The 174,976-nt window shown below is 63.9% G+C and carries 160 protein-coding genes, 1 tRNA gene, 1 other RNA gene and 2 pseudogenes; 55 read left to right on the top strand and 109 right to left on the bottom strand.

Features of this window, described 5'->3' with window-relative positions; genetic code table 11:
• Positions 1 to 150: 150 nt before the first annotated feature.
• The 3 genes from F0311_RS17160 to F0311_RS18220 all read right to left on the bottom strand — a co-directional run bounded on the left by F0311_RS17160 (position 151) and on the right by F0311_RS18220 (position 1,827).
• Positions 151 to 483 (bottom strand): hypothetical protein, encoded by a 333-nt coding sequence (locus F0311_RS17160; RefSeq protein ID WP_150463167.1) that lies wholly within the window; start codon positions 481 to 483, stop codon positions 151 to 153.
• 784 nt (positions 484 to 1,267) lie between these two features.
• Positions 1,268 to 1,579 (bottom strand): type II toxin-antitoxin system RelE/ParE family toxin, encoded by a 312-nt coding sequence (locus F0311_RS17155; RefSeq protein ID WP_150463166.1) that lies wholly within the window; start codon positions 1,577 to 1,579, stop codon positions 1,268 to 1,270.
• Positions 1,576 to 1,827, bottom strand: coding sequence for a ribbon-helix-helix domain-containing protein (locus tag F0311_RS18220; RefSeq protein ID WP_191090009.1), 252 nt, complete (start codon positions 1,825 to 1,827; stop codon positions 1,576 to 1,578). The genes F0311_RS17155 and F0311_RS18220 overlap by 4 nt, the downstream gene beginning before the upstream one ends.
• Positions 1,828 to 2,085: 258 nt before the next feature.
• Here F0311_RS18220 and F0311_RS17145 point away from each other — a divergent pair, with 258 nt between their 5' ends.
• Positions 2,086 to 3,606 (top strand): sugar transferase, encoded by a 1,521-nt coding sequence (locus F0311_RS17145; RefSeq protein ID WP_150463165.1) that lies wholly within the window; start codon positions 2,086 to 2,088, stop codon positions 3,604 to 3,606.
• Positions 3,607 to 3,634: 28 nt separating this feature from the next.
• Here F0311_RS17145 and F0311_RS17140 read toward each other — a convergent pair whose 3' ends face one another.
• Positions 3,635 to 4,717 carry an acyltransferase family protein gene (locus F0311_RS17140; RefSeq protein WP_150463164.1) on the bottom strand — a complete coding sequence of 361 codons (1,083 nt, stop codon included), beginning with the start codon at positions 4,715 to 4,717 and terminating at the stop codon, positions 3,635 to 3,637.
• A gap of 780 nt (positions 4,718 to 5,497) precedes the next feature.
• Here F0311_RS17140 and F0311_RS17135 point away from each other — a divergent pair.
• The 6 genes from F0311_RS17135 to F0311_RS17110 all read left to right on the top strand — a co-directional run bounded on the left by F0311_RS17135 (position 5,498) and on the right by F0311_RS17110 (position 12,723).
• Complete coding sequence (locus tag F0311_RS17135; protein WP_191090008.1) at positions 5,498 to 6,616, top strand: glycosyltransferase family 4 protein; 1,119 nt, start codon at positions 5,498 to 5,500, stop codon at positions 6,614 to 6,616.
• A 36-nt stretch (positions 6,617 to 6,652) separates the two neighbouring features.
• Entirely contained in the window at positions 6,653 to 7,615 is a 963-nt protein-coding gene (locus tag F0311_RS17130; protein ID WP_150463162.1) for an NAD-dependent epimerase/dehydratase family protein, read from the top strand.
• Positions 7,612 to 8,514, top strand: coding sequence for a glycosyltransferase family 2 protein (locus F0311_RS17125; protein ID WP_150463161.1), 903 nt, complete (start codon positions 7,612 to 7,614; stop codon positions 8,512 to 8,514). The genes F0311_RS17130 and F0311_RS17125 overlap by 4 nt, the downstream gene beginning before the upstream one ends.
• 129 nt (positions 8,515 to 8,643) lie before the next feature.
• Positions 8,644 to 10,383, top strand: coding sequence for a 2-succinyl-5-enolpyruvyl-6-hydroxy-3-cyclohexene-1-carboxylic-acid synthase (gene menD / locus F0311_RS17120; protein WP_150463160.1), 1,740 nt, complete (start codon positions 8,644 to 8,646; stop codon positions 10,381 to 10,383).
• Positions 10,376 to 11,248: an SDR family NAD(P)-dependent oxidoreductase gene (locus F0311_RS17115; RefSeq protein ID WP_150463159.1), complete on the top strand. Its 873-nt coding sequence runs from the start codon at positions 10,376 to 10,378 to the stop codon at positions 11,246 to 11,248. The genes menD and F0311_RS17115 overlap by 8 nt, the downstream gene beginning before the upstream one ends.
• Positions 11,245 to 12,723 (top strand): lipopolysaccharide biosynthesis protein, encoded by a 1,479-nt coding sequence (locus F0311_RS17110; RefSeq protein ID WP_223881449.1) that lies wholly within the window; start codon positions 11,245 to 11,247, stop codon positions 12,721 to 12,723. The genes F0311_RS17115 and F0311_RS17110 overlap by 4 nt, the downstream gene beginning before the upstream one ends.
• A 74-nt stretch (positions 12,724 to 12,797) precedes the next feature.
• Here F0311_RS17110 and F0311_RS17105 read toward each other — a convergent pair whose 3' ends face one another.
• Entirely contained in the window at positions 12,798 to 13,985 is a 1,188-nt protein-coding gene (locus F0311_RS17105; RefSeq protein WP_150463157.1) for a polysaccharide pyruvyl transferase family protein, read from the bottom strand.
• Positions 13,986 to 14,029: 44 nt separating this feature from the next.
• Between F0311_RS17105 and F0311_RS17100 the strand changes: the two genes are divergently transcribed.
• Complete coding sequence (locus F0311_RS17100; protein ID WP_150463156.1) at positions 14,030 to 14,893, top strand: glycosyltransferase family 2 protein; 864 nt, start codon at positions 14,030 to 14,032, stop codon at positions 14,891 to 14,893.
• A gap of 3 nt (positions 14,894 to 14,896) precedes the next feature.
• Here the strand turns inward: F0311_RS17100 and F0311_RS18640 are convergent, their stop codons facing one another.
• From F0311_RS18640 to F0311_RS17065, 7 genes are all read right to left on the bottom strand, one after another.
• The gene (locus tag F0311_RS18640; RefSeq protein ID WP_223881448.1) at positions 14,897 to 15,178 is read right to left on the bottom strand and encodes a glycosyltransferase; all 282 of its coding nucleotides are present in this window, start codon (positions 15,176 to 15,178) and stop codon (positions 14,897 to 14,899) included.
• A 629-nt stretch (positions 15,179 to 15,807) separates the two neighbouring features.
• Positions 15,808 to 16,629: an O-antigen ligase family protein gene (locus tag F0311_RS18215; RefSeq protein WP_191090007.1), complete on the bottom strand. Its 822-nt coding sequence runs from the start codon at positions 16,627 to 16,629 to the stop codon at positions 15,808 to 15,810.
• Positions 16,630 to 17,301: 672 nt separating this feature from the next.
• Positions 17,302 to 18,831 (bottom strand): sugar transferase, encoded by a 1,530-nt coding sequence (locus tag F0311_RS17085; protein ID WP_223881447.1) that lies wholly within the window; start codon positions 18,829 to 18,831, stop codon positions 17,302 to 17,304.
• Positions 18,832 to 18,961: 130 nt separating this feature from the next.
• Positions 18,962 to 19,534, bottom strand: a complete 573-nt coding sequence (locus F0311_RS17080; RefSeq protein WP_150463153.1) for a hypothetical protein — start codon at positions 19,532 to 19,534, stop codon at positions 18,962 to 18,964.
• Positions 19,535 to 19,776: 242 nt separating this feature from the next.
• Complete coding sequence (locus F0311_RS17075; protein WP_191090006.1) at positions 19,777 to 21,576, bottom strand: DUF4012 domain-containing protein; 1,800 nt, start codon at positions 21,574 to 21,576, stop codon at positions 19,777 to 19,779.
• Complete coding sequence (locus F0311_RS17070) at positions 21,557 to 22,936, bottom strand: polysaccharide biosynthesis tyrosine autokinase (protein ID WP_150463151.1); 1,380 nt, start codon at positions 22,934 to 22,936, stop codon at positions 21,557 to 21,559. Before F0311_RS17070 ends, F0311_RS17075 begins: the two co-directional genes overlap by 20 nt.
• Positions 22,937 to 23,007: 71 nt before the next feature.
• Positions 23,008 to 23,613, bottom strand: a complete 606-nt coding sequence (locus F0311_RS17065) for an arsenate reductase/protein-tyrosine-phosphatase family protein (RefSeq protein WP_150463150.1) — start codon at positions 23,611 to 23,613, stop codon at positions 23,008 to 23,010.
• Positions 23,614 to 23,643: 30 nt separating this feature from the next.
• Here F0311_RS17065 and F0311_RS17060 point away from each other — a divergent pair, with 30 nt between their 5' ends.
• Together F0311_RS17060 and F0311_RS17055 are read left to right on the top strand one after the other, a co-directional pair.
• The gene (locus F0311_RS17060; RefSeq protein ID WP_150463149.1) at positions 23,644 to 24,486 is read left to right on the top strand and encodes a CPBP family intramembrane glutamic endopeptidase; all 843 of its coding nucleotides are present in this window, start codon (positions 23,644 to 23,646) and stop codon (positions 24,484 to 24,486) included.
• Between the two features lie 192 nt (positions 24,487 to 24,678).
• Positions 24,679 to 25,131, top strand: coding sequence for a hypothetical protein (locus F0311_RS17055; RefSeq protein WP_150463148.1), 453 nt, complete (start codon positions 24,679 to 24,681; stop codon positions 25,129 to 25,131).
• A gap of 18 nt (positions 25,132 to 25,149) precedes the next feature.
• On the opposite strand, the gene F0311_RS18850 is transcribed toward F0311_RS17055, so the two are convergent.
• Positions 25,150 to 27,600: a LuxR C-terminal-related transcriptional regulator gene (locus F0311_RS18850; protein WP_150463147.1), complete on the bottom strand. Its 2,451-nt coding sequence runs from the start codon at positions 27,598 to 27,600 to the stop codon at positions 25,150 to 25,152.
• 291 nt (positions 27,601 to 27,891) lie between these two features.
• Between F0311_RS18850 and F0311_RS18630 the strand changes: the two genes are divergently transcribed.
• From F0311_RS18630 to F0311_RS17015, 6 genes are all read left to right on the top strand, one after another.
• Entirely contained in the window at positions 27,892 to 30,621 is a 2,730-nt protein-coding gene (locus F0311_RS18630; protein ID WP_396897459.1) for a helix-turn-helix transcriptional regulator, read from the top strand.
• A gap of 96 nt (positions 30,622 to 30,717) precedes the next feature.
• Positions 30,718 to 31,458: a hypothetical protein gene (locus F0311_RS17035; protein ID WP_150463146.1), complete on the top strand. Its 741-nt coding sequence runs from the start codon at positions 30,718 to 30,720 to the stop codon at positions 31,456 to 31,458.
• A 199-nt stretch (positions 31,459 to 31,657) separates the two neighbouring features.
• The gene (locus tag F0311_RS17030) at positions 31,658 to 32,290 is read left to right on the top strand and encodes a SipW-dependent-type signal peptide-containing protein (RefSeq protein ID WP_150463145.1); all 633 of its coding nucleotides are present in this window, start codon (positions 31,658 to 31,660) and stop codon (positions 32,288 to 32,290) included.
• 2 nt (positions 32,291 to 32,292) lie between these two features.
• Complete coding sequence (locus F0311_RS17025; protein ID WP_150463144.1) at positions 32,293 to 32,964, top strand: hypothetical protein; 672 nt, start codon at positions 32,293 to 32,295, stop codon at positions 32,962 to 32,964.
• The gene (locus F0311_RS17020; protein ID WP_150463143.1) at positions 32,961 to 34,388 is read left to right on the top strand and encodes a signal peptidase I; all 1,428 of its coding nucleotides are present in this window, start codon (positions 32,961 to 32,963) and stop codon (positions 34,386 to 34,388) included. The genes F0311_RS17025 and F0311_RS17020 overlap by 4 nt, the downstream gene beginning before the upstream one ends.
• Positions 34,385 to 35,506: a hypothetical protein gene (locus F0311_RS17015; RefSeq protein ID WP_150463142.1), complete on the top strand. Its 1,122-nt coding sequence runs from the start codon at positions 34,385 to 34,387 to the stop codon at positions 35,504 to 35,506. The genes F0311_RS17020 and F0311_RS17015 overlap by 4 nt, the downstream gene beginning before the upstream one ends.
• A gap of 189 nt (positions 35,507 to 35,695) precedes the next feature.
• Here F0311_RS17015 and nrdR read toward each other — a convergent pair whose 3' ends face one another.
• The 24 genes from nrdR to dinB form a co-directional block, all read right to left on the bottom strand.
• On the bottom strand, positions 35,696 to 36,196 hold the full coding sequence (gene nrdR, locus F0311_RS17010; RefSeq protein WP_150463141.1) for a transcriptional regulator NrdR: 501 nt from the start codon (positions 36,194 to 36,196) through the stop codon (positions 35,696 to 35,698).
• 9 nt (positions 36,197 to 36,205) lie between these two features.
• Complete coding sequence (gene dnaE, locus F0311_RS17005; protein ID WP_150463140.1) at positions 36,206 to 39,733, bottom strand: DNA polymerase III subunit alpha; 3,528 nt, start codon at positions 39,731 to 39,733, stop codon at positions 36,206 to 36,208.
• 124 nt (positions 39,734 to 39,857) lie between these two features.
• Complete coding sequence (locus F0311_RS17000; protein ID WP_150463139.1) at positions 39,858 to 40,817, bottom strand: RluA family pseudouridine synthase; 960 nt, start codon at positions 40,815 to 40,817, stop codon at positions 39,858 to 39,860.
• Positions 40,814 to 41,548 carry a signal peptidase II gene (gene lspA / locus F0311_RS16995; RefSeq protein ID WP_191090005.1) on the bottom strand — a complete coding sequence of 245 codons (735 nt, stop codon included), beginning with the start codon at positions 41,546 to 41,548 and terminating at the stop codon, positions 40,814 to 40,816. The genes F0311_RS17000 and lspA overlap by 4 nt, the downstream gene beginning before the upstream one ends.
• Positions 41,549 to 41,569: 21 nt before the next feature.
• Entirely contained in the window at positions 41,570 to 42,565 is a 996-nt protein-coding gene (locus tag F0311_RS16990) for a DivIVA domain-containing protein (protein ID WP_150463138.1), read from the bottom strand.
• A 141-nt stretch (positions 42,566 to 42,706) separates the two neighbouring features.
• The gene (locus tag F0311_RS16985; RefSeq protein ID WP_150463137.1) at positions 42,707 to 42,997 is read right to left on the bottom strand and encodes a YggT family protein; all 291 of its coding nucleotides are present in this window, start codon (positions 42,995 to 42,997) and stop codon (positions 42,707 to 42,709) included.
• 203 nt (positions 42,998 to 43,200) lie between these two features.
• Positions 43,201 to 43,836, bottom strand: coding sequence for a cell division protein SepF (locus F0311_RS16980; RefSeq protein WP_150463136.1), 636 nt, complete (start codon positions 43,834 to 43,836; stop codon positions 43,201 to 43,203).
• Positions 43,837 to 43,885: 49 nt separating this feature from the next.
• Entirely contained in the window at positions 43,886 to 44,647 is a 762-nt protein-coding gene (locus F0311_RS16975; protein WP_150463135.1) for a YggS family pyridoxal phosphate-dependent enzyme, read from the bottom strand.
• A 332-nt stretch (positions 44,648 to 44,979) separates the two neighbouring features.
• Complete coding sequence (locus tag F0311_RS16970; protein WP_223881445.1) at positions 44,980 to 45,720, bottom strand: polyphenol oxidase family protein; 741 nt, start codon at positions 45,718 to 45,720, stop codon at positions 44,980 to 44,982.
• Between the two features lie 160 nt (positions 45,721 to 45,880).
• Positions 45,881 to 47,068: a cell division protein FtsZ gene (gene ftsZ / locus F0311_RS16965; RefSeq protein WP_150463134.1), complete on the bottom strand. Its 1,188-nt coding sequence runs from the start codon at positions 47,066 to 47,068 to the stop codon at positions 45,881 to 45,883.
• Positions 47,069 to 47,395: 327 nt separating this feature from the next.
• Positions 47,396 to 48,160, bottom strand: coding sequence for a cell division protein FtsQ/DivIB (locus F0311_RS16960; RefSeq protein ID WP_150463133.1), 765 nt, complete (start codon positions 48,158 to 48,160; stop codon positions 47,396 to 47,398).
• Complete coding sequence (murC, locus tag F0311_RS16955; RefSeq protein WP_150463132.1) at positions 48,157 to 49,545, bottom strand: UDP-N-acetylmuramate--L-alanine ligase; 1,389 nt, start codon at positions 49,543 to 49,545, stop codon at positions 48,157 to 48,159. Before murC ends, F0311_RS16960 begins: the two co-directional genes overlap by 4 nt.
• Positions 49,542 to 50,636 carry an undecaprenyldiphospho-muramoylpentapeptide beta-N-acetylglucosaminyltransferase gene (gene murG / locus F0311_RS16950; RefSeq protein ID WP_150463131.1) on the bottom strand — a complete coding sequence of 365 codons (1,095 nt, stop codon included), beginning with the start codon at positions 50,634 to 50,636 and terminating at the stop codon, positions 49,542 to 49,544. Before murG ends, murC begins: the two co-directional genes overlap by 4 nt.
• 15 nt (positions 50,637 to 50,651) lie before the next feature.
• Positions 50,652 to 52,214, bottom strand: a complete 1,563-nt coding sequence (locus F0311_RS16945; RefSeq protein WP_150463130.1) for an FtsW/RodA/SpoVE family cell cycle protein — start codon at positions 52,212 to 52,214, stop codon at positions 50,652 to 50,654.
• Between the two features lie 10 nt (positions 52,215 to 52,224).
• The gene (gene murD, locus F0311_RS16940; protein WP_191090004.1) at positions 52,225 to 53,763 is read right to left on the bottom strand and encodes a UDP-N-acetylmuramoyl-L-alanine--D-glutamate ligase; all 1,539 of its coding nucleotides are present in this window, start codon (positions 53,761 to 53,763) and stop codon (positions 52,225 to 52,227) included.
• Positions 53,760 to 54,866 carry a phospho-N-acetylmuramoyl-pentapeptide-transferase gene (gene mraY / locus F0311_RS16935; protein ID WP_150463128.1) on the bottom strand — a complete coding sequence of 369 codons (1,107 nt, stop codon included), beginning with the start codon at positions 54,864 to 54,866 and terminating at the stop codon, positions 53,760 to 53,762. The genes murD and mraY overlap by 4 nt, the downstream gene beginning before the upstream one ends.
• Positions 54,863 to 56,329 (bottom strand): UDP-N-acetylmuramoyl-tripeptide--D-alanyl-D-alanine ligase, encoded by a 1,467-nt coding sequence (locus F0311_RS16930; protein ID WP_150463127.1) that lies wholly within the window; start codon positions 56,327 to 56,329, stop codon positions 54,863 to 54,865. The genes mraY and F0311_RS16930 overlap by 4 nt, the downstream gene beginning before the upstream one ends.
• Positions 56,326 to 57,978 (bottom strand): Mur ligase family protein, encoded by a 1,653-nt coding sequence (locus F0311_RS16925; RefSeq protein ID WP_223881444.1) that lies wholly within the window; start codon positions 57,976 to 57,978, stop codon positions 56,326 to 56,328. The genes F0311_RS16930 and F0311_RS16925 overlap by 4 nt, the downstream gene beginning before the upstream one ends.
• Entirely contained in the window at positions 57,975 to 59,750 is a 1,776-nt protein-coding gene (locus F0311_RS16920; RefSeq protein ID WP_150463125.1) for a peptidoglycan D,D-transpeptidase FtsI family protein, read from the bottom strand. The genes F0311_RS16925 and F0311_RS16920 overlap by 4 nt, the downstream gene beginning before the upstream one ends.
• 20 nt (positions 59,751 to 59,770) lie before the next feature.
• Positions 59,771 to 60,418: a hypothetical protein gene (locus F0311_RS16915; RefSeq protein WP_150463124.1), complete on the bottom strand. Its 648-nt coding sequence runs from the start codon at positions 60,416 to 60,418 to the stop codon at positions 59,771 to 59,773.
• Positions 60,415 to 61,419 carry a 16S rRNA (cytosine(1402)-N(4))-methyltransferase RsmH gene (rsmH, locus tag F0311_RS16910; protein ID WP_150463123.1) on the bottom strand — a complete coding sequence of 335 codons (1,005 nt, stop codon included), beginning with the start codon at positions 61,417 to 61,419 and terminating at the stop codon, positions 60,415 to 60,417. Before rsmH ends, F0311_RS16915 begins: the two co-directional genes overlap by 4 nt.
• A 154-nt stretch (positions 61,420 to 61,573) precedes the next feature.
• Positions 61,574 to 62,005 (bottom strand): division/cell wall cluster transcriptional repressor MraZ, encoded by a 432-nt coding sequence (mraZ, locus tag F0311_RS16905; RefSeq protein ID WP_150463122.1) that lies wholly within the window; start codon positions 62,003 to 62,005, stop codon positions 61,574 to 61,576.
• A 373-nt stretch (positions 62,006 to 62,378) separates the two neighbouring features.
• A complete protein-coding gene (locus tag F0311_RS16900; protein ID WP_150463121.1) occupies positions 62,379 to 62,789 on the bottom strand; it encodes a DUF3040 domain-containing protein in 411 nt (136 codons plus the stop codon).
• 123 nt (positions 62,790 to 62,912) lie between these two features.
• Complete coding sequence (dinB, locus tag F0311_RS16895) at positions 62,913 to 64,181, bottom strand: DNA polymerase IV (protein ID WP_150463120.1); 1,269 nt, start codon at positions 64,179 to 64,181, stop codon at positions 62,913 to 62,915.
• Between the two features lie 12 nt (positions 64,182 to 64,193).
• Here dinB and F0311_RS16890 point away from each other — a divergent pair, with 12 nt between their 5' ends.
• Together F0311_RS16890 and F0311_RS16885 are read left to right on the top strand one after the other, a co-directional pair.
• Positions 64,194 to 65,372 (top strand): polyprenyl synthetase family protein, encoded by a 1,179-nt coding sequence (locus F0311_RS16890; protein WP_191090003.1) that lies wholly within the window; start codon positions 64,194 to 64,196, stop codon positions 65,370 to 65,372.
• 35 nt (positions 65,373 to 65,407) lie between these two features.
• A complete protein-coding gene (locus F0311_RS16885) occupies positions 65,408 to 66,967 on the top strand; it encodes a protein kinase domain-containing protein (protein ID WP_150463118.1) in 1,560 nt (519 codons plus the stop codon).
• An 18-nt stretch (positions 66,968 to 66,985) separates the two neighbouring features.
• On the opposite strand, the gene F0311_RS16880 is transcribed toward F0311_RS16885, so the two are convergent.
• From F0311_RS16880 to F0311_RS16870, 3 genes are all read right to left on the bottom strand, one after another.
• Positions 66,986 to 68,356, bottom strand: a complete 1,371-nt coding sequence (locus F0311_RS16880) for a class II 3-deoxy-7-phosphoheptulonate synthase (RefSeq protein WP_223881454.1) — start codon at positions 68,354 to 68,356, stop codon at positions 66,986 to 66,988.
• 123 nt (positions 68,357 to 68,479) lie between these two features.
• Entirely contained in the window at positions 68,480 to 70,309 is a 1,830-nt protein-coding gene (locus tag F0311_RS16875; protein WP_150463116.1) for an AMP-dependent synthetase/ligase, read from the bottom strand.
• A 232-nt stretch (positions 70,310 to 70,541) separates the two neighbouring features.
• Positions 70,542 to 70,922, bottom strand: a complete 381-nt coding sequence (locus tag F0311_RS16870; protein ID WP_150463115.1) for a hypothetical protein — start codon at positions 70,920 to 70,922, stop codon at positions 70,542 to 70,544.
• A gap of 98 nt (positions 70,923 to 71,020) precedes the next feature.
• Between F0311_RS16870 and F0311_RS16865 the strand changes: the two genes are divergently transcribed.
• Positions 71,021 to 71,719 (top strand): lysophospholipid acyltransferase family protein, encoded by a 699-nt coding sequence (locus F0311_RS16865; protein ID WP_150463176.1) that lies wholly within the window; start codon positions 71,021 to 71,023, stop codon positions 71,717 to 71,719.
• Positions 71,720 to 72,165: 446 nt separating this feature from the next.
• Here the strand turns inward: F0311_RS16865 and F0311_RS16860 are convergent, their stop codons facing one another.
• On the bottom strand, positions 72,166 to 73,476 hold the full coding sequence (locus F0311_RS16860; RefSeq protein WP_150463114.1) for a Fic family protein: 1,311 nt from the start codon (positions 73,474 to 73,476) through the stop codon (positions 72,166 to 72,168).
• 544 nt (positions 73,477 to 74,020) lie between these two features.
• The gene (locus tag F0311_RS16850) at positions 74,021 to 74,746 is read right to left on the bottom strand and encodes a GNAT family N-acetyltransferase (protein WP_150463113.1); all 726 of its coding nucleotides are present in this window, start codon (positions 74,744 to 74,746) and stop codon (positions 74,021 to 74,023) included.
• Positions 74,747 to 74,839: 93 nt separating this feature from the next.
• Here F0311_RS16850 and F0311_RS16845 point away from each other — a divergent pair, with 93 nt between their 5' ends.
• A complete protein-coding gene (locus tag F0311_RS16845; protein WP_150463112.1) occupies positions 74,840 to 75,187 on the top strand; it encodes a hypothetical protein in 348 nt (115 codons plus the stop codon).
• 32 nt (positions 75,188 to 75,219) lie between these two features.
• Positions 75,220 to 75,405 (top strand): hypothetical protein, encoded by a 186-nt coding sequence (locus F0311_RS16840; protein ID WP_150463111.1) that lies wholly within the window; start codon positions 75,220 to 75,222, stop codon positions 75,403 to 75,405.
• 135 nt (positions 75,406 to 75,540) lie between these two features.
• On the opposite strand, the gene F0311_RS16835 is transcribed toward F0311_RS16840, so the two are convergent.
• Positions 75,541 to 76,293 carry a TetR/AcrR family transcriptional regulator gene (locus tag F0311_RS16835; RefSeq protein ID WP_223881443.1) on the bottom strand — a complete coding sequence of 251 codons (753 nt, stop codon included), beginning with the start codon at positions 76,291 to 76,293 and terminating at the stop codon, positions 75,541 to 75,543.
• Positions 76,294 to 76,319: 26 nt separating this feature from the next.
• On the opposite strand from F0311_RS16835, the gene F0311_RS16830 reads away from it, so the two are divergent.
• Complete coding sequence (locus F0311_RS16830) at positions 76,320 to 76,847, top strand: DnaJ family domain-containing protein (protein ID WP_150463109.1); 528 nt, start codon at positions 76,320 to 76,322, stop codon at positions 76,845 to 76,847.
• Between the two features lie 83 nt (positions 76,848 to 76,930).
• On the opposite strand, the gene F0311_RS16825 is transcribed toward F0311_RS16830, so the two are convergent.
• The 3 genes from F0311_RS16825 to F0311_RS16815 form a co-directional block, all read right to left on the bottom strand.
• Positions 76,931 to 77,431, bottom strand: a complete 501-nt coding sequence (locus F0311_RS16825) for a hypothetical protein (RefSeq protein ID WP_150463108.1) — start codon at positions 77,429 to 77,431, stop codon at positions 76,931 to 76,933.
• Positions 77,415 to 77,720 carry a hypothetical protein gene (locus F0311_RS16820; RefSeq protein ID WP_150463107.1) on the bottom strand — a complete coding sequence of 102 codons (306 nt, stop codon included), beginning with the start codon at positions 77,718 to 77,720 and terminating at the stop codon, positions 77,415 to 77,417. The genes F0311_RS16825 and F0311_RS16820 overlap by 17 nt, the downstream gene beginning before the upstream one ends.
• Before the next feature lie 182 nt (positions 77,721 to 77,902).
• A tRNA-Leu gene (locus F0311_RS16815) sits at positions 77,903 to 77,986 on the bottom strand.
• A 167-nt stretch (positions 77,987 to 78,153) separates the two neighbouring features.
• Here F0311_RS16815 and F0311_RS16810 point away from each other — a divergent pair.
• Positions 78,154 to 78,516 carry a hypothetical protein gene (locus F0311_RS16810; protein WP_150463106.1) on the top strand — a complete coding sequence of 121 codons (363 nt, stop codon included), beginning with the start codon at positions 78,154 to 78,156 and terminating at the stop codon, positions 78,514 to 78,516.
• A 33-nt stretch (positions 78,517 to 78,549) separates the two neighbouring features.
• Positions 78,550 to 82,620, top strand: coding sequence for an ATP-dependent RNA helicase HrpA (hrpA, locus tag F0311_RS16805; protein ID WP_150463105.1), 4,071 nt, complete (start codon positions 78,550 to 78,552; stop codon positions 82,618 to 82,620).
• 1 nt (position 82,621) lies between these two features.
• Here hrpA and F0311_RS16800 read toward each other — a convergent pair whose 3' ends face one another.
• Complete coding sequence (locus tag F0311_RS16800; RefSeq protein WP_150463104.1) at positions 82,622 to 83,056, bottom strand: HIT family protein; 435 nt, start codon at positions 83,054 to 83,056, stop codon at positions 82,622 to 82,624.
• A 141-nt stretch (positions 83,057 to 83,197) separates the two neighbouring features.
• On the opposite strand from F0311_RS16800, the gene F0311_RS16795 reads away from it, so the two are divergent.
• Entirely contained in the window at positions 83,198 to 83,611 is a 414-nt protein-coding gene (locus tag F0311_RS16795; protein WP_150463103.1) for a Fur family transcriptional regulator, read from the top strand.
• 7 nt (positions 83,612 to 83,618) lie between these two features.
• On the top strand, positions 83,619 to 84,356 hold the full coding sequence (locus F0311_RS16790; protein WP_150463102.1) for an alpha/beta hydrolase: 738 nt from the start codon (positions 83,619 to 83,621) through the stop codon (positions 84,354 to 84,356).
• Positions 84,357 to 84,403: 47 nt separating this feature from the next.
• Here the strand turns inward: F0311_RS16790 and F0311_RS16785 are convergent, their stop codons facing one another.
• The 6 genes from F0311_RS16785 to F0311_RS16760 form a co-directional block, all read right to left on the bottom strand.
• Positions 84,404 to 85,273 carry a metal ABC transporter permease gene (locus F0311_RS16785; protein WP_191090002.1) on the bottom strand — a complete coding sequence of 290 codons (870 nt, stop codon included), beginning with the start codon at positions 85,271 to 85,273 and terminating at the stop codon, positions 84,404 to 84,406.
• On the bottom strand, positions 85,266 to 86,051 hold the full coding sequence (locus F0311_RS16780; protein ID WP_150463101.1) for a metal ABC transporter ATP-binding protein: 786 nt from the start codon (positions 86,049 to 86,051) through the stop codon (positions 85,266 to 85,268). Before F0311_RS16780 ends, F0311_RS16785 begins: the two co-directional genes overlap by 8 nt.
• Complete coding sequence (locus F0311_RS16775; protein ID WP_150463100.1) at positions 86,048 to 86,977, bottom strand: metal ABC transporter solute-binding protein, Zn/Mn family; 930 nt, start codon at positions 86,975 to 86,977, stop codon at positions 86,048 to 86,050. The genes F0311_RS16780 and F0311_RS16775 overlap by 4 nt, the downstream gene beginning before the upstream one ends.
• Positions 86,978 to 87,198: 221 nt before the next feature.
• On the bottom strand, positions 87,199 to 88,266 hold the full coding sequence (locus tag F0311_RS16770) for a hemolysin family protein (protein WP_150463099.1): 1,068 nt from the start codon (positions 88,264 to 88,266) through the stop codon (positions 87,199 to 87,201).
• Positions 88,263 to 89,651, bottom strand: a complete 1,389-nt coding sequence (locus F0311_RS16765) for a hemolysin family protein (protein ID WP_150463098.1) — start codon at positions 89,649 to 89,651, stop codon at positions 88,263 to 88,265. Before F0311_RS16765 ends, F0311_RS16770 begins: the two co-directional genes overlap by 4 nt.
• 410 nt (positions 89,652 to 90,061) lie before the next feature.
• Positions 90,062 to 91,645 (bottom strand): GuaB1 family IMP dehydrogenase-related protein, encoded by a 1,584-nt coding sequence (locus tag F0311_RS16760; protein ID WP_150463097.1) that lies wholly within the window; start codon positions 91,643 to 91,645, stop codon positions 90,062 to 90,064.
• A 125-nt stretch (positions 91,646 to 91,770) separates the two neighbouring features.
• On the opposite strand from F0311_RS16760, the gene F0311_RS16755 reads away from it, so the two are divergent.
• The 3 genes from F0311_RS16755 (at position 91,771) to F0311_RS19165 (ending at position 96,736) form a co-directional block, all read left to right on the top strand.
• Entirely contained in the window at positions 91,771 to 95,628 is a 3,858-nt protein-coding gene (locus F0311_RS16755) for a multifunctional oxoglutarate decarboxylase/oxoglutarate dehydrogenase thiamine pyrophosphate-binding subunit/dihydrolipoyllysine-residue succinyltransferase subunit (protein WP_150463096.1), read from the top strand.
• A 356-nt stretch (positions 95,629 to 95,984) separates the two neighbouring features.
• Positions 95,985 to 96,611, top strand: coding sequence for a GDSL-type esterase/lipase family protein (locus F0311_RS16750; protein WP_150463095.1), 627 nt, complete (start codon positions 95,985 to 95,987; stop codon positions 96,609 to 96,611).
• A gap of 50 nt (positions 96,612 to 96,661) precedes the next feature.
• Positions 96,662 to 96,736 (top strand): 50S ribosomal protein bL37, encoded by a 75-nt coding sequence (locus F0311_RS19165; RefSeq protein WP_373868394.1) that lies wholly within the window; start codon positions 96,662 to 96,664, stop codon positions 96,734 to 96,736.
• A gap of 235 nt (positions 96,737 to 96,971) precedes the next feature.
• Here the strand turns inward: F0311_RS19165 and rsrA are convergent, their stop codons facing one another.
• Entirely contained in the window at positions 96,972 to 97,247 is a 276-nt protein-coding gene (rsrA, locus tag F0311_RS16745; protein ID WP_150463094.1) for a mycothiol system anti-sigma-R factor, read from the bottom strand.
• Between the two features lie 4 nt (positions 97,248 to 97,251).
• Entirely contained in the window at positions 97,252 to 97,905 is a 654-nt protein-coding gene (locus F0311_RS16740; protein WP_150463093.1) for a sigma-70 family RNA polymerase sigma factor, read from the bottom strand.
• A 161-nt stretch (positions 97,906 to 98,066) separates the two neighbouring features.
• Here F0311_RS16740 and F0311_RS16735 point away from each other — a divergent pair, with 161 nt between their 5' ends.
• The 11 genes from F0311_RS16735 to ssrA all read left to right on the top strand — a co-directional run bounded on the left by F0311_RS16735 (position 98,067) and on the right by ssrA (position 107,129).
• Entirely contained in the window at positions 98,067 to 98,708 is a 642-nt protein-coding gene (locus F0311_RS16735) for a DoxX family protein (protein ID WP_150463092.1), read from the top strand.
• 8 nt (positions 98,709 to 98,716) lie between these two features.
• On the top strand, positions 98,717 to 100,069 hold the full coding sequence (aroA, locus tag F0311_RS16730) for a 3-phosphoshikimate 1-carboxyvinyltransferase (RefSeq protein ID WP_223881442.1): 1,353 nt from the start codon (positions 98,717 to 98,719) through the stop codon (positions 100,067 to 100,069).
• Positions 100,066 to 101,172, top strand: a complete 1,107-nt coding sequence (rsgA, locus tag F0311_RS16725) for a ribosome small subunit-dependent GTPase A (RefSeq protein WP_150463091.1) — start codon at positions 100,066 to 100,068, stop codon at positions 101,170 to 101,172. The genes aroA and rsgA overlap by 4 nt, the downstream gene beginning before the upstream one ends.
• 104 nt (positions 101,173 to 101,276) lie before the next feature.
• Entirely contained in the window at positions 101,277 to 102,098 is an 822-nt protein-coding gene (hisN, locus tag F0311_RS16720) for a histidinol-phosphatase (RefSeq protein ID WP_150463090.1), read from the top strand.
• 25 nt (positions 102,099 to 102,123) lie between these two features.
• Entirely contained in the window at positions 102,124 to 103,047 is a 924-nt protein-coding gene (locus F0311_RS16715; RefSeq protein ID WP_150463089.1) for a metal ABC transporter solute-binding protein, Zn/Mn family, read from the top strand.
• Positions 103,040 to 103,783: a metal ABC transporter ATP-binding protein gene (locus F0311_RS16710; RefSeq protein ID WP_150463088.1), complete on the top strand. Its 744-nt coding sequence runs from the start codon at positions 103,040 to 103,042 to the stop codon at positions 103,781 to 103,783. Before F0311_RS16715 ends, F0311_RS16710 begins: the two co-directional genes overlap by 8 nt.
• Positions 103,780 to 104,721 (top strand): metal ABC transporter permease, encoded by a 942-nt coding sequence (locus F0311_RS16705; protein ID WP_223881441.1) that lies wholly within the window; start codon positions 103,780 to 103,782, stop codon positions 104,719 to 104,721. The genes F0311_RS16710 and F0311_RS16705 overlap by 4 nt, the downstream gene beginning before the upstream one ends.
• Positions 104,722 to 104,838: 117 nt before the next feature.
• Positions 104,839 to 105,549, top strand: coding sequence for a metal-dependent transcriptional regulator (locus tag F0311_RS18845; RefSeq protein WP_150463087.1), 711 nt, complete (start codon positions 104,839 to 104,841; stop codon positions 105,547 to 105,549).
• Positions 105,550 to 105,571: 22 nt separating this feature from the next.
• A complete protein-coding gene (locus F0311_RS16695) occupies positions 105,572 to 106,090 on the top strand; it encodes a fluoride efflux transporter FluC (RefSeq protein ID WP_191090000.1) in 519 nt (172 codons plus the stop codon).
• A complete protein-coding gene (locus tag F0311_RS16690; RefSeq protein ID WP_191089999.1) occupies positions 106,087 to 106,524 on the top strand; it encodes a CrcB family protein in 438 nt (145 codons plus the stop codon). The genes F0311_RS16695 and F0311_RS16690 overlap by 4 nt, the downstream gene beginning before the upstream one ends.
• 227 nt (positions 106,525 to 106,751) lie before the next feature.
• Positions 106,752 to 107,129, top strand: a transfer-messenger RNA (tmRNA) gene (ssrA, locus tag F0311_RS16685).
• Positions 107,130 to 107,363: 234 nt separating this feature from the next.
• Here the strand turns inward: ssrA and F0311_RS16680 are convergent.
• From F0311_RS16680 to F0311_RS16670, 3 genes are read right to left on the bottom strand one after another with little or no spacing between them, the layout of a single operon-like run.
• The gene (locus F0311_RS16680; RefSeq protein WP_317982628.1) at positions 107,364 to 107,972 is read right to left on the bottom strand and encodes a DNA-3-methyladenine glycosylase I; all 609 of its coding nucleotides are present in this window, start codon (positions 107,970 to 107,972) and stop codon (positions 107,364 to 107,366) included.
• A gap of 5 nt (positions 107,973 to 107,977) precedes the next feature.
• Complete coding sequence (locus tag F0311_RS16675) at positions 107,978 to 108,274, bottom strand: YciI family protein (RefSeq protein WP_150463084.1); 297 nt, start codon at positions 108,272 to 108,274, stop codon at positions 107,978 to 107,980.
• On the bottom strand, positions 108,274 to 108,858 hold the full coding sequence (locus tag F0311_RS16670; protein WP_150463083.1) for a TetR/AcrR family transcriptional regulator: 585 nt from the start codon (positions 108,856 to 108,858) through the stop codon (positions 108,274 to 108,276). Before F0311_RS16670 ends, F0311_RS16675 begins: the two co-directional genes overlap by 1 nt.
• Before the next feature lie 195 nt (positions 108,859 to 109,053).
• On the opposite strand from F0311_RS16670, the gene F0311_RS16665 reads away from it, so the two are divergent.
• Positions 109,054 to 109,674: a methylated-DNA--[protein]-cysteine S-methyltransferase gene (locus F0311_RS16665; protein ID WP_150463082.1), complete on the top strand. Its 621-nt coding sequence runs from the start codon at positions 109,054 to 109,056 to the stop codon at positions 109,672 to 109,674.
• 219 nt (positions 109,675 to 109,893) lie between these two features.
• On the opposite strand, the gene F0311_RS16660 is transcribed toward F0311_RS16665, so the two are convergent.
• From F0311_RS16660 to F0311_RS16650, 3 genes are all read right to left on the bottom strand, one after another.
• Positions 109,894 to 110,211, bottom strand: coding sequence for a hypothetical protein (locus F0311_RS16660; protein WP_150463081.1), 318 nt, complete (start codon positions 110,209 to 110,211; stop codon positions 109,894 to 109,896).
• Between the two features lie 304 nt (positions 110,212 to 110,515).
• Positions 110,516 to 110,839: a helix-turn-helix domain-containing protein gene (locus tag F0311_RS18210; RefSeq protein ID WP_191089998.1), complete on the bottom strand. Its 324-nt coding sequence runs from the start codon at positions 110,837 to 110,839 to the stop codon at positions 110,516 to 110,518.
• A 112-nt stretch (positions 110,840 to 110,951) separates the two neighbouring features.
• Positions 110,952 to 112,496 carry an AlkA N-terminal domain-containing protein gene (locus F0311_RS16650; protein WP_150463079.1) on the bottom strand — a complete coding sequence of 515 codons (1,545 nt, stop codon included), beginning with the start codon at positions 112,494 to 112,496 and terminating at the stop codon, positions 110,952 to 110,954.
• Between the two features lie 198 nt (positions 112,497 to 112,694).
• On the opposite strand from F0311_RS16650, the gene F0311_RS16645 reads away from it, so the two are divergent.
• Positions 112,695 to 113,069, top strand: coding sequence for a DUF6480 family protein (locus F0311_RS16645; RefSeq protein WP_150463078.1), 375 nt, complete (start codon positions 112,695 to 112,697; stop codon positions 113,067 to 113,069).
• A 9-nt stretch (positions 113,070 to 113,078) separates the two neighbouring features.
• Here the strand turns inward: F0311_RS16645 and smpB are convergent, their stop codons facing one another.
• The 11 genes from smpB to F0311_RS16590 form a co-directional block, all read right to left on the bottom strand.
• Positions 113,079 to 113,600 carry an SsrA-binding protein SmpB gene (gene smpB, locus F0311_RS16640; RefSeq protein WP_150463077.1) on the bottom strand — a complete coding sequence of 174 codons (522 nt, stop codon included), beginning with the start codon at positions 113,598 to 113,600 and terminating at the stop codon, positions 113,079 to 113,081.
• 85 nt (positions 113,601 to 113,685) lie between these two features.
• Positions 113,686 to 114,603 (bottom strand): permease-like cell division protein FtsX, encoded by a 918-nt coding sequence (gene ftsX, locus F0311_RS16635; protein WP_150463076.1) that lies wholly within the window; start codon positions 114,601 to 114,603, stop codon positions 113,686 to 113,688.
• Entirely contained in the window at positions 114,600 to 115,640 is a 1,041-nt protein-coding gene (gene ftsE / locus F0311_RS16630) for a cell division ATP-binding protein FtsE (RefSeq protein WP_150463075.1), read from the bottom strand. The genes ftsX and ftsE overlap by 4 nt, the downstream gene beginning before the upstream one ends.
• Before the next feature lie 41 nt (positions 115,641 to 115,681).
• Positions 115,682 to 116,794 (bottom strand): peptide chain release factor 2, encoded by a 1,113-nt coding sequence (prfB, locus tag F0311_RS16625; RefSeq protein WP_150463074.1) that lies wholly within the window; start codon positions 116,792 to 116,794, stop codon positions 115,682 to 115,684.
• Between the two features lie 64 nt (positions 116,795 to 116,858).
• Positions 116,859 to 117,302, bottom strand: a complete 444-nt coding sequence (locus F0311_RS16620) for a hypothetical protein (protein WP_150463073.1) — start codon at positions 117,300 to 117,302, stop codon at positions 116,859 to 116,861.
• A gap of 11 nt (positions 117,303 to 117,313) precedes the next feature.
• Positions 117,314 to 117,895, bottom strand: a complete 582-nt coding sequence (locus F0311_RS16615; protein WP_150463072.1) for a hypothetical protein — start codon at positions 117,893 to 117,895, stop codon at positions 117,314 to 117,316.
• Positions 117,882 to 118,274 carry a TadE/TadG family type IV pilus assembly protein gene (locus tag F0311_RS16610; protein WP_223881440.1) on the bottom strand — a complete coding sequence of 131 codons (393 nt, stop codon included), beginning with the start codon at positions 118,272 to 118,274 and terminating at the stop codon, positions 117,882 to 117,884. The genes F0311_RS16615 and F0311_RS16610 overlap by 14 nt, the downstream gene beginning before the upstream one ends.
• Positions 118,271 to 118,459, bottom strand: a complete 189-nt coding sequence (locus F0311_RS16605) for a hypothetical protein (RefSeq protein WP_150463071.1) — start codon at positions 118,457 to 118,459, stop codon at positions 118,271 to 118,273. The genes F0311_RS16610 and F0311_RS16605 overlap by 4 nt, the downstream gene beginning before the upstream one ends.
• A 35-nt stretch (positions 118,460 to 118,494) precedes the next feature.
• Positions 118,495 to 119,433: a type II secretion system F family protein gene (locus tag F0311_RS16600; RefSeq protein WP_150463070.1), complete on the bottom strand. Its 939-nt coding sequence runs from the start codon at positions 119,431 to 119,433 to the stop codon at positions 118,495 to 118,497.
• A complete protein-coding gene (locus F0311_RS16595) occupies positions 119,430 to 120,308 on the bottom strand; it encodes a type II secretion system F family protein (RefSeq protein WP_150463069.1) in 879 nt (292 codons plus the stop codon). The genes F0311_RS16600 and F0311_RS16595 overlap by 4 nt, the downstream gene beginning before the upstream one ends.
• Positions 120,305 to 121,516: a CpaF family protein gene (locus F0311_RS16590; RefSeq protein ID WP_150463068.1), complete on the bottom strand. Its 1,212-nt coding sequence runs from the start codon at positions 121,514 to 121,516 to the stop codon at positions 120,305 to 120,307. Before F0311_RS16590 ends, F0311_RS16595 begins: the two co-directional genes overlap by 4 nt.
• A 241-nt stretch (positions 121,517 to 121,757) precedes the next feature.
• On the opposite strand from F0311_RS16590, the gene F0311_RS16585 reads away from it, so the two are divergent.
• The 3 genes from F0311_RS16585 (at position 121,758) to F0311_RS16575 (ending at position 126,850) form a co-directional block, all read left to right on the top strand.
• Positions 121,758 to 125,549 carry an FtsK/SpoIIIE domain-containing protein gene (locus F0311_RS16585; RefSeq protein ID WP_150463067.1) on the top strand — a complete coding sequence of 1,264 codons (3,792 nt, stop codon included), beginning with the start codon at positions 121,758 to 121,760 and terminating at the stop codon, positions 125,547 to 125,549.
• A 73-nt stretch (positions 125,550 to 125,622) separates the two neighbouring features.
• The gene (locus F0311_RS16580) at positions 125,623 to 126,312 is read left to right on the top strand and encodes a PepSY domain-containing protein (protein WP_191089997.1); all 690 of its coding nucleotides are present in this window, start codon (positions 125,623 to 125,625) and stop codon (positions 126,310 to 126,312) included.
• Between the two features lie 49 nt (positions 126,313 to 126,361).
• A complete protein-coding gene (locus tag F0311_RS16575; protein ID WP_150463065.1) occupies positions 126,362 to 126,850 on the top strand; it encodes a MarR family winged helix-turn-helix transcriptional regulator in 489 nt (162 codons plus the stop codon).
• A 29-nt stretch (positions 126,851 to 126,879) separates the two neighbouring features.
• Here the strand turns inward: F0311_RS16575 and F0311_RS16570 are convergent, their stop codons facing one another.
• The 6 genes from F0311_RS16570 to F0311_RS16545 form a co-directional block, all read right to left on the bottom strand.
• Positions 126,880 to 127,710: an SseB family protein gene (locus tag F0311_RS16570; RefSeq protein WP_150463064.1), complete on the bottom strand. Its 831-nt coding sequence runs from the start codon at positions 127,708 to 127,710 to the stop codon at positions 126,880 to 126,882.
• On the bottom strand, positions 127,707 to 128,468 hold the full coding sequence (gene priA, locus F0311_RS16565; protein WP_150463063.1) for a bifunctional 1-(5-phosphoribosyl)-5-((5-phosphoribosylamino)methylideneamino)imidazole-4-carboxamide isomerase/phosphoribosylanthranilate isomerase PriA: 762 nt from the start codon (positions 128,466 to 128,468) through the stop codon (positions 127,707 to 127,709). The genes F0311_RS16570 and priA overlap by 4 nt, the downstream gene beginning before the upstream one ends.
• Positions 128,469 to 128,489: 21 nt before the next feature.
• Positions 128,490 to 129,131, bottom strand: coding sequence for an imidazole glycerol phosphate synthase subunit HisH (gene hisH, locus F0311_RS16560; protein ID WP_150463062.1), 642 nt, complete (start codon positions 129,129 to 129,131; stop codon positions 128,490 to 128,492).
• Complete coding sequence (gene hisB, locus F0311_RS16555) at positions 129,128 to 129,760, bottom strand: imidazoleglycerol-phosphate dehydratase HisB (RefSeq protein ID WP_150463061.1); 633 nt, start codon at positions 129,758 to 129,760, stop codon at positions 129,128 to 129,130. Before hisB ends, hisH begins: the two co-directional genes overlap by 4 nt.
• A gap of 11 nt (positions 129,761 to 129,771) precedes the next feature.
• The gene (locus F0311_RS16550) at positions 129,772 to 130,878 is read right to left on the bottom strand and encodes a histidinol-phosphate transaminase (RefSeq protein ID WP_150463060.1); all 1,107 of its coding nucleotides are present in this window, start codon (positions 130,876 to 130,878) and stop codon (positions 129,772 to 129,774) included.
• A 135-nt stretch (positions 130,879 to 131,013) separates the two neighbouring features.
• Positions 131,014 to 131,379, bottom strand: coding sequence for a LysM peptidoglycan-binding domain-containing protein (locus F0311_RS16545; protein ID WP_150463059.1), 366 nt, complete (start codon positions 131,377 to 131,379; stop codon positions 131,014 to 131,016).
• Positions 131,380 to 131,601: 222 nt separating this feature from the next.
• On the opposite strand from F0311_RS16545, the gene lexA reads away from it, so the two are divergent.
• On the top strand, positions 131,602 to 132,327 hold the full coding sequence (lexA, locus tag F0311_RS16540) for a transcriptional repressor LexA (protein ID WP_150463058.1): 726 nt from the start codon (positions 131,602 to 131,604) through the stop codon (positions 132,325 to 132,327).
• Positions 132,328 to 132,506: 179 nt separating this feature from the next.
• Here lexA and F0311_RS16535 read toward each other — a convergent pair whose 3' ends face one another.
• Both F0311_RS16535 and hflX read right to left on the bottom strand, forming a co-directional pair.
• Positions 132,507 to 134,534, bottom strand: coding sequence for an ATP-dependent DNA helicase (locus F0311_RS16535; protein WP_191089996.1), 2,028 nt, complete (start codon positions 134,532 to 134,534; stop codon positions 132,507 to 132,509).
• A gap of 108 nt (positions 134,535 to 134,642) precedes the next feature.
• Positions 134,643 to 136,235 carry a GTPase HflX gene (hflX, locus tag F0311_RS16530; RefSeq protein ID WP_223881439.1) on the bottom strand — a complete coding sequence of 531 codons (1,593 nt, stop codon included), beginning with the start codon at positions 136,233 to 136,235 and terminating at the stop codon, positions 134,643 to 134,645.
• A gap of 215 nt (positions 136,236 to 136,450) precedes the next feature.
• Between hflX and F0311_RS18620 the strand changes: the two genes are divergently transcribed.
• Together F0311_RS18620 and F0311_RS16520 are read left to right on the top strand one after the other, a co-directional pair.
• The gene (locus F0311_RS18620) at positions 136,451 to 137,182 is read left to right on the top strand and encodes a class I SAM-dependent methyltransferase (protein ID WP_223881438.1); all 732 of its coding nucleotides are present in this window, start codon (positions 136,451 to 136,453) and stop codon (positions 137,180 to 137,182) included.
• Complete coding sequence (locus F0311_RS16520) at positions 137,179 to 138,648, top strand: folylpolyglutamate synthase/dihydrofolate synthase family protein (RefSeq protein WP_150463056.1); 1,470 nt, start codon at positions 137,179 to 137,181, stop codon at positions 138,646 to 138,648. The genes F0311_RS18620 and F0311_RS16520 overlap by 4 nt, the downstream gene beginning before the upstream one ends.
• Before the next feature lie 248 nt (positions 138,649 to 138,896).
• Here F0311_RS16520 and dapF read toward each other — a convergent pair whose 3' ends face one another.
• From dapF to dapA, 13 genes are all read right to left on the bottom strand, one after another.
• Positions 138,897 to 139,880, bottom strand: coding sequence for a diaminopimelate epimerase (dapF, locus tag F0311_RS16515; RefSeq protein ID WP_150463055.1), 984 nt, complete (start codon positions 139,878 to 139,880; stop codon positions 138,897 to 138,899).
• Positions 139,881 to 139,888: 8 nt separating this feature from the next.
• Positions 139,889 to 140,827, bottom strand: coding sequence for a tRNA (adenosine(37)-N6)-dimethylallyltransferase MiaA (gene miaA, locus F0311_RS16510; protein WP_223881437.1), 939 nt, complete (start codon positions 140,825 to 140,827; stop codon positions 139,889 to 139,891).
• Between the two features lies 1 nt (position 140,828).
• Positions 140,829 to 142,340 (bottom strand): tRNA (N6-isopentenyl adenosine(37)-C2)-methylthiotransferase MiaB, encoded by a 1,512-nt coding sequence (gene miaB / locus F0311_RS16505; RefSeq protein WP_150463053.1) that lies wholly within the window; start codon positions 142,338 to 142,340, stop codon positions 140,829 to 140,831.
• 57 nt (positions 142,341 to 142,397) lie between these two features.
• A complete protein-coding gene (locus F0311_RS16500) occupies positions 142,398 to 143,033 on the bottom strand; it encodes a regulatory protein RecX (RefSeq protein WP_150463052.1) in 636 nt (211 codons plus the stop codon).
• 119 nt (positions 143,034 to 143,152) lie between these two features.
• Positions 143,153 to 144,187 carry a recombinase RecA gene (gene recA / locus F0311_RS16495; protein ID WP_150463051.1) on the bottom strand — a complete coding sequence of 345 codons (1,035 nt, stop codon included), beginning with the start codon at positions 144,185 to 144,187 and terminating at the stop codon, positions 143,153 to 143,155.
• 194 nt (positions 144,188 to 144,381) lie between these two features.
• Complete coding sequence (locus tag F0311_RS16490) at positions 144,382 to 144,600, bottom strand: DUF3046 domain-containing protein (protein ID WP_150463050.1); 219 nt, start codon at positions 144,598 to 144,600, stop codon at positions 144,382 to 144,384.
• 9 nt (positions 144,601 to 144,609) lie between these two features.
• Positions 144,610 to 145,122 carry a MarR family winged helix-turn-helix transcriptional regulator gene (locus F0311_RS16485; RefSeq protein ID WP_150463049.1) on the bottom strand — a complete coding sequence of 171 codons (513 nt, stop codon included), beginning with the start codon at positions 145,120 to 145,122 and terminating at the stop codon, positions 144,610 to 144,612.
• Positions 145,123 to 145,308: 186 nt separating this feature from the next.
• Positions 145,309 to 145,710, bottom strand: coding sequence for a helix-turn-helix domain-containing protein (locus F0311_RS16480; protein ID WP_150463048.1), 402 nt, complete (start codon positions 145,708 to 145,710; stop codon positions 145,309 to 145,311).
• A gap of 88 nt (positions 145,711 to 145,798) precedes the next feature.
• A complete protein-coding gene (locus F0311_RS16475) occupies positions 145,799 to 146,404 on the bottom strand; it encodes a CinA family protein (RefSeq protein ID WP_191089995.1) in 606 nt (201 codons plus the stop codon).
• Positions 146,401 to 147,018, bottom strand: coding sequence for a CDP-diacylglycerol--glycerol-3-phosphate 3-phosphatidyltransferase (gene pgsA / locus F0311_RS16470; RefSeq protein ID WP_150463047.1), 618 nt, complete (start codon positions 147,016 to 147,018; stop codon positions 146,401 to 146,403). The genes F0311_RS16475 and pgsA overlap by 4 nt, the downstream gene beginning before the upstream one ends.
• Positions 147,019 to 147,171: 153 nt before the next feature.
• Complete coding sequence (locus tag F0311_RS16465) at positions 147,172 to 150,264, bottom strand: FtsK/SpoIIIE family DNA translocase (protein WP_150463046.1); 3,093 nt, start codon at positions 150,262 to 150,264, stop codon at positions 147,172 to 147,174.
• A 222-nt stretch (positions 150,265 to 150,486) separates the two neighbouring features.
• Positions 150,487 to 152,169, bottom strand: coding sequence for a ribonuclease J (locus F0311_RS16460; RefSeq protein ID WP_150463045.1), 1,683 nt, complete (start codon positions 152,167 to 152,169; stop codon positions 150,487 to 150,489).
• 18 nt (positions 152,170 to 152,187) lie between these two features.
• Positions 152,188 to 153,261: a 4-hydroxy-tetrahydrodipicolinate synthase gene (gene dapA / locus F0311_RS16455; protein ID WP_223881436.1), complete on the bottom strand. Its 1,074-nt coding sequence runs from the start codon at positions 153,259 to 153,261 to the stop codon at positions 152,188 to 152,190.
• Between the two features lie 18 nt (positions 153,262 to 153,279).
• On the opposite strand from dapA, the gene F0311_RS16450 reads away from it, so the two are divergent.
• The 3 genes and pseudogenes from F0311_RS16450 to F0311_RS16440 all read left to right on the top strand — a co-directional run bounded on the left by F0311_RS16450 (position 153,280) and on the right by F0311_RS16440 (position 155,922).
• Entirely contained in the window at positions 153,280 to 154,593 is a 1,314-nt protein-coding gene (locus F0311_RS16450) for a heparan-alpha-glucosaminide N-acetyltransferase domain-containing protein (protein WP_150463044.1), read from the top strand.
• A 10-nt stretch (positions 154,594 to 154,603) separates the two neighbouring features.
• A pseudogene (dapB, locus tag F0311_RS16445) lies at positions 154,604 to 155,389 on the top strand (4-hydroxy-tetrahydrodipicolinate reductase); the annotation flags it as partial.
• Positions 155,390 to 155,481: 92 nt separating this feature from the next.
• Positions 155,482 to 155,922, top strand: coding sequence for a hypothetical protein (locus tag F0311_RS16440; RefSeq protein ID WP_150463042.1), 441 nt, complete (start codon positions 155,482 to 155,484; stop codon positions 155,920 to 155,922).
• Between the two features lie 9 nt (positions 155,923 to 155,931).
• Here the strand turns inward: F0311_RS16440 and F0311_RS16435 are convergent, their stop codons facing one another.
• The 3 genes from F0311_RS16435 to F0311_RS16425 all read right to left on the bottom strand — a co-directional run bounded on the left by F0311_RS16435 (position 155,932) and on the right by F0311_RS16425 (position 159,327).
• Complete coding sequence (locus F0311_RS16435; protein ID WP_150463041.1) at positions 155,932 to 156,444, bottom strand: MogA/MoaB family molybdenum cofactor biosynthesis protein; 513 nt, start codon at positions 156,442 to 156,444, stop codon at positions 155,932 to 155,934.
• A 26-nt stretch (positions 156,445 to 156,470) separates the two neighbouring features.
• The gene (locus F0311_RS16430; RefSeq protein WP_150463040.1) at positions 156,471 to 157,748 is read right to left on the bottom strand and encodes a variant leucine-rich repeat-containing protein; all 1,278 of its coding nucleotides are present in this window, start codon (positions 157,746 to 157,748) and stop codon (positions 156,471 to 156,473) included.
• A 496-nt stretch (positions 157,749 to 158,244) separates the two neighbouring features.
• On the bottom strand, positions 158,245 to 159,327 hold the full coding sequence (locus tag F0311_RS16425) for an LCP family protein (RefSeq protein ID WP_150463039.1): 1,083 nt from the start codon (positions 159,325 to 159,327) through the stop codon (positions 158,245 to 158,247).
• A gap of 82 nt (positions 159,328 to 159,409) precedes the next feature.
• On the opposite strand from F0311_RS16425, the gene F0311_RS16420 reads away from it, so the two are divergent.
• The 3 genes from F0311_RS16420 (at position 159,410) to tagD (ending at position 161,706) form a co-directional block, all read left to right on the top strand.
• Positions 159,410 to 160,591, top strand: a complete 1,182-nt coding sequence (locus F0311_RS16420) for a CDP-glycerol glycerophosphotransferase family protein (RefSeq protein ID WP_191089994.1) — start codon at positions 159,410 to 159,412, stop codon at positions 160,589 to 160,591.
• Between the two features lie 139 nt (positions 160,592 to 160,730).
• Positions 160,731 to 161,219 (top strand): adenylyltransferase/cytidyltransferase family protein, encoded by a 489-nt coding sequence (locus F0311_RS16415; RefSeq protein ID WP_150463037.1) that lies wholly within the window; start codon positions 160,731 to 160,733, stop codon positions 161,217 to 161,219.
• Between the two features lie 46 nt (positions 161,220 to 161,265).
• A complete protein-coding gene (gene tagD / locus F0311_RS16410) occupies positions 161,266 to 161,706 on the top strand; it encodes a glycerol-3-phosphate cytidylyltransferase (RefSeq protein WP_150463036.1) in 441 nt (146 codons plus the stop codon).
• 158 nt (positions 161,707 to 161,864) lie between these two features.
• Here tagD and F0311_RS16405 read toward each other — a convergent pair whose 3' ends face one another.
• The 7 genes from F0311_RS16405 to F0311_RS16375 form a co-directional block, all read right to left on the bottom strand.
• Positions 161,865 to 162,293, bottom strand: a complete 429-nt coding sequence (locus F0311_RS16405) for an HNH endonuclease signature motif containing protein (protein ID WP_191089993.1) — start codon at positions 162,291 to 162,293, stop codon at positions 161,865 to 161,867.
• Entirely contained in the window at positions 162,239 to 163,282 is a 1,044-nt protein-coding gene (locus F0311_RS16400) for a DUF222 domain-containing protein (protein ID WP_191089992.1), read from the bottom strand. Before F0311_RS16400 ends, F0311_RS16405 begins: the two co-directional genes overlap by 55 nt.
• A 327-nt stretch (positions 163,283 to 163,609) precedes the next feature.
• Positions 163,610 to 165,268, bottom strand: a complete 1,659-nt coding sequence (locus F0311_RS16395) for a glycosyltransferase family 29 protein (RefSeq protein ID WP_150463033.1) — start codon at positions 165,266 to 165,268, stop codon at positions 163,610 to 163,612.
• Positions 165,269 to 165,275: 7 nt separating this feature from the next.
• Positions 165,276 to 167,258, bottom strand: a complete 1,983-nt coding sequence (locus F0311_RS16390; protein ID WP_150463032.1) for a tetratricopeptide repeat protein — start codon at positions 167,256 to 167,258, stop codon at positions 165,276 to 165,278.
• A 66-nt stretch (positions 167,259 to 167,324) separates the two neighbouring features.
• On the bottom strand, positions 167,325 to 169,109 hold the full coding sequence (locus F0311_RS16385; RefSeq protein ID WP_150463031.1) for a DUF1524 domain-containing protein: 1,785 nt from the start codon (positions 169,107 to 169,109) through the stop codon (positions 167,325 to 167,327).
• A 49-nt stretch (positions 169,110 to 169,158) separates the two neighbouring features.
• Positions 169,159 to 169,902, bottom strand: a complete 744-nt coding sequence (locus tag F0311_RS16380) for a histidine phosphatase family protein (protein WP_150463030.1) — start codon at positions 169,900 to 169,902, stop codon at positions 169,159 to 169,161.
• Positions 169,903 to 169,935: 33 nt separating this feature from the next.
• The gene (locus F0311_RS16375) at positions 169,936 to 170,670 is read right to left on the bottom strand and encodes an acylneuraminate cytidylyltransferase family protein (RefSeq protein WP_191089991.1); all 735 of its coding nucleotides are present in this window, start codon (positions 170,668 to 170,670) and stop codon (positions 169,936 to 169,938) included.
• Positions 170,671 to 171,453: 783 nt separating this feature from the next.
• On the opposite strand from F0311_RS16375, the gene F0311_RS16370 reads away from it, so the two are divergent.
• Positions 171,454 to 172,521 carry a glycosyltransferase family 2 protein gene (locus F0311_RS16370; protein WP_150463028.1) on the top strand — a complete coding sequence of 356 codons (1,068 nt, stop codon included), beginning with the start codon at positions 171,454 to 171,456 and terminating at the stop codon, positions 172,519 to 172,521.
• Here the strand turns inward: F0311_RS16370 and F0311_RS16365 are convergent.
• The 6 genes and pseudogenes from F0311_RS16365 to F0311_RS16350 form a co-directional block, all read right to left on the bottom strand.
• A complete protein-coding gene (locus F0311_RS16365) occupies positions 172,482 to 172,823 on the bottom strand; it encodes a D-alanyl-D-alanine carboxypeptidase (protein ID WP_263406280.1) in 342 nt (113 codons plus the stop codon). The two genes, F0311_RS16370 and F0311_RS16365, sit on opposite strands and share 40 nt — an antisense overlap.
• Positions 172,799 to 173,590, bottom strand: coding sequence for a hypothetical protein (locus F0311_RS18615; protein ID WP_223881435.1), 792 nt, complete (start codon positions 173,588 to 173,590; stop codon positions 172,799 to 172,801). The genes F0311_RS16365 and F0311_RS18615 overlap by 25 nt, the downstream gene beginning before the upstream one ends.
• Positions 173,591 to 173,602: 12 nt before the next feature.
• On the bottom strand, positions 173,603 to 173,845 hold the full coding sequence (locus F0311_RS16360) for a hypothetical protein (protein ID WP_150463026.1): 243 nt from the start codon (positions 173,843 to 173,845) through the stop codon (positions 173,603 to 173,605).
• Positions 173,846 to 174,001: 156 nt separating this feature from the next.
• Positions 174,002 to 174,352: a Mur ligase family protein gene (locus F0311_RS18205; protein ID WP_223881450.1), complete on the bottom strand. Its 351-nt coding sequence runs from the start codon at positions 174,350 to 174,352 to the stop codon at positions 174,002 to 174,004.
• Positions 174,246 to 174,719: a hypothetical protein gene (locus F0311_RS18200; RefSeq protein ID WP_191089988.1), complete on the bottom strand. Its 474-nt coding sequence runs from the start codon at positions 174,717 to 174,719 to the stop codon at positions 174,246 to 174,248. The genes F0311_RS18205 and F0311_RS18200 overlap by 107 nt, the downstream gene beginning before the upstream one ends.
• Before the next feature lie 115 nt (positions 174,720 to 174,834).
• A pseudogene (locus tag F0311_RS16350) lies at positions 174,835 to 174,976 on the bottom strand (UTP--glucose-1-phosphate uridylyltransferase); the annotation flags it as partial.

Raw genomic sequence — 174,976 nt, 5'->3', positions numbered from 1 at the left:
TAGCCTCGACAGCGAGCCGATGATCAGTCCACGGCCTCGACCTGCCTGACACCGCCGGCATCAACGGCTCCATCACAGACCACACCTCGTCAGAGATCTCCTGTCGCGTCACCACTCAAGACTCACCGACGCAAACACGAACCGACTTGATCAACACGCCCTAGCAAGGTCGGCCAGGAGGTCAGCAATCAACACGTCTGTGACGTCGAAGAGGACTGGGAGCAACACGGCGCGTCCCTCACGCCGAAGCTCTTGCCGGGCGAACTCGACCTGAACTCGCACTTCCGAGAACTTCTGCAGAGGTTCGGTGGTCTCGCGCTCTGCCGAAATCAGCTTCAGTGTTATCGAGGCGGTCCAGATCGGTACCCGTTCCAGCAGATCGAGGACACTGCCGATCTCACCGTGCGCCAGGAACGGATGCAGCGCCTGGTCAGAGTCTGCAACAGACTCCTGCTCCAGACCTTCGACGACCTGCCCCGGCACATCCGCCGGCGATACAAGGGCAACGCCACCGTTGACGCCACCTTACTCGCCGCTCAGGGCAGGGGGTCTCCCAGAAATCTCAGCACCACAGCAGCGACCCTCGAGCAGGCTGGTATCGCAGGCGCGGTGACCACTACGTCTCCGGAGACCAGGAGCGCAGGGCAAAAGACAATTTCATCTGGGGATGGGATGCGGCACTGATTGGAATGGCCACTAACGACCCTGATCGCGTGACAACATTCCCGCTGCTGACACTGGGCATCAGCATGGACAAGCCCGCCCACCGCACCGGACAGTACGCAGTGACCGCACTGGAACAGATGCACACCCACGGCGTCCCAGTCAACATCCTCATCGGCGACCGCGCCTACGGCAACAACCCTTTGCCAGAGAACTACCAGGCTCCCATACGGGCTATGGGCTACGAGCAGATCTACGACATGAAGCAGGAGCACCTCGGGGCCATCTACGACATGGTCCACAGCTTCATGCTGGAAGGCAATGCCTACAGCCCCGCGATGAAGACCAAGACCGCGTTGGCTTTCGCCACCAGGGACTATACATCAGCTACGCCACCTACCAGCAGCGACTGGCCCAGCCCGCAAAATACATGCTTCAAGCGCGAGAGGTGCCACGAGCCGACGGCTCACAACAGTTCATGTGCCCGGCTGCTGGACCCAACCCCACGGTCGCTTGCCCTCTGCGCCCAAGGGACATCCAAGCCGAGACAGGCAAGCACCGAACACCGCTGCCGATCTTCCCAAAAGACGTCCCCGTTGAGTATTCACGTGAAGGACTCTGCAATAACGCCGGTGGCACCCAGCACTCGGCCCACACGAATCACTTCGGGAAGCTCCACGTAAAATACCAGGTGCGGGAAGGACTTCATACCCTGAGTCTGCACCGGGAGCCCGGGTAGCACCTCAGCGTAGTACCGTGACCTCAACTGAGGCTGCTGCAGAATCAACTGATACGTTTCGGCAAGATTCTCTAAGAGCCGCTCAGCAACCTGGGCGCCAGCGTGTTCGATGTACCAGTCGATGATCTCAAGCTCGTCGTCTTTGGCCGCATCGCTTCGCTGCAGCGGCTTGCTCATTCTGGATCGGACTCCGCGGCACGGCTCTCAATATGCGCACGCAGGCGGTCGTGTTCGCCCTGGTCCCAAGTGGTCCAGTTCTCGGAACTGAACCCAGTCACCAGCTCTCGTCGCAACCGTTGCTTGGCCCACTCAGCTCGCAGCAACTCGCGGATGTATTCACTGGAGGAGGAATAATGATCTTCCGACACGCGGGAGTCTACGAACTCTTTGAGCTCATCGGGCAGTGACACATTCATCGTCGCCATGCGAGCATTCTACGCACCTATGGCAAATCTTGTCATAATCCACGACGCCGCCCTACCCACCTACCCATCCCCCACACCTTCAGCATCAAAATTGAGTGTTTATCACGGATGTTTCGCATCCACTTCCACGCATAGCCTCTATTTTGTGTCTGCAAACTGAGAAGTTCGGGCACAGCTCAAGAAGCATCTGAGTAACAACTGTAGGGGGACGCTGATGAAACTGCTGGAAGTCTGTGCGGCCTGTACTAGGTGGGCCCCATGACCATTGCCCAGGATGCACGCTCAACAACCAGGTTGGCTCCCAGGTTCGCCCTGGGTGAGGCCGACGCTCCACAGTCCGCCCGTCCTTCCTGGAAGCGCGCCTACGCTCGCAGGCTTGTGGTCACAGATGTTCTTGCCCTGGTCGCAGTATTCGCCGCAGTCCAGATCACTTGGCTGAGCATCGGTGAGTCAGCGTACTTCAGCCTGATTTCCGGGCAGGCCTACGGAACTGTCAGTTACGGAGTGGTCAGCGCAGCCATCGTTGCACTGTGGCTGCTGCTGCTCTGGCTCAGCGGTTCCCGGGCTCCCCGTGTTGTGGGCGTGGGTTGGATGGAGTACCGGCTGATCGCTAACTGGGGCATCCGGCTCTTTGCCGGCATCGCCACCGCAGCGTTCCTGCTCAAGATGGATCTGGGCCGCGGCTATATTCTGCTGTCCATTCCTCTGGGCATCATTGGTTTGTGGCTGTCCCGCTTGATGTGGCGCAAGTGGCTGCAGCGGCAGCGGAAGAAGGGCAACTACAGCCATCAGGTGGTGCTGGCGGGGTCTCCGGCCTCTGTGCAGCATATTGCTGATCAGCTCCAGCGTCAGCCGGCTGCCGGCTATCAGGTGGTGGGGATCTGCCTTCCTGAGCACGCTGCCCGGCTGACTAAGATCGAGGGCGCACCGGTGATCGGCACTCTGATGGAGATCCCGCAGAAGGTGGAAAGCGTCAGCGCAGATACGGTGATCATTACCAGTGCTGATGATCTGGATCCGCTGAGGGTCAAGGAGCTCAGCTGGGAGCTGGAACAGGGGGCTTTCTCCCTGGTGGTGGCCCCGAGTCTTACGGATGTGGCAGGGCCTCGCATCCACAGCCGGCCGGTGGCTGGACTGCCTCTGCTGCACGTGGAGACCCCGCAGTATTCAGGTTTCCGGGCAGCGATGAAGCGGATCTCTGATGTGGCGCTCAGTGCCGCAGCCCTCCTTGCCCTGGCCATACCAATGCTTATCGTGGCACTGCTGGTGAAGACCACCTCGCCCGGCCCGGTCTTTTTCATGCAGGAACGGGTAGGGTACCACGGTAAGCCGTTCAAGATGTTCAAGTTCCGCTCTATGCGGCAGAACGCTGAGGAGCTTCTCACCCAGCTGGATGAGAAGCAGAAGATCGATCAGGGCAGTGTGCTGTTCAAGATCAGGGAGGATCCCCGGATCACGCGGGTTGGAAAGTTCATCCGCCGTTACAGCATTGATGAGCTTCCGCAGCTGATCAATGTGCTCAAGGGTGACATGTCTTTGGTGGGCCCGCGGCCATCCTTGGCCCGGGAGGTGGAGCTCTATGACCCCCATGTGCACAGGCGGTTCCTGGTCAAACCCGGTATCACCGGGCTCTGGCAGGTCAGCGGACGCTCCGATCTCTCCTGGGAGGAGTCCGTGCGCCTGGATCTCTACTATGTGGAGAACTGGTCCCTCACAGCAGATCTGATGATTCTGTGGCGGACCGCTCGAGCGGTAGTCAGCAGCTCGGGTGCCTACTAGTCTCAAGATCCCTGGCGAAGGATTGATCTCAACGGCGCATTAGCTGCGGAGGCCTGAACACGACTGGGAGATGCGTCCTGAAGAGCCTGCCAAGAGTGATGCTGCCAAGTACTGAAACTAGAAATAGTGCTATCCAGGTGATGATCGCAGCAATAGGGCCAAGTTCCTCCGCAGCTGACTGCAATCTACTTCCATCCGTGGCGCCTCCAACGGACACCCCGACTGATAGAACAGCGAGCATAGAGGCCATGATTAGTGTGTGCATAACGTAGATCGGTAGCGACTCCTTGCCCGCACGGGCAATCAATGCCGCTATGAAGCCCTTCCGGGCAACTACCCCCGCCACCAGCAATCCGAGAGCGGCGCCCACGAAGGACAGAACGTACCGAGGAAGCCCCTCAACAGGGAAAATGGAGCGCCCAAGAAGGGAGGTGCCCACAACTCCTACGACCATCCCCATCGTGACAACCGCCACCTTGGGCCAGGATGAGTTCGATTGCAGACGAGATAGGCGCTCCGCGAGAACCATGCCAGCAACAAAGAATACCAAGTGGGAGCCTATAGACACCCAATGGAAACTATCTCCAACCCGAACGACCTGGTAGCGGAAGAGCAGGGAAACTACAGCGGCCATCCCGAGCACCACATAACCGGGAAGCCGCCAAGTCGCGATCATATAAATGATATATAGCATTACCGCATATACGAACCAAAGCGGACTGGTTGGGTTAATGAATGCTGATAGCGGATCAGGGATTGGGTTAGCCTGCCGGTCAGCCGTTTGAGGGAGCACCATGAACGCAAGCCACCATATAGTTGACCAAACTAGGAAAATCCACGCAAGCGGTAACAACCTTCGACTAAGGTGCGACGCACGGGACTGCCCTGTTAGATAACTGCTGAGGAGCAATCCTGCAACAATAAAAAACAATGGTTGACGAATCGGTACCATCAATTGGTTCAACTGCCGCAGTACCCCAATATCCCACCCATAGAGTTCAAGCTGCTGAGTTGCATGATTCGACACGAGCAGCAAAATTGCTAGACCCCGGGCAACGTCCAACCAAACAATCCGCCCCCCCCCGACCCTCTTTTGGCCTTTGGCCTCCATGCTGTTCGCCTTTCGTTAGAACCACCGCTACTGTTCGTTCTAGCGATCGCATGCCACCTCTAGAAGCCGGACAATCTAGGTCCTGGCTGCGGAGTGATCTCCATGATGGGAGCTCAGCCGATTGCGTCGCCATTTCATTCCGAAAAAGCATAATCTATAGGCCGTGAATCCGATGTAACACATTAGCTGATGGAGGCCTACGTCGAGAGACGAAAGGAAGAAGGTAAAATAGACCGCAAGATCCACCGCTACCTAAACGCTACCTCGCCCGGCGTGTCCTCAACTCCTCACCAACAACGACGACCCTGATTTGACAAAGGCACCCGCAGATCAAAATTGAGTGTTTATCACGCATGTGCCAACCCACCGGGGGAGCATAACCTCTAACCCGTGCCTGCACTCTGAGTATTACTGTGGGCACATCAGTGAACATCTGAAATATCAAACCTGGGGGACTATCGATCAAGTTGATGGAAGAATCCGTGCGTCTGGATCTCTATGATGAGGAGCCTCTCACCGCAGATCTGATGGTTCTCTGGCACACCGTAGAAACCGCATTCCACGGTGCGGGTACACACTAGCTGTTGTGGGGCAGCATGCTTGCCTCACAGCTGCGCAGACGCTCCTCTAGACCTAGTTCGATGCCCTAGAATGTCGAGAAACTGGCCCTTCGTGAAAGTGCCACCCTTCTATGGCCATCCAGCCGCACTGGCCCCAAGAGACCAGAGGCTACTGGAAATTTATGTCCGCTGCACCACTCATCTTCAATCTAGAGGCCTGATGACCCGACTCATTCTTCATAAATTTGATCCGTTGACTCCCGCCCCGGGGGGGATCGACACCTGCATTCGCGGCATCATTAAATACCGTCGCGAAGAGGAAATCCTTATCGTCGGCGTTGACGGGGCCAATGACGAGCACCGAAAGCTAGGCGCATGGGAAGACCACTCACTCTTCGGGAGAGACATTCGGTTTATGCCCGTTGTGCGGTTGGATCCCGGCAATCAAGTTCGGAAAGTCCCCCACTCTGTACGTATCGCAGCCGGAACGTTGCGTTTCCGCCACCGACTACCCACGCCTGAAGTGGTACAGACCCACCGGGCTGACCTAAGCCTGCTCGCCAACTGGCTGTGGCGAGATGCTCCTTTTGACTATTTCATTCATACCCAGGAAGCTGGCCTCCTGGGTTCGGACTCAGATTCTTTCTGGAAGAAGGCCCCGTTAGGCCATCGAGCTATTGAGAAGAGAGTTGCCTCTCGTGCTTCACGCGTACGGGTGTTCAACCCTAGCTACACTCCCACGGTCCAGCAGTGGAACCCGGCGGCCCGGTTCTCGCCCACCTGGTGGGATCCTGAGCTGGTAATTTCTGCTGATCATGCGCAGCGCGACCCTCATTTACTGTTGTGGGTGGGAAGACTCGAACAACCCAAGCAGCCTGAAATCGCAGTTCAGTCGATGGCCGCACTGAGGGAACAGCATCCGGATGAGCCTTGGCGACTCAGAATCATTGGAACAGGTAACCGTGCCTCCGCCTTGGAACAGCTGGTCAAACAGTTGAAGCTCCAGGATAGGATTGAACTAGTTGGCAGATTGGGCCCTACTCGGGTCATGGAAGAGATGTCGGTTGCCTCCACTCTGCTGATGACCTCAGTGGCAGGTTATGAGGGCTTTCCCAGGGTTCTCGTCGAAGGTCTCGCCTCAGGTCTTATCGCTGTAACCACAGAGGGAGCTGATACCGGAAATCTCATCCAAGAGGGTACGAACGGGTATCACGCCGCGCCAGATGGCCAGTCATTCGCAGAGCGGATCCGTTTGACCAAAGATCTCGATCATGGGGATGCGCAAGAGTCCGCACATCACCTCTCAGCGCCTGAAGTTATAGCGGCTCTTTATTCCTGACTAATTTGTTTCTCACAACCACTGCGAGGAAACTCTATGAAAGCACTCGTCACCGGTGCCGCTGGATTCGTCGGCAGCCACCTCTCGCGTCGCCTGGTCGACCTGGGCCATGAAGTGGTCGGTATCGATTCGATCAGTGATTACTACGATACCCAGCACAAGGTCGGCAACCTGCAGCGGGTCAAGGATCAAGAACGATTCACCTTCATCGAGGAAGACCTGGGTACGATGCCGCTCAACCCCTTGCTGGAGGATGTGGACTGGGTTTTCCACCAGGCCGGGCAACCGGGCGTACGCAACTCCTGGGGCGAGGACTTCGGGGACTATATTCAGGCCAATATCCAGGTCACGCAGCGCTTGCTGGAGGCATCGCGCCACAGCACCACCATCAGTCGCATGATCTACGCCTCCTCCTCCTCGGTCTACGGCGACGCTGAAACCTACCCCACAGACGAGACTGTCCTACCCCGTCCTCGCAGCCCCTACGGTGTCACCAAACTGGCCGCTGAGCATCTCTGGAGTCTCTACGGGACACAGTTCAACCTACCGACCGTCTCCCTCCGCTACTTCACCGTCTACGGACCGGGGCAACGTCCCGATATGGCGTTCACGCGCTTCTCGCGAGCGATTCTGAGCGGTCAGCCAATCCACGTATACGGTGATGGCACTCAAATCCGTGACTTCACCTACATTGACGACGTTGTGGAGGCAAACATCCTGGCCGCCGAGCATAATCTGGAACCAGGGCTAGTAATGAACGTCGCCGGCGGAGGATCCATCACCGTCAACGAGACGCTGGAGATCCTCAGCGAAGCCGCCGGCCGCAAACCTAATATCATTTACGCAGACAAGGTCGCAGGAGATGTCAAACGAACCGGCGGCGACGGAAGCTTGCTGCGGAAGCTCACTGGCTGGGAACCCAAAACGTCTCTGCGGGATGGCCTGGAAGCACAGCTACGTTGGGCAGCCGACCCTGATTACGAGCGAGTAAGACTTTGATAAAACCAGTCATCACATGCATTATCCCTACCCACGGACGATCTGATCTCCTCCGCGATGCGCTCAGCAGTATTTTCCAACAACATCCTGTAACCCCTACGGAAATCATCGTGGTGGACGATCTGGATGATCCCGCTACTGCTTCCGTCGTAACGGAACATGCCAGTGAACAGCGCAAAGTTCGCTTAACAAGGATTACCAAACATACTGGGCCTTATGGCGCATCAGCCTCTCGGAATATCGGAGCTAAGGCCGCTTCCAGTGAATGGCTAGCTTTTATGGATGATGACGATCTTTGGACCTCCGATCATCTTACTGGCTTGGCAGAAGCCTTACAGCGGAACCCCCAGGCCGACGCCGTCATCAGCTGGATGGGCATTTCTCGCCGGGGTAAAACAGCTCCTCACTTTTCGATCAGGGAGAGCCTCGGGCCAGACGAAGTACTCGCCCGAAACCCCGGTATCACCGGTAGCAATTTGCTCATCCGGCGCTCAGCATATCTTAGTATCGGAGGTTTTGATCCCTACCTACCGGTCTCCAATGACAAGGATCTCTTCTACCGCCTCTTAACTAGCGGCTTTTCCTATGCAGTCTCTCCGCGGCGAACAGCCGTTCATCGTCAACATGAGGGAGAGCAACTCACCAACTGGAACGAGAAACGCGCCCAAGGCATGGAGCTCTTTTATCAGAAACACCGTAATTCCCTGTCCTTAGCAGATTCCCGACTGCTCAAGCGACAAATTCACAGCATTCGAGCCCGCACTGCCCCCACCCCCTTCCAGCGTGGGAAACACACACTGCTTATGCTCTTGCGCTCCGATCTCGAAGGGCTCCAAAGCGCGGCACGGGCCGCCATTCGCAGACTAAGTCACTTACCGAAACTCTCCCCAAAGCCCTAGCATGAATGAGAACGAGCCTCAGCACCCCCTTTTCCGTGATCAAAGAAGAATTCTGTCAAGTTAATCCAAATTAATCTTTATTAAATATAAGAATATTTGTTATTTAATGATTTAAAGCTATGAGGTTTAATGATGTATGTTAATGATCCGATGGTCCTAGAGCTTATTTCTCTGCTGAAGTCACATGGTGTGCGACACGCGGTAATATCTCCCGGATCTCGTCATTACCCGATCGTTCGTTCGCTTGAAGCAGATCCTGATTTTCAGCTCTATTCGGTTGTAGACGAACGTTCGGCCGGATTCTTCGCCATTGGTGTAATTCGCGCGGTAGGCAAGCCGGTAGCGGTATTGACGACTTCAGGCACGGCCGCTGTAAATCTCGCGTCCGCGGTAGCAGATGCCTATTATCAACGCCTTCCACTCGTAGCTGTCACTGCGGACCGACCTGCACCTTTGCTTGACCAGATGGAAGATCAGATGCTCGATCAAACGCCTTTATTCGCTGGTATGCTGCGGGCACGAGCACTGTTACGCCCCATCCGCGACGATATGGATCACTGGTATGACAACCGGGTGATCAACGAAGCACTCCTCGCATTGCGGGTGAACGGAGCCGGTCCGATTCACATCAATGTGCCCGTCGCTAGGCACACAGGACTCTCATATTCAGTCAATGAACTACCCGTCGCTCGCGTAATCAGCCACCACACGCCCAGCAACTGGGGTACAGACTGGTCGGAGGTCGGAGACAGACTTCGCGACAAAAGGGTCTTGGTGCTGTGGGGCCAGAGCGAGCCGACCGATAACAGGACACTGGAGGCTATCGACCATTTTACTAGGCGGACCGACTCGCTGATCGTGGCGGACCATTTAGGTAATCTTCACCATCGCTCTGTCCTTCCGAACGCATTCGCCGCCCTTCGTTCAGGGAAGGCTCGTTCCGGGGCGCTCTCTCCTGACATCGTAATCACCGTAGGAGGCACACTCTTTTTGATAGAAGAGATGAAGGCACTCATCAACAACCGAGAGATCGAGCATTGGCGAGTGGACCCCGACGGAAAGATCGTAGATCCGTTCTGGCAGTTAACGGATGTGTTCCAGATTAATCCTGGCGATTTCTTTGCGAACGCTGTCACGACAGATACATCCCCTAGGGATTCACCCTATCGTTCACTCGCCGCCAACGTAGCTTCCATCCCTCCCGAGCTGCCCTCACAGTTCGGAGAGTTACGTACAATCGGGGAATGTCTTCGACGATTACCTAAAAATTCGGCTCTACATATCGCCAACAGTGCGCCGATGCGAATGGCTCATCTTTACCCAATCGATCCAACTATAACGATTCTAGGAAACCGAGGCGTCAATGGGATTGATGGGTCGATGTCCGCCACAGTGGGATACGCCACGGCATCCAAGAAGCTCACGTTTCTCGTGATTGGAGACCTCTCCTTCTTCTATGACATGAATTCACTCGGCATCAAACATCTCCCAGCCGGTCTCCGGATTCTGCTGATCAACAATGGCGGTGGGGCGCTGATGCACGATGCTCCGGTGCCCCCTCAGCTTGCCGACCAGGCTTCGCGGCATATCTCAGCGGGTCACCACCATGCCGGTCGAGGCTGGGTCGAATCTGTTGGAATACGTTATCTCAATGCCGTCAATACATCGGAAGTAGAAAGCGGGCTCAATGCGCTCACGGCCTCATCTGATGAAGGCCCTATGCTCTTAGAGGTTTTCTCTAATAAGGTTACCGATATCACACAACTCAAAGGCTTCCACGCAGCTAACGCGGTCGCGGGTATGTCAACATATATTAAAGTGCGAAAGCTTGCAGGTCGGACACTGAGGAGGTTAGGACTTCGTGGCTAAAATCACAAAATTCGTGCCCGGACCGCTTAAGCAAGCGATCAAACGACCACTGAAACGCAAGTTTGGCACCGTCGAAATGTCCCGGCCGTATCGCATCACAGTCGATCCCAGTCCCCGACCGCTGGCTAATAGACGTGCGGTTGTTACCGGCGCAAGTGGTGCCATCGGAAGGGCAATAGCAATCCGCCTTGCCGCAGATGGTGCTCATGTTATAGCGATCGCACGAGACGCTGACAAGCTCCAGGCATTGGTCACGGAAATCAAATCGCTCGGCGGCGAAGCACAGTGGGAATCACTCGATCTTTCTGATGCAGCCGCTTTGCGCGACACAGCAGAGCGCTTGGGACCGATTGACATACTCATCAACAATGCTGGCGGTTCATCCCGCTCGAAAAATGCTTACATCTGGGATCAGTCAGTCGAGGTTATTGATGAGGTGCTTAGCGTCAATCTTCGCGCAACTATGCTTGCAGTGTCCGCGTTCGGCAGGGGGATGATCTCTACCGGCAATGGCGGGTGTATCGTAAATCTTGGATCTACAGTTGGTGTGGGAGGGCTCGCTAAGTTCTCCGAGTATGCGGCATCGAAAGCAGGTGTATTCGGCTTCACGCAATCAGCCGCCCTCGAATTTGGCGCTCACCGAGTTACCGTCAATTGCGTCACCCCCGGAATAGTCCAACGCGGTCAGATCACTCAGAGCGAGATAGAACGGACCCTGACAAAAGGCATTCTTCCTCATCTGGTACGCGCCGAAGACATCGCCGAGATGGTCGCTTTCGTTGTTAGTCCACGAGCCGCCTCAATCACTGGTCAGGAGTTCATCGTTGACGGCGGACGATCTTTAGGACTTCATGGTGAACCGTGACCAGTAACACTGCAGCTTCCCGCGGTACTCGAGGGGCCGGAGTCACCGTACTTGCACAAGGCGGAGCAATGGCGCTCCAGTTTGCCGGGACCATCGTGTTGGCAAGGTTGCTCTCACCCGACGCATTTGGACTGTTGGCGATGGTTACCATCTTCATGGGACTGGGTGCCCTGATCCGAGACTTCGGCATGGGCACTGCATCACTCCAGGAGAGGACGCTTACTCAGGCCCAGTCGTCCAATCTCTTTTGGGTCAATACCGCCTTGGCAACAGCCACTGCCGTGCTGCTCGCCGCTGCAGCTCCGCTGATCGCCTTGATGTACGATGACCCACGGTTAACTGGGTTAGTCCCCGTGATGGCGATAGTGCTGCTCCTAAGTGGCCTGCAGACGCAGTATCAGGCCCGGCTGGCACGGGACATGAAGTTTACCGCGTTGGCCCTAGCAACCATCACCTCCGTTGGGGCAGGAATTGCTGCGGGCATTGCAGCGGCTCTTCTGGGTTGGGGTTACTGGGCACTAGCAGTCCAACAAGGTGCTGCAGCGCTCTGGTTGCTCTGCTTCTATTTGACTACGTCACGTTGGATTCCTTCATTGCCCACCCGTGCTGCTGGTTCCAGAGCACATCTTCGAGCTGGTAGTGACTACGGTCTTGCTAACGTCCTAGGCTATGCAGCTGACAATGTAGATAGGCTCGCAATTGGCCTAAGAGGGGGGACGGTTGACCTTGGGTACTATGATCGTGCATTTCAGCTCTTCATGCAGCCGATTACCGCCATATTTGGGCGTCTGACCTGGGTAGTTATCCCTACCATCAACCGATCCACGGAAGAAGGACACGGATCGAGCAGCATGCTCTTGCGAGTCCAGTCTGTACTGGTGGGTGCCGCAGTGTGGGTCCTACTTGTCACTGCAGTAACAGCGGACTGGCTCATCCCTTTGCTGCTGGGTGATCAGTGGGCGCCCCTCGTTCCGCTTTTACAGATCCTCGCCATAGGCGGAGTGTTCAAAGCACTCAGCCAGATAAACTACTGGGCCTACGTTGTGGCGAGGCAACCGCGACAACTTCTTCTCAGCAACCTGGTAACAAAGCCAATTCAAATTCTGCTGATAGTGGGTGCGGCCATGCTAGGGGTGGAATGGGTAGCGTTGGCCTATGCAGTCGGACGTGCATTAAGTTGGCCAATCAATCTGGTCTGGCTTGCGCGAACTGCGGGTCAGCGCTCGTGGCTCATGTTGGGGAACGGTATGAGAATCATATTAGCTGCCGGAATAGGATTCCTTGGGACACGCTTCATGCTCGGCACAGTGCCCGACCTCGCAGATGCTTGGATGGTGGTACTGGGCACTCTCATTAGCAGCATCACATATATTTTTGTCTTTTTAATTTACCCAGGAGGTTTCCGAGAAGTGCGTGGGATAATCGGCATCGCTCGGCAACTGCGCCGCCGCACCGGCCAAGCTTCCGCTTCATGAACAGGGTCGAGCTCCTGCCGGTTTTCGCGTCTGAAAGCACTAAGCCGCGCACCGCACGGGGATAGACTATTGTTCTAGTCGCCGCTGGAGAGATGGGTCCTCAGAAAGGACCGTCCGCGGCGCCTCTCCTCAGCAAGCCTCGCATTGACAGCTTTCCAATCGATGGTGCTTGCGAGAGCTTCAGCTGTCTCTTCTGCGTTATACACAATACGGCCGGTGAGTCCGAAAAGGCCCAAAAGAGTATTGAAACGTGCTGTCCCACGCCGTGAGTTAGGCACCACGAGAAACCTACGGTTGAAGAGGATCGAAAAGATGCACCCGTGGAAAGAGTCAGTGATCACCAGCTCCGCGCCCCGGATGGCTTCAAGCCACTCCTCAACACTGGGACGCTCAAACTGCTCGGGGCTGCGACGGAGAGCCCGGTAGCTGGGAACCTCTGGTCTTACCAGATGATAAGCCTCAATGTCGTACAGTTCACAGGCAGTCTCTGAAATCGCATGCTTCTCATCGTCCCGATCTAGAAAATACGTGACGATGTTTTCGTTATTCAGGACATTGGAGGGCAAGAGACACTCAGCATACTCCTCCGGGCCAAGCAGCATAGTTGGATCAGGCATGCGAACCGCCGTTACGTCCCACAACCGGCGACAGAGTTCGACCCCAGATTCTTCCCGCACTGATACTGCAGAGAACCTTCGGGCCAGCTCTTTCATCCGAGGTAAGCTCTGCTCAGTAAAACCTGAGGGGTTATCAGTTCCAAAGGAAGCCGCATAAGCAATGCGGGGTCCAGACCAGCCTGCAGGAATCATGTCCAAGAGGTAGGAGGGAACGTCTCCGTAGTCCCAGCGCCAGACCTGATCACTTCCCGTGATGAAAGCGTCATACTCATCCAGTGAGACGCTGCGGCTGTTTCTTTGCGAGGGATACAACTCTGTAGTATTCAGCCTTGACAAAAAAAGGTCGATCTTACGATTATAGATCGATCGAAATTCCTTATATGCTCTCCGCGGAGTCAGCGCTCCCTGGGGTGCTATTCGAGCCCACAGGCTGCGCACCCCTCGTTTAGCACGCCTCCGCAGTGCAGACCGTTGTGGTCTCTCTGAAACATCTGTAACAGGCTGCCATTGAAGATCTCTCAGCGCCTGTTGCAGAGCCCACGCCTGCAGAATCCCACCATAGTTTCCCTCACCAAGCGGTAGTGTCCTAATGAGAACCTGTGATCTCCTATTTATCAATACGCCCCAAACCTTTCCAGATCTCACCCAGCATAGATTAGTCTACCCGGGCATCATGCTATTTTTGCTGTATGACTCCCCCAGGCCCGACGGTCAGTGTCGTGATTCCAACTCACCGGAGACCCTCACTGCTGAGATCCGCAATTGATTCCGTGCTCAATCAGTCCAGTCGCCCCCAAGAAATTCTGGTGGTCTCCGATTGTGTAGATCCTGAGGCAGCTCAGCTGTGTGAGGAGATCAACTCATCCTCCCATGTGCGATTGGAGTTCATCGAGGTTCCCGATATTGGGCGTGGTCCCAGTTCTACGCGGAACTTCGGGGCTGAACAGAGCAAAGGTACTTTATTAGCCTTCCTAGATGACGATGACTGGTGGGGACCCAAGTATCTTGAAGATGCTCTTGCACTGATCGAGACAGCCGGTGTGGATATTGTGGTCACATGGCTGACGTTGGAGTTGAATAGCACCCCATTGCCAGGGCCAGCGATTAAAGAGGGACTCACCCCACGGGATGTCATCGTTCGTAACTACGGAACAACTGGCAGCAATCTGGTGGTTCTTCGCTCCGCTTTCCACAATGTCGGAGGATATGACACGTCGCTGCAGAACAAAGAAGACACCGATCTCTTCTATCGACTGCTAAAAAGTGGTGCCCGATACGGTGTGGTCCAATCCGGCCAAGCTTTCCAGCGACACCACGGTGAGGTTAGATTGACCGATGACAGTCCTGATCGTATTGCGGATCAGTGGCGCTACCTGGCTAAACACCGCAGCAATATGCGTTATAGGGACCTACGACATGTGTTACGTGTTATCCACTACATGGAAGCTCACTTGGCAACCACTACGCGGAAAAAGCTTTGGCACCGAGTTGCTCAGCTGTGGTATTCCTCGCCTCAGCAGTTCGCTGAGTCCTTGAGTCGATTACGTCCGTAGCAGTTAACTGGTGGTTACCCGCCATAATGCTGCTTCGCGGAGATCGCCGGCAGTCAGTTCAGGGGCTTCTACCGAATATGCGACCCCTGCACTATTGGCAAGTGCCGCGATCTGCTCCTGATGGTCATCCACATGTTCACCCCGCCGGTGCCGGCGAATTCCTAGAACTGGCCAAACACCCATTTCCAAGAGATTCAGTAACGTCCCGACACCTGCATGACTAACCACAACATCTGATTTGCGGATGAATCGGTCAAAATCCCGTGCCCCTACTTGTTCGTACACAGCTCCTGGGAGATCGCCCCGGCGAGTCTGGCCCAATTGCCAAACTGTCCGCTCATCTGGAATTCCGGTAGCTAGAAGGCTGTCTACAAGTGAGTCGAAGCGGTACTTCTGAATAGTGCCGAGAGTAACGAACAAACTCGGCTTATCCGATCCGGCCTGGTCCCGAACTCCTTCAAAGGACGAGAGTACCGACTCATGAAGTCTCCACCGCCCTGAGGCCCATCCGATATGTTGGGTATGCATCTGAGCACATCTCATCCCAGCAATTATCCGACCGCTAAGTGACGGCCCAGTGACCCGGGAGACGCTCTCAATGTAATGAGTATCCACCCCATGTAGCTTGGCAATGGGAAGAGCTGAAACCGCGAGGGCTGCTCCCGTGCTCAACGCTATGTCAAAGGACTCCTGACGCAGCAGCTTGCGAATTTGAGAAGCGGCTCGGAGTGTTCCGTTCAGATCACGGGAAGCCACATAGGGCACGTAGATTACCCGTTTGCCCGCTAACAGAGATTCACTCTGCGGAGTGCGGAAAGTCACCCATACGGAATCTTCCCCAATATTGTATTGAGGCGCTATACGAACAAGTTGAGCTAAATGCCCCCCGGTTGATGCGACAAGCAGAGCTTTTGTCATGACGTCCCCTTCTTGTGCTGGCTTGGTTCCTCATAATGACCGTCCCAGGGAATAGAGCTCAGTGGTGCCAGCCCTATAGTGAGCAACATAGCTGGCATATAAGTCAGAGTATTGGCAGCTACTGCATTAATCAGTACCGCTATGACCAAGGAAAGACTCAGCGCCGCTCCGCGATACTCCGCCCGCCTGCAGACAGCGAAGGTCCGATTGAGGTATATGAGCAGGATGACCAAAGCAATTAGCCCGCCTATGACACCTGTTTCGACCATAGTTCTCAGATATTCATTGTGTACCTGTTGTCCAAGCGGCTGGAGGTTTTCCTGGGTCATCCCAAGTCCCCGGCCGAAAAAGGGATCTTCTCCCCATGCCCTCGAAAAAAGAGTCCAGTTATAGAATCGCCAATCCACGCTGTTGGTGATGTGCCCAGCCGCAGCCTCGTGGAAGGATAGAGTGGATTCCAGTTCCGCCACCCGCTCCCGAAAACGTTCAGTGCTTAGAATGACAACTCCACCTAGTACAGCCAACCCTGAGGCCGCGAACTTCAAGCGCCCAGGCCATTCTCCCGCGAAGACCAGTACGAGGGCGGCAATCGCGAAGGTGGCAAACCCTCCCATACTAGCTGTCACTGCAAGCCCAGCGATTCCAAGTAGCAGGGCCAGTACGTAGCGCCTCTGTTTCAGAGTCAGAACTAGGAAAAGAGCAAGTGTAGCGAAAACTGCCGAGAAGAGCGCGGCTCCATTCGGGTGAATAAATGTCCCAAAGGCCCTCCCAGTATTGGCGTTGTACACCCAAGGGTGCTGAACCACTGCAGAGAGCACTAAAATACACAGAGCTGGCGTTGATGCTGCCAGGAGGGTTCTGCAGAAACGAGAAGGACCAACTCTCAGGAGCGAGTGTTGTGCTAGTACCACGAACGCAACCAACGTCAATAACCTGGTCAACTCCCCGGTGACGGAGTAATCCGGTCCGAAACGGAGGGTAGTGGCAAGAAAGTACATAAGCACTGCCACAGAAAACATAAGTGAGAGACCCGGACTAACTCGCAGGGTTGTGCAGACTCGTCGTTGTTGAGGTGAAATCGCCAGCCACATAGCGAATCCCACACCGAGGCAGCTGATACCAATGTTCAATAAGGAGGTGACGGGGCCTGGGAAAACGGCACTATCAGACAACGTCCGCAATAGCAGGAGGAATGCAAGAATTGGAGTGGCCTGCGGCACCTTCTCCTCATACTTGAGAGATGACACCTTCGCTGACCGACTTAGGATAGAGGATCCCATATATGTACCTTCCCCTAAGTTCTCCGCTGTTGCGCCTCTTTGGTGCCAATCATGTGTCCCTACGGTCAGGCTGCTTCGCCTAACCAGGCGTCCTTGCTTCTAGCAATGACTCCCACCGGGGGTCACTAACCATCGTGATGGCTGATTGCGAGCCTGTCTCGAGCTCGGCGAGCCCAAGCCCGGTGGCTGGCTCAGCGAGAGTAACACACACTAATATGCTCCTGATCCTTGGACAACTGCCTTGGCTGTCCGCCAGAGGATGGCCAGGTCTGCGGTCAACGACCAATTCTCCACGTAATAGAGATCAAGCCGCACAGCTTCCTCCCAGGGCAGGTCCGAGCGGCCGCTGACCTGCCACAAACCGGTAATACCGGGTTTGACAAGGAAACGCCGGTGCACATGTGACTCATACTGCCGGACCTCTCGCTCCAACGAAGGCCGGGGTCCTACCAGAGACATGCTTCCACCCAGAACATTGAACAGCTGAGGCAGCTCATCGAAGCTGTACCGGCGAAGTATCTTACCCACCCGGGTCATCCGTGGGTCATCCTTCATCTTGAACAGAATGCCGGTTTCGTCAATCTTTTCCGAGTGATCCAGTTGAGTCAATATCTTGTCAGCGCCATCATGCATGGACCGGAATTTCAGCATCCTGAACGGTTCGCCCTTCAGACCGATTCGTTCCTGTTTGAAAAACACCGGCCCAGGAGAAGTGAACTTCACCAGCAGTGCAATCACGATCATGAATGGTGCTAATACTGCGATAATCCCCAATGAGGCCAGGATGTCGAAGCCACGCTTCATCACCATACGCAAGCCCGAATATTGGGGGGTTTCTACGTGCAGCAAGGGAAGCCCTGATACCGGGCGGCTATGGATTCGCGGGCCGCTGACGTCCGTAAGACTCGGTGCAACAATCAAAGAATACTTACCCTGCTCAAGCTCCCAACTCAGCTCCTTGACCCGCTTGGGGTCCAAGTCATCCGAACTGGTGACGATGACTGAATCGGCACTAACCTTCTGCATGGCGCTGCGTGCAAACTCAAAATCTCCCACTACAGGGATCCCCGCCACTGTACTGTTGAGACCCACGAGGCCCCGGCTCAGACACACCCCGACAATCTGATAGCCTGCCCAAGGCTGACGGGCAAGTTCCCCAGCAATGTGCTCCACTGATGCTGGTGAACCCATAAGAAGTACACGGCGACAGTACAAACCAGAACGCCGCTGACGATGCAACCACCGGCGCCAAGCCCATCGTCCCCCCAGAAGCGCCAGCACTCCGACCGGGAAAATCAGCAGCAAATAGCCGCGTGCCAGATCCAGTTTCAGCAAGAATGCAAGCGTTGCCACACCCGCAAACAACCTGATGCCCCAGTCAGCAATGACCCGGTACTCCAGCCAGCCTGATCCCAAGACTCGCGGGTTGCGGGAACCGCTCAACCACAAAGCTGTCATCCACAGGGCCACGATGGCCACTGAAACCAGACCGTAGTCAAGGTTTCCCTCGCCGGCAGCAGGCAACCGGTACTCTGCATTGGAATCCAGGCTCAGCCAGATCAGCTGTACGCCTAAGACCACGGCAACCAGTACCGCAAGATCTGTCACTGCCAGCCATCTGGCATAGCTCTTGCGCCACTTCTCCCACTGGGATGGAGCAGAGAATCCGCTATCCCTCAGTGCTGGTTCTTGTCCGACAACTGGCTTAACATCATTTCGAAACTCAACATCAGCACTCACGAATTCCCCCTCGTGACATGGGCTCTAAGCCAACCACGCAGCTACGATAAGGAAACTCGCTGAAAAGAGCTTACCCACTAGGAGAACCTCCGCCGAAAGCACCTAAGAATGAAACGTGAAAGACGTCTTCCTAAGCCTTGACCTTCTGCTTACGCACTGAACGGGCGATGAGAACCGATCCGCCACCGATAAGAAGAGCACCGCCACCGACCAGAAGGCCGAGCGAGGCGGGATCCGCACCAGTAGTGGCGAGTTCCTCATCAGTTCCGGGAGCATCTGGGTCAGGAGTCTCAGTACCAGGGTCTTCGTCATCTGCCGAAGCCACCGTGAGAGTCACTGTATCGGTAGCGCCACTCTCCAGGCCGACCGCGGTGAGCTCGTAAGAGCCTGAAGCCTGGTCGTTAAGAGTGACCGTCACCTCGGCGCTGCCGAACTCGTCGGCCACTTTGGTAGTGCTGGTGCTGGAAACCGCACCAACAGTAGCGAGAGACTGGGTTGCGCCGTTGATACCGGTAAGCGTGATCTCTACATCCTCACCCGGAGTGAAGACAGGGTCGAAAACAACGGAGATGGGCACGCCGATCTGCACCACAATAGAGTCTTCGGTAGGCGGCGGAGCGTAAGCAAGAGCGGGCGCAGGGGCGAGCGCAACACCGCCGGCGAGGGCGGTAATAGTAAGAGCCTTTGCGAAGGTCTTCTTCATGATGGTCTACCTCAAAGCTAGGATTTCATGATTAAGAAAGTAATCCCCGCGGATTTCCACGGTTGTGGTCATGCGCCCGGCTATGCCCCGGATGCCTGATAGTTCATAATCTACACCTTCACAGAGAGAATGCAACTTAGGTGGAGGCTTGTATAGAGAGATTTTTTAGTCTGCCACGAAATTTAACCTGCTTGTCACATGAAATGCACTTCACCTTTATATCTGGCAAACGTTAATGCTAGTCAGCATTCTGGTGTCACATCGCGATGGTTCAAGACCGGGGTGGAGATGACCTCGAGTTGAGGGCCAGTTGTGGACCGTACCCGCATATCGAGCGTAGCGGACTCGCCCGGACCGAGATCAGTAGTCCATTCGTGCACAGGGCGGCCAGCATGCTGGCCGATCAGCGGGGCATTCTCAGCATCACCTACCAGCTCGGCTCCCGCTGGCAGGTAGACCTGGGTGAGCGTGCGCGTGATGCCGCGCGGTACGCCGCTCGCAGTCTCCTCAGCATCGCCAAAGGTAGCAAGCAAATAGTCTGGGTAATCGTAGATGTCTTCAGGGGCATCGTTGTGCAGGGTCACACGCAGCGCTGTGGTGCCGTCACCGCACCAGACAGCGTGTGAACCCACAGTCATGTAATAGTCGAGTTTGGTGCCACCACCTTCGTTGAGGTAGACACCGAATGTGGTGGCCTGCTCATCGCTTACCGGCAGTGCACCGGCCACCGGTGTCCCCTCAAGAAGTGCACGTTCCTGCTCTTCGGGGCTCCACACCAGAAGGCGGCGCTCCTCGATGGCCCTAGTAATCGCCTGCAGCGCGGGACCCGGTTCTGCGCTGCCGCTGAGCAGAGCGTCGAAGACTGCGTCGGCGGCGAGACCGAAGAAGACATCCTGCTCAGCGGGATCCTCATAGCGCAGATAGGCCTCGTTCAGCAACAGCTGCACCACGTTGTCACTGGTCAGCACATCACCGGTGGCCAGCTCTACGGGCCCAGTAGCCTCAAGAATGTAGGAAAGCGCCACCGGGTCGGTGGCGATCACCCCGCTCGGGTTGCCCCCGTGTTCGCTCTGCCAGAACTGGCGGGCCACATGTGCGGCTTCAGCGAAATCAGGGATCATGGTGGGGTTCTGCATATACCGGGCCGGGCGATCACCAAAGATCAGCTCGGTGTCGAACTCCAGGGGTGTCACGGCCTCGTCAAGACTGGTGAAGTCTGCACCTGGCACCTGGTCAGTGAACTCGATATGCCCATCTGTGGCAGTGATGTGGATGACCTGGCCCACAATCCCACCGTGGGAGCGCCATTCGGCATTGTTCTGCAACAGCAGAAGGTGCTCGCGCTGCCCGTCGGCGCCAAGGAAACCAGGCAACAGTGAGGTGGCTCGCGCAGTGCCTTCAAGGGTCGGTTCGATCTCAGCGAGAAGGCTGTCAACCCGGATGGTGCCATCACGCAAAGGACCCACGAGGGCGGCGGGGTCGATGGTGGCAATGCGGCTGCGGGCCTCGGTGACAGAGGACAACGCCGATTCGATCTGGGTGTCGAGGGCGGCGACTGCGGTGACATCCACTTGCCCATCCTGCGGCTGCAGCGCATCCAGCCCCGCACCAACCTCAGCTACGGCGGTAAAACCCTCGGTGGACAGATCATCAAGCGTTTCGGTGAGTGCGCGTGCACCACTGAACTGCGGGCCTGCCCACGGCATTCCCTCTGCCAAGGACCAGACGGGTCCGCCCATATAGCCGCGGGCTGCGGACAGCTCGTTCTGCAGCTCATCGAGCTGCGATGTATCGCCACTGAGCAGTGCCTGCGGATCAAGCCCTTCAGCCACTTGCTGTGCGCGCTCTATATGCGGCAGCGCCCGCGCAGCGCTGATGCCCGCCCAGACCATCACCAGCACAAAGCTGAGTGCCATGAAACTGACCAGTCCCAGCACAATCCGTCCGACCACGGCCTGTTGCGTTGCCGGCCTGCGCTGCTGAGGTGGGGCTGGCGGCTCCCCCTTCTTGGGGACTGGGTGTCTATTCGGCGGCTTTGCCATGACCGTATCCGTAGCCGTATCCGTAGGTGTAGTTATACCCATAGGCGTCTGCCCCGCGGGTAGGCACCATGGTCAAGGCGATACCAGCCACTTTAGCCCCGACATTCTCCAGATTCTCCAACGCCTGACCCAACTGGCCGCGGGAAGTACGCGAAGCAGAGACAGCCACAATAGCCCCCGCCGTCTGCCTGGCCAGGATCGCCGCATCAGTCACCGGCAAAAGGGGCGGGGCGTCAATAATCACCACATCAGAGCCAGTCGAAACGGTGCTCAGCAGAGACTGCATCTGCTGGGACCCTAACAACTCGCTTGGGTTCGGCGGGATCATGCCAGAAGGCAGCACCAGCAAGCGGCGGTTGCCCCACTGCTGAAAAACATCTTCAAGGTCAGCACGGCCGATCAGCACATCAGTCAGGCCCACACCACCCTCAATGCCGAGGTACTCTGCCACTTTCGGCTTGCGCAGGTCCCCGTCAATGAGCACCGTCTTCTTCCCTGCATCGGCCAAAGCGATCGCCAGATTCACCGCCGTGGTGCTCTTACCCTCACGAGGAATGCTGGAGGTGATCGTGTAGACGTTACCGCCGTCCAGCTCAATGAACTGCAGGTTGGTGCGCAGCGAGCGGAACGCCTCACTGCGCGGATCCTGGGAGTCCTCCTTCATAATAATCGGCCGAGTCTTAGCCTCCGGATCCATCGGGATCGCGCCGATCACCGGATGGTCCGTGACATGCTGCAAGTCACGCAGTGACCGGACCCTGGTATCCAGCGTGGAACGAAGCACCGCCACACCCACACCCAGGGCCAGGCCCACAAGGGCCCCCAAGGCCACGTTCAACGGAATCTGAGGCGAAGAAGGACTCGAAGCGGGCTGCGCTTGGGTCACCTGGGTAATAGTCACCGGCGCCTGTTCAGCACCAGGCAGGGTTTCCGCCTCAACCACAGCCTCCGTCAGGCTGGACGTGGCAGCGTTGGCAATCTCAGCAGCCTGTGCAGGATCCTCATCAGTGGCAGTTACGCTGATGATGGTGGTGTTTGTACTGTTGTTCACCGCTAGACGATCCGCCAAAGCTGCGGCTGACTCATCAAGCTCCAGCTCCCCGATAACCGGATCCAGCACCCGCGGAGTGGTGGCCAACTCCACATAAGAGCCCATCCGCGCCTGGGTGTACGTTTGGCCCTGCTGCTGCTCACCAATGGTCTCGCCCGCCTGGGAGGAGAACATCACCCGACTGGTCGACTCATACAGAGGTGTCTGCGACAAAGAGTAGGCCACCGCTGACCCGGCACCGAGCAGCACCAGCACACCGATCACAATCCAGTTCTTCCGCAGGATGTGCAGATAATCGCGAAGTTCCACGTGATCCTTTCTCTCCACCGACTCAGCATCATCCCATGAAAACTCAGGCAACTACCAACGACACCCTCACATCAAGCCGAAGGCTTGCCCTGCCCCACAGCAGCACGCACAAAACGCTCAACCTGGTCCAGTGCAGGCAACAGTTGGCCAGCCTGCCTCTGATAGACCGCATCGCTCTGGAGATACGGATCAATCACATCGTCCAGCCCCGGGTCCTCAGCTGGTCCCACAATACCGCGCCGAGTCGCCAATACCCGCAGCGCGGCGCGCAGGCACTGCTGCGGGCTCCCCCCCACTGCAGCCTGGATGATGTCAGAATCGGCCATTCCCTCGGCCAGCCGCGCAAACTCGCGCACCGTAAACGCCCGGCGCAACAGAGCCGGGGTCAACTCCACCACAGCACGCCGGTGATCCCGAGTCATCGCCAGTACCAGGTCGGCCTGCACGGCAATGCCTTCACTGAGGTAGCGCGCCCGGTGCCCGGCCACGTCTTCCTGCCTGGCCCCAGCCGCCAGTGCGAGCTGCGCGGTCTGCGGTGTGAGCGGATCACCCACCAGCGCACCGACGCCGGCGCTGGACACGCGCACCCCCAGATCCGCCAACTGCCCCCGCAGAACCACGCCAGCAAGTGCCGAACGGCACACATTGCCCGTACAGACAGTGAGAATCTCAATCATCGCGGCGCTCTCTCGGGTAGATTTAGATCTGTGGAGTCCCAGAATAGCGGTGCCGATGAGACCGGGCGCGATACGCTCACCTTTGACCTGTTCGACTCAGAACGTGTCAAACGCATCATCCCCGCCGTAGACGTGCAAGCACTCTTCACTGATAAGCGGCCTGCTCGAGGGACTCGCACCTGGTTGGAGGGCAGCGCCACAGCCCGTGCCTGGAACGGCACTGTACTGGCCTATGCCGCCTTCGCCGTCGGGGCGGCCATCGTCCTCTCGGTGATTGCACGCAACAACCTCAGCTCCCCGCTGGGACCGGTGGTTTCTTCCCTGGTGCTTTACACCGGAATGGCCGTACCAGTGGTCATCGCCATCAGGCGTTCCCGGCCCCGCGGTCTGTTCCGCATCCGATGGACCGATATCCTCTGGGGCCTGACCCTAGGCCTGCTGCTGCGCATAGTGCAGGGATGGTTGGAGGTGGCCGCCGGCAGCCCCGGAGGGCTGCCCGCCTACTCCACCCTCAACGGTGCACTCGGCGGGGCAACCTGGCTGCTCACCGGTCTGCTCATACCCATACTGATCGCCCCACTGGTGGAGGAGTTCCTCTTCCGCGGCGTGGTACTGGTCTCCGTCTACCGCACCGCCAGGCGCGGCCTGGAAGCCGGAATCCTGGCCATCGTCGCCTCTGCCGCCACTTTCGTAGCCATCCACAGTGTCACCGGCATCAACCGCTGGGATGAACCCACCTACCTCTTCCTAGTGGGTCTGACCTGCGGCGTCCTGGTGCTCCTCACCGGCAGGATCTGGGGAGCCGTGTTTGTGCACATAGTGTTCAACGGCATCTGGGTGGTTCTCGCCCTGGCCGGAACCGCTCTCGCTTAGTCCGGTGCTGACATGATGAAAAGGCAGCATCGACCAGGGCGTAGACGGCGGATTCTGCTGAGAGCTCTCTTTATTATCTTGACGGCCGGGGTACTGCTGGTCGGCGGGAGTATCTGGTGGACCTTTTTCCCCAGTGAAGACGATCCGGACCATGTAGATGCCTTGCTTGTGCTGGGTCCGCATGAGGAACGCATGGCAGAGGCCGAAACCTTTATGGAGGAGGGGCGCGCCGACGTCATGCTGATTGCATATTCCTGGCCTGATGAGAACTGGGCTCCGCAGGAATGCACCGGTGAACGCGACTATGACTATTCGGTGGAGTGTTTCCGGCCGGAGCCCCTGACCACACAGGGAGAGGCAATCTCGCTCAGAGACTACGCCAGCGAACAGGGTTGGGACTCCGTAGCCGTGATGACCGTGGATCACCATGTGACCCGCAGCCGGATGATCATCAACCGCTGCTTCGATGGGGAGCTGCACATGATCGGCGTTGAAGCCGAAGGGTACTGGGGCGGGCCGGTCAGAACCTATCTCTATCAGAATGCGGGAATAGCGCGAACCCTGCTCTCAAGCGGCTGTGAGGGAGAACCGCCTGACTGGATTCAAGACTCAGGAGATTCGCTCAAAGACCGTCTCCTCGAGTAGGACTCAGGCTATAGAGGCTCATCCTGAGCGGCGGCTGCGGGCGCGGCGAGTCCGGCCCGTCTTCCGGTAAAGACTGGCAATGTGATTCTCCACGGTCCTGCGGGAGAGGAACAGCTTTGCGGCAATCTCCTCATTGCCCAGTCCCTGAGCAATCAGCCCCTGAATCTGAACCTCGCGCTTAGTGAGTCTGGGGCGAGTATCGTCCACCAGCGGACTCAGCAGCGGATGACTGCACAGCGTGGTGAGATCCTGAAGCTCATGGACAATGGCAAAGCAGCGCCGCCTGGAGCCAGGATCCTCAGCCTCCAGTTTGGCTCCCAGGGCAGCGGCCTCGGCGGCAAACAGAAGCAGCCCCACCTTGCGCAGCTGCTCTGCCACCTCCCTGAACGCAAGAACATCCTGAGCAACCACAGCCTGGGCATGCTGCACCCGGAGGGCATGAACATGGCCCTGCAGCCTCGGCTCCAGGTCAATAAGAGCATGGGCAGCCTCTCGCCCACCAAAACGGACCGAAGCATAGAGAATGTCTGAAGCCCAGCCGTACAAGCCGCTCTCACAAAAGCTCTGCGCGGTCTCCAGCACCCAGTCCTCTGTGCCTTTGACGCCTAGCACCACACGTGCCACAGCCTGATCGGCCAGGGCCGAGCCCAACAAGGTGCCTGAGGCCCGCAGTGTGATGCACTGTAACTGCCCCAGCCGCTGCTCAGCCTGACCGTCCTGGCCCCGCAAGGCGGCTGTGGCAGCAAGCAGAGAGACCAGCAGGTAGTAGTAGCCGGCGGGGTCACCGTACTCTGCGGCTGCGGCGTCGAGCTCAGCGTACTTATGCGCACTGTCCAGATCACCGGCCAGCCAGTGCCAGAAAGCCAGGCCGAGATGAAAGCCGACCGTCTCCGGGGTAGATGGCGTATTCTGCGTCTCCCCCAACTGGGTGATAAGTCCAGTGAACTGTGCTGGGCCATCTGTCGAAAGGGCAACAGCAGAGAAGGCGGCCACCAGCTCCTCCCCCGCCGCACGATCACTGTGCTGTACGAGGTCGGCCCGCTGCCGGAGCTTCACCAGGTAGGAAAACGCCTCATAGCTGCGCCCGCAGGCCACCATCTGGATCGCCTCAGCGATTCTGCACCGGATGCGCAGGGCCTCCCCTGCCGCCACCACTGTTTCACGTGCAGAATCCAGAGCTTGGACAGCCTCTGCGATATTGCCCGTGTAGGTCAGCAGCATAATTCGGCGTACCGCGCACTCACCCGCAGAGGGCTCATCAGGAGCCTGCCGCTCAGCCTGCTCCAAGAGAGTCACCGCAGTGCGTATATCTCCCTTCTGGAAACCGATAGCTGCCGCACGCAGCGCAGCAGTATGCGTGCGGCACTGCTCCCGCTGAGGCGAGGGCAGCTGATCGGCAGCGGCCTCAGCGTCTTTCAGATGGACCAGCGCTTCATCAGGATCGTTCATGCCGACCAAGGCCTCATATGCCAGCAGGTTGTCCTGATACAGGATCTGCGCAGGCTGGGCCTTTGCCAACGATAGTTTGACCAGTTTCAAGGCGGCGCGGTAGTCCCGCTCACGCAGCAGACGGTCCACCAGTTTCACAAAATGCTCATCCTCAACGGGCACTCCCTGCTGCAGGGCCCACCGGACTGCCTGCGGCGTAGGGCGGCCGGACTCCAGCGAAGCCCGCATCACCTCCTGCACCATCGATTCTGGGGCCAGGCGGCGCACCGACTCCGCTACCCCGGGCACCAGCCACTGCAGTCTGCCGTCGTCGCGTTTGCGCATCACTCCCATACTGATCAGTCCGGTGGCAGTCATCTCCTCTTCATCGTCCAGGTTCTCAGCCGGTGCTGGGTCCTCCAAAGCGAACCGGTGGGCCGCCAGACGGCGGGCCCTCGGCACAGAGGTCAGGTAAGTGCGAAGATAGGCATCGAAGACCGGCTGCACCTCCCCGGTGAGATGCCATAAGCCCTCCACCTGCACCAGCAGGCCCTGCTGACGCACCTCGCCCAGCAGCCAGGCCAGCATGGCGGGAACATAGCCAGACATCCGCCCCAGTACGTGAGCGCTGGCTAAGTCGATCGAACCGCCCAGGCGGGAGGAGCAGTACTCAGCCAACTCGGTGAACCGCAGCTGCCCCACCACAAAGAGCTCCACGGCCATATGCCCGTCCTCTATTACCCATTCCGGCAGTTCATTGACCTGCTGGCAGCCCACCACTAAACGCAGCACATAGGCCGGCGGTGGGGTGTCGGGCACATCTGCTGGACACACACAGATCTGCACTGCGGCACTGTGATGCCATTGTGCTGAAATGATCTGCGCACCAGGAGCATGCTGGGGAACACGCTCAGTCAGCAGAGTAGTCACCCCGAACCCCGGATCAGAGGTCACCACAATGGCGGTAGGGTCCCCCTCAGCGCGCAGGAGGGGAGCAAGCAGCGTCTCAATGTCTCTGCGGGAGGCTGAGGGGATGATCATAACCAGAATTGAGTGGTTATCACACTGTTGAATTCCACATCACTCACGATGCGCTATCCTAATGGTCACTTTCGGCTCCTGACCTGCACGGGGACCAGATCTGCACAGCCCAGGTTACTGCACCATCAGCTCAATGCTTGTCAGGAGCTGTCCATTACCTGAAAATCGCGTACAGAAAGGCCTGCTGGTGAACGGAACATCCCCCCCCCCCCCCCCCCCCCCCCCCCCCCCCCCCCCCCCCCCCCCCCCCCCCCCCCCCCCCCCCCCCCCCCCGCACGTGCTGAGGGTGTAGTGGGCCGCCGCAGTCAGTTGCGCACCTTGAGCCGCCATGCTGGCCTCGCCGCTCGAGGCGTTCCGCAATTCGTGCTGATCGAAGGTGCCCCGGGAACCGGGAAGACCCATCTGGTCCGCCACCTGCTCAGCACCTGGCCAGGACTCACCCCTGCCACTGTGACTCTCTCCGAGCAGGACAGCAAGGGACCGCACTTCCTGAGCAAGTACCTGTTCCCTGACCGGCCTGAGGGCACCGAGCTCACCAGCGAAGAGCTCACCGAGGAGACCCGAAAGAACCTTATCGGACTGTCGGAACCAGCGCTCATTGTGGTGGAGGACTTCCACTGGGCCGATCCCGTCTCCGCCGAGGTGACCTGGAGAGCACTGCGCCGGCCGCTGGCTTCACCAGCGCTGATTGTGCTGACGATGCAGCCCTCCGCCCGGCCCTGGCTGCTCCGGCTGCGCGAGTTCGCGCTCTCCCATGTCAACGCCTCGCTTCTGCACCTGGAGAACTTCACCCTTGATGAGGTCTGGGAAGCTGCTGAGCAGATTTCGGCCTATCCGATGTCGATGCAGACCGCCGAGCTTCTCCGCAAAGAGACCGGCGGCCTTCCCGCGCTGGTGGCCCATGCGGCACATTGGCTGGCTGACACCCCGGTGTATCCGGGCCGCCGGATGGACCATGCGGTGGCTGAGATGCGCAGGTGGCTGCTTCAGCCGGGGCACCAGGTGGGCCAGCCTATTGTGACGTACTTCCGCCGGCTGCCTCCAGAATCCCAAAGAGTGCTCGAAGCCCTGGCGGTAGCCCACAGCGGGCGCAGTGCCGCAGCGCTCCAGAAGATGGTGGGGAACGGGGATGGTCATCGTCAGCTACAGGGGCTGGTCACAGAAGGAGTTGTCGAGTACGACAACGCCACCTACGGTTATCGGCTCCGCTACCCCAGCTGGCGCAGCACCATCCAACAGCTGCTGAGCCCGGAGCGGGCTGCAGAGCTTCACCGTGCTGCTGCCTCCTCAGGGGATGAGGTGGAGAACTTCTGCCATCTCTTTGAAGCTGCTCAGCTCCACGGCGGTGCCGGAGACTCCGCAGAGCTGGCCACCCGAGGTGCCCACCTGGCTCAACAGCTGGAACAGCGCGGCAATACTGCTGCCGCCTTTGAGCTGATGCGTAAAGCCCTTACTCTGAACCCTGCCTACTACCCGCTGGAGCAGTGGGTCCGGCTCGGAATTGAGCACAATGAGCTGGTCAGGTTAGGTGATCCCGATTTACTCGATGTCTACAGCAGGATCTCCAGCCCTGGATACCGACAGGCGCTCTGTGCGTTGGTCTCCCTGACCCAGGGTGAGGTTCCCTCAGCTGCTCACCAGCTGGAGCAGATAGACACCGGCGCACTGCACCAGTGGAACGAAGTCCAGCTGTTCTGCCATAGCGCAGCCGCAGCAGCCCTGCAGGGCATGTTTCACGGTTTTCACTTCCCTGAGCATCTGATAGATGCAGGAATCACCCTGCTCCAGGAGCACAACTCCCTGGACGAAGCAGAGCATCTCAGCACCCTGCTGAACAGCTCAGCGGCGCTCGCCAGAAGGGAAGACAACTTTGTGCTGCCCCCGCTGGGAACTCCCGGGGCGGCCGCAGCACATGCTGTATCGGCTGCTCAGAAGCACAACCGCGGAGAGATTCTCCAGGCTGGCCAGCAGCTCTTCGCAGCCTGCCGCCCCTGCTCTGCAGGCGGGGACAGCTCTGTGGTGGCCTGCCTGGAACTGTCCAAGTCTCTCTTCTACGCCGCCCGGTGGTCTGAGTCCCACACCTGGGCGCGCAAAGCCGCCGAACGTGCTCTGGAGACCGGAGAATCCCCTCTCTCACTGATCGCCTATGCCACCTATACTGTGGTGCCCTGCACAGCAGGGAACCCCCAGGGCGAAAAGCTGCTGCAACAACTGGAGCAGGCCTCAGCACTGGGATCACAGGCCCTGGTGACAACTCTCGACTTCGCCCGCTCCCTGACCCAGCTGAGCACCCAGAAACAGGCTGAAGCTCACTCCTTGGTACAGATACTCAGGGATGGGAGATTCCCCTGGTCTATGACTGGCCTGCTGCCCGCAGTGTTCTTCGCCCGTGACCTTGCCGGCACCAGGAACTCGTATCTTCTGCAGACTCTTCTCACCTTGGCAGCCAATCCGGGAATCCCCGCTACCGCTCAGCTGCGCGAGTACGTGGAGACTCATATTCGCGGACTCATGGCTGGTAACCCGCAGGAGCAGGTGAGCCTGCTGCTGGCTGCCGCAGACCATCTGGACAGCCTGGTTCCCTCTTCTGCGATGGGCCGTCCCGAGGATACTGATTGGGCATTGCCCCGTGCGCTGCTGATCCTCGACATCGGTAAGGCCTATGCGGCACAGCGGAACCACCAGGCAGGACCTGCTCCCCCTCGGGTGAAGGAGCTTCTGCTGTGGGCTGAGGACACGCTGCGTGCTTGCGGCGCAACCGGGCTGACAGAGGCGGCGCAAGAGCTTGTGCGCCACCTCCAGTCTCCTTCAGGGACTAAGCCCAACCTGGCACTGCTGACTCCCCGGGAGAAAGAGGTCACCGGGCTGTTAGCCCAGGGCCTCACCAACCGAGAGATCGCAGACCAGCTGTTCGTCTCAGTGCGCACCATTGAGTTCCATATCCAGAACACTCTGCGCAAGCTTGGGACTCCCACCAGGAAAAAGCTCTACGCCATGCTGCACAGAGGCACAGCACACTAGCACTACCAGGTTTTTTACCAGGTTATTCATCACCTCACCGATGTGACCGCCCGGTGCTCTCCGCGTGATATAGGCTCTCCCCCTGAACGGAGACCTATGACTACAGACACTCACCTTAGCGGCAAGCGCCGCAGAAAGATTCAGGCCGTACTCGCCGGGGGCGTGGTGCTTGGCCTCGGTGCTGCCCTTACCTTGGCCAACTGGACCGCAGGCCAGTTCGCATGGGGCAACTTCGGGGCCGCCGGGGAACTCTCAGCGGAGTCCAACTCAACGCCATTCGGCTCAGACGGCGGAGCATTCCGCCATGACTCCTGGTTCGACCACTACAGCGCGGAGAATGCTGCTGAACTTCAGCTGGATGTGGCCGGCATCAATAACAACTGGTCCGACACCGCGCGGTTCGGCATCCGACTGGCGGAGGACTCCGAATCGCTGAGCGGGGAGATCACCAATATCACGGTGGAGTCCAGCGGGATCAACGCAGAGCACATCTCCTATGAGCTCTACCAGATGCCACCTATGACCTCACCGGAGATGGCCAGCGAGGAATTCAGTCACAGCTTAGCCTGCAGAAACCCCCAGGACATCGTGGACGGGGGTGGTCAGCTGGTGGCCCAAGGAGACAGCCTCAACGAAGGCCTGGCTGAGGAGGACGGACTCCCTGATCTGGACTTCTCCCTCATCTTCGTTGACGATGGGGCACCGGTGAGTCAGTGGAACTCCCGCATTCAGCACTTCTGCTTCTATTTCGAAGCATCGGACAGCCTTATTCCAGCTGGGCAGGCACAGGCTACCTGGCAGTTCCACGTGGAGTCCCAGACTGCGGATTCCGAGTAGTCTGCACGGTGCACCCAGGTGGTTACTAGGATTTCTACGAGGTTTTCCCAGAAGCCCCGAAACTAGCGACTGGTGAGCATCTGCTTGCGGTAAGGTCAACTCTGGCTTGAGTCAGGTGTAAATACCTTTGATGAGCTTATTTCGCTCTACAACAGAGCCTCCTAATGCATTAAACAACCAACTATTACTGGGGAAAACTATGACGACAATAGAAAACACTGTTGCGCCCGAAAGCCGCCGCCGTCGCAAGGTGCTGGCAGTCTTGGCCGGCGGCACCGTACTCGGCGTGGGCGCTATGGTCACTCTGGCCAACTGGACCGATACCAACTGGGCCGATGGGATTTTCGGCGGTGGTACCTACCAGATCGAATCCGCCACGGTGAACTCCGACGCTACCGGTCCGGGCACCTTCAGCACCCAGAACAACCAGGCTGACGACACCCTGGAGCTGGTCTGGGACGCCGACACCACCAACGCCTACCCCGGCCAGGAATTCGAGTCCACCTGGTATGTGCGGGTCACCGAGGACACCACCTACTCCGGTGTGGTGGAGACCCTCACCTATGTGGGCGACGATCATGATGGGTTCTACGTGGACTACCTCGCAGTTGACGGTTACCAGCTTGACGGCAACGGTGAGCCTGTTGATTCCGCCGGCGACTCGGTGGACGTCATCCTGCCCCAGGGCCCTGATAATGAGGCCGGCAGCTACATTGAGATCGATGTGGTGGTCACTGCCACCACCGATGAGGAGGATCTGGCTGCGACCATCGGTTCGGCCAACCACCAGACCATCACCTGGACCCTCAACACCGCATCTGTTCCTGACTGATCGTGACTGATCATGTGCACGCTACTCGGCGGGCACTGCGTGAGTCACGAGAAAGGGACTCACCCAGTCCCCGATACAAGAAGATCAGAGCGCTGCTGGCAGCTGGGGTGGTGCTGGGAGTCGGTTCCGCAGCCACTATGGCCTCGTGGAACCACTCCCAGTACGCCAGCACTGAGCTGACCGCCAGTGAGTTCCGCCTGCAGGGCTCCGTGGACGGCATCAACTACCAGCACCGGGAGGACGACGAGGCCCACCAGCTGGTGTTCAATCCTGAGTTGGAGGCCCTCTCACCAGGATCACAGGTCTACGCCCCCTTCAGCATCCGCACCAGCAGCGGCTCCATCGCCGGTGAGGTGCTGCTGGTGGTGGATCCGGAGAACAGTCCCAACGGAGAAGGCCTCGGGCAGTGGGCCCAGTACCGAGTAGCCGTTACCGAGAACCCAGGCTGCACCGCCGGCAGCTTCAGCAGCGGGAACGTTATTGTGGGCGACTCACAGGACAACCCGGTGGCTCTCACCGTTGGCGCCGACGAAAGCTCAGTCCAGCAGCTTGCTGCATCCGGTGATGCCCCAGTCCACTACTGCTTCGAATTCAGCCTGCCAGAGAACACCCCCGTTGAGGCCCAAGGCACTTCGGTGTCCCCTGAATGGGAATTCCTAGGAACATCTCAATGATTCGCAGAGCAATCACCGAGACGCTGCTGTGGCTGGCAGCCGCAGCAGGGCTGGTGTGCATTGTGCTGGTGATCCTGGCCTATACCCTCGGCATCTCCCTGATCATGTTCCGGACCGGCTCGATGGAACCCACAATCCCCACCGGCTCGGTGGCGGTGGTTCAGGACGTCGAAGCCGCCGAGGTGCAGATAGGCGACATTCTCACCGTGGACCGCGAGGGGGAGCTTCCGGTGACCCACCGGGTCACCGCCATTGAAGATGGCAGTGACGCCGAGGAACGCATCATCCGCATGCAGGGTGACGCCAACACCACAGAGGACCCCCACCCCTACACCATCACCGAGGCCAGACGCGTGCTGTTCTCGGTTCCCGGCCTGGCCCAGCCCCTGAACCAGATGAACAATCCCTATGTGCTGGGAAGCCTCACCTTATCCGCTACTGCTCTGGTCATCTGGGCCTTCTGGCCCAGAAAGTCCGAACAGCGCCATCCAGCCGCAGCACGAAGGCACCCGCGGCACGCTGGGCGTGGAACCGCAGCGGTGATGGCGACGGTGATCGGCGGTGCAGCCCTAGTGACCGCGGTACCCCCAGCACCGGCACTGGCCGCCGAGCAGGAGTACGAATACGGCGGTCAGGTGGTGATCGAACATCTTGAGGGAAACCACATCAATCTGACCTCAAAGTACCTGCCAGATGCCCAGCTCAACCTGGCCCCGGCGACCGGAGTGATCTGGGATATAGGGATCATGGCAGATCCTCCTGAGCACGGGATGATACAGACCAGCCTCATCGGCGAAGGCGAGTTTCCCCTGATGCTCACGGCAGCTTCCTGCACCCAGGAGTGGCAAGAAGCTCCACGCAGGGTCGGCAGCGCAGAGAATATTGTGCTGCAGGACTGTCCCGGTGAGGTCACGCTGATCACTGAGCTCACCGCCGTCCCTATGGACCGCACACCGATCCGCCTGGGCTCTCACAGCACCGACGAGGACATCTGGTACCGGCTGGTGGTGGCGGCCGAGCCCGGCCTCAGCCGCGAGCACATGGGCAAGGAATCCACTCTGCTGTTCTACGTTCAGGGTTCCGATGAGCCTCTGGACGGGGTTGGTGCACCCAGGTACCCCGATGAGGTCAGCAACGGCGCCACCCCGAGCCCCACGGACCCTCAGCCGTCAGCAGGACCACAGGAGCCTGGGCTTGGCGAGGAGACGATCTCTGCAGAGGATCCTGCTCCTTCTGAGATTCCAGCCACGGACGAGACACCGATCCGGGCCGAGACCCCGAGCCGAAATAAGGTCAATGAGCTGGCGGTCACCGGCTTCCCTGCCTTAGCGCCGGTGATCGCTGCACTGATCATGGTGGCTATCGGGTCCTATCTCACCAGGCGTGCGGCCAAAACCGGGTCAGAGACCAGAGAACAGTCATGAGCAGGCAACGGAAGGTGGTAGGCACCGCACTGGTGGCTGGCGGGATCGGACTTGCCGGTCTTGCCGCGCTACAGTCCTCCGCCCCTGTTCTCACCGAGGCCCAGTGGCTGGACAGTCAGCCAGTCACCGTCAATCTGGAGTACGGTGTGCCTTCAAACGGTCCCACGACCCCAGCAGAACCCATCGATCCGGTGGAAGACCCTGAAGAGTGGATCGATGAGGTCATTGAGCAGTGGACCCCCGAGCAGATCGAAGAGAACATTGAGCAGCTGCTCGGTGAGCTCAGCGAGGAAGCTCTTATCGAGACCATTGCCTACTACCAAGACCCTGAGGCGATCTCCGAACTGGAGAATCTGCCGGGGATTGACCCAGAGACCGGCGAGGACACGGGGATCACCCCGGTACTGCCTCCGTACTCGCAGAGCGGCAACCCGGGAATGGACTTCTGCTACAGGTTCGAAGTGACCAATGAAAGCAGCGACCAGGAATTATGGTGGGAGGCCACTTTTGACACCTCCCAGCCCCCGTTCTGGGGGTGGGAACCCTACGATGAAGAGGATGAGCCCAACTATAACTTCGGGTACAACTCCTATACCTACGGCCATTGGGAGACCGACTGGGACCAGGGCGGCTTCCAGCCGCATACCTCCCGCCGAGGCGGGGACTGGCATATCCGCGGCAGGGGCGGCTCCCAGGCCAATGCGGCCCCGGTTCCGCCCCAAGGCAGTGTGGAGGCAGAAATGTGTCTGGTCAATGTACCGGTGCCGCCAGTGAACCTGGGCACCTTCACTTATGAAGTGGCGCTCGGCTCGAACCCGGGCGACTACTATTTGCCGCTGACCGTAACGGCCTGGACCCCGGCACAGACCTATATCCCCTGGGGATTCTATGTTTCGCTGAACCAGTGGGTCTGCGAACCCAGTAATGTCAACCTCAGCTGGGACTCGGGATGGGCGGTCCGGGAAGTCACCCCTACCCTCTTCTACATCTCACGCGAACCCGGGGATGCTGATCATGTGGTTCGGGAAGGAGCCAACGCACCGGTACGGGCCTACAACCGGTTCGCCTCCATCCGCCCCAATAGCGGGCCGCTGCAGCTGCCTGGCCGCGACTGCTGAGGCATGTCCGCAGCGATGCAGCAGAACGCCGGGTGAGCGAAGCGGAGCCGACTCTTCAGACGCGAAAGCCGGCAAGGCCTTGCCGGCCGAGAGCGGCGGTGACCTGCGCAGCGCCGCAGGACAAACTAAAGAACCGGCGGTGGTCTCAACCTTCCCCTGAAGAGACACACCGCCGGTATGAGTTTCATACTACCTGAATCCGAAGCGGGGCTGGACCACCTTTGCGCCGGCCCCCTCGCCTTCCATCTCCTCGCGGCGTAGCTCCTGGACGGCGTGTTCGAAATCGTCCAGATTGTCGAAGCCCTTGTACACCGAGGCGAAGCGCAGATACGCCACCACATCCAGACGGCGCAGCGGCCCGAGGATGGCCAGACCCACATCATTGGCATCCACCTCGGCATTGCCCGAAGCGCGCACCGTCTCCTCCACCTCCTGGGCCAGCACAGCCAGGTCATCGGCGGTGACCGGGCGGCCCTGACAGGCTTTGCGCACCCCGTTGATCACCTTAGACCGGTCAAAGGGCTCCGCGGCACCAGAGCGTTTGATCACGCTCAGGCTGGTGGTCTCCACCGTGGTGAAGCGTTTGGAGCACTGGGGGCACTGGCGGCGACGGCGAATGCCTGAGCCGTCCTCCAGCATGCGGGAGTCCACTACCCGGGAGGAGTCGTGGCGGCAGAAGGGGCAGAACATGCCCCTAGTTTAGGACTCCAGGCACCCCGGGCCCAGCAGAACTTTCAGGTCACCGTAGAGCGCCGGGGATGGTGTCACCTGGTACTGGCTGCCCAGCCGCATCAGCTCCATCTTCTCCCCGGTGAGCAGCCGAACCTGCACCTCAGACTTGCCCCGGTGGCCCTGCAGGGTCGCCCTCAGCTCGGTGATGGCCTTCTCAGTGGCCTTCTGCACCGGCATGGTCAGCACCACTGGGCCGGTGACCCCGTCATCGGTGACCTCAGGGACGGTGACATCCATGGCTTTCAGCACCACTCCGCCGTCATCGCGACGGTCCACCTGGCCTTTGACTGCCACAATGAGGTCCTCGGCCAGCACCATGGAGACCGCCTGGTAGGTCTTGCCGAAGAACATCACCTCGATGGAACCGGCCAGATCCTCAATCTCGGCACGGGCATAGGGGTTGCCGGACTTGGCCACTTTGCGCTGCAGGGAGGTGATCATCCCACAGATGGTCACCGTAGCGCCGTCGGCCGGGCCCTCCTCGCTGAGGATGCTGGTCACCGAACGCTCCGCATGAGCCGCCAACGTGCGCTCCATTCCGGAGAGCGGGTGGTCAGAGACATAGAGGCCGAGCATATCGCGCTCAAAGTTCAGCTTGTCCTTCTTCTGGTACTCAGGCAGTTCGGGGACTCTGATGGCCTCGAACCCGGCGTCGTCGTCCTCTCCATCTGCGAAAGCCCCGAAGATATCGGTCTCGTACTGCTCAGAGTCCTTCTTCTGCTTGACCGCCTGGTCCACAGCCAGCTCGTGGATGGTCACCAGGGAGCGGCGGGTATGGCCGAGCTCGTCAAAGGCGCCGGCCTTGATCAGCGAGTCGATGGTGCGCTTATTGCACACCTGGGCCGGGACCTTCTGGAAGAAGTCCACAAAAGTGGTGTACTGGCCCTTTTCCTGCCGGCCGTTGACGATCCCGGACACCACATTGGCGCCCACATTGCGCACCGCTCCCATACCGAAGCGAATAGTGTCATCGCCCACCGGAGTGAAGGTCAGCGCTGACTCATTGACCGAGGGCGGGGTGACCGTGATCCCCATGCGCCGGCACTCGGAGAGATACATGGCCAGCTTGTCGCGGTTCTCCCCCACACTGGTCAAGAGCGCCGCCATATACTCCGCCGGGTAGTGGATCTTCAGATATGCCGTCCAATAAGCGACCAGTCCATAGGCGGCTGAGTGGGACTTGTTGAACGCATAGTCTGAGAACGGCAGCAGGATGTCCCAGAGGGTCTTGATCGCATCGGCGGAGTAGCCGCGTTCCTTCATGCCGCCGGAGAAGATCTCGTACTGCTTGTCCAGCTCGGACTTCTTCTTCTTGCCCATGGCCCGGCGCAGAATATCGGCCTGACCCAAGCTGTAGCCGGCAACTCTCTGGGCGATGGCCATCACCTGCTCCTGGTAGACGATCAGCCCGTAGGTGGTGTCCAGGATGTCAGCCAGCGGCTCCTCCAGCTCCGGGTGGATGGGGCTGACCTTCTGGTGGCCGGTCTTGCGCAGCGCATAGTTGATATGGCTGTTAGCACCCATCGGTCCGGGCCGGTATAGGGCAATGGTCGCTGAAATGTCCTCGAAGTTGTCCGGACGCATCTGACGCAACAGTGAACGCAGCCCGGAGCCGTCCAGCTGGAAGACCCCGAGTGTGTCGCCGCGGGCCAGGAGTTCGTAGGAGGCCTTGTCATCCAGCTCCAGGGTCTCCAGATCGAGCTCCACCCCCTTGTTCTGCTTCACGTTCACCAGAGCGTCGGAGATGATGGTGAGGTTGCGCAGCCCCAAAAAGTCCATTTTGATCAGACCCAGGGTCTCGCAGGTGGGATAGTCGAACTGGGTGATGATCGCCCCGTCCTGCTCCCGCTTCATCAAAGGAATGATGTCTATCAGCGGGTCGGAGGACATGATCACCCCGGCTGCGTGCACACCCCACTGACGTTTCAGGCCCTCCAGGCCCTCGGCCAGGCTGAAGATCTCCTTGAGCCGCGGATCGGCATCCACCGTCTCGCGGAACTCCCCGGCCTCGGCGTAGCGTTTGGAGTTCTTGTCATAGATATCGCTCAGCGGTATCGGCTTACCCTGCTGGTCCGGGGGCATGGCCTTGGTGAGGGTCTCACCGGTCTGGAAGGGCTCACCCATCACCCGGGCGGAGTCCTTCAGCGCCTGCTTGGACTTGATGGTGCCGTAGGTGGCGATCATCGCCACCCGCTCATCGCCGTACTTCTTCACCACGTAGTCGATGACCTCGGAACGGCGGCGGTCATCGAAGTCCACGTCGAAATCGGGCATCGAGACCCGGTCGGGGTTGAGGAAGCGCTCGAAGATCAGCCCGTGGACCAGCGGGTCCAGGTCGGTGATGCGCATCGCGTAGGCCACCATCGAGCCGGCACCGGAGCCGCGGCCGGGGCCCACCCGGATGCCGTTCTCCTTGGCCCAGTTGATGAAGTCGGCCACCACCAGGAAGTAGCTGGGGAAGCCCATCTGGGTGATGACCCCGATCTCATACTGAGCCTGCTCTTGGACCTCATCCGGGATACCGTCCGGGTAGCGGTAGTGCAGACCCTTCTGGACCTCCTGGATGAACCAGGACTCCTCGGTCTCCCCTTCGGGGACCGGGAACCGGGGCATATAGGAGGCATCGAGGTCGAACTCCACCTCACAGCGCTGGGCAATGGCCAGGGTGTTGTCGCAGGCTTCAGGGAACTCTTTGAACAGTTCGCGCATCTGCGCCGGGGACTTCAGGTAGTAGCCCTCGCCGTCGAATTTGAACCGTTTGGGGTCATCCAGGGTGGCTGCGGTCTGCAGGCACAGCAGAGCAGAGTGGGTGTGGGCGTCATGCTCATGGGTGTAGTGCAGGTCGTTGGTGGCCACCAGCGGAAGGTTCATCTCTTTGGCCAGGCGCAGCAGATCAGCTTTGGTGCGGCGTTCGATCTCATTGCCGTGGTCCATGATCTCGGCGTAGAAGTTCTCAGGCCCGAAGATGTCGCGGAAGTCCCCTACAGCCTTCTTGGCCTCCTCATACTGGCCCTGGCGCAGCCGGGTCTGGACTTCTCCGGAGGGGCAGCCGGTGGTGGCGATCAGCCCCCTGCCGTATTCGCTGAGCAGTTCCCGATCGGCCCTGGGCTTATAGAAGTGACCCTCCGTGGAGGCCCGGGAGCCCAGCCGGAACAGGTTGTGCATGCCCTCGGTGGAGGAGGCCCACATCGTCATATGGGTGTAGGCGCCGGTGCCGGAGACATCGTCGATACCGTCGCCGAAGCGCACCCGGGTCTTATCCGTGCGGTGAGTGCCGGGGGTCAGGTATGCCTCCAGGCCGATGATCGGCTTGATGTCATAGTCCTGGGCCTTCTTCCAGAACTCATAAGCGCCGAAGAGGAACCCATGGTCAGTCATGGCGATGGAGTCCATGCCCAGCCGCTTGGCCTCGGCGAAGAGCTCGTCGATCTTCGCCGCGCCGTCGAGCATGGAGTACTCGGTGTGATTGTGCAGGTGCACGAAGTTCTCAGCCATAGTTCCTTCCCGTTCTCTCCCGTACCACTCAGCACTCCAGAATAGCCATCAGGGCCCCGGACAGCACGCCAGACACAGCCCTGGCAGTCACTGAGCACCGGCAGGGACCCTCCCCGCCTGGCGCCTACTCGCCCAGCAGCTCCAATGCTTCGGCCAAATCTGCCGGATAATCGCTGCGGATGCTCAGCCGCTCGCCGCTGACCGGGTGGTCGATGCTCAGCTCCACCGCATGCAGCCACTGCCTGGTCAGGCCCAGCACACTGGCCAGTGCGGGGTCCGCCCCATAGGTCAGGTCCCCGGCGCAGGGGTGGCCCAGGGCGGAGAAGTGCACCCTGATCTGGTGGGTGCGGCCGGTCTCCAAGGTGATATCCATCAGGCTGGCCTTACCGTAGGCTTCGATCAGCCGGTAGTGGGTGCGGGCCTCACGTCCGCCGTCGATCACCGCGAACCTCCAGTCGTGCCCGGGGTGCCGGCCAATGGGCGCATCAATGGTTCCCTCGTGCGGGTCAGGCAGCCCCTGCACCAGTGCGTGGTAGATCTTGGCAGGGGTGCGGTTGCGGAAAGCCTCCTTCAGCACGCTGTAGGCCTGCTCAGTCTTGGCCACCACCATCACCCCGGAGGTGCCCACATCCAGCCGGTGCACGATGCCGCGGCGCTCCTGGGCGCCGGAGGTGGCGATCTGCACCCCGGCGGCCAGCAGACCACCGATCACCGTGGGACCCTGCCAGCCCGGGGAGGGGTGCGCGGCCACTCCCACCGGCTTGTCCACCGCCACCAGGTGTTCGTCCTGGTACAGCAGCCTCATATCCTGCACAGCTTCCACCTTGATCTCGGCCGGGTCCACCGGCTCAGGTTCGTCCACAGTGATCAGCGCCCCTGCAGGCAGCTTCTCCGACTTCTTCACCACGGCCCCAGCGGCCCGGCCCGACTGCGACCCGGCCTGGCTGCGGTCCTGGGCCCAGGTCACCCGGCCCTCGGCGATCCAGTGCGCCGCCTCGGTGCGCGAGCTGTCGCAGAGCCCGGCCACCACGGCGTCGGCCCGCTTATTGCCCAACTGTGGGGGCACCTGGTGGGTCTGGGTCATGATTCCTGCTCGGCGGCGTTCGGGCGCTCGCCCTCACGCTGCCCGATCGCCTGCCCGCATCGCGGGCAATCCTCTGTCGCCTCAGACATAGCCCCGCAAGCGCCGCATTCCGCTCGGCTCAGTGGGGTTTCAGGAGGCTCGGCGGAACCGCCGGTCTCCTCTGGGCTCAATCGGGCATCGTCATCTTTCTTCTTCTTGGTCTCCCGGGTGCCGTCAATGTTCAGCCCGAAGATCATCATGGCGCACAGCCCGATGATCGAACACACGATGAAGCTGTCGGCCACATTGAAGATGGCGAAGCGCGGGACTGCGATCATGTCCACCACATGCCCCTGACCGAAGTCCTGGAAGCTGCCGTCCACCAACGAAGGCGCCCGGAACAGCCGGTCGGTGAGGTTGCCGGCCACCCCGCCGATCAGTCCGCCCAGGCCCAGGGTCCACAGCCAGGAGCCGCCGAGCCGGCGCAGAAAGAACAGTGCCAGGCACAGCACCACGGCCTGGATGATGGTGAAGACCCAAGTGTGGTCGGTGCCCATCGAGAACGCGGCCCCGGGGTTGAGGTGGTAGCGCCAGTAGAGCACCGGGGGCAGCACATCGATCTGCTGGCCCAGCTCCATAGTGCGCTCCACCAGCAGCTTGGTGGACTGGTCGGCGATCCACGCAAAAACCGCGACCACTCCGGCCAGGAGGATCGCGGTTCTGCGGCTAGGTTTTCGGGAGACTTCTGACATCGCCCCTAGTCTACGGCCAAATTACTCTCCGGCGGCCTCTCGCTCGATGCTGCCCTTGGAGTTGAGGTCGTTGAGCTGGGACTCGATGTAGTCCTTCAGCCGGGCGCGGTAGTCGCGCTCAAAGCCGGTGAGCTCACTGACCTTGACCTCCAGGTCGCCCTTCTTGCGCTCCAGGGCGTTCAGGGTGCGGGTGGAGGTCAGCTCGGCCTCCTCGATCATCGACTCCGCGCGGGTCTCGGCGTCGTGGATCAGCTCAGTGCGCTTGGCCTCGCCCTCAGCGATGTACTCCGCGCGGGTCTGCTCGCCCTCGGCGATCAGCTCGGCCCGCTGCTCGGTGCCCTCAGTGATCAGCTGCTCCTTGGTGGTCTCGCCCTCGGAGATCAGCTCAGCGCGCTTGGACTCGCCCTCGGAGATGTAGGCCGCACGGGTGTCCTCACCCTCCTTGATGTAGGCGGCACGGGTGTCCTCGCCCTCGGCCACGTACTGGTCGTGCAGCTTCTGGGCCATGGCCAGCACACCGGCGGCCTCGGCAGCAGGGGCCTCGCTGGAGGCGGCGGGGGCCGGCTCCGGAGCCGGGCGCTCCTGAGCGGGCCGGGTGCCCAGGGCGTACTCGGGGTAGGCGGTGACGTTGGGGTCGCCATTGTGCTCGGGCTGCTCGGCGACCGGCTCCTCAGCCTCAGGTGCGGAGGGCTCCTCGGTGGGCTCCGGCTGATCAGGCTCAGCTGCGGCGTCGTCGTCTGTGACCGCCTCGAAGGTATCGGTGACCTCGGCGGCGGTGCCGGCGTATCCGGACAGCCCGGCGTCGTTGAGCTCATCGGGCTCCACGTAGTCGGTGCCCTCCAGCTGGTCCTGCAGGCCAGCAACCTCGGACTTCAGTTCCTCGTTCTCCTGGATCAGGCGGCGCCATTCGACCACAACCTCGTCGAGAAAGTCATCCACCTCGTCCTTATCGTATCCGGGGCGGAACTTGGTCTCCGGGAACTCCTTGTTCAGGAGATCGTCAGGCGTCAGAGCCATGGGAAGCGTCACCTCATCGTCAGGGCCGGTTGCTGCTGGACAGTGTCTCGGCGGACAGAATACCCAGCAAGTCTGATCCGCTTCGACCTAAACCTTCAAGTCAGGCTTCATTACAGGCCAGATCAAGGGCACGGCGTCGGCCTAGCCGGCTGTGCCCGCCAGCAGCCCTTTGGCGATCATCACCGCGAAGAACACGATGATGAACCCCAGGTCCAGGGCGATTCCGCCCAAGTTCAGCGGCGGGATCTTCCGGTTCAGCCAGCGCAGCGGCGGGTCGGTGACGCTGTAGGTGGCCACTGCTGCCACCAGCACGATTCCTCTGGGCCGCCAGTCGCGGGCGTAGGACTCAGTGATGTTGAAGATGATCCTGGTCACCAGGGCGTACTGGTAGAAGGTCAGGAGGATGTAGAGCGGTGCAGTGAAGAGGTCCACAGCAGATTAGCCTACAGGCGACCTGGAGACACAAGCGAAGCGACGTGCCGAGTGAGCTGCGCGAAGCAGTGCCGCCGACGTGAGGCAGCCCTGCAAACGCCATCCGGTGGTGTCGGCCACATCAGGCAGCAGCGACTTCAGGGGCGAAGGCGGGCAGGGCCTTGTCCGCCGAGAGGGGCAGCGGCGGGTACGGCGCCCCGGGGCTAACTCTGGTTGAAGAACTTGCTGCTGCTGGACTCAGGCTCAGCAGCAGCCTTCTCCTCGGCGAGCACCTCGACGTTCTTGGGGGTGAGCAGGAAGACCTTATTGGTGACCCGCTCGATAGACCCGCCCAGGCCGAACACCAGCCCGGCAGCGAAGTCCACCAGGCGCTTGGCTTCGGCCTCACCCATCTCGGTGACGTTCATGATCACCGGGATGTCCTCGCGGAAGGACTCGCCGATGATCTTCGCGTCGTTGTAGGAGCGGGGGTGGACTGTGGTGATCTTTCGCATTTCTGAGTTCTCATCCCGGGAGGAAGGGGCACGCTTGATGGGGGTCACCGGCGCCCGGTAGTCCGGGTCCACCGCGAGGTTGGTGCTGTTGTACGAGCCTGCCGGGTCGGCGCTGTGGTCCTGCTCTGCGGTGGATGCGGCATGATCTGCCAGACTCACCACTGCCCCGGTGTGCTGCGCGGGGGCCGCGGCAGGACGGGTCTTGGTAGCAGTGGCAGCTGCAGCGCTGCCGGAGGAGCCGTGGCGGGATGAGCGGGGCTCATCACTGCCGAAGCTGTCCTCGTGATAGTCATCACCGTCGGCCAAGCCGAGGTAGATCATCGTTTTCTTGAATGCACCGGCCATGGTTCAAGCTCCTGGGGAAGGTTACGGTTGTGTCGCGACTCCGACATTACTAGGGGTGTGGGCGCTCGCCGAGCACATCGCGCCCGATCCGCAGGCGTGTCGCACCATTTCTGACAGCTGCTTCGAGGTCCTGGCTCATTCCGGCGGAGAGCTCGGTGGCCTCCGGATAGGTTTCGGATAGCCGCGCCGCCAGCTGCTGCAGACGTTCAAAGGCCGGTTCGGGCGCCTCCCCCAGTGGGGCCACAGCCATCAGTCCGGCCAGGTGCAGGTGTTCGGAGCCGGCAATGGCCTCGGCGATGGCCGGGATATCTGCCGGTGCTGCTCCGCCACGCTGATCGTCGGGCAGCGGGTCGCGCAGATCCACCTGAATGAGCGCCTCAAGCGGGGTCTCCCGGTGACCTTCTTCCACAGCGCGGGCTGCAGCGCTGCTCAGCGCCCGAACCAGCTTGGGCCGGTCTGCTGAGTGCACCGAATGCGCGTAGCGGGCCACGGACTTGGCCTTATTGGTCTGCAGCTGACCGATGAAGTGCCAGCGCAGCTGTTCCAGATCGGCTGTCTCGGCAGCTTTGGCGGCAGCCTCCTGGTCCTTGTTCTCCCCGATCTCACGCACGCCGAGTTCGTAGAGCCGCCGCACGTCCTCGGCGCCGAAGTACTTGGTGACCACAATCAGTTCGGGCCGGTCCTGGCGCCCGGCAGCCTCTATGGCAGCGTCGATGCGCTGATGCACCGCGGCCAGGTTCTGGGCAATCTGCCGGGTGCGGGCGTCCTCGGTGTTCTCCGCGGCCGAGCGGAACGCAGTGACAAAATCCATCACCACTACCCTACTTCCCCTCTGACCTGCTCCTCTGCAGCATTCCCTGCAGCCTCTCCTGCAGCATCCCGCCTGGGGTCAGCCCCAGGCTCCGCACCCAGCCCCAGGCTCCGCACCCAGCCCCCGGTCAGCCCCAGCCCCCGGTCAGCCCCAGACCCCGGTCAGCCCCACGCCCCCGCGCCGCCCCTCCGTTCAACCCCACCGCCCGGTCAACCCCAGACCCCGCACCTAGCCCCAACTATCCGTCTATCCGTTGAGTGCATGATTCGTGCAGTACTTTGGCCCGAGATCACCCAAAAATGCTGCACAGATCATGCACTCAGCGAGGCAACTCAGGGCAGCGGTGTGATGATGCCAGCGATTCTGCCTTCGGGCTCGCCGGTGCGCTGGCTGCGGCGGTGGGAGAAGAGGGCCGGGTCCTCGATGGTGCAGCCGGGAACATCAATCACGGCCACCCCTGCCTCCTCCAGCAGTGCAGCCGCTTGGGCGCGCAGGTCCAGTGCCGGGGTGCCCCAGCTGGTGGTAGCGGCCAATGCCGGGCGGTGTGCGGTGAGCTCATCGTGCATGTGCTGGGGCACCTCGTAGCAGTTCCCGCAGGCCGCCGGCCCAATCCAGGCGGTGATCTGCTCAGCACCTCGGCTGACCAGCGCGTTGACCGTGTTCTCCAGAATCCCGGCGATCAGTCCCGGACGGCCGGCATGGGCTGCGGCGGTCATTGGGCTGGCATCGCGGCGTTCGGCATAGAAGAGCACCGGCAGGCAGTCGGCCACCATGATGGCCAGCCGGTGGGAGCCGTCCGGGGAGACCCAGGCATCCCCGGTGTGCACAGTCCCATGCTCAGCCTGGGATGCATCGAGCACATCAGCGGAGTGCACCTGGTGGAGGAATCTCAACTCCCCCGGATTCAGACTGAGGCGGGCTGCTAAGCGCTCCCGGTTGCCCGCGGCGTCGTCGGCGGACCCCACATGCAGCGCAAGGTTTCCGTCAGCCCGTGAGGTGAAGCCCAGGCGGAACCCGGCATGTACGCTCTCCCACCACAAAGCCACCGGCGTGCCCTCCTTCGACCAATCCACCCAGCCTTTGTTTCATTCTCCACCCTGTCCGGGCCGATATTGAAACAAAACCCGGGTCTCTGGCCTCAAAACTCGTTGAAGGGCCCGGAGCATCTCCAACCCTTCTGCAAGGATGGGCCCCACCCAAGAGGGCGGGAGTGGGTTGGGCTACTGAGTGCCGCTACTTCAAAAAGTCGGGGACGTCGAGCTCGTCGTCGTTCTTGCCGGTGTAGTCGGACTCCACGATCTCCGGCAGCTCCTCCTCGGACTCCGGGGCGGGGGCCGGGGAGACCCGCTGCTGCGGAGCGGTGTCCTGGGAGCCGGCTGAAGCAGCGGCCACACCAGCGGTGGCTCCGGCCACCGGGGCCACCGGGCGCTGGGCCGGGGCGGGTGCGGCAGGAGCAGCGGGCTTGGAGGTGACATCGGCCTGGTCGAAACCGGCGGCGATCACGGTCACCCGGGCCTCATCGCCCAGGGCATCGTCGATGACCGCACCGAAGATGATGTTGGCCTCCGGGTGGGCCACCTCCTGGACCAGGCGGGCGGCCTCATTGATCTCGAACAGGCCCAGATCGGAACCACCCTGGATGGAGAGCAGCACGCCGTGGGCGCCGTCGATGCTGGCCTCCAGCAGCGGGGAGGCGATGGCCAGCTCGGCGGCCTTGACCGCACGGTCCTCTCCGTTGGCCGAGCCGATGCCCATCAGTGCGGAGCCCGCACCCTGCATCACGGACTTCACATCGGCGAAGTCCAGGTTGATCAGGCCCGGGGTGGTGATCAGATCGGTGATGCCCTGCACACCGGAGAGCAGCACCTGGTCGGCGGAGCGGAAGGCGTCCAGCACTGAGACGTTCTTATCGGAGATGGAGAGCAGCCGGTCGTTGGGGATCACGATCAGGGTGTCCACCTCATCGCGCAGCGCCTCAATACCGGACTCTGCAGAGGAGGCCCGACGCCGCCCCTCAAAGGTGAAGGGACGGGTGACCACACCGATGGTCAGTGCGCCCAGGGAGCGGGCGATCCGGGCTACCACGGGGGCCCCGCCGGTGCCGGTGCCGCCACCCTCGCCTGCGGTGACGAACACCATGTCAGCCCCGCGCAGGACCTCTTCGATCTCCTCGGTGTGGTCATCAGCGGCCTGCCGGCCCACCTCAGGGTTTGCGCCGGCGCCGAGTCCTCGGGTCAGCTCGCGGCCCACATCGAGCTTGACATCGGCATCAGACATCAGCAGGGCCTGAGCATCGGTGTTGATGGCGATGAACTCCACGCCGCGCAGGCCCACCTCGATCATCCGGTTGACGGCGTTGACGCCGCCGCCGCCGATGCCGACGACCTTGATCACGGCCAGGTAGTTGTTCGGTGTTGCCACGTGAGTTAGTCCCTTAGCTCTCGAAAAGTCATAAGTGCACGAAGACCCCCGCCAGCGGGCGAAGCCGAGAACGGCTCCTCACTGTCTTCACCCGTCCACCGTGGGTCCGAAACCTACCGAGGCAGTTCGCGGGTGCCTCGGGCGGCTCATCCACGGCGGACCCCGTCGCGGCATTGCTGCCCGCCGGCTGGGAGTCTTCGTGACAGTGAGTCATTCTTCAGCTCCGCCGCCACCACCAGCAAGGTTCAAGTTGAGCTTGAACCTGAGCAGAGGGGAGGTCGGCGCTGTTTTCAGTTGTTGCGACCACCATACCCGCCGCAGGCCTGCTCACCGGATAACCGGGGCGGTCGGCGTGGATATGTCGATCACCTCGGCCTCCAGGAAGTCTTCCTCCTCAGAGCCGAGGATGGAGCCCAGCACGGCGGCCTTCTCCTGGCTGCGGTCATCCGAGCCCCAGACCACGGTGCGCCCATCGGCCAGCTGAAGCTGTACGGAGTCGATGGAGTCGGCGGTGGCAGAGTCCAGCTGGGCACGGGCCTCCGGGGGCAGCTGACCCAGCACAGAGACGATGGTGCCGAAGACCGCCTCATCCTCCAGGGCGGCCTCGGATGAGATCTCCGGGGTGGCGTAGTCCTCGGCCTCCAGCTGCTCGGGCCCGGCAAAGGTGCGGATCACCTCGCCGTGCTCGGAGTAGAGCAGCACGTTCCCATCACGATGCACCTCAGCCACCGGCGGGTGCTCCACCAGCTCCACATGCAGGGTGGAGGGCAGCTCGATCCGGGTCTCCACCTCAGCCACCGCGTTCTCCGCAGCCAGCCGCTCGCGCACCGCCCCGGTGCCTATCTGGGCCACCGGCTGCCCGTAGAGGTCAGCAAGGAGCTCATCGGCCCGGGAATCGGTGACCAGCTCATTGCCCTCAATCTGGATGTTGCGCAGCACCAGCAGCGGGGAGAAGTAGACCACCGCCACCAGCCCCAGCAGCAGAGCGAAGGTCACCGCCAGCCCGATCAGGGTACGACGACGCCGCCGGCGCGACCCAACTGCCTCCGGCTCAGGAAATTCGAGGGCTGCTGCTCTGCCCTGTTCGCTCACTGCCGCTCCTGCAGGGCGGTGAGGATCTGCGGGGCCAGATGAGTGACATCTCCGGCACCGATGGTCAGCACCATATCCCCGGGCATAGCGGCTGCCGCCACGGTCCGGGCCGCCTCCTGACGGTCCAGCACCGGGTGGCCCAGCAGCTTGGCACTGACTCCGGCGATGGGCTGCTCGCGGGCCGGGTAGATCTCCAGGACTGTCACGCTGTCGGCGGCTTCTAACGCCTGGCCGAACTCGGCGGCGAAATCGCGGGTACGGCTGAACAGGTGCGGCTGGAAGACCGCATGCACCTTACCGGCGGCCGCACTGCGAGCGGCGGCCAGCACGGCGGCCACCTCAGTGGGATGATGGGCGTAGTCGTCATAGACCTGTACTCCGGCGGCCTTCCCCCGCAGCTCAAACCGGCGGGAGGAGCCCCGGAACTCACTGACCCCAGCCGCGCAGGCGCTCAGACTGAACCCGGCGGCGATTCCGGCGGCGAGGGCTGCGGCGGCATTGAGCGCGTTGTGCAGGCCCGGTACTGGCAGCTGCAGCGCAGCCTGCTGACCTTCCCAGCTGAGCACTGCGGACTGCCCGACCCCGGAGGTGCTGATCTCGCTGAGGCGGATATCAGCCTCCGGGCCGGTGCCGTAGGTGAGGATCCGCACCCCCCGTGTGCTCAGCGTCCCGCGGACCCGCTCCAGCAGGGCAGCAGCGCCGGGATCATCCAAGCAGGCCACCAGGGCTCCGCCGCCCACAATCCGGGCGGTGAACTCATCGAAGACCCGCTGTACGGCCTCTGCAGTGCCGTAGTGGTCCAGGTGGTCAGGCTCCACGTTGGTCACCACTGCCACCTCGGGGGCGTAGTTCAGCAGCGAACCGTCGGACTCATCCGCCTCAGCCACGAACCACTCCCCGGAGCCGAGCCGGGCGTTGCTGCCCAGGCCCGCCACAGTGGCACCGATGGCGAAGCTGACATCCTCACCTGCGGCATCGAGCATCACCGCGGTCATCGAGCTGGTGGTGGTCTTGCCGTGGGTACCGGCTACCGCGATCGCCCGGCGGGAGGCCATACAGGCGGCCAGGCCCTGGGAACGGTGCAGCAGGGTGGCGCCTGCTGCTGCAGCGGCGTCGTACTCTGGGTTGCCGGCGGTGGCCACCGAGGAGGCGATCACGGTGCTGATCGGCTCCCCGGCCTCAGCCTCAATGGAGGCGATGTTCGCCGCGCTGTAGCCCACCCGCACCGGCACACCGGCGGCGCGGAACTCATCGAGCACCGGCAGCTCCTTGGCGTCGGTGCCGGAGATGGGCACCCCGGCGGCCAGCATGAGCCGGGCCACTGCGGAGACGCCCACTCCGGCCAGGCCCAGGAAGTGAACCCGGCCGATACTTTCCAGGTTCATCCTTTGGCCGCCTTGAGGGCCTGGGCCGCCATCCGCTCGTCGGCGTCGGTGATACCACGTTCGGCGGAGTGCTTCTGCATGGTGGCCAGCAGTCGGGGATCCTTCAGCAGCGGCAGCACATTGCGGCTGATCCACTCCCGGGTGAAGTGCTCGTCCTTGACTAACAAAGCGCCACCGGCGTCCACCAGTCCGCGGGCGTTGAGCTCCTGTTCGCCGTTGCCGATGGGCAGCGGCACAAAGACTGCGGGCAGCCCCACCGCGGCGACCTCACAGACGGTGGCCGCCCCGGCCCGGGCGATCAGCACGTCTGCTGCCGCATAGGCCAAGTGCATGCCGTCGAGGTAGACCCGCTGGTGGTAGCCCGGGGCTGTGAGCAGTTTCCCGGCCTGATTGTAGAGCTCTTTGTCCCGACCGGTCAGGTGCAGCACCTGGGCGCCGGTGCCCAGCAGGTCATTCAGCGCCGAGGCTATTGCCTGGTTGAGGTTCAGCGCCCCGGAGGAGCCTCCGGTGACCACCAGGGTGGGGGTTTCTGGGTCCAGTCCCAGCTGCGTCCGGGCCGCTGCGCGCTCTGCCTCCCGGTCCAGCTGGGAGATCTGCTGAGGTATCGGCATTCCCACCCATTCGGCGCCTTTCAGCGGGGTGTTCTCGAAGGCGGTGCCGATGAAGACAGCCGAGCGTGCACCCCACTTATTGGCCAGCCCGGGGCGGGCATTGGCCTCATGGATCACCACCGGGATGCCCAGCTTCTTAGCCGCCCTGTACACCGGGGGGCACACATAGCCGCCCACACCGACGACGACGTCTGCTCCACGCTTCTGCAGGATCGCCTGGGCTTCCCTGGTGGCCTGGTTGAACCGGGAGGGGAAGCGCAGCACATCGGGGGTGGGCCGGCGTGGGAAGGGCACCTTGTCGATGAGGTCCAGCGGGTAGCCGGCCTCCGGGACCAGCCGGGTCTCCAGTCCGGCGGGGGTACCGATCACCGACTGCTCTGCCTGCTGGTCCAGCCGGGTGATGGCGGAGGCGATGGCCAGCAGCGGAGAGATGTGTCCGGCCGTTCCTCCGCCGGCCAGGACGACGGTGGCAGCGCTCATGGGGTTCCTTCTTGGTCAGGCGGTGGTGGTCTTCTTGTTCAGCGGTGCCAGTGTAGACCGCCTGCGCCGCTTCTTGGGGCGGGTCTTGGGCCTGCGGGACTGGAGCCGCTGGCGGCGGGCGAAGTTCAGCACCACCCCGATGGCCAGCAGTGCCACGGTGAGCGCCGAGCCGCCGTAGGAGATGAACGGCAGCGGCACCCCGACCACCGGGATCAGGCCGGTGACCATGGCGATGTTGATGAAGGCCTGGCCGACCAGCCAGGCGATGATGCCCATGCAGACCAGTTTGACGAACCGGCCGTGGTAGTCGTCCTTGGAGACCCCGTTGGCCACCCGGAAGATGCCGACCACCAGGATGGCGAAGAGCCCCAGCACGGTGGCGGTGCCCAGCAGTCCCAGCTCCTCACCGATGATGGTGAAGATGAAGTCGTTGTGCACCTCGGGGATGTAGTCCCACTTCTGCCGGGACTGGCCCAGGCCCACGCCCCAGAAGCCGCCGGAGGCCAGGGCGTAGAGGCCCTGTTCGGTCTGGTAACAGGGTTCGGTGGGGTGGTCGCAGTTCATGCCGAGCCAGGCGTAGACGCGCATCATCCGGTAGGGGGTGATCCACATCAGCAGGGCCACCGCAGCTGAGGCCAGCAGTCCGGCCAGGAAGAACCAGCGCATGCCCACTCCTGCGGCGAAGAGCAGTGCGCCCACAATGAGGATAATCACAATCGAGGTGCCCAGGTCACCGCCGGCCAGCACCAGCACCAGAACGGAGAGCGCACCGGGTGCCACGAAGGGCATCATCCAGTGCGTGAACTGCTGGACCAGCCGGCCTTTCTTGGCCAGCACTGCCGCGCCCCAGAGCACCAGGGCGAGCTTGGCCACCTCGGAGGGCTGGCCCTGCACTGAGCCGATGCGCAGCCAGTTGGTGGACCCACCACCGGTGTAGCCCCAGGGCGAGAAGGCCACCAGGGCCAGCAGTACCCCTGCGGTGATCATCGCCGCCCAGCCGATCCAGCCCATCCATTTGGTGGGGATCAGGGTCAGGAAGAGCATCCCGGCCACCCCGATGCCGGCCCAGACCGCTTGCCGGGTGGCGGTGGTGAAGGCTTCGCCGGTGCTGTCCACCGAGGTGGAGGAGAGCACCATGGTCAGTCCGAAGCCGGCCAGGGCGATAGTGGCCCCGAGCACCAGCCAGTAGTTGGTGTAGGGGTTGCCGCCTTCGAAGATGTTCCAGAACTTGGTGATCCGCTCAGCGCGCTGTTTGGCCCGCTCGGCGCGCCAGGCACGGCCTGCCGAGCCGTCTGAGCTGGTCTCGGCGGGCAGATCTCCCGCCGACTCTCGGCGGGCAAAGCCCTGCCCGCCTTCACGGCCTAAAGTCGGCCCATCAGCTTCGCCTCCGGCCTCACCGGGCCCATCCTCGACGGTACGGAGGTGGCCTCTGGTGATTTCACCGGTGGGCTGCTCAGCGCTGGCCCCATCGCTGCCGCGCTGGGCTGGCAGTTCATCGGGGGTGGCGGCGCTTGGCGGGGTGAGAACTGCTGAGTCGCTCCGAGAGGATGTCGGCAGGCGTGGGGGCCGCTTGTCCATGGCGCCCTCCCTAGAGCTCGTTGAATCCTTTGCGCCGCATCAGGTCTGCCACCGCCTCGATGAAGGCCTCGCCCCGTGCGATATAGGAGGCGAACTGGTCCATTGAGGCTGCGGCCGGGGCCAGCACCACCGCCTGCCCGGGCTGGGCGTGCGTATCGGCTGCCTCGACTGCGCTGCGCATTGCTGCCACTCCATCATCGCCGCCGGATACCTCTGTGACCGGCACCTGCGGGGCGTGTCGCTCAAGGCTGGAACGCAGCTGAGTGGAGTCTGTGCCGATGAGCACCACATGCTGCAGCTTAGGAGCCACCTGCTGGACCAGTTCGGAGTAGTCCACGCCTTTGGAGAGCCCGCCGGCAATCCACACCACACCGGAGAAGCTGCTCAGGGACGCCGCGGCAGCATGCGGGTTGGTGGCCTTGGTGTCGTTGATCCAGAGCACATCCTCAGCCTGGGCCACCGGCTGGATCCGGTGCTCAGCCGGCTGGTAGCTGCGCAGCGCCTGCTGCACCGCCTCCGGCGCCACCCCTGCGGCACGGGCCAGGGCGGCGGCGGCCAGGGCGTTGGCCACCAGGTGCCTGGGTGCCAGCTGGCCGAGGTCGGACCGGGCGCCCAGCTCCAAGGCCTGGTGGGCACGGTTGTCCAGGTAGGCACGGTCCACTACCACGTCGTCGCCCTCCTCGGTGTGCACCAGGCCCAGCATGGAGATATCCGGGGTGGAGGTGGTGAACCCGATAGCGCGGGCACCTTCGACCACATCAGCGGCGGCGACCATCTGCTCGGTGGCCGGATCCTCAGCGTTGTAGACACACGCCACCTGAGTGGCCTGGTAGATCCGGGCCTTATCCGCCAGGTAGGACTCCAGGCTGCCGTGCCAGTCCACATGGTCCTCAGCGATATTGAGCACTGCGGCGGCCAGCGGCCCGGCCTCGTGCTCGCCGGGGGCCTCGGTGTAGTGCAGCTGGAAGCTGGAGAGCTCCACAGCCAATGCCTCGAAGCCTTCCGGGTCGCGGATCGCGTCAAGCACCGGCATCCCGATGTTCCCGCAGGCCACAGCCCGGCGACCATCGGCGATGAGCATGGCCTCCAGCAGCGTGACGGTGGTGGTCTTGCCGTTGGTGCCGGTGAGCATCAGCCAGTCCGGCTGCCTGGCCCCCGGGCGGGCGCCGAGCCGGCGGGCCAGCTGCACCTCAGACCAGACCGGGATCGAAGCCTCTGCGGCGGCGTGCATGATCGGTGAGTCCGGCCGCCAGCCCGGTGAGGTGACGATCAGGTCCGGCAGTTGGTCACCTTCAAAGTGAGCAAGTGTGGTCGTGCTCTGCTGGCCCCAACGGAAGTCGAGCCGGTCTCCCCAGACCGTGGTGAGGGTGGCGGCGTCGTCGTTCTTCTGCTGCGTCTGGGTCCCGTCCACCACCACCACCTGGCAGCCGAGCTCAGCCAGGGTATCGGCAGCAGAGAAGCCGGTGACCCCGAAGCCGGTCACCAGCACCCGCAGGCCGGCCCAGGGCCCGTCCCAGCCGTGCAGCTCAGGCAGGGTGGGGGTGCTCATTGGGTCAAGATCCACTCGCCGTAGAAGATGGCCAGGCCCAGGCCCACCGCCAAAGCCCCGATGATCCAGAACCGGACCACAATGGTGACCTCGGACCAGCCTTTGAGCTCAAAGTGGTGGTGCAGCGGGGTCATCAGGAATACCCGTTTGCCCTTGGTGAGCTTGAAGTAGCCCACCTGGATGATCACCGAGCAGGTCACCATCACGAACAGTCCGGCCAGGATCACCAGGAGCAGCTGGGTATGGGTGAGGATGGCGAATCCGGCCAGTGCCCCGCCCAGGGCGAGGGCGCCGGTATCGCCCATGATGATCTTGGCCGGGGAGGTGTTCCACCACAGGAAGCCGATCAGCGCACCGGTGATGATCGCTGCCAGGGTGGCCATATCCATCGGGTCGCGCACGCTGTAGCAGACCGCATCCACCGCGCGCACTCCCCCGCAGGTCTGGTTGTACTGCCAGATGGAGATGATCACATAGGCCCCGGTGATCATGGCGGTGGCCCCGGTGGCCAGACCGTCCAGCCCGTCGACCAGGTTGACCGCATTGGTGGTGGCGGTGTTGATCAGGTTCGCCCAGATCACAAAGAGGATCCCGGCCCCGATGGTGCCGAGCACCGCAAAGTCCAGGGCGGTCTCCCGGACAAAGCTGATCGCAGTGGAGGCTGGGGTCAGCCCCTCGGCATTGGGGAACTGCAGGGCCAGCACGGCGAAGAGGACGCCCACCGCGCCCTGGCCGAAGATCTTGGCCCAGGGGGTCAGCCCCAGGGACTGCTTCTTGGTGATCTTCGCGGCGTCGTCGAAGAAGCCCACCAGGCCCATCCCGGCCATCAGCAGCAGCACCAGCATGCCGGAGGCGGTGGGACCCGAGGCGTTGGGTGAGACCAGCATCATGATCCCATGGGTGATCCAATAGGCCAGGACCACCGCAAGAATGATGGCCAGTCCGCCCATGGTGGGCTTGCCCCGCTTCACCTGGTGGGCGGTAGGCAGGTCCTCCCGGATGAACTGTCCGTACTGGTGCTTGACCAGAAAACGGATCAGCAGCGGAGTGCCCAGAAGGGTGAGGAGCAGCCCAAGGGCAGCACCGATGACGACGGCGATCACTCAGTTCCTTCCTGTAACGGTGTCTGGCGGCCCGGGTCTGCGGCACCAGCGGCGATTTCGTCACCGAGAAGTCTAAGCCCCGCGGAGTTCGAGGACTTGAACAACACGATATCCCCTGGCTCTAGGGCGGTGGCCAGCCAGGCCTCGGCCTCGTCCAGGGCTTCGACCCAGTGCACCTCATCGGCCCAGGAACCCTCGGCGATCGCCCCCCGGTAGAGCCCGTAGGCCTCCTGGCCCACCACCAGGGTCTGGTGGATGTTCAGCCGTACCACGGTCTCGCCGAGCTGATGGTGCCGCCAGACGGACTCCTCACCGAGTTCCAGCATGGGTCCCAGCACGGCCACGCTGCGCCGCCCGGAGTCTCGGGCCAAGGTGGCCAGGGTGCGCAGCGCCTCGCGCATGGATTCGGGGTTGGCGTTATAGGCGTCGTTGATGATGGTGACCCCGTCAGCCCGTTCAGTGCGCTCCATCCGCCAGCGGGAGCTGGGGCCCAGTCCGTTGAGTCTGTGGGCAACAGTCGACGACGACGCCCCGGCTGCCTGGGCGGCCGCCGCTGCGGCGAGCAGATTGGTCACGTGGTGGGCACCGATCAGACCGGAGGCCATCCGGTGCCGGTCGGTGCCGGTCACCAGGTCAAAGACAGGATGTCCTGCGGAGTCCAGGCTGAGGTTCTCGGCACGCACATCAGCCTCAGCTGATTCTCCGAACCAGGTGATCGGGGCGCTGGCCCGGCCGGCCATGGCGGTCACCTGAGGGTCATCGGCGTTGAGGATCACCTGGCCGGCAGCCAGTTCGGCGAGCTCCCCCTTGGTGGCCGCGATCTTCTCGGCTCCGCCGAACTTGCCGGCGTGGGCGGTGCCCACCATGAGCACCACGCCGATATCGGGCTGCACCATCCGGCAGAGGTAGGCGATGTTGCCCGGAGCGTCGGCGCCCATCTCGATGATCAGGTACCGGGTGTCCAGCTCGGCGGCGAAGACGGTCAGCGGCACCCCGACCTCCCCGTTGTAGGAGCCCTGGGGCGCCGTTGTGGGGCCTTCAGCCGAAAGCACCGCGGCCAGCAGGTCCTTAGTAGTGGTTTTGCCGGCGGATCCGGTGATGCCGATGACCGTGGTGGGCGAATGTGCCCGGATGCGGCGGATGATCTCTGCGGCCAGGGCACCCATGGCGGCCACGGCGTCGTCGACAATCACTGCTGGGTGCACACACCCTGCCGGACTCTCGGTCTCCCGCTCGGCCAGGATCAGCTGGGCGCCGGCGGCCAGGGCGGAGTCGATGAACCGGTGGCCGTCGGTGGTCTCGCCGGGTTTGGCGATGAACAGGGAGCCTTCCCGCATGTTCCGGGAGTCGGTGTCGGCGTGGGTCAGGGTCAGCTGCTCGGGGCTGGTGGCCCCGGCCGGCTCGAAGCCGCGCAGCCGGCCGCCGACCGCCTGGGCGATCTCTGCTGCGGTCAGGGCGATCATGCCGCACCCCCGGTCGGCTGGGCCAATGTGGTGAATCCGCGGGCGGTCAGGGCCCGGGCCAGTTCTGCCCGGTCGTCGATCTCCACCCGGGTGCCGGCCAGGTCCTGGTGGTCCTCGTGCCCCCGGCCGGCCAGCAGCACGGTGTCCTCCGGCCCGGCGACGGCCACCGCTGCGGCGATGGCCTCGGTGCGTGGCGAGATCTCCTCCAGATGAGTGGTGAGCCCGCCGGTGGTGATGGCATCCTGGGCGCCCTGCATGAGGCCGGCCCGGATTTCGGCGGGGTCCTCGCGGTGCGGGTCGTCATCGCTGATGATCACGTGATCGGCCATCCGCACTGCGATCGCACCCATCGTGGGACGTTTGGTGACATCCCGCTCCCCGGCTGCTCCGATGACCAGGATGAGCTTGCCCCTCCCCGGTCTGCGCACCGCTTCCAGGGCGCGGATCATCGCATCCGGGTTATGGGCGAAGTCCACGATGGCCGCCGGCGTCTCAGCGATGACCTGCATCCGGCCCGGGACCTGGATGTGGAAGGGTGTGGCGGTTTCTAGCGCCTGGACCACCTCTTCCCGGCTGAAGCTCTGGGTGCGTTCGGTGCTTGCTGCAGCCTCCAGCACCATCACTGCGGCCAGTGCGGCATTGGAGACGTTGAACTTACCGGGCAGTGCGGTGGAGGTGCGGATGCGCTCCCCGGTGTGCCGGTTGGCCAGGGTGAAGGCGCTGCCCAGTGCTTCGGGGCTGACCTCGGTGACCTCCCAGTGCGCCTGGGCCGGCTGGCCGGTGGTGGCCAGGGTGACCACGTGTCCGGTGGCCTCGGCGGCCATCTGGTGGCCGTAGGCGTCGTCGACCGTGATGACTGAGGTGCGGGTGCGTGCCCGGCGAAACAGCTCGGCCTTGGCGGCGAAGTACTCCTCCATGGTGCGGTGCAGGTCCAGGTGGTCCTGGGTGAGGTTGGTGAACCCGGCGACGTCGTAGTAGAGCCCGGAGATGCGCTGGTAGCTGATCGCGTGGCTGGAGACCTCCATGGCTGCGGCGGCCACGTTCTTCTCCCGGAAGGAGTGCATGAGCTTGTGCAGGGCCACCGCCTCCGGGGTGGTCATATCTGAGGCGATGGTCTCGTACCCGGCCTCCGTGGAGCCTGCGGCGATCTCAATGGTGCCGATCAGTCCGGTCTTGCGTCCCTTGCCGGTGAGCAGGGTGTCCAGCAGGCTGCGCAGGAAGTAGGTGGTGGTGGTCTTGCCGTTGGTGCCGGTGACACCGAACAGGGCCGGGTCAGAGGTGGCGGTGGTGCCGTAGATGGCTGCGGCGGCCGGCCCGGCGGCATCGCGTACCCCGGTCACCTCGATCACCGGGAGCCGGTAGCCGGTGGCCTCGCGGACTTTGACCACTCCTGCGGGGTCGGTGAGAACTGCGGCCGCGCCGCGGGCAAGGACCTGGTCGATGAAGTCTGCGCCGTGGGCGCGCGCCCCGGTGACGGCGACGAAGAGGTCGCCGGGCTCCACCTGGGCCGGGGTCATCGCAGCCCCGGTGAGCCTGATCCGGTCTGTGCTCTCGGCCACCGGGGTGATGATGGGGCTGTATCCGGCGGCCACCAGCTGGTCAGCCAGAGTGCCGACATCGGTGCCCCGGCCCTGCTGGCCGGAGCTCACCACGGATAGTCCTGACGCTCACCCACGAAACCATCATAGGCCTCCGACTCTTCCTCGGAGGGTGCTGCGTCGTAGCTGGTCAGCGTGTGGGTCATGATGTCGTTGAAGGTGTCGGTGAGGTCCCAGTCGCCGAACTGGCCGGCGGGCCGGTGCACGGTCACCGAGACCAGGAACTGGGGGTCGTCCAGGGGGGCCACCCCCACAAAGTTGATGGTGTAGCCGTCGAATCCGCCGGTCTGGCTGGCGGCCTCTGCGGTGCCGGTCTTACCGCCTACCCGGTAGCCCTCGATCTGTGCGCCCTGGGCCGAGCCGTACTCCACCACACCCTCCATGAGCTTAAGCATCTCCTCGGAGGTCTCCGGGGAGAAGACCTGCTCGGGCTCACTGGCCACCGGGTGCTCGGTGCCGTCGGGGTCGATGGTGGCATCCACAATCCGCAGCGGATGTTTGACCCCGTCAGTGGCGAGCATCTGGTAGAGCTGCACATTGTGCATCACAGTGCCCTCATAGCCCTGGCCGAACTGGGTGGTCATCGGCTGCCGGCGGTCCCATTCCTCGGGCGGGCGCACATAGGACTCCCCGTCGATGCCCAGGCCGATGTCGATCGGGGCGTCGTAGCCCACCTTGCGCAGGTAGTCGTAGCGGGTCTGGTCGTCGAGCTGGTTGCCGATCAGGATGGTCCCGGTGTTGTAGGACCGGGCGTAGATGCCGGCAGCGGTCATCTGATAGTCGGCGTGGGAGCGGGCGTTGCGGAAGGTCTCACCGTCGACGGTGAGCCGGAAGGGTACGGTGAACTGATCCTCCGGGGAGACCACGCCCTCCTCCAGTGCTGCGGCGAAGGTCACCGACTTTCCGGTGGAGCCCGGTTCGAAGGACTGGGTCAGTGCCAGCGGGCGGCGGAACAGCTCATCGGTGGCCGCCGGATCTGCCGGGTCCACGGTCTCCGAATCGGCCATGGTCAGGATTTCGCCCTCGCTGCCCTCGCGCAGGTCCACCACGGTGGCGTTGCCCCATTGGGCGTTGTACTCGTTGGCCTTGGCGGCGATGGCCTCCTGGGCGAACCACTGCAGGTCCTGGTCGATGGTCAGCCGCACGTCCTGGCCGTCCTGGGCCGGGGTCTCCTCGTAGGTGGCGGTGGGGATGCGCACTCCGTCGGCGCCCACCTCGTAGATCCGCTCGCCGGGCTCGCCGGTCAGCGCCTCGTCCTGGGCTCTCTCGATGCCTTCCAGCGGGCCGTCGGAGCCTACGAATCCCACCACGGATCCGGCGACCGAGCCTGCTGGGTAGGTGCGTTCGGAGACCGGTTCGGAGTAGACGCCGGGGGCGCGCAGCGCCATCACCTGCTGGTGCACCTCGGGGGTGACGCTGCGGGCGATGACTGAGTAGTGGATCTCCTCAGCGGTGAGCGCTTCCAGCACCTCGCTGTACTCCCGGTCCAGGATGGTGGCCAGCTCCTGGGCAGTCTGCTCGATGGTCACCGGGCGCTGCAGCCCCAGGGCCTCATCGGCCACGGTGTACTCCCCGATCAGCCGAGGGTCGGCGACAATGTCGTAGTGGTCAGCGCTTGAAGCCATCAGCCGGTTCTGCGAGTCCAGGATGTTCCCGCGGGCCGCGGGCAGCTCCACGGTGTGCAGCCGGTTGGACACGGCGTCCTGGGCGTGACCGGCCGGGTCCAGGCCCTGGATGTGGAAGAGCCTTCCGCCGAGCACTACCAGCATGGCCAGCACAATGGCCAGGCCGATGCGCATCCGCAGTGAGAGGGTTCGCGCCATAGGTGCGTGCTCCTTGCGGGTTACTCGGTCACGTCGGGTGCTGGGATGGTTCCGCCGTTGAGTGCGGAGCCGGCTCTGGTGACGGTCTCCTGACTGCCGGCTCCATTCTCACCCGCCGGGGTCTCGGTGAGCGTGTGCAACGCGCCGGCGCCCAGAACTCCGGAGGGTGCGGCCTCGGCCTGCTCGGCCACATCGGCTGCGGCAGTCTCCGGCTGGCTGTAGCCGGGGGCGCCCACAAAGTTGGAGGGCACCTGAGAGTTGGAGGCCTCCTCTGCGGAGCTGACGATCTCCCTGCTGTGCAGGTCGAAGGTGCCGGCGGTGGCGGGCATCACCATACCCACCGTCACCGCGGAGTTGGAGAGGCTCTGCGGGGACTCCAGGAACTGCACCTGCTGGGCCAGGGCCTGGTTCTGATGCACCAGGTCCCGGTGCTGGTTGGTCAGCTGCACCACCTGGTACTGGGAGTTGGCCACGTGGATGTTGACCGCGAGCACCGCGCCTAAGGCGGAGAGCAGAAGCAGCAGCACCCCGGCGATCAGTCCGCGCTGGCGGCGGCGCACCGTGGGCAGTGCCTGCAGCGCAGGCTGGGCCTTGGCCCGCCCGCGCTGGGAGCCCTGGCCCTCGGTACGGTCGGCGGTGCGCAGCTCCTCTGCTGGCAGAACGCTCATAGGCTACTCCTTGCCATTGTCCTGATCTTCTCAGCTGCCCGCAGCTTCGCGGAGGCGGCTCGCGGGTTCTGGACGATTTCGTCCTGCTGGGGTGATTCGGCTCCGCGCAGCAGCAGCCGGAAGGTGGGTTTGTGCTCCTCCAGCTCCACCGGCAGCCCGGCCGGGGCCGAGGAAGTGCTCCGCTGGGCGAAGGCCCGTTTGACGATGCGGTCTTCCAGGGAGTGGTAGGACAGCGCCACGACGACGCCGCCGGGGACCACTGCGTCCATGGCTGCCGGTACTGCCCGCTTGAGCACCTCCAGTTCGCGGTTGACCGCAATCCGGATGGCCTGGAAGCTGCGTTTGGCCGGGTGTCCGCCGGTGCGCTTGGCCGCTGCGGGCACCGCGGAGTCGATCACTGCGGCCAGCTGCGCGGTGGTGGTCAACGGTGCTGAGTCCCTGGCGCGGATGATCGCGGAGGCGATCCGCCCGGAAAAGCGCTCCTCACCGTATTCGGAGAGGATCTGTTTGAGCTCTGCCTGACTGATGGTGGCCAGCAGCTCGGCGGCGGTGGGGTCCTGGGAGTCGGCGCTGGAGTCCATGCGCATATCCAGCGGCGCGTCATAGGAGTAGGCGAAGCCCCGTTGTGCCTCATCCAGCTGCAGAGAGGAGACTCCGAGGTCGAACAGCACCCCGGTGAGCACCTCATGCTCGGCCAGTCCTGCTGCGACTTCGGCCACCTGGTCGTAGACTGCCCGGACGCTGCGGAACCGGGGGCCGAACCGCTGAAGCCTCTCCTCTGCCAGCTGCAGTGCCTGGGGGTCCCGGTCGATGCCGACCACAGTGGCCTCGGGCACGGCCTCCAGCACTGCTTCGCTGTGCCCGCCCATACCCAGAGTGGCGTCGATGATCACCACAGCGGCGTCGTCGTTCTGCAGGAATCCCCGGCAGGCGGTGGCCAGCAGCTCGGTGCAGCGCTCGCGCATGACCGGCACATGCTTCTGGGCTGCCTGTGCGCTCATACTCACCTCCGCTGCGTCGTGCTGAGCACCTGGACGAATCCGGCCCTTGAATCTGCTCCCCCACCGGGGCCGGGGCCGCCTGACATCGGGGAAGTGAAGTCAGGATGCGCCGGTCCGGTAAGGAGGCTCACTCAAGGGCCGTCATGTTCTGTTGTCAGAAGAGGCCGGGGATGGCTTCCTCGTCAGTGGAGGAGAACTCGGACTCCTTCTCCTCCAGGTAGGTGTTCCAGGCCGCGCTGTCCCAGATCTCGGCGCGGTCACCCGCTCCGATCACTGTGACCTCCCGGCCCAGTCCCGCGTACTCCCGCAGGCCCGGGGGGATGGTGATCCGGCCCTGCTTATCCGGGGTCTCGTCGGAGGCCCCGGATAGGAACACGCGAATGTAGTCACGTGCCTGGCGGGAGGTCAGCGGCGCCTGCCGCATCTGTGCATGCACTGCCGCGAACTGATCAGTGCTGAACACGTAGATGCAGCGTTCCTGCCCGCGAGTCAGAACCAGCCCGGCTGTGAGCTCGTCCCGGTATTTCGCCGGCAGAATCAGGCGGCCCTTATCGTCCAGGCGAGGGGTGTAGGTGCCCAGAAACATGGCGCCTGACTCCTCACTTGTCCGATCCGGTGCCGTCTCAGCCCAGAGCCTGGCGGCTCCGGTTTTCCTCAATCACCTCGGCACTGTCAGCAAGCTGCCACTGCTCTCGGCTCAATCGGTCTTCCATCACGCTCCACTTTACTCCACTTTCCCCCACTTTCCAACCACATTTGGCCGCACTTCTCCCCTCTGAGTTGTTTTCGAGGACGACGACGCCCACTAATCCCCTGCTGACTTGGGGTTTTGCATGGTGGGGTGGAGTGGAGAGTAGTGGGGAGCGCGGTGGAGCGCTATGGGCGGCGTCGTGCCCTCCGGGCAGAAAAATGCCCCCGCGCCGGTCAGCGCAGGGGCTCAGTGGTGGAAAGTGGAGGGGCTACTGTTGGCGGCGCTTTTCCCACTTTTCCTCCATGGAGGACATGAAGGAGCCGCCGGAGGGGCTGGGGGCGGGGGCCCTGGGCCCGGTGCCTCCGGAGCCGCCGCCGTTTCCGTTGCCGCTGTTTCCGCCGGATCGGGGAACCGAGGGCCCGCCAGCGGTGGCGAAGTAGACACCGGCTCCCATCACGATGAAGCCGAGAATGCCTACCGGGATCAGCTGCTGGTAGATGCCCAGGATGAGCACTCCGATGCCCACCACTGTTACGAGCAGGCCGAGCACCAGATTGCGGACGTTGAACTTACCGCCGACAGGAGATTCTTCAAGCGAGCTGGCAAAGCTGGGGTCCTCGGTCTGAAGCTGCTGCTCCAGCTCTTTCAGCAGCCGCTGCTCGCGTTCCGACAGTGGCATGGGATGCTCCTTGGGTCTCCTGTGGTCTCTGGATCCCCAGTCTATCTTCTTGACCCCTTCACCACATAGCCGGAAGCGAATCTGTGATCGAGTTGTCACGTGATACCCAGGAACTCTCCAGACTCAGTCGGTGTCCCCGTCTTCTCTGGGGTCCAGCAGTGCGGCTGGACGCACAGCTGAGCCGGGAAATTTCCCGGCCACCCGGTCCAGGGCACGCTGGGCGGCCAGCCAGTCGTCGTCATGGGCGTCGAAGCTGAGTTGCAGGCTGCCATCGGCGGCTCCCAGGCGTTCGGCCCGGATGCCGACCAATCGCACCGGCTGGACGCGCGGCCCGAGTCCTGCCAGCATCCGCACTGCATGCCGGTGCAGCTCTGGAGCCGACTGGGTGCCGTGCGGCAGGGTTGCCGAGCGGGTGAGCGTGGAGAAGTCCCGCCAGCGCAGCTTGAGGCTCACCCCGTGGGCAGCCACTTCCGCAGCACGCAGCCTGGCGGCCACCTTATGGGCCAACCGCAGCAGCTCTCTGCGCAGCTGGTCCTCAGAGTGCACATCAGCGGCGAAGGTCTCCTCCGCCCCGATGCTCTTCTCCACCCGGTGCGGCTCCACCTCGCGAGGGTCAATCCCCCAGGCCAGATCGTGCAGCTGCTCCCCCACCGCGCCCAGCCGGCGGGCCAGCGCCTGCTTGGGGGTCTCGGCGATCTGAGCTACGGTGCGCAGCCCCATACCGGCCAGCGCCTCTGCGGTCTTGGCCCCGACTCCCCACAGTTCGGTGGCCGCCAGACTGTGCAGGAACTCGGTGCGCCTCTGTGGCGGGACCACCAGCAGTCCGTCCGGCTTGGCCTTGGTGGAGGCGATCTTGGCGATGAACTTGCGGTCGGCGATGCCCACGGTGGCGGGCAGTCCCACCCGCTCGCGCAGTCCGGTACGGATCAGCCGACCCATCTGCTCAGGATCACCCAGGCGGCGTCGTGCTCCGGTGAGGTCCAGAAAGGCCTCGTCCACGCTGAGCTGCTCCTTGCGGTGGGTCAGCGTGTCGAAATACTCCATGATGGCTGCCGAGAGCTCCCGGTAGCGGTGCATCTGCGGCGGGATAATCACCGAGTCCGGGCTGAGTCGGCGTGCCCTGGTCAGCGGCATCGCTGAGCGCACCCCGTCGGTGCGTGCCTGGTAGGAGGCTGAGAGCACCACATAACGGCCCTCACTGACATGGCCTACTGCCGCGCTGGCGCGTTGGCGCGGGTCCCCGACGTCATGGGCTCCGCCGGCCACAATGATCTTGCGGCCGCGCAGCTCCGGCTTGTCCAGCAGCTCGGCCTCTACGTAGAAGGCGTCCATATCCACATGCGCGATGATCGGCGCGCCGGCCCCCTGCGTCCTGGACTGCTGCGAACCCATAGGATCAAGGGTATGCCCACCGTTGGAGATACCGGAGCCTCACCGTTCCCCCCGCCCGGCGGCAGCGAGCTCGTGCAGAACGTGAAGATCAGGTGCCAGGCGCTGCTGGAGGACAAACGGGCTGAGATTGCTGCCATCGATCCTGACGCCGCTCCCCTGGTGGATGCGCTGCTGGAACTCACAGCCGGGGGCAAGAAGATGCGCCCGCTGCTGGGCTGGCTGGGCTGGCGGGCCGCCGCGGGAGACAATGATCCTGAGGCTGCTGATCCTGTGGCTGCCGCTGCCCATCCGGCAGTGGTCGGCCTCGGGGTGGCCCTGGAGCTCTTCCAGGCTGCCGCCCTGGTCCATGATGACATCATTGATCGATCCGCAACCCGGCGTGGGGCACCCAGCACGCATAAGCGCTTCGAAAGCCTGCACAGCCGGGCACAGTTCGGCGGAGACCGGGAGCATTTCGGCGCCGCAGGCGGAATCCTCAGCGGTGATCTGGCGCTGGCCTGGGCTTCTGAGGCCTTCGAGCAGGCGCGTCAGGCTGCGGGCAGCCCTGCAGAAGAAGCCTGGGGGATCTTCCGACGGATGCACACCGAGGTCATCACCGGCCAATACCTGGATGTTCTGGCGGAGGTGGACCTGAACCTGGGCGATGAGCAGGCCCTGCAGCGGGCCCGGCGGATCGCTGTCTACAAATCAGCCAAGTACAGCGTTGAGTATCCGGTGCTCTTAGGCGCTGCCCTCAACAGCGGGTCTGCGGCGCTTCTGGCGGCTCTCTCTGAGTCCACTCTGCCCCTGGGCGAAGCATTTCAGCTTCAGGATGACCTGCTCGGAGTCTTCGGCGATCCTGAGGTCACCGGCAAACCGGTCGGTGATGACCTGCGGGAGGGAAAGCGCACCCAGCTCATCAGCTATGCAGTGGGCAGACTCCCCGCCGCGGCGGCCGCCGAGCTTAAGCAGCTCCTCGGCAGCCCCCATCTGGCAGAGCCCGAAGTCCGCAGCGCTCGCAGGCTCATCGTTGAGTCTGGCGCGCTGGCTGAGGTAGCGCGGAACATCGAGCAGCTGCGGGAGGATTCCTCGAAGTCACGTCATATGCTCGGTGAGCAGGGCGCCCCGCCCCAGGTGCTCAGTGACCTTGAGGTTCTGGGGCAGGCTCTGCTGGCGCATACCGCGCGCCTGCTGACCTCCCGCACGTCCTGAGCGTGTGTTCAGGCTGACTTCGATACCCTGAACCAATGAGCTCAGAGGACAGCTGGATCGGCGCCACCATCGGTGAGCGCTACACGATCCAGAAGCGTGTGGCGCGCGGGGGCATGTCCACCGTCTACCTGGCCACCGATTCCCGGCTGCACCGGGATGTGGCCATCAAGGTGCTCTTCCCGCATATGGCCGAGGACCGCAAGGTGGTCCAGCGCTTTGAGCAGGAGGCCCGCAACTCTGCACTGCTCAGCCATCCCAATGTGGTCCAGGTGCTCGACCAGGGGCAGACCCGTGAGACCGCCTATATGGTCATGGAGTATGTGCCGGGTGCCACTCTGCGCACGCTGCTCAAGCGGGGCCCGATGACTCCACGCCTGGCCCTGGCCTATGGTCAGGCGATCCTGGGCGGGCTGGGTGCTGCGCACCGGGCGGGGCTGGTGCACCGCGACATCAAGCCAGAGAATGTGCTGGTCTCCCCCGAGGGGCGGATCAAACTGGCCGACTTCGGGCTGGCGCGGGCGGCCACCCATCACTCCGGGACATCCACCCTGATGGGCACCGTGGCCTATATCGCACCGGAGCTGCTCTCCGGAGAGCGCGCCGATGAGCGGGCTGACATCTATGCGGTGGGCATCCTGCTCTACGAGATGCTCACCGGGGTCCAGCCCTATACCGGGGACACCCCGGTCCGGGTGGCCTTCCAGCATGTGAACTCCACGGTGCCCGCGCCCTCTTCCTATGTTCCGGGACTGGCCGCGCCGCTGGACGATCTGGTGCGGGAAGCTACCCGCAGCGATCCGGTAGACCGCCCCAAGAACGCTGATGAGCTGCTTCAGCTGCTGGAGTCTGCCCGGGAGCAGCTCTCGGCAGAGGACCTGGACTTTGAGGGCGCCATCGCCAAGCATCATCGGCACAACCCGCCTCCCCCTGCAGATGCAACAGGGTACGACGACGCCGCAGCGACCTCCTCTGCCACCCAGGTGATGCCGGCTGCCGGTTCACCCGGCTCCGCGGCCTCGGCCGGGACTCCTCCGGAACTCGCTGAGGAGACCGACCACGAGGACACCACAGTGGCGGTATCCTCCGAAGACTTCCCGACCGCCGATGACGGGACTTTCGATAGGGACCCCGAGGTCTGGGACCCGCTGAATGCGCAGCATCCTGCGGACCCCGTCGGGGAGGATGCCACCGCAGCGCTGACCCAGCCGGCAGCGGCTCCTCCGCCGCCCGCCCCTCGGCCCCAGGCCCCGCAGCAGGCCCAGCCCGCAGACCCCTGGGCCACACTGGCCGAGGAGGACCGTCAGACGGTGGCCGAAGTCCCTCTGCAGCTGGGCAGGCTCAGCGTGGACGATGCTGACACCGGCCAGCAGGCCGCTTCGAAGCCCAAGACCCCATCCGGGGCAAGGAGGCGCGGCAGCTATGATCCGCGGGCGGGTAAGAAGCAGCGGCAGCGGCCCATGGAGCAGCTGGACGGTCCCAGCCCGGCACGGCAGGCAGTGGCGGGCGTCGTCGTCATCATGATCACCGCACTGCTGATGCTGCTGGGCTACCAGCTGGGGATCAGCAACAGCATCATCCCCCCGCTGGGCGGATAGGCCGGCAGCTCACCTGGGCTATTTGACCTGGGTGAGGGCCTCAGCCACCAGGAAGGCCATCTCCAGGGACTGCTTATGGTTCAGTCGCGGGTCCACCAGGGACTCGTAACGGGAGTTGAAGGCTGACTCGTCGATCACATCGGAGCCGCCGAGGCATTCGGCCACATCATCGCCGGTCATCTCCACGTGCAGCCCGCCGGGGTAGGTGCCGGCGGCCTGGTGGACCTGGAAGAATCCGCGGACCTCGTCCATCACGTCATCGAATCTGCGGGTCTTGTACCCGTTCTTGGCGGTGATGGTGTTGCCGTGCATCGGGTCAGTCACCCAGACCACCTTGGCTTGCGCATCGCGCACTGCTTCCACCAGGGGCGGCAGTTTCTGGCGGATATTCGCCGCTCCCATCCGGGTGATGAAGGTCAGTCGACCGGGCTCACGGGTGGGGTCGAGCTTCTCGATCAGCGCCAGCACGGTCTCCGGGGTGGTGGAGGGCCCCAGCTTCACGCCGATCGGGTTGCGCACCCGGGAAAGGTAGTCCACATGGGCACCGTCCAGGTCGCGGGTCCGCTCACCGATCCACACGAAGTGACCGGATGTCACGTAGGGCTTGCCGGTGCGGGAGTCAATGCGGGTCAGGGCGCGTTCATAGTCCAGCAGCAGGGCCTCATGGGCGGAGTAGAACTCGGTGCGCTTGAGCCCCTCGAACTCCACCCCGCAGGCGCTCATGAACCGCACCGCGCGGTCGATCTCTCCGGCGATGCGCTCATACTTGGCGTGGGCGGGGTTCTCCATGAACCCTTTGTTCCACTGCTGGACGGCACGCAGATCGGCGAAGCCGCCCTCGGTGAAGGCGCGGATCAGGTTCAGTGTGGAGGCCGCTTTGTGGTAGGCCTCCACCATGCGTTTGGGGTCGGGCAGCCGCGATTCCGCGGTGAAGTCGAAGCCGTTGACAATCTCGCCGCGGAAGCTGGGCAGGGTCACCTCGCCGCGGGTCTCTGAGTCTGAGCTGCGCGGTTTGGCGTACTGGCCGGCCATTCGGCCCATTTTCACCACTGGCAGAGCGGCACCGTAGGTGAGTACGACTGCCATCTGCAGCAGGGTTTTGACCTTGGCGCTGATCTTGTCTGCGGTGATATCGCTGAAGGTCTCAGCGCAGTCCCCGCCCTGGAGCAGGAAGGCTTCGCCCTGGGCCACCTTGGCAAGCCGCCGCTTGAGCTTGTCCACCTCACCGGCGAAGACCAGCGGCGGGTTGGCGGAGAGCTTGGCGTAGGCGGAGTCGAAGTCAGGATGATCCTGCCAATGCGGCTGCTGCTTCAGCGGAAGGTCGCGCCAGCGGTCAAGACCCGGATACTCGGCAGCACCGGTGTGAACGATCTCACCGGGGGCTGTCAGCGGGGTCTCGACGCGGGGCTCTTCTGCAACAGTCACCCCCATAGGGTAATGGTGGAGGTTGCAGCCCGCCTAATGTGCCAGGACAGCGGTCCACATGGTGGAAACCGCCGTCCGGAGCACCTGTCAGGCCTGGGTTGCGCGGGCCTCTGCGGCTTCCGCGTAGAGCGAGTCCACAGCCTCTGCGTAGTCCTTCATGATGTCGGCGCGGCGAATCTTCATGGAGGGGGTCAGATGCCCGGATTCGATGGTGAAGTCACTCTCCAGCAGTTTGAACTCCCGGATTGATTCTGCCTTGGAGACCGACTCATTGGCCTTGTCCACCACAGACTGGACGTGGTCGATGATCTTCTGGTCCTCGATCAGCTCGCTGACCGGGGTATCGGGCTTGATGCCGTGGGACTCCAACCATGCTGGGAGGGTCTCGGCGTCCAAGGTGATCAGTGCTGCCACGAAGGGCCGGCCGTCGCCGACCACCACGGCCTGGGAGACGATGGCATCGGCCCGGATCTGGTCCTCCAGCTGGGCTGGTGCTACGTTCTTGCCTGCGGCAGTGACCAGGATCTCCTTCTTTCGGCCGGTGATGGTCAGGAAGCCCTCGGAGTCCAGGGAGCCGATATCGCCGGTGCGGAACCAGCCGTCCTCCATGAAGGACTCCTCATCGGCATCCGGACGGTTGCGGTAGCCGCGGAATACGCAGATGCCCTTGCCCAGGATCTCGCCGGACTCGTCGATCCGCACGGCGTGGCCGGGCAGCGGCTGGCCCACTGAGCCGATCTTGGTGGCGCTGGGGGTGTTGACCGTCAGCGGAGCGGTGGTCTCGGTGAGGCCGTAGCCCTCCATCACGTGCAGGCCGATGCCTTTGAAGAAGAAGCCCAGCCGCGCCCCGAGAGGTGAGCCCCCGGAGACTGCGTACTGCACCTGGCCGCCCATCCGGGCGCGCAGCTTGGAGTAGACGAGCTTGTCGAAGAGTCCGTGCTTGAGCTTGAGCCCCAGACCGGGCTTGCCGTCCTGGGTTGCTTTGGCGTAGTCAATGGCAGTCTGGGCGGCTTTCTGGAAGATGCTGCCCTTGCCGTCTGCATCGGCCTTCATCATCGCCGCGTTGTAGATCTTCTCGAACACGCGGGGCACGGCCAGCAGGAAGGTGGGCTGGAAGGTGCCGAGGTCGTCCACCAGCTCTTTGATGTCAGAGGTATGGCCGACCCGGGCGCCGGCTGCTACGCAGATCACTGAGATGAACCGCGCGAAGACATGGGCCAGCGGGATGAACAGCACGGTGGAGGCGTTGATGTTGATGGCCTCCTTGAGGGAGGCCAGGGCGTTGAGGCTGAGCTCCGCGAAGTTGCCGTGGGTCAGCTCGCAGCCCTTGGGCTTACCGGTGGTGCCCGAGGTGTAGATGATGGTGGCCAGGTCCTCGAGGTTTGCTGCCGAACGGCGGGACTCCAGCTCCTCCTCGGGGATGTCCTTGCCGGCGCTGCGCAGCTCGTCGAGGTCCTCGCCCTCAATGGTGAGCAGTTCTTTGACCGATTCCAGCTTCTCCTGGATGATGGCTCGGTCCACTGCTTTGGCGTGCGAGTCGGTCTCAGTGAAGACCAGTTTGACATCGGAGTCCTGCACGATCCAGGCGATCTGGGAGGGTGAGGAGGTCTCGTAGATCGGCACGGTGACCGCTCCGGCGTACCAGATGGCGAAGTCCAGCAGTGTCCACTCATACCGGGTGGCGGCCATGATGGCCACTTTCTCCCCGGGCTCGATCCCCTTGGCGATCAGGCCCTTGGCCAGGGTGACGACGTCGTCGCGGAACTCAGCTGCCGTCACATCAGTCCACTCACCCGGGGTCAGTTGACGGCCGAAGAGAGCGTTACCGGGATTCTCAGCAACCTGTCGCTCCAGCAGATCGGTGATGTTGAGGTCCTGCTCAACCTCTACTGCGGCGGGTATGGCATATTCTTTCACGCGCTTCTCCTCCCAGGGGATGTGCCGGGCTCATAGACTTACTGGCCAGTATATGTGTTGGAGGACACACTAGCAGCACCTATGAGCTACCAGCGAAGCGCTGCAGCGACTACAACCTCTGCAGTTCAGCTCAGCCGATGAGCCGCAAGCGCAGCGATTCGCCGACTTCGTCGTGATGGCCAGCGTAAGCTCGCCGAGAGGGCCGGGGTATGGACTGCGGCCCGGTACCAGCTCAGAGCCGTGCGCCGTCGTCGCTTCCTGAGCGTTTGGAGGGCATCTGCATAAACAGCACCACCAGCCCGAAGATCGCCATCCCGAGCAGTGCGGCCACAGTCCAGCCGGACTGGAAGGTAGCGGGCAGGAAACCGCCCAGGAACGGGTAGAGGATCAGCGCGAGGATGCCGAGGATCATCAGCACCGCCCCGATGACTACTCCGGGCTTGGCCCCGGCCACCGGGCTCTTAGGGTTCGGCGGGCGGAAGTCATCCTCCGGCTCCGCGGGAGTGTAGTCACGTGGGCCGCGGGCGCCGAGGTTCTTGGGGACCGGGCGCCCGGGCTGGGGCCGGGAGGTCCGGCGCCGGTAGTAGGAGTCACCATCAGGTCGCTTGTGCATGGCACCAGAGTATCGGTTCAAGCGCTTAGAGTAGTAGCGGTTCACCGACCGAGACCTCAATGCCGGCCGAGAGGAAGAGACTGCACGTGGGCTCTCTGCTGTTCTACAACAATGCCAAGCGCTTCCTGGTGGGACCGGCGGTCAACACCATCTTCCGGCCCTGGGTCAAGGGATTGGACAATGTGCCGGCTGAGGGTGCGGCGATCCTGGCCTGCAACCACCTGTCCTTCTCCGATTCGGTGTTCATCCCGGTGGCTATCCCGCGTCCGGTCCGATTCCTGGCCAAGAACGACTATTGGAAGCGCAAGGGCGTCTCCGGGCTGTGGAGCCGCTGGTTCTTCGACATCACCGGGCAGATCCCGATGGACCGTTCTGGCGGGGCGGCCAGCCAGAACTCCTTGGACAACGGGGCTGCCGCCCTGGGCAACGGTGATCTGCTGGGCATCTACCCCGAAGGCACCCGCTCCCCCGATGGCAGGCTCTATCGCGGCAAGCTGGGGGTGGCGCAGCTGGCCCTGCGCGCCCAGGTCCCGGTGATCCCGATGGCGCTGATCGGCACGGATAAGGTCCAGCCTATTGACCGGAACATCCCGCGCATCCACCGGGTGGGGCTGATCATCGGCGAACCGCTGCACTTTGAGGGCTACTACGGCAATGTGGGCGATAGGTTTGCCCAGCGCGCGGTCACCGACCAGATCATGAGCCAGATCATGCGGCTCTCCGGGCAGGAGTATGTAGATGTCTACGCCTCGGTGGCCAAGCAGAAGCTGGAAGCCCAGAAGCGCGAGCAGAAGTAGCACGACGCCGCCCCCATCAGGCGGGCCGGGTATGACACGCCCGGCCCAGCACCACGTTTATGACCTATCACCCCCTATAACCCAAGCAGTACCCCAGGGCTGGTGCAGCAGCAAGGCGCACCCACAGCGACAACAGGACCGGCCAAACCCGCACCACCAAGAAAAACACGCCTATGTCGCCCGTCCAGTTCCGGCGCTGTGAGGAATGAGCCGAGGGCGACCAGGGCGTTCGGTGTCTCGGTGAGACGTCGTTGCGCTCGGGCGATCGTCTGCGGATCAGGATCGACGCCGATCACTCCCGTGGCTTTCGTTGCAAGCTTCTCTACCCGGGGCCCTCCCCGCAGCCGATGTCGAGCACATCCCCACCTCGCAGTGGCACAGCCGCGAGCATTTCCGCGTGGTACGCGGTGTTATGGTTCCAGTAGTCGACCATCGGCCTCGTCGACTTACAGGCCAGGAGAGTTACCTCGTGTGGTGGACGACGAGCGTCGCACGCCCAACTGACTCACCTCGGGTAGCGCAGGTCCGAGCCGCGGTTTACGACCCCGGGTGTCCTCGCCGCCGACGCGGTTGCTGCGCTCGGTGAGCGCGACGAGCGCGAGGTGACGGTCGGCGGTCCAACACACCAGCCGACCTCGCTGATCCTTCGTGCGACCGAGGATGCCCGCCTCAGCCAGTTCAGTCAGCGCCCGATGCACCGCCGCAGGCGAGACGGATAGGCGCGTGCTGACGGACTCGGCGGTGAGCACCGGGTCCGAGGCGAGCGTGTCGAGGATTCGCAGCACAACGGCATCCCGTCGGGGCACTGCCGGGTTCAGGCCACGGTCACGGCGGAAAGCGATAAACCGGTCGTACACCTCGCGGTCGAGCACAGCGATGTCCTCCGCCAGCCTCACCGCGTTCCCCGCGGCCTTCTCCGCCGCCTGCGCGAAGCCAATCACCCACTCATCAAGCGCAGGCGGATCGGCACGATAGCCGGTGAGTCCGGCGATATAGGCATCGGTGTCTCCGGCGAAGACGGCGCTGATCGGGATGAGTGCGTTCCGTAGTGCGTCGGCGCGGCGCAGGATCGTGTGGATGAGCGCGCGCCCGGTGCGGCCGTTGCCGTCGATGAACGGGTGGATGGTCTCGAATTGTGCGTGCGCGATCGCGGTCCGCACGACCGGATTCCCGCCCGTCTCGGTGACGAAACGGGCGAGGTCGGCCACGAGGCGGGGCACCTCGGTTTCCGGCGGCGGCACGAACGCCGCCCGCAGCGGCGACCAACCGGGCCCGCCGACCCAGTTCTGCTCCTGCCGCAGCCCGCGTTCCAAACGCGGCTCGATCACGTGCTGGAGATCCACGATGTCGTCGGCCGTGATGTCACGCCTGTGGTCGGCCAACTCGGCGATGGCCGCCTCCGTGGCCCGCACATTCGCCACGACGTCCAAAGCCTGGCGCGGCCCCTGATGCAGCAGCTCCGCGATCGCCAGGCGCTTCGGAGTGACCCGGTTGCCCTCAATCCACGACGACGAGATGGACTCCGACCGAATCAGCAGATGGTTCAGATACCGACCACGTACCCCGATCCGCTCATCCGCGCGGGCAAGCACCGCCAACGCATCCTCCGCCGCGCCCTGCGCCTCGGCACCGAGCGACGGGAGCCTGCCGCCCAGCTCGTCGGGCACGTAGGCCAGATAACGACCAGGAGCACGATCCTTGCGGCTCAGGCCGCTCGCCTCCTCGGGATGCCACAGACGCTCGACAGACTCACCCATCACAACCTCCCTTCCGCAGTCGATATTTCTACTTTAGATGATCTAAGTGAGAAATGATACAAAAGGGTTCACGGTTAGGGAGACAAGTCGACGTCACCCCACGCGAGGTGTACCAGGAGCGCTATGACAGGCAGACCGCCTCGGGCACTCCACCATCACCACCACGATGAACACCTACAGCCATGTCACCCCGACGATGCAGAAGGCCACAGCCGACCGCTTCGCGGCCCATCTCGGGAACGCTTAGCACATATCTCGGCACATGGCACGAAAATGGCCCCAACCCGGAGTACAAAACCCCAGGTCAGAGGCCACTTAACACTCGTGCGCGAGGGGGACTTGAACTGCCCATCGCGCTCGTACATGGAGATACACAACTAGTACCTCGCTCCGCATGAAATCAACGATCTAGAGGTCCAGGCCAACGAGTAACAACGTCGAGATTCGTCTAGATACATGGTCGGTGCCCCATCGTTTGCCCCATGGAGGTGAGTGCCGGGACCTCTGGCGTGTCGGGCGACCTCGATTCCGTCGATACTCGGTGTCATGACGAGTGAAGGTGCCGGTTAGTCAGAAGCATGAAGTCCCTGAGAAGCTCGTTGCCGGTAACCTCTATGTCCCAGTCGGGGCGGTTGAACTCGTCAGCAGACAGCAGGAAGTACAGCCCCTCCTCGGCCTCATCACCATAAGCACCGACCCGCCGTGCCCGTCCGACGGTTTGGTAACCCAAAGACGCTGAGACCCCTTGTGACGGCTTGTTCCACGAGTTGGCGCCGGACTGTGCATATTCTGCATTGAAGTGGTCAAAGGCCCAGAGCAGCATGGCGGCCCGCATCTCTTTACCAAGACCCTGCCCCTGGTGATCGCGACGCATCCAGGAGCCCGAATTCACAGTGCGCATCACCCGATAATTTCTGGCGTTGACGTCCTGGACCCCGATCAGAAGCCCCTCCGAGCGGTCGTCGTTCTTCAAGAATACTCCGAGCATGAGGTACCAGTGGTCTGGGCCGATCTTGGCGCGCTGACTCCAGATGTAGGGCAGCGAGTTCCTTGCCATCGCCTCCGGTGGGTTGTCATCCCACGGTGTGAGGAATGGGCATTTCTCCGTGTTCCGGATACCAGATGATGCTGCCGCCAGGAAGCCCGCGAAATCAGTCTCCCGAACTTGCCGCAGGACTAGTCGCGGCGATTCGATCCGCAGCCCGAATGGCGGCCACACTTCTTCCAACGACAGTGAGGGATCGTTCTTGGGAACCTGAAACTCTGCCATCACACAAGTCTATCGATCCTTTGGGGCTGGACAGCGGAGACCGCTGCCCGGGGAGTGAGCACGAAAGCGTTCACGACCCGAGAGGAACCCGCTATGCCATCGCTACAGCAGAAGCTGGCTGACCAAATCCGCGCCAACGAAGAGTCCTTCCAGGCGATCTTCACCGCGCTGGATGCAGGAGAGAGCCACGAGGGCCGGGACCCTATGGACTCGCTGCACGAGGAACCGCTTGAAGTGGTCCTCCAGCGCCAGGTCTCCATCGTGCTGACCACCGGAGGCCCGCACGTGGAGATCGTGGCCACCCTCGATACCGAGAGGAGCATCACCAGAGCTTCTTGGCACTCCTACTGGGGAGGGGAGAAAATCGAGAAGGTCATTGGTTCCGATAAGGCTGTCTACCGAGCCATCGAGTATTTCGTCGAAGGTGTCTTGGTGGCATGACGACCTAACAGCAGCAACTCCCCAGGGGCGGTGTGCGCCGCTTTGAGAACGACGAATATCTCGCATACATCGACTATGACCCCCGGACCCACCGCGACGTCTTCGTCGTGGTCGTGAGGGGGAAGTTGCCCGATGGTGCCCGCTTCCACATGCTGGAGGACTTCCGGGAGACCTACCGCGAGGCCCGCGCCCTGGTGAAGAAGACCACCGGACTATGACCACACCACCCAAGATGCCCGCCTGGTGCTCCGGCACCGGGCGGGTTTTCTTTTTGGTCGGAGGCGAAGGGCTCCCATAGAGCAACTTGGCAACATGGAACTTGAACTCGACCGGACTCAAAACCCAGGCCTCACTTACTCCACTGCTGATCCCGCTCCTTCTCCTCCGGTACCAGCAGTGCCAGTTTCCGCTCGACCTCCTGCGTGGGGCTCAGCTTCGGCACAACATCTAAGCGGCATTGAGGTTTGTGGTGCCGCAAAAAGCCGATCTAGATAATCGTCGATGGACTTCAGCACTGCATCGGTGTCTATAACTCCGAGTTCGAGCAATGGAGTGAAGCCGGTCAGCGCGAGGAGGAGATTTGTCTCCACCACGGGGTCACGGCCCCGAGCAATGTGCCCATCAGTGATCGCTTGCCGGATCAGGCTCTCAACCATCGAGCGTCCATCGCGTAGCCCCGCCCGGGCCTGTTCTCGCAGTGACTCATCATGAAGTGCCTCGAGCACGTATGCGGCACTCATGCGACTTCTGGCGCGACTGTCGGAATACAGCGGCAGCATCTCGGTGAGCACGATTCTCAGCACCTCTCGAGGATGGTCTGGCGTCTCGAGCTCATCCAAGCGATGTTGGATGCGGTGGGACGTCTCAGCGGAGGCGTGTTCCATCGCGAAGGTCAGCATCTCTGTTCGAGACGAGAAGTAGTGCTGCACTTGCCCAAGAGACGCTCCCGCCTCCCGGGCGACCTCGCGCATGGACGCCTGCGCCCACCCATGTTGATCAACGACCTGCCAGAGGGCGCGTGCGATCAGGTCCTGCCGTTGGCGATGGTCTACCTGCTTGGGCATCCTTGACCTCCTCTGTTTTTCAATACGCATGACATAATACATGTGACTTGAAAAAGGAGGGAGTCACCATGAACTACTGGCCGCCGCCCGCCAGGTTCTGTGAACCGGCCGCTTTCGCCGTCGACATCGAGGTCACCATTGCGCTGATGGCCGACTATCAGATCCGCAAAGCTACTGAACGCGGTGAGTTCGATGACCTTCCAGGCAGCGGAGAACCGCTTGACCTTTCGGATAGCTACGATCCCGATTGGTGGTTCAAGAGTCTGCTCAAGCGTGAGAAGCTGGCGCTTCTGCCTCTCTCTGTGGAGTTGCGTAAGAGGGACGCTGAGCTCGATGCCAAGCTCGACCAGCTGCCGAACGAAGAGGCAGTGCGCCAGGAGATAGAGACATTCAATCAAAGTGTGATCCGTGCTCGCTATGAGCCGCCAGAGGGCCCTCCGCTGCTGACCATGCCCCGTGACGTCGAAACCACTGTGGAGGCCTGGGCGGGTCGAAAGGCAGAACGCATCGAGAAGGCACAGGCCCGCGAAGAAGAACAGCATGCACAGAGGAACTCACGAACGCCATGGTTCCGCCGGTGGTTTTGGCGAGACTAGGCCGATCTGAACGTGTGCATGCTCCCGCATAGGGCAGCCAGCGTCGCCCAGAGGTTAGTTTGGTCTTGAACTCCACCACACCTTCAGCAGACCCATCCTCTTCTCTGCTGCGGCCTTGGCCTCCTAGGACTTCTGCTTGGCCTTAGAAACACCCCGGTCGAGCGCCTGTGAGCTTTCTGCTCGAAGTCCTCGAACTGGGCCTGGAGCTTCGGGCGGCCCTTCAGGAACGCCTTCCAGATAGGGGGCTTATCCAGCAGGGACTTCCGGGCAGCCTCCAGCAAGCTGACCGACTTCTGGTGTGTCGTAGCAACCGCACGCGCGATCTCAAGATGCTGCTGGGCCTGCGCCCAGGCCTGCTCGGCCTCCTGCCTCTCGGCGGCGGCCTTGTCCCGCTCCTCCTGGGTAGCCCGTCGGTCTTTGACCAGCAGCGCATGGATACGCCGGTTCTCCTTTTCGGCTTCGGCAGCACCTGTGCTCTTGCCCGGGGTGAATCCCTCGGACTCGGAGTAGCCTTTCTTCCAGCCATCCTGGTAGCCGCGCTTGTTGCCTTCGCTGAACCCGGTCCGCTCAGCAGCCGCTTCCAAATGGGAGAGCTTGGCCTCCCGTGCCTGGTAGTCCCGTTCCTTGACCTCCAGTGCGGGTAGCGCGGTCCTCCAGAGCTTCCTGGCCCTCCTGAATCTCGACGTATTCCTCCTTGGTGTGCTTCCGGCTGCTACGCACCGGATCAGCGTCCAACTCCACGTCGAACCCGGCACCGTGCATACGCTCCCGGAACCCGGCCTGGTAGGTGCGCATCTTCTGCTGGGCCGGGATCGTCTTGCCGTTGGATTCGGTGACCTCGCGGTGCTGACCCCACATCTGTGAGGCCGTCACCCGCAGGTGGCCTTCGTGCTTCGGATCGGGAGCGTGGGTGTCCGCGACCAACTGGATATGCGGCGTAGTCTCGTCGAGATTTCTGCCTATAACCCCTAATAACCCCCATATCTCGGCACATGGCACGAAAATGGCCCCAACCCGGAGTACAAAACCCCAGGTCAGAGGCCACTTAACACTCGTGCGCGAGGGGGGACTTGAACCCCCACGACCTTTCGATCACTGGCACCTGAAGCCAGCGCGTCTACCAATTCCGCCACTCGCGCATCGGTCCTGTTATCCCGGTTCTCACCGAGTCCCTGGGACCTCAACTTGCTGAAAACAGCGAGAGTTATCGTACCCCCAAAGTGCACCGAGAACCTAATCCATCATCACGGCTTCCCAAGCCGGCCCGCCCTGCTGCGCATAACGCGCCTGTAGACTCACCACAGACATGAGATCTAAGAATTTTCTCTTGCTCGCCGCTGTCCTCTGTGCAGGCCTTCTCACCGGCTGCGTTCCAGACCCGGCCTCGGATCTGCGGTCACAGACCTGGCGCGTGGTCTCCACCAACGGTGAATCCGGCCAGATGACCTTCAATGTCAGCACCGCTGCCTACACCTCCCCCACCTTCAGCCGAGGGTTCAGCTATTCGGTGGAAGAAGGCGTGCTCACACTGGATGTGGAGGACGCTGAGGACGAGGGTCCTTTCTTGTTCGATATCGAACGGGAAAGCGGTGAGTACATCTTGGTTCCCGACACTGAGGAAGTCCGTGAAGAGTTCGGGGAGCTGACGCTGGCCCCCACCGAGGACTGACTCCGGACTGCGGGCCGATAGACTCAGCGGGTCATGCCTACGGAGACTTCCACCACCTCGGCCTACTCCCCTGCCGACCTGAACTACCCCGAGCATCTGCCGGTCACCGGTGAACGGGATACCATCCTGGCGGCGCTGCGTGAGCACCAGGTGGTGGTGATCGCCGGTGAGACCGGCTCGGGAAAGACCACCCAGCTGCCCAAGATGCTGCTGGAACTGGGACTGCATGAGCAGGGCCTGATCGGGCACACCCAGCCGCGCCGGCTGGCGGCTCGCACCGTGGCCGAGCGCCTGGCCGAGGAGCTGGGCACCGAGATCGGCAGCACCGTGGGCTACCAGGTCCGCTTCACCGCCGAAGTCGGCCAGGACACCTCGGTCAAGCTGATGACCGACGGCATCCTGCTGGCCGAGATCCAGCGCGACCCGCAACTGCGCAGGTATTCAGCCATCATCATTGATGAGGCCCATGAGCGCAGCCTCAACATCGATGTGATCCTCGGGTATCTGAAGCGAATCCTGCCACAGCGGAAGGACCTGAAGGTGCTGGTCACCTCCGCCACCATCGATCCCGAGCGGTTCAGCGAGCATTTCTCTGATGCCCCGATCATCGAGGTCTCCGGGCGCACCTACCCAGTAGAGATCCGCTACCGGCCCGTAGTCGATCTAGACAACGACGCAGTGGACTCACCTCAGCCCGCACAGGACCGTGACGAGCTCGATGCAGTCAGTGACGCCGTGGTCGAACTCGCCGATGAGCCCGATGGAGACATCCTGATCTTCTTCCCCGGCGAACGCGAGATCCGAGATGCCGCCGACGCCCTGGCCGACACCATCAAGCGCCACCGCAAGCTGGCCGGTTCCGAGATCCTCCCGCTCTTCGGGCGGCTCTCCCTCCAGGAGCAGAAGCGGGTCTTCACCACTGGTGGGCGGCGTCGTATTGTCCTGGCCACCAACGTGGCTGAGACCTCCCTGACCGTGCCCGGCATCAAATACGTCATCGACACCGGCAGCGCCCGGATCTCCCGGTACTCCACCCGCACCAAGGTCCAGCGGCTGCCTATTGAACCGATCAGCCAGGCCAGCGCCGATCAGCGGGCCGGGCGTTGCGGACGCACCTCAGACGGCATCTGTATCCGGCTCTACTCGGAGGAGGACTTCGAAGCCCGGCCGGAGTTCACCGATCCCGAGATCCTGCGCACCTCGCTGGCGTCCGTGCTGCTGCAGATGTCCGCAATGGGAATCACCAGGACCCCGCAGGAGCTGCTGGACTTCCCGTTCGTGCAGAAGCCGGATGCCAAAGCGGTCAATGACGCCGTCCGGCTGCTCACCGAACTCGGGGCCCTGGAACCCTCAGGCCGGGTCACCGGCACCGGTAAGCGGATCGCCCAGCTGCCGGTAGACCCCCGACTGGCCCGGATGATGGTCGAGGCCGCTCGGCGCGACTGCCTGACCGAGGTCACCGTGCTGGTGGCCGGGCTCTCCATTCAGGACGTCCGCGAGCGCCCCGCCGAACACCGCGATGAGGCAGATGCGCTGCATAAGCGGTTCGCCGATGACAAGTCTGACTTCTCCGCACTGCTGAACCTGTGGCGCTACCTCGGGGAGCAGCAGGCAGGGCAGTCATCATCGCAGTTCCGCAAGCTGTGTCGCCGCGAGCATCTGAACTGGCTGCGCATCCGCGAATGGCAGGATCTGGTCAACCAGCTCGGCGAGCTTGCGCAGCAGGCCAAGCTCTCCGCCCGCCGGATCCGCGTCCGGGACAGTGTCGAACACGTGATCAAGCATGATGCGGTCCACAAGTCACTGCTGGCCGGGCTGCTCAGCCATCTTGGTCTCTACACCCCGCGCACCCGTGAGTACCAGGGAGCGCGCGGCACCCGGTTCGCCATCTTCCCCGGGTCCGGACTGTTCAAGAAGAATCCCGAGATGGTGATGGCCGCTGAGCTGGTGGAGACTTCCCGGCTCTGGGCGCGCACGGTCGCCGCAGTGGACCCGGCCTGGGCCGAGGATGTGGGCAGCCACCTGGTCAAGCGCAGCCATTCCGACCCCGTCTGGTCCGCCAAGCGCGGCGCGGTGGTCGCCACCGAACGGATCACCCTCTTCGGCGTACCGATTGTGGCCGACCGCAGTGTGCTCTACGGAAATCTGGACCCTGAGTTTGCCCGCTCCGAGTTCATCCGGCATGCACTGATCGAGGGCGATTGGAGCACCCGGCACCACTTTGATAAGCGCAACCGGGACCGGTTGAAGGAGATCGCTGAGCTGGAGGAGCGCACCCGGCGCAAGAACCTGCGTGCTGCTGACCATCACCTGGTGGAGTTCTTTGCCCAGCGCCTGCCTGAGCAGATCACCTCACAGCGTGCCTTCGACGCCTGGTGGAAGAAGCAGCGCCACCAGACCCCTGAGCTGCTGGATCTGCCGGAGTCCACGCTGATGGCGCCTGAGGCCGAGCAGCTGGATCTGGAGGCCTTCCCTGAACACTTAGACCATGACGGCCTGCCCCTGGAGCTCACCTACGCCTATGAGGCTGGGGTCACCGTCCGGATCCCGGTGCTCTTCCTCAACCAGTTGGAGCCGCACCGGTTCGGGTGGTTCATCCCGGGCCGGCGCACCGAGATGATCACCGCACTGATCCGGTCAATGCCCAAGCAGCTGCGGAAGAACTTTGTGCCGGCCCCTGATGTCGCGGCTCGAGCCCGTGAGCAGATGGAGCAAGATGACCACGCGACCCGCTCTCCTTTCCGGCCCGCTCTGGCTGCTGCGCTGCGCCAGCTCAAAGGCGTAGTGGTGGATCCGGCGGACCTGGATCTGGGTGCTCTGCCGGACCATCTGCGGTTCACCTTTGCGGTGGTCAGCGAGCGGGGACGGGTGTTGGACTCCGGCTTCGACCTAGAGGAGCTGCAAGTCCGGTTCAGCCGGGAGAACCGGGAGGCGATCCAGCGCTCGGTCAGCGGCCCGGGCAGTGAATCTCCAGCCCCGCCGGGCACCGAATCTCCAGCCTCGCCAAGCGCCGATTCTCCAACCCCGCCGGGCGCCGATTCTCGTTCAGTGCATGATCTGAGCAGTAATTCCGGGCCAAATCAGGCTAAAGCGCTGCACAAATCACGCACTCAGCGTGGAAGCGGGGGTACCGAGGCGAGCGGCGAGCTCACCGGCCCGGGAATCGACACCTCAGCGCGGAATCAGACCAGTTGGACCTTCGGGGACATCCCGCAGCAGGTCACCAGTCAGGTCGCAGGCCGTGCGATCACCGGTTACCCGGCCCTGGCTCCGGATGCCTCCCCTGATGTGCGGGACCGGCGCCAACGCAGCAGCAATGGTGCAGACCACGTCGGAGACTCCGGCGTGCGGCTGACCATCACCGGCTCTGCCGCAGAGCAGGCACGCACCCACCACCGCGGCGTCGTGGCGCTGCTCACCTCTGTGCTGCCCAGTCCCCAGCGCTATGTGGTGGACCACCTGAGCAATCGGGAGCGGTTGGCCTTCGGGCAGTTCGCCAAGGATGCCGCCACCAGCACAGACCAGATCGTCGCGGAGGCAACCACCGCCGTGCTGGACCATCTGGTGCCCGCTGAGCTGCCGTTCACCGCCGCCGCGTTCGAGACCATCTCCCGGCAGGCCCGAGCTGAGCTGATCGACACCGTGCTGAAGCTCACCGACGTCCTGGCTCAGGTGCTGACCCTCAACACAGAGGTGCGCGCCCGGCTGGCCAGCGTGAAGTCCAAGGCCTTGGCTGCCGCGGTTTCAGATATGCAGGCACAGATTGATCAGCTGGTCTACCCGGGATTCATCGCCGTCACCGGTTTCGCTCAGGCCCAGCATCTTCCTCGGTATCTCAAAGCGATGCTTGTGCGGCTGGACCGGCTGGAGGCCGGGCAGGGGCTGGCCAAGGACACCACTGATATGCAGCAGATCCAGCAGCTGGAGGATGAGTTCGACGCCGCGGTGGAGGCCGTTCCGGTTCAGCTTCCGGTACCTGCCAGCTTGGCTGCGGTGAAGTGGATGATCGAGGAGCTGCGGGTCAACCTCTTCGCCCAACAACTGGGGACCGCTCAGACCGTCAGCGCCAAGCGCATCCGCTCACGCGTCAAACAGTCACGCTAGCTCAGTCGTCTTCGGCGGGCACGTGGTCGGTCTCGCCCATCAGGCGCAGGGCGACCCGGATCTTCTCAGCGGCTTCGTCCATCTTCCCCGGGTCCGGCTCAGCCATGGCCTTGCCGAAGTCGTGGTCCGCCAAGGAGTTGGAAGGCCAGACATGCAGATGCAGGTGCGGGACCTCGTAGCCGGCGATCGCCAGGCCGGCCCGCGCTGAGCCGAAGGCTTCCACCTGGGCCTTGCCGATGCGGTGGGCCACCGTGCTCAGATGGGCCACCAGCTCCGGCTCAGCATCAGTCCACTTGTCCGCCTCGGCACGCGGCACCACCAGGGTGTGCCCGTAGGCCAGGGGCGCGATCGAGAGGAACCCGACGCACACCTCGTCCTGCCATACGAACCGCCCGGGGAACTCCCCGCTGATCACCTTAGAGAAAACACTGGCCATATCAATACACTAAGCCAAAACCCGAGCCAAGCGAAGCGATGGTGAGCCCTTCAGGTGCGAAGGCGGGTGCCGCTGCAGCCCGCCGAGAGGCGGCGGGAATGCGCCCACCGCCGCGACCAGCGCTGTTAGAGTGTCAGCATCATGAATACCACTGCCACTCCCTCGGTGAAAGGCCGGTCCACCCGCCAGAAGCGCGCGGTCTGGGCCGCGCTGAGCGAGCTGGACGACTTCGTCTCCGCCCAGGATCTGCACCGAATCCTCACTGACCGCGGGGAGAAGGTCTCCCTGGCCACTGTCTACCGGGTGCTGCAGTCCCACCAGGAGGAGGGGCTGCTGGATGTGCTGCGACCTGATGACGGTGAGGCGATCTTCCGGCTCTGCGCCGCCGATGAGCACCACCACCATCTGGTCTGCCGCAGCTGTGGGCTCGCCGTGGAGTTCGAGGCCCCTGACCTGGAGTCCTGGGCCGAGCGGATGGCCGCAGAGAACGGGTTCACCGAGGTGCGGCACACCCTGGAGATCTTCGGCCTCTGCAAAAACTGCAGCACTGAGTAACCGCCGGATGAGCACCACGACGCCCCCAGCCGGCGCCCTGATCATCCACGGGTTCACCTCCACCACAGCTTCGATGCAGCCGGTGGCCGACGCCGTGGCCGCAGCCGGCTACGACACAGAGCTCCCGCTGCTGCCCGGCCATGGCACCCGGTGGGAGGACCTGGCTGAGACCCGGGCCGGGCAGATCCTCGAGGCTGTCTGCCAGGCCTACGAGCGGCTTGCTGAACGCTGCGACACTATCGTCACCGTGGGCCTGTCCATGGGTGGCGGGCTGGCGCTCTGGGCTGCTGCGCAGAAAGGTGCGGCGGGCGTGGTCGTCATCAATCCGGGGCTCAGACTGGGACCGGGGCAGGGGCTGCTGGCCGGTGTGCTGCACCGGTTCAAGCCGACAATCCCCGCCATTGCCGGGGAGATCGCCACTCCGGGGGTGATCGAGGAGGCCTATTCGGTGACCCCGGTCAAAGCTGTGGTGCAGCTGAACCGGCTGTTCCGGCAATGCCGCACTGCACTGCCCCAGCTCGCGCAGTCGAAGACCCCGGTGCTGCTGATCCGCTCGCCCATCGACAAGGTAGTGGGCTCGTCTTCGGCCGCCCTGCTCAAGCGCGCCGTGCCGCAGACCCGTGAGGTGATCCTGCGGCGCTCCCGCCATGTGGCGACCCTCGATTACGACGCCGAGCTGCTCAACCGCCGCACCACGCAGTTCATAGCCGAAGTTACCCGGGGTTTGTTTCACAAACCGACCTGAATAGGAAGATTCTGAAACAACGGGCGGGTAAATTGCTGCCGGCCGTGTCAGGATCCCGCCTGCACAGCGCTGCGCTGCCGCACCCGGCGCTGCCGCCAGCCGACGATGAGACAGACCAGGTAGAACAAGAAGCTGATGGTGGTGATGTAGGGGCTGATCGGAACGGTCCCCATGATCGCGATCATGATCCCGCCCACTGCTGAGACGGTGGCGAAGGTGCAGGACAGCGCCACCACTGCCGCCGGATGCCGGGCGACTTTCAGCGCAGCAGCGGATGGCACCACCAGCAGGGCCAGCACCAGCAGGGCGCCGACCACCTGGACGCTCATCGCCACTGCGCCGCCCAGCAGCACCATGAACACGATGGTCAGCAGGTTGGTGTTCACCCCTCGGGCAGCTGCCAGCTGGGGATCCACCGAGGCGAACATCAGCGGCCGCCAGATCAGAATCAGCACCGCGGCGATGACCACCGCCCCGGTGACCAGGGTGCGGGTCTGGACGTCGTCGACCCCCACGATCTGACCGGTCAGCAGGCCGAACCGGTTAGCCGTGCGCCCCTGGTAGAGGTGCAGGAAGAATATCCCTAGGCCCAGTCCAAAAGGCATCAGCACCGCGGTGACCCCGGAGGTGTCCTTATCGCGCAGCGCGAGCACACCGATCAGCAGGGCGGCGACCACCGCACCCACAGCGGAGCCGAACACCACATCCAGCCCAGCCAGCAGGAACAGTGCGGCACCGGCAAAGGAAATCTCGGCGATGCCGTGGACCACCAGTCCGGAGCGGCGCAGCATGATGAAGATGCCGATGATCCCGCCCATCAGGCCCAGCACCCCTGCGGTGATCACGGAGTTGCGGACCAGCCAGAACAGCTCCCAGTAGTTCTCAGTGCTGAAGCTGGAGGTGACCTGCTCAATCATTGTGATGCTCCCCCTCAGCATGCTCACCCATGACCACCAGACGGCCCTTGTGCTCGATGACCTCCACCGGGGACTGGTAGAGCTCGGTGAGCACCTCGGAGCGCATCACCTCCTCCACCGGGCCGATCCGGTAGCCGCCGCGGGCGAAGTACAGCACCCGATCCACGTGTTCGATCACCGGGTTGATCTCATGGGTCACGAACACCACCGCCGAGCCGCGCTCCACCGCCTGGGAGCGGATCAGCTCGGTGATGGCGCGCTGGTGGTTGAGGTCCAGGGAGTGCAGGGGCTCGTCGCAGAGCAGCAGGGCGGGGTTGGACGCCAGCGCCTGAGCAGCCCGCAGCCGCTGCTGCTCACCCCCGGAGAGCAGCCCTACTGGCCGGTCGGCGTAGTCGGCGGCGCCCACTTGGCCCAGCAGTTGCTCAATCCGTGCCCTGGCCTTCCGAGAGGTCCAGGGGATGCCGTACTTATGCCCCTCAAGCCCCAGGGCCACCAGGTCCTGAGCACGCAGCGGGGTCTCCACTTCCAGGTTGTGGTGCTGGGGGATGTAGCCCACCTGGGCCGAGCCTCGCCGCACCGGCCGGCCGAGCACCTCTGCCCTGCCGGTAGTGAGCCGCTGCAGGCCCAGCAGCACTTTGAGGAAGGTGGACTTCCCAGCCCCGTTGGGTCCCAGCACGGCCAGGAACTCCCCTGCTTCCAGGGCAAGGTTGACCTCTGACCAGAGCGCGCGGGAGCCGAAGCGCACACTCGCCTGGTTCAGGCTCAGCGCAGCGGTCACGGGATCTCCTGCAGGGCGGATTCGATGATGTCGATATTGGCCTCCATCCAGTCCAGGTACCCGTCAGCTTCGTCGGGGATGGTCTCGGTGAACTCCACCACTACCGCCCCAGCATCGGCCGCGGCATCCCGGATACGGGCTGACTGCTGGGTTTCGGTCTGCGGGTTGTAGGAGAGCAGGTCGATCTCCTCCGCCAGGTCCAGGGCTTGGGCGTACAGCCGCGGGGAGACGTCGTCGCCGTGCTCCACGGCGTTGAGGAACTCCAACGGGGTGAGGTTCTGCAGCCCGGCGTCGTCCAGCAGGGATCCGCTGACCGCCTCAGTGGCGAAGTAGCTGTGCCCTTCGGCGTCCAGGGCGGTGTTGCGCTCGGCGAGCGCCTCGATCTCAGCAGCCATGGCTGAGGCGTTCTCCGCATAGTAGTCGGAGTTCTCCGGGGCGATCTCACCCAGGTGTTCGGCAAAGTCCAGCACGAACTCGCTCATCCGCTCCAGGTCGTACCAGATGTGCTCGTTCTCCCAGCTGCCCTCGGACTCGTGGGAGTGCCAGTTCTCGCCTTCGATGAGCTGGTAGACATCGTCGTCCTTATCCGCAGCGGAGGCCAGCAGGGTGATGAAGGAGTCGTAGCCGCCGCCGTTGGCGATGATGATATCGGCGTTCTCTACGGTGAGCCGGTCCTGCGGGGTGGCCTCATAGGAGTGCGGGTCGATGGCGGTGGAGTCCACCAGGGGCTGGACCTCCACAGTGTCCCCGGCGATGCCGGTCACCAGGTCGGTGTAGACGTCAATAGAGGCCACCACGGTCAGCCCGGTGTCCTCCACCTCAGCGATCTCATCACCCAGCGGCTCGGTACCCGCATCCGGGTTCCCGCAGGAGGAGAGGACGACACCGCCCGCGCAGGCGGCAGCTGCCCAGAACAGTCTTCGCATGCCGACTACAGTACATTTGTTGAAAACAGTTCTCAAAATCAATCCTGAGCGGCTGCGCGAAGTCCACCGCAGGAGATGGGGCAGATCCCTGACATTGGAACCAGTGCACACATCGTTCGCCTGTTCGGGGCATGTCAGGGAGGAAGCGGTACATGCACTAAGATGCCGTCACTGAGGTTCCGCGGCCGGCCTGCAGCGGAGCCAAATGCCCGCACAGGTGCTCAGTCTACGTGGTGCTGGCGGCGGCTATCTCTGGCCTGCGTGATGTCGTGGATCTCGCCGACCAGCACCTCCAAGACATCTTCGAGGAAGAGGATGCCTACGGTGGTGCCGGTCTCGTCGATGACCCGGGCCAGGTGGGATCCTGAGGACTGCATGGCGGCCAAGCAGTTGTCGAGGTCATCACCGGTGCGCATATTACCCAGGGACCTGACTATGGTGACCGGCACCGGGGATTCTGCGGCGGTCTCCGGCAGGGCCATGACGTCTTTGAGATGCAGGTAGCCGGTATAGCCGCCGGACTCTGACTCCACAACGAACCGGGAGAACCCGGTTCGACCCACCGCCTTCTCCACCTGCTTGGGGGTCACGGTGCGGGGCACGGTGACCAGCTCTTCAACCGGGACCATGATCTCCACCGCGGTGCGCTCGGTGAAGTCCAGGGCACCTGCGATGATCCCGGCGTCGTCGTTGACCGTGCCGCCGCGCTTGGACTCGTTGACGATGGACTCCAGCTCCTCGAGGGTGAAGGTGGAGATCACCTCATCGCGAGGAGTGACCCGGAAGACGCGCAGCACCAGGTTGGCGAACAGGTTCAGCATCCAGATGACCGGCATGAACACCCGGTAGAGCAGCACCAGTGGGGGGCTGAGCAGCAGTACGGCCTTATCCGCCACCGAGACGGCAAAGTTCTTGGGCACCATCTCGCCGAAGGTCACGTGCAGGAAGCTGACCAGCAGCAGGGCGATGACCAGGGAGACCACGTAGCTTGCGGCATCGGGCACCCCGAGAGCCTCGAAGGGCACGGCAAGCATATGGTGGATGGCCGGCTCGGCCATCAGCAGCAGCAGCAGGGAGCAGACGGTGATGCCCAGCTGGGCGATGGCCAGCATCTGGCTGACATGCTCCATGGCGTAGAGCGCAGTCTTGGCCCGTTTGGACCCGGCTTCTGCCTTGGGTTCGATCTGGCTGCGTCTGGCAGAAAGCACCGCGAACTCACCAGCGACGAAGAAGGCGTTTCCGGCAAGCAGCACCACCAGCCAGACCAGTCCGAAGAGGTCGGAGGTCATCGTCCACCCGTCCTTTCACGCTCGGCGCGCTCCTCAGCCAGACGCTGCACACGTTCGGCATGAGCTTCCAAGGCGGCCCGGCGGGCCTCGGGGTCGGGGATGAACTTGACCCGGTCAATGCGGCGGCCCTCGATCCCGGCCACCACCAGGCGCCCGGAGTCGAAGCTGACCTCATCGCCCAAGGCGGCTACCCGGCCCAGCTCAAAGAGAATGAACCCGGCCACGGTCTCGTAGGCGGGATCATCGGGGATCTCCAGCTCAAGGATCTGGGCGTTGATCTCATCGGGGCGCAGCAGTCCGGGGAAGTACCAGGCCCCGGAGGCTGACTGCAGCACCCCGGGGGTCAGGGCGTCGTGCTCATCGGCGACCTCGCCCACGATCTCCTCCACCAGGTCTTCAAGAGTGACCACTCCGGAGGTGCCGCCGTACTCGTCCTCCACCACCGCGATCTGCAGAGGCGCCTGGCGCAGCCCGGGAAGCAGGGCGTCTAAGTGGATGGTCTCCGGCACCCGAGTGATCTCACTCATCAGGGTGGCCGCCACCAGGGGTTCGCGCTTCTCTCGTGGGACAGCCACGGCCTTCTTGACATGCACCACGCCGCGGACCTCATCGATTCCAGACTCGCCCAGCACCGGGAACCGGGAATAGCCGGTGCGCCGGGCGGTGTCGATCAGCTCATCCAGGGATGCTTCGGCATCCACCGTGAGCATCCGGGGCCGGGGTGTCATCACATCGGCGGCGGTCTGCTCAGAGAAGCGCAGGGTGCGGTCCAAGAAGGTGGCAGCCTGCTCGTCCAGGGTGCCCAAACTCGCGGAACGGCGCACCATTGCGGAGAGTTCCTCCGGAGTGCGGGCCCCGGAGAGCTCCTCCTTGACCTCCAGGCCGAACCGGTTGAGGACCTTATTGGAGAAACCGTTGAGCACAATGATCAGCGGTTTGAACACTGCGGTGAAGACCAGCTGAGGCCGGGCCAGGGCGCGGCCGATCCGGAAGGACTCCGCCACTGCCAGGTTCTTTGGCACCAACTCGCCGATGAGCATGGTGACCAGGGTGGCCACCAGCATGGCGATGAACAGTGAGACTCCCCCGGCTGCGGCGTCGGGGACGCCGGCGGCCTCGATCACCGGTTCCAGCAGAGTGCCCAGTGCGGGTTCGGTGACGTATCCGATGAGCAGGGTGTTCAGGGTGATGCCCAGCTGGCAGCTGCTCAGCTGAGTGGAGAGCGATTTGAGGCATTTCATCAGCGGCACTGCACGCTTATCGCCATGATCGATGGCGTGCTGCACCGTGGGCTGGTCAAGGGCGACCAGGGCGAACTCCACTGCCACGAAGAACCCGTTGCCGAGGATCAACAGAATGCCGACCAGAAGAAGAATCCACTCCACTTAGCGGAGCCACCACCCTGCTAGTCCCGCTGGTAACGCGCGTCTCGCAGCCACTCTCGTCCGGGGTGCGCCGGAGATCACACCTAAAGTCGCTGCATCGTGTGGCTCGCAGCTCAAAGGGGCTCGGGTAGGTGCCGCATGGGCAAAAGTGTCTGAAACAAGTATCCGGCGAAAGCCGGGACTTCGATACTCCATAAGGATTCAGATGTTACCTGATCTTCAGCTCCAGCCGGAAGGGACCGGTTTGCTCGCCCAGTGCTTGCCTCCGGCGGCGGGCACAGATCCCGCACCTGCGGTGCTCCAACCCTCAAATCGGTTCGGAAGCCTCGAGCGAAGCTCGGGTCTTGACTCGGCTCGATCGGGTTGCTCCCCCGCTGCCTGACGTGGCCGGCTCGCAGCGGCCTGACCACCTAGAGCCATGAGGAGGGCAAGGGTTTCCCCTCCTCATAGCCGGAGGCGGACTGGACTCCGGCCACGGCGCGCTGCCGGAACTCGGCCTGGGTGCGGGCCCCGGCATAGGTGAAGGATGAGCGCACCCCGGCGGTGATGGAGTCCATGAGGTCTTCCACCCCGGGCCGGTCCGGGTCCAGGAACATCGTGGAGGTGGAGATGCCCTCCTCGAACATGGCCTTCCGCGCCCGGGTGAAGGCGGACTCCGCAGCCGTGCGGTGCTGTACCGCACGGGCCGAGGCCATGCCGTAGCTCTCCTTGTAACGGCGCCCATCGGCGGCGGTGAGCAGGTCGCCAGGTGACTCGTAGGTCCCGGCGAACCAGGAGCCGATCATCACCTGGGAGGCTCCGGCGGCCAGTGCCAGGGCGATATCCCGGGGGTAGCGCACTCCACCATCGGCCCAGACATGAGCACCGATTTCACGAGCCGCTGCAGCACACTCCAGCACTGCGGAGAACTGCGGTCGGCCCACCGCGGTCATCATCCGGGTGGTGCACATGGCTCCCGGGCCCACTCCGACCTTCACAATGTCCGCCCCAGCCTCGGCAAGCTCCCGGGTGCCATCGGCGGTGACCACGTTGCCGGCCACCACGGGCACCACCAGTTGGGTGGAGGCCACCGCAGCACGCACCTCGGCCAGTGCCTGCAGCATCTTCTCCTGGTGCCCGTGGGCGGTGTCGACCACCAGTACGTCCACCCCAGCTTCCAGCAGGGCCTGTGCCTTGGCCCGGACGTTGCCGTTGATGCCCACCGCGGCAGCCACTTTGAGCCGCCCGGAAGCATCCAGGTTGGGGGTATAGATGGTGGACCGCAGAGCCCCTGCACGGGTCAGCACACCCAGCAGTTCCCCGGAGGATGAGGTCACCGGGGCATAGTCGGTTCCAGCTGCCTCCATGGCAGCGAAGGCGGGCTCGAGGGCACTAGCCGAGCCCACGGCGTCGTTCGCACCGCCGCGCTCACCGCCTTCAATCGCCTCAGAAGACTCCGAGCCGGTCCCTGACAGCAGGGGCGCTCCGGTCATCGCTCGGCTCGATCGGGTCTCGTCTCCAAAAAGTTCTTCGGCGGTGAACTGCACCTGGGGCATGCGCATCACCGAGCCCACTGAGGAGAACCGATCCACGCCCTCCCCATCAGCGGCGGTGACCACACCGGCCAGGGCCCCGGACTCATCGAGCACGCAGACTGCCCCATGACTGCGCTTGTCCAACAGGTGCAGCACATCGAGCACCGTGTCATCGGCTGTGACCTTCAACGCAGTCTCCAGCACCGGGTGCCGGGACTTGACCCATTCGGTGACTCCGGTGATCACCTCGGTGGGAACGTCCTGGGGCAGCACGCCCAGACCCCCGCGGCGGGCCATGGTCTCCACCATCCGCCGGCCGGTCACTGCCGTCATATTCGCCGAAACCAGCGGGGTGGAGCTGCCGGTGCCGTCGTCTGCGGAGAGGTCCACGTCGAACCGGCTGGCCGCCTGCGACCGGGACGGAACCAGGAACACATCGGCGTAGGTGAGGTCGTAGCCGGGATCGCTGAGTAGATGCATCACAGACACGATACCGCGGACGGTGGCAACTAGTACCGGAAAGTCACTATGCTGGAGGCGAATGATCCACTGATGCACAATGCAGTGCGAAGGCAACAAGATCACATGGAAGAGGCGTATCCACAGTGCCAGAGCTAACGTCCAGCCGTCTTGCGGAAGAGTTTCCCGGCAATGAATGGCTGGTGGCGGACATATATGACAAATATCGTCAGGATCCGGGTGCCGTGGACCGCAAATGGGCGGATATCTTCCGTCGCCTGGAGTCCGAGTCCTCCAACGGGGCTGCAGAGAAGGCTGCGCAGGCTGAGAAGAACGGGACAAAGAACGACGACGACGCCGCCCCGGCCGCCTCTGGCAAGACCGCTCCCCGGGAGAACGTAGACTCCACTCCCTCTGCCGCCAACGAGACCCGTCCCAAGGAGGAGACCACTCCAGCGACTGCCAAGCCGGCTGAGCCCAAGTCCTCACAGAAGCCCAGCTCAGAGAAGCGGCAGGCGCCCAGCCAGCCGGCCACCCGGAAGGCCGACCCCACCCAGCCGATCCCCTCAGAGCCGGTGAGGCCTGAGGCTGCTGAGGACTCCGGGAAGGAGAAAGAGGACAAGCGCACCCCGCTGAAGGGCATCTCCAAGGCGATTGCCGCCAATATGGATGCCTCTCTTGAGGTTCCCACCGCCACCACAGTACGCGCGGTGCCGGCCAAGCTGCTGATCGACAACCGCACGGTGATCAACAACCACCTCAAGCGCACCCGCGGCGGCAAGGTCTCCTTCACCCACCTGGTGGGCTTCGCCATGCTCAAGGCGCTGCGCGAACATCCCTCGATGAACGTCACCTATGACGTGATCGACGGCAAACCCTCTGCCATCCAGCCGGCCCATGTGAACTTCGGCCTGGCCATCGATATGCCCCGCCCGGACGGAACCCGTGCGCTGATCGTGCCCAATATCAAGGGCGCTGAGGAGCTCAGCTTCACCGAATGGTGGGCCGCCTATGACGATCTGGTCAAACGGGCCCGGGACAATAAGCTCACCCCGGGTGACTATGCCGGGACCACGGTGAGCCTGACCAACCCGGGCGGGATCGGCACCGTGCACTCGGTGCCGCGGCTCTCCAAGGGTCAGGCAGTCATTGTGGGCGTGGGCGCACTGGACTACCCGGCGGAGTTCCAGGGGGCTTCCGAGAAGACCCTGAACAACCTGGCCGTCTCCAAGGTCATCACCCTGACCTCCACCTATGACCACCGGGTCATCCAAGGTGCCGGGTCCGGCGAGTTCCTCAAGACCATTCACGAACTGCTGCTGGGCAGGGACAGCTTCTACGAGGAGATCTTCGAGGCGCTGCGCATCCCCTACCAGCCGATCCACTGGTCCGCTGATATTCAGGTGAACCCTGAGGAGCAGATCAACAAGGTGGCCCGGATCCAGCAGCTGATCCACGCCTACCGGGTGCGTGGGCACCTGATGGCCAGCGTGGACCCGCTGGAGTACAAGATGCGCTCCCACCCCGATCTGGACATTGAGAACCACGGGCTGACCCTGTGGGACCTGGACCGGGAGTGGCCCACCGGCGGATTCGGCGGAGCCGAGTCCCTGCCGCTGCGCCGGATCCTGGGGGTGCTGCGCGATACCTACTGCCGCAACACCGGCATCGAGTACATGCACATCCAGTCTCCGGATGAGCGGGCCTGGTTCCAGGAGGAGAACGAGCACCCCTACTCCAAGCCCAGCAGGGACGAGCAGTTCCGGATCCTGGGGCGGCTGAACTCTGCCGAGGCTTTCGAGACCTTCCTGCAGACTAAGTTCGTCGGACAGAAGCGGTTCTCCCTGGAAGGCGGCGAGTCCCTGATCCCGCTGCTGGACACCATCCTTTCCGGTGCGGCTGACGCCGGGCTGGACGAGGTGGCCATCGGCATGGCCCACCGCGGCCGGCTCAACGTGCTGACCAATATCGCCGGTAAGACCTACGCTCAGGTATTCCGGGAGTTCGAGGGCCGGGACAAGGGAACCGGTTCCGGCGATGTGAAGTACCATCTGGGCACCCGTGGCCAGTTCACCTCGGACAAGGGCAACACCACCAAGGTGTACCTGGCGGCCAATCCCTCCCACCTGGAGGCAGTCAACCCGGTGCTCGAGGGCGTGGTCCGCGCCATGCAGGACCGGCTGGACAAGGGCTCAGACAACCTGGACAGCTTCTCGGTGATGCCGCTGCTGATCCACGGCGATGCCGCCTTCGCCGGCCAGGGCGTGGTGGCCGAGACGCTGAACATGTCTCAGCTGCGCGGCTATCGCACTGGCGGCACCGTGCATGTGGTGGTCAACAATCAGGTGGGCTTCACCACTGCACCCAGCTCAGGGCGCTCGATGACCTACTGCACCGATATGGCCAAAGCCATCCAGGCGCCGGTCTTCCACGTCAATGCTGATGACCCGGAGTCTGTGGCCCGAGTGGCCCAGCTGGCCTTCCAGTACCGGCAGCGGTTCAACAAGGATGTGGTCATCGATCTGGTCTGTTACCGCCGCCGCGGCCACAACGAGGGTGACGACCCCTCGATGACCCAGCCGAAGATGTACAACCTGGTGGAGGCCAAGCGCACCACCCGGCGGCTCTACACCGAGGCCTTGGTAGGACGCGGCGACATCACTCAGGAAGAGGCCGATCAGGCCTTGGTGGACTACCGGCAGCGGTTGGAGCGAGTGTTCACCGAGACCCACGCCGCCCAGACCCAGCCGGTCTCCACCGTGGAGTCCGGTGGGGGCGCCTCCAGCGAGGATGTGGCTCCCACCGCTTCCCAGGAGGAGGACGAAACACCGGCCCGGGCCGCTGATGACACAGCCATCAGTGAGCAGGATCTGGCTCATATCGGTGAGGTGCACACCAATATCCCCGAGGGTTTCACCGCGCACCCCAAGCTCAAGTCACTGCTGGAGAAGCGGGCCAAGATGGCGCGCGAGGGCGGCATCGACTGGGGCTTCGCGGAGATCGCAGCCTTCGGCTCCCTGCTCATGGAGGGCATCGAAGTGCGGATGGCCGGTCAGGACTCCCGCCGCGGCACCTTCGTGCAGCGTCACGCGGTCTTCCACGACCGGGCCAACGGTGATGAATGGTACCCGCTGAAGAACCTCACCGACGGTCAGGGACGGTTCTTCATCTACGACTCGCTGCTCTCCGAGTACGCGGCATTGGGCTTCGATTACGGGTACTCCGTGGAGAACCCCAACTCGCTGGTGCTCTGGGAGGCTCAGTTCGGCGACTTCGTCAACGGCGGCCAGATCATCATCGATGAGTTCATCGCCACCGCAGAGCAGAAGTGGGGCCAGCGCTCATCCCTGGTGATGCTGCTGCCCCACGGCTACGAGGGCCAGGGCCCAGACCACTCCTCCGGACGTCCCGAACGCTTCTTGCAGCTGTGCGCCGAGGACAATATGACGGTGGTGATGCCCTCTACCGGTGCCAACTACTTCCACCTGCTGCGCCGGCAGGCCGTGGCCCGGCCACGGCGTCCGCTGATCGTGTTCAGCCCCAAGCAGCTGCTGCGCCTGAAGGCTGCCGCCAACAGCGTGGAGGCTTTCACCACCGGCACCTTCCAGGAGGTCATTCCGGATAACGAGGCGGACCCGGCCAAGGTCAAGCGGGTGCTGGTGGTCTCCGGCCGGCTGTACTACGACCTGGCGGCCACCCGGGCCAAGCAGAAGGATGAGACCACCGCCATCGTGCGCCTGGAGCAGCTCTATCCGATGCCGGTGGAGACTCTACAGGCCGAACTGGACAAGTACAGCAAAGCCGAAGAGTTCGTCTACGCCCAGGACGAGCCGGAGAACCAGGGCCCCTGGCCGTTCTTCGGGCTGAACTTCGCCCCGCTGCTGAAGCAGGACTTCTCCCTGGTGGCCCGGTCCGCCTCGGCGGCCACCTCGGTCGGCCAAGCCAAGCGCCACGCCCAGGAGCTGGAGACTCTGCTCGGCCAGGCGTACCCGCATCTGAGCTAAGGCGTGGCCGATCAACCTCTCACCTACTGTGCGGTGCTGCACGGGTCCCAGACGTCAGGGGCCCTCCAGCGGCGGGCAAGGCTTTACCGGCCTTCACACCTGAAGCTGGTCCCGGCGGCGGGAAAACCCCGCTCGCCTCTCGGCCGGCTGCAGCGGCGCCGGCCTTCACACCTGAAGCTGGTCCCGGCGGAGGGAAAACCCCGCTCGCCTCGCCACGAGGTGGCCCGCACAGCCGTTCCGGCTGCACGGGTCCCGAACCTCGCGGTTCCCAACCGGCTGCAGCGGCGCCGGCCTTCACACCTGAAGTCGGCGCACCACTACGCTTGCGCCTCATCCGGAAGGTATGGTGTCTGCGTATGAGTGACATTCACGAAACGCGGCGGATACGGCTGGTGGCCGTGGGCGATGAGCTGCTCACCCCTGCCGGGGATCCGCGCGCCCTGGGCTGGCTGGGCCGGGTGCTCTCCAAGACACCTCTGGAGGGTCTGCACCTGCAACCCCATGTGCTGGCTGTGCCCGGTGAGGGTGTGGAAGCACTGTCCAAACGCTGGGAGGCCGAGGCTTCCCCCCGCTTCGGACCGGTGGCCGGTGAGGATTCAGCCGAACGGCACCTGCTGGTGGCGCTGAACGATTCCGATCTGCGGACCGCGTCGTCGGCCCGAGCCCGGCTGAACCTGGCCAATATCCTGGACCGGGCCTCCCAGCAGGGCATTCGCTGTTTTGTGGTGGGGCCGGTGCCCGGCCTGGACTCTGAGCACAACCGACGGGTTGCGGAGCTCAACCGCGCCTACCAGGATGTGGCTGAACGCCGCGGGCACCCCTATGTGGATGCCTTCACCCCACTGGCTGACCATGCCCAGTGGCGTGAGGATCTCACGGCCAATGAGGGGCAGCCGGGTCAGGCAGCCTTCGGACTGATCGCCTGGCTGGTGCTGCACCGCGGCTGGTTTGAGTGGCTGGACGTGGAGCAGGCGACGCCCTAAGCTGCTCGGTCCTGTAAACTGGGCCGAGTTGTCGACGAAAGGAGTTCACTATGGGAAAGCGTGGACGTAAGCGCAAGGCTCGCCGCAAGAACAGCGCCAATCACGGCAAGCGGCCCAACGCCTGAAGCGCAGATAAGCATTAGCGGGGCCCCGCCAGGTGAATCTGGCGGGGTTTCTCGCTTTCAGCGGCTATTTACCCAGGCTGTGTTTCATCCGCCGTCCCGCACCGCCGTTTGCTGAAACAACGGCCGGGTAAATCAGGGCGTGGACCGGGATGGAACCTGAAGTCAGTCAGGGATCTGTGCCACCGCGCAGCAGTTGTGCGGGGCACCTCGTGGCACACCTCGCCGCTGGAGAAACTCAGTGGCGGGCGTCGAGCTTAATCTGACTGATCCGCTCGATGATCGTCACCTTCAGCATCTCCGGCGCCTGCTCGGTGCAGGAGCGCTTCACCACCGAACGGATCACGCACTCCAGGTCATAGTCGGAGGCGCACTCCGGGCAGTCAGTGAGATGCTGCTGCACCTCGGTGATGTCCTTACGGGTCAGCACCCCGTCGAGGTATTCGTAGATCCGCTCCAGACGCTCAGCGGCCTCAGCGGTGGTCTCACAGTCCTTGCAGTTCTCTGTGCCCATGGGCTCAGTTCTTCTCCCCCCGGTTGAAGCCGCGTTCCCGCGCATAGTCGGCCAGCAGCCCGCGCAGCAGCTTGCGCCCGCGGTGCAGCCGGGACATCACGGTGCCGATCGGGATGTTGAGAATCTCGGCGATCTCCTTGTAGGCGAAGCCCTCCACATCAGAGAAGTACACCGCCAGCCGGAACTCCTCCGGAATCTGCTGCAGAGCTTCCTTCACATCATTGTCCGGCAGGTGGTCCAGCGCCTCCGCCTCTGCGGAGCGCAGCCCCGAACTGGTGTGCTCAGCAGCCTGAGCCATCTGCCAGTCCTCCACCGTGTCGGTATTGGCCTGCTGAGGCTGCCGCTGCCTCTTGCGGTAGATATTGATGTAAGTGTTGGTCAGGATCCTGTACAGCCAGGCCTTCAGGTTTGTGCCGGGCTTGTACTGGTGGAAGGCCGAATAGGCCTTGGTGTAGGCCTCCTGGACCAGGTCCTCAGCATCCTGCGGGTTGCGGGTCATCCGCATCGCCGCCGAATACAGCTGGTCCACGTACTGCAGGGCGTCCCGTTCAAAACGGGTCCGCCGTGCCGCCTCGGTCTCCTCAGCGACGTCGAGGTCCTCGGACAGGGTGGAAGCAGATGCAGGGCGCTCACTCATCACACCTGAGTCTACGCCCATCCACGCAGATGTTGCGGGTCGGGTCAGTGTCGCCGTGCTCATGTCAGATAGTAACGACGCCGTCTGCTCCAGCATTCCTGTCCCACTCGCCCCTCACTTGATAAGTTAGTACCGGACAAGCGTTTTTCCGCGCGGGATTCCCGCCCCAAGGAGGAGTAAGCATGACTCTGATCCGCAAGATCGCCCGACCGCTGCTGGGTGCACACTTCATCTACGGCGGTGTGGAGACACTGCGCAACCCCGATGAGGCCGCTCAGGAGCTCTCTCCCGCGCTGGATGAGCTGGCCAGCTTGGTTCCGCAGGCCGAGCAGCTGGCCGCCAAGCCCAAGCTGACCGCTCAGGTGCTGGGCGGTGTGCAGGTGACCGCAGGCGCAGCCCTGGCCATCGGCAAGTTCCCCCGGCTGGCCGCCTTCACCCTGGTGGGCGTGCACAAGCTGAACTCCTATGCCGAGTTCCGCTCTGCACCGCTGGAGAACCCCGGTGATGAGATCGCCCAGCGTAAGACCCTGGTGAAGAACGTCTCCATCCTGGGCGGGCTCGGTCTGGCGGTGGTGGATCTGGCTGGCAAGCCCTCGCTGAGCTGGCGGGCTGAGCACCTGTCTAAGCAGGCCAAGAAGAAGGGCACCAAGTTCGGCGAGAAGACCGCTAAGTGGGCCGAGGATCTCGGTGACGACGCGGCCAAGACCCTGCGTGCCTGGGAGAAGGACGCCAAGAAGAACTTCAAGAAGGCGGAGAAGCAGGCCAAGAAGGCTGTGAAGGCTGCCGCTGCTGAGGCGGAGAAGGTCAAGGACAAGGTCTCCTGACTGCTCCAGTGACTGCCGTGGCCCCGGGTGGTGGGTGGAACGCCCCGCACCCGGGGTCTTCTGTGCGCGGCGAAGTCAGAGTGCCGGCCTCGAAGTCGCTGACCAATCGGTATCTGCTCCTGGCCGCCCTGGCTGAGGGCCCCAGCGTAGTCGTCAACCCCCTGGTTTCCAGGGACTCGCGACTGATGCTCACCGCTCTGGAGGCTCTCGGTGCGCAAGTGGAGCGCATCACCGACTGGGGTGACAGCGGAGAAGCAGCGGTGCGCATCACGCCGATCCCACTCTCCGCTCCGGGCACCGGAGCGGATCCGGTGAGCATCGACTGCGGTCTGGCTGGGACCGTGATGCGGTTCCTGCCCGCAGTGGCCGCATTGACCGCACGCACAGTGCACTTCGACGGCGACCCGGAAGCCAAGCTGCGGCCGATGACCGCGGTCCTGGAGGGGTTGCGTGCACTCGGGGTGCAGATCGGCGACGACGGCGCACCGGGCTTTCTGCCGTTCACCGTCCACTCCTCTACTGGTCACTCCCCCGCCGAAATCACCGGGGGTGACGTCACCATTGACGCCTCGGCCACCAGTCAGTTCGTCTCCGGGCTGCTGTTGGCGGCTCCACGCATGCCTGAGGGGCTGACCCTGCGCCATTCAGGAGCCCAGGTGCCCTCCCTGGAGCATGTGGAGATGACGCTGAGTGTGCTCGATGGTCTGGGCGTGCAGGTGAGTTCGCCGGCTCAGTACACCTGGCGGGTGGAGCCGGGTCCGATCGCACCGTTCACCGCTCGGGTGGAGCCGGACCTTTCGAACGCGGGGCCCTTCCTGTGCGCTGCGGCGGTCACCGGCGGCGAGGTCACCATGCCGGGCTGGCCCCTGGGGTCCACGCAGATCGGACGGCGGTGGACCCAGCTGCTGGCCGACTTCGGCTGCCAGGTGGAGCTGTCCCCGGTCTCGGAGAGCACAGCCACGCTGAGCGTGCGCGGACCCAGTCGCCTAGTCTCCCCCGGCGTCGTCGACGGCACCGCGGAGCTGACCCCCACCGTCGCCGCCCTGGCGGCGCTCTGCGCTGAGGAGAGCAAGTTCACCTCAGTGGGTCACCTGCGAGGCCACGAAACCGACCGGATTGCTGCCCTGGTGACAGAGATCCGCAGGCTCGGCGGTAAGGCGGAGGAGACTGACGACGGTTTCCGCATCCTCTCCCCCATCACCCGCGGCGCCGTGGTACGCAGCTATGCAGACCATCGGATGGCAACCTTCGGCGCAGTGCTGGGCCTGGCCGTGGAAGGTGTCACGGTGGAGGATATCGGCTGCACGGCGAAGACCATGCCGGATTTCCCCCATCGTTGGGCCAGCCTGGTGAGCCAATGAGCAAATGGGACTCCTGGGACGAATCCAGGGTGCGTGTCCGGCCCAATAAGAAGGGCTCCCGGCCGCGCACCAAGGAGACCCCCGACTACTCGGAGGCTCAACTGGCCCGAGTCGTCCAGGTGGACCGCGGCCGCTACACCTGCGCGATGGTCGATCAGCAGCCGGCGCGTGTGGTCACCGCCATGCGGGCCAAAGCTCTGCGGCGCACCCCGGTGGCCCCCGGAGACCTGGTCCGGCTGGTGGGCGACACCTCAGGAGCCGGAGGTTCCCTGGCTCGCCTGGTGCTGATCGAGGAGCGAGCCACACTGCTGCGGCGCTCTGCCGATGACACCGATGAGGCAGAACGAATAGTCGTGGCCAATGCCGACCAGCTGTTGGTCGTGGTGGCCTCGGCCGATCCTGAGCCGCGCACCGGGTTCATCGACCGTGCCCTGGTCGCCGCCTTCGACGCCGGGATCGAACCGATCCTGCTGATCACCAAAGCCGATCTTGCCGATGACCCGGCCGACCCGGCGGGGCTTGTCTCCCACTACAGCGAGCTGGGCCTGACCACGGTCATCTCCAGCCGCGAGGACGGGGCGGTGCTTTCCCCCGCCGCGGTGGCGCAGCTGCGCGAGCTGCTGGTCGGGCATGTCACCGCGCTGATCGGGCACTCCGGGGTGGGCAAATCCACCATGGTCAATGCGCTCACAGGTGCCGACCGGGCCACCGGCGGGGTCAACGCGGTCACCGGACGGGGCCGGCACACCTCCTCCTCGGCTGTGGCGCTGAATCTGGAGCCCGGCCAGGGGCTGGGGCCGGAGGTGGCGGCGTCGTCCTGGGTGATTGATACTCCTGGGGTCCGCAGCTTCGGGCTGGCCCATGTGCACCCCGATGATGTGCTGGCCGCCTTCGAGGACCTGGTGGAGGGCTCTGCCGCCTGCGAGCCGGGCTGCCTGCATGAATCCCCCGAGGGCGGCTGCGCGTTGGACGCCTATGTGGCTGCCGGGAATGCGGGCGAACACGGTCCGGCCAGACTGGCCAGCCTGCGCAGGCTGCTGACCTCGCTGACCGGCGGGCAGGACAGCGGCCCCGAAAAACGCCTCGGCTCCCTGAGTGCGTGAGTTGTGCAGCATCTCCACCGATTCTGAGGCCGAACTGCTGCTCAGATCATGCACTCAACGGTGTGGTGGGCCCGGCTTCAGCTCCCTCGGCGTAGGCTGAGCGCATGAGCCTTGCCTCCAGCCCCTACACCGAAGACCTGCGCCTGGCACATATGATCGCCAACTCGGTCGACGCTAAGACCATGCAGCATTTCACCCTGATGGACTTCGAGGTCGAGACCAAGCCGGACCTCACCCCAGTGACAGTGGCCGACCGGGAGGCCGAGCAGCTCATCCGCTCCCAGCTCTCCCGCGCGCGGGGCCGGGACGCGGTCTACGGCGAGGAGTTCGGCGAATCCGGATCCGGTCCACGCCGCTGGGTGCTGGACCCGATCGACGGGACCAAGAACTTCATCCGCGGCGTGCCTGTCTGGGCCACCCTGATCGCCCTGATCGACCACGGTGAGCCGGTGGTAGGTCTGGTCTCAGCCCCAGCCTTGGGCCGGCGCTGGTGGGCGGCCAAGGACGGTGGGGCCTACACCGGCAAATCGCTGAGCGCAGCCAAGCAGCTGACCGTCTCCAAGGTCAGCCAGCTGGCCGACGCAAGTTTCAGCTACTCATCACTGGAGGGCTGGCGAGACCTGGGCCGGACGGAGCAGTTCCTGGGGCTCACTGAACAGGTGTGGCGCACCCGCGCCTATGGCGACTTCTGGTCCTACTGCTTGGTGGCCGAAGGGGCGGTGGACATCGCCGCCGAGCCCGAGCTGGAGCTCTACGATATGGCCGCCCTGGTGCCGATTGTCACCGAGGCCGGCGGCCAGTTCACCTCCTTGGACAATGATCCCGGCTGCACCGGTCCCAATGCGCTGGCCACCAACGGCCTGCTTCACGAGCCTGCGCTCACCGCACTTGAGCCGGTGCCGGATGAGCCTACGCTGGACTTTTAGCCACACCTAACTCTAGAGTGTAGGTATGCCTAAACACATGACAGCAGTGGCGCTCACCCTCCCACTGGTCCTAACCGCCTGCTCCCCCACCGGTGAGGAGCACGACGACGCCGAGAGCCTCCCGCTGGTGGTCACCACCTTCTCCGTGCTGGCTGACATCACCGAGGAGATCGGCGGCGATCGCATCGAGGTCCGCTCCATCACTCCCATCGCAGCCGAGGTCCACGAATACGATCCCACCCCCTCCGACGTACAGGCCGCGACCGACGCCGACCTGATCATCGAAAACGGATACTGGCTGGAGGCGTGGTTCGGCCAGTTCATCGCCCATTCGGACGCCCCGGTGGCTATCGCCTCGCAGAGCATCGACGCCCGGCCCATCACCCGGCTGCCTGGCCATCCCGACGATCCGGGCGAGGATGAGGATCTGCCCATTGACCCACACGGCTGGATCTCCCCGACGCAGTCGCTGACCTATGTTGACAATATCGAGGCCGCCCTGGCCGAGCTCTCCCCCGAGGACGCCGACTACTTCGCCGAACAGGCAGAGGACTACCGCGCCGAGCTGGAGACGCTGCTGACCGACGCCCAGCAGCGCGCCGCTGCGCTGGAGGACCCGGTACTGGTCACCTGCGAAGGGGCCTTCGGCTACCTGGCTGAGGACCTGGGTCTCACCGAACACTACCTCTGGCCGCTCAACGCGGAGAACGAGGGCACTCCGCAGCAGGTGGAGGCGCAGATCCAGTTCGTCCAGGAGAACAACGTGGAGACTGTCTTCTGCGAGTCAACGGTCAACGACGCCGCCCAGGCTCAGGTGGCGGAGACCACCGGTGCCGAACGCGCCGGGCCGCTCTACGTGGACTCACTCACCGAGCCCGACGGCCCCGCAGGGACTCACCTCGACCTGCTGGAGTACACGATCAACACGATTCTGAGCAGCTATGAATAGGGCTTCAGGCGCCAAGAACGGCCCCGTCGTCGTTGAAAATCTCACCGCCGGCTACCCCGGCGTCACCGCTCTGGAGGAGGTCAGCCTGGCCCTGGAGCCGGGCCAGATAACCGCTCTGCTGGGCGCCAACGGATCCGGTAAGTCCACCCTGTTCTCCGCACTGCTGGGCCTGGTGTCGGCCAACAGCGGCTCGGTGCGGATCTTCGGCGCCGAGTCCGCCCAGGCACGACGCCGCAACCTGGTCTCCTATGTGCCGCAGCACGAGCAGGTGGACACTACCTTCCCGATCACCGTGGAGCAGGTGGTGATGATGGGTCGGTACCCGCATATGGGTTTTGTCCGGATTCCGCGGCGGTCCGACCGAGAGGCGGTGGATCGCGCCCTGGAGCAGACTCAGCTGACAGCCTATCGCAAGCGCGCCATCGGCGAGCTGTCCGGAGGGCAGCGCAAGCGGGCATTTGTGGCCAGGGCGCTGGCCCAGAACGCACCGCTGATGCTGCTGGACGAACCGTTCGCCGGTGTCGACCGCAGCAGCGAGGCGCTGATCACCCAGGTGCTGCACCAGTTGCGCGCCGCCGGGACCACCGTGCTGATCTCTACCCATCATCTGGAGGGTGTCCACCAGCTGGCCGATCAGGTGGTGCTGCTGCACCGCAAGGTGCTCGCCGCCGGGTCCCCTGCAGAGGTGCTCACCGATGAGCAGCTGGCCCAGGCCTTCGGGGAGGCACTGAAATGACCAACACCGCAATGATCACTACCGGCCTGCTCGACCTTGTGCTGACCCCGCTGCAGTACCCGTTCATGCAGAACGCCCTGGCCGTTGCCGTGATCTCGGCGGCGATCTGCGGGATGCTCTCGGCCTGGCTGGTGCTGATGGGCTGGTCGCTGATGGGCGAGGCCGTGGCGAATTCGATCCTGCCCGGTGTGGTGCTGGCGTTCATCCTCGGCATCCCACTGGGCATAGGCGCCTTCATCTTCGGCATGGCGGCGGTAGCACTCATCGGTGCGCTCGGCCAGACCACTACCCTGAAGCGTGACACCAGCATCGGGGTGGTGTTCACCTCGCTGTTCGCCCTTGGCCTGGTGCTGATGTCCACGGTGACCACTCAGACGCATCTGCAGCACATCCTGTTCGGCAATGTCCTGGGCACCTCTCGCGCGGATCTCTACCAGGTGGCCGCACTGGGCACGATCACCGCTGCGGTGCTGCTGGTCAAGCGGCGCGACTTCACCCTGGTGGCCTTCGACCGGATCTATGCCCAGGCGATCGGGCTGCCGGTGGGCCTGCTCACCACGGTGCTGCTGATGCTGCTGGCACTGACCACGATCACCGCCCTGCAGACGCTCGGGGTGATCCTGGTGGTCGCCATCCTGGTGATCCCGGGAGCCACCGCGTTCCTGCTGGTGCGCAGCTTCGGAGCGATGCTGGCAGTCTCCTCGGCAGTGGGCGCCATCGCCGCTGTGGCCGGAGTCTATGCCAGCTACTGGCTGGACATCTCCACTGGCGGGTCGATCGTGCTGGCAGCTTCGGCCCAGTTCCTGCTCGCCTATCTGCTCTCCCCCAGACGCGGGCTGCTTCCGAGACTCTGGCGGGGCGGGCGGCGTCGTGCTGTCAGCGCTGGTCCCGGTGACGGGCACGTGTCCCGCTCGCCTCTCGGCCGGACACCCCAGTGAAGCGCCGGCCTTCACGCCTGGAGCTGGTCCCGGCGACGGGGAAACCCCGCTCGCCTCTCGGCCGGCTACAGCGGCGCCGGCCTTCACGCCTAAAGGACCCCAAGTAGAATCAGCGCTATGCCACGCACATCAGACCAGGGTCGTTCCACTATCGGAACGGCGGCGGGCGCCACCACCAGTGTGGAGGACTACGCCAAGACCATCTACGGCCTGGCCGAGTGGGAGAGCACTGATGTCACCGCCAGTGCGCTGGCCAAGGCTCTGGGCGTCTCCAACCCTTCGGTGAGCCTGATGATTCGCAAGATGGCTGAGCAGGGGCTGGTGGAGCACAAGCCCTATGCGCCGATCCGGCTGACTGAGCAGGGGCGCCAGCTGGCCCTGGCGATGGTGCGCCGGCACCGGCTGATCGAGACCTGGTTGGTCCGCGAGCTGGGCTACTCCTGGGACGAGGTGCATGAGGAGGCCGAACGATTAGAACATTCGGTCTCCGAGACCTTCATCCAGCGGCTGGACACCAAACTCGGCCATCCCGAGACTGATCCGCATGGGGACCCCATCCCTGCCCCAGACCTGAGCATGAGCTACCCGGAGACTATGCTGCTGTGCCGGGCGCCGGAGGAGACCTCAGTCCGGGTGGAGCAGGTGGACGACGCCGTCCCCCAAGCCTTGCACACCCTGGCCCAGGAGCAGCTGCCCATCGGGCTTCAGGCCAAGATCCTCACCAGCAGCAAGGGCGATGTGGTGCTCTCCCCCGGGACTGGGCGCGGTTCGGTCTCACTGCCGCATGAAGTCACCCATGCTGTGCGCGTCAGCGTCTCTGCCGGCTGAAACACGGCCTATCCTGTTTCCTGTGCCTACCACGGAGGAGAACGCCGCGCAGCGGTCCAGCCCGAGTTTCGGCCCCTCCCTGCCTGTGCTGGTGCTCTGGGTGGCGGCGGCCGGGGCCTGCGGGGCGGTGCTCCGCCTGCTGCTGGTGGAGCTCTCTGATGAGCAGTACATGCGCTTCCCCTGGGTGACCCTGGTGATCAACTTAGCCGGTTCCGGCGCCCTGGGCACGTTGGTAGGTGCGACACACGCCTGGCAGCGACTGCCGCAATGGACCGTACCAGTGCTGGGCACCGGATTCCTAGGGTCTTTCACCACGTTCTCCGCGGTAATTCTGGCCGGCGCTGCCGCGCAACAGCGCGATCTTTTCGCACAGGTGACCTCCACTCTGGTAGTGCCCCCGGAAATGTGGGAGGTCGGAGCCTACCTGGTGATCTCCATGCTGTTCTGCACTGCGGCTGCAGCAGCGGGCATCACCCTGGGCCGTGCAGTGTTCGGATGCACGGCCATGGACTGTCAGCACACGGGAGGCGACCACCGGTGAGTGTTGAGCTGTCAGTTGGAGTTATTGCCGCTGTGGCCCTGGGCGGAGCCGCCGGGGCAGCGTCACGTTTCCTGCTGGATAAATATCTGCGGGCCGGTGTCCTGATCGCTAATACGCTGGGCTGCCTGCTGCTGGGGGTGCTGATCGGGGCCGCGGCTGCGATGGCTGCCGCTGCTTCTGCCGGCGGCCGTGTGACAGTCTCTTCGGGGTTCGCCTACGGCGGCACCAGCGCCTGGGAGCCTTGGACGGTGGGCCTGCTGGCCTTCGGCCTGGTCGGTGCCCTGAGCACCTTCGCCACAGTGTCGCTGCGGGCCGCGCAGCTATGGACCCACAGGCGGCGCTGGGCTGCGCTGGGGCTGTGGGGGCTGCACTGCGGCTTCGGCATCACCGCGGCTGCCGGCGGCCTCGCCCTCGGCTGGGCGCTGGCAGTATGACGGCAGGCTGCTTTGGTATGCCCACCCCATGGCCAGCCGCCTGTCCTAGCCACTCACAGCCGACGAATCAACCCAGCCTTTGTTGCACGAGCAACCGGATATCCAGCACATGATGAAACAACGGTCGGGTAACCACGGAGTACGGGGGAATGATTTGGGACCTCGGCGTCGTTGAGATAGACTGACACACCCGCTTTGGCGGGGAGAAGAGTTTGACAACTCCATACGGGGACGATCGGTTTCGACGATCTGAGGTGATCGTGGGGAAGCGTGTCGTGGACGCCAAGTGACCACGTTAATACCCCTTGCGCAACCCAATAAGTGCCGAATCTAAGCGCACTGACTTCGCCCTCGCTGCCTGAAATACAGCGACCGCGAGTCTGTCAGCCTGAGTACGCCATCGGCTCAGTGACTGGCATCAGCTAGATGGCCACTGGAGAGCTCTTCTTGCCGCAGGAAGGACTCTCGACAATTAATGCGGCTGGGTCCGTCAGGTGCTTGTCCGTGAGACACCTGGGACCGAGTAACACGCCCAGCGGACTACACACGTAGAAGTCCATGTGAATCCAGATCGGACGCGGGTTCAATTCCCGCCGTCTCCACAAATTGCCCGGGTAGGTTCGCCTACTCGGGCTTTTTTGTGCCTTCTCCACCCGATGAGGCTTGTTCCAAAAATGCGTCCAAAACGAGCTTTTGGGCTCCAGCTGGACCAGCCTTCCGCAGAATGCGCCGCCCCGGGGCGGCGCCTGGCTTGATGTCAGGATGTAGGTGACAGGGCGATGCTTACACCAGGTACAGACGGCCTTGCCGCAGCTACGCTCGCTCCACTCGAACAAAAGTCAGGGGCGCTGAAACTCCTCGCGGGCCCGCTCTGCCGCTGTCCGACTGATGCAGTCGTGAACGTGGTCGTTGATCAGCCCCATGGCCTGCATGAAGGCGAAGACAGTGGTGGGACCGACGAACTTCCAGCCGCGCTTCTTCAGCTCCTTGGACATCGCCACCGATGCCGGAGAGGTGGAGACAGTCTGCGGCTCACTCAGCTCCTCGGGGCGGGGCTCGTAGGACCAGGCGAAGGCCGCCAGTGAACCTTCATGGTCGATCAGTTCCTCGCCGCGCCGGGCGTTATTGATCACCGCCTCGATCTTGCCGCGGTGCCGGATGATGCCTGCGTCCTGCAGGAGCCGGGCGACGTCCTCCTCAGTCATCCGCGCCATCCTCGCCACGTCGAAACCATGGAACGCAGCCCGGAAGTTCTCCCGCTTGACCAGGATGGTGCGCCAGCTCAGTCCAGACTGGAAACTCTCCAGGCACAGTTTCTCGAAGAGGCGCTGATCCTCTCCAACGGGGAAGCCCCATTCGGTGTCGTGGTAGTCCAGGAACTCCGGTGCGCCCGCGCTCCACGGGCACCGCGGCAAACCATCAGGGGCAAACACGATCGCTTCTGCCACCCTCTCTACCCCTGACCTGATAAGAGGAAGCTGAGCCGATCATCTGCCCGCCCCGGCTCAATCTCGACAATCTCAGCAGTCACCACACCCTCTGCAACGAATGGGTCATTATCCACTCGGTGTTCCAATTCTTCGCGTGAGACACCTGCTGCGAGAACCGCTCCACCGGAGGCCTGCTGAATGCTGCCCACCAACAGGAATACACCATCTGCGAAGCCCTGATCGATCCAGGCATTGTGCCCGGCGAGGTGATCAGATGCAGTGTGTTTGTTCTCTCCGAAGCGGAGCAGGACCAAGAACATTAAGGTTCCTTTCTCTTCAGGTGTTCGCTGTAGGTGCTGAGCCACTGCTCCATGCTGCCCACCTCACGTTGGACGAAAGCCTCGTCACCGAAGGCGTTGTGCAGAGTTGCCACACCCTGGCTGAACGCAAGAACGCGCATGGCAAGCTCATCTGCCTGGTCCTTGTGCCCAAGGGCGGTGAACTGCTCCGTGAGCCAGTCACGGAAAACGCTGAACACCGATCGCGCCTGCTCCATGCAGGGGTGATCGAGCTTCGCCAGCTCACTGGTCAGAGTCCCCACCGGACACCCATAGCGCTCGATCAGTGCTCCGTTGGTGATGACGATCCGGATGAAGCATCGAATGCGCCCCTCAGGAGTGGGCTCCTGATCCTCCCATAACCGGATCATGGCTCGGGTAGACGCCTGTCGAGCCTCGATCACTGCGGCAAGAATCTCATCTTTGGTCCTGAAGTGGTGATAGAAGTTCCCACGAGAGATGTGCACCTCTCCAGCTATGTCGGCAAAGGATGTGTGATCGAAGCCTCGACGGTAGAACAGATCATCAGCTGCTTCGATAATCCGCTGCCGAGTTGCTGTCGGCATCAATCTCACCTCCTCGATAGGACGACTGTCCTACAACAAGATTAGGGCAGCTGTCCTAGAGCGTCAACGTTTTAGTGCAAAGAGGCACTGCCTTATTGTCAGGGTATCTTTCGCTTCTGTGGCGCATCGGCTCGGAATCGAGTCGACGTCCGTTTTCCGCTAGACGCGGGAGTGCTGTCACGGTGGAATAGGGGTATGCACACCACTGTTGCTACGCCCGACGGGCCGTTCACCATCATTGTCGATGCACAGCATGTCCTCGCCTCCGGCTGGACGGAGGACCACGCCTCCCTCCGTGCCCTCATCCACCCCCAGCTGCGCAACCAGGCAGAGTACGACGCCACCCGCTTGAGCCAACCGCAGACCGGAGGGCCCCTGGCCCCAGGGGCCCGTTCAGCTTCTTCAGAATCTGTGCAAGCCACATCGGGGACTTATTCCGGACCTGCCGAGGAGAGTGAGCGAAGCGACGCCCTGATCAACCGGGCGGTCCAGGCTGTTCAGGCCTATTACTCGGGCAAGCACGGTGCTGTGGCGGAAATTCCGGTCCGGCAGCGCTCTGGCCCCTACCGCGAACGCGCCTGGGAGGTGCTGCGCCAGGTGAAGCCGGGGCAGCCAGTGTCCTACGCAGAGTACGCTCGGCGCACCGGAAGTCCGGCTGCAATCCGCGCGGCCGCCGGGGCCTGTGCACAGAACGCCGCAGCGTTGTTTGTGCCCTGCCATCGGGTCATCCGCACCGACGGCAGCCTCGGCGGATTCCGCTACGGGCTGGAGATCAAAACCAGCCTGCTCAACCGGGAAAGACAGCCAAAAACCTAGCACGCGGGTCCGTAATCTCCTCGACCAGGACGTTCTCTGGGGGAATCGGTAGATAGGCGTGTGATTTGAGTCGGTGATGGTACCGACATAACCTCCAAGGTTGGGCAAACGTATCTACGTCGTAAAGACGGAAAGTGCGAACGATGCAGACACTTCAGCAAGACCAGGATCGACGGTGAGGGGCCGGTCGGCATTCTGTTCCAAGCCCTGAAGGGACTTTCAGTGCGAGGCAGGTGGGAGGCGGTGACGACCGCGGTATTCCACCGCGGGAGCTGCATGCGCGAGCGCATCGGGGGTGATCTCGGGGTAGAGATCGTCGAAGGCTGTAGTCAGGTGCGGGTGCAGCCGTTCGAGCGCCTGATGAATGCGTTCCGGTGTGCTCTTGGCGGTGGTGGCAAGTAGTTCGATGCCGTTGCGGTAGGCGTCCTCAGTCCACTGGTGGCTCATGAACAGGTCAGCAGTCACCGCGCTGGCCCCAGCGGCATCCAAGTCCCTGGGGTCGAAATCATCCACGTCCTCGGTAATCAGAAACCGCACCCCAGCTGCCTGGGCATCGGCCAGGACTTGTTTATCAGCGCCCTATGTGCGGGTGAACCGCTCAGGGTCCTGCCCTCGTGCTGAGAGCGCAAACTCAGGCATATAGCGTTGCCGGACCGCCGAAGGAAGCATGATGGTCTTCCGCTCTTTATGGTTGCGGCAGGCGACAGCTCTATCAGCTTCGGCCTCGACATGAGCGCTCCACAACGGTAACGACTCCGCATAGTGCGGATCCTGCCAGCAGCAGCATCCGGGTGGTAGGGCGGGAGAGCTCGTTAGCGTCGAGGAAGACCGGGATCACAACTCAGTCGAGCCCCAGCTCATCCCGAATATCGTCGGCGACCCCGTGGGCCATCGCAGCCATCATCTCATCGCGGCACCGCTCGGCTTCCCGGGCTGGGATGCGGTAGTGTGAGCCAACTTTCCGTGCCTGCAGTTGGCCGGAACGGATCAGCTTCATCACTGAGGCCCGGGACATCATCAACAGCTCAGCTACCTCGTTGGGACTCAGTTCATCAGCGAACGAAGCGACAGAGACGACCTCGCCCTCAGAAGCAGCCTGCTCGAAGGTCTGACGGATCTGCTCCCACTGCCGCTCAGTCATCCGCTTCGGATCGAAAGTCAACATTCTCGCCATACAAAAAACATAGCGCAGATGCGACAGATAGCCCGGAGGCTTCTGGGTCCCGACATGAGGTGTAGGTCGTTTCTGTTGCCGCGGCGCGACCCCCGGGACCACGTTAGCCTGCTGCGGCACGCCACAGGTGCATCGCAGCGTAAGAGCGCCAGGGCGCCCATCTCGCGGCCAGCTGTTCCAGACGGCGGTGGGTGGTCGCCGGGCTGACCGCATCACTGAGCAGGCCGAGCCTGCGGGCACCTGCCACCAGGGCGACGTCGCCGGTCATCCAGTCATCCGGATGACCCAGCACCCGCAGAGCCAGGTAGGCAGCTGTCCACTTCCCGATCCCGGGCAGCTGGAGCAGTTGGGCACGCATCTGCTCGGGATGGACACCGGGGTGGATGACCAGTGAGCCTTCGGTGATCGCCTGTGCAGCGGCCCGCACGGTGCGGATCTGCCGCCTGGCCAGCCGCAGCGGACGCTCCGGGTTCAGCTCCCCGGCCTCCGGCGGCACCGGCACGCCGGCAAGGATTTCCTCCGGACTGGGGAACAGTGTCTCCAGCCCCTCGAAGGTGGACTCCACCGGGGTGCCGAGCTGCTGAACCAACCGGCTCAGCTGTGTTCGTGCGGCCTTCACCGAGATCTGCTGGCCCACCACCGCCCGGATCACATACTCCTGCGCTTCTGCTGTACCTACCAGGCGCACACCGGGCACCTGATGCACCAGTGGTCCGAGCACCGGATCTTCCCCGAGCACGGAATCTACCGCCGCCGGGTCGGCATCCAGATCGAACATGCGGCGCACGCGTGCCAGTACGACGCCGACATCGGCCAAAGAGCCCACCTCACACCTCATCGAGAGCTTCCATCCGCTCCCTTTGCGAACTGCAGTCACCTCCACTGCTCCTGACCCGTGGGGCAGGCGCAGTGTGCGGGCATAGCGGAGCTCATCGTTCTGCAGCCGGGCGGCCTCCACACCGGGCAGCGCACGCTCAGCGAGGAAGGTGAACACCCCTTCTGCGTCGAAGGGCTGCCGGACCGGAAGCATCAGGTTCAGGCACAGCCTGGAGTCCTCGGCATCTTCAGCCAAGCGGTTGCCGCCGACTCGTTGTCGTACTTCGGTAGGGGTGGCGGCGTAGATCTGCCGAATAGTGTCGTTGAACTGACGCACGGAGCCGAAGCCAGCAGAGAACGCTACATCAACGAGTCTCAGATCCGTACTGACCAAAAGGTTCCGTGCGATCTGTGCCCGGTGCGCCCGGGCAAGGGCCACTGGACCTGCTCCGAGCTCAGCGAGCAGAGTGCGGTGGAGGTGCCGGCTGCTGTAGCCAAGCCTGCTGCTCAGGTCCTCAACGCTGCCGTGGTTGAGCACCCCTTCGCGGATCAAGCGCATAGCTCGACCGGCTAGGTCCTGACGAAGGTCCCATTCCGGACTTCCCGGTGATGCTTCTGGCAGACAGCGCTTGCATGCTCGGTAGCCGGCCTCGTGAGCTGCAGCTGAGGTGGTGAAGAACTGCACATTAGCCGGTTTCGGTGTGATGGCCGGGCAGGAGGGCCGGCAGTAGATGCCGGTGGATGAGACCGCGGTGAAGAACTGGCCGTCGAAGCGGCGGTCTCGTGACTGTACTGCACGGTAGCGCTCCGCAAAGGCGTCTTCAATGTCCATATGACCATTTCACCCTGGCCTCAGACCCTTGTCTAGCGGGAATCGGACCCTGCTCTCGACATGGAAGTTCCCAAGGTATGTGGAGGTTCCAGTGGGCTGACCTGGAGTTTTGGGTGTTTAGAGTGTGACAAGGAGTTGCACCACAACTCTGGTCATGGACGAAGCACAGTGTCTATTGAGAATACGAGGTGAACCGACATGACCACCCACCCGAACCAGAACCCGAAGCCGGCTCCGCGGGAGAATCCTGAGGAGGCCGCAGCGGCCGCACCGAGCGAGGACCGCTACGGCCGCGACGAGACAGCACGGAACCCCAATCTGGACCCGGACCCGGAGCAGATCCCAGATCCGGATGTGAGTTCCGACCCGGCGGAGAACCCGGGTATGCGCAGTGCTGCTGACCTGGAACCCGGCCAGACACCGCCGGAGTCCAACTCGGCCACTGCCACTCCCCCAGCACCGGCGCCGTCGAGCCCGCCCAATAACAAGCTGATCCTGGGGATCATCGGGGTACTGATCGCCGTAGTGGTGATCCTGGTGTTCGTGGGCTATATCGCTGGCATCATCGGCTGAGTCGACACCTCAAGCGGATTGGCGGTTGCGGATGCGCATGGCACGCTGGGCCTCGCGGTTGTCCTGCTTCTCGCGCAGGGTCTGACGCTTATCGTACTCCCGCTTGCCGGTGGCGATGCCGATCTCCACCTTGGCCCGCCCGTCCTTGAAGTACAGGCGCAGCGGCACAATGGTCTTGCCTGGATCCTCTACCTGCCGGGAGATCTTGATCAGCTCCTTGCCGTGCAGCAGCAGCTTACGCTTACGCCGGGTGGCGTGGTTGGTCCAGGTGCCGTTGAGGTATTCCGGGATGTGCACCTGCTCCAGCCAGAGCTCGCCGCGGTTGTCGAAAGCGGCGAAGCCGTCCACCAGGGAGGTCTGGCCCTCGCGCAGGGACTTCACCTCGGTGCCGGTGAGCACCAGTCCAGCCTCATAGGTGTCTGAGATGGTGTAGTCGTGCCGGGCGCGACGGTTGAGCGCGACCACATGGTTCTTGGGGTCGCGTTCGTTCTTGCCGCTCTTCTTCTTGGGCGTTGAGCTGTGCTTGCCCATGTGATCACCTCCTTCGCTGAGAATCGCGCAAAGCGCAAGGAACCACTATACCGGTCACGTCAATCACCAGCTCAGGCATCAATCCTCACACCCGCAGGTACTTGCGGACGGTGAGCCAGGAGGACAGCCCAGCCAGCAGCACAGCCACCAGCAGCAGTGCCGGCATCACGATCCAGGAGTCGGCTGCGGAGATGAACATAATGCCGGTGACCTGCTGGGCCAGCCACTGGCCCATGAGGAACTCGGCCACCACCCAGGTGGCCAGGCAGGCCAGCAGTGCGCCGAGAGCCGCCGCGATGATTCCCTCAAAGATGAATGGGGTGCGGATCATCGACTTCGAGGCCCCCACCATGCGCATGATGGAGGTCTCCCGGCGCCTGCTGAAGGCCGAGAGCCGGATGGTGGTGGAGACCAGCAGCACTGTGCATAGGATCATCACCGCCGCGATGATCAGCGCCACCACGGTCAGGCCGTTGAGGATGCCGAAGACCTGGTCGAGCACCTCCTGCTGGTCGGCCACATTCTCCACCCCGGCAACGCCGGCGAAGAGCTCGTTGACCAGCAGGAAGTCCTGCGGGTCCACCAGCAGCAGCCGGAAGGACTCCGGCATATCCTCGGCGGTGACCTGCTCTGCCCGCACGCTGTCCTCCCGGGCGGCCTGGAAGTTCTCCAGGGCCTCCTCCTGGGACTCATACCGGAAAGATTCCACATACTGGCTGGCTGCCCCAGTGGTGAGCATCTCCTCAATGTTCTCCCGCTGGGCATCAGTCACCGCCCCGGTGGGGCAGGCGGCCTCCGCGGAGTTCTCCGTACACAGGAACACGGAGATCTCCAGACGGTCGTAGAAGTCCTCGGTCATCTGGTTGACCTGCAGCTGCATCAGCGCCGCGGTGCCCACGAAGCTCAGCGAGATGAAGGTCACCAGCACCACTGAGGCCACCATGGCCACGTTCTTGCGCAGAGAGCTGAACGTCTCGCCCAGCTGGTACATCAGTTGGCTCATCGCAGCTCTCCCTCCTCGTCGAAGTCGGGAAGGTCGCTGGGCTTGATATCGGTCCGGGGCGCGTCAGGCTCAGCATCAGCATCGTCTTCAGGAAAGCTGACCTGGTACTCACGACGCCGCAGCACCGGGCTGGTTGTCTCATCCGGAGTCTGCGCCGTCACCGGATTACCAGGTGAGTCGGTGGCCTCCTCGGGGGTTTCTGCGGTGGATGGGATGGCGGCGCGCGCTGTGGCGCGCTCTCGGCCTTCACCGAGGACAGGCAGTGCTTCGGTGAGCATGGGCATGGGGTCGGAAGCGCGCAGGCCGGTGTTCTCCTGCTCAGCGGACAGCAGCTCCCAGGCCTCAGAGCCCTCCGGCGGGTCGTAGGAACCGGCTGGCTCATCGCGGACCAGCCGCCCGTGGTGCAGCTGGACCACCCGGCGGCCCATGACATCTACGATGGCCCGGTCGTGGGTGGCCATCACCACCGTGGTGCCTGAGGCGTTGATCCAGCGCAGGATCTTCATGACCTCCTCGGATGCGGCGGGGTCCAGGTTTCCGGTGGGTTCATCGGCCAGCACAATGGCGGGTTTGTTGACAATAGCCCGGGCGATGGCGGCCCGCTGCTGCTCACCGCCGGAGATCTCATGCGGATAGCGGCGGGCCAGATGGTCCAGGGCAACCCGCTCCAGTGTCTTCATCACCTGCTTCTTGATGGAGGTGCGCGGTGCTCCGATGACCCGCATGGCAAAGGCCACGTTCTCGTATACCGTCTTATCCGGCAGCAGGCGGAAGTCCTGGAAGACCATGCCGATGGACCGCCGGTAGAGCGGCACCCGGCGCTCCACCATGAGCACCAGGTTCTGGCCGGCCACAGTGACCTTGCCGCGCTGGGGCAGGCCCTCGCGCAGGATCATCCGCAGCAAGGTGGACTTCCCGGAGCCGGAGGCCCCGATGAGGAACACGAAGTCCCCGCGGTTGAACTCCACGGAGATGTCCTCCAGGGCAGGTTTGACCTGGGAGCGGTACTTCCGGGTGACGTTCTCGAAGCGGATCATGGGGGAAGGAATCCTGTGTCGGGGACTAGTCTCGGGAGTGCTCAGTCATCGTCGCCGCCCTGGGCGCGCCAGCGAATGCCGGTCTCGATGAAGCCGTCCAGGTCCCCGTCCAGCACCGGCGAAGCGTTGCCGACCTCGTAGCCGGTACGCAGGTCTTTGACCATCTGGTACGGGTGCAGCACATAGGAGCGGATCTGGTCGCCCCAGCTGGCTTTGATGTCACCGGCCAGCTCCTTCTTCTCGGCGGCCTCCTGCTCCTTCTTCAGCAGCAGCAGCCGGGCCTCCAGCACGCGCATAGCCGCTGCCCGGTTCTGGATCTGGGACTTCTCATTCTGCATAGACACCACAATGCCGGTGGGCACGTGGGTGATGCGCACTGCGGAGTCGGTGGTGTTCACACTCTGCCCGCCGGGTCCGGAGGAGCGGAAGACGTCGATCTTGAGGTCGTTCTCATCAATGTCAATGGACTCGGTGCCTTCCAGCAGCGGGATGACCTCCACTGCGGCAAAGCCGGTCTGGCGCCTGCCCTGGTTGTCGAACGGGGAGATCCGCACCAGCCGGTGAGTACCGGCTTCCACGCTGAGCGTGCCGAAGGCGTAGGGGGCGTTGACCTCGAAGGTGGCGGATTTGATCCCCGCCTCCTCCGCGTAGGAGGTGTCCAGGACCTTCACGTTCCACTCGCGGCGCTCGGCCCAGCGGGTGTACATCCGCAGCAGCATCTCAGCGAAGTCCGCGGCATCCACTCCCCCGGCCCCGGAGCGGATGGTGACCACCGCGTCGTGCTCGTCGTACTCCCCGGACATCAGGGTGACGATCTCCAGGGACTGAAGGGCCTTGCGGATACTGGCGAGCTCGGAGACGGTCTCGGCCAGCACGGCGTCGTCGTTCTCCTCCTGGGCCATCTCCACCATGACCTCGGCGTCGTCGATCCTGGAGGCCAGGGACCGGACCCGTTTGAGCTGGGACTGCTTGTGGCTCAGCTGGGAGTTCACCCGCTGGGCGTTCTCCTGGTTGTCCCAGAGGTCGGGGGCGGCTGCCTGCTGCTCGAGATCGCTGACCTCGGCAGCCAGGGCCTCGACGTCGATGACGTCGGTGATGCGCCGCAGAGTGTCGCGCAGTTCGGCGAGCTCGGCGGGAAAGTCTGTTTCTGCCATAACGTATCTACAGTACCGGTACGACGCCGCGGCACCAGCCAGGCGTGCCCAAGGCTTCAGGTGATCACCGGTTGACGGTGATCCTGGCGTGGGATTCAGCGGTGACCTCTACGGTGGCCGGCAGCACCCAGCGCAGCACTGGCAGCTCTGCCTCGGCCCGCAGCTCAACGGTGATGGTGTCACCACCGCCGGAGATGCTCGCGCCGGTAACAGCCAGATCATGATGCCGGTGATGGGCTTCGGCTTCGCTCAGATAGTCCTGGGCGGCGGCGACGATCTGCTGCTCAGTCAGCTGCGGGGTGCCTGGGGCAGGCTGGGCGGCCAGGGCAGCGGATGAGGCGGCGGCATCGGCCTCAGAGAGCAGCTTGCGGGACTCCACGTTGACGATGCTGGCACTGATGATCACTGCGGCGAGCATCAGCACAATACTCACCAGCCCTAAGATCAGCACTGTGGTCTGCCCGGACTCCTCCGCCAGTGCTTGCTGGGTTCGGCCGCGCCTGCTCATCACCCCTACCTTCACTCCCCCTGAAGAGCGGTCGAGGACGCTGTGACAGTCACCAGGGAATGCTCCCAGCCGCCGAACTCCGGCACCAGCGGCAGCGGTACCCGGATCTCCACCTGGTAGCGGACCATATCCCCTGGGTTCTGGCAGTCAGTGGTGCAGCTGTGGGTGATCTGGGCCTGAGCAGGGTTTATCCCATAGTCGGCCAGGGTGGTCTCCACGGCGTGCTGGCTGTGCTGGGCAGCACGCTCCGGGGCGGCCTCGGAGGTTACATAGATTCGGGCGGCCTGGTCGGCGGCACCGGTGGCAGCGTAGAGGGCTGATTGGATCTGGGCCACCGCCAGCAGGAACCAGACCGCGGGAATAAGCAGCAGCACCGCCAGAGCAAGGAACTCGATGATTGCTGAGCCCTCCTGTGTTCGTCCCGGCCCGGCGCAGGCGGTGAGGTGGTCACCACCAACGCTGCCGCGTTCGCGCAGGTCCCTGACGTTGCGGTTCCGGTCACTGCGCCTCTCGGCCGGCAGGCCCTTGCCGGCCTTCACGCCTAAAGAGCTCGCCATCGCTTCGCTCGGCTCGGAAGGTTCAGTCGTATTCATAGGCGGTTCCGGTCACTTCGAGCTCGCTGACACCGGGCCCCACCACAAGCACCGGCACCTGGGCGCGCACCGTGATGCGCAGGGTGCGCCCCTGGGGTGCCTCTTCGTACTCATAGCTGATGTCCTGGGCATACCGGGAGGCGATCGAGCTGCTGATCAGCGCCTCGGTACGGGCGGCGCCATCCTCGGCCGTACGGTCGCTCAGCGCTCCGAAGCGTGCCCCGGTGGAGGCGGCATCAACCAGGGTGTTGCGGATGTGGATCATTCCGGCGAACTGGATGACGGCCAGGAACAGCAGAGCCAGCAGCGCGGCCACCATAGTGAACTCGGCGGTGGCCGATCCCCGCTCGGCTCCATCGGCCCGGCTGTAGTGGCTCAATCCGTTGTCACCCTGTTGATCGCTTCGTTGAACAGATCCTGGAATGCACCCTGGGCCAGGAGCAGCAGGCCGGCTACCAAGACCGCACTCATGAATGTGATCATCACCCACCCGGGCACATCGGCTCGTTCTTCCCGGTGCAGCTCAGTGGGTACCTTAGTCAGTGCTGTGATGAGGTGTTGCATGGTGTACTCCGTTTCTTTGTGGTGATTCGGCGGCGTCACAGGCTGATCTGCAGCAGCGACAAGCCTGGGAATGCGGCGAAAAGTATGGTGAGCGGGAGGATTCCGAAGACCACCGGGGCGAGCATGCCGACCTCCTTGCGTCCGGCGGTCTCCATCAATTCCCGTTTGGTCAGTTCCCTGGCATCAGCGGCCTGGGCGCGCATGACATCTGCCAGCGGGGTGCCTCGCTCTACGGCGACGATCACTCCTTCGAAGAACCGGCTGACCGCCGGAGCTTCGATCTCCGCGCTGAGCTGGCGCAGCGCTTTTCCGAAAGGGACCCCGGCCTGGGTGCGGCAAATCAGTTCGGTGAGCTCATCGGCCAGTTCGCCCCGGCAGCTGCGGCTGATCCGCAGGAATGCTCCCGGGGCAGTCTCGCCAGCGCTGACGGCCAGTGCAAGCAGTTCTGCGATAGTGGGGAACTCCGAGAGCATCCGGGCCTGCCGGCTGCGGATCCGGGCCGAAAGTCTGGCATCGCGGGCTGCTGCACCGAGTGCGGCAGCAGCGGCGATGATCAGCACCGCTGCCGGGAAGCTGAATCGTCCCGCGGCTGCGGCTGCGAAGGTGATCAGCAGCCCGGTCGCCGCTGCCGCGCTGGCCCAGCCCAGCTGCTGAAGCCGGTACTCGGTGACGGTGATGCTGAGATTGGCGTGGCGCAGGCGTGTGGCCAGCGTCTCGGTGCTCGGGGTCAGACCCCAGCTGCTCAGTCGGTCAGATGCTGCCTGAACGACGGGGGTGAAGAGCTGGACAGCAGATCTCAGGGAGCCTGCGGCATGTGGTGGGGCTGCGGCATCGGGCGCTGCTGAGCGCACATAGGGGGCCACCCGTTCGCCAAGCTTTGGACGGTTCATCACCGGCAGGCCGGCCAGAAGCAGCAGCAGTCCGGATGCGGCGGCCAGACCGGCCACCGCTGCCCAGAGCTGGATGCTGGTCATGCCAGGACACGCTCCTCCGCGGGCAGGGTGCCGATGCGCAGCATCAGGCGGTAGCTGACCACTGAGACGGCAAGTCCTGCAGCCAGCAGCAGGGTGCCGGCTCCGCTGCGGTAGGCCTCAGCGGCCTCCGGTCGGGTGGAGAGCAGCAGGACCACTGCCCAGGGTGCGGCCACCGCAAGTTTGGCGCCGGTGACGGTCCAGGACTGCCTGGCTTCGAGCTCACCGCGAGTCCGGGCGTTCTCCCGCAGCACGTCGGCCAAAGTGTCCAGCAGTCGGCCGAGCTCAGTGCCGCCGAGCTCGCGGGTCATTCTCAGCGCAAGCACTATCCGGTCGCCCACCGGATCAGCCAGCCGAGCTTTGAGCCGTTCCAGAGCGGTGTCCAGGGGGACGCCTGCGCGCCAGTCGCTGCCGAACTCGGTGAAGGGCTCGCGCAGCGGGGCAGGGCCAGAGTGCCCGAGCTCGATAAGGCCCTCCGGCAGAGAGAGCCCTGAGCGTACTGCGGAGCGGAGATGGTCGATCACATCGGGCCAGACCTCGGCAAGCCGCTTGCGGCGCCTGCTCAGCTGCCAACGCAGCATCGCCCAGGGCAGCGCTGCGGCGAACAGAGTGAAGCAGACCGCCACCGGCAGTGCCGTGGTGATGGTGAACACCACCACGAATGCGGTCATGGCACATCCGGCGGTGCTGAGAAACAGCGCTGAAGCCGGTACCCGGTGGTGTCCGGCTTCATCCAGAAGACGCCGCAGTCTGGGTGCCTGCCCCGGCGTCGTCGTACTCTCCTGCGGTGCCGGGGTGCAGGAAACGAGCACCAGCAGCAGACCGATGCCCAGTCCCAGCCCGAGCAGTGCGGCCTCTGCGGTGTACGGGCCGGTCACTGCCAGGCTCCTTGAAGTTCGCTCTGGCTGAGCCGGGGGTGTTCGAAGATCGCGTCGTGGCGCCGGTTCAGGGAGTGTCCGTCATGGGAGAACAGGGCAGTGGCTTCGATGGTGCCTGATTCCACCCGGCTGCCGATGCCCAGGATCTCAGCGACGTGGCGTTGACCGGTCGGGGTGCGCATACAGTGAACCACTAGGTCGATGCAGGAGGCCACCGTGGGGACGATGAACTGGCTGGTGATGTTCTCCCCGCTGAGCAGGGGCAGGGTGCAGATCTTGGTCAGGGCATCCTGAGCCGAGTTGGCGTGGATGGTGCACAGGCCGGGCATGCCGCTGTTGAGCGCAATGAGCATATCCAGGCTCTCGGCCTCTCGGACCTCCCCGACGATCAGCCGGTCCGGGCGCATCCGCAGGGCCTCTTTGACCAGGCGGCGCAGGGGGATCTCGCCATTGCCCTCAAGGTTCGGCTGGCGGCACTGGAGGCTGGCGACATCGCGCAGCGGCACGTCCAGCTCAAAAATCTCCTCCACTGTGACCACCCGCTCCCGGGGTCCGATAGCATGGGTGAGCGCATTGAGCAGAGTCGTCTTCCCGGCCCCGGTGGCGCCGCTGACCAGCACGTTGAGGCCGTTGGCCACCGCGATGGAGAGGAACTGCGCTGCCTGAGGAGTCAGCGATCCCCGCCGGACCAGATCCTCCAGAGAGTTGGCCCGAGTGATGAACTTACGGATATTGACCGCCCAATGGTGCCGGGTGATGTCCGGGATGACCACATGCAGTCGGGAGCCGTCGGGCAGGGCGGCGTCGACGAATGGTGAGCTGAGGTCCAAGCGCCTGCCGCTGGACTTCAGCATACGTTCCACCAGGTCCTTGACCCGGGTCTCGGTGAGGGTGACGGAGGTCAGCTCCGCCCGGCCCGACCTGGCCTGAAAGACTTGATCTGGGCGGTTCCACCAGATCTCTTCCACTTCGGGGTCATCCAGCAGCGGCTGAAGTTCGCCGAAGCCGGCCAGGGAGTGGAAGATCCTGGTGGCCGCAGCAGCGGGTTCGCCCAGCACCGGCAGTGCTGAGATCATAGAGCGCTTGTCATACTCGGCAACGGCGGCATCTACTAGGCGCTTGATGCTGCTGGGGTCTTGGGAAGGATCGATCCCGCGCGCACGGATCGTCTCACGAACCTCATCCTCAACAATGCCCACAGCATCCACGACTCTGCCTTCCCCAGAAGTCTGCTCCTATGTCTGATGTGCAACTGCCACCTGAACGGAATGTGGCGTGCACCACCCTAGCGTCACGCCAAGGATCAGGGAAGCCCCTGTTGAGCTTCTGTGGAGTTTGACTGAGTTATCCACAGATTCCAACAAGCCTCCCCAAGCAATCAAATCAATGCACTAATTTAGTCAAATAGAACAAAACATGACTAAAAGGAAGCATTGAGGTGATCTCAGGATGTTCGCTGTCACGGTGGTCCATGCTCCGGGGGCTCTGCCGGCAGGTCGGTGGGAGCGTCTGCGCGGCCTGGCCCCCGGCGCCCATGACCATGAGCTGCGGCTGCACCTGGACCAGGCCGCGGACTCCGTCACCGGCGCGGCGCTGGCAGATGCGCTGCACCGGTTCCTGGACACCGAGTCCGCTCAGCTCAGCACCGCCGGGCATCCCCTGCACACCCTGGAGGCAAGTGATCCGATGCTGCACCCGGGGATGGTAGTGCTGGCCGCCCCTGCGGAGCATCGGCTGACCGCTGTGCGCCCGGCCCAGCTGAGCCTTTGCGTAGACACCGGCCCCGATGCTGGCCGACTCATCCCACTGCGCAGAGGCCAGTACAGCATCGGCCGTGGCCGTGCTGATGTGCAGCTGGCAGATCCTACCGTCTCACGGCAGGCTGCGGTCCTGGAGATCGGCACCCGGGAGATCCGGCTCCACCAAGATCGGGGCACAGAGCCTCGCCTCATCACCGTGGACTCTGAGATCCATCTGGGCAGCAGTCGGCTCGCACTCAGCCTGGGGCCCCCGCAGCGTAACTCAGCACCGCACTGGCCCCCTGCTCCAGAGCCGGTGGGAGCCAAGGCCGCCGAGGGCAAGCATAAGATGATGCTCGCTTTCGCCCTGGTGCCGCTGATCGCCGGAATCGTGCTGGTCATCCTCACCGGCATGTGGCTGTTTCTCATGTTCAGCGGTGCCAGCGCGCTGATCGCCGCAACGGTGTTCTGGGACGGGCAGCGCAGGCGCCGGAAGTACCGGCAGGCAGTGCGCCGGGCTGCTGCGGCCTGGGCCGAACGTGCCGCAGAAGCTCTGTGTTCCCCAGGCGAGCTCATCCGGCAGCTGCGCAGCACCAGTCCGCATCCGGTCCATGCCGGGGCTGCCGCAGAGTCAGGACCAGCGTTGCGGATCGGCACCGGGAACCTCACCGCGCAGCTGGACTACGGCAGCAGCGAGCCAGAGAACCACAACGACGACGCCGCGGCACTCACCGCGGTAGGCATGTCCTTGGAGCCTGGAGAGGTGACCAGCATCTCTGCTCCGCCGCGGGAGACACAACGGCTGCTGCGCTGGGTGCTGGTGCAGCTGGTGCTTAATCCGGCCCGTCCCCAGGTGGTGGTCCTTGGCGGGCCCGAAATCCCCGAGCTGGAAGACCTTCCGCAGCTGTGCCAGTCCAGTGAGTCGGAGTTGGCCGATCTGCTCCGAGCCCAGGCGGAGCCGAGAGTAACCCGGGTGCTGCTATGCGCTCAGCCTGCTGACAATACCCTGATCAAGCAGGCCCTGAGCGCCAGGTGGCATGTGCTCACCCCGGCCTCAGCTGCTGGCCAGCTGCCCGGGTGGAGCATCGACCTTCCAGCAGGCACCGTAGAGCAACACAGCGGGACAGGCCGGACTGAAGCCACCGCTGAGCAGCTGTGCTTCGAGGGGCTCTCCGCAGCCACACTCGCAGAGCATCTGCGACTGAGCCTTCGACACGCCTGCGCCGCAGGCGGACCCGGCCAGGTCCCGGCGCGGTGCAGCCACCCGCTGCCTGATCAGCTGTTCACCGAAGCAGCTGATCAGAGTCTACTGGCCACTCTCGGTCGGTCCTCCGACGGGGAACAGACCCTGGACCTGGTGGGCGATGGCCCGCATGTGCTGCTGGCAGGCACCACTGGGTCTGGCAAATCCGAGCTGCTGAAGACCCTGCTGGTCTCCCTGTGCGCCCGCTACGGGCCGGATGAGCTGGGCATGGTGCTCATCGACTTCAAGGGCGGTGCAGCCTTCCACCAGCTCGGTGCCCTGGAGCATACCCTTGGGGTGGTCACTGATCTCTCCCAGGCCGCAGCCGAACGTACCCTGGAGGGAATCCGCAGCGAGCTCATCCGCCGCGAGCGCCTCTTCCTAGCCTCCGGGGCCGGTGACTACACCGAGTACCGCAGTATGGTCCCGCAGCAGCCGCTGGCGCGCATCCTGGTGGTGATTGATGAGTTCCGGATCTTCTCCCACGAACTGCCCGACCAGCTCGATGAGCTGATGCGGCTGGCCACTCTGGGCCGCTCACTGGGTCTGCACCTGGTGCTCTCCACACAGCGGCCGCAAGGAGTGGTGACCGCTGATATCCGCGCCAATATCGGTGCCAGTATCTGTCTGCGGGTGCGCAGTGAGGATGAGTCCCGCGACGTGATCGCAGGACCCGAGGCCGCCCACCTCCCCCGTGATCTGCCCGGCCGGGCTCTGCTGCGCCGCCCCGGGGAGCAGCCGGTGCTCTTCCAGACCGCCCAGCTCAGCGGCAGCCGCCAGCTGCAGCTGTGCCCTGAGTCCCAACCTGTCCCGCCTGCGGCAACCGGTGACTTCCGCGCTGCGGTCCAGTCTCTGCAGCAGGCTTCATCCGCCGCCGGACACCGTCGCAGCCATACCCCGCTGCTGCCGGCGCTGCCAGAGACCCTCCGCTGGGATGATCGGCTCGACGCCGCCCCCACCTCGTCAATCCTGCTGGGCCGACTGGATGACCCGGCCGGGCAGCGGCAGGAAGACTTGGTCCTGGACATGCAGCATCCATATTCGCTGGCTATGCTGGGCGAGTCCGGCTCCGGTGCGGCGCAGGCCGTTGCAGCTGCTGCCGGTCAGGCGCTGAGCACCATCCCGTCCGCAGAGGTGCATCTGCTCGATGGGGACCGCTCCCTGACCGGGCTGGCAGAACACCCCCGGACCGGCAGCTGGCTGACCGATGAGCATATGCCGGAGGTCGAGCATCTGCTGCAGGCGCTGCATGAACAGATGCTGGCCCGCAGAATGGGCCACAGAATGGGACCAGGTGCCGATCGACCCATCCTGCTGGCGGTCACCGGATACTTCCAGTGGCATGCCGTTGGGCAGATCGGATCGCAGCTGCTGGACCATCTGCTGGGCACTCTGGCCGCCGAAGGTTCGCAGGCCGGGATCAGTGTGCTCATCGCTGGTGGACGGGAACTGGCCGTAGGGAAGCTCGCAGCCCGGGTTCCGCGCCGGGTCTACCTGCCTCTGGGCACCTCTGATGAGGTCCGTTACCTCTGGCCCAGCCTGCGCAGCACCGATCCGCTGCCCGGCCGGGGTGTGCTCACCACCGCAGAAACTCCCGCCCCGGGGCTCACGGTGCAGCTGGTCACTGAGTTTTCCGCGCCCGTCCCGTCTTCCGAGAGTGCCGACCCGCCGCTGGTCCGGGTCCGACCGTTGCCAGACCGGATATCCAGCACAGACCTTCCGCAGGGAGCCCCTGCAGCCCCGGTGGTGGGGGTCCAACAATTCAGCTGGAGTCCCGCGCATCTGGAGCTTGGTCCGGTCAATCTGATTCTCGGCACCCGCGGCACGGGCAAGTCCAGCTGCCTGCAACTGCTGGCCCAGCAGATCCCCGGCGCCTTCCTGCTGAGTCCCGGCAGCCCAGCCCCGCAGATCAAACCCGCAGTGCTGCTGGTGGATGATGCCGCCAGCTGCAGCACCGAGCAGCACGATCTGATCCAGCAGGCCGTCACTGCTGAGGTGCCCGTGGTGGCGACTGGGGCGGCGTCCTCCTCGGTGTTCTCCCAACTGTCTTGGGCACACCGGGCCCGCGCAGAGGGCGCCAATGTGATTCTCTCGCCGACCTCGCGCAGCCAAGCTGATGCCTTCGCCACCATCATCCCGGTGCTGCCTCATCCTGTTCCCGGCCGGGCGGTGCATCTGCGCCCGGAGGGCCCTGCACTGGTCCAATGGGCACTGCCGGAGACCTCTGCGCCAAAACCCCAGATCAGGAACGTTCCATGAGACTTTTCTCATTACAGGCAACTCCAAGCCAGCCTCAGGGCAATGGTGAGCATCCGAGCGTCGAATGGTCCCTATGAGTACCGAAAACACCATTGCAAACAACCGTTCGCCCCTTCGCCGTTCCACTTTCGGCATCCTCTCAGTCACCGCAGCGGCCGCCTTGGCTCTGGCCGCCTGCGCCCCGGATGAGGAGCTGCCCAATGACGGGGAGGAGATCACCCCCGGCCAGGAGGAGGACTCCCCAGAGGCCGAGCAGACCGATGACGCCGCAGATGAGACAGCCGAGGAGCCGGCTGAAGACACCACTGATGACCAGACCGCTGAGGATGAGCCCACCGAAGAGGACGCTGAACAGCCTGAAGCAGGCGGCGACCACCAGGTCTACCAGGCCATCGAGACAGTGCTGGCCGAATATCCTGACGGTGTCATCACCGAGTTCGAGGACAACACCGCCGAGGACGGCTATGTGGAGGTCTTCGTCTACGACGGCACCACTGAGTGGGAGCTGGAGGTGGACTCTGAGACTTTTGACATCATCGACACCGAGGATGACGGCATTGATGACGACGATGAGCAGATGGCCCAGGCCGTAGAGATCGAGATTGCCGAGGCGCTGCAGACTGCTGAGGCTGAGTCTGGTGGTGAGCCGAAGGACGGCGAGCTGGATACTGAGGACGGCACTGTGGTCTGGGAGTTCGAGATGACCAATGATGTGGAGGTCTACGTGGACGTGGCCACCGGAGAGGTCGTGCGGGTCAGCTGAACATCGGCTGATCACCTGCTGGATGTCATCCCCTCGCTAGAATGAGGGGATGAGCCCTGCCCAGCCATCGACCCGTGAGCGTGATCTCACCGGCTTCTCGCCCAAGGCGCGTGCCTGGCGTGCGTTCTTCGAGACTGCAGCGCTGATCAGCGACCGGATGGAGAAGCGGCTGCATGCGGTCACCGGACTGAAGCTGGCCGAGTACAACCTGCTGCTGCTGCTTGCCGAGGCCCAGGACGATCAGCTGCGGATGGGAGAGCTGGCCGACCGGATGGTCTTCTCCCCCTCACGGCTGTCCTACCAGGTGAAGTCACTGGCCAAGCGGGGACTGATCGACCGCTGCATCGACGAGAACGATAAGCGCGGGATGACCGCCCGGCTCACCGAGGAGGGGAAGAAGGTCTTCGCCGCCGCCTCCCGAGTGCACGCCCAGCACATCAAGCAGCTCTTCCACCCCGCCCTGGACGATGCTCAGGCCCACGACCTGCAGGTGATCTGCGAGCAGATCCACCACACGGTGGAGCAGGCTGAAGACTGAGCTTGTCGCCTTAGTAGAGTCGGTGCTCGCTAGACTTGTACCTCACGCTCGTTCCTCACCAGGCGGATCTGTACGGAGTCGGCACGCTCGCGCAGCAGGGGGATGTCCTCGGCGGCGGCCTGCACTGCGGCCAGCGCCAGCCGCACCCCCACCTCATCTGTTCCGGATTCCACCACGACGCCGATGCTCAGCTCCGGTCCCGCTCCCCCGCCCAGGACCCTGGTCCCGTCCCGGGCCTCAGTGATGATGCCCGGCCCGGGGCTCAGCCGCAGTCCGGTCACTGACGGGCAGGACTCCGGGATCTCGGCCAGCGTCTCGGCCACTTCCCGGTCCTGGTAGCTGGGGGTCCAGGTGCCGCCCCTAGCCAGTGCTTCCACGGCGGGCCGGCGGATCACAAAGGTGAGCTCTGCCCCAGGGTCCAGCACTGCCAGTTCCGCTCCTTCGGCCAAGGCTGCCAGCATGATGCGCTCGGTCTCGGCGGCCACCGGTCGGGCCTGGGAGTGCCAGTCGGTGAGCGCCTGCACAGAGGTGAAAACAGGCATGGCGGTGCGGCCGTCAGAGGCTCTAAGCGTGATCAGGGCGATCTCTGCCTCCTTGTCACCGTGGGCTGCGTCTCCTGTGCCGGAAGCCAGCACCGGCGCGAAGAGCCTTTGGGCGGCCAAGGAGTTGACGAACCCGGCCTCGTCGGTCTCCCCGGCGAGCAGGCGGCGTCGTGCACTGTCGATCTGCGCGGTGACCAGGCCGTCATCACCGTCGAAGGTGTGCAGCGGATTGCCCCCGCCAGAGAGATCACGCCCGGACCAGGGCACCCCCGCCGAATCGGCTAACCGGGCAATATGCGCCGGAAGCTCACGACTCATGCGGAGGCGCCGGCTGCCTTCAGCGCCTCAGGCAGGGTGAACTTCCCGGCGTAGAGGGCCTTGCCCATGATCGCACCCTCGACACCTGAGCTGACCATGGCGGCCAGGGCGGCGATGTCCGCCAGGGAGGAGATGCCCCCGGAGGCCACCACGGGCTTATTGGTCCGCGCCGCAACATCAGCCAACAGCTGGGTGTTGGGCCCGCGCAGGGTGCCGTCCTTGGTCACATCGGTGACCACGTAGCGGTGGCAGCCGGCGTCCTCCAGCCGGGCGAGCACCTCCCAGAGGTTGCCGCCCTCCTTGGTCCAGCCGCGTGCAGCCAGAGTCTCCCCGCGCACGTCCAGACCCACGGCGATGGCCTGTCCGTGACGTTCGATGGCCCGTGCGGTCCATTCAGGATCCTCCAGTGCAGCGGTACCCAGGTTGACCCGGGTGGCACCCATCTGAAGGGCGCGGTCCAAGGACTCGTCGTCGCGGATTCCGCCGGAGAGCTCGATTTTGATACCGATCTGCTCCACCACCTTCTGCAGGATCTCGCGGTTGTGCCCGCGTCCGAAGGCGGCGTCGAGGTCCACCAGATGGATCCACTCTGCGCCCTGGTCCTGCCAGGTCTGGGCTGCCTCAAGAGGGTCGCCGTAGCCGGTCTCGGAGCCGGCCTCGCCCTGGACCAGACGGACTGCCTGGCCTTCGGCGACGTCTACGGCCGGCAGCAGCTCAAGGGCCGGGGTGGCGCCTGCGGGCACCGAGTTCTCAGTCATGTTCAGTGTCTCCAAATGGGGTCAGAGGGAGGTGATCCAGTTGCGCAGCAGCTGTGTGCCGGCCTCGCCTGACTTCTCCGGGTGGAACTGGGTGGCGGCGAGCGGCCCGTTCTCCACTGCGGCGATGAAATCGGCTCCGTGGTGGGACCATGTGACTTTGGGCGGGTTCATCGATTCGATGCTCTGGTCGAAGTCCCAGGACTGCACGGCGTAGGAGTGCACAAAGTAGAACCGCTCCTGCTCGATCCCAGCGAACAGAGTGCTGCCCTCGGCTGCCGTGACGGTGTTCCAGCCCATATGGGGAACAACGACGTCGCTGGGCAGAGCAGTGACCTCACCGGGCCACTCCCCCATACCGTCTGCAGCAATACCGTGCTCCACCCCGCGCTCAAACAGGATCTGGTGGCCTACGCAGATGCCGAGCACCGGACGGTTGCCGGCGATCCGCTGGCCGATCCAGCGTGGCGCGTCGATAGCTTTGAGCGCGTCCATCACCGCGGCGAAGGCCCCGACCCCTGGGACTACCAGGCCGTCAGCGTTGCGGATGGTGTCGGTGTCCTGGGTGAGTTCCACCTCGGCGCCCGCCCGGTCCAGGGCGCGCACTGCAGAGTGCACATTGCCGGAACCGTAGTCCAGCACAGCAACACTGGGTCTGCGGCTCACAGAGCTCCCTTGGTGGAGGGGATCTGGTCAGTGCGCGGGTCGGACTCCACTGCTGCGCGCAGGGCACGGGCGAAGGCTTTGAACTGCGCCTCCACGATGTGGTGAGGGTCTCGGCCAGCCAGTACGCGCATATGCAGGCAGATCCCGGAGTGGTAGGTGATGGCTTCGAACACGTGCCGGGTCATCGAACCGGTGAAGTGCCCTCCGATCAGGTGGTACTGCTGGCCCTCGGGCTCACCGGTGTGCACCAGATAGGGCCGGCCTGAGACGTCCACCGTGGCCTCGGCCAGCGCTTCGTCCAGAGGGACGGAGGCGTTGCCGAAGCGGCGGATGCCGCGCTTATCGCCTAAAGCGGCGCCCAGCACCTCGCCGATGACGATGGCGGTGTCCTCCACGGTGTGGTGGACATCGATGTGGGTGTCGCCCTCGGCCTCAACCGTAAGATCGATCAGGGAATGCTTGGCCAAAGCGGTAAGCATATGGTCGTAGAAGGGCACGGTGGTGGAGATCTGTGAGTCTCCGGTGCCGTCAAGATCCATCCGCACCTTCACCCGGGATTCGCTGGTGGTGCGCTCCATCTGAGCCGCTCGGGAGGGAGTGCCGAGGCCGTCGACCAGTTCTGCTGCCATAGTAGGCAATCCTATCGGTTGAGGTAGTTCTGCAGAGAGTTCAGGAACTCGGTGGTCTCAGCTTCGGTGCCTGCGGTGACTCGCAGGTGGCCTTCGATGCCGACCTCGCGGATCAGGATGCCGTCGTCCAGCAGATGCTGCCAGGCTTCAGCGGCGTTCTCGAGCCCGCCGAAGAACACGAAGTTGGCATCGGAGGGGTGCGGGGTCAGACCCATGGTGGTGAGTTCCGCGACGATGCGGTCCCGCTGGACTTTGATCCGTTCCACATTGGCCATCAGATGCTCGGCGTGGTCCAGGGCTGCACATGCTGCTGCTTGGGTGACCGCCGAGAGGTGATATGGCAGGCGGACCAGGCGCAGCGCGTCGGTGACCTCCGGGGCAGCAGCCAGGTAGCCGAGCCGCCCACCGGCCAGGGCGAAGGCCTTGGACATGGTGCGGGTGACGATGAGCCGCTGGCGGCCTTCGAGCAGGGTAAGCGCCGAAGGGGTGCCTGGCTGACGGAACTCGCCGTAGGCCTCATCGACGATGAGCATCGTCTCAGACTCCAGGGCGGCCTGGTAGGCGGCTTCAACCACTTCCAGGTCCAGGGCGGTGCCGGTGGGGTTATTCGGGGAGCAGAGAATCACCACATGGGGGCGGTGCTGACGGATTTGGGCTGCCACGTCCGCTGCAGACTGGGTGAAGTCCGGGCTGCGGGTGCCGGCGATGTAGCTGCTGTAGACCCCTCTGGCATAGAGCGGGTACATCGAATAGGTGGGCGGGAAGGACATCACTGAGCGTCCAGGTCCGGCGAAGGCCTGCAGGATGTGCTGCATCACCTCGTTGGAACCGTTGCCGGCCCAGATCTGCTCCGCGGTGAGGAGCGCCCCGGACTCTCTGCTGAGGTAGTCGGCAAGTTTGGTTCGCAGAGTGGCGAACTCACGGTCCGGGTAACGGTTGAGCGTCTCAGCGGCTGCGCGAACCTCCTTGGCGATGGCGTCGACCACATCGGAAGGCACCTGATAGGTGGTCTCGTTGACGTTGAGCATGGCGGGCACGCTCAGCTGCGGGGCGCCGTAAGGTTCTTGACCCCTCAGTTCTTCGCGCAGCGGAAGATCGGTGAGTTGCGGTTCAGTCACCTATCCATCGTAGTCTTTAGGCGCGAAGCCCGTGGCACCGCTGTGGGGAACCGTGACGTCAACGCTCGGTGCAATTGCAAGGGCAATAGTGCGTGCGGGCCTCGCCAGAGGAAGCGTGCCGCCGTGACCAGCACCTCATTCAGCGGGGACGTAGAGCACCTGGCCGGGCTGCAGCTGGGCTGAGTCCAGTCCGTTGAGCTCAGCAATCTGGGTGATCAGCTGCTGAACATTGGTCCCAGATTCGGCTTCAGAGGCGATGGACCAGAGGGTGTCACCCTCTGCCACGGTGACTTCCACCGCCTGCACACCGTGGTCCTCTGCGGTAGTGGCCTGCGCCTGGTTGAGCAGAGAGCCGGCGACAAAGACGAGTGCTGCCAGCAGCGCAGCGGCCAGCACCATAGCAGGCACACCCAGAAGCAGCAGTCTGCCGCGGCGGGTGAGCTGCAGGCTGAACCCTGCCCGGGGATCGATGTTTGTTTCGATTGCTGTGGTGGTAGTCATGGGGAAGTTCCTCCTGAAATCGAACTTGTCTTCTATTTATAGCACATAATTTCGAACAGGGTCCACGACACTCGCACATTTCTATGGAACTCGTGTTCGGTTTCGAGTATCATGGGCACTGAGTTCGAAAGTGACATCGGCGGTCTCAACCTCTACCGGCGACGTCGCTGACCATCCCATCAGGAGGGTCGGAGATGCTCCCGATCCGGTTAGGAGAGAACCATGGTTGGCTACAGAGGCCCCAGCCGGGCCGAACGCCGGGCTCTGACCCCGCGGCAGCGCCGAATCGTAGAGATGATCCAGGAGTCCCTGGCAGAGCGGAAATACCCACCGTCCATGCGTGAGATCGGTGATGCAGTGGGGCTGAAGTCACTGTCCTCAGTCACCCACCAGCTCTCCCGCTTACAGGAGCGCGGCTATATCCGCCGGGACCCGGGTAAGCCGCGGGCCATGGAAGTCATCCGGGATCCTGAGGGCAATCTTTTGATACCTGAGGAGCCGGAGCAGCCTGCTGAGCAGAGCGAAGACTCCACCGTGGTGGACCTCAGCAGCTACCGCGCTGAGACAGACTCCAGGACTGCCGATGTGCCGGTGGTGGGCCGGATTGCCGCCGGAGGTCCTATATTGGCAGAGCAGCAGGTGGAGGATGTGATGCCACTGCCTCGCCAGCTGACCGGTGAAGGTGAGCTGTTCATGCTGCAGGTGCGCGGTGATTCGATGATTGATGCCGGGATCTTCGAGGACGACTGGGTGGTAGTGCGCCGCCAGCAGGACGCAGACAACGGGGACATCGTGGCCGCCCTGCTGGAGGATGAGGCTACCGTCAAGGTGCTCAAGCGCCGCGACGGCCACCAGTGGCTGCTGCCGCAGAACACCCAATACGAGCCCATACTCGGCGACCACGCCACCATCATGGGGAAGGTCGTCACTGTCCTGCGCTCTTTATGAGTGACCCCGTGGGCGCGCCTCACTGCTTTCCGGTCGGTCGCGGTACCTTACGGCTTGTGCCGTTCCCCCCCTGACATGGCCCGCACAAACACACTACGTTTGCACGGGTCCCCAATGTCAGGGGCCCTCCCCATCCCTTGCGAGGCACCACACACAATGCCGTGATTTGCGAGGGGTTATTAGGCGTTTCGGAGGCGGGTGAGGGCCTGTTTGACGAACTCGCCGTCGGTGGTGGGCCAGAGATCAGGCATTGACCTGCGCAGGAAGCTGCCGTAGCGGGCCGTAGCGATCCGGGAGTCCAGGATCGCGAGCACCCCTTTGTCCTGGGTGCTGCGGATCAGTCGCCCAGCTCCCTGGCTCAGCCGGACGGCGGCATGGGTGGCTGCCACCTGCATGAACCCATTTCCTCCAGCCTTGGCAATCTCCTGGCTGCGGGCGTTGTTCAGCGGATCATCGGGGCGGGGAAAGGGAATCCGGTCGATGGTCACCATCCGGCAGGCCCGGCCTGGCACGTCCACTCCCTGCCAGAGACTCATCGTGCCGAACAGGCAGGTGGCCTCATCCTCGGAGAACTCCCGCACCAAGGCTGACATGGTGGCATCCCCCTGGCAGAGGATCGGCACATCGAGCCGTTCGCGGAGTTCCTCCGCGGCGTCCTCTGCGGCCCGGCGTGAGGAGAACAGCCCCAGGGTGGCTCCGCCGGAGGCCTCGATCAGCTGCGCCAGTTCGGTGTGCTGGGCCTCCTTGGTCTTCAGAGAGGGGGCTGGCAGATGGCTGGCCGCATAGAGAATGCCTTGGCTGCGGTAGTTGAAGGGGGTGCCCACATCGATCGCATCGTATTCAGGGGCTTCCTCCCCGAGCAGTCCCAGTGATCCGGCTACCGGATCGAAACTGTCCCCGATGGTCAGGGTCGCAGAGGTCAGCACCACAGTGCGACTGCCGAAGAGCCCATCGCGCAGACGGCCAGCCACAGTGGTCGGCGCTACGTAGAGCATGGGCGGCTCGCTGGGATCTGCCTGCTGGTAGCCCTTACCCGGTACAAAGCTGCCCGGCCGGTCCACCCACACCACATCAGGAGTCTGGGGGCTGCCCAGGATCCTTTCTGCGACGTCGTACACTGCCTGAAGACGGGCCCGGGCGGTGGTGCGGCCGGCATCTGCCTCTGATTCGTCCTTCCGGCCCTGCTCAGAGTCGGAGAGCAGTGTGCGGGCCGCATTGCGCACCGACTCCACGGCGTTTGTCTGCTGGGGGTTCAGCCCACGGGCCAGTAGCCCGTCCTCCGCACCGCTGAAGGCCGCCTCCAATGCTTTGGCCGCGTTCTGGATGCCCTGCACCTCTAGAGCTGTGTACTTGCGCATGGAACTGGCTGCCGCCAGGATCATCTGTGCGGAGAGCTGGGCGGTGACCGCTGAGGTGACCCGGTCAGCCAGCTCATGAGCCTCATCAATGATCACGGCATCATGCTCTGGGAGCACCTCGAGTCCCTCGAAGGCGTCGATGGCCAGCATCGCATGGTTGGTGATCACTAGGTCTGCCTCTTTGGCCTCCTGCCGAGCCAGTTCGGAGAAGCATTCCTCAAACATGGAGCATCTGCGGCCCAGGCAGTCCACGGCGTTGACCGAGACCTGCCGCCAAGCTTTGTCGGTGACTCCGGTAGTGAGGTCGTCGCGATCGCCGGTGTCTGTCTCTTCGGCCCATTCGCGCAGCATGATCACCTCTTTGCCCAGTTTCGAGGTGGGCTCGTAGGTGGTCACTCCCCCGGTGGGTTCCACTGCTGCGGCGAAGAGAACCTCCTGATCGTGATCCTCCTCCGGAAAGCCGCCGGCGAGTTTCTGTTTGCACAGATAGTTGGACCGGCCTTTGACCAGTGCGATCTTAGCCTTCCGGGGCAGCTGCTGCTCAATGCTGTCCAGCAGCCTGGGCAGGTCCCGGCCCATGATCTGGGCCTGCAGGGCCAGGGTTGCGGTGGAGACCAGCACCGGCCGCCCGGTGGTCACCGCATGGTGGACGGCAGGAACCAAATAGGCCAAGGACTTGCCGGTGCCGGTGCCGGCCTGGGCCAGCAGGTGCTTACCGGTGCTCAGCGCATCGCCGACCCGCCGCGCCATCTCCTCCTGCCCGGGCCTGCGGGTCCCGCCGAAGGAGTCCACCGCCGTGTCGAGAAGTCGTTCAGCCAGCTTCCCGGCAAAGGCAGCAGTCTCACTCATCCGCCTCATTCTACGACCCTGCGGTTCTGTGCGGAGTGCACCGCTAGGGAGGCGGTATCAGGACATATCGTCACTGAGCCGAGCGACGCGAAGTGCCCGCACAGGGCCTCAGACTTGATAACCTTCCAACTCGGGGGCGAGCGCCGGGCGGACTTTCACGCTGAGCCGGGTGCCAGTCTCCTGGTAGTCGGTGTGCAGGATCTCGGCGTCCTCGGCATGTAAGCGGGAGACGATCTCACCGTGCTCATAGGGCACCAGCAGCTCCAGCTTGACATTGGGCCGCGGGATGGAGTCGCTGATCAGCTCCTTGAGCTCAGCAATCCCCTGCCCGGTACGGGCCGAGACCACCGCGGTATGCGGCTCGCGGCGCCGGATCCGGTCGATGACATGATCTGAAGCGGCGTCGGCCTTGTTCAGCACGATGATCTCATCGACCTGGTGGGCGTCCACATCGGCCAGTACCTTGCGGACTGCCGCGATCTGGCTCTCCGGCTCCGGGTGGGAGGCGTCCACTACATGAAGGATCAGATCGGCATCTGCCACCTCCTCCAAGGTGGAGCGGAAGGCCTCCACCAGTTGGGTAGGCAGCTGCCGGACGAAGCCCACCGTGTCGGAGAGGGTATAGCCGATCCCATCCGGGGTGACTGCTTTACGGGTGGTGGGGTCCAGGGTGGCGAAAAGGGCATTCTCCACCAGCACACCTGCATCGGTGAGCCGGTTGAGCAGGCTGGACTTACCAGCGTTGGTGTAGCCGGCAATGGCTACTGAGGGCACAGCGTTGCGTTTGCGGTTGGCCCGCTTGGTCTCACGGGACGGTTTCATGCCGGCGATCTCTTTGCGCAGTTTGGCCATCCGCTGGTTGATGCGGCGGCGGTCCAGCTCAATTTTGGTCTCACCGGGTCCACGGGAGCCCATTCCGGCTCCGGCGCCGCCCACTTGACCGCCGGCCTGGCGGGACATGGACTCACCCCAGCCGCGCAGCCGCGGCAGTAGGTATTCCAGCTGGGCTAGCTCCACCTGGGCCTTGCCCTCGCGGGATTTGGCGTGCTGGGCGAAGATGTCCAGGATCAGTCCGGTGCGGTCGATCACTTTGACCTTGACGATGTCCTCTAGGCCGCGGCGCTGGGAGGGCGCAAGCTCGGAGTCCACCACCACGGTGTCAGCGCCGAGCTCGGCCACCGCCTCTTTGATCTCTGCGGCCTTGCCTGAGCCGAAGAAGGTCCCCGGATCAGGAGTGGCGCGGCGCTGGATGAAGCCGTCGAGCACGGTGGAGCCTGCGGTTTCAGCCAGGGCTGCCAGCTCTCGCAGGGAGTATTCGGCCTCGGCCACGGATCCGCCGCTCCACAGCCCGGCCAGCACCACGCGCTCCAGACGCAGCTGCCGGTACTCGACCTCGGTGACGTCCTCCAGCTCAGTGGACAGCCCCTCCACCCGGCGCAGGCTGCGGCGTTCGAAGAGGTCGTACTGGTCGCCGTCGTGGTCGGTGTGAGCCTCAGACTCAGCGAGCTCCCGGGCCCGGTCTGCCAGGATCCGGCGGCGACGTTGGGCCTCCTCGGCTGTTTCCTCGGTGGCGAACTCGGGGTCTGCCACGATCTGCGCCGCCTCCGCATAGTCTCCGGCTGCCTCACCGGCAGCCAGGATGCGGGCGATGGTCTCGTCGATGGTGGATGAGGTTTCTGGAGTGTTCTTCTGTTCAGTCATGAATTCCTTGCCCGCTGATCATATGAGGTGAGGCTGGCGGCGTCGTAGGCCGCCTGGGTCCAGGTGCTGCGGGGCTTGTGTAGATTCTGGATTCTGGCAGGCTCAACCGTCAACGCCTCATGGGCGTGCGGGAGCGGGTGTGTACGGTTCAGGCCGCTGCGCGGGGCCGTGCGTACTGCAAAGGGCGAATCCACATGGGTACTAGTCTAACAAGGGTGAACAGTTCGCACTATTTCAGCTCTCCGGAGGGTCCGTTCAAGCGGCACAGGATTCAGGTGGAGCTTGCCGGCCGTCAGGCGGAGGTGGTCACTTCCGCAGGTATTTTCTCCCCTGACGGGGTGGATAAGGGCACCCAGGTGCTGCTGCGTGAGGTTCCGGACCCGTCACCCTCAGGACATCTGCTGGACATCGGCTGCGGCTGGGGACCGGTGGCGCTGACCATGGCTATGCTCTCCCCTGAGGCGACGGTCTGGGCGGTGGATATCAACGAGCGGGCTCGCACGCTCTGTGCGGAGAACGCCGCAGCCCTGGGCCTGGAGAATGTGCGGGTCTGCGCTCCGGATGAGATGCCGGGCGGGCACCGGTTCGCCACCATCTGGTCGAATCCGCCGATCCGGATCGGCAAACCCGCACTGCATGAGCTGCTGGAACTCTGGCTGCCGCGCTTGGAAGAGGCTCCACCTTCTGAGCCGGGCTCGGCCGAGGCGCTGGCAAGGGAAGCGAAGGAAGCCGGACCGAGAGGCCCCGTGACTGAGCAGAGCGCCGTCCAGCATCCAGCGGAGGGTGGCTCGGCCTGGTTGGTGGTTCAGAAGAACCTGGGGGCGGACTCCCTGCTGACCTGGCTCAAGTCGATGCTGGCGGTGGTGGGCGATGATTTCGCCGCTGAGCGTGCTGCCAGTTCCAAGGGGTTCCGGATTCTGCGCGTGTCCCGCGGCTCGATCATATGACTCATCACCACACCCGCTTGGCCGCACTGCCCACTGAGCAGTTGGAGGAACATGTGGTTTTCGCCGAGTGGCGGGCGCTGCGCGGGGTCTCTGCACGGTCGCTGGGGCGCACCCGGGCACTGATGGATGTCCTCGGCTATGATCCGCAGGCCGCCCCGCACCGGACCATCGGGGTGGTGGGGTCCAAGGGCAAGGGGACTGCGTGTGCCTATGCTTCAGCGGCGCTGGCTGGTCTGGGCCACCGGGTGGGCACCGTGATGAGCCCGGGGGTGCTCTCCAACGCGGACCGGATCCGGATGGACGGGCTGGTGCTCGAGAGCCAAGTACGACGACGCCTGCTGCTGCGGATTGCCCAGGGGCAGGCACAGCTGCCACCGGCAACCGCTGAGACCGGCTATCTTGCTCCCACCGGGCTGTTCCTGCTGATGGGGTTCCTGGCGGCAGCGGAGGCCGGCTGTGAGGTGCTGGTAGCAGAGGCCGGGATCGGCGGAGCCTCGGACGATCTTTCGCAATGGTCCTTGGACGCTGTGGTGGTCACCGGGATCTTCGCTGAGCATCTGGACCTGCTGGGGCCCACTGTGGCGAATATCGCCCGGAACAAGGCCGCAGTGATCACTACACGGACACAGCTGGCGGTCTGCTGCCCGCAGACCCCGGAAGTAGCGGAGGTTATTGCCCAGCGCTGTGCTGAGACCGGCACTGAGCTGGCTCATGCAAATCACGACGCCGGGGTGCTCATCCCACATCTGCCGGAGGGATTTCAGCGCCAGAATGCGGCGGCAGGAATCACCGCTGCGCTGAGACTTTCAAGGAGTAAGAATGCCGCCGCTGAACAACCAGCTCCCGCTACGTCTCACCTCGGAGCTGAGAAATGGCAAAATTGCGACGTTGCGGGAGCAGAACTGCCCCCGCATCCAGATCTGACTCCCCCAATGTCTCATAACATGGCCGACTTGAGTCCTCCTCTTGCTCACCGAGTGCAGACTGTCCTCGCCTCGGTGAGGTATCCGGGGCGGCTGTCGGTGCATGAGGTGCCTGACGCCGCCTCGAGGAGTCGATGTGCGGTGGACTCTGCGGTCTCAGGGGCAGGACTGCGGGTCGCGCTGGACTTTGCGGACCAGCAGCTGAACCATGTGGACCAGGTGCTGGTGTGCCTGCCCCCGGGGAAGGATCTGGCTGGGTTTATCGCAGAGCTGGAAGGCTTCCCGGGGCAGAAGGTGTTCGTGGAGCTGCCCGGGGCCTATACCGGAACCCCGGACCGTTCAGAGTGGCCGACCGGCCCGGGCTGGGGTTGGCTGCGCCTAGCCGATCTGGGCGCCGGAGGGGTGCATGAGGCGGAGGGCTCGGATGACCTGTTGGACCTGCTGAGGCGTGGCGATTCGCTGGCCGTGGGCACCGTGCTGTTCACCTCTTTGGTGCTGCGCAGCCTTCGCGCCGATGCCGAAGCGCTGTTCACGCTGCTCTGAAAAACCCGAGCCCTGGGCGCGCAGCACCCGGTGATAAGCACTCGAGGTGCTAAGGTCGGCGCCGCTGCAGCCGGCCCAGGCGGACCCTGATGTTGGGAGCCTTGCAAACGCGATGCGGTTGTGCGGGCCACATCAGGGGGCGAGCGGGCGACCCGAATGTAAGCCGCGTGAAGACCCGAGTTACTCGAAGCTTCCGAGACGATTGAGGGTTGGAGCCCCGTAGGTGCGACGCGTTCGCACCGCCTGGACTAGCAGAGTTCCCCGGAGTAGACCAAGGTGGCGGGTCCGGCCAGGGTGACATCTTCAGCGCCGTCGCTGCGGGGGGTGAAGGTCACGGTGACCTCTCCCCCGGGCACGGTGACCTTCCACGTATCCACCGCGTCAGCTCCGACCCAGACCCGTACCGCTGCGGCAGCCGCACAGGTTCCGGTACCGCAGGAGAGCGTCTCGCCAACGCCGCGTTCGTGCACCCGCATCCGCACCCGGCCGACGCCGCCCTCCACCAGGGGCTCTGCCGGCACCACGAACTCCACATTAGTGCCCTGTGGCGGCACTGGCTCCACCTTGGGTACGGCGTGCAGATCCAGCCGCTCCAGAGTCTGGTCATCAGGCAGCGCCACCACGGTGTGTGGGTTTCCCATCGAGATGCTCAGACCCGGTCGCGGGTCGGTCAGTCCTGCGGCTTGGACCAGTGAGTCGGAGGAGGACTCGGCCGCCATCTGCGGGTCGATGAAGGACCAGAGGCCCATGCCAACCGAGTACCCCTCGGGAACCTTCTGCACGGTGCGCAGCCCAGCGCGGGTGAGCACCGGCAAGCTGTCTGACTCACTGAGCCGGGCAAGTCCCTCATGGATGAGGAAGTGGGCGAAGGCACGCACTCCGTTGCCGCACATCTCAGCCACGGAGCCGTCGCCGTTGCGGTAGTCCATGAACCAGACCGGCGCCTGGTCTGTACTGGTGAGCTCAGCGTGGGAGAGTGCAGCGACGGCCGATTGAGCCGAGTGCGAACTCGTGCTGGCACGTTGCTCTCCGAGACGATTGAAGGCAGTGAGCGCAGCGACCCCGTCCTCGGTACGGTGAGCCGGCACAGCCCGGATCAGCCCGTCGGCTCCTACACCTGAGTGCCGGTCGCAGAGTTGGGCCACCTGTGCTGGGGGCAGGTCAAGGTGTCCGGCGGCGTCGCTGATCATCACGAAGTCGTTGCCGGTGGCCTGGGCTTTGGTGAACTGCATAGGAACATTCAACCAGTACGCGCGGTGATTGCTTCCATCGCCTTGTCGGTGAGGTCCTCTGCCGGGGCATCCAACCAGGTGATGCGGGCATCAGCGCGAAACCAGGTCTCCTGGCGGCGGGCGAACTTCCGGGTGGCGATGATGGTCTCTTCCACCGCCTGGTCTTCAGAGAGCGCGCCGTCGAGCACACGGAGGAACTGCTGGTATCCGATGGCTGCCGGTGCGGTGCGGCCCCGTCGCAGTCCGGCGGCTTCAAGCTGGCGGACTTCCGTCAGCAGTCCCGCTGCCTGCATGTGCTGTACGCGCTGTTCGATCCGGCGGTGCAGGAGGCTGCGCTCCACCCGCAGGCCCAGCTGGATGACCGGCTCCGCACTAGGTTCGTAGCGCCGCTGAGGCATATAGGAGGTGAAGGTCCGCCCGGTGAGCCGGATGACCTCCAGGGCGCGGACCAGCCGACGGTCGTCCTTGATCACGGCGGCGGACTCGGGGTCGGCGGTGCGCAGCTCCTCGCGCAGGGCCGCTGTGCCCTCGGCGGCAAGCTCGGATTCGATCTGCTCGCGCAGCCGCGGGTCAGTGGGCGGGAACTCGATCACATCGGTGACTGCACGCAGGTAGAGCCCGGAGCCGCCTACCAGGATGGGGGTGCTGCATCGCTCCCGGGTTGTGGCGATCTGCTGGCGGGCCAGCTGCTGGTACTGAGCTGCAGAGGCTTCCTCGGTGACATCGAGGATGTCGAAGAGACGGTGGGGTACACCCTGCCGCTCCTCCGGGGTGGCCTTGGCGGTGCCGATGTCCATGCCGCGGTAGAGCTGCATGGAGTCGGCGTTGATGATTTCTCCGGGGGTTCCGCGCTCTGCCAGCCGCTGGGCCAGCTCAATGCTCAGACCGGTCTTGCCGGAGGCGGTGGGCCCCAACAGAACGATCAGCGGGGTTACCTGAGCAGCCACCTCAGGGACCAATGCGGGGCATGCCCAGGGAGACGGTGCCTGGTGTGGTTCCGCTGACCTGGGTGATGCCGACGCCGCAGGAGTCTGCCTGCCAGCGATCCCAGGCATCGCCGGCCCGGGAGCGACGTACCTGGAAGTCTGCGGCTGAGGGGTCGGAGAGCAGGTGGAAGCTGCCGGCTGCGGTGATCGGCACGGTGACAAAGTCCCCGGGGCGCGGGGCATCGGCCTCGGTAGGTACGCTGAAGTGCACCAGCCGGTTATCCGGTGCTCTGCCGGACAGTCTGCCGGTGACCGCGGCTTTGGGTCCGGAGTCGGCGGTGACCAACAGCTCCTGGGTGCTTCCGACCAGCTTGGCGTTCTCCTCGGCGGTGATGCGATCTTGCAGGGCAACCAGGCGTTCGAAGCGTTCCTGAACCACCGCTTTGGGGATTTGGTCTGCCATCTCGGCCGCTGGGGTGCCGGGCCGCTTGGAGTACTGGAAGGTGAAGGCGGATGAGAACCGGGAGGCTTCCACCACGCGCATGGTGTCTTCGAAGTCCTCCTCCGTCTCGCCGGGGAATCCGACGATGATATCTGTGGTGACTGCCGCCTGCGGCATCCGATCACGGACCTTCTCCAGGATGCTGAGGAATTTCTTGCCCCGGTAGGAGCGGCGCATGGCTTTGAGGATCCGGTCTGAGCCGGACTGCAGGGGCATATGCAGCTGTGGCATCACGTTGGGGGTTTCGGCCATGGCGTCGATGACGTCCTCGGTGAAGCTGGCCGGATGCGGTGAGGTGAACCGGACCCGTTCCAGGCCCTGGATCTTTCCGCAGGCGCGCAGCAGTTTGGCGAATGCCTGGCGGTCGCCGAACTCCACTCCGTAGGTATTGACGTTCTGGCCCAGCAGGGTGACCTCCACAGCGCCGTCGTCCACCAGGGCTTGGACCTCGGCGAGGATCTCACCGGGGCGGCGGTCCTTCTCCTTGCCGCGCAGGGAAGGAACGATGCAGAAGGTGCAGGTGTTGTTGCAGCCTACTGAGATGGACACCCAGCCGGAGTGCACCGATTCGCGCTTGGTGGGCAGGGTGGAGGGGAAGGTTTCCAGGGCCTCGAGGATCTCGATGCTGGCTGATTGGTTGTGTCGTGAGCGTTCCAGCAGGGTGGGCAGGGATCCGATGTTGTGGGTGCCGAAGACCACATCTACCCAGGGTGCTTTTTCCAGGACAGTATTCTGGTCCTTCTGAGCCAGGCAGCCGCCTACCGCGATCTGCATCCCATAGGCTTCTTTGACCGGTTTGAGCTGACCGAGATTGCCGTAGAGCCGGTTGTCTGCGTTCTCCCGGACGGCGCAGGTGTTGAAGACCATCAGGTCTGGGGTGGTGCCCTCCTCGGCTTTGGCGTATCCGGCCTCCTCCAGCAGTCCGGAGATCCGCTCGGAGTCGTGCACGTTCATCTGGCAGCCGAATGTGCGCACCTCGTAGGTGCGTTCGGCTTCAGCAGTGTTGGTGCGTTCCAGGAGTGCTTCAGTCATCCCTGTGATTCTACCGAGTCTGCGGCGCTCGTCCCGAAACAGCTGGTTCAGACCAGCTCAAGCCGCCCGACGGTCGAGCTGTTCCCGGACCAGCTGGAAGGCAGCTGAGGGGCTGTGCCCGCGGCGGCCGAGCATATTCACCAGTCGCCGGGTGATCTTCTCACGTTCTTTGCGGTCCTCTGCACCATTGCCCACTGGGACGACGACCCCGCGCAGCTTCCCTTCGATCAGCTCCCGTGCCGCAGTGTGCTCATCTTCGGCGCTCAGCTGCCCCAGGGCGGCCTCGATGTGCTCGGCGGCAATCCCTTTGTCCTGCAGCTCGCGGCGCAGGGCGGCAGCACCGAGCCCTTTGAGCTCGTGCCGGGTGCGCACCCAGGTGCGGGCAAGGGCGGCGTCGTCGATGAGCTGGACCTCTTCCATCCGGTCCAGCACCTGGGCGATGACTTCCTCGCTGAACTCCTTCGCCTCCAGCACCTGGGCCAGCTGGTGCCGGGACTTGGCCGATCCGGTCAGCTTGCGCAGCACCACAGCCCGAGCCTTGGCGTACTCATCACCATCCAGCGCGTCACCGTGCCCACCCCGGGACTCACCGGCTGCGGACTCCGGTGCCTGATCAAACAGATCCGAGCTCAGCTCTCCGGCCTGATATCGGGCAAGAGTCTCCTTCAGCGCCGCAATCTTCTGATCACTCATCACTTCTCCCTACTGCAAGAGCATGGTGGACTGTGGTGTGCTGGGCAAAGGAGCCGCGGAAGCGGGACCGGGGAGCCCCGTGACCGGCGCGAGTGCGGATCCCGTGCCGCAGGCCGCTGTCACACTGCCCGAAGGTCTGGGCTCTCTTCATCCGCGGAGTGGATGATGCCAAGCTTCTGTTTGATACGGAGCTCAATCTCATCGGCCAGGTCCGGGTTGTCCTTGAGGAACTGGCGGGCCTTCTCCTTGCCCTGGCCCAGCTGGTCGCCGTCGTAGGTGAACCAGGCGCCGGACTTCTTGACCAGGCCGTTCTCCACTCCCACATCGATCAGTCCGCCCTCACGGGAGATTCCCACGCCGTAGAGGATGTCGAACTCAGCCTGCTTGAAGGGCGGGGCCATTTTGTTCTTCACGATCTTGGCCCGGGTGCGGTTGCCCACGGCGTTGACGCCTTCCTTGAGCGTCTCGATCCGGCGCACATCCACGCGCACGGAGGCGTAGAACTTCAGCGCTTTACCGCCGGAGGTGGTCTCCGGGGAGCCGAAGAACACCCCGACCTTCTCACGCAGCTGGTTGATGAAGATGGCAGTGGTGTTGGACTGGGCGAGCCGGCCGGTGATCTTGCGCAGCGCCTGGGACATCAGCCGAGCCTGCAGGCCCACATGGCTGTCGCCCATCTCGCCCTCGATCTCAGCCCGCGGCACCAGGGCGGCCACGGAGTCGATGACCACAATGTCCAGGGAGCCGGAGGAGACCAGCATGTCCATGATCTCCAGGGCCTGCTCACCGGTGTCCGGCTGGGAGACTAGCAGCTCATCCGTGTTGACTCCGAGCCTCTCAGCGTAAGCGGGATCCAGGGCGTGCTCGGCGTCGATGAACGCGGCGATTCCCCCGTTCTTCTGGGCATTGGCCACTGCATGCAGGGCCACGGTGGTCTTACCCGAGGATTCTGGGCCGTAGATCTCCACCACACGGCCGCGCGGGAAGCCTCCGATGCCCAAGGCTGCGTCCATGGCGATGGATGAGGTAGGGATGGCTTCGATGGGGGCGCGGGTCTCATCGCCCAGGCGCATCACTGAGCCCTTGCCGTACTGCTTGTCGATCTGGGCCAGTGCTGCCTCGAGGGCCTTCTGTCGGTCTGGGCTGTTCGCCATGCTTCACCTCTCGATGAGTAGTTCTTATTCCTGACATGATCGAGACTAGGGGCAGCCCCCGACATGCCGTTTGTCGGATAGTGGATCTGTGCAGAGCGCGGCGCGTCTTCCAGCACCGATCCAGTCTGGGGAAAACTCTACGCGCCATCGAACAGATATTCGAGCAACACGCCGGGTGAGGGCGAATATCGCACCTACTGCTTCGGCGGCACGTCCTTGCCCAGCCGCCGCGACTCGGGCACGTCCTGCTGTTCACAGATCGCCTCCCACACGTGGCGGGCGGGGACTCCGGCGGCCAGCGCCTGCTTGGCGGTGAGCTGCAGGGAGGAGATCACCAGCTGATCGGCCAGCACATAGGCGTAGCGCTCACCGAACTCGCCCTCCATCAGTGCCCAGAATCGGGATTCGCGCATCGTGGCCAATCAGGCGGCTTTGGGGTCCGCGGAGACAGCGGCGGGTGATCGGGCACCTGCGCCCGGTCCGTCGTCGTACTCTGCATAGGTCTGGTTGAGTTTGGCCACCAGCCCGGAGAGCGTCATGATCTCCTCCTCGCTCCAGACTTCCAGCATGTGCAGGTAGCGCTCGGAGCGTTGCTTCTGAGCGGCGTCGAGCCGGGATTTGCCCTGTTCGGTCAGCGAGATCACCAGGGCGCGGCCGTCGGCCGGGTCTGCCTTCTTGGTGATGAATCCGCGTTCGGCCAGAGTGGTCAGCTGCCGGGACAGGGTGGGTTTGCCGACACCCAGGTGCTTGGAGATATCTGTCATCCGCTGGGCGCCTTCACGCTGCAGGGTGAACAGGATGGAATAGGCGGCCGGCTCGATCTCCGGGTCAATGGTGCGGGCCAGCTGGATCGCATTGTGCCGCCGGCGCAGGAACAGGCGGTGCAGCTCCTGCTGGAGCTCCTTGACGTGAGCGCGGCGATCCTCGGAAACCATGCAGGCCAGTTTAGCCGGAAACCCGATTGAGCCTCGGCAGGCCCCGGCTTGTACGAAGTCTGCCGAGATCCGGCTGAGCCGAGCGAGATGCAGCGCGCGCAGCGCAGTCACCGAGGCGACTGAAGATTGCCCGCGGTGCGGGCAGCCGACTAAGGGTGGCGCACTTCAGCGCGCTACTGGCAGAACTCAGCGCAGGAGCTCGAGTTCCTCTGTATTGAACTCCTGCTGCATCTCGGTGGGCACGGTGTCGGGCACCTGGAGGCCCTCGGCGGCGGCGATTCGCTCAGCGACCTGGAAGAGCATCACGGCCAGCGGCACGTTCAGGGCGGTGCAGATGCTGGCCAGCAGCTCGGAGGAGGCTTCCTTCTGCCCGCGCTCCACCTCGGAGAGGTAGCCCAGGGAGACCCGGGCGTCGTGGGAGACATCGCGCAGAGTGCGGCCCTCGGACTGACGGATGCTGCGCAGCACATCGCCGATCTCCTGGCGCAGCACCACACCTTTGACCTCGCGGGCCTCTGTGGGCATGCCTGCGGCCCCGGTATCCTTCCACCGGGTGACTCCGTTGATAGTGACTGGCTGACGGACCATGAGATTCTCCCTCGCGTGTACTACTTTCGACTAGACCAACCTGCTGTACCACTAATTTGTTCCCTACTGTAGCCGAATGTGGCCGAATCTAGGGAGCTTCCGGCAGCCCCGCAGGCTCTGTGTGAAGAAGATCGCGCACCAGCTTCAGCGCAGCCTCCACGCTGGCTTGACGGATGCTGGCCCGGTCACCGTCCAGCTGCAGCAGCCGAAATCCGGCCAATCCCCGGTCGGTCGCATAGCCGGTACAGTACTCCGGGAGGCTGAGCCGGTAACGGCCGACGACGCCGTCGGCAGCGCTGATGCCCACATACACCGTTCCCACCGGCTTGCCCTGGTGAGGTTCGGGGCCGGCCACTCCGGTAGTGGAGATGCCCAGCTCGGCGTGGCAGGAGGCTGCTGCGCCGAGGGCCATCTGGGCGGCAACATCGCCGTCCACCGCGCCACGGGCTTCAAGCAACTGGGCATCTACCCCCAGGGTTTCCTGCTTGACCTCGTTGCAGTAGGCCACCACTCCGCCGAGCAGGGCCACCGAGGCCCCGGGCACATCGGCGATCCGGGCGGCCAGGGCCCCTGCGGTCAGTGATTCGGCGGTGGCGATGCTCAGCCCGCGGTGGGCCATCCGCTGGATGAGCTCCACGGGGTCGGTGGCTGCCTCCGCCTGCTCCGCAACCTCTTCAGCGTCTTCGGCTCTCATGCGTTGCCCCGTGCGGCCCGGCGGATGCGCATCGCTTGAACGATGTAGTCCAGGCCGGTGATCACGGTGACCACCAGCGCGACGATCATGATCCACAGGGCGGCGGTGGCCAGCCACTCGGCAAAGGCTGCCAACGGCAGCAGCATCAGGAACAGTCCGGCGGCCTGCAGCGCGGTCTTCCATTTGCCGCCGCGGGAGGCGGGCATCACCTGAGTGCGGATCATCCACATGCGAAGGACTGTGATGCCGAGTTCGCGGACCAGGATCACGATGGTCACCCACCACCAGAGCTCGCCGAGCACCGAGAGCATGACCAGTGCAGCCCCGACCAGAAATTTGTCGGCAATCGGGTCAGCGATCTTGCCGAAGTCGGTGACCAGGTTGCGGGATCGGGCCAGGTCGCCGTCGATTTTGTCGGTGACCATCGCGGCGGTGAAGACCCCGGCTGCAGCCCAGCGCCAACCGCCGTGCTGAGCCTCCCAGGGAGAAAGGCCGGAACCGGCGGGGACGGCGTCCAGCAGCAGGAAGACCACCATCACCGGCACCAGCGCAATGCGCAGCATGGTGAGCACATTGGCGATGTTCAGCAGCGGTGCCTGCGGGTTCGCGTTCATTCCAGTCAGAGTACTACTCGTGGAACCTGGCGACGACTTCGTACTCGTCACTGCAGCTTCACTTTTCAGGCACTTATTGGAATTTCGGCCTCCCATGGAGTGCCGATCATCCAATAACCCCCTGACATCGCATTGAGGAAGGGGCGGGCCACCTCAGGGACGGCCGGTCAGCTGCCAGGCGTCCTCGGAGTCGGTGGGATTATCTGCGCCGTCGTGGTACTCGGCGGCCTCGGTGAGGTCACGGGTGCGCTCGGCCATGTCCCGGGCAATCAGGTCAGCAGCCCAGTCGTTCTCAGCAGCAGACCCCGACGCCGCCTGCCCACTTGCCGGCTCCGGCTCCCCACTGTCTTCACGCTCGAAGGCCGGCACTGCCGAAGTCGGCCGAGAGGTGAACGGGGTTTCCTGACCTGGCCCGCCCGGCTGCCCGGTCTCAGCGTCTTCAGGCGCGAAGTCCGGCGCCGCTGCAGCCGGACGAGAGGCGGGCGGGGTTTCCCCGCCGCCGGGACCAACACTGACGGACTCGGCAGACTCCACCTCGGCAGCCCCGTCGAAGGGCTGCGGGGCCTCATCCTCTGAGCCTTCGCCCTTGATGGCGGCCAGCACCTCGCCCAGCTGCTCCGGGGCCACGAGCACGTCACGGGCCTTGGAGCCCTCGGAGGGCCCCACCACCCCGCGGGACTCCATGAGGTCCATGATGCGACCGGCCTTGGCGAAGCCCATCTTCAGCTTGCGCTGCAGCATGGAGGTGGAGCCGAACTGGGTGGTGACCACCAGCTCGGTGGCCGCCAGCAGCAGGTCCAGGTCTTCGCCGATGTCCTCGTCGATCTCGCGCTTCTTGGGCTCCATGGCCTTCACCGCATCCTCGCGGTACTGGGCCTTCAGCTGCGACTTCACGTGCGCCACCACGGCCTCGACCTCGACCTCGTTGACCCAGGCGCCCTGCACGCGCATCGGCTTGGACTGGCCCATGGGGAGGAACAGCGCATCACCCTGGCCCAGCAGCTTCTCGGCGCCCACGGAGTCCAGCACCACGCGGGAATCGGTGGCGGAGGATGTGGCGAACGCCATCCGGGAGGGCACATTGGCCTTGATCAGACCGGTGACCACGTTCACCGAAGGTCGCTGGGTGGCCAGCACCAGGTGGATGCCGGCGGCACGGGCCAGCTGGGTGATCCGCACGATCGAGTCCTCCACATCGCGTGGGGCCACCATCATCAGGTCGGCGAGCTCATCGACGATCACCAGCAGATAGGGGTAGGGGCGCAGCACGCGCTGGGAATCCGGAGGCAGGGTGATCTTCCCGGCCCGGACCGCGGCGTTGAACTCGTCGATCTTCTTGTAGCCGAAGTGGGCAAGATCGTCGTACCGGTTGTCCATCTCCTTGCAGACCCACTCCAGGGCCTCAGCGGCCTTCTTGGGATCGGTGATGATGGGGGTGACCAGGTGCGGGATGCCCTCAAAAGCGGTGAGCTCCACGCGCTTGGGGTCCACCATGACCATCCGGACCTCGTCCGGAGTGGCACGCATCAGCACCGAGGTGATCATTGAATTGATGAACGCGGATTTACCGGCACCGGTGGCACCGGCCACCAGCAGGTGCGGCATCTTGGCCAGGTTGGCCACCACGAAGCCGCCTTCGACGTCCTTGCCCACGCCCATCACCATGGGGTGATCGAGCTTTCGGGCAGCGTTGGAGCGCAGCACATCGCCCAGGGCCACGGCCTCTTTGTCTCGGTTGGGGATCTCGATGCCGATGGCTGATTTGCCCGGGATCGGGGACAGGATGCGCACCTCGTTGGAGGCCACCGCATAGGCGATGTTCTTCTCCAGGGAGGTGACCTTCTCCACTTTGGTGCCCGGGGCCAGCTCGATCTCATAGCGGGTCACGGTGGGCCCGCGGGAGAAACCGGTAACCTCTGCATCGACCTTGAACTGGCCGAAGGTGGCGTCGAGTGCAGCCACGATGTCCGCATTGGCCTCGGAGTTCTGCTTGGGCGGCGGTCCGGCCGGCAGCAGGGACTGCTCGGGCAGGGTGTAGGTGACGTCCCCGGAGAGCTCCAGCTGCTCGCTGCGCACCGGGAGGTCGGTGGCAGGTGCCGGGGCTTCCGGCTTGGCAGTGTTCTTAGGCGACGACGCCGCCAGAGCACCTTGGCTGCTGGGCTCGGTGAGGCCTGCCGCGCGCTTGGCGGCAGCCACCTCCTGCTCATGCTTGGTGGGACGCTTCTGTCCGGGTTTGAGTTTGGGAGTGGCCTCGTTGCTGGGCTCCACATGCACCGAGGAGTCGTAGGCCGCATCGGCACCGAAACTCTCGGTCGGCGCGGTGACCGCCGGCGTATCGGCGTCGTCCTGGGCGGCGGCGTCCGCGGTCAGTTTGGCGAAGAAGCTGGGCCGCTCAGACTTGGCGGCCTTCTTAGGCTTCTTGGGGCGCGGAGCCTTCTCGGCGGCGTCGTAATCCACCTGCTGGGCCGCACCTCCGGAAGGCGCCTGGTCGAGGTCTGGGCGCTCACCGGGTTCGCCGATGATGTAGTTCCGCGCCACGGCCAGGCGGGCGGGGATGCGGCGGACCGGGGTGTCGGTGAGCACCAGCAGGCCCAGCACCAGCACCACCGAAAGCAGCGCCCAGACCGGGTAGCTGGTGATCAGCGAGGCGATCGGGGCCACCACCAGGTAGCCCAGAATGCCTCCTGAGTCGATCATATGGTGGAAGCCACCATCCTCAGTCTGGGCGAAGATCTGGTTGATGGTGGGGGTTCCGGCGGCCAAATGGGCCAGGCCGGCGGAGGCGGCGAGCACGATGGACAGCCCGATGGTCACCCGGCCATTGGCCTCATGCTGCTGAGGCGTGCGGAAGTAGCGCACCGCGGTGATGAACAGCGCCAGCGGCAGCAGCACTGAGGCCCAGCCGAAGGTGCCGGCGGTAACCCGGTGCACCACGTCGGAGACCCAGTGGTCCCAGTGGTGGGCGCCCCACCAGTCGACCACTGCGGTCAGGGCGGCCAGCAGGAAGAAGACCAAGCCTGCGCCGTCGCGCCGGTCATCGGGGTGGATGGTGATCTGGCGGCCGATGCTGCGCACCGCTCCGCCCACCGGGGTGGCCAGGGCAAGCCAGAGGCCGCGGGCTGCGGTGAACAGCAGATTGCCGCGTTCAGGCTCGGAGGCCTTCTTCTTCGACGTCGTCGCGCGGGGCTTGGCGGATGAAGTGTTCTTCTTTCCGGCCGACCGCGAGGGGGAAGTACGTGTCGCCATACCCCCAACTTAGCGGTGAACGGCGCAGGAGCCCAGCATCACGCGCCGAACCGCCCTTATCCGCGCCTCACTTCACCACCCCACCTGCGCCCTAAAACCCCGCCCACTTCCGCTGAGTGCGTGATTTGTGCAGTACATTGACGCTTCAGGGTCCCAAAGTGCTGCACAAATCATGCACTCAAAGCAGGGCGCGGCGAGCAGACGGACCAGGTATGTGCGCGGTCAGGTCTCGACCACGACCGGGACGATCATGGGTTTGCGGCGCAGCTTGCGGTTGACCCAGGAACCGATGGTGCGGCGCACGATCTGCTGGAGCTGATGGGTGGTGTGCTCCTTGTTGTCCTGGATGGCCTCGGTGAGCGCCTTGGCAATCTTGGGCTTGACGTTCTTGAACACCTCGTCCTCCTCGGCCACACCGCGGGCGTGGATGTCAGGGCCGGAGATGATGGTGCCGGTCTGCCGGTTGACCACGGTGACCACGGAGATGAACCCCTCTTCGCCCAGTACTCGGCGGTCCTTGAGCTCGGAGTCGGTGATCTCGCCCACCGAGGAGCCGTCCACGTACACGTAGCCGGCCTCAATCTGGCCGACCACCCGGGCCAGCCCATCGCGCATATCCACCACGGATCCGTCCTCACAGAGCAGCACCCGCTCGGGGTCAACGCCGGTGGCCTCGGCCAGCTTTCCGTTGGCGATCAGGTGCCGGTGCTCGCCGTGGACGGGCATCGCGTTGCGCGGAGAGAGGATGTTGTAGGAGTACAGCAGCTCCCCGGCGGAAGCGTGCCCGGAGACATGCACCTTGGCGTTGTCCTTGTGCACCACATCGGCCCCGAGCTTCATCAGCCCGTTAATCACCCGGTAGACCCCGGTCTCATTGCCTGGAATCAACGACGACGCCAGGATCACTGTGTCGCCCTGACCCACCTGGATCTGGTGGTCGCCGTTGGCCATCCGGGACAGCGCGGCCATCGGCTCACCCTGGGAGCCGGTGGACATCAGCACCACCTTGTGGTCTGGCAGGGAATCGACTTTCTTGAGGTCGATGAGGATGTTCTCTGGGATGTCCAGATAGCCCAGCTGCTTGGCGATGGACATATTGCGCACCATGGACCGGCCCACGAAGGCCACTTTGCGTCCATGCGCGGCGGCGGCGTGCAGCACCTGCTGGACCCGGTGGATGTGGCTGGCGAAGCTGGCCACGATCACCCGGCGCTGGGCCTTGGAGATCACCTGGTCGATGGTGGGCCCAATTTCCTTCTCCGGGGTGGTGAAGCCTGGGATGTGGGCGTTGGTGGAATCGGAGAGGTAGATGTCCACACCCTCCTCGCCGAGCTTGGCGAAATGGCGCAGGTCCGTGATCCGCCCGTCCAGGGGCAGCTGGTCCATCTTGAAGTCACCGGTGTGCAGCACGGAGCCGGCCTCGGTGCGGATGAACACGGCCAGAGAGTCCGGGATGGAGTGGTTGACGGCCACGAACTCGCATTCGAACTGGCCCAGTCGCTCCACATCACCCTCTTTGACGGTGAGGGTGTAGGCGTTGAGCCGGTGCTCGGCCAGCTTGGCCTCCACCAGGGCCAGGGTCAGCTTGGACCCGATGATCGGGATGTCCTCCTTCCGCCGCAACAGGTAGGGCACCGCGCCGATGTGGTCCTCATGGCCGTGGGTGAGCACCAGGCCCACCACGTCCTCGAGCCGGTCCTCGATGTAGCTGAAGTCCGGCAGGATCAGGTCCACCCCGGGCTGCTCCTCCTCCGGGAAGAGCACCCCGCAGTCCACAATGAGCAACTTGCCATTGAGCTCGAAGACGGTCATGTTCCGGCCGATTTCGCCCAGGCCCCCGAGCGGGACGATCCGCAGGGTGCCGTTCTTCAGTTTGGGGGGTGTTTGCAGTTTTTCAGGTGTCACGCTGTGACAGGTTCCTTTCTAGAGCTTCCAGCCTGCTTCGCGCAGGTCGGCGAGGACGAGCTCCTGCTCGGCCTCATTTGCCTGCACCAGGGGCAGGCGAACGTCTGTGTTGATGGGGAATCCCATCCAGTTCAGCACCAGCTTGGAGGCCACCGCACCCTGGACGCGGGTCATGATGGCACGGATGACCGGGCCGAGCTCGCCGTGGGCGATGCGCGCCTCTTTGAGGTCGTAGTTCAGCACGGCATCGATCATCCGCCGGAAGGTCGGCGCAGCCACATGGTCGGTGACCGAGACGACGCCGACTGCGCCCATGGCCATCCAGGCCAGCACGTTCTGGTCGTCGCCTGAGTAGATTTCTAGATCGGTCTTGGTGAGCACCTCAGTGGTGGCGGTGATGTCGTTCTTGGCATCCTTCAGGCTCATGATCCGGGGATGCTCGGCGAGCTTCAGGATGGTCTCGGTGGCAACCGGGATACCGGTCCGGCCGGGGATGTCATAGATCATCAGCGGCAGATCCGCGGCATCCGCCACCGCGGTGAAGTGCGCGTAGACCCCGTCTTGAGAGGGCTTGTTGTAGTAGGGGGTGACTACCAGCTGACCGTCGGCTCCGGCGCGCTCAGCCTTGGCGGCCATCTCCAAGTCGTGGCTGGTGTGGTTGGTAGAGGTGCCGGCGATGACCTTGGCCCGGTCCCCCACCGCAGATTTGGCCGCGCGGACCAGGTCGGCCTTCTCGTAGTCCTCCAGGGTGGAGGTCTCACCGGTTGTCCCGGAGACCACCAGGGAGTCGTTGCCCTCATCCACCAGCTTGGCTGCCAGCGCCTCGAAGGCCTTGAAGTCGATCCGGTCGTCCTTGGTGAAGGGGGTGACCAGGGCGGTGATCAGGTGGCCGAAGTACGGGTCGGTCTGGTCGGGGTGCTTGACCTGCCCCTTGGCCAGGTAGGGGTCGAACTCGTGGCCGATGGAGCTGGCATCCGCCGCGGCGTCGCTACGCTGGTGCTCCTCAACCGCCTCGGCCTTCTCGCCGCGAGCGGCGGAGGGCACTCGGCTCAATCGGGCGTCGTTGCTGGCGACATTCTGATCGGTGGTCATGGGGAGTAGCCTACCTGTGTGAGCAGACTCTGGGGCGTTGACGCCGCGCGAGGGATCGCCCTGCTGGGCATGATGACCGTACACGTGCTGCCCACCTCTGATCCGGTCACCGGCGAGGCGACCTGGGCCGGGCTGCTGTTCTCGGGCCGTTCAGCGGCTCTGTTCGCGGTCCTGGCCGGAGTCGGCCTAGCGCTGCTGACGTCCAGTGCCCACACCAGTGAGGCAGGAGCGGCGCGGCGTGCCGACTTTGGGCGTGAAGGCCGCGGCAACACCGCCGAGGAGGACCCCCGACCTCAGGGACCCGTGCCGACATCTGACGTTGCTGCGGGCCACGTCGGAGACCAAGCGGGGCATGTGCCCGCCGCCGGACCCAGCACAGCCTGGTTTCGCCGGGTCGTGGCGCTGCGGGCGTTGCTGATCATTCTGATCGGCTTGGCCTGCGCGATCCTGGGGTCAGGGGTGGCGATCATCCTGGTCCACTACGGGCTGATGTTCTTCCTGGCGCTGCCGTTCCTGCGCCTGGGAGCCCGGGGCTTAGCGCTGCTGGCCGCCGCCTGGGTGGCGCTCGCCCCGCCGGCATACTGGTGGCTGCAGAACCAGCTGCGCGCCTCCCCGCTGGATCAGCCTGAGCGGCTCTGGCACTCCCCGGGCTTCCCCGACCTGGCCGAGCCGGGACTCCTTGGCCTGGACCTGGCTGTCACCGGCTACTACCCGCTGCTGCTGTGGCCGGCCTATCTGTTCGCCGGGATGGCGGTGGGCCGGCTGAACCTGCGCAGGGCCGGCGTGCAGCTTCAGCTCCTGCTGTTCGGCACTGCCGGGGCGGCCTTCACCTATGGGGCCGGCGGGGTTGTCCTGCAGCACTCGGGGCTGAGCCAACGCATGCTGCCCTTCGCAGCCAACAGCCCCACCGCGCTGCAGGGATCGCTGGAGACTGGGGATCACTTTCTGCCCCTGGTCACCGATCCGCTGTGGTTTCTGATCCCGATGCCGCACCAGGGCAGCACCATGGATCTGCTGCACACCATCAGCTGCGCGGTGGCAGTGCTGGGGCTGTGTTTGGTTCTCAGCCGCTGGCTGAGCTGGCCGCTGGCGCCGCTAGCCGGGGCCGGCGCCATGCCGCTGAGCCTCTATGTGGGGCATCTGCTGATACTGGGTCCGTTCTGGCGGATGGAGGGGGCAGTGTTTCCACAGATCCAGGACCACATGATGATCCTGCTGCTGGTGGTGGGCGCCCTGGCGCTTGGGGCTCTGAAGGTGCGGCTGCGGCGTCGTGGGCCTCTGGAGGCCTTCACCCACTACTACAGCACCGGCCTGGCCGGCGAGCCTAGGTAGGCTTAGAGGCATGGCGAATCAGATCAGAGTGGCAGTGCTGGGGACCGGTGGGCGGATGGGCTCGGAGGCGGTCAAGGCGGTGGAAGCCGCCCCAGATATGCAGCTGGTGACCGCGCTGGGCCGCACAGACTCGCTGGAGCGGATCACCGCCGCCGGTGCCACCCATCTTGTGGATCTCACGGTGCCGGACTCCACGGAGGAGAACGTGCACTTCGCAGTGGAGCACGGTATTCATGCCGTGGTGGGCACCTCAGGCTGGGATCAGCTCCGCCGTCAACGGCTTCACCAGGCCATCGACGGGAAGATCCGCGAGGGGTTTGATGAGGCGAAACTCGGCAGGGCACCGAGTGTGGTGATTGCTCCGAACTTCGCCCTGGGTTCAGTGCTGGCCTCGGCCTTCGCCGCGATTGCCGCCCCGTACTTCGAGTCTACGGAGATCATTGAGCTGCACCACCCCAACAAAGTGGATGCCCCCTCCGGAACTGCGGTGCGCACTGCCGAGCTGATTGGGCAGGCCAGACAGGCCGGCGGCGTCGGGCCTTCCCCTGATGCCACCGAGGAGCAGCTTGAGGGCGCCCGTGGCGCGGTGGTTGAGGGGGTCCATGTGCATTCGGTGCGGCTGCGCGGGCTGATGGCGCACCAGGAGACGCTGTTCGGCAATCCCAGCGAGCAGCTCACGCTGCGTCATGATTCCTTTGACCGCGCGGGGTTCATGCCCGGGGTGCTGCTGGCACTGCGCGAGGTCGCCGCACGACCGGGCCGGGTGGTCTACGGGCTGGACAAGCTGCTGAACCTGGACCGCCTGCTCCAGGTCGCCGCACTGCTGCAGAGCAGGGACCATTCGCAGCTGAAGGCGCTCGATGAGCTGCTGGGCTCTGCGGCAGCCTCATGAAGGACAAGCTCTGGACGTGGGTGATGATCGTCCTGGTGGTGATCGTCATGGCAGGTGCGCTGACCTCTGCGTTCCGGTTCCTGAGGGTCGACGACGCCGTGGCCCGGCTGTTGGGTGCCGGCACCCTGGTTCTGGTGGCGGTGGGGGCTTGGTTCCTGTGGCATGCGATCAGCTTCGGGATGCGCACTGAGCGGCTGGGCAAGATTCTGGCTGAGGAGGGCGGGCTGCCCGAGGATACCGTGGAGCGCTCCCCCGCCGGCCGGCCCAACCGCCAGCAGGCCGATGAGCAGTTCGAGCGGTTCCGTGCCGAGGCCGAGGCTGCCCCGGAGGATTGGCGGGTCTGGTACCGGCTGGCCTATGCCTATGACGTGGCCGGGGACCGGGGCCGGGCTCGGCGCACTATGAAGCGGGCCATCGATATGCACCGGGCGAGCTAAATAGCCGGGCTAGGCATCTCCCCAGTGGCTATCGCGGATATCCGCTACCTGGTCGCAGAGGTGCGGCAGCAGCTCCACCAGCACCTCCATGCCCTCGCGCACCGCTTTGGGCGAGCCTGGCAGGTTGATGATCACGGTGCTGTCCTTGACTCCAGCCACCCCGCGGCTGAGGGCGGCCAGCGGGTTCTTGGTGCGCCCATGGGCGCGGATGGCCTCCACCACCCCGGGGATCTCCTTGTCCAGCATGGGCTTGGTGTATTCCGGAGTGAGATCGTCCGGGGTGAGCCCGGTGCCGCCGGAGGTGATGATGACCGCTGGTTCGATCTGCACCAGCAGCTCGGAGAGCGCGGCGAGCACGCCTTCCCCATCCGGGATGATCACCGGTGGGCGTGCCACGAATCCGACGGCTTCAGCGAACTCGGCGATGATCGGCGCGGACTCATCCTCCCGCTGGCCGGTGGCGGCCCGGGTAGAGACGATCACCGGGGCGATCACACGAGCCTCAGGATTGTAGTCAGCCATGGGGCTACTCTACGCCTGCGTGCCGGCTACCAGGTGTAGTGCCCGGTGTTGGAGACCTCGAAGCCGAAGACCTCCACGGTGTTGAAGCAGGTCAGCCGGTCGCTGAGTTCCTGGCAGACCAGGAACCCGTCGGTGGCGGCATCGCCCTCGGAGAGGGTCTGCTCGCGGTTGCCTGACTCCAGGTGCGCCTCGCAGTCCACCTCGGCGCCTTGGACAGTCATCCGGTAGGTGGCGCCCTCATCGCAGGGTTCGGCGGTGGTGCTGTAGACGGTGCAGGTCAGCCCGTCGGAGAATTCGCATTCCACGTTGCCGCCCTGGGCGGTGAAGGAGCTGATCTGCTCGGCCCCGCGCATATCGTTGATCCCGCGGGTGACCCAGTCGGTGCCCACTGCGGTCAGTGCAGCGCCTTGGCCGTCCTCAGGGGCCTGGGGTCCGCTGCGTGCGGATTCGAAGGTCGCGGCCGCTTCGGCCGGTGAGCAGTCGGACTGGATGGATTCGAAGGCGGACTCCAGAAGCTCGGAGTCCTCCTGGCCGGGAAAGTCCTCCTCGGCCCCAGCGGCGGCGAGGAAAGCAGCGACGACGCCGGCATCCTCACTGGTATCGCAGCTCGGGTTCTCGCCGAGCTCCTGAACTGCGGCACGGGCCTGCGCCAGGGCTTGTTCATCCACCGCGGGCTCGTCCTCGCCGTTGTCTGCCTCCCCGTTCTCATCTCCGGGTTCGGCCTGGTCTTCGGCGGTGGGCTGGGGATCAGGAGTCTGGCCTGCGGCGGGCGGGTCGTCATCTCCGCCGCTGAGCAGCATCACCAGCAATCCGATGACGGCGCCCACGCTGAGAAGCCCCAGCACCGCTGCAGCGATCGGCAGCACGGGAAGCTCCCGCTTCTGCCGAGGCTCGTACTCAGCTGGTCCCGGCTCGGCCAGCTCCTGCTGCACCGCTGGCACCGGCTCAGCGCCGACAGGCTCTGCCGGTTCCGCCGATACCGGTGTGACAGGGGTTGGCGGCTCGGGCTCCGCCGCCGGGAATGCTCCGCTCGGGATGTCCCACATCCCAGCCATAGGGTGCGGGTCGGGCTCGGATTCAACCTCAGGCTCCCCCACTCCCCCGGTGGCTTCCCGCTGGGCGATGGCGGCGTCGATCTCTGGGTCCCCCAGCGCTGCCAGGGCGTCAACCAGCTCCTGGTAGGTACCGGGGTTGGCCGCCACTGCAGGCCGCAGCTCGGGGTGGTTCTCTGCAATCCAGTGCAGAACGTCCCAGTCCGTGTGCGGGTTTGTGGCCAGCGCCTCGAGATCGTGATTGTCGGTCATGGTAGTCCCAGCATAAGTTGAGCGCTGGTACAGCGCACAATCAGCTGCCGGTGCGTTACGCCGCCGCTTTGTTCACCGTGAGGCCGGAGGCGAAGCCGATCGGGCGACTGCAAAGGTGAAATCTTGGGCAAGTCAGCCGAGACCCGATCGAGCCGAGTGAAGACACGAGCTTAATCGCAGTCTCACGGGGTGATTAAGACTTGCACATCTAAGGTGCGCCGAGAGACGGCATGGGACCATATCGTCTGGTCGTTCCGGTCGCGGGATTAACGACTAAAGCGTGTCTGATAAACCGACGCCGTAGCGAGCAGGTGCTGCACGATGTGTCTGGCAAGCTGAGCGAGGCAGGAAATGCCAGAGGCATTTTTGGCCGAGTGAGGCGCAGTCCAGGTGCCCGTCCAGCACCGCGCAAGTTGAGAGAGCCGGGACCCGCTCCACCTAGTGGTGGTGCGGGAAGCGAACGAACGAGGTGAGAGGTTTGTCAGACACGACTAACTCAGTTGTTGGCGGCGTAGTCCTCGAAGCTGCCGTCGCGCATGGCTTCTCCGGCCTCAGTGAAGGCATCGAAGTCGGCCACGATGATCGACTCGGAACCGGCGGTGCCCACACCGAGGTTGGGCATGGTGAACATCTCGATGTGGCGGCCGCGCACATCGCGCATGGACCAGGCCAGATCTGCCACATAGCCTGCGTCCGCGAGCTGGGAGTCCACCGCCATGTGGGGTGCGAAGTTGGAGACCATCTCGTGCACTCGGCCTGGATTAGTCAAGGTGGAGGGGGTCAGTACGTCATTGAGCACCCCGCGCAGGAAGGCTTGCTGGTTGCGCACCCGGGTGTAGTCGCCGTCGGAGAAGGACCGGCGCTCGCGCACAAAGCTCATCGCCTGGGATGGGTCCATGTACTGCTCGCCGCGCACAAACTGGTAGCCGTTCCACGAAGTGAAGGAGGTGGGTGAGTCCACGGTGACCCCGCCCATGGCTGAGACCAGGCTCTGGAAGCCGACCATGTCCACTGTGGCCACATGGTCGATGGGCACTCCCACCAGGCTCTCCACGGTAGCCACGGCCAGGGATGAGCCCTCGCCCAAGGAGAGTGCGGAGTTGATCTTGGCCTCCCCGTAGCCGGGGATGGGCACCCAGGTGTCACGCATGATCGACATGACGTAGACGGCGTCGCGCTCATGGGGGATATGCACCCACATCATGGTGTCGGCACGCCCGGAGTTGGGCAGCCAGGGCACGTTCTCAAATTCTCCGGAGCCTCCGCCGGAGTCGGAGCCGATCAGCAGCATGTTGATCTGGTCATCCTCAACCTGCTCGCCGGTCTCATCGTCCTCGATGGTGGTCTCCTCGGGCCGGTCCTCGGCCTCGGGGAAGGTGTGCTGCTCCTCGATGACATTGACGGCCTCCTCATAGGCGCCACGCAGCGAGTTCAGGTAGAGAGCAGCGGCCGCCGCCCCGCCCAACAGCAGCACCAGGGCGCCGCAGAGCACCCCGATAGCGATCTTTCGTCCCCGCCGGCTCCGGTGCTCCGGTTCAGCGTCAGCATCGTCGGCCTGGTCAAACAGTTCCTGCGTCACAGCACACTAGCGTACGGGATGGACACGCATGGATTCTCCCAGGGGTGTATTAGGGTGGCCATGGTATTTGCACGTTTCGATCATGGCGGAAGGATCCGGGGACCTGGAAAAACGTATCCTCACCACCCCACTGGGCGTCATGGTCGCAGGCGCACGGGGTATCTACGCGCTGCTGAAGCTGCTGCCGGTGCAGCGCAAGGTAGTGCTCATCACCCGTGAGCCTAAGCAGATCACTGTTGACTTCACCCTGCTCAAGCAGGCCATCCGGCGCAGCTACCCTGAGCACGAGATTGTGGTGATCAAACACAAGAAACTCTCCGCCACCTATATCCCCAGGGCTTTCCGGGAGATGTATCACCTGGCCACCTGTGCGGGCTGCCTGGTGGACGGCTACATCATCCCGGTGAGCATCCTCAACCACCGCAAGAATCTGAAGATCGGCCAGATCTGGCACGCCCTGGGCGCGATCAAGAAGTTCGGGCATCTGGCCTCTGGGACCCGGGAGGGGCCCAACCCTCGGGTGGCGGCCACAATGCGCATGCATCAGAACTACAGTTTTGTCTGCGCCTCCGGGGAGGTCCCGGCCTCCATCTACACCGCGGCCTTCGGAATTCCGGCGGAGAAGATCCAGCCGCTGGGTATGCCGCGAATCGACTACCTGCTGGATGAGCAGACCATGGCTGAGCGCCGGGAACAGATCATGGACCATTATCCCCGGCTGCGCAGGGCAGCGGAGCAGGGCGGGCACAGCGTGCTCTATATCCCCACCTTCCGCCGCGGCAAGCACATCCCCTACACCCAGGTGGCTGCCGCCTTTCAAGATCACGCCGAGGCCGCCAACACCCTTGTGCTGCTGCCCCACCCCATGGACAAGTCGCCGGTGCCCGAGAGCGGCTCGACGATCATCGGCACTGATTTTGGGGTGCTGGACTGGCTGGCGGTGGCAGATGCGGTGATCACCGACTATTCGGCGGTGACCTATGAGGCCGCCCTGCGTGATATCCCACTGGTGTTCTGGCCCTATGACCTTGCCGATTACACCGAGGCCCGCGGCCTGGCTGTGGACTATCACGCAGAGGTCCCAGGACCCATTGTCACAACTGCCACTGAGGCGGTGAAGGCCGCGCTGAGCATCGGCACCCCTGATTACCGGAAGTTCCGTGCCAAGCATCTGAGCTATGTCACCGAGCAGGATGGTTCCCTGCCGCGGCAGCCTCCGGCCTGCGCTGACCGGATTGTCGATGCCTTAGACTTGGGCTCCTGAGGCCCGGCTGACCCTATCCTCTACTCGGGCTTGAAACCTTCCCTTTTCATGAAGTTGCTATCATGCGGCAATAGTTGCCAGAGGTAATCAACCATCGGCGTACAGGGCCGGCACGGCCGGGGAACGGTGTGAGGACCATATGAAGCGAGTTCTGACCTACGGAACATTCGACCTGCTCCACTGGGGGCACATCAGGCTGCTTAAGCGCGCTAAAGCGCTGGGCGACTATCTGATCGTGGCCGCCAGCACTGATGATTTCGCAGTGCATCAGAAAGGGACCCGCCCCCCGTATCACCAGTTCAGCACCCGCTGCGACATGCTGGAGGCGGTGCGCTACGTGGATCTGGTGATCGGGGAGTCCAGCTGGGAGCAGAAGATCGAGGACATCCGCCGCTATCACGTTGACACAGTGGTGATGGGCTCGGACTGGGAGGGTTCCCCGCGCTTTGAGTACCTGCGTGACTACTGTGAGGTGGTGTATCTGCCTCGCACCGAGGGGGTCTCCACCGCCCAAATCCGCCGGGATCTGCTCTCTGATGCGGTGACCCTGCCTGCCCGGCGCAGCCGCCCTGTCCGCGAGCCCGCCGTGGTGACCACCCGGCTGGCTGCGCTGCCCCACACCGCCTGAACATCGGCCAGCTTTCACCCCACACTGACGACGCCCGCATCACCTTATGAAGCGAATTCTCACCTATGGCACCTTCGACCTTCTGCACTGGGGGCATATCAGGCTGCTGAAGCGGGCCCGGGCGCTTGGTGACTATCTGATCGTGGGGCTCTCCACTGATGAGTTCAATGAGGCCAAGCCTGGCAAGCAGCCCAGTTACCACCCCTTTGAGGTGCGCAAGATGATGCTGGAGGCTATCAAGTATGTGGATCTGGTGATCCCGGAGACCAACTGGGAGCAGAAGCGCCTAGATGTGGTCCAGCATGAGATCCACACGGTGGTGATGGGCTCAGACTGGGAGGGCTCCCCCCGCTTCGAGTACTTGCGGGAGCACTGCGAGGTGGTGTATCTGCCGCGCACCGAGGGCACCTCAACGTCGGAGATCCGCCGGGATCTGCTCTTCGAGGCGATGCAGTACGCGCAGGATGAGCACCGGGATCACTATTGAGTTCAAGCACCGGGCCCGTGCCTGCCGCAGCAGGGGGCTGATGGCGCTCCCACCGGGGCAGCCTGACTAACCCCGGACAACCTGCCCGGCACCCCTGTGCGACCACCTGTGTCACCACCTGCGTGACCAGGTGATCTGGCATGAAGGGGTCCAGGGAGTCAGGATGCTCCACCGGGATTCACCCGGGACGGGTTGCCTCCGGCTGCGGCCCAGTCTGGCGGGGGATCCGGTGATGCCCGCTGCGGTGGATCACTGCCTGGGAGGTGCCCGTGGGATTTGATCTCGTGATGGTGGTGGCAGAGCACCTGGGAGTTCTGCGCATCGGTGGCTCCGCCTGTCTTGTGGGAGATGATGTGGTCGACCTCTGACCGGGTGGCGGGTTCAACGCATCCATGTGTCTGGCATTGACCGGCTCGGATCTGGACTGCGGTGCGCAGGTTCCCAGTCACGAACCGGGCCGAGGACTTCGCCTCCAGGAGGTTCGGCTGAGCCTTCAGCTGCTGAATCAGTGCCTGACGCGCCAGCTCACCGGTTACGGTGATGCCTTCCAACAGGTTGCTCTTACCGAGCTTGACGATCTTTTCCACCTTTTGGGCACCATCGGTTCCAGTGGCAGTTCCGGTGAGGTAGCAGGTGTTCTCTGCGGCTGGATCATTCGCCATACGGCGGGCCTCAGGGGCAGGCAGGGTGAAGGCTCCGCCACTGCTGACCGTCGGGGCCTGGGAGTCACCGGTGAGGTCTCCAGGGGAACGGTGATGTTGATAGTGGCTGCGGCGGGGCGGGGACTTGGGAGTACGGCTGCAGCGGCTCGCTCTGCGAGACTTTGAGAACTCCCGTACGCGGCGCCGCGGTCGATCCATTCGGTGAGCACATCGGCCATCCGGTTGTACCGGGTGGTGTCCTCAGGTTCTCCGCTCTCGGGGTGGGCCTGCTGGCGAGGCATGGCTGCGGCTGCAGCATCCAGTTGCTGATAGATCCGGGTGGCATTCAGAGTGGGCAGCACCGCGCGCAGAGTAGACATGCCATTGCTGTGGTGGACCAGAGAGACCCCGCGGGAGCTGCATGCTCGTTCATAGCGGCGCTGGTCACACGAGGGGTCTGCGTGGGCCACGTGCTGGTGAACCTGCTCTTTGAGGACCTGCTCATTCTGCGCTGGGGCCGCAGCGGCGAACTGCGCATCCAGTGCAGCAGTGAGTTCCTGCTGGGCCTCAGGGCGCCCAGAGTTAGTTTCGATCAGGTCCCCGGCGCCCGAGACCAGCACCTTCAGGCGGGAAAGGTCGATCCGTCCGCGGCAGAACTGATCCCACAGCTGGGGCAGCCATTTCCGGGCGGTGGCAGCAGTACCAAGCATGCTTTCGATATGGCGTTCGGGGACCCCCAGGAGGACACCAGCCTGGTGGTGGGCAGCTTTCACCACTGCCCGGCGAGTGAAATTATCAGCTCTTTCACGGTTCTCCACTGCTTCAGCGACTTTCCGGTCCCGATACTCCAGCAGCTCAGTGATCTTCCGTGCGTCAGCGACCCTGGCGGTGACTTCAGCTTCCCAAGCCGCTGCAAGCTCTGGCTCTCCGGCCAAGTGGGCATACTCCGGGGCAGCACCGGAGCGGGTGGGCTGGAGCCCTGCCAGCCATCCTCGAACCCAGCAGCAGGGACTCCCCCGGGCACGCTGGCACCAGACCAGCAGGCTCCCGGGTCGGCGTCAGTGCTGGATTCGTATTCATGTTCCTACTCTATCCTGATATGAGCCATATCACAAGACTTTATGGGCGTATTTATTCGGTTTTGAATACCATCTTATATCCCTTGGATCAGGGTGCAGAGCCCGCGGCCAGAAGCAGAGCCAGACTCAGAAACAAGAACCGGAACCAGAAGCAAAGCCAGCCTCAGAAGCCGAACCCCAGAGTCAGTGGCCGGAGCCAGTTCCGAGGGGACCGGCCTCCAGGCGCTGCAAATAGGCCGTCTGGCTCAGCGCCAGGACCTCAGCGGCTGCCCCGTGAGCGGTGATCAGCCCAGCGCCCAGCATGCGCTGCGCCCAGTGGAACTCATAGGCCAGATCATGCATGGCCACCACATCATTGGTCTGGTTATAGGGACCGAATGCCGTGTAGCTGTCCCGGTAGCCTAACGCGGCCAGCTCCTGCCCGGCGTAGAAATCTGCGTTGAACACGGCGATCTCCGCCGGCTGGAACTGCAGCAGGTCGTAGATGATCCGCTGCAGGCCCTGCGGCGCCCCGCGGAAGTAGAGACCGTATTCGAACCGGGCCGGCCGCAGCCAGGCCGGCCACTGCTCCTGCAGGCTGGGCGCTTGGACAAAGAAAGGCCTGGTCACTGCCAATTGGAAGGCTCCGGAATCCGCGGTCGCAGCGATCTGGTCATAGTCGCGCAGCAAATCACGCCCGGCATAGTAGGCAATATCAGTACGGGTACCCACATCCGCCGGAGACCCTGCCGGGGTGTGGCGGGTGCGCACCACGGTGTCATAGGAGTCGATCAGGTCACCCAGCCCGTCTCCGGCGGCCGGGCCGACTACCGCGATCCGCTTCCCGGAGACCAGCTGATGCATCTGCTCCTCACCGGGGGCCGGGATCTCGGCCTGCCGCACCCAGGCGTGTTCGCGCAGCGGCCCCGCATCCCCGATCCACAGGGCGGCATCGGCGGCCAGCTTCTGCAGCTGCCGCTGCACGGAGGCGGTGCGGGCAACTACTGCCGGTTTCCGGACGGTGTTCAGGAGGGCGGCGTCGTCCCCTGAGTAGGCGTAGGCACCCAACAGGTGCTTATGCCAGGTGGCTGATTCCAGGGGAATTCCGCTGAGCTCGTGCACCCGGTTGGCGGCCATGGCGGTGCGCAACAGGGTTCCGGCGGCGAACCGACCCAGGTACTGCATGCGGGCGGCGAGGGTCTCCAGCAGCAACTGGTGCAGGCGGGGCAGCCGGTGCTCCTGGTACTGGACCTGGGCGACAGCCGCGCGGATCTCCTCGGCACTGGGTGCGGCGGTGAAGACCGCATCGAAGGCGCGCCAGAATCCGCTGCCGGCTTTGAACGGGCCGCGGCGTGGTTTCAGCTCGCTAAGCGCTGACCAGATCCGCGGCCAGTCATAGTGGGAACGTGATCCGCAGGTCAGTACGCCTTCGGCGGCGCGCAGGTCCCTGGGGTTCTCGGAGAAGGCCAGCTCATAGAGGTCAGCGGCGGTCTGCTGATCATCCACATAGGGTTTGCGGTAGGCAGCTGCGGCGGCGATCAGGTTCGCGGCGGTGGGGTCCTGCTCGGCGCGGTGGGCCAGTTCCTGCACATCGGCTGCGGGCTCGGTGGCGCCGGGGACCAGTCCGGAGAGCGGGTCATAGACCAGCTCTGCGCCCGGGTTCTGCGGCAGAGCCTGGCGCAGCAGTCCGGAGGCCAGTCCCCGGTAGCTGCCGGTGCTCTCCTGGCCCGCAGGCGCCATACGCTCGGCAAGGCTCTCCACCAACGACGCCGCCCCGGGTACCCTCACTGCCCCATACACACTGGCCTTGACCACTGCTGCGGCGGCGATCTTGAACCGCAGCCCATGCAGACTCACCGCCATCGGCCCCTCATCCCTCTGCGGTGCGCAGGGCTGGGGATTCTTCGAGGCGCTGGATGTAGGCGGGCTCGTCCAGATCCAGCACATCGGCCACCACGCCGTGGCCGCGCAGCAGCCCGGTGGCGGCGATCGCCTTGGTCAGCCGATGCTCGAACACCAGATCATGGGCCAGGATGATCTCGTTGACAATCGAGTAGGGTCCCAGCCCGGCGTCCTTGCCCTCGCGGTAGCCGGAGCCGAATGCGGTCTGCCCGGTGAAGAAGTCGATGTTGAACAGGCCGATCTCGGCCGGCGCAAACTGCAGCACATCGTAGAGGATCCGCCCGATCCCCATGGGCGGGCCGTGGAAGCCCAGGGAGTAATCGTGGCGGTAGAAGCGCAGCCAGTCGGGAATCTCCCCGGTGAAGCTGTTCATGCTCAGCCCCCGGCCCACCACCATCTGCAGCTCTCCGCGCTGTACGGCCTGCTCTGCCACCGGCACGAACTCTTCAAGGTCCCGGCCAGAGAAGTAACTGATATCGGTGCGGCTGCCGAGCCTGGCGAGCTGGGCGGCGTCGAACTCTGTCATCAGCCGGGGGCGGATCACCACATCGTAGCTGTCGATCAGCTCGCCGAGCCGGTCCCCGGTATCGGCGGGGCCGACGACGGCGACTCGCCTGCCTGCCACCAGCTCCCGGAAACGTTCCTCACCGGGCAGCGGCAGGTCCTCTGCCCGGCGCGCGGCGTAGTCGATCAGCGGCTGCGGGCGGCCCTGGATGAGGTGGACATCAGCGGCCATCTTCTCCAGCCGGTGCCGCTCTGAGGCAAGGCTCGGGGTCCAGGGCATGGGGTCGATGAGCTGCTGGGCGCGCTGGTACTCGCCCAAGTAAACCAGGGCAGAGAGCAGCTTCTGACGGTGCCTGCTGTGCCCTGCGCTGGAGGTGCCCAGCCAGGCGGTGCTGCGCTGGGCCAGGCTGCGGCGCAGCTCGAATGCGGCCTTCATCCGCTGGGCGAAGGAGAGCCGGTAGACGATCAGGCTGGTGGTGGGCCAGGAGAGCCGCTCCCCCTTGGTGTGGGCGATCCCCAACTGCACGATCCCGGCGCTGATCTGCGCCCGGCTGGCACCGGCAGCGAACATGGGGCGCAGGGTCTGCATCAGTTTCATCCGGACAGCCCTGCCCCGGGGTTTGCGCCTGGATTCGAAGAGCTCCGCACTGCGCCAGAGCCTGGCCCAGTCCTGGTCTGCACGGGCGCCCATCAGGATCACCCCGCGGAAGGCGGTGGGGCTGTCCGGGCGCAGCTGCAGGGCCTTCTCATAGGCCTCCAGGGATTTGTCCAGATCAGCGACATGGGGTTTGCGGTAGGCGGCGGCCAGATCTGACCACCAGCTGGCTTTGGGCTCGAGCTCCACGGCCTGGCGCAGCAGCTCCAGCCCGGTGGGCCAGTCACCGCGGGCGAACTCCAGGAGGCCGCGCTCGTGGATCACATAGGCGTTCTGCGGGGCCAGCTCCTGGGCTTGGGCCAGAGCCTCCCGGGCGGCCTCGGTCTGGGAGGTGGGGCCGTGCTCAAGTCCGGCGACCGGGTCATTGGTGACTGCGCCCCAGCTTGCTCGCTGCAAGGAACGGGCCAGGCCCACCCAGCGCAGCAGGTTCTCCGGTTCCAGCTCCACGGCGCGGCGGCGCAGTCTCAGCGCAGCCGTGTACTCCTTGAGCTTGACATAGCGCAGTGCCAGCTGTTCCAGGGTCTCTGCGGAGGTGATGGAGTCGATCTCCAGCTGGGTCAGCAGCTTCTTGGCTCCGGACCGGTTGACCTCGAACAGCACGGTGGCGGCGCGTTCCTGGATGGTGCCCAGCGGGGTGGTCTTATCGGTGATGCTGGCTTCCAGCCGGGGGGTGAAGAAGCGCCCGGAGGCCACTACGGCGCGGGCAAGGGCGGTATCGGCCCCGGGGATCCGGGAGACCCCGCGAACGGCACGGCTGGCGGCCTCAGCTCCTATCACCAGTGGTTTTAGCATCGAGGAAAGAGTCTAGTCCGGGCCGCCCGCATTTCCACACAGCGCACCGCATCACAGCGCAGCAGCTCAGTACGGGGGCAGGCTGGCCCAGTCCAGGTCCTCGCGGCGCGGACCTTCCAATGAGCCCTCCGCGGTCTCCTCCGCCAGGCAGGTGTAGAGGGTCTCCCGCAGCTGGCTGACATCGGAATCGAACAGGGAGATGTCATACTTCACCGCGGTGTGCATCCATCCCATCGCATAGCGGCAATGGAATCCCTCATGTTCGGGCATCCAGTTCCGCGGCGCGTCAGCTGACCGCTCCTGCGCTTCCAACGTCGAGACGGCCAGCAGGTTGGCCGGGTCGTTGTAGAAAGCCTCGCGCTCCTCAGCCTCCCGGTGCTCCATCTCCGGCCAGACGTGGCTCACCGACAGAATGTGGTCCAGGGTCACGGTGAAGCGCCCATACGGCATTTGATCGCCGGTATAGGGGTCATAGAAGGTCCCGCTGATCACTGCGGTCTCCGCGGTGTTCCACTGGGCCTCCTCCAAGTCCCGGCCTAGCACCCGGTGGCGGGTGTTGATTCCTGCACCGTCCACGCTCCACTGACCGAAGGCTTCCTGGAGCTGCCCGGCCAGCGGACTGCCGTGGAAGAAGTTCTCATCCTCCTCCGCCTGCTCATTCAGCTCCTCGCCCAGTTCGTCACCCTCCTCCCCTGCGCAGTGGGTGTTCTCCGGGGTGGTCACCCGCGCATACACCCGGTCCTCACCGGTGCGCGGATGGGTGGTGGTGAAGGTCAGCACATCGCATTCCTCGTGCTCCTCGCGCTCCACGGAGCGGGTGCGCACATGGTGCTCCAGGTTCCACACGGCATCGGCATAGTCGCGGGCAGAATAATGCTCCCGCGGGCTGCCGCCCGGCTCCGTGGGCACCTCGGAGGGATCTGAGGCTGGGGGAAGGGCCTGCCAGTCCAGGTCACCGCTGCGCTCCTCGGGCAGGGCGTCAGCATCCCCCAGCTCCTCCTGCAGGCAGTCCCAGAGCAGCTGGCGCAGGAAGTTCACATCCTGTTGGAACAGGGAGATCTGGTGCTTATTGGCGATATGGGTCCAGGTCATCCCGTAGGCGCAGTGCGCATCAGAATTGGCCGGCATCCACTCGGCCGGGGTCTGCCCGGCTTTCTCCCGGTTGATCCAGCCGATGGTGGAGGTGAGGTTCATCGGGTCGTTGTAGTAGGCCACGCGGTCTTCGCGGGAGCGGTGCTGCATCTCGGGCCAGGTGTGTCCTACGGGGATCATGTGTTCCCCGTGCGTCTCGGTCTGCGCAATGTCCACGTATTGCCCGGGGTAGTGGTCCCAGTAGCTGCCGGAGACGGTGAAGGTGGAGTTCCCCAGGTCACGGGCGTGGATCTCGGTGCGGGAGTTGACCCCATTGCCGTTCACATCGGCCCAGGTGCCGTAGTAGGGAACCCGCTGGGCGGTGTTCTCGTAGGGCCGCCCGTGGTAGAAGTTCGGGTCCTCCTCGTCCAGGGCGTCGAACTCCTCACGCAGCTCATCGGCCTCATCCCCGGTGCACCACCAGTTCTCCTCATCGGAGATATGCACATAGGTGCGGGTGGGCTCCAGTCCCAGCGGATGGCTGACCTGGTAGGTGATCACATCGCAGTCCTCGCGGGACTCGCGGTCGAATTCCCGCACATAGGTGGTGGTCTCCAGGTTCCACAGGGCGTCGACATAGTCGCGGGCGCTGTAGTCCTGGAACGGGTTGGGCACCTCCGCCGGGTTGGAGTAGGCGGCAGCCGGTGGGGCTGCGAGCGCGCCGAGCAGCAGGGCCGCTGCTGCAGAGACTGACAGAGTACGACGCCGCCACACACTCATCTGCGCGCACCTCCCCCAAAACTGGACTCACCTCAGTTCCGTTCCCAGTCTAGGGTCCGGCCAGAACCTCCGGTGAGAGATTGTACATGCGCAGCTTGGCGTAGGCGACGATCTCCTCATCACTCAGGTTGCGGATGATCTGCGCCTCAGCTTCCGGTCCGCCTTCGACCTCCGCACCGCCCTTGGGCAATGAGGAACTCAGGGGCCCGCCGTGCAGGGGAACATCCACCACGCTGATGGCCGCCGCGGTCAGTGAGATGACATTGGAGCGGTCGATCAGTCCGAGGCCCTCCAGCAGCGCCTTGGTGGAGGTGCCGTGGGAGACCAGCACCACGGTGCGCAGATCGTAGTCGGTGTCCACCGATCCGGTGGGCGCAAGCTCGGCGGCTGAGCACACGATCTGGCAGAACGCGGCCTTCATCCGCTCTACCACCGAGTCCGGGGCCTCTCCCCCAGGAGGTGTTCCCTCCCCTTTCTTCCAGGACTTATAGAGCTCGGCGTATTCAATCTTGGCCGCAGCCGTCTTCATGCCCTCCCAGTGGCCCAGGTTCTGCTCGATCAGCCCGGGCAGCTCCACGGGCTGGAACCCGAGGCCAAACTCGGCGAAGGTGGCATGGGTCCGCTTCAACGGGGAGACGTATCCGGCGGTGGGGTTCTGCCCACGCACGTAGAGCCCGGCTGCTCGGGCCTGCGCAATGCCCGAGGCCACCAGGGCAACCTCCGACTGCCCCTGCAGCCGGTGCGCCTTATTCCACTCCGTCTCACCATGACGAACACAGATCACCCGGATCATCTCTGATACCCCCTCAGTCTTTCCTCGCCCCGTTCAAAGCAGCTCATATCCCCGATGAATCTTGGCCAGGGCGATGTCCTGAAGCAGGTCGAATTGATCCTCCCAATCAATGTCCATAACCGCCTCGCCGTCCATCTCGTACATGAACGGCCGCTCCCCCACCCGGTCGCCGACCTCCCGGACCCGGGCGAAGGGAATCAGATAGGCCACATGGTTGATCTCATAAAGTGGATCAATGTCCTGGCTGCGCGGCCACTTCTCCACCGAGGCGTCGTAGTTGAACGGCTGCCCCGCCGCATCCCACAGGAAAGTATGCAACTTAGTCATCGTCAGAAGGGAGTCATGTCCCTCCGCCTCGGCGGCGTGCCATGAGCCGATCAGCTCGTTGAACACCGAGTGGGTCACAAAGGGATGGGTCACATGCGTCATCAGCATGGTGCCCTCATCCCGCAGGGTGCCCAGGTACTTGATGAACTCACTCATCGGCGTAGAAGACCGGCCGAGCTCGTCGGGACGCTCCTCTACTTTGATCCGCTGGTCGTACTCCTCACCGAAATTCCTCGTGAATGTGGAGACCACCGGGTCGTTGGTGGAGACCAGGATCTCGTCAATCGCCTTGACCCGGCTCAGCTGCTTGAGCTTCAGCTCCAGCAGGCCGTTGTCGAATCCGGCGAAGGGCCGGGTGTTCTTGTTCTTCACCCGCTCCGAACCAGATCGGCAGGGCACTACGGCAATGATGGGCTGGTGCGGCGTTCCATGTTCACTCACCCCATTAGGGTATCCCCCAAAAGAGAAAGCCCCCGGCAGTTGCCGGAGGGACGATCTATGTATAAAGAACGAGGGACCTTATCCTCATATTAGCTATACAATTATTAGCTATACAGTATGCCAGTATGAGCCTATGGCGCAAGATTCTACGGTCCGACAAGTCCTGAATCACTTACATACTGCCCGCATGGATCCTTACATGCAGGCTAGTTCGCAAGATCCAGAACTGGCATTACACCTTTATCTCTGGAATACCCAGGTTTCAGGGGCCCTCTTTGAAACGCTCAGCATCACGGAGGTGCTGTTCCGCAACGCTATCGACGATGCACTCAGGAAATGGAACGCTTCCCAAGGGCCGGAATATTCCTGGGAATGGACTGCTCGAGCGGCAAGACCTCTCAACTCGATGATTCGCGAGCCGCTCCGGAAAGCCAGAACTAACGCAGAGACAGCACGCAGTCATCGTGAGCCCTGGCATCCTCGCAAGGATGCCAGAACGATCACAATGACCTGGTTGCACAACTGTCCTTCGGTATCTACGCCCGGCTCATGCCCACGCAGGACCCCAGTGACAAGAACTACCGTCAGCGAAGTATTCTTTGGCGAGAGGCCCTTCACTCCGCCTTTGTGGGACGCCCCGGCGATCAGCCTCAAGCCCATGCTGGCCGTGTTGAACGTCTCCACGCGCTACGGGACCGCGTAGCGCAGGCTGGATCTCAGGGACTACGCGTGTCCATTCGGTGGCGGCTCAGCGCCCTCACTCACCCCATTAGGGTATAGCTCATGGGTTTTTCTCTGGCTGAGCGCCTGCGCCGGGCCTCTCCGCGCACCGGCACCCCACTGATCACCGTAGGGGTGACCAGCTATCACGACGCTGCGGTGATCAGCAGGTGTCTGAGCAGCCTGGTGGACCAGACGCTCTCCAAGGACCAGATGGAGGTCCTGGTGGTGGATGACGGTTCCTCGGACCGCACCACCCCCCTAGCCAAGAGCTTCAGCACCGCTGCACAGTGGGCCGGCTTTGAGGTACTGGCCCATAAGTCCACCGGCTCCCCCTCCAAGGGCCGCAACACCATTCTGGACAGCGCCCGGGGCACCTACACCTTCTTCTTGGACGCAGACGACTATCTCGGCCCCGAGGCCCTCCGGGCACTGACCCGCGCAGCCTGTGCGCAGAAGGCCGATATCGCAGTCGGCCACTATGTGGGGGTCAACCGCTCTGCGCCGAATATCCTCACCCCGAAGCACGCCGAGCACCCCGGCGGCTACCATGCCGGATGGCTCAACAGCCTTCATGTGCAGAAGCTCTTCCGCACCGAGTTCCTGCGCGGCCTCAGCTACCGGTTCAATGAGTCCCTGATCTACGCCAGCGATCACCCCTTCATGATCAGCGCTTTCCTGCACGCCCGGCAGGTGGCTGAGGTCCCGGACACGGACTGTTACTTCATCACCTTAGAACCCGGCGGTCAGAACAGCCGGGGCCATGTCTCCCGCGCGGAAATCCCTGCGGTCAAGCAGCTGCAGTTCCTCCACGACTGCTTCGGCATTCTCGCCCTGGCCCGGGGCGCGGGCGGGCAGCGGGCCAAACTCTCGGGCCGTATGCGCATCGATTACTGGAACCGTCTACTGAAGCTGCATCTCCCCCAGCTGGTTCTGCGCAAGGACCAGAACGACGACGCCGCCATCACCGCCCTGGCAGCCCAAGCATCAGTTCTCGCCGAGCTGTACGGTGCGCGGACCTCCCGGGTTCAGCTGATCGAGGGCTCCCAGCAGATGCTGGCTGCGCTCAGCTCGCAGGACGCCGCAGAGATCTATGAGACCGCCCAGCGGCTCAGAAGCGCGGCGACCTGATCTTCGAGGTCTTTAGCGGCTGCTTTGGACTCAGGGCGTTCCTGCATCACGGAGAACGCCACTACGGGGGCACCCTCCGGCTCGGCCAGGCAGTACTCGGAGAGCGCTGAGGAACGCATGCCCCGCGGATATCCTTCACTTTTGGGAGTGAGGTGGGTGCCTGTCTTGCCCAGCACCAGGCCCGCTGTGCCCTCACGGCGGCCCCGAGAACGCAGAGTACCGCTGCGGCCCATCACCGCTAGGCTCGCGGTGAAATCCTCGGCGTAGGGGGTGGCGGTCATCTGAGCCAGGTATTCGGCCACCAGCCGGGGACTGGCCCGGTTGGCGAATCGGTACCCGGAGCCGTCGATCTTCCAGTATTCGGTGCGCAGGTCCGGGGCTGTCCTGCCTTGGGTGCTCCTGCGCAGCACGTAGCTGACGTGGTGGGTGATGAGCTGGGCACCGTGTGCGGTGCTGGCCTGCGCAGCCGGATCAGGCGCCGCCTCTGCCGGGAGATCTGCCCGGCGATTTCATCGGCCACGGTGTTGTCGGATTTCTGGCCCGCGGCTGCGCAACGCTGCAGCAGCTCAGTACGCTCACCGCACCGGACTGGCAGGATCTTCAGGGCAGCGCCGATGGTGAAGAGCTTGGCGGTGGAGGCCATCATCCGGGGCTGGTCCTCCTGCCAGGAGCTCAGCACGGCCCCGGTGCGCAGGCCGATGGCATAGGCCCCTGCTGCTGCGGTGGGAGAGAACAGGCGGCGGATCCTGCCGTCCAGTTCCTCCGGGGTCACCGACTCTGGTGCCATTGGGTCACCAGCTGGGTGAGCACCTCGTCCAGGCCCATGGAGTTGGAGGCTTTGAGCATCACCGTGTCCCCCGCCGCTGAGGTCCTCATTCAGCTGCCGGGTGAGGGAGACGGTGTCCGTCAGGTGCCTGACGTTCTCCCGCGGGCCGGTCTGCTCGTAGGCCTGGCCCATCAGCTCCCCGCAGAGGTAGATCCTGTCCAGTCCGTAGTCCTCGAGGGTTTCGATGATCCTGCGGTGCAGCTTCAGTTCGTACTGGCCGAGCATATTCATATCGCCGAGCACGGCAATTCTGCGCTACCGGCCGGCCTCGGCCCGCCGGGCGGCAAGGCTCTGCAGGGCCGCGGTCATCGAGGAGGGGTTGGCGTTATAGGTCTCATCGATGAGATGGACCTGCCCGCCTGAGGGGTGGGCCACGGCGGCCGTCTCGCCTCTGCCGGGCAGGGCCTGGAAGCTCTCGAAGGCTTCGAAGGCGGGCTCAGTGTCCTGCACCCCCAACGCGTGGAGAGCTGCCAGCACGGCCAGGCTGTTGCCAACCATATGGTGGCCGTGGGCGCCGAGCCGGTAGCGGAGCGTTCCTGCGGGGGGTCTGTGCCTGTACTGTGCTCTCTGCCGGGTTGTGTCCAGGAGCCGGTAGGCGGCGTCGTCGTGCTGGCCGTAGGTGACCAGGTTCCAGCCCTCGGCGAGCGCGCGGTCCTACAGGTCCTGGCTGCGCAGGGTGTCGTGGCTGATCACTGCGGTGCCGCCGGGCGGTGGGTTCTTGAGGATCTCGGACTTCTGCTTGACCACTCCGCTGAGGTGCTTCATGACCTTGGTGTGGGCGTGGCTGATATTGGTGATCACGGCGACCTCCGGGGAGATGGGGGTGCCGTTGGGGATGGCTTCGCGGAAGAAGGCACCCCGGCCCCTGGCGGAGAGCTCCAGCAAGGTGAGGGCGTAGTCAGCGGCGCGGGTGAGTTCGCACCTGGTGCTGGGGCCGGCAGGCCTGGTAGGCGGCCTGGAGCATGGCTTTGAACGTGGATTTGCCGGCTGATCCGGTAACTGCAGCGATGGGCTTTCCGGCTTCGGCAGCGCGCCGGCGTCCGGCGAGGCCTGCCTGCTGGATGAAATCATAGGTGCCCTCGGCGTAAAGATAGTCCCGCTGCGGTCCGAAGGGCGCTTCGCCCAGGGCGGCCGGCACCAGGATGCGGTTCAGGCTGCGGGTCTCGATGTAGTCTGCCAGCTTCTGGGCGCTCCAGGAGTTCTGGAGGGCTTTGGTGCGCTGGTGGTAGGGCCAGCTGTCGTCGAGGACCACGATGTACCGCTCCGGGTCGGTCCGCGTACCTGTCAGTGAGAACCCGTGGAACTCCGCCCGGGGGTCCCCGGTGGCCCGCACGTTTGCGCCAATACTGTCCACCAGCTCCTGTTCAATCACCCCAATAGGCTATACGCATTGCGCACAACCCAGAGGGAGCACTGGGAGTTGACCCGCCCCGTGGCCGGTCCCTTCCAAGTTCCATTCTCTTCAGTGGGTATATCGCTCCAAATATTTAGAGTTCAGCAATGAACTCCTTGAGCCATGTCCTCAGATCCGGACCCAGATCCTCACGATCCACCGCCAACGTCACCACCGCCTTGATATAGCTGAGCTTATCCCCAGTGTCATACCGACGACCCCGGAAAACCACCGCA

This window comes from Nesterenkonia ebinurensis, assembly GCF_008711175.1.
Lineage (GTDB): Bacteria > Actinomycetota > Actinomycetes > Actinomycetales > Micrococcaceae > Nesterenkonia > Nesterenkonia ebinurensis.
The sequence above is the reverse complement of the archived record's forward strand: the minus strand, read 5'-3'. Positions and strand labels throughout refer to the sequence as shown.

Excerpts from the sequence above, each read along its gene's own strand:
- F0311_RS17155 (WP_150463166.1), bottom strand. The coding sequence starts at position 1,579 with ATGAGCAAGCCGCTGCAGCGAAGCGATGCGGCCAAAGACGACGAGCTT.
- F0311_RS18220 (WP_191090009.1), bottom strand. The coding sequence starts at position 1,827 with ATGGCGACGATGAATGTGTCACTGCCCGATGAGCTCAAAGAGTTCGTA.
- F0311_RS17145 (WP_150463165.1), top strand. The coding sequence starts at position 2,086 with ATGACCATTGCCCAGGATGCACGCTCAACAACCAGGTTGGCTCCCAGG.
- F0311_RS17140 (WP_150463164.1), bottom strand. The coding sequence starts at position 4,717 with ATGGAGGCCAAAGGCCAAAAGAGGGTCGGGGGGGGGCGGATTGTTTGG.
- F0311_RS17135 (WP_191090008.1), top strand. The coding sequence starts at position 5,498 with ATGACCCGACTCATTCTTCATAAATTTGATCCGTTGACTCCCGCCCCG.
- F0311_RS17130 (WP_150463162.1), top strand. The coding sequence starts at position 6,653 with ATGAAAGCACTCGTCACCGGTGCCGCTGGATTCGTCGGCAGCCACCTC.
- menD (WP_150463160.1), top strand. The coding sequence starts at position 8,644 with ATGATGTATGTTAATGATCCGATGGTCCTAGAGCTTATTTCTCTGCTG.
- F0311_RS17100 (WP_150463156.1), top strand. The coding sequence starts at position 14,030 with ATGACTCCCCCAGGCCCGACGGTCAGTGTCGTGATTCCAACTCACCGG.
- F0311_RS17080 (WP_150463153.1), bottom strand. The coding sequence starts at position 19,534 with ATGAAGAAGACCTTCGCAAAGGCTCTTACTATTACCGCCCTCGCCGGC.
- F0311_RS17075 (WP_191090006.1), bottom strand. The coding sequence starts at position 21,576 with ATGGCAAAGCCGCCGAATAGACACCCAGTCCCCAAGAAGGGGGAGCCG.
- F0311_RS17065 (WP_150463150.1), bottom strand. The coding sequence starts at position 23,613 with ATGATTGAGATTCTCACTGTCTGTACGGGCAATGTGTGCCGTTCGGCA.
- F0311_RS17055 (WP_150463148.1), top strand. The coding sequence starts at position 24,679 with ATGGCAGAGGCCGAAACCTTTATGGAGGAGGGGCGCGCCGACGTCATG.
- F0311_RS18850 (WP_150463147.1), bottom strand. The coding sequence starts at position 27,600 with ATGATCATCCCCTCAGCCTCCCGCAGAGACATTGAGACGCTGCTTGCT.
- F0311_RS17035 (WP_150463146.1), top strand. The coding sequence starts at position 30,718 with ATGACTACAGACACTCACCTTAGCGGCAAGCGCCGCAGAAAGATTCAG.
- F0311_RS17030 (WP_150463145.1), top strand. The coding sequence starts at position 31,658 with ATGACGACAATAGAAAACACTGTTGCGCCCGAAAGCCGCCGCCGTCGC.
- F0311_RS17020 (WP_150463143.1), top strand. The coding sequence starts at position 32,961 with ATGATTCGCAGAGCAATCACCGAGACGCTGCTGTGGCTGGCAGCCGCA.
- F0311_RS17015 (WP_150463142.1), top strand. The coding sequence starts at position 34,385 with ATGAGCAGGCAACGGAAGGTGGTAGGCACCGCACTGGTGGCTGGCGGG.
- nrdR (WP_150463141.1), bottom strand. The coding sequence starts at position 36,196 with ATGTTCTGCCCCTTCTGCCGCCACGACTCCTCCCGGGTAGTGGACTCC.
- dnaE (WP_150463140.1), bottom strand. The coding sequence starts at position 39,733 with ATGGCTGAGAACTTCGTGCACCTGCACAATCACACCGAGTACTCCATG.
- F0311_RS17000 (WP_150463139.1), bottom strand. The coding sequence starts at position 40,817 with ATGACCCAGACCCACCAGGTGCCCCCACAGTTGGGCAATAAGCGGGCC.
- lspA (WP_191090005.1), bottom strand. The coding sequence starts at position 41,548 with ATGTCAGAAGTCTCCCGAAAACCTAGCCGCAGAACCGCGATCCTCCTG.
- F0311_RS16990 (WP_150463138.1), bottom strand. The coding sequence starts at position 42,565 with ATGGCTCTGACGCCTGACGATCTCCTGAACAAGGAGTTCCCGGAGACC.
- F0311_RS16980 (WP_150463136.1), bottom strand. The coding sequence starts at position 43,836 with ATGGCCGGTGCATTCAAGAAAACGATGATCTACCTCGGCTTGGCCGAC.
- F0311_RS16975 (WP_150463135.1), bottom strand. The coding sequence starts at position 44,647 with ATGGATTTTGTCACTGCGTTCCGCTCGGCCGCGGAGAACACCGAGGAC.
- murC (WP_150463132.1), bottom strand. The coding sequence starts at position 49,545 with ATGAACCTGGAAAGTATCGGCCGGGTTCACTTCCTGGGCCTGGCCGGA.
- murG (WP_150463131.1), bottom strand. The coding sequence starts at position 50,636 with ATGAGCGCTGCCACCGTCGTCCTGGCCGGCGGAGGAACGGCCGGACAC.
- F0311_RS16945 (WP_150463130.1), bottom strand. The coding sequence starts at position 52,214 with ATGGACAAGCGGCCCCCACGCCTGCCGACATCCTCTCGGAGCGACTCA.
- murD (WP_191090004.1), bottom strand. The coding sequence starts at position 53,763 with ATGAGCACCCCCACCCTGCCTGAGCTGCACGGCTGGGACGGGCCCTGG.
- F0311_RS16930 (WP_150463127.1), bottom strand. The coding sequence starts at position 56,329 with ATGATCGCCCTGACCGCAGCAGAGATCGCCCAGGCGGTCGGCGGCCGG.
- F0311_RS16920 (WP_150463125.1), bottom strand. The coding sequence starts at position 59,750 with ATGGCGCGAACCCTCTCACTGCGGATGCGCATCGGCCTGGCCATTGTG.
- F0311_RS16915 (WP_150463124.1), bottom strand. The coding sequence starts at position 60,418 with ATGAGCGTTCTGCCAGCAGAGGAGCTGCGCACCGCCGACCGTACCGAG.
- rsmH (WP_150463123.1), bottom strand. The coding sequence starts at position 61,419 with ATGAGCGCACAGGCAGCCCAGAAGCATGTGCCGGTCATGCGCGAGCGC.
- mraZ (WP_150463122.1), bottom strand. The coding sequence starts at position 62,005 with ATGTTTCTGGGCACCTACACCCCTCGCCTGGACGATAAGGGCCGCCTG.
- F0311_RS16900 (WP_150463121.1), bottom strand. The coding sequence starts at position 62,789 with ATGCCACTGTCGGAACGCGAGCAGCGGCTGCTGAAAGAGCTGGAGCAG.
- dinB (WP_150463120.1), bottom strand. The coding sequence starts at position 64,181 with ATGGGTTCGCAGCAGTCCAGGACGCAGGGGGCCGGCGCGCCGATCATC.
- F0311_RS16890 (WP_191090003.1), top strand. The coding sequence starts at position 64,194 with ATGCCCACCGTTGGAGATACCGGAGCCTCACCGTTCCCCCCGCCCGGC.
- F0311_RS16885 (WP_150463118.1), top strand. The coding sequence starts at position 65,408 with ATGAGCTCAGAGGACAGCTGGATCGGCGCCACCATCGGTGAGCGCTAC.
- F0311_RS16870 (WP_150463115.1), bottom strand. The coding sequence starts at position 70,922 with ATGCACAAGCGACCTGATGGTGACTCCTACTACCGGCGCCGGACCTCC.
- F0311_RS16860 (WP_150463114.1), bottom strand. The coding sequence starts at position 73,476 with ATGGGTGAGTCTGTCGAGCGTCTGTGGCATCCCGAGGAGGCGAGCGGC.
- F0311_RS16850 (WP_150463113.1), bottom strand. The coding sequence starts at position 74,746 with ATGGCAGAGTTTCAGGTTCCCAAGAACGATCCCTCACTGTCGTTGGAA.
- F0311_RS16845 (WP_150463112.1), top strand. The coding sequence starts at position 74,840 with ATGCCATCGCTACAGCAGAAGCTGGCTGACCAAATCCGCGCCAACGAA.
- F0311_RS16835 (WP_223881443.1), bottom strand. The coding sequence starts at position 76,293 with ATGTATTATGTCATGCGTATTGAAAAACAGAGGAGGTCAAGGATGCCC.
- F0311_RS16830 (WP_150463109.1), top strand. The coding sequence starts at position 76,320 with ATGAACTACTGGCCGCCGCCCGCCAGGTTCTGTGAACCGGCCGCTTTC.
- F0311_RS16810 (WP_150463106.1), top strand. The coding sequence starts at position 78,154 with ATGAGATCTAAGAATTTTCTCTTGCTCGCCGCTGTCCTCTGTGCAGGC.
- hrpA (WP_150463105.1), top strand. The coding sequence starts at position 78,550 with ATGCCTACGGAGACTTCCACCACCTCGGCCTACTCCCCTGCCGACCTG.
- F0311_RS16800 (WP_150463104.1), bottom strand. The coding sequence starts at position 83,056 with ATGGCCAGTGTTTTCTCTAAGGTGATCAGCGGGGAGTTCCCCGGGCGG.
- F0311_RS16795 (WP_150463103.1), top strand. The coding sequence starts at position 83,198 with ATGAATACCACTGCCACTCCCTCGGTGAAAGGCCGGTCCACCCGCCAG.
- F0311_RS16790 (WP_150463102.1), top strand. The coding sequence starts at position 83,619 with ATGAGCACCACGACGCCCCCAGCCGGCGCCCTGATCATCCACGGGTTC.
- F0311_RS16785 (WP_191090002.1), bottom strand. The coding sequence starts at position 85,273 with ATGATTGAGCAGGTCACCTCCAGCTTCAGCACTGAGAACTACTGGGAG.
- F0311_RS16775 (WP_150463100.1), bottom strand. The coding sequence starts at position 86,977 with ATGCGAAGACTGTTCTGGGCAGCTGCCGCCTGCGCGGGCGGTGTCGTC.
- F0311_RS16770 (WP_150463099.1), bottom strand. The coding sequence starts at position 88,266 with ATGACCTCCGACCTCTTCGGACTGGTCTGGCTGGTGGTGCTGCTTGCC.
- F0311_RS16760 (WP_150463097.1), bottom strand. The coding sequence starts at position 91,645 with ATGCATCTACTCAGCGATCCCGGCTACGACCTCACCTACGCCGATGTG.
- F0311_RS16750 (WP_150463095.1), top strand. The coding sequence starts at position 95,985 with ATGAGTGACATTCACGAAACGCGGCGGATACGGCTGGTGGCCGTGGGC.
- rsrA (WP_150463094.1), bottom strand. The coding sequence starts at position 97,247 with ATGGGCACAGAGAACTGCAAGGACTGTGAGACCACCGCTGAGGCCGCT.
- F0311_RS16740 (WP_150463093.1), bottom strand. The coding sequence starts at position 97,905 with ATGGGCGTAGACTCAGGTGTGATGAGTGAGCGCCCTGCATCTGCTTCC.
- F0311_RS16735 (WP_150463092.1), top strand. The coding sequence starts at position 98,067 with ATGACTCTGATCCGCAAGATCGCCCGACCGCTGCTGGGTGCACACTTC.
- rsgA (WP_150463091.1), top strand. The coding sequence starts at position 100,066 with ATGAGCAAATGGGACTCCTGGGACGAATCCAGGGTGCGTGTCCGGCCC.
- hisN (WP_150463090.1), top strand. The coding sequence starts at position 101,277 with ATGAGCCTTGCCTCCAGCCCCTACACCGAAGACCTGCGCCTGGCACAT.
- F0311_RS16715 (WP_150463089.1), top strand. The coding sequence starts at position 102,124 with ATGCCTAAACACATGACAGCAGTGGCGCTCACCCTCCCACTGGTCCTA.
- F0311_RS16710 (WP_150463088.1), top strand. The coding sequence starts at position 103,040 with ATGAATAGGGCTTCAGGCGCCAAGAACGGCCCCGTCGTCGTTGAAAAT.
- F0311_RS16705 (WP_223881441.1), top strand. The coding sequence starts at position 103,780 with ATGACCAACACCGCAATGATCACTACCGGCCTGCTCGACCTTGTGCTG.
- F0311_RS18845 (WP_150463087.1), top strand. The coding sequence starts at position 104,839 with ATGCCACGCACATCAGACCAGGGTCGTTCCACTATCGGAACGGCGGCG.
- F0311_RS16675 (WP_150463084.1), bottom strand. The coding sequence starts at position 108,274 with ATGTTCTTGGTCCTGCTCCGCTTCGGAGAGAACAAACACACTGCATCT.
- F0311_RS16670 (WP_150463083.1), bottom strand. The coding sequence starts at position 108,858 with ATGCCGACAGCAACTCGGCAGCGGATTATCGAAGCAGCTGATGATCTG.
- F0311_RS16665 (WP_150463082.1), top strand. The coding sequence starts at position 109,054 with ATGCACACCACTGTTGCTACGCCCGACGGGCCGTTCACCATCATTGTC.
- F0311_RS18210 (WP_191089998.1), bottom strand. The coding sequence starts at position 110,839 with ATGTTGACTTTCGATCCGAAGCGGATGACTGAGCGGCAGTGGGAGCAG.
- F0311_RS16650 (WP_150463079.1), bottom strand. The coding sequence starts at position 112,496 with ATGGACATTGAAGACGCCTTTGCGGAGCGCTACCGTGCAGTACAGTCA.
- F0311_RS16645 (WP_150463078.1), top strand. The coding sequence starts at position 112,695 with ATGACCACCCACCCGAACCAGAACCCGAAGCCGGCTCCGCGGGAGAAT.
- smpB (WP_150463077.1), bottom strand. The coding sequence starts at position 113,600 with ATGGGCAAGCACAGCTCAACGCCCAAGAAGAAGAGCGGCAAGAACGAA.
- ftsX (WP_150463076.1), bottom strand. The coding sequence starts at position 114,603 with ATGAGCCAACTGATGTACCAGCTGGGCGAGACGTTCAGCTCTCTGCGC.
- ftsE (WP_150463075.1), bottom strand. The coding sequence starts at position 115,640 with ATGATCCGCTTCGAGAACGTCACCCGGAAGTACCGCTCCCAGGTCAAA.
- prfB (WP_150463074.1), bottom strand. The coding sequence starts at position 116,794 with ATGGCAGAAACAGACTTTCCCGCCGAGCTCGCCGAACTGCGCGACACT.
- F0311_RS16620 (WP_150463073.1), bottom strand. The coding sequence starts at position 117,302 with ATGAGCAGGCGCGGCCGAACCCAGCAAGCACTGGCGGAGGAGTCCGGG.
- F0311_RS16615 (WP_150463072.1), bottom strand. The coding sequence starts at position 117,895 with ATGAATACGACTGAACCTTCCGAGCCGAGCGAAGCGATGGCGAGCTCT.
- F0311_RS16605 (WP_150463071.1), bottom strand. The coding sequence starts at position 118,459 with ATGCAACACCTCATCACAGCACTGACTAAGGTACCCACTGAGCTGCAC.
- F0311_RS16600 (WP_150463070.1), bottom strand. The coding sequence starts at position 119,433 with ATGACCAGCATCCAGCTCTGGGCAGCGGTGGCCGGTCTGGCCGCCGCA.
- F0311_RS16585 (WP_150463067.1), top strand. The coding sequence starts at position 121,758 with ATGTTCGCTGTCACGGTGGTCCATGCTCCGGGGGCTCTGCCGGCAGGT.
- F0311_RS16580 (WP_191089997.1), top strand. The coding sequence starts at position 125,623 with ATGAGTACCGAAAACACCATTGCAAACAACCGTTCGCCCCTTCGCCGT.
- F0311_RS16575 (WP_150463065.1), top strand. The coding sequence starts at position 126,362 with ATGAGCCCTGCCCAGCCATCGACCCGTGAGCGTGATCTCACCGGCTTC.
- F0311_RS16570 (WP_150463064.1), bottom strand. The coding sequence starts at position 127,710 with ATGAGTCGTGAGCTTCCGGCGCATATTGCCCGGTTAGCCGATTCGGCG.
- priA (WP_150463063.1), bottom strand. The coding sequence starts at position 128,468 with ATGACTGAGAACTCGGTGCCCGCAGGCGCCACCCCGGCCCTTGAGCTG.
- hisB (WP_150463061.1), bottom strand. The coding sequence starts at position 129,760 with ATGGCAGCAGAACTGGTCGACGGCCTCGGCACTCCCTCCCGAGCGGCT.
- F0311_RS16545 (WP_150463059.1), bottom strand. The coding sequence starts at position 131,379 with ATGACTACCACCACAGCAATCGAAACAAACATCGATCCCCGGGCAGGG.
- lexA (WP_150463058.1), top strand. The coding sequence starts at position 131,602 with ATGGTTGGCTACAGAGGCCCCAGCCGGGCCGAACGCCGGGCTCTGACC.
- F0311_RS16535 (WP_191089996.1), bottom strand. The coding sequence starts at position 134,534 with ATGAGTGAGACTGCTGCCTTTGCCGGGAAGCTGGCTGAACGACTTCTC.
- hflX (WP_223881439.1), bottom strand. The coding sequence starts at position 136,235 with ATGACTGAACAGAAGAACACTCCAGAAACCTCATCCACCATCGACGAG.
- F0311_RS16520 (WP_150463056.1), top strand. The coding sequence starts at position 137,179 with ATGACTCATCACCACACCCGCTTGGCCGCACTGCCCACTGAGCAGTTG.
- dapF (WP_150463055.1), bottom strand. The coding sequence starts at position 139,880 with ATGCAGTTCACCAAAGCCCAGGCCACCGGCAACGACTTCGTGATGATC.
- miaB (WP_150463053.1), bottom strand. The coding sequence starts at position 142,340 with ATGACTGAAGCACTCCTGGAACGCACCAACACTGCTGAAGCCGAACGC.
- F0311_RS16500 (WP_150463052.1), bottom strand. The coding sequence starts at position 143,033 with ATGAGTGATCAGAAGATTGCGGCGCTGAAGGAGACTCTTGCCCGATAT.
- recA (WP_150463051.1), bottom strand. The coding sequence starts at position 144,187 with ATGGCGAACAGCCCAGACCGACAGAAGGCCCTCGAGGCAGCACTGGCC.
- F0311_RS16490 (WP_150463050.1), bottom strand. The coding sequence starts at position 144,600 with ATGCGCGAATCCCGATTCTGGGCACTGATGGAGGGCGAGTTCGGTGAG.
- F0311_RS16485 (WP_150463049.1), bottom strand. The coding sequence starts at position 145,122 with ATGGTTTCCGAGGATCGCCGCGCTCACGTCAAGGAGCTCCAGCAGGAG.
- F0311_RS16480 (WP_150463048.1), bottom strand. The coding sequence starts at position 145,710 with ATGGTCCGTCAGCCAGTCACTATCAACGGAGTCACCCGGTGGAAGGAT.
- F0311_RS16475 (WP_191089995.1), bottom strand. The coding sequence starts at position 146,404 with ATGAGAGCCGAAGACGCTGAAGAGGTTGCGGAGCAGGCGGAGGCAGCC.
- pgsA (WP_150463047.1), bottom strand. The coding sequence starts at position 147,018 with ATGAACGCGAACCCGCAGGCACCGCTGCTGAACATCGCCAATGTGCTC.
- F0311_RS16465 (WP_150463046.1), bottom strand. The coding sequence starts at position 150,264 with ATGGCGACACGTACTTCCCCCTCGCGGTCGGCCGGAAAGAAGAACACT.
- dapA (WP_223881436.1), bottom strand. The coding sequence starts at position 153,261 with ATGACCACCGATCAGAATGTCGCCAGCAACGACGCCCGATTGAGCCGA.
- F0311_RS16440 (WP_150463042.1), top strand. The coding sequence starts at position 155,482 with ATGAAGGACAAGCTCTGGACGTGGGTGATGATCGTCCTGGTGGTGATC.
- F0311_RS16435 (WP_150463041.1), bottom strand. The coding sequence starts at position 156,444 with ATGGCTGACTACAATCCTGAGGCTCGTGTGATCGCCCCGGTGATCGTC.
- F0311_RS16430 (WP_150463040.1), bottom strand. The coding sequence starts at position 157,748 with ATGACCGACAATCACGATCTCGAGGCGCTGGCCACAAACCCGCACACG.
- F0311_RS16420 (WP_191089994.1), top strand. The coding sequence starts at position 159,410 with ATGGCGGAAGGATCCGGGGACCTGGAAAAACGTATCCTCACCACCCCA.
- F0311_RS16415 (WP_150463037.1), top strand. The coding sequence starts at position 160,731 with ATGAAGCGAGTTCTGACCTACGGAACATTCGACCTGCTCCACTGGGGG.
- tagD (WP_150463036.1), top strand. The coding sequence starts at position 161,266 with ATGAAGCGAATTCTCACCTATGGCACCTTCGACCTTCTGCACTGGGGG.
- F0311_RS16395 (WP_150463033.1), bottom strand. The coding sequence starts at position 165,268 with ATGGCGGTGAGTCTGCATGGGCTGCGGTTCAAGATCGCCGCCGCAGCA.
- F0311_RS16390 (WP_150463032.1), bottom strand. The coding sequence starts at position 167,258 with ATGCTAAAACCACTGGTGATAGGAGCTGAGGCCGCCAGCCGTGCCGTT.
- F0311_RS16385 (WP_150463031.1), bottom strand. The coding sequence starts at position 169,109 with ATGAGTGTGTGGCGGCGTCGTACTCTGTCAGTCTCTGCAGCAGCGGCC.
- F0311_RS16380 (WP_150463030.1), bottom strand. The coding sequence starts at position 169,902 with ATGATCCGGGTGATCTGTGTTCGTCATGGTGAGACGGAGTGGAATAAG.
- F0311_RS16370 (WP_150463028.1), top strand. The coding sequence starts at position 171,454 with ATGGGTTTTTCTCTGGCTGAGCGCCTGCGCCGGGCCTCTCCGCGCACC.
- F0311_RS16360 (WP_150463026.1), bottom strand. The coding sequence starts at position 173,845 with ATGGTTGGCAACAGCCTGGCCGTGCTGGCAGCTCTCCACGCGTTGGGG.